Source organism: Rhodanobacter hydrolyticus, assembly GCF_044904645.1.
The window spans coordinates 4,462,370-4,628,579 of record NZ_JADIKK010000008.1; the positions used below are offsets into that span (position 1 = coordinate 4,462,370).

The 166,210-nt window shown below is 64.5% G+C and carries 137 protein-coding genes and 1 riboswitch (1 of these 138 only partly in view); of the genes, 59 read left to right on the forward strand and 78 right to left on the reverse strand.

The window, feature by feature from the left end:
- The 12 genes from ISP25_RS22515 to ISP25_RS22570 all read right to left on the reverse strand — a co-directional run.
- Nucleotides 1-208: the beginning of an SRPBCC family protein gene (locus ISP25_RS22515; protein WP_225578338.1), read on the reverse strand. Its footprint begins 260 nt before the window's first position; only the first 208 of its 468 coding nucleotides appear in the window; the start codon lies at nucleotides 206-208; its stop codon lies off the left edge, out of view.
- A 10-nt stretch (nucleotides 209-218) separates the two neighbouring features.
- Nucleotides 219-617, reverse strand: a complete 399-nt coding sequence (locus ISP25_RS22520) for an ArsR/SmtB family transcription factor (RefSeq protein WP_225578337.1) — start codon at nucleotides 615-617, stop codon at nucleotides 219-221.
- Between the two features lie 265 nt (nucleotides 618-882).
- Entirely contained in the window at nucleotides 883-5,937 is a 5,055-nt protein-coding gene (locus ISP25_RS22525; RefSeq protein ID WP_404611875.1) for an ESPR-type extended signal peptide-containing protein, read from the reverse strand.
- A gap of 108 nt (nucleotides 5,938-6,045) precedes the next feature.
- Complete coding sequence (locus tag ISP25_RS22530; RefSeq protein ID WP_404611877.1) at nucleotides 6,046-6,594, reverse strand: hypothetical protein; 549 nt, start codon at nucleotides 6,592-6,594, stop codon at nucleotides 6,046-6,048.
- Complete coding sequence (locus ISP25_RS22535) at nucleotides 6,582-6,743, reverse strand: hypothetical protein (protein WP_404611879.1); 162 nt, start codon at nucleotides 6,741-6,743, stop codon at nucleotides 6,582-6,584. Before ISP25_RS22535 ends, ISP25_RS22530 begins: the two co-directional genes overlap by 13 nt.
- Nucleotides 6,744-7,133: 390 nt before the next feature.
- Nucleotides 7,134-7,697, reverse strand: a complete 564-nt coding sequence (locus ISP25_RS22540; protein WP_404611881.1) for a hypothetical protein — start codon at nucleotides 7,695-7,697, stop codon at nucleotides 7,134-7,136.
- A 96-nt stretch (nucleotides 7,698-7,793) separates the two neighbouring features.
- Nucleotides 7,794-8,666 (reverse strand): S1 family peptidase, encoded by an 873-nt coding sequence (locus tag ISP25_RS22545; RefSeq protein ID WP_404611883.1) that lies wholly within the window; start codon nucleotides 8,664-8,666, stop codon nucleotides 7,794-7,796.
- A 147-nt stretch (nucleotides 8,667-8,813) separates the two neighbouring features.
- On the reverse strand, nucleotides 8,814-10,190 hold the full coding sequence (locus ISP25_RS22550) for an aminotransferase class V-fold PLP-dependent enzyme (protein ID WP_404611885.1): 1,377 nt from the start codon (nucleotides 10,188-10,190) through the stop codon (nucleotides 8,814-8,816).
- Nucleotides 10,184-10,795, reverse strand: a complete 612-nt coding sequence (locus ISP25_RS22555; RefSeq protein ID WP_404611886.1) for a rhodanese-like domain-containing protein — start codon at nucleotides 10,793-10,795, stop codon at nucleotides 10,184-10,186. Before ISP25_RS22555 ends, ISP25_RS22550 begins: the two co-directional genes overlap by 7 nt.
- Entirely contained in the window at nucleotides 10,765-11,304 is a 540-nt protein-coding gene (locus tag ISP25_RS22560) for a YeeE/YedE thiosulfate transporter family protein (RefSeq protein WP_404611888.1), read from the reverse strand. Before ISP25_RS22560 ends, ISP25_RS22555 begins: the two co-directional genes overlap by 31 nt.
- Complete coding sequence (locus ISP25_RS22565) at nucleotides 11,301-11,810, reverse strand: YeeE/YedE thiosulfate transporter family protein (RefSeq protein ID WP_404611890.1); 510 nt, start codon at nucleotides 11,808-11,810, stop codon at nucleotides 11,301-11,303. Before ISP25_RS22565 ends, ISP25_RS22560 begins: the two co-directional genes overlap by 4 nt.
- Nucleotides 11,811-11,812: 2 nt before the next feature.
- Nucleotides 11,813-12,733: a sulfurtransferase gene (locus tag ISP25_RS22570; RefSeq protein WP_404611891.1), complete on the reverse strand. Its 921-nt coding sequence runs from the start codon at nucleotides 12,731-12,733 to the stop codon at nucleotides 11,813-11,815.
- Nucleotides 12,734-12,886: 153 nt separating this feature from the next.
- Between ISP25_RS22570 and ISP25_RS22575 the strand changes: the two genes are divergently transcribed.
- Both ISP25_RS22575 and ISP25_RS22580 read left to right on the forward strand, forming a co-directional pair.
- The gene (locus ISP25_RS22575; RefSeq protein WP_404611893.1) at nucleotides 12,887-14,086 is read left to right on the forward strand and encodes a sensor histidine kinase; all 1,200 of its coding nucleotides are present in this window, start codon (nucleotides 12,887-12,889) and stop codon (nucleotides 14,084-14,086) included.
- Complete coding sequence (locus ISP25_RS22580; protein ID WP_404611894.1) at nucleotides 14,083-14,835, forward strand: LytR/AlgR family response regulator transcription factor; 753 nt, start codon at nucleotides 14,083-14,085, stop codon at nucleotides 14,833-14,835. Before ISP25_RS22575 ends, ISP25_RS22580 begins: the two co-directional genes overlap by 4 nt.
- Before the next feature lie 805 nt (nucleotides 14,836-15,640).
- Here ISP25_RS22580 and ISP25_RS22585 read toward each other — a convergent pair.
- Nucleotides 15,641-21,919, reverse strand: coding sequence for an autotransporter-associated beta strand repeat-containing protein (locus ISP25_RS22585; protein ID WP_404611896.1), 6,279 nt, complete (start codon nucleotides 21,917-21,919; stop codon nucleotides 15,641-15,643).
- 380 nt (nucleotides 21,920-22,299) lie between these two features.
- Here ISP25_RS22585 and ISP25_RS22590 point away from each other — a divergent pair, with 380 nt between their 5' ends.
- Nucleotides 22,300-23,685 carry a PQQ-dependent sugar dehydrogenase gene (locus tag ISP25_RS22590; protein WP_404611898.1) on the forward strand — a complete coding sequence of 462 codons (1,386 nt, stop codon included), beginning with the start codon at nucleotides 22,300-22,302 and terminating at the stop codon, nucleotides 23,683-23,685.
- Between the two features lie 230 nt (nucleotides 23,686-23,915).
- On the opposite strand, the gene ISP25_RS22595 is transcribed toward ISP25_RS22590, so the two are convergent.
- Nucleotides 23,916-24,710, reverse strand: coding sequence for an SDR family NAD(P)-dependent oxidoreductase (locus ISP25_RS22595; protein ID WP_404611899.1), 795 nt, complete (start codon nucleotides 24,708-24,710; stop codon nucleotides 23,916-23,918).
- A gap of 559 nt (nucleotides 24,711-25,269) precedes the next feature.
- Between ISP25_RS22595 and ISP25_RS22600 the strand changes: the two genes are divergently transcribed.
- Both ISP25_RS22600 and ISP25_RS22605 read left to right on the forward strand, forming a co-directional pair.
- Complete coding sequence (locus tag ISP25_RS22600; RefSeq protein ID WP_404611901.1) at nucleotides 25,270-26,712, forward strand: cryptochrome/photolyase family protein; 1,443 nt, start codon at nucleotides 25,270-25,272, stop codon at nucleotides 26,710-26,712.
- A 65-nt stretch (nucleotides 26,713-26,777) separates the two neighbouring features.
- Nucleotides 26,778-27,383: a lipocalin family protein gene (locus ISP25_RS22605; protein WP_404611903.1), complete on the forward strand. Its 606-nt coding sequence runs from the start codon at nucleotides 26,778-26,780 to the stop codon at nucleotides 27,381-27,383.
- 204 nt (nucleotides 27,384-27,587) lie between these two features.
- Here the strand turns inward: ISP25_RS22605 and ISP25_RS22610 are convergent, their stop codons facing one another.
- Both ISP25_RS22610 and ISP25_RS22615 read right to left on the reverse strand, forming a co-directional pair.
- On the reverse strand, nucleotides 27,588-28,268 hold the full coding sequence (locus tag ISP25_RS22610; protein ID WP_404611905.1) for a ChrR family anti-sigma-E factor: 681 nt from the start codon (nucleotides 28,266-28,268) through the stop codon (nucleotides 27,588-27,590).
- Nucleotides 28,265-28,837: a sigma-70 family RNA polymerase sigma factor gene (locus ISP25_RS22615; RefSeq protein WP_404611907.1), complete on the reverse strand. Its 573-nt coding sequence runs from the start codon at nucleotides 28,835-28,837 to the stop codon at nucleotides 28,265-28,267. Before ISP25_RS22615 ends, ISP25_RS22610 begins: the two co-directional genes overlap by 4 nt.
- A gap of 197 nt (nucleotides 28,838-29,034) precedes the next feature.
- Between ISP25_RS22615 and ISP25_RS22620 the strand changes: the two genes are divergently transcribed.
- From ISP25_RS22620 to ISP25_RS22655, 8 genes are read left to right on the forward strand one after another with little or no spacing between them, the layout of a single operon-like run.
- Nucleotides 29,035-30,000: an acyl-CoA desaturase gene (locus tag ISP25_RS22620; protein ID WP_192157347.1), complete on the forward strand. Its 966-nt coding sequence runs from the start codon at nucleotides 29,035-29,037 to the stop codon at nucleotides 29,998-30,000.
- Nucleotide 30,001: 1 nt separating this feature from the next.
- Nucleotides 30,002-31,291, forward strand: a complete 1,290-nt coding sequence (locus ISP25_RS22625; RefSeq protein ID WP_404611909.1) for an NAD(P)/FAD-dependent oxidoreductase — start codon at nucleotides 30,002-30,004, stop codon at nucleotides 31,289-31,291.
- Nucleotides 31,288-32,064 (forward strand): DUF1365 domain-containing protein, encoded by a 777-nt coding sequence (locus ISP25_RS22630; RefSeq protein ID WP_192157343.1) that lies wholly within the window; start codon nucleotides 31,288-31,290, stop codon nucleotides 32,062-32,064. The genes ISP25_RS22625 and ISP25_RS22630 overlap by 4 nt, the downstream gene beginning before the upstream one ends.
- Nucleotides 32,061-33,335, forward strand: coding sequence for a class I SAM-dependent methyltransferase (locus ISP25_RS22635; RefSeq protein ID WP_404611912.1), 1,275 nt, complete (start codon nucleotides 32,061-32,063; stop codon nucleotides 33,333-33,335). Before ISP25_RS22630 ends, ISP25_RS22635 begins: the two co-directional genes overlap by 4 nt.
- Nucleotides 33,332-33,865, forward strand: coding sequence for a DUF2878 domain-containing protein (locus tag ISP25_RS22640; RefSeq protein ID WP_404611913.1), 534 nt, complete (start codon nucleotides 33,332-33,334; stop codon nucleotides 33,863-33,865). Before ISP25_RS22635 ends, ISP25_RS22640 begins: the two co-directional genes overlap by 4 nt.
- 11 nt (nucleotides 33,866-33,876) lie before the next feature.
- Nucleotides 33,877-34,656, forward strand: a complete 780-nt coding sequence (locus tag ISP25_RS22645; protein WP_404612082.1) for a DUF1295 domain-containing protein — start codon at nucleotides 33,877-33,879, stop codon at nucleotides 34,654-34,656.
- Nucleotides 34,656-35,735: an SAM-dependent methyltransferase gene (locus ISP25_RS22650; RefSeq protein WP_404611915.1), complete on the forward strand. Its 1,080-nt coding sequence runs from the start codon at nucleotides 34,656-34,658 to the stop codon at nucleotides 35,733-35,735. The genes ISP25_RS22645 and ISP25_RS22650 overlap by 1 nt, the downstream gene beginning before the upstream one ends.
- A gap of 44 nt (nucleotides 35,736-35,779) precedes the next feature.
- Nucleotides 35,780-36,340 (forward strand): lipocalin family protein, encoded by a 561-nt coding sequence (locus ISP25_RS22655; protein WP_404611917.1) that lies wholly within the window; start codon nucleotides 35,780-35,782, stop codon nucleotides 36,338-36,340.
- Between the two features lie 381 nt (nucleotides 36,341-36,721).
- Here ISP25_RS22655 and ISP25_RS22660 read toward each other — a convergent pair whose 3' ends face one another.
- The 3 genes from ISP25_RS22660 to ISP25_RS22670 all read right to left on the reverse strand — a co-directional run bounded on the left by ISP25_RS22660 (nucleotide 36,722) and on the right by ISP25_RS22670 (nucleotide 38,600).
- A complete protein-coding gene (locus tag ISP25_RS22660; RefSeq protein WP_404611919.1) occupies nucleotides 36,722-37,093 on the reverse strand; it encodes a YciI family protein in 372 nt (123 codons plus the stop codon).
- Between the two features lie 226 nt (nucleotides 37,094-37,319).
- The gene (locus ISP25_RS22665; protein ID WP_404611921.1) at nucleotides 37,320-38,135 is read right to left on the reverse strand and encodes an alpha/beta fold hydrolase; all 816 of its coding nucleotides are present in this window, start codon (nucleotides 38,133-38,135) and stop codon (nucleotides 37,320-37,322) included.
- A 234-nt stretch (nucleotides 38,136-38,369) separates the two neighbouring features.
- Entirely contained in the window at nucleotides 38,370-38,600 is a 231-nt protein-coding gene (locus tag ISP25_RS22670; protein ID WP_192157326.1) for a hypothetical protein, read from the reverse strand.
- Between the two features lie 32 nt (nucleotides 38,601-38,632).
- Between ISP25_RS22670 and ISP25_RS22675 the strand changes: the two genes are divergently transcribed.
- On the forward strand, nucleotides 38,633-39,142 hold the full coding sequence (locus ISP25_RS22675; RefSeq protein ID WP_192157324.1) for a GNAT family N-acetyltransferase: 510 nt from the start codon (nucleotides 38,633-38,635) through the stop codon (nucleotides 39,140-39,142).
- Nucleotides 39,143-39,156: 14 nt separating this feature from the next.
- Nucleotides 39,157-39,930 carry a helix-turn-helix domain-containing protein gene (locus ISP25_RS22680; RefSeq protein ID WP_404611923.1) on the forward strand — a complete coding sequence of 258 codons (774 nt, stop codon included), beginning with the start codon at nucleotides 39,157-39,159 and terminating at the stop codon, nucleotides 39,928-39,930.
- Here ISP25_RS22680 and ISP25_RS22685 read toward each other — a convergent pair.
- The 3 genes from ISP25_RS22685 to fosX all read right to left on the reverse strand — a co-directional run bounded on the left by ISP25_RS22685 (nucleotide 39,923) and on the right by fosX (nucleotide 43,966).
- Nucleotides 39,923-40,651: a nuclear transport factor 2 family protein gene (locus tag ISP25_RS22685; RefSeq protein ID WP_404611925.1), complete on the reverse strand. Its 729-nt coding sequence runs from the start codon at nucleotides 40,649-40,651 to the stop codon at nucleotides 39,923-39,925. The two genes, ISP25_RS22680 and ISP25_RS22685, sit on opposite strands and share 8 nt — an antisense overlap.
- Nucleotides 40,652-40,739: 88 nt before the next feature.
- Nucleotides 40,740-43,226 carry a M1 family aminopeptidase gene (locus ISP25_RS22690; RefSeq protein ID WP_404611927.1) on the reverse strand — a complete coding sequence of 829 codons (2,487 nt, stop codon included), beginning with the start codon at nucleotides 43,224-43,226 and terminating at the stop codon, nucleotides 40,740-40,742.
- A 320-nt stretch (nucleotides 43,227-43,546) separates the two neighbouring features.
- The gene (fosX, locus tag ISP25_RS22695; protein WP_404611929.1) at nucleotides 43,547-43,966 is read right to left on the reverse strand and encodes a FosX/FosE/FosI family fosfomycin resistance hydrolase; all 420 of its coding nucleotides are present in this window, start codon (nucleotides 43,964-43,966) and stop codon (nucleotides 43,547-43,549) included.
- A gap of 615 nt (nucleotides 43,967-44,581) precedes the next feature.
- Here fosX and ISP25_RS22700 point away from each other — a divergent pair.
- Together ISP25_RS22700 and ISP25_RS22705 are read left to right on the forward strand one after the other, a co-directional pair.
- Entirely contained in the window at nucleotides 44,582-45,025 is a 444-nt protein-coding gene (locus ISP25_RS22700; protein WP_404611931.1) for a hypothetical protein, read from the forward strand.
- 297 nt (nucleotides 45,026-45,322) lie between these two features.
- The gene (locus ISP25_RS22705; RefSeq protein WP_404611933.1) at nucleotides 45,323-45,721 is read left to right on the forward strand and encodes a DUF302 domain-containing protein; all 399 of its coding nucleotides are present in this window, start codon (nucleotides 45,323-45,325) and stop codon (nucleotides 45,719-45,721) included.
- A gap of 164 nt (nucleotides 45,722-45,885) precedes the next feature.
- Here ISP25_RS22705 and ISP25_RS22710 read toward each other — a convergent pair whose 3' ends face one another.
- Genes ISP25_RS22710 through lexA form a run of 6 tightly spaced genes read right to left on the reverse strand, consistent with a single transcriptional unit; the run spans nucleotide 45,886 to nucleotide 52,986 of the window.
- Nucleotides 45,886-46,428, reverse strand: a complete 543-nt coding sequence (locus ISP25_RS22710; RefSeq protein ID WP_404611935.1) for a GIY-YIG nuclease family protein — start codon at nucleotides 46,426-46,428, stop codon at nucleotides 45,886-45,888.
- 13 nt (nucleotides 46,429-46,441) lie between these two features.
- Nucleotides 46,442-47,074, reverse strand: a complete 633-nt coding sequence (locus ISP25_RS22715; RefSeq protein WP_404611937.1) for an alpha-ketoglutarate-dependent dioxygenase AlkB — start codon at nucleotides 47,072-47,074, stop codon at nucleotides 46,442-46,444.
- Between the two features lie 2 nt (nucleotides 47,075-47,076).
- Nucleotides 47,077-50,331, reverse strand: a complete 3,255-nt coding sequence (locus ISP25_RS22720; RefSeq protein WP_404611939.1) for an error-prone DNA polymerase — start codon at nucleotides 50,329-50,331, stop codon at nucleotides 47,077-47,079.
- Nucleotides 50,328-51,746: a Y-family DNA polymerase gene (locus ISP25_RS22725; RefSeq protein ID WP_404611941.1), complete on the reverse strand. Its 1,419-nt coding sequence runs from the start codon at nucleotides 51,744-51,746 to the stop codon at nucleotides 50,328-50,330. Before ISP25_RS22725 ends, ISP25_RS22720 begins: the two co-directional genes overlap by 4 nt.
- Nucleotides 51,747-51,755: 9 nt before the next feature.
- The gene (imuA, locus tag ISP25_RS22730; protein WP_404611943.1) at nucleotides 51,756-52,382 is read right to left on the reverse strand and encodes a translesion DNA synthesis-associated protein ImuA; all 627 of its coding nucleotides are present in this window, start codon (nucleotides 52,380-52,382) and stop codon (nucleotides 51,756-51,758) included.
- Between the two features lies 1 nt (nucleotide 52,383).
- Nucleotides 52,384-52,986 carry a transcriptional repressor LexA gene (gene lexA, locus ISP25_RS22735; RefSeq protein WP_404611945.1) on the reverse strand — a complete coding sequence of 201 codons (603 nt, stop codon included), beginning with the start codon at nucleotides 52,984-52,986 and terminating at the stop codon, nucleotides 52,384-52,386.
- A gap of 496 nt (nucleotides 52,987-53,482) precedes the next feature.
- On the opposite strand from lexA, the gene ISP25_RS22740 reads away from it, so the two are divergent.
- Together ISP25_RS22740 and ISP25_RS22745 are read left to right on the forward strand one after the other, a co-directional pair.
- The gene (locus ISP25_RS22740) at nucleotides 53,483-56,533 is read left to right on the forward strand and encodes a TonB-dependent receptor (RefSeq protein ID WP_404612084.1); all 3,051 of its coding nucleotides are present in this window, start codon (nucleotides 53,483-53,485) and stop codon (nucleotides 56,531-56,533) included.
- The gene (locus ISP25_RS22745; RefSeq protein ID WP_404611947.1) at nucleotides 56,523-57,884 is read left to right on the forward strand and encodes a thioredoxin family protein; all 1,362 of its coding nucleotides are present in this window, start codon (nucleotides 56,523-56,525) and stop codon (nucleotides 57,882-57,884) included. The genes ISP25_RS22740 and ISP25_RS22745 overlap by 11 nt, the downstream gene beginning before the upstream one ends.
- A gap of 192 nt (nucleotides 57,885-58,076) precedes the next feature.
- On the opposite strand, the gene ISP25_RS22750 is transcribed toward ISP25_RS22745, so the two are convergent.
- From ISP25_RS22750 to ISP25_RS22760, 3 genes are all read right to left on the reverse strand, one after another.
- The gene (locus ISP25_RS22750; protein WP_404611949.1) at nucleotides 58,077-58,265 is read right to left on the reverse strand and encodes a hypothetical protein; all 189 of its coding nucleotides are present in this window, start codon (nucleotides 58,263-58,265) and stop codon (nucleotides 58,077-58,079) included.
- Nucleotides 58,262-58,618 (reverse strand): YciI family protein, encoded by a 357-nt coding sequence (locus tag ISP25_RS22755; RefSeq protein ID WP_192157296.1) that lies wholly within the window; start codon nucleotides 58,616-58,618, stop codon nucleotides 58,262-58,264. The genes ISP25_RS22750 and ISP25_RS22755 overlap by 4 nt, the downstream gene beginning before the upstream one ends.
- A 277-nt stretch (nucleotides 58,619-58,895) precedes the next feature.
- Nucleotides 58,896-60,797, reverse strand: a complete 1,902-nt coding sequence (locus tag ISP25_RS22760; protein WP_404611951.1) for an AI-2E family transporter — start codon at nucleotides 60,795-60,797, stop codon at nucleotides 58,896-58,898.
- A 688-nt stretch (nucleotides 60,798-61,485) separates the two neighbouring features.
- Here ISP25_RS22760 and ISP25_RS22765 point away from each other — a divergent pair.
- From ISP25_RS22765 to motB, 5 genes are all read left to right on the forward strand, one after another.
- Nucleotides 61,486-62,985 carry an efflux transporter outer membrane subunit gene (locus ISP25_RS22765; protein WP_404611953.1) on the forward strand — a complete coding sequence of 500 codons (1,500 nt, stop codon included), beginning with the start codon at nucleotides 61,486-61,488 and terminating at the stop codon, nucleotides 62,983-62,985.
- A gap of 2 nt (nucleotides 62,986-62,987) precedes the next feature.
- The gene (locus ISP25_RS22770) at nucleotides 62,988-64,154 is read left to right on the forward strand and encodes an efflux RND transporter periplasmic adaptor subunit (protein WP_404611955.1); all 1,167 of its coding nucleotides are present in this window, start codon (nucleotides 62,988-62,990) and stop codon (nucleotides 64,152-64,154) included.
- Nucleotides 64,151-67,273, forward strand: coding sequence for an efflux RND transporter permease subunit (locus ISP25_RS22775; RefSeq protein WP_404611957.1), 3,123 nt, complete (start codon nucleotides 64,151-64,153; stop codon nucleotides 67,271-67,273). Before ISP25_RS22770 ends, ISP25_RS22775 begins: the two co-directional genes overlap by 4 nt.
- Before the next feature lie 212 nt (nucleotides 67,274-67,485).
- Nucleotides 67,486-68,355, forward strand: a complete 870-nt coding sequence (gene motA / locus ISP25_RS22780) for a flagellar motor stator protein MotA (protein WP_192157288.1) — start codon at nucleotides 67,486-67,488, stop codon at nucleotides 68,353-68,355.
- A complete protein-coding gene (gene motB, locus ISP25_RS22785; RefSeq protein ID WP_192157286.1) occupies nucleotides 68,352-69,416 on the forward strand; it encodes a flagellar motor protein MotB in 1,065 nt (354 codons plus the stop codon). Before motA ends, motB begins: the two co-directional genes overlap by 4 nt.
- A 175-nt stretch (nucleotides 69,417-69,591) precedes the next feature.
- Here the strand turns inward: motB and tadA are convergent, their stop codons facing one another.
- The 4 genes from tadA to folD all read right to left on the reverse strand — a co-directional run bounded on the left by tadA (nucleotide 69,592) and on the right by folD (nucleotide 74,293).
- Nucleotides 69,592-70,071, reverse strand: coding sequence for a tRNA adenosine(34) deaminase TadA (gene tadA / locus ISP25_RS22790; RefSeq protein WP_404611960.1), 480 nt, complete (start codon nucleotides 70,069-70,071; stop codon nucleotides 69,592-69,594).
- A gap of 78 nt (nucleotides 70,072-70,149) precedes the next feature.
- Nucleotides 70,150-71,730: a glutamine-hydrolyzing GMP synthase gene (gene guaA, locus ISP25_RS22795; RefSeq protein WP_404611962.1), complete on the reverse strand. Its 1,581-nt coding sequence runs from the start codon at nucleotides 71,728-71,730 to the stop codon at nucleotides 70,150-70,152.
- 184 nt (nucleotides 71,731-71,914) lie between these two features.
- Nucleotides 71,915-73,375: an IMP dehydrogenase gene (gene guaB, locus ISP25_RS22800; protein ID WP_192157280.1), complete on the reverse strand. Its 1,461-nt coding sequence runs from the start codon at nucleotides 73,373-73,375 to the stop codon at nucleotides 71,915-71,917.
- Nucleotides 73,376-73,444: 69 nt separating this feature from the next.
- Nucleotides 73,445-74,293 (reverse strand): bifunctional methylenetetrahydrofolate dehydrogenase/methenyltetrahydrofolate cyclohydrolase FolD, encoded by an 849-nt coding sequence (gene folD / locus ISP25_RS22805; RefSeq protein WP_192157278.1) that lies wholly within the window; start codon nucleotides 74,291-74,293, stop codon nucleotides 73,445-73,447.
- A gap of 69 nt (nucleotides 74,294-74,362) precedes the next feature.
- On the opposite strand from folD, the gene ISP25_RS22810 reads away from it, so the two are divergent.
- On the forward strand, nucleotides 74,363-74,962 hold the full coding sequence (locus ISP25_RS22810) for a GNAT family N-acetyltransferase (RefSeq protein WP_404611965.1): 600 nt from the start codon (nucleotides 74,363-74,365) through the stop codon (nucleotides 74,960-74,962).
- Here ISP25_RS22810 and moeB read toward each other — a convergent pair.
- The 8 genes from moeB to ndk form a co-directional block, all read right to left on the reverse strand.
- Nucleotides 74,923-76,092 (reverse strand): molybdopterin-synthase adenylyltransferase MoeB, encoded by a 1,170-nt coding sequence (gene moeB, locus ISP25_RS22815; RefSeq protein WP_404611966.1) that lies wholly within the window; start codon nucleotides 76,090-76,092, stop codon nucleotides 74,923-74,925. The genes ISP25_RS22810 and moeB overlap by 40 nt on opposite strands.
- A 246-nt stretch (nucleotides 76,093-76,338) precedes the next feature.
- Nucleotides 76,339-77,742, reverse strand: coding sequence for a ribosome biogenesis GTPase Der (gene der, locus ISP25_RS22820; protein WP_192157273.1), 1,404 nt, complete (start codon nucleotides 77,740-77,742; stop codon nucleotides 76,339-76,341).
- A gap of 22 nt (nucleotides 77,743-77,764) precedes the next feature.
- The gene (bamB, locus tag ISP25_RS22825) at nucleotides 77,765-78,988 is read right to left on the reverse strand and encodes an outer membrane protein assembly factor BamB (protein ID WP_192157271.1); all 1,224 of its coding nucleotides are present in this window, start codon (nucleotides 78,986-78,988) and stop codon (nucleotides 77,765-77,767) included.
- Complete coding sequence (locus ISP25_RS22830) at nucleotides 78,985-79,635, reverse strand: YfgM family protein (protein WP_192157269.1); 651 nt, start codon at nucleotides 79,633-79,635, stop codon at nucleotides 78,985-78,987. The genes bamB and ISP25_RS22830 overlap by 4 nt, the downstream gene beginning before the upstream one ends.
- A 143-nt stretch (nucleotides 79,636-79,778) precedes the next feature.
- Nucleotides 79,779-80,798 carry a helix-turn-helix domain-containing protein gene (locus ISP25_RS22835; RefSeq protein ID WP_404611969.1) on the reverse strand — a complete coding sequence of 340 codons (1,020 nt, stop codon included), beginning with the start codon at nucleotides 80,796-80,798 and terminating at the stop codon, nucleotides 79,779-79,781.
- Complete coding sequence (gene pilW, locus ISP25_RS22840) at nucleotides 80,795-81,559, reverse strand: type IV pilus biogenesis/stability protein PilW (protein WP_225578327.1); 765 nt, start codon at nucleotides 81,557-81,559, stop codon at nucleotides 80,795-80,797. Before pilW ends, ISP25_RS22835 begins: the two co-directional genes overlap by 4 nt.
- A 22-nt stretch (nucleotides 81,560-81,581) precedes the next feature.
- On the reverse strand, nucleotides 81,582-82,733 hold the full coding sequence (gene rlmN, locus ISP25_RS22845) for a 23S rRNA (adenine(2503)-C(2))-methyltransferase RlmN (protein ID WP_192157263.1): 1,152 nt from the start codon (nucleotides 82,731-82,733) through the stop codon (nucleotides 81,582-81,584).
- Between the two features lie 129 nt (nucleotides 82,734-82,862).
- Nucleotides 82,863-83,288, reverse strand: coding sequence for a nucleoside-diphosphate kinase (gene ndk, locus ISP25_RS22850; protein WP_192157261.1), 426 nt, complete (start codon nucleotides 83,286-83,288; stop codon nucleotides 82,863-82,865).
- 173 nt (nucleotides 83,289-83,461) lie between these two features.
- On the opposite strand from ndk, the gene ISP25_RS22855 reads away from it, so the two are divergent.
- The 3 genes from ISP25_RS22855 to ISP25_RS22865 all read left to right on the forward strand — a co-directional run bounded on the left by ISP25_RS22855 (nucleotide 83,462) and on the right by ISP25_RS22865 (nucleotide 87,955).
- The gene (locus tag ISP25_RS22855; protein WP_192157259.1) at nucleotides 83,462-84,130 is read left to right on the forward strand and encodes a TetR/AcrR family transcriptional regulator; all 669 of its coding nucleotides are present in this window, start codon (nucleotides 83,462-83,464) and stop codon (nucleotides 84,128-84,130) included.
- A 76-nt stretch (nucleotides 84,131-84,206) separates the two neighbouring features.
- On the forward strand, nucleotides 84,207-86,594 hold the full coding sequence (locus ISP25_RS22860) for a 3-hydroxyacyl-CoA dehydrogenase/enoyl-CoA hydratase family protein (protein WP_404611972.1): 2,388 nt from the start codon (nucleotides 84,207-84,209) through the stop codon (nucleotides 86,592-86,594).
- A gap of 155 nt (nucleotides 86,595-86,749) precedes the next feature.
- Nucleotides 86,750-87,955 carry an acetyl-CoA C-acyltransferase gene (locus ISP25_RS22865; RefSeq protein ID WP_404611974.1) on the forward strand — a complete coding sequence of 402 codons (1,206 nt, stop codon included), beginning with the start codon at nucleotides 86,750-86,752 and terminating at the stop codon, nucleotides 87,953-87,955.
- Nucleotides 87,956-88,078: 123 nt separating this feature from the next.
- Here ISP25_RS22865 and ISP25_RS22870 read toward each other — a convergent pair whose 3' ends face one another.
- The 3 genes from ISP25_RS22870 to ISP25_RS22880 form a co-directional block, all read right to left on the reverse strand.
- The gene (locus tag ISP25_RS22870; protein WP_404611976.1) at nucleotides 88,079-89,182 is read right to left on the reverse strand and encodes a hypothetical protein; all 1,104 of its coding nucleotides are present in this window, start codon (nucleotides 89,180-89,182) and stop codon (nucleotides 88,079-88,081) included.
- 145 nt (nucleotides 89,183-89,327) lie between these two features.
- Nucleotides 89,328-89,591 carry a DksA/TraR family C4-type zinc finger protein gene (locus ISP25_RS22875; RefSeq protein WP_404611978.1) on the reverse strand — a complete coding sequence of 88 codons (264 nt, stop codon included), beginning with the start codon at nucleotides 89,589-89,591 and terminating at the stop codon, nucleotides 89,328-89,330.
- 169 nt (nucleotides 89,592-89,760) lie between these two features.
- Nucleotides 89,761-90,660: a sulfotransferase family protein gene (locus ISP25_RS22880; protein ID WP_404611980.1), complete on the reverse strand. Its 900-nt coding sequence runs from the start codon at nucleotides 90,658-90,660 to the stop codon at nucleotides 89,761-89,763.
- 184 nt (nucleotides 90,661-90,844) lie between these two features.
- Between ISP25_RS22880 and ISP25_RS22885 the strand changes: the two genes are divergently transcribed.
- Nucleotides 90,845-91,765, forward strand: a complete 921-nt coding sequence (locus tag ISP25_RS22885; RefSeq protein ID WP_192157247.1) for an MBL fold metallo-hydrolase — start codon at nucleotides 90,845-90,847, stop codon at nucleotides 91,763-91,765.
- Nucleotides 91,766-91,799: 34 nt separating this feature from the next.
- Here ISP25_RS22885 and ISP25_RS22890 read toward each other — a convergent pair whose 3' ends face one another.
- From ISP25_RS22890 to cmk, 13 genes are all read right to left on the reverse strand, one after another.
- Nucleotides 91,800-92,228 carry a GNAT family N-acetyltransferase gene (locus ISP25_RS22890; protein WP_404611982.1) on the reverse strand — a complete coding sequence of 143 codons (429 nt, stop codon included), beginning with the start codon at nucleotides 92,226-92,228 and terminating at the stop codon, nucleotides 91,800-91,802.
- Nucleotide 92,229: 1 nt separating this feature from the next.
- A complete protein-coding gene (locus tag ISP25_RS22895; RefSeq protein WP_404611984.1) occupies nucleotides 92,230-92,571 on the reverse strand; it encodes a tRNA-binding protein in 342 nt (113 codons plus the stop codon).
- Nucleotides 92,568-93,866 (reverse strand): NAD(P)/FAD-dependent oxidoreductase, encoded by a 1,299-nt coding sequence (locus tag ISP25_RS22900; RefSeq protein ID WP_404611986.1) that lies wholly within the window; start codon nucleotides 93,864-93,866, stop codon nucleotides 92,568-92,570. Before ISP25_RS22900 ends, ISP25_RS22895 begins: the two co-directional genes overlap by 4 nt.
- A 60-nt stretch (nucleotides 93,867-93,926) precedes the next feature.
- Nucleotides 93,927-96,344, reverse strand: coding sequence for a penicillin-binding protein 1C (gene pbpC, locus ISP25_RS22905; protein ID WP_404611988.1), 2,418 nt, complete (start codon nucleotides 96,342-96,344; stop codon nucleotides 93,927-93,929).
- A 49-nt stretch (nucleotides 96,345-96,393) separates the two neighbouring features.
- On the reverse strand, nucleotides 96,394-102,465 hold the full coding sequence (locus ISP25_RS22910; RefSeq protein ID WP_404611990.1) for an alpha-2-macroglobulin: 6,072 nt from the start codon (nucleotides 102,463-102,465) through the stop codon (nucleotides 96,394-96,396).
- A gap of 196 nt (nucleotides 102,466-102,661) precedes the next feature.
- A complete protein-coding gene (gene galU, locus ISP25_RS22915; protein ID WP_192157235.1) occupies nucleotides 102,662-103,537 on the reverse strand; it encodes a UTP--glucose-1-phosphate uridylyltransferase GalU in 876 nt (291 codons plus the stop codon).
- The gene (locus ISP25_RS22920) at nucleotides 103,538-105,433 is read right to left on the reverse strand and encodes a polysaccharide biosynthesis protein (protein ID WP_192157233.1); all 1,896 of its coding nucleotides are present in this window, start codon (nucleotides 105,431-105,433) and stop codon (nucleotides 103,538-103,540) included.
- Entirely contained in the window at nucleotides 105,420-106,394 is a 975-nt protein-coding gene (locus ISP25_RS22925; RefSeq protein WP_404612086.1) for an MraY family glycosyltransferase, read from the reverse strand. The genes ISP25_RS22920 and ISP25_RS22925 overlap by 14 nt, the downstream gene beginning before the upstream one ends.
- Before the next feature lie 53 nt (nucleotides 106,395-106,447).
- The gene (gene lapB / locus ISP25_RS22930) at nucleotides 106,448-107,617 is read right to left on the reverse strand and encodes a lipopolysaccharide assembly protein LapB (RefSeq protein WP_404612088.1); all 1,170 of its coding nucleotides are present in this window, start codon (nucleotides 107,615-107,617) and stop codon (nucleotides 106,448-106,450) included.
- Complete coding sequence (locus tag ISP25_RS22935; protein WP_192157227.1) at nucleotides 107,617-107,859, reverse strand: lipopolysaccharide assembly protein LapA domain-containing protein; 243 nt, start codon at nucleotides 107,857-107,859, stop codon at nucleotides 107,617-107,619. The genes lapB and ISP25_RS22935 overlap by 1 nt, the downstream gene beginning before the upstream one ends.
- 200 nt (nucleotides 107,860-108,059) lie before the next feature.
- Nucleotides 108,060-108,362 (reverse strand): integration host factor subunit beta, encoded by a 303-nt coding sequence (locus ISP25_RS22940; RefSeq protein ID WP_404611993.1) that lies wholly within the window; start codon nucleotides 108,360-108,362, stop codon nucleotides 108,060-108,062.
- Nucleotides 108,363-108,441: 79 nt separating this feature from the next.
- Nucleotides 108,442-110,115 carry a 30S ribosomal protein S1 gene (rpsA, locus tag ISP25_RS22945; RefSeq protein ID WP_192157223.1) on the reverse strand — a complete coding sequence of 558 codons (1,674 nt, stop codon included), beginning with the start codon at nucleotides 110,113-110,115 and terminating at the stop codon, nucleotides 108,442-108,444.
- Between the two features lie 169 nt (nucleotides 110,116-110,284).
- Nucleotides 110,285-110,965, reverse strand: a complete 681-nt coding sequence (cmk, locus tag ISP25_RS22950) for a (d)CMP kinase (protein WP_192157221.1) — start codon at nucleotides 110,963-110,965, stop codon at nucleotides 110,285-110,287.
- A gap of 99 nt (nucleotides 110,966-111,064) precedes the next feature.
- Between cmk and ISP25_RS22955 the strand changes: the two genes are divergently transcribed.
- The 4 genes from ISP25_RS22955 to ykgO all read left to right on the forward strand — a co-directional run bounded on the left by ISP25_RS22955 (nucleotide 111,065) and on the right by ykgO (nucleotide 114,811).
- The gene (locus ISP25_RS22955; protein ID WP_192157219.1) at nucleotides 111,065-111,322 is read left to right on the forward strand and encodes an acyl-CoA-binding protein; all 258 of its coding nucleotides are present in this window, start codon (nucleotides 111,065-111,067) and stop codon (nucleotides 111,320-111,322) included.
- Nucleotides 111,323-111,395: 73 nt separating this feature from the next.
- Entirely contained in the window at nucleotides 111,396-113,414 is a 2,019-nt protein-coding gene (locus tag ISP25_RS22960) for an oxidoreductase (RefSeq protein ID WP_404611996.1), read from the forward strand.
- Nucleotides 113,415-113,708: 294 nt separating this feature from the next.
- Nucleotides 113,709-114,623: a LysR substrate-binding domain-containing protein gene (locus tag ISP25_RS22965; RefSeq protein ID WP_192157215.1), complete on the forward strand. Its 915-nt coding sequence runs from the start codon at nucleotides 113,709-113,711 to the stop codon at nucleotides 114,621-114,623.
- Between the two features lie 62 nt (nucleotides 114,624-114,685).
- Complete coding sequence (gene ykgO / locus ISP25_RS22970; RefSeq protein ID WP_007080705.1) at nucleotides 114,686-114,811, forward strand: type B 50S ribosomal protein L36; 126 nt, start codon at nucleotides 114,686-114,688, stop codon at nucleotides 114,809-114,811.
- Nucleotides 114,812-114,981: 170 nt separating this feature from the next.
- On the opposite strand, the gene ISP25_RS22975 is transcribed toward ykgO, so the two are convergent.
- From ISP25_RS22975 to carA, 5 genes are all read right to left on the reverse strand, one after another.
- Nucleotides 114,982-115,458, reverse strand: a complete 477-nt coding sequence (locus tag ISP25_RS22975) for a hypothetical protein (protein WP_404611998.1) — start codon at nucleotides 115,456-115,458, stop codon at nucleotides 114,982-114,984.
- A 53-nt stretch (nucleotides 115,459-115,511) separates the two neighbouring features.
- Nucleotides 115,512-116,717 carry an MGDG synthase family glycosyltransferase gene (locus ISP25_RS22980; RefSeq protein ID WP_404612000.1) on the reverse strand — a complete coding sequence of 402 codons (1,206 nt, stop codon included), beginning with the start codon at nucleotides 116,715-116,717 and terminating at the stop codon, nucleotides 115,512-115,514.
- Between the two features lie 70 nt (nucleotides 116,718-116,787).
- Nucleotides 116,788-117,267: a transcription elongation factor GreA gene (greA, locus tag ISP25_RS22985; RefSeq protein ID WP_192157209.1), complete on the reverse strand. Its 480-nt coding sequence runs from the start codon at nucleotides 117,265-117,267 to the stop codon at nucleotides 116,788-116,790.
- A complete protein-coding gene (carB, locus tag ISP25_RS22990) occupies nucleotides 117,264-120,491 on the reverse strand; it encodes a carbamoyl-phosphate synthase large subunit (protein ID WP_192157207.1) in 3,228 nt (1,075 codons plus the stop codon). Before carB ends, greA begins: the two co-directional genes overlap by 4 nt.
- Nucleotide 120,492: 1 nt before the next feature.
- Entirely contained in the window at nucleotides 120,493-121,635 is a 1,143-nt protein-coding gene (gene carA, locus ISP25_RS22995; protein WP_192157205.1) for a glutamine-hydrolyzing carbamoyl-phosphate synthase small subunit, read from the reverse strand.
- A 215-nt stretch (nucleotides 121,636-121,850) separates the two neighbouring features.
- Here carA and ISP25_RS23000 point away from each other — a divergent pair, with 215 nt between their 5' ends.
- Nucleotides 121,851-122,546 (forward strand): 2OG-Fe(II) oxygenase family protein, encoded by a 696-nt coding sequence (locus ISP25_RS23000; protein WP_404612003.1) that lies wholly within the window; start codon nucleotides 121,851-121,853, stop codon nucleotides 122,544-122,546.
- Nucleotides 122,547-122,553: 7 nt separating this feature from the next.
- Here the strand turns inward: ISP25_RS23000 and ISP25_RS23005 are convergent, their stop codons facing one another.
- The 7 genes from ISP25_RS23005 to hrcA form a co-directional block, all read right to left on the reverse strand.
- Nucleotides 122,554-123,558 carry a sodium:calcium antiporter gene (locus ISP25_RS23005; protein WP_404612005.1) on the reverse strand — a complete coding sequence of 335 codons (1,005 nt, stop codon included), beginning with the start codon at nucleotides 123,556-123,558 and terminating at the stop codon, nucleotides 122,554-122,556.
- 18 nt (nucleotides 123,559-123,576) lie between these two features.
- A riboswitch (yybP-ykoY riboswitch) is annotated at nucleotides 123,577-123,766 on the reverse strand.
- A 44-nt stretch (nucleotides 123,767-123,810) separates the two neighbouring features.
- Complete coding sequence (gene dapB / locus ISP25_RS23010; protein ID WP_404612007.1) at nucleotides 123,811-124,608, reverse strand: 4-hydroxy-tetrahydrodipicolinate reductase; 798 nt, start codon at nucleotides 124,606-124,608, stop codon at nucleotides 123,811-123,813.
- A gap of 45 nt (nucleotides 124,609-124,653) precedes the next feature.
- Nucleotides 124,654-125,775 (reverse strand): molecular chaperone DnaJ, encoded by a 1,122-nt coding sequence (gene dnaJ / locus ISP25_RS23015; RefSeq protein ID WP_192157197.1) that lies wholly within the window; start codon nucleotides 125,773-125,775, stop codon nucleotides 124,654-124,656.
- A complete protein-coding gene (locus ISP25_RS23020; protein WP_404612009.1) occupies nucleotides 125,772-126,350 on the reverse strand; it encodes a TMEM175 family protein in 579 nt (192 codons plus the stop codon). Before ISP25_RS23020 ends, dnaJ begins: the two co-directional genes overlap by 4 nt.
- Before the next feature lie 124 nt (nucleotides 126,351-126,474).
- Nucleotides 126,475-128,391 carry a molecular chaperone DnaK gene (gene dnaK / locus ISP25_RS23025; protein WP_404612011.1) on the reverse strand — a complete coding sequence of 639 codons (1,917 nt, stop codon included), beginning with the start codon at nucleotides 128,389-128,391 and terminating at the stop codon, nucleotides 126,475-126,477.
- A gap of 122 nt (nucleotides 128,392-128,513) precedes the next feature.
- A complete protein-coding gene (gene grpE / locus ISP25_RS23030; protein ID WP_192157191.1) occupies nucleotides 128,514-129,038 on the reverse strand; it encodes a nucleotide exchange factor GrpE in 525 nt (174 codons plus the stop codon).
- Between the two features lie 82 nt (nucleotides 129,039-129,120).
- Nucleotides 129,121-130,182 (reverse strand): heat-inducible transcriptional repressor HrcA, encoded by a 1,062-nt coding sequence (gene hrcA / locus ISP25_RS23035; protein WP_192157189.1) that lies wholly within the window; start codon nucleotides 130,180-130,182, stop codon nucleotides 129,121-129,123.
- Between the two features lie 268 nt (nucleotides 130,183-130,450).
- Here hrcA and recN point away from each other — a divergent pair, with 268 nt between their 5' ends.
- Entirely contained in the window at nucleotides 130,451-132,121 is a 1,671-nt protein-coding gene (recN, locus tag ISP25_RS23040) for a DNA repair protein RecN (protein WP_404612014.1), read from the forward strand.
- 47 nt (nucleotides 132,122-132,168) lie between these two features.
- Here recN and ISP25_RS23045 read toward each other — a convergent pair whose 3' ends face one another.
- The gene (locus tag ISP25_RS23045; protein ID WP_192157185.1) at nucleotides 132,169-132,804 is read right to left on the reverse strand and encodes a response regulator transcription factor; all 636 of its coding nucleotides are present in this window, start codon (nucleotides 132,802-132,804) and stop codon (nucleotides 132,169-132,171) included.
- 68 nt (nucleotides 132,805-132,872) lie between these two features.
- Here ISP25_RS23045 and ISP25_RS23050 point away from each other — a divergent pair, with 68 nt between their 5' ends.
- Nucleotides 132,873-134,474 carry an MASE1 domain-containing sensor histidine kinase gene (locus ISP25_RS23050; protein ID WP_404612016.1) on the forward strand — a complete coding sequence of 534 codons (1,602 nt, stop codon included), beginning with the start codon at nucleotides 132,873-132,875 and terminating at the stop codon, nucleotides 134,472-134,474.
- 277 nt (nucleotides 134,475-134,751) lie between these two features.
- On the opposite strand, the gene fur is transcribed toward ISP25_RS23050, so the two are convergent.
- Nucleotides 134,752-135,177, reverse strand: coding sequence for a ferric iron uptake transcriptional regulator (gene fur, locus ISP25_RS23055; RefSeq protein ID WP_404612018.1), 426 nt, complete (start codon nucleotides 135,175-135,177; stop codon nucleotides 134,752-134,754).
- A gap of 80 nt (nucleotides 135,178-135,257) precedes the next feature.
- Here fur and ISP25_RS23060 point away from each other — a divergent pair, with 80 nt between their 5' ends.
- Nucleotides 135,258-135,740, forward strand: a complete 483-nt coding sequence (locus ISP25_RS23060; protein ID WP_192157178.1) for an outer membrane protein assembly factor BamE — start codon at nucleotides 135,258-135,260, stop codon at nucleotides 135,738-135,740.
- A gap of 19 nt (nucleotides 135,741-135,759) precedes the next feature.
- Here ISP25_RS23060 and ISP25_RS23065 read toward each other — a convergent pair whose 3' ends face one another.
- Together ISP25_RS23065 and ISP25_RS23070 are read right to left on the reverse strand one after the other, a co-directional pair.
- Nucleotides 135,760-136,044 carry an RnfH family protein gene (locus ISP25_RS23065; RefSeq protein ID WP_404612020.1) on the reverse strand — a complete coding sequence of 95 codons (285 nt, stop codon included), beginning with the start codon at nucleotides 136,042-136,044 and terminating at the stop codon, nucleotides 135,760-135,762.
- The gene (locus tag ISP25_RS23070) at nucleotides 136,037-136,465 is read right to left on the reverse strand and encodes an SRPBCC family protein (protein ID WP_192157174.1); all 429 of its coding nucleotides are present in this window, start codon (nucleotides 136,463-136,465) and stop codon (nucleotides 136,037-136,039) included. Before ISP25_RS23070 ends, ISP25_RS23065 begins: the two co-directional genes overlap by 8 nt.
- Nucleotides 136,466-136,669: 204 nt before the next feature.
- Between ISP25_RS23070 and smpB the strand changes: the two genes are divergently transcribed.
- The 4 genes from smpB (at nucleotide 136,670) to ISP25_RS23090 (ending at nucleotide 139,468) form a co-directional block, all read left to right on the forward strand.
- On the forward strand, nucleotides 136,670-137,164 hold the full coding sequence (smpB, locus tag ISP25_RS23075; RefSeq protein ID WP_192106547.1) for an SsrA-binding protein SmpB: 495 nt from the start codon (nucleotides 136,670-136,672) through the stop codon (nucleotides 137,162-137,164).
- 123 nt (nucleotides 137,165-137,287) lie between these two features.
- Nucleotides 137,288-137,707 carry a YciI family protein gene (locus ISP25_RS23080; protein ID WP_404612023.1) on the forward strand — a complete coding sequence of 140 codons (420 nt, stop codon included), beginning with the start codon at nucleotides 137,288-137,290 and terminating at the stop codon, nucleotides 137,705-137,707.
- A 25-nt stretch (nucleotides 137,708-137,732) separates the two neighbouring features.
- Nucleotides 137,733-138,149, forward strand: a complete 417-nt coding sequence (locus ISP25_RS23085; protein ID WP_404612025.1) for a VOC family protein — start codon at nucleotides 137,733-137,735, stop codon at nucleotides 138,147-138,149.
- Nucleotides 138,150-138,190: 41 nt separating this feature from the next.
- Nucleotides 138,191-139,468 (forward strand): RNA polymerase sigma factor, encoded by a 1,278-nt coding sequence (locus ISP25_RS23090; RefSeq protein WP_404612027.1) that lies wholly within the window; start codon nucleotides 138,191-138,193, stop codon nucleotides 139,466-139,468.
- Nucleotides 139,469-139,521: 53 nt separating this feature from the next.
- Here ISP25_RS23090 and ISP25_RS23095 read toward each other — a convergent pair whose 3' ends face one another.
- On the reverse strand, nucleotides 139,522-139,725 hold the full coding sequence (locus ISP25_RS23095; RefSeq protein ID WP_192157165.1) for a hypothetical protein: 204 nt from the start codon (nucleotides 139,723-139,725) through the stop codon (nucleotides 139,522-139,524).
- A gap of 283 nt (nucleotides 139,726-140,008) precedes the next feature.
- On the opposite strand from ISP25_RS23095, the gene ISP25_RS23100 reads away from it, so the two are divergent.
- From ISP25_RS23100 to ISP25_RS23175, 16 genes are all read left to right on the forward strand, one after another.
- Nucleotides 140,009-142,093: a putative bifunctional diguanylate cyclase/phosphodiesterase gene (locus ISP25_RS23100; RefSeq protein ID WP_404612090.1), complete on the forward strand. Its 2,085-nt coding sequence runs from the start codon at nucleotides 140,009-140,011 to the stop codon at nucleotides 142,091-142,093.
- Between the two features lie 1,111 nt (nucleotides 142,094-143,204).
- Nucleotides 143,205-143,639, forward strand: a complete 435-nt coding sequence (locus ISP25_RS23105; protein ID WP_192157162.1) for an arsenate reductase/protein-tyrosine-phosphatase family protein — start codon at nucleotides 143,205-143,207, stop codon at nucleotides 143,637-143,639.
- A 33-nt stretch (nucleotides 143,640-143,672) separates the two neighbouring features.
- The gene (locus tag ISP25_RS23110) at nucleotides 143,673-145,871 is read left to right on the forward strand and encodes a polysaccharide biosynthesis tyrosine autokinase (RefSeq protein WP_192157161.1); all 2,199 of its coding nucleotides are present in this window, start codon (nucleotides 143,673-143,675) and stop codon (nucleotides 145,869-145,871) included.
- Nucleotides 145,872-146,055: 184 nt separating this feature from the next.
- Nucleotides 146,056-147,018, forward strand: a complete 963-nt coding sequence (locus tag ISP25_RS23115; protein ID WP_404612030.1) for a Gfo/Idh/MocA family protein — start codon at nucleotides 146,056-146,058, stop codon at nucleotides 147,016-147,018.
- Between the two features lie 12 nt (nucleotides 147,019-147,030).
- Nucleotides 147,031-147,618 (forward strand): UDP-2-acetamido-3-amino-2,3-dideoxy-D-glucuronate N-acetyltransferase, encoded by a 588-nt coding sequence (gene wbpD / locus ISP25_RS23120; RefSeq protein WP_404612032.1) that lies wholly within the window; start codon nucleotides 147,031-147,033, stop codon nucleotides 147,616-147,618.
- Nucleotides 147,615-148,742, forward strand: coding sequence for a DegT/DnrJ/EryC1/StrS family aminotransferase (locus tag ISP25_RS23125; RefSeq protein ID WP_404612034.1), 1,128 nt, complete (start codon nucleotides 147,615-147,617; stop codon nucleotides 148,740-148,742). The genes wbpD and ISP25_RS23125 overlap by 4 nt, the downstream gene beginning before the upstream one ends.
- Nucleotides 148,718-149,209 carry an acyltransferase gene (locus ISP25_RS23130; RefSeq protein WP_192157156.1) on the forward strand — a complete coding sequence of 164 codons (492 nt, stop codon included), beginning with the start codon at nucleotides 148,718-148,720 and terminating at the stop codon, nucleotides 149,207-149,209. The genes ISP25_RS23125 and ISP25_RS23130 overlap by 25 nt, the downstream gene beginning before the upstream one ends.
- Before the next feature lies 1 nt (nucleotide 149,210).
- Nucleotides 149,211-150,428 (forward strand): hypothetical protein, encoded by a 1,218-nt coding sequence (locus ISP25_RS23135; protein WP_404612036.1) that lies wholly within the window; start codon nucleotides 149,211-149,213, stop codon nucleotides 150,426-150,428.
- On the forward strand, nucleotides 150,425-151,729 hold the full coding sequence (locus ISP25_RS23140) for a glycosyltransferase (RefSeq protein ID WP_404612038.1): 1,305 nt from the start codon (nucleotides 150,425-150,427) through the stop codon (nucleotides 151,727-151,729). The genes ISP25_RS23135 and ISP25_RS23140 overlap by 4 nt, the downstream gene beginning before the upstream one ends.
- 33 nt (nucleotides 151,730-151,762) lie before the next feature.
- Nucleotides 151,763-153,220, forward strand: coding sequence for a lipopolysaccharide biosynthesis protein (locus ISP25_RS23145; protein WP_404612040.1), 1,458 nt, complete (start codon nucleotides 151,763-151,765; stop codon nucleotides 153,218-153,220).
- 124 nt (nucleotides 153,221-153,344) lie between these two features.
- The gene (locus ISP25_RS23150) at nucleotides 153,345-154,631 is read left to right on the forward strand and encodes a glycosyltransferase family protein (RefSeq protein WP_404612042.1); all 1,287 of its coding nucleotides are present in this window, start codon (nucleotides 153,345-153,347) and stop codon (nucleotides 154,629-154,631) included.
- The gene (locus ISP25_RS23155) at nucleotides 154,628-155,947 is read left to right on the forward strand and encodes a hypothetical protein (protein ID WP_192157148.1); all 1,320 of its coding nucleotides are present in this window, start codon (nucleotides 154,628-154,630) and stop codon (nucleotides 155,945-155,947) included. The genes ISP25_RS23150 and ISP25_RS23155 overlap by 4 nt, the downstream gene beginning before the upstream one ends.
- On the forward strand, nucleotides 155,944-157,029 hold the full coding sequence (locus ISP25_RS23160) for a glycosyltransferase family 4 protein (protein WP_404612044.1): 1,086 nt from the start codon (nucleotides 155,944-155,946) through the stop codon (nucleotides 157,027-157,029). Before ISP25_RS23155 ends, ISP25_RS23160 begins: the two co-directional genes overlap by 4 nt.
- Nucleotides 157,029-158,996, forward strand: coding sequence for an asparagine synthase (glutamine-hydrolyzing) (asnB, locus tag ISP25_RS23165; protein ID WP_404612046.1), 1,968 nt, complete (start codon nucleotides 157,029-157,031; stop codon nucleotides 158,994-158,996). The genes ISP25_RS23160 and asnB overlap by 1 nt, the downstream gene beginning before the upstream one ends.
- Before the next feature lie 82 nt (nucleotides 158,997-159,078).
- Entirely contained in the window at nucleotides 159,079-160,239 is a 1,161-nt protein-coding gene (locus tag ISP25_RS23170) for a glycosyltransferase family 4 protein (RefSeq protein ID WP_404612048.1), read from the forward strand.
- Nucleotides 160,240-160,385: 146 nt separating this feature from the next.
- Entirely contained in the window at nucleotides 160,386-161,825 is a 1,440-nt protein-coding gene (locus ISP25_RS23175) for a glycosyl hydrolase family 28-related protein (protein ID WP_404612050.1), read from the forward strand.
- Between the two features lie 85 nt (nucleotides 161,826-161,910).
- Here ISP25_RS23175 and ISP25_RS23180 read toward each other — a convergent pair whose 3' ends face one another.
- Nucleotides 161,911-162,894, reverse strand: a complete 984-nt coding sequence (locus tag ISP25_RS23180) for an undecaprenyl/decaprenyl-phosphate alpha-N-acetylglucosaminyl 1-phosphate transferase (RefSeq protein WP_404612052.1) — start codon at nucleotides 162,892-162,894, stop codon at nucleotides 161,911-161,913.
- Between the two features lie 15 nt (nucleotides 162,895-162,909).
- Here ISP25_RS23180 and ISP25_RS23185 point away from each other — a divergent pair, with 15 nt between their 5' ends.
- Nucleotides 162,910-163,293, forward strand: coding sequence for a hypothetical protein (locus tag ISP25_RS23185; RefSeq protein WP_404612054.1), 384 nt, complete (start codon nucleotides 162,910-162,912; stop codon nucleotides 163,291-163,293).
- A gap of 481 nt (nucleotides 163,294-163,774) precedes the next feature.
- On the opposite strand, the gene ISP25_RS23190 is transcribed toward ISP25_RS23185, so the two are convergent.
- The gene (locus ISP25_RS23190) at nucleotides 163,775-164,803 is read right to left on the reverse strand and encodes a polysaccharide biosynthesis/export family protein (protein ID WP_404612092.1); all 1,029 of its coding nucleotides are present in this window, start codon (nucleotides 164,801-164,803) and stop codon (nucleotides 163,775-163,777) included.
- A 639-nt stretch (nucleotides 164,804-165,442) separates the two neighbouring features.
- Here ISP25_RS23190 and ISP25_RS23195 point away from each other — a divergent pair.
- A complete protein-coding gene (locus ISP25_RS23195) occupies nucleotides 165,443-165,793 on the forward strand; it encodes a hypothetical protein (RefSeq protein ID WP_404612056.1) in 351 nt (116 codons plus the stop codon).
- Nucleotides 165,794-166,210 lie beyond the last annotated feature (417 nt).

A 166,210-nucleotide genomic window follows, 5' to 3' on the forward strand; every position in this document is an offset into this window, starting at 1 on the left:
GATGGCTGAACACGAGGCGATACGTACCCCCGGTGCGAATATCCATGTCGCACGAGACCAGCGACATGCCCACCGACTTCGGAACCCACCACTGCTTGAACAATTCGGGTTTGCTCCACGCTTCGAAGACGATGCGCGCGGGGGCATCGAACGTTCGCGTCACGACCAGTTCGCGGTTGGACTTGCGCTCCACAGTGGTGCGGTTCATGGCGGCGGAACTACCTTCTTTTGCTTCTGGCATTTGCCTTCTCCTCGCGTTTCAAGTGGTCGACAAGCTCGTCCAGCGCGTCGAAGCGCGCGCTCCAGAGTTCGCGGTGCCGCTCGATCCAGGCGGTCTCTTCTTCCAGCCGGCGCAGTCCGAGCTTGCAGGTTCGTACGCGCCCGACCTTCTCCGTGGTCACGAGTCCCGCCTGCTCCAGGATGCTGACATGCTTCTTCATGCCCGTGAGGGTCATGCGAAACCGTTGGGCGAGGTCGGTGACTGAGGCATCTGCACGCCCGAGCTGCTCCAGCACGCCGCGCCGGGTGACATCGGAGAGCGCGGCGAACGTTGCGTCGAGGCGGGCTTGATAGTGAACCATTTGGTTCACTGTAAGGTGCGCTTGGGTGATTTGCAAGCGGATGACCTTACGGGCGCAAATCGCATGTAGCTCCCCTGTCGCTCCGAACCCAAGCTGCGTATGCCGAGCTTGGGTAACGTTCCGAGCGTCGGCTTTATGGCAGCCAGATCAAGACATCGGGGTCCCTCAGGGTTGAAAGCAGATGGCGGCCCCGCCCCGATTACCGTTACTAACCAGGGAAGCACTGCTTCACATTGGCTCAAATCAACAAAGACGTTTCAGAGGGCATTGAGGGGCCTCCAATCGATGTCCCGCGTGTTGCCTAGAATTGCTTGGTGAAGCCAACACTCAACGCGTTGTCGCTCAGGTGATTGGAGAACTGCCCCTGGTAATCCAGGTACAGACCCCACGATGCAGCCGCCTTCGCGGTGATGCGTGCGCCCACCGTGGCCATGCCGCGGCCCAGGTTGTCGGCGGGCATTGCGAACACGGTGCCGTCTTGCGAGGTTTCCTGCACCACCGGCGTATTGTCGCTGCGTGAGTTGTAGCGATAGCCGACGTCGAGCTGCGGCACGTAGCTGACACCTTGTGCGACGAATGCATGCGTGAAGGAGACCTGCGCATACGGCTGCATGGTGTTGTACGTGGTGCGTGCGCCGTTGACCGCGAAGACGTAAGCGAGCGGGTTGTTGCTCGGCACGGTTTCACCAAAGGCATTCATGGTCTGGTGCTGATAAAGCGCACCCACGACCGGCGTGACTTGCCACTGCGCGGCCGTCAGCGGCCATGCGGCCTGCAGCGCAGCCGATGTGATGCTGCCATCCGGATCGGCAATCGCGTGACCGATACCTGTTGCGCGATTCACCCCATAGCTGCTGTGCGCTGCGTCGAGCACGCCCGAAAGCACGACGGGGCCCGCATCGCCGAACACGTACAAGCCGCCATGCACATGGTCGATGCTGCCGTTGCCACCGTCGTGATCGTTGCCATTGATGCGGTCGTAGCCCGCTTCCACACCAATATGCACCACGTCAGCCACGGCGTGATCCCAACCACCCTGCAGGCCGAACGTTGTGCTGTTCAGACCGTTGCTGCCCGAGAGCGAATCGGTGCCGCCGCTGTATTGCATCCACAAGCCACTGTTGCACGAGGAGGTGACGGCGTTGGTGTGCGCCCCGTTTGCCGTACCGCATGAGGTGTCGGCCGGACGCAACGTTGCCCCCATCACGGTGACCAACGATTGTTGTCCGACCAGATCGACGCTACGTATCAGGTTCGCGTATACGTCGCCGTCGTGCGGCTGGACAACGGTCGGCGGCGCTATCGGTGTTCCCGGTGCCGCCAGCGTCAGCGCGACCGCCGTTGCGCCGTACGACACCTTTGCGTCAAGACCCGTGGGCACCGAGCCCGTCGCGTTTGTCGTCGCGAAGGTTCCGCTCACTGCGTCGGCCCGCAACAACGTATACGTCGCACCGGTGTAGGTACCTGGCGCGTAAACCAGGCTCAGCGTGCCGGCAAGCATGGCGTTGCCGTTCACTACCAACTCGGAGGCTTGCGTCGGCGTGATATCGATCTGCATCGATGCATCGCCGTTCTGCGTGTAGTTGCCGTTGATGGTCAACACGCCCACCGAACCACCCGGCCATACCGTGCCGTCGCTCGTGACATTGCCATCGATTGCGCCGTGACCGCGCAGGGTACCGCCTGCGTCTACCGTTACGCTGCCTGCAATGGATGCACCGCTGTGCGCGCTGTCGCCTACTTCCAACGTACCTGCTTGTACGGCCGTGCCGCCGGTGTAAGTGTTTGCACCATCAAGAATCAGCGTGCCGCTGCCGATTTTCGCGAGGTTGCCCGAGCCGCTGATCGCACCGTTGTAGATGCCGCTGGTCGACTGGTCGAGCGTGAGGTTGGCGCTGCCGCCACCTACCGGCGAGAACGTCACGTTGCCGACGATGCTGGCGGTGTTACCAACCAGCGTGCCGTCGGTGATCGTCCACGACTGGTTCGCGTTGCCGGTGCCGCTCAACGTCCACGTGCTGCTGCCGCTCTTGCCAAGATTCGCGAAGCCCTGAATCGCTGCGCCGCTGCCTACCACACCCATTGCACCCAGATTGAAGGTTGCGTTGGCGCTGCCGCCAAGCACGAAGACGTCGCCGCCATTCGTGGTGCCGCTCGTGCTCACCACATTGCCGGTGAACACATAGCCCGCTTCCACGATCAGCGTATTTCCGCCGCCGCTCAGATCCACCGCATCCGCCTGAGCGCCGCTTGCGCCCGAGCCACCGGCGATATGGCCGCTGTTGATGACGGTCGAGCCGCCGGTCGAGACGACGCCTACGCCGCCATACGCACCTGCGCCTCCGCCATTGCCACCGTGCACCGAACCGGCATTGGTCAACGTGAAGCCGGTGCCGGACACGCCCACGCCACCGTTGCCGCCATTGCCGGCGATGGCGCCCGTACCGCCAATACCGCCATTGCCGCCAAGGATCGAGGCGTCGGCATCGTTGGTAATCGTGTCGCCCGTTCCGGCGCTAATGCCGGCGCCCCCCACTCCGCCCGCGCCGCCAACCCCTTGCGCTCCGGCCAAGCCATTGGATGCGCTGAAGGAATAGCCACCACCACCGCCCGCACCGCCGTTGCCGCCGGCACCGCCGTTGCCGCCGGTGACGGTAGTGCCGAGACCCGTGTTGGTGAACGAGCTTGCGCCGATGAGGACGACGCCCGTACCGCCGGCGCCGCCCGCGCCGCCGGCACCGCCGGCCCCGCCGTTGCCGCCGGCGTGCCGATACGAATAACCACCCGCGCCACCGGTGCCGCCCAACCCGCCTTGACCACCCAAGCCGCCCTGCAGGGCCCCGCCATTGGTTAGAGTCACTCCCGCGCCCACGATCGCCGCACCGCCGTTGCCACCCGCACCGCCCGCACCGCCCGTGCCACCGGCGCCGCCAGCTCCAGCCACCGCTGTCCCTCCGTTGGCCGACTCAGACCCCATCCCGCCGATGCCGCCGGCGCCGCCGTAACCACCCAAGCCGCCGGTGATGGTGCCCTGGTTGGCAAGCGAAATCGTGCTGCCGATGACGGCTGCGCCGCCATTCCCGCCGCCGCCGCCGGCGCCGCCGTAGCTGCCGCTGACACCCACGGTCCCGGTGCTCGCCATACCACCAAAATTCCCGGCGCCACCCGTGCCACCTGAGCCGCCGCCGCCGCCTTGGAGTATTCCTCCGGCACTGTTGGTCACCGTGGCGGCGTAACCGCTGACCGCCGAACCGCCGCCGCCACCGGCACCGCCTGCGCCACCCGGCCCGGTGGAACCCAGCGTGGACGTGTCGTCGCTGGACGACGATCCGCCGAATCCACCGTTGCCGCCCATGCCACCATTACCGCCGGTACCGCCCTGGATGAACGCGGAGTTGGTAGCGGTGAAGTCACCACCCTGCACGCCCGAGGCGCCATAGCCGCCCATGCCACCCGCGCCACCGGCACTGCCGGCGCCGCCGTGATTGCCGCCGTAGCCGCCATTGCCGCCCACGCCGCCAGCGCCACCGACTCCGCCGTAGCCGCCGTAGATCCTCGCGTTGTCGCTGTTGGTCAACGTGAATTGGCTGCCGGATACCGCGGCGCCGCCGGCGCCGCCCTGACCGCCGAGCGCACCGGCGTAGGTGCCGCCGCCATTTCCGGTCGAGTCGGTACCGCCGTCGCCAGCACTCCCGCCGGCACCGCCCAGGCTGCCGGCACCGCCGGACAAACGGCCCCGGTTGGTGAGCGTAAAGCCGGTGCCCGACACCGCATATCCACCCGCACCGCCGGCACCGCCCTCGCCGCCGGCGCCCCCGTGATAATTCGTATAGCCACCCGAGCCGCCACTGGCCCCATTGCCGCCGGCGCCGCCGATGCCACCTACGCCACCGAGGATCGAGCTGCTGTTGTTGGTCAGCGTGAAGCTATAGCCGCTGACCGCCGCCGCACCGGACACGCCAAACTGGCCGGACGTGCCGCTGAAACCACTGTAGGTGCCATTGCTGCCGTGCGAGCCGTTGGCGCCCGAGGTACCGGCCACGAAGACGCCACCGCTGCCCGCGCCGACCGTCAAAACGGTACCGGAGGACATTTGGAAGCCGCCCGTGAAGGCACTGCCGAAGCCGTCTAGATCCAGTTCGCCGCCTTGAACCGACCACGCCCCGACGGTGGTGACGTTCCCGACACTATCGAGCGTCCAGGTTCCCGAGCCGGTCTTTTCGTAATGGTTGAAACCCTGGTACTGCGCACCGCTACCGTAATCGCCGATCGAACCAGAGAGCGTCGCGTTGGCGCTGCCATCCAAATCGAGCGTGTCGCCGCCATTGGTGGTACCGCTGCTGCTGACCACATTGCCGGTAATGCTCGAACCCGATTCCAGCACCAGCGTGTTGCCGCCGCCGCTCAGATCGATCGCGTCGGCCTGCGCGCCGGAAAAACCAACACCGCCGGCGATGCTGCCATTGTTGATGATGGTGGAACCGCCCGTCGCCACAACGCCGACACCACCCGCACCGCCCAGATAGCTGGTACCGGCTGCGCCACCATTGCCACCGACGATGCTCCCGTTATTGGTCAGTGTTGAACCGACCAACGCTACGCCAACACCACCCCCGCCAGCGATTCCGCCTGTGCTGTTGCCGCCGGCGCCGCCAGTGATCGTTGCACCGGCGCCATTGGTGACCGTACTGCCCGTGCCGGCATACACGCCCGCGCCACCACCACCACCGCCACCGCCATAGCCCGGCGAGCCAGAGAGGCCGCCATTGCCCCCCCTGCCGCCCACGATGCTGCCCGGATTGGTGAAGGATGTACCGCTGACGGACTGGCCCACGCCACCGCCGCCACCACCGCCACCGCCGCCGTAAGTTGGACCAGTAAGGTCGCCACCGCCACCGCCGCCCCCACCATTGCCCAGCGTGCCCAATCCGCCGCCAACACCTGCCCCCCCGGGTCCTGCGCTACCGGCTCCACCGGTGTTGTTGGCACCCTGGCCCGCTGAACCCACGCTACCGCCCGAACCACCTGCGCCGCCACCGTTGGCGTAGGCACCGGATGTGACAGCCCCGGCACCGCCTGCACCCGATTGACCGCTGGCAGTACCAGCACCACCGTCCCCGCCATTCGCACCGCAAACCGCGGTCGTGCTGGGCACGCAAGTCTGCGCCATCGCCGGCGTCGTGATCGCCGCCAAGGCTGCACTCATCGCGATCGCCAACAGGCGCGACTTCAACTCCCGTTTCGAAGACACGCTCGCACCGTTGACCACGCCGCCTTGCGGCGCGTTTGCCAACTCCGACGCAACTTGCATGACGCAGAGTGTGCGGTTGAAAACAAGGTGGTAAATGCGATTCACGATGTGTCCCCTGTTGATTTTTATTCGTTTGATTTATGCATCTTGGTTAGCCGATTGCCTTGTGCATCCCAGTGCAGCGGGCAAGCGGCCATCGATCTGAAAAAGTCGTCAATTGCACGTACGTGCGCGCTTCAAACCACCCGCACCTGGCGCGGATTCAGCGCGAGATCGAGCCAGAAGGCATCGCTTTCGAAACGACGAAACACATCCGGCGGCAACACGCTGGTGCGCTCGCGTACAGCGATTTCTTTGCGCGCGGCATGCAATCCCGGCGCGCAGGTCGAATTCATCGGCGTGATAGCTGATGTCGTCGAAGCCGTGCTTGCAGGCGGGCTCGCCGATGAAGTCATAGATTGAGGCAATCGCGCGTGCCGGATCGCTCGTCGGCGTTTCGTAACGCAGCAACATCAGCTTGGAGGCTTCATCGCCGTAGAAAGCCTCTTTCAAACCGTTGTACGCGCAGCCAACCATGCCTTCGCCGTTGGCCAACCCTTCGACGCGCGAATACACGGTTCCGCCAGGCACATAGTTGAAGATGGACGAAGGCTTGAAGGCGTCCTTGCGGATCAGCCGTTCGATGCTGTCGATGATCCATGACACGTGCCGTACGCAGGCGATGCCCCTGCCGTGCTGGAACAGCTCTTTCAGATGGCGCATCTTGGTGCACCACGCTTGGTGTCGAACACTACCTCGGCGCCGTATTCGGGGCCGTAGTAGTTGTCGAACAGACCCTTGAGCATCCGACGGCGCTGCTCATCGGAGATGAAGACCGAATAGTTGAAAGCACTCCCGATTGGGCCGCCCATCCCCCCATGGAATCGCGGGTTCTGGCTCAAGATCGCTGACAGCAGCGTGGCCCCGGACCTGGGAAGGTCCGAGACAAAGTGAACAGATCGCACATGCATCCCAAAGACATGTAGTCGCGAAGCACAGCAATGACCGTGCCACCGTCAACAAAAGTGAGACCTACGGCACATATGGCGGCTCAGCGAGGCCGCAAGTAATTGCTATCGACCGGGAGCACTCTTCGAGTCATCTTGTGACCCGGCGCGACATGTGACCAATCGAGCGCCTGCACCTCATGTCCTCGAGCAAACCCCTTTTGACACGGTTCTGTTCTTGGGTAACCGGTCTCCGTCATGGGTCGAACGCGGTCCTGCTCTAGCCCCCGATAACAGTCCCTGATCGCCCTGCCCTCATGCCTCACGCAAGGGCTCCGGCCGCGAACCCATATTCTTCGGCCCAGGTGCATGGCTGGCTGGCGCCCAGTCCCTAGGGCTGTGTCGTGGCGTGTTCCAATCTTCGTACCTGAGCGGTACGACGATATCGAGCTGCAGACTCTTCACCGTGACTGGATAGAACCTGTTGGGCCAAGAGCATTCGTGCCAGTTGTCGCAGGAGCGTTGACAGTCGTGTCTCGCGGTTTGCGGGTAGGCGCATACTTTTGGATTAGGCAGGCTGGCTTTGTTGCCCTCGGAGAAAAAGGACAGGCGGTAGCCGACCGACTCGCCAATGATCGTGACCCGATCGCCGCCGGCGTCTTTGACGAATGCGGCAGCCGTGATGGCGGCGGAAAAGGCTTGCGCGTTGGTGAGTACGAAGATGCGACCGCCTGGCGCGAGCAAGTCCGACAGCGCATGTGCGAAATGCCAGGTGTCGATGTATTCGCCACCGCCATCGCCATCGCCACGCAGGTCGAGTATCACGGCGCAGGGCGGGTTTGCGCGAAGCGTTGCCTCCGCCGCGACGAGAAACGGCACAATCCGGTGGCTACCGACGTCCACGCCACGCGGATCTCGACGCTAGCTATGCGGTAGATGTTCCGCTTACGACAACACGGGTGAGTCGCCCTGGATTCAATGTGCGGTCATGGTTTGATCAATCCACCCTGCATAAAAGCCCACCCGCGCCGCCGCAAAGCGCTGCCCGCATACGCCCATGCGGAATGAACCATCCTGCATTTGCCGCACGACGCGCTCCACTTCGCTGGCTGTCCCATCCAGGCCGTGAGTGACGCCGGCCAGGTAGGTGTGACCAGCCACGAGGACGGTGACTGGGCCGCCGCTGTCGCCGCCCGCTGTGGCGCCGCTGAGGGCCGGGGCGCCGGCACTGCAGTCGAATACGTAACGCAGCCAGGGCCCATCAGTCTGGGTCAGGCGATTCTGTGCGCGCCGCAGTTGAGTGCGATGACTTTCACTATCCGGCGCACCAGTTAGCTCGGTGCCGGTGGCGCCCGCGCCGTAAACCGTGCTCAGCATGCCGGGCTTGGCGTTGCCGCGATCGATCGGCATCGGCGCAACGTCGGTCACGGGCTCGGTGAGTTCCAGCAGGGCAATGTCGTGCATGCTGGCCATCGCCGCCATGTACTGGTGCACAAAGATGTCGGGTTTCGCCGTTTTGACCTGCTTGAACATCTGCTGCCAGGCGATTCGCGCAGCGGGGTAATCAGGGTAAACAACGATGCGGCTCACTGCCCGTCGCCTTCCGTTCACGGTCACGAAATGCTCTTCAGGCATGATTTGCATCATGTGCACCGCATGGGCCGCAGTAATCACCCAGCGTGGGGCAATCAGCGTGCCGTGACCTTCGTCGGGCAGATCGACCAGCGCGGGCATGGTTCGCGGGTCGACGCGGTAACGCGCATCGGGCTGCTCGTGGCGTGTCACGATAGCATTGGCGCTTGTACTGAGCAGCAACAGTGGAAGAGCGAGACGCAGGATGATCTTCACGTGGTTCCTTCGGTTGGCGTGATTGATTCGTTTGGCGCAACGGTTGGTCATCCGTGGATGGCTTCAGAGACGCCGTGGATGGCTCCGGTCTTGTGCATGCGCAGCTTGGTGTCCTGATCCGCAACATGCGCGTCCGCCACGCCGGGTCTACTCGCTGCAGGCAGCAATCAATGCCACGGCACGCGCGATGTCTTCGTACGTCGTGGGTGCGCCAACGGATAGGCGCAACGCACCCACGGTGGCAGCACGTCCCGTACAGCGCCGGAACGCGTCAATGCTGAAGTTGCCTTCGAGTTTGTCGAAGCAGTGCTCCACGCCTATGGCATCGAGTCCGAATGCTTTCTCGGCCGTCCCGGGATTGCAGAAGCAGCCGCCCCGAATGGCGACGCCGTGTTCTTGCGCCAGCTGTTCGACGTGCTCGTAGCGCAGCACGCTGCCGTCGTTCTGCAATACGTTGAAGGCGACGATGCCGCCCCGCTGCTCCATATCCGGAGGGCCATACAGACGCACCAGCGGCGCGCCATTGCTGTGCCGTAGCGTCGCTGCCAGTGCCAGGAAATGTCGCACGAGGGACTGAATATGGGCGCGCAGGCACGGGCGCGGCATGCTGGCGAGAAAGGCGAATCCGGACTCGATGGCGGCGAGGTCGAGGAAGTTGGGAGTTCCGTCCTCGAATCCCCCGTATCCCGGCTTGAGAGCGTGCCGCCCGTGCGCAATGGACACGAACTCCACCGTTCCACCCGAGAACCACGGCCTCCGAAGGCGACCCAGAGCCGACCTTTTCGCTATCAACGCGCCGACACCGGTCGGCAGGCCGAATAGCTTGTAGAACGAACACACGACGAAGTCCGCGGAGTGCTCCCTCAGGCTGAGTGCGCCGGACGGCCCGGCCGCCGCCGCGTCGACCAGAACATCGCATCCGAGTGCCTGGGCCTCTTCGACGAGCGACAGGTCGTGGAGCACGCCGGAAAAGTTGGACTGCTGCGGGAATGCGAACAAGCTCCTGCCTTGTCGTTCGATGCTCGCTCGCAGGTTCGCGGATCCGTGGTCGAGTCGGAGTTGCGCATCCAGCGGCAACACGCTGACGGTTGCCTGTGTGCGCCTGGCAAACTCCCGCATGCCGGTGACGGAATTGTGGTTGTCGGCCGAGAGAATGAGCCCGCGGCGCAGCGAAAACGGATAGCTCTCGGCGACGAGCTTGATGGCTGCCGTCGCATTGGCGGTAAAGCAGACGTCGTAGATGTCCGGATCGGCATCGAAGAAGGCCAGTGTCGCGGCACGGGCGGCCGCTTGCGCGGCGGCGCTGTTGCGTGATGCGAGATGCTCCGAATGGGGATTGCCGAAAATCCCCTGCGCCAGCCGCTCGCCATGCGCTCGTGCCTGCGAGGCACCGTACAGCGCGCTCGCCGCGTAATCGAGATAGGCGATGCCGGCAGCATCCAGGCGTGCGAATTCGCTGGCGCGAAGCGCGGCGAAGTCGAAGGCGTCGGCCGCATCGGTGGATTCCATGGCACGCGTCAGCATCCGCGCCTCCGCGAGCCATGCCCGATCCGCGTCGCACTCGCAACGTTGCCGCCCTGCTCCGCCCCGATCCGGGGAGAGCCGCCGAAGTAATGGCTCAATGCCTCGATCCGTGAACGCTCCGCGGGCGAGGCATTGGGCGGCAGCAGTGGATACAGAACCTCGTCGCGCCAGTCGGCAAGGCCGCCCGGCACGAACACCGCCTGGGTCACGCCGAGCGAGCGCAGCATCACCCAGGCCTGGCCCGCATGCGCCCCTTCCTGCGAGTAAAGGACGATGGTCTGGCCGGGCGCAAAGTGCGACTTCGCCAACTGGTCGATCGGCACGTTCTCCGCCGTCGGGATCGGGTCATCGCGAAACTCAGCGGGCGAACGCACATCGATGACGCGGAGCCCGGGCCGGCGATCGCGTATCCACTCCGCAAGCTGGCGCGCACTGACGTGGTCGGAGCCTTCATCGATCGCCCGCGCGATTGAATCCAGATCCAACCCTCGCGGCTGCGTGCGAAAGAGACTGCCTGCGAAAGGCGCTCCCAAACCCAATGCAAGCGCACTGATGCCCAGTTGTCGCACGAGTTTCATGGTCCTGCCTCCCGCTTTGCGATCCATGTCAGCACCGAAACGGCGACCACCGTGACCAGCGCCACCATGACTCCGTAAGGCAGGCCCGTGAGGCGTTGGAGTGTCAACGGGCCATACGGCGTCGAGCGATAGAAAGGTTCGATCGCGGGAAAGGCCATGCCGACCAGCAGCACGCCTGCGAACAACCCAAGCATCGTCGCGGCACCTTCGACGCGGCCGCTGGCCAACGCTACGCAGGAGGTGCCCGGGCACAGGCCGCTCAGCACGAAGCCGAGCCCGAAGACCAGTCCGCCGAGGAGTTGCGGAAGCAGATACGTATCGGGCACGTAGAACGCTGCGGAATCAAACACGCCCAGCCGGCCGCCCCAGAAGGCACCGAGCATCGCGGTCAGCATCGCGCTCAGCATGACCTTGAGTACGGTGAAATCCCGCAGATAGAACTGGCCGGCGAGCTTCGGCGGATCGCCCAAACCGGCGCATTCGAGTGCACAGCCGAATGCCACGCCGATACCTCCCGCGACCAGCAGATCGTTCATGGCCAGAGCCTGCGCACGAGTGGTGCGGCGAGGAAACCTGCCAGGAACAATGCCGCCATGAAGATCCAGGCACCGACACTCAGCACCGCACCGCCGCTCAATGCGAGGCCGCTCGTGCAACCGCGTGCCAGCGCCGCCCCGATGCCCATCAACGTGCCGCCGGCGACTCCGGCGAACAGCTTGCCGGCGGACGGACGGATGGCGTGGACGGACGTCAGTCGCGTTCGCCCTGCCAGCGCCGCCGACGCGGTGGCGCCGATCAGCACACCGATGATTTCAACGACAATCCAGGCAGTCCACGGCGATCCGTCCTGGAGGTAGCTGAGGAAGTAGGCACTATGTGCCGCCGCTTCCGGCGAGACGGTGCCGACGACACCGCTGGCCACGCTCGCGAATGCACCGGACGCGCCCAGTCCCTGCCCCGTCAGTGCGAAGCAGGCAAGCAGCAGCAGGCCGAGGCAAACGCCCGTCAGGTGAGGTTCGGCATAAGGACGGCGTGTGCGCATCGTCAGCGCTCGACCGGCAGATTACGCATCGTCCAATCTTCGAATGAGCCGTCGTACAGCACGGCATCGATCCCCGCGGCACGCGCTGCGAACAACACCGCCGTTCCCTGCTGGCCGATGTGGCAATAGGCAATCACCCGATCGCCCGTCTTCACCCCGGCCTTGCGGAACAAGGCCAGCAGTTCGGCCGGTTTCTTCAGGGTGAGATCGTCGTTGGTGATGTCGGTGTACGGCAGGCTGTGCGCGCTCGGAATGTGGCCGCGGCGGAGGTGACCATCTGCTCCGCTCTCTTCCAGGCCGTCGTAGTACATCGCGGCACGCGCGTCGATCAGCACGTAACCTGGTTTGCGGGCGTGTGTCTGCACAAACGCCGCATCGACGACGGTTGGCTGAAGATTGAAGGGTGCCAACGTTCCTGGCGTAACTGCGACGGCCCGGTCAGTAACGGGCCGGCCTTCGCGGCGCCACTTCGGCATGCCGCCGTCGAGCAGGTCGGCGCGCGCGCCCAGTCCGGCCGATTGCAACGTGAACCATACTCGCGTCGACGCGGAGACCTGGTCGTTGCCGAAGTACACCACGACGCGGGAACCGTCGGAGATGCCCAGGTCCTGCAGTCGCTGGCGCAATGCCGGTGCCGTCGGCAATTCCAGCGAAAGCTTGCTCGACGTGGCGGCGACGTCGTCAAGATGGACGAAGCGCGCGCCGGGGATATGCATCGCCTTGTCTTGCGACGCTTCGCCAACCTGCAGCAACACGAGGTTGGGGTCGTGCAGGTGACTGGCCAGCCACGCGGTGGATACCCATGGCTCGGTTTGCGTGGCGTCCTGCGCAGCGGCTTGCGCGTGCAGGCAGTACGGCATGGCCGTTGGTCCGACGAGGATCGCGAACGCTATGGCAGCCTTCGCCAGAATCTTGATCTGCATGGTTACTCCCGATGTCGTGTGTGCCGCAGATATAGGGCACGCCCGAGCGCAGCGGGATGGACATGCGACGGAACCGGTCGACGATGCGATGAAACGGCCCTGCTGCGGATGGTTCGTGTGCGCACCGGCGCATGCTTTGCTAACGTGTCACGCATGGATTTTCCCAACGACGACCTGCATGCCCGAGTGCCGCAAAGCGTGATGTCGGACCTGGATGGTTGGGCGCTCTATCAACGCTTCCGCACCTTCACCTGGCCCTGGTTGCTGCGCCGGGGAATCGTGCTGTGGCCGCTGGCAGTCGTTGCCGGTTGCACGTATGGCCTCTGGCATGCGTCGGGCACGGGGGCATGGGGCGACTGGCCCGGACTGGCACTGCGGGCTTGCTCCGCATCGCTGATCACGGTCTCGACTGGCCCCTTCCTCGCGACGCTGATTCGATATCGGCGCTTTCCGGTCACCTTGGAACGCGTGCTGGTGGTCCTGGCGATCCTGCTGGGGCTCTGGCTCGGGGCCGTCGCCCTGAACTGGGTGGGCGCCTATCACGCCCATCTCATGCAGGCCTATGCCGGGCACCACATGCGAATCAACTGGCTAGGCATGGCCGTTTCAAATTTTCTCGGCTCCACCGTCAATGCATCTGTGTTTGCCCTGATCCTGGCTGGCGGCGGTTACGCAACGCTCTACTATCTCGGCGAGCGGCGGCGCATCGCCCAGTTCGCAGCCGCCCGCCAGATCGAGAACCTGCGTGCGGAACGGAATGCGGCCGACATGCGGCTGGCCCTGCTGCAGGCGCAGGTCGAACCGCATTTCCTCTTCAACACGTTGGCATCGGTGCGGTCGCTGATCGCCAGCGAACCCGGGCGCGCGGCGACAACCATCGATGCGCTTGCGGCCTATCTGCGCATCGCCTTGCCACGCATCCGCACGACGGGCATCGAAGAAGCCACGCTCGGTCGGCAGATCGATCTTTGCCTGGGCTATCTCGAGATCATGAAGGTCCGCACGGCTGGCCGCATCGAGGTTCGTGTCGATGCGAGCGACGAGATCCGGGCCATGTCCTTCCCCCCATTGATCCTGCTGACGCTGGTGGAGAACGCGATGACCCACGGCATCGAGCCGAAGCTCGGCCCCGGCAGTATCGAGATCATCGCCGGCGCCGCGGACGGCTTCCTGAGCGTGCACGTCCAGGACGATGGCCGAGGCTTGCAACCCGGCACCACACCCGGCCTGGGCCTCGCGAATGTTCGCGCCCAGCTTCACGACCGTTTCGGAGCGCGTGCGCGCTTCGAGATCGCATCACGTACCGGAGGCGGGGTGAGTGCAAGCATCCACATTCCGCTCGCGTCCCCATGACCGCACCCATCACGGCCCTTGTCGCCGAAGACGAAGAACCGCAGCGAACGGAGCTGCGCGGCATGCTGGCACGACTGTGGCCGGAACTGGTCGTCATCGCGGAATGCGACAATGGCGCCACCGCGCTCGATGCATGGACATCGAAGAAACCGGACGTCGTCTTCCTCGACATCCGCATGCCGGGACTCAGCGGCCTCGAGGTGGCGCAGCAGGCCGTAAGCCCCGCCCAGGTCGTCTTCATCACCGCGCACGACGAATTCGCGATAAAGGCGTTCGATGCCGGCGCCATCGACTACCTGCTCAAACCGATCCGCGCCGACCGCCTCACTGAAACGGTGGCACGCTTGCGCAGTCGTCAGTCGGCCACGCAGGTCGATCTGACGGCGTTGATCGACAGCCTCGCGGGCCGGTTGAAGCCCGTGGAGACGATCAGCTGGATTACCGCCAGCATCGGCGACACCCTCCGGATGATCCACATCGGCGATGTCATTCTTTTCCAGTCCGAGGAAAAGTACACCCGCGTCGCCACCGCCACCGATAGCGCATACATCCGTACGCCGCTGAAGGATCTGATACCCAAGCTCGATCCTGAAGTCTTCTGGAGGGTCCATCGCAACGCCATCGTCCGCGTGTCGGCGATCCGGCAGGTCAAGCCGGACGGGGATGGCCGCCTGGTGGTCTGGCTGCACGGCATTGCCGAGCCGCTTCGCGTGAGCGACGCATTCCGCCACCGCTTTCGCGCCATGTGATGTGGTGTACGGAACAGAGATCGGCCATCGAGAGCCCGGACGTCTCAATGGCTTGGCCTGCAAGCACTGCGGCCAAACGAGTAACAGGTCCACGGCCCTGAGCCGCTCCGGACAACACGCTACTCGCGATAACACGGGCTAACCGTTGGGGTGGCCGCTGTTGCTGAATCTCATGATGCTGTTTGCGCCAGTCCGCGTATGACCAACACGCATGGCCTTGCTTCAAACAGCGTAAGAGTGATGCGTCCGCCGCCGCGGCGTGGGCTGCGGCGGCGCAAAGAACTCCGGAGTTGATCAGTCAGGGAAACACTGGTGTCCATGAGGACCCGGATGACTACCTGGCGGACAGATCAGTCCCGTCCTTGCATCTTCGACACAGCCGTTCAACGCAGCAAGCATCAGGACGCAAAGAACGAGCAGCATACTTTGCTTAAAAGTTTTCATAATTAGTCCTCCCTCTTTCGTTGATAGCCAACCGCTCCGTTACGCGAACGGCATGCCTACAAAACGCGACTAATTAGCGCAGGCCGACCGCCGTCATGTTGCTGAGTAGCTGACTGTTCAGCGTAGAGCCCAAAATTCAAACGTTGCAGCCTGCCCAATGGCAGCGGCGCGGGATCAAGCTGCACCAGCAAACAACCGCAGCACCTCCCGCCACATATCGGAAGGGCACTCGGTTCGACGTTCGTCTCACTCCAAGGCGACGTTAGTGAACATCTGATTTCGGGAAGACTGTTGGGAACGTCCTCGCCAAATTTCAACCTACGCGCTCGCCCGACATCTCATCGGACGGTACGACGTAGCCTCAGAACTTCCAGTCGAGGCTGATGCGCGCGGCCTGGTCAGAAGCACGATGCCCGAACTGTCCCTGATAGCTGGCGTCCGCCGATACCGTAGGCGTGATCGTGAAACTGATGCCGCCGCTGATGGCCGCTGCATCCTGCGCCACCGGCAGCCCGGCGACCTCGAAGCTGTCGCCGCCGCCGGCGAAGCGCTCGGTAGTGGTGGGCAGCGTGTCGCCCCACGCTCTCTGCCAACCCAGGCTGGCGTGCGCATGCAAACCGTGGTTGGGCGCACCCAGGTCGAAGGTGGCGCGCAGACCCAGCGTGGCGTAACCCACGCCGCTGTCCTGCGATGCCACGTCGAGCGCGGCCGGCGTGCCGCTTTCGCCAAATGCCGGCGTGTGCAGGTTGTCATAGGCCAGGTTCGCGAACGGCGCCAGCATGGCGTTGCCAAACGCGATCGGCCAGCTCGCATCGACATAACCCTGCGCGGCATGGGCGTGGTAATCGCTTTGCGCCGTTCCCGCGAACGATCCGAAGCCGATGAAGCGGTTCGTGTCGACGTGTTGCAGGCCGTAGATCGCACCGCCCTGCCATTGCAGCGGGCCGGTTTGTGCCATGCCATAGATGCCGATGTGCTGGTCGAGTACATGCGAGGACGAGCCCAGCGTGGCGATGCGCGTCGTGCCCTGGCCGGAGCCGATGATCGCGCCCAACCTCGCATCGTCACCCACCGGCAGATCGGCGCCCACCAGCATGCCGCTGCCATTCGCGCTGAAGCTGGATGCATTGCCGTCACCGTCATGGCTGCCCCAATGGCCCCACACCGAGGTCCACGCGGTGACGCCATGATCGTCGGTGACATTCAGCCCGTTGGCGTTGTTGGTCATCCCGGCGAGGTGTTGGCCGATCGCATCGCGCACGTAGCGATCGTCGTCCTGGATCGCCGTGCGCGTGGAAGCGTGGATTTCGCCGTTCAACTGGTCGAAGGCGCGACGTGCGGCGGGCGCGTCCAGCACCACCAGCGCACTGTAGGCTGCGTTGGCGAAACCCAGCATGTCTGCCGCTGTCGCGACTGCTCGCTGGTTGGGTGTCTGCGCCACGGTGCTGAAGTTGATGTCATTGCGCTGCAGCGACAGCGTCACCGTAGTCGTGCCGTAGGCCAGCATGGGTGTCAGGAACGGCAGGCTGCTGCTTGCCGAGGCGAATTGTCCGTTGATACCGCCCGCAGCGGTGAGCACGGTATAGCTGGTACGCGACATCCAGGTGCCGGCATCAGCGAGCACCAACGCCGTGCCTGCCAGGTTGGCCGTGCCGCCGACGCTCAGCAGACTGGCCTGGCCAGCGGGCGTGGCTTCCACTTCGAACACGCCGTCGGACGCCTGGGTGTAGTTGCCCCGAACCGTCAACGTGCCGATCGAGCCGCCTGCCCACAGGGTGCCGTCGTTGGTGACGTTGCCGCCGATCGTGCCGTGGCCACGCAAGGTACCGCCGCTTGCTACCGTAACGTTGCCGCCAAGCGTTGCCAACGGCGTGCCGGCATCGCCGACTTCCAGCATGCCGGCCTGCACCGTGGTGGTGCCGGCGAAGCCGCTGCTGTTGCCGTCCAGGATGAGCGCACCAGCACCCTGCACCACCGTACCGCTGCCGGAAATCGCACCCGTGAATTCGAACGCGTCGCTACGGAGAAACGCGAGCACGCCATGGACGCCGATGGTCACGTTGCCCGCGATGGTGCCTGTGGTGCCGTTGTTGCCGATCTGCAACGTGCCTTGATTGACCGTGGTGCCACCAGCGTAGGTGCCGGTGCCAGCAAGTACCAGATAACCTGCGCCATCCTTGATCAGTGCACCCGATCCGTCGATGTTGCCCGACACAGTGAGGTTGCCGACGGTGTCGAACGTGCCGCCGCCTGCCAAGGTGATGTTGCGCGCCGTGTTGAACGAGGCCGTGTTCGCCAGCGTGCCGCCGTTGAAGGCGAGACTGCCCGACGAGTCGCCCAGATTGGCATCGCTAGACACCGACAGCGTGCCACCGGAGATCGTGGTGCCGCCAAGATACGTGTTGCTGCCCCCGAGGGTCTCGGCCCCGCCGGCCAGCGTGATGCCACCGTTGCCGGTGATGGTGCCGCTGAAATTGCCGGCTGCATTCGTCAGCGTCAACACCTGGCCGCCGAGGCTCACCGTGCCGTTGCCGTCGAGTGAAACGATCGACGCGCCGTTGCTGGTGCTCGTGATATCGAAGATGGCGCCGCTGGCGACATTGACGTCAGACGAATGGGCCAGTGCGCCGCCGCCCGACAACGCCAGCATGCCGCCATCGATCACAGTGGCGCCGGTATAGAGATTGGAGCCGGACAGCGTTTCGTTGCCGCTGGCGAGCGTGAGCCTGCCGGCGCCAGAGATCGTGCCGGCAAAGTTGCCGCTGGCCTGGGTCAGCGTGAGCGTCTGGTTGCCGAGACTGACGACGCCACTGCCGTCGAGCGACACGATGGACGCACCGCTCTGGGTATTGCCGATATCGAAGGTGGCGCCGGTGGCGATACTCACGTCCGCGGAATGGGAAATGTTCCCGCTGCCCGACAGGGAAAGGGTACCGGCGCTGATGGTGGTGTCTCCGGCGTAGGTATCGGCACCGGTGAGCGACAGCACGCCTGCGCCGCTTTTCGCCAGGCCACCGCTACCCGTCAATGCCTGCGCTACCGTGAACACATTGGCGGCATTGTCGATATCAAAGCCGCCACCTGGATTGCCCCAGACCATGCTGCGCGCCGTCTGGTTGAAGGTGGTGCCGGTGACCTCCAGCGTACCGCCTTCGAAATCCAGCGGGTTGGTGCTCGCGCCGAGGTTGGCATCGGAGGACACCGACAGAGTGCCGCCACTCAGTACGGTCGTGCCCGTGTAGCCATTGACGCCATTGAGCACCAGCGTTCCGCCATCGGTCTTGTTCAGGCCGTTGACGCCGTCCAGTACGTTGTCGATGGTGGCGGTGTCGCCGCTGCTCACGCGAAGGACCGGCGCTGCGCCGCCCTGCCCCACCAGATCGATGGCGCCGCCCGTCAGGTGGTAGCCGTCACTGACGAACTGCATGCCGGTGGCGCCGACCGTGCCGTTGGTGTCGTCCACGGTGACCGTGCCGGATGCGCCACCGAAGATCGCAAAACCCGGCTGTGGCGACATCGGGCCGACATACTGGCCGGTGGTGTCGGACCAGGTGTTGGAAGACAACGACCACGTACCGCTGCCGCCGCCCAGCTGGGTCGGGCTGGCCAATCCGTTCGCATCCCACTCGTTCAGTGTGACGCCAAGCGTGTCGACCAGGTTGATCTGCTTGCTGACGGTGAGTATCTGCAACGTCATGCCGCTCGGCGGCGCAAAGCCGCCGCCGGTGATGCTCAACGAGCCGCCCCATTCAAAGAGGTTGTACAAGCCCGGCCCCATGCTGCCGAGATTGTTGACGTTGAGCGTGGAACTGCCGATCGACAGATTGCCGTTCACCATGACGTGATCGCTCTGGCCGGGCGTGCTGAAGTTGGGGCCGGGCGAGCCGAAGTCGAAGTTCAGCAGCGAGCCGGCGCCAATGGTGAGATCGCCGTTGACGGTCAACGTGCCCGCGGCGAGCGCACTGCCCGGCGTGAGCGAGGCGCCATTGGCAAGCATGACGCTGCCCTGCACGGTGCCATAACCGCCAAGCGTGCCTCCGTTGACGCTGACATCGCCGCCCACGGTAGCCGTGCTGTGCGAGCTGTCGCCGATGAGCAGCGTGGAACCGGATGCCACCGTGGTAAGACCGTTGGCGGTGTTGACGCCATTGAGGGTCAGCGTGCCGGAACCGCTCGTGGTCAGCGTACCGGTACCGGAGATCACGCCATCATAGATGCCGCTGCCGGTCTGGTTGAACACCAGTGCGGCGTCATTGACGATGTTGCCTTGCAGGCTGTTCGCATCGCCTTGCAGCGTGCCGGCGCTGATTGTCGTGCCGCCGCTGTAACTGTTGCCTCCGGCCAGTGTTAGCGTGCCGGTGCCGGTCTTGGTCAACGTGCCGCTGCCAGAGACTGTGCCGACATAAGTGCCATTGGCGGCCTGGTTGAATACCAGTGCGGCGTTGTCGGTGATGTCTCCCTGCAGGCTGTTCGTATCGCCCTGCAAGGTGCCTGCACTGACTGTCGTGCCGCCGATGTAACTGTTGCTTCCGCTGAGTGTCAGCGTGCCCGTACCCGTCTTGATCAACGTACCGTTGCCGCTGATATTGCCCGACACCGTCAGGTCGGCATCCGTCTGCAACGTTCCGGTGCCGACCAGGCTGATGTTGCGGGTGGTCACAAACACACCGTCGTTCTCCAGCGTGCCCCCGTTGAAAGCCAGCACAGCGGTACTCTGTCCCAGGTTGGCATCCGCCGAGACGACGAGCGTACCGCCGTTGAGTGTCGTCGCCCCGAGATAGGCGTTGGCACCGGAGAACGTCTGAATGCCGCCATTGAGCGTGACGCCGCCCGTGCCGGAGATCGCTCCGCTGAAATCGTCGTTCGCGGCGTTGTCGATCACCAGCGTATGCGTGCCCAGCGTCACCGTGCCGTTGCCGGAAATGCCGGCGACGGTAGCCGTCGCGCCACTGGTACCGCTGACATCGAGTGCGCCGCCATCGGCAACCTCAGCACCTTGAAGGTTCCCGTTGCCCGTCAGCAACACCGAACCCTGATTGATGGTGAACGCCCCGCTGAACGTGGACAGGTCACCCGAAAGCGTGAGCGGGCCCGCGCCGTCCTTGATGACCTGACCCGTGCCGCTCACCGAGCCGGCGAAGCTGCCCGCGGCAGCCTGGTTGAAGTCCACCACGGGCGTTCCGATGCCATTGCTCGCGAACGTCAGGTTGCCTTCGAAGGCGCTGGCGCTGCCGGTCAACACGCCCTGCTGGACGGTCCAGTCGGTGCCTGCGTTGCCTGTGCCGGTCAACGTCCAATTGCTGTTGCCGGTCTTGGTGTTGCTGGCAAAGCCATTGATCAGTGCAGCATCGAGGGAACCGTTGACGTCGCCCGCCAGCGTAAAGATGTCGCCGCCGCCGGTGCTGCCGCTGATGCTCTGGATGTTGCCGGTAAACGAGGCACCCGACAGGACCACCAGCTGGTTCCCGCCGCCGGAGAACAGCAGCGAGTCCGCCTGCATGCTGCCGTTGCTGCCGCCGGCAATGCTGCCGTCGGTGACAACCGTGACTCCACCCCAGCCGCGCACGCCGACACCCGGCGTACCGTCCTGTGCGCTCGGTATAGCGGAGGCAGTGTTGGCGTTGCCGCCGATGATCGTGCCCGCGTTCTCCAGCGACGAACCCACGCCCACGAGGTTGACGCCCGCGCCGCCGCTGCCGTAGCCGCCTGGCAGGTTCCCGCCATCCTGGTAAATCCCGGCGTTGCCCCCCAGGCCGCCGATGATCGTACCGGTGCTGTTGTTGGTAATCGCAGCACCGACGCCAAGTACCAGCAGGCCATCGCCGCCACCGCCGCCACTGCCGGCATACCCGCCATTGCCTCCGGCCCCGCCAGCGCCGCCAAGCAACCTGCCGTTGTTGATGAGGGATACGCCACCCGCACCCGCGGCAATGACCGCACCCGCGCCGCCGCCGCCACCGCCGCCGGGGTCGCCATTCGTGGCATTGCCGTTCGAAGCCGAGGCGGTCGCATCACCACCCCTGCCGCCCGCGCCACCGGCGATGGTCGTGGTAGTCCCCACAATGGGGGACGAATTGCCGTCGTTGATGTAAACGCCAGCCCCGCCACCGCCACCGCCGCCGCCTACGATGCTTGATCCGGACTCCGCCTGACCGGCGCCGCCGGTACCACCGGTGACGGACGAAACGACGCCCGGCGAACCGATCGCCCCTGCGCTGCCGCCCGCTCCACCGGTCGCAGTGATATTGACCGAACCTACGTCAAAGACCCCATCCGCGCCATTGCCACCCGTGCCGTTGGTGGCGGTGCTTCCCGCGCTTTCGCTGGTGTTGGGATTCCACACGATCGCGTCGCCGCCGGTGCCGTTGCCGGCGCCGCCATCCGGACTGCGGCCGGGGCGTCCGCCAATGCCACCCGACGCGCCGCAACCCGACGGGTCGCTCGACGTACAGGTCTGACTCCATGCCGGCGCGGTCACGCAAGCCAACGTCATGGTGGCGATTGCCAGCGCAAGCGGACGGCGGCGCAGGACGCGTGTTGCGGATGCGCCCGAAGACGAACCTTTCGTTCGCGTCAGCTCGGACGTCACCTGCACGACGGCCAGCGCCCGATTCCATATGAGTCGATACACACGGTTCATTCGATTTTCCCTGTCATGCGCCGCATCGCACGGCCGGCATGTAATAGCTATTGAGATTCGCGGCCGTTCAACGCCGCCGAAAGAGCCCTTCGCGCGAAAGGCCTTCGCGCACCAACGTTCACTGGAACATGCGCATGCCCCGCCTGTGCGCACTCACGCCGACGCGCTAATCGTGATCCATGCCGGACATAGCATCAACCACGATCCAGAAGGCGTCGTTTTCGAAGCACCGGAAGATATCCGGGGGCAATACCGTCGTGCGTTCTTGCCCTTGCACTCTTCCGCCAATCGTGTGAAAGCGGCGCCACCGCGGTCCAGCGTTTTGAAGTATCGGCAAACGCGTCCGCGATATTGAAGAGGCGCCGGACGGCTCGCTCTGGATGCTGGAAGATGCCGAACCCGGCGGCCTGCCACCTCACACCGGAATAATTCGGCGAATCAGCCGCCGCTTCGGGCACGCAATTGAAAAGAATCATCACACCGGGACGGCATTCGGAGCGCTAGGATGTTCGGGGTCACTCATTCGGGTGCAAGGAAACATGCAGATGATGAAGCTGGCATCCGGGGTCTTTCTTGCAGCTCTGCTGACAAGCGCCGCCCATGCGCAAACCAATGCGGGCGAACAGAAGTCCGACCCCAACCTTCCCTTCACCGTCACGAAGGTGGCGAGCTTCGATCTGCCTTGGCGCATCGCGTTTTTGCCCGATGGCCGCATGCTCGTGACCGAGAAGGTCGGCCGCGTCGATCTGGTGACTCCGCAGGGCGCCAAGACCGAGATCGGTGGCGTCCCGCCGAGCTATGTCGAAGGTCAGGACGGCATGCTGGGTGTCTTCCTCTCGCCGCATTACGCCATCGACCACAATGTGTATCTCACGTATGTCGCACCGGGTGACTACGGCGGCGGCGTAGCTCTGGGCCGTGGTCGGCTCGTGCTGGATGGCAAGCAGCCCCGGCTGGACGGTTTCCAGGTGTTGTGGCGGCAGATGCCCACGGGCAAGGGCGGTCAGCCCGGCGGCCAGATCGCGTTCTCGCCGGACGGCAAGTACCTGTTCCTCACGCTGGGCGACCGCCAGCGCTTCACTCCTGCGCAGGATCCCAACCAACCGGTGGGCAAGATCCTGCGGCTGACGCTGGACGGCAAACCCGCGCCGGGCAATCCGTGGGCAGGAAAGGTCGGTGCCCGCACCATTCCGCTGATCGATCCGGCAGCCGATACCGAGAAAGCCAAGGCCGCGCCGGTAGTCAGCACCTATACGTTCCCCGGGCCCAACCTGACGCCGGCGGAAACCTGGACCACCGGCCACCGCACCCCTTATGGCCTCGCCTTTGCTCCCGATGGCCAGCTGTGGGAACTCGAGCATGGCCCGCGCGGCGGCGACAGGCTGAACCTGATCGAGCGTGGCAAGAATTACGGTTGGCCGCTGGTCTCCTATGGCATCAACTATGACGGCGTGCCGATTCCCAGCCCGGATACGCGACCCGATCTCGCCAAGGCGGTGATCTATTGGACGCCGGTGATCGCGCCGGGCAATCTCATGTTCTACAAAGGCAACCTGTTCCCGCACTGGAACGGTAGCGCCTTGCTCAGCGGCCTCGTCAGCGAGGCCATCGTTCGCGTCACGTTTGACGGCAAGGGCGGCGCCACCGCGGTCCAGCGCTGGAGTATCGGCAAACGCGTCCGCGATATCGAAGAGGCGCCGGACGGCTCGCTCTGGATGCTGCAAGACGCAGATCCTGGCGGCCTGTTCCATCTCACACCGAAATGACTCGGCGAATCAGCCGGTGCTCGGGCACACGGACTGACACGAAGTCCAGGGACGCCGATACAGCGACAGGACGGATGAGGCGACAAACGTGACCGGAATACGATCGGGCGACATTCTCGCGGCCAGTCGCCCTGCTCCTGATAACTCGGTCCAGTCATCTGGCTCACCATCATGCCTTATCCCAGAACTGTCCCGAACCAGGTCTGGAAGCTGACGCGTCCCGGACCGACTCAGACAACCGATCGCACCACGCCGCCGTCCACGCGCATGGCGGCACCCGTGGTCGCCGAGGCCTGCTCCGAGGCGAGATACACTGAAAGGTTTGCCACTTCGTCCACGCTGGCCAGCCGCTGGATCAGTGAACTGGGACGGTGAGTGGTGATGAATTCCTTCTCTATCTGCGCCTGCGGCACGCCGCGCTCGGCAGCGATCTTGCCGAAAAATTCGCCCACGCCTTCGGACAGGGTCGGGCCGGGCAGGATGGCATTGACGGTGACGCCGGTGCCGGCGAGGGTCTCGGCCAGGCCGCGCGACACCGCGAGCTGGGCGGTCTTGGTCACGCCGTAGTGCACCATCTCGGTCGGAATCTGCACGCCCGACTCGCTGGACACGAACTGGATGCGTCCCCAGCCGCGCTGAGCCATGCCTTGTGCGTAGTGCCGCGACAGCCGCACGCCGCCCATTACGTTGACCTCGAAGAAGTGCTGCCAGTCGGCATCCGGAATATCGAAGAAAGCCTTGGGCTCGAAGATGCCCAGGTTGTTGACCAGAATGTCCACATCCGGCACCGAGCGGATCAGCACCTCCGCACCTGCAGCCGTGCCGAGGTCGGCGGCGACACCGTCAAGCCTCGCCTGCGGCAGTTCCTTCCTGACTGCGGCGAGAGCCGCATCGACACGCGCCTGCGTGCGGCCGGTAATGACGACGCGCGCGCCGGCGCCGGCCAACCCCTTGACGATGGCCAGGCCTATGCCGGCAGTGGAGCCGCTGACGATGGCGGTACGGGTGGAGAGATCGATATGCATGAGGGAATCCTTGGGTGCGTACAGATGATTCACTGAGAGATGTTCATGGAACGTGGCGGCTCACGTATGGCTGCAACCCGCATGCGGCATATCTGCCCGACGACGCCGTCCTCTTCACGTTGATATTGAAGGTGGTGTCTACATGCGTCTCGCTCAACCCGCCCGGCGCATCGACTTCGTAGAAGCCGGCGTTGGCGCAGAGCACGCCAGGACGAGCGTGGTCGCGGTCGATGCACTCGCAGACGAGACGGGTGTCGTCAAACCGGTCGCCTGAGGCCCCAACGGAGCTAGGTGGGCGAGGCCGAAGACATCGCCGAACTGGTTTCATATCCGGCCAGAGCGTCGCCCCGATATATGACGGGCTCAAGCCTCACCATCGATGGCGGGATGACGCTTTGATCCCGTGATGAAACAGGCAGCGGAAAAAAAAGCAGCCAGGGTCCGCGTATTCAGTCGAAAGCCCATCCTCGTCGTGCCCTCGATCCCTTCACCTGATCGCGCACCGGGCTTCAAGGTAGAGTTCACGTCCGGCGACAGGCGGCGACAGGCGGCGACAGCGTTGACCAGACCATCCTCCATCGGCCATGACACCGCGCTCGTATTGTTCCGGCGCGACCTGCGCCTGGCCGATCACCCGGCGCTCGACGCAGCCTGCGCCGGGCACGAACGCATACTTCCGCTATACCTGCACGCGCGGGACGAGGAAGCACCGTGGCAACCCGGGGGTGCCAGCAGCTGGTGGCTGCATCATGCGCTCGAGGCGCTGCAGCAACGCCTTTCGGCGCAAGGCGCGACCTTGCATATCGCCGGCGGCGACAGCCTTGCCAGGTTGCGTGCGCTGATCAAGGCCAGCGGCGCGCGCGCCGTGTACTGGACCCGCCGATACGAACCGGCCGCCATCGCGCGCGACACCGCACTCAAGGCGGCTCTACGCGCCGATGGCATCGCCGTCCATAGCTTGCCCGGCAATCTGTGGTGTGAGCCCTGGCAGCTGGCCACGGCGGAAGGCCTGCCCTATCGCGTATTCACTCCGTTCTGGCGCAAGTTGCGCGCGCAGTTGCCGGCCGAACAACCGTTGCCGGAAGCCCATGCCCGCCAGTGGCTGCAACTGTCTGGCAGTCTGCCGCTGGATGCGCTGGAGCTCCTGCCGCGAATTCCCTGGGCCGGCGGATTGGCCGCGAGCTGGAAGCCTGGCGAAGCGGGCGCGCAGGAATTGCTGGAAGTGTTCGTCGACGATGCCCTGGCCGACTACGCGAACGGTCGCGACCTGCCGGCGCGCCACGGCACCTCGCGCCTTTCGCCGCACCTGCATTTCGGCGAAATCACCCCGCGCCAGATCCTGCACGCCTTGCAGGCGCGCACCCAGCGCATGGATGCGCGACGCCGTCCCGATCTCGAACCCTACCTGCGCGAGTTGGGCTGGCGCGAGTTCGCCCATCACCTGCTCTACCACTTCCCGCAGACACCGACCGAAAACTTCAATCCGCGCTTCGACTCGTTCCGCTGGGCGGATGACAATCCTGCGATCTTGCGCCGCTGGCAACTGGGATGCACCGGCATCCCGCTCGTGGATGCCGGCATGCGCGAGCTTTGGCATACCGGCTGGATGCACAACCGCGTACGCATGATCGCTGCCAGCTTCCTTACCAAGAATCTGCGCCTGCACTGGCAGCACGGCGCGCGCTGGTTCTGGGACACGCTGGTGGATGCGGATCTCGCCAACAACACGCTTGGCTGGCAATGGGTCGCCGGTTGTGGCGCCGATGCCGCGCCTTATTTCCGGGTGTTCAACCCCCACACGCAAGCGGCGAAATTTGATCCGGAGGCGGCTTATCTGAAGCGCTGGCTGCCGGAGTTAGCCAAACTGCCCACGAAGCTGTTGCATGAGCCGTGGCGCGATCCGGATGCACTCACCAACTGCGGCTATCCCGCACCGATCGTGGATTTAAGCGCCACACGGGAAGCAGCGTTGCGTCAATGGCAGGCGCTTCCACCGCGCTGAGCAAACCTCCATCGCGCCGCATCCAATACTGCGTATATCCCGTATGCATCCAAAGGCGGCTGATCATGCCGCGCAACTACCGGGTGCCTCACATGAAACGCATGCGAGTCATGATCACCCTGAGCTTGCTGGGCATGCTGTCGCTGGCGGCCTGCGCAGGGGCGACCGATCCGATCCAGCCGGTGCAGGGTGTGGATCTTTCTCGCTACATGGGCCGCTGGTACGTGATCGCTTCCATTCCGACACGCTTCGAGCGAGGCGGTCACAATTCGGTCGAGACCTATAGCCGCAACGCGGACGGCACGATCTGCACCTGGTTTCGGCAGCGGCCCGGCAGCTTCGAAACGCCGGTCAAGCTGTTGCATTCGACGGCTAGCGTAGTAAAGGGCAGCGGCGATGGTGAATGGCGCGTGCGCTTTTTCGCCTTCCTGAGTACCCAGTACCTGATCGGCTGGTTGAAGCCGGATTACGGCCAGGTGATGGTGGTGCGCGATGCGCGTGACTACCTCTGGTATATGGCGCGCACGCCGCGGGTATCCGATGCCGACTACCAAACCATGCTGGAGCGGGCCAAGGGCATGGGCTACGACATCGCAAAAATCCAGAAGGCACCTCAGCAGTGGCCTGAGCAAGCTACGGACAGTCAGACCTTTGTCGGAGCCTGTCCATGAAATATCTCGTCGCATTTTTGGCCTGTGCCGTGCCAGCCCTTCGCCTGGTTGTCCAATAGTGGCGTGTGGTGCCGACCAATGACGCGATTTCCGCGCGGCACCCGAATTTGATCGAGGCCGCAGGCTATCCCTTTGCAAACCGGGGCCTATCTTCGTGCTTGGACTGACGGTAGCGGATTTCGCGATGGTCTAGTGTGGATTGCATTACAGGCCGACCAGCGGCTGCAGCTTGCGCGCCAGCCAGCCAGGGAAACGCAGCGGCGCATCCAGCGCAGCAACGCACACACAAGGTACGCCTGGCGCGGTGATCGGCTGGTGTTCAATCTCATTGTCGAGATCGGCCACGTCACCGGGAGCAAAATGACCAAGCGCGTCGTTGTAGGCGCCTTGCAGAATCTGGGTAAGTTCGGTGCCTTGGTGGCTGTGCATCGGCATGCTCTTGCCCGGAGCGATCTTGAGCAGGATCAGGGTATCGCCACTGCCACGTGCGGCCCGGATCATGTGCACGCCCGGCGCCATCCAACGCCAGCGCAGCGCTCGCCATGAGCGGCCGAAATACGGCTGCAGCGGCGATGGCAGGCAATCCGCGGCAGGGGCATCGTTCGACGACGCGGGCGCAGCGGCCTGGGATGCTTCGATCTTCGGTTCCTCGTCGAGCAGGCCTAGCATCGCTTCGCGCAGACGGGCACCGCGCGCGGTGTCTCCCACTGCGGGTTGCTGCTGCCCCAGCAAGGCACCTCCGATGCGTTCGGCGCCGGACAGTCGTTCGCGGCAGAGTCCGCATACTTCCATGTGCGTGGCCGCCACGGCGACCATCTCCGGCGACAGCGCGCCGGCGGCGAAACTGAGCACGGTGGCCTCGTCGAGATGATGGCGCGGGTTCATGCCTGCCCCCTCACACCGAGCTGCAGGCGCAGGAACGCGCGACGCAGGCTGGATTTCACGGTGCCCAGCGGCATGCCGAGTTCCTCGGCGATTTCCTGGTGCGATTTGGCTTCGAAATAGGACATGCGGATCAAGCGGGCCTGGATGGCCGGAAGGTGTTCAATGCGTTGCTGGAGTTCGACCTGCTCGGCGTGGCTTTCGGCCGAGGAAAAACCGCTGGCGTCGTCCTTGTCCACCCACCCAGGTTCGTCGTCCATCGGTACCCAGTACGGCTCGCGGCGCACCCGGTCGATGTGCAGGTTGCGCGCGATGCGGAACAGCCAGGTGGAAAGGCTGCTGCGCGTGGCATCGTAGCGTCCCGCGGCCTGCCATAGGCGCAACAAGGCTTCCTGCGCCAATTCCTCGGCCACCGCCTCGGGGCAGCCCAACCCCTTCAGGTAAAGCCGCGTACGCGGCGCGAAGTGGTCATAGATGCGCATGAAGCTGTCGCGGTCGCGCCGCAGCGACACTGCTGCCATCTGCGCGGACCAATAGCCTGCATCGCGCACTTGTGGGTCGCTGCTCGACATGGCCCTCGCCACCTCGAATGGCGACAAGCTTGCTAGATGGGATTCGGGTTTCATCTTAGGGCATGGCAACGATGGATGCTCTCGGGGACTCATACGCATCCGGGCGCCTTTTGGATGCAGCACCTATCCGGTGATGGCGTGCATCCATTTGGCGATCACGCTCGTATGGATAGACAACCTGCCATTGGATCGCCGCCATGCCCGCCCGTCCCGTCCTAGCTGCAAGCATGGCCGCTGCGTCTGTCCACCGTCGGCACAGGCTGCGCCAATGGTTCGATACGGCGGAAACATCGGAGGCGATGGATGATGCACGCGCCGACCGTATCGACTGGCTGCGTGCAGCGCCGTTCGTAGCTCTCCACCTGGCTTGCTTCGGCGTGATCTGGGTAGGCGTGTCGCCGACGGCGCTGGCTGCGGCTGCGGTGCTGTATGTGTTGCGCATGTTCGCGCTCACCGGCTTCTATCACCGCTACTTCTCGCACAAGACCTTTCGCACCTCGCGCGCAGTGCAGTTCGTGTTCGCCGTGATCGGCGCCACCTGCGTGCAGCGCGGCCCGCTGTGGTGGGCCGCGCACCACCGCAATCACCATCGCCACGCCGACACCGCGCTCGATCCGCACTCGCCCAGTGTGCACGGCTTCCTATGGAGCCACATGGGCTGGTTTCTCACGCCGCGAGCATTTCGCACCGAACTGGAGCGCGTGCCGGACCTGGCGGCGTATCCGGAGTTGCACTGGCTCGACCGCTACGACATCGCCATGCCGGTGCTGCTGGCAGTGGCGCTGTACGTGCTGGGCGCCTTGCTGCAGCACGTGGCGCCGCAACTGCATACCAGCGGCGCACAATTGCTGGTATGGGGGTTCGTGGTATCCACGATAGTGCTGTTCCACGCCACAGTGACGATCAATTCGCTGGCGCATCGCTTCGGCTCGCGCCGCTTCGCCACGCGCGACGACAGTCGCAACAATCCGTGGCTCGCCCTGCTCACCTTCGGCGAGGGCTGGCACAACAACCACCATTACTTTCCCGGCAGCGCGCGACAGGGCTTCCGTTGGTGGGAAATAGACCTGACCTGGTACGGCCTCAAGCTGATGGCGCTGCTCGGCCTGGTACACGACTTGAAACCGGTGCCCGCATGGGTGCTTGGCAAGGCGGAGCACTGAGATGCGCATCGCCGTGATCGGATCGGGCATCGCGGGTCTGGCCTCGGCATGGCTGCTGTCGCGCCGCCACTCAGTGACGCTGTACGAGGCGAACGACTACCTCGGTGGCCACACGCACACGCACGATATCGAGCTCGCCGGCCGCCATTACTTCGTGGACACCGGCTTCATCGTGCACAACCCGGTGCATTACCCGTTGCTGACGCGGTTGTTCGAGGAACTCGGCGTGGCCTCACAACCCACCACGATGAGCTTCGCGGTGCACAGCGAAGCTAACGGGCTGGAATACAACGCCACCTCACTGGATACGCTGTTCTGCCAGCGGCGCAACCTGTTGTCGCCGCGCTTCATCGGCATGGTGCGCGACCTGTTCCGGTTCTACCGCGAGGCGCCTGCCCTGCTCGATGGCTCGCACCAGGGGCCTACGTTGGGCGACTGGCTCACCGAACACCGCTACGGCGCAGCGTTCCGCGACGAGCATCTGGTGCCGATGGCCTCGGCGCTGTGGTCGTCACCGCCTGCGCAGATCCTGTCATTTCCGGCACGCTACCTCGTGCAGTTCATGGCGAATCACCAGATGCTGCAAGTGGCCGAACGACCGGAATGGCGCGTGGTGCGCGGCGGCTCGGCCACCTACGTGCAAGCTCTACGCAGGCGCTGGAAAGTGGACGAACGTCTGAACAGCACCGTGCGCGGGATCCTGCGCGGTACGTACGGCGCAACCGTGACAAGCGGCACAGGTAGCGAATGTTTCGACCACGTAGTGCTCGCCTGCCACAGCGACCAGGCACTGGCTTTGCTGACCGACGCCACCGACCGTGAGCGCAGCATTCTTGGGGCGATTCCCTACCAAGCCAACGACGTGGTGCTGCATACGGACGCCACACTGCTACCCAGGCGGCGAAAGGCCTGGGCCGCCTGGAATGCCTTTATTCCACGCAAGCCGGAAGCCCCATGCACGGTGAGTTACTGCATGAACCTGCTGCAGGGGCTCGATTCGCCCGAACCGCTCGTAGTCACGCTCAATCGCAGTGACGCGATCGATCCGGCCAAGATCCTACGCCGCCTGTGCTATCACCATCCGGTCTACACGCACGCCTCGGTAGCCGCGCAGGAACGCAAGTCGGAAATCCAGGGCGTCAACAACACCTGGTTCGCCGGCGCGTACTGGGGATGGGGCTTTCACGAAGATGGTATTCGCAGCGCGGTGGAACTGGCTGCCGCGTTTGACGTGCGCTGGAACGACGCCGGGCTCGCCGAGCCGCCGCGCCCGGCCAGGGAAGCCGCATGAGCGAAACACTGCACAGCGCGGTGTACGAAGGCACGGTATGGCATCGCCGGATGACGCCGCACCCGCACGCCTTTGCCTATCGCATGGCGCAGCTGTACCTGGATCTCGACGAGGTGGATCGCGTGTTCGCCAACCGTTGGCTGTGGTCGAACGGGCGCCGCAACCTCGCTGAATTCCGTCGCAGCGACTACCTCGGCGCGGCCTGGATGCCGCTGGCCGATGCGGTTCGCCAATGCGTGCAGCAGGCGGTGGGCCGTCGCCCGGCCGGGCCGATCCGCCTGCTCACGCATCTGCGCTACGGCGGTATCGTCTTCAACCCGGTGAGTTTCTACTACTGCTACGGCGAGGACGGTTGCACGCTGGAGTGCATCGTCGCCGAAATCACCAACACGCCATGGCGCGAACGCCATGCCTATGTGCTGCCGCGCGACACCGCACGAGACCACGGGAGCCTGCTGCGCTGGGATTTCCCCAAAACCTTCCACGTCTCGCCGTTCATGCCCATGGACCGCGAATACGACTGGCGCTTCAGCGTGCCCGGCGACGACCTGCAGGTGCATATGAACGTGCTGCGCGACGGCGAACCCCAGTTCTGCGCGCACCTGCGCATGCAGCGTCTGCCGCTCACCGGCGCTTCGCTGGCGCGCGTGCTGTGGCGCTACCCGCTGATGACGGCGCAGGTGGTGGGCGCGATCTACTGGAACGCGCTGCGCCTGTGGCTGAAACGAAACCCCTTCCACGACCATCCGCAACTTCCGCGAGGCGCGCCATGAATGCCGTCGTCCATCACGATTCCCGTGCCTCCATCGGCGGTCTCGACCGTTTCCTGCGCGAGCGCCTGCTCAGGCAATTGGCAGGTTTTGGCCATGGCCGGCTGACCTTGCGCGATGCGCTGGGCACCGTGCTCATCGGCACGCCGGCTGGCGAGCCCGCGGATCTGTCGGTGCCGATCGACGTGCTCGATCCGGGCTTCTATCGCACCGTTGCGACCAACGGCAGCGTGGGCGCCGGCGAGGCCTGGATGGACGGCCACTGGCACTGCAGCGACCTGGTCGGCCTGATCCGCCTGTTGCTGCGCAACCGCGACCTGCTCGACGGCATGGAAACCGGGTTGGCGCGCTTCGGCGGCATGGCGATGCGCGCGGTGCACGCCTTGCGGCGCAACACGCGCGACGGCAGCCGCCGCAATATTTCCGCGCATTACGACCTGGGCAACGACTTCTTCGGACTGTTCCTGTCGGGCGACCTGATGTACTCCTCCGCCTACTGGGCAGGCTCCGACGACACGCTGGAAGCCGCATCCGCTCGCAAGCTGGATCTGATCTGCCGCAAGCTCGACCTCAAGCCCGGCGATCGCGTGGTGGAGATCGGCACCGGCTGGGGCGGCTTCGCGTTGCATGCGGCGAAGCACTACGGTTGCCACGTCACCACCACCACGATCTCGCGGGAGCAACATGCGCTGGCGCGCGAACGGATTGCGGCGGCAGGCCTGAGCGACCAAGTCCACGTGCTGCTGCAGGATTACCGTGACCTCGACGGCCAGTTCGACAAATTGGTGTCCATCGAGATGATCGAGGCCATCGGGGCCGAATACCTGGACGCGTACTTCCATCAGCTCGGACGCCTTCTCAAGCCCGACGGCGTGGCCCTGCTGCAGGCAATCACCATCGAAGACCACCGCTACGCGCAGGCATTGAAGTCGGTGGACTTCATCAAACGCCACGTGTTTCCCGGCAGCTTTATCCCCTCGCTGAGTGCGATGCTCGCAGCCAAGGCACGCAGCAGCGACCTCGGCCTGATCGCGCAGGAGGATTTCGGCGACTCCTACGCGCGCACACTGCACGCCTGGCGCGAACGCTTCATGGCGAAATTGCCCGAGGTGCGCGCACAAGGCTTCGATGAACGCTTCATCCGGATGTGGGAGTTCTACCTCGCCTACTGCGAGGGCGGCTTCCGCGAACGGTCGATCGGCGTGTCGCACCTGCTCATGGCGCGTCCGCGCTGGCGGTGGGATGGCTCTTGCACGGAGCGCGGCGCGGCATGAGTTTCTGGCTCATCCTGATCGCCTACGAAGCGGTATGGTTCGTCGCCGTGATCGGCGCTGGGCACGGGCAATGGTGGCCGGGCGTGCTGGGTGCGCTCGCCTTCGCGGTTTGGCGGCTGCGGGCATCGGTGCACCGGCGCACGGAATGCCGGTTGGTTGCGACGGCACTCCTGCTCGGCCTGATCCTGGAAAACCTGTGGGTGCGTGCCGGGCTGGTGGGCTACGCCACGCCATGGCCGTGGGCCGAGTCACCGGCGTGGCTGATGTCGCTGTGGCTGGCCTTTGCACTGACCATTGTGCCGTTGTTCGGTTATCTGCATACGCGGCCCCTGCTGGCCGCCGTGTTCGGCGCAATCGGCGGACCGCTGGCCTACCTGGGTGCCGCACGCGGTTGGCATGCGGTGTTGCTGCCCGCGCCGATCTGGCCGAGCTTGCTGGCTCTTGCCTCGGGTTGGGCCGTCGCGTTGCCGTTGCTCACCACGCTCGCGCGACGCTGGCTGCAGGCTGACGTCGTACGGGACGCGGCATGAACGCGTGGCTGATCCTGCTGCTGGTGTGGGTGCTGGCCGCACCGATGATGGCGCTGGGCTGGCACTGGCAGCGGCGGCATACCAACACGGGCGTCGTCGACGTGTTGTGGGCCACCGGCCTATGCGGCGCCGCGGCGCTGCTGGCCTGGTTCGGTCCCGGTGCGACGGCGCCGCGTCTGCTGCTCGGCCTGCTGAGCGGCTTGTGGGGCTTGCGATTGGCGCTGCACCTGTGGCGGCGCGTGGGCCACGAACCGGAGGATGGCCGCTATCGCACCATGCGCGAGCATTGGCGCGGCGACCAGCGCATACTGTTCGCGTTCTTCCAGTTCCAGGCGATGCTGATTCCGCTGTTCGCCCTGCCCTTCGTGGCGGTGGCGACGAACGCAGCCGTCCGTCGCCCATGGCTGATCGCTGGCGTAGTGATCTGGATCGCCGGCGTGCTCGGCGAAGCCGTCGCCGATGCCCAGCTCGCGCGCTTTCGCGGCCAGCCGCAACATCGCGGCCGGACCTGTCGCTGCGGGCTATGGCGCTATTCGCGCCATCCGAACTACTTCTTCGAATGGCTGCACTGGTTCGCCTACGTCGCGCTCGCGGTCGGCTCGCCGCTGGCCTGGCTTGCGTGGAGCGGACCGGTGCTGATGTTTCTCTTCCTGCGCTTCATCAGCGGCATCCCGTTCACCGAGGCGCAGGCGTTGCGTACCCGCGGTGAGGACTACCGCGCCTACCAGCGCAGCACGCCGATGCTTTTCCCGTGGTTCCCAAAACGCTCCACCGGCCTGAGGACCGAATGATGCATACCGTTGCCCAGGACACCCTGGAACTGTCGGCCGAGCACGCGGCAGCCGGCGTGCTCGGCTTGGCCGAACGCGGTCTGTTGCCCGACGCGCTGCTGCGCCTCGGCATCCGTCGCATGTGCGCCGGGCGCCTGCGCGAGGAACGCGCCGGCGGCCTTTCCGCGCAGGCAGAGCGGCAGTCGCGGCTGATCGACATGCTCAAGCGCAGCCCGCTGGCCATCGAAACGGCGGCGGCCAATGCGCAGCACTACGAATTGCCGTCGGCGTTCTTCGAACGTTGCCTCGGCCCGCGCCTGAAGTACTCGTGCTGCTACTACCCGCGCGGCAACGAGACGCTGGCCGAGGCAGAGGATGCGATGCTGGCACTGTACGGCGAACGCGCCGAGCTGGCCGACGGGCAGCGCATCCTTGAGCTCGGCTGCGGCTGGGGCTCGTTCACCTTGTGGATGGCCGCACGCTATCCCAACGCGCACATCACCGCTGTCTCCAACTCGCACCGCCAGCGTCGCCACATCGAGATGCAATGCCGGCTGCGCGGCCTGAGCAACGTCCACGTATTGACCCAGGACGTGAACACGCTCGCCATGGCGGAGGAGCAGTTCGACCGCTGCGTCTCCATCGAGATGTTCGAGCACATGCGCAACTACCAGGTGCTGATGCAGCGCATCGCCAGCTGGCTGGTGCCCGGCGGCAAACTGTTCGTGCACATCTTCGCGCACCGTGAGCTGGCGTATCCGTTCGAGACGGCGGGTGCGGACAACTGGATGGGTCGGCACTTCTTCACCGGCGGCCTGATGCCCGCCGGCGACACCTTGCTGCATTTCCAGCAGGCGCTCGCCATCGAACAGCGCTGGTCGGTGGATGGCACGCACTACGAGAAGACCGCCAACCACTGGCTGCAGCGTCAGGATAGCCAGCGCGAGGCGGTGATGGCCGTGCTGCGCGAGGCCTACGGCGAACACGCTTCGTTGTGGTTCCAGCGCTGGCGCATGTTCTGGATGGCCTGCGCCGAATTGTTCGGCTATGCCAACGGCCAGGAATGGCTGGTAGCGCATTACCGCTTCATTCGGCCATGAGGCCTGGCTGCGTCGTGCGAACCTTCCGCGCGCTTGTACTAGGAATGGCTTTGTTTTCCAGCGTCGCCTCCGCGGGCACGCTGCCGCCGATCCAGCCCGTGCCGCACGTGGACCTTCCGCGTTTCATGGGCACCTGGTACATGATCGCCGCCATACCCACTGTATTCGAACGCAATGCGTGGAACGCGGTGGAAACCTACACGTTGCAGCCCGACGGCAATGTCATTACCACGCTCTGCTTCAACAAAGGCGCCGCCGACGGGCCGCTGAAACAGATCCATTCCACCGCCTACGTGCGGCCCAATACCGGCAGCAGCGTGTGGGGAGTTCAGGTGTTCTGGCCGATCAAGGCACAGTATGTCGTGGCGTGGCTCAAGCCCGATTACAGCGAAATGATCGTCGCACGCGATGCGCGCGACTACACATGGGTGTTCGCGCGCACGCCCACCGTGACGGCGGCGGACTGGGCATCGCTGCGGACGCAGGTCGCGGCGATGGGCTACGACACATCAGCGCTCCGAAGGATCCCCCAATCATGGGTGGCTACGCCTGACAGCGCGCTGCACTCTGGACAGAGCAGGCAAATCACCCTGCCCCAGCGATAACCCGGTTCAAACGGAAAGTGATTAACCGTCCTTGCACCGACTGATAGTAGCCACTGCAACTTTAGCCATGAGCAGACCGTTGCCGCGTTCCACATGCTCGTGCGCAAGGTAGACGTCGGGAATCATCGACCTGATCGAAAGCCTCTAGCTCGACCAGAGCCATGGCGCACAAATCACGGATCCTTGATCCATCGATCCACCCCTATGGGTTCCCTTCGAAGACCAGAAGTCCAAGCTGCCCTATTCAGATAACACGGACTAATCGCCCTGTCCGAGGCCCCTCTTTCGGCCAGAAGCAGACATCGCTGCGGCGATTCGCAACCATGAAGGCGTTTAGGGAGGAAGGGCACCAAAGCCCCTGCGAGGCGGGCATTCAAGCCTTCATTGGGCCAGGTAGAAATCCATCGGGATAAGCTCGACGGCCCAACCGCCTGCTTCGCCCAGCATGGCAGCCGGATGCATGGATGCGATACGCAGCGCCTCGTCGTGGCTGTCCGCCTCGATGATGAACAGGCCGCCAACCACTTCCTTCGATTCGGTGTAAGGCCCGTCACTGACGTGCGTCTTGCCGTTGCGCGGGCGAAGCGTCCTCCAGTTGTCCAGATCGCCCAGCGACGCGGAAACCAACACCTTGCCGGTAGCGCGCATCTTCTCGTCCAGTGCAGGGCATTGGCTTACCAGTTCCTTGACGTCGTCTGACGCCATTGCGGCGAATTTTTCGGGAGTGAAGTAGGCCAGGCCGAGGTATTTCATGGGAGATCCTTTGAGTGGAGGTGCCCTGGCGACGAAGCTGCTGATCGGAATTCGACAACGCTCGGAAAACTTGTAGCGGGTCTCTGCCTGCCCGTCTTGGGTCATGCAGGCTTCGGCCCATCCCCGGCAATCCCATCCGTTCGCATTGCCCGGATCACGGCGAATAAAGCGACGTGCACTTTCCGCAAAGACCGCTCCGCCTCCTGTGTGATGGTCATTCTGGCTCTCAAACGCCCACAAACGCACACAGGTCGGCGTGCAACTGCTCTGCATGCGTATACATGAGACCGTGCGGCGCGCCTTCGTAGACCTTGAACGTGCAGTGTGGGATCAAGGCCGCCGTGGGAGGCCCTGCCAGGTCAATCGGGATGGATACATCCTTAGTCCCGTGAATGAGCAAGGTCGGAACCTCGATCCTGGAAAGTTCTGCGCGAAAGTCCGTGCCCGTGACGGCGCGGTTGCACTCGATCGCCACGGGCAACGGCGTTTCCAGCAAGAGTTTCGCGCCCCATTCCATCATCTGCTCCGAGGTCTCGGGCGAGAAAAAAGCTGGCGTATTGTCGACGACCCATCGGGGAAAATCCGTCCGCCAAAGGGCCCGGACCATCTCGAATTTTTCTTCCGGAACGCCTGCAGGGTTGTCGGCGCTCTTCGTCAGGTACGGCAATACCGGCGCAAGGAGCACGATACGCTTTACCCGACTGCTGCCGTGGCGTGTGAGGTAGCGAATGATTTCCGAACCGCCCATCGAGTGACCGACCAGCGTCAGTTCCCGGAGATCCAACGCACTGATGACATCCGCCATATCGTCTGCAAGCGTGTCGTAATCGTATCCGCCGGGAGGGCAATCGGAGCGACCGTGCCCTCTGCGGTCGAAAGCGATGCACCTCATCCTGTCGCCGAGCGACGCGAACTGGTAATCCCACATCCGGCTCTGCAGCGCCCAGGAGTGCACGAAGAGCACGGGCGCTCCCTGCCCCCATTCCCGCCAATACAGGGAAACACCATCGCGCGTCTCGATCTGCGAACTCGGCTTGCTCATATCTTCTCCTTACCGTGGCATCAGGTGGTTGGCTGGATGGGAGTGAGGCTAGCAAGCGGTACTGACAGGTTCTGTCAGCAGAGTCGAGGCACATTTGGATGCACGGGTTCCGGCACGGCGTCGTCCTGTCGATGACTTGCCTGGGCATTGAATCCGCTGCGCTCCCTCACTAGTCACTAGCGAGATTCGCACACCTTGGCATCCGCCCCCGATCGCCCTGCACTACTGCCCGTTTCATCGTCCCTCGCAGCCACCCGATTTCCCGACCATGGCCAGCGATGCAGCTGAAACAAGCAACAGTTTCCATACCGTCTTCTTGCCGTGAATGCCCCCTGCAGCATGCGTGACTTTGAGCATTGGTGGCTTACTCTCAGCGGGGAATAAATTGGAGCAGGCGACCTGAAAATCGGATTCGACATCTCGATCGGCAAAGCGAATGTGACGATCCCGGCCGGAGCTGGCCACGCTTCGATCGCGAAACTCTACGGAACTATCCCGTGCCCCCCATTGAAACCGAGCGGCTCCGCATCGAACGATTCACCCTCGACGACGCTGGCTTCGTTCTCGAGCTGCTCAACGAGCCCGATTTCATCGAGAACATCGCCGACAAGGGAGTACGTGACATCGCCGGTGCCGAGGCGTATCTGCGCGACGGGCCTATGGCGATGTATGCCAGTCACGGGCATGGCCTCTGCATGGTGCGCTTGAAGCAAGACGGAGAACCGGTGGGGATGTGCGGCTTGATCCGCCGTGACACGCTCGACTATCCGGATATCGGCTACGCCTTCCTGAAACGCCACCATGGCCGTGGTTATGCCAGCGAATCCTGCGCCGCCGTGCTCGAACATGCGAGAAGGCAGTTGGATATGGCGCGCATCGTGGCGATTACCGCGCCACGGAATGCCGCATCGATCCGCGTGCTCGAAAAGCTCGGATTCCGCTTCGAAGCGGAGATGAGCATTCCCGGGTACAGCGAACCGAGCCGGTATTTCATCAGCGACCCATGAAAGCCGAGCCTGCCATGCAACTCGTCTCGAGGAAGCCGATGCCTGCCGGACAGACCGATGGCAAGCGACCGTCGGCGCAGCATGCTCCGCTGCGGCAGGTCGAGCACGGGGTCGAGGTACTCGACAATCTGCGACGAGCGCGTCATCGCCATCTGGACGCGTATGCGACCGTGGTCGTCAGCGGAACCTTCGAGGAATCCAGCTATGCCGGCCGCATCCGCGCGACCGCCGGCGACGTGCTCGTGCATCCGCAGCTCGACGCCCACGAAAACCACCACGTCTCATCCACCGTCAAGCTGATCCGGTTGCCGTGGATCGATCGCTGCGGAACCGGCGGGTTGTACAGGCTGAAGGACTTGGACGAATTGGCGCGCGTCGCCGAAACCGACGTGCCCGAAGCAAGCGAGCGCCTCGCCCATGCCGTTCTCCATGGACTCTCGATCCCCTGCGGACTGCGCAACGACTGGCCGGACCAGCTTGCTGCAGACCTGGCGAACGACGTGTCAATGTCGCTTGGCCATTGGGCGAGCAGGAACGGTTTGGCACCCGAAACGGTGTCGCGCGGCTTTTCAAAGGCCTACGGCACCACGCCCGAAGTGTTCCGGGCCGAATTGAAGGCAAAGGCGGCCTGGTTTCGCATCACGCATGCAGACGATCGTCTCGGCGAGATCGCCGCCGAAGCGGGGTTCGCCGACCAGGCACACATGACACGATGGATCCATCGGCTTACCGGCCTTTCGCCCACGACATGGCGCGGGCTCGCAACCGGGCGTCGCTACCTCAGTTGAGTCTTTTCCAGACAAGGTCTTCGTTGTTGCGACGCTCGACATAGGCAACCACCTTGCCCTGGCCGTCGTATTTGAAGAGCTCGCGGCCTTCCACACCTTTGCTGAAGAAAATGTCCGCCGCTTCGGGGATCAGTTGCCGTTTCTGCTTGCCGATTTCCTGCGCATAAAGACTGGACCCCTCCCGGGAGATCGTGAGAGTCACACCCGGACCAAGCTGGTATTGACCGACATAGCGCGGGTACCTGCCCATGTCCGGCACTCCCGGGTTCGGATCGGCGTAATAGCGAAACGTCTGCTCGGCGATGATCTGCCATTTCCCGTTGCGCCTTATCCACGTATCCGTCCCGTGATAGCGCGCCGTGTTGAGCTGGCCGAAGATGGTTTCCGTCTCGTTGAGGTCGTAGCCGAGCACGATGGTGTCCCCGACCGTGCGGCTGACCGGGTTCACCAGATCGAGTGTTCCGACATCCCCTTTCGACAGCGGCGTGATCTCCTTCAACAAGCGCGCCTTGTCCATGCTGCGCCCGCGCTCATCGAAGACCAGCGCATCGTCGGCGAACTGCTCGTCGAACGGCTTGGGGTTTCCGGCATCGACGGCATGCATGCGCTCCTGTGTCAGGCGCACCAACTCTTCCTGGGTCATCGTGCCCGAATCCTGTGCGTAACAGGCCAGGCATGCTGCCATCAGCAGCGGCATGGACATCAGCGAAAGCTTGGTCACGGGCGACGCTCCCTTGGCTTGGCAATGGAAAACACTTGAGATGACGATCGAGGCCGGACGACGCCGGTATGCCTTGCACTGGCGGTGGTCACTTCTTGTCCAGGCCCTCAAGCACGTGCTGCGCGTCCACGCGGTCGTCCATGATCACGGCCCTCCTGGCATCGCGCTCAACTTCCGGCCTGAACTGCCTGAGCCCGAAGGTGCCGACCAGCTGTACGCCGATTTCGTGTATCTCCAGGAAGGAGTCCTCGATGGCATCACCGACGAGCTGAGTCACCGCTTGCCTGTCGTCGGGAGGCAATGAGTCCTTCAACGTCTGCAGGTGCGTCAGAGCGACTAGGCGGACGCGTTTCGGAGGTCCAGGCTTCGCATAGGTGAAGACGACGTGCGTGGCCTGCGGCGTCTTCATCGCAGCCAGCCCGTTCAATGCACCGATCGTCACGTTGATATCCCGGGTGGAAGCCAACACTGCCCGCAGTGCATCAAACGCCCTGGGACTGCCGGAGCGGCCGATCTGCTCGGCCGCCGCGGCCTGCACCGCATAGCTTGGGTCGTCCCGCATCGCCTTCAGCAACGCCTGCCGCACGCCCGGGTCGCCGAGGAAATGGCCCATCGCGCCGACCACCGCGGTGCGCACCTGGCTATTGTCTTGTCCCAGTGCGGATAACAACGCCCGCTTTGCCTGTTCGGCATGGCTCTGCCCCAGGCTGGATGCTGCTTCGATGCGGACCCCGTAGAACGTGTCGTTGTTCAACACGCTGTCGATGGCCTGCACGCAACAGTCCTTGTCTGCCGCGGCATGCTCGCCCAACTGCTTGACCGCCCACAGGCGACTCATCATGTGCGGATCGTGCAACGCCTGTACGCCGAGCTCTTCGTCCGGCTTGGGAAATGCGACCGTCTTGAAGAGTACGTCGTCAGGATCGAAATCGACCCACTTGGGCTTGAAGACCAACGGAATGTCGAACTCCTGGTTCGCGGCATCATCTCGCACCTGCCTGTCGACCTGCCGGTTGTTGTCGCCGAAGAAGGCGAGATGGATCGGCATATCGAAGATCGGCGTGTTCGCATTCACCTCCCGTGTCTGCGCCACTTTCACGATTTCCATCCGACGTGCCGGGTCGTAGCTCGCCGAGACGCGATAGGCAGGGTGGCCACCCTTGAACACCCACTCGTAGAAGAACCAAGAGAGGTCCTGCCCGCTGCTGGACCGGATGCTGCTGATGAGATCAGCCGTATCGGCAGTCTGGGCATGATGCGCGGCAAGGTAATCGTTGAGCGCGTGGAACATGATTTCGTTCTGCGACGCCGGGATCGTCATGGCGCTCTCGCCGTCCAGCACGTAGCGCATCATGTCCAGCACGGAAGCGCCTTTCTCGTGGGTGATCTGCTCGAGCATGTCCATCGGATCGACATATTTGCGATAGACGATCGGACGGTTGTTCTCCGTCGCATCGGCATGAAGGGCGGCTTTCTGGTCGCCGTAGATTTCGTAGCGGTATGCGTCGTTGCTCTCGTGGTACTGCGTATACAGCGCGGTCAGGTACGTGGCGAAACCCTCGTTGAGCCAGATATTGGCCCAGTCCCGGCCTTGCACGTAATCACCGAACCAGTGCTGACCGAGCTCGTGCGCGACAAGGATGGTGCTGGGATAGTCTGCTTCGGCTCTCGCATCGTGCAGCGCCTCGTCGACCAGGGTCGTGGCGCTGACATTTTCCTGACCGCCGAAAATGAAGTCGTGCACGGTCACCTGATCGTATTTCTCGTAGGGATATCCAATGCCCGTGGCGCGCGAGAAGAATCCGATCATGTCGGGCGTGAGATGGAAGGTGCGTAACGCCGTCGCGTCGTCGACGCGCCGATCGACGAAGTAATCCACCGGCTTGCCGTCGTAGCTGTCATGCAATTGCTTCCATGGACCGATCGCCAGGGACAGCAGATATGCGCTATGCGGAACATGCTCCACCCAGTCGTACGTCACCTGGCCGCCTGCATGCTTCACGCTCTCCAGGGTGCCATTGGAAACGACGACTTGCCCTTCGGGTACGGTGGTGATCGTTTCGCTGGTGGCCATGTCGTTGGGATAGTCCCAGCACGGAAACCAGTGGTGGTTGAACTCGGGCTCCCCCTGCGTGTAGATCTGCGGCGGCACACCCGGGTCGTCCTTGCCAGGATTGACGAAGTAAAGTCCGGCGCTGGGAACGCCGTGATAGACGATGCGGATACCCAGTGAGTCCGACGGACCGTAAGCGCGCTGCAAGCTGATCCAGAGACAGCTGTTGTCCGTGTCGTGCGGCAGTGCCTCGACAGCACCGTCGGTGCGAACGAGCGCCACGGACTCGATCGTCATGTCTTCGCTGTTGATGCAAAACCGGTCGAACCCGGCAGCAAAGGGCCGGATGGTGACAATCTCGTCACCGAATACTTCCCGTCTGGCCTGGTCGAAGTGGAGCCGCAGCTTGTAGTTCTCGACGTGGTAGCTCCGGCTCGGTGCCCAACGCATGGCCGCAGGACTGTCCGCGTCCGGCGCGGCGTGGAGCACTCCGGTAAAAAGCAGCGCCAGGAGCAGACCCATGCGCCGGAATCCGGTGCGCCACCATGAACTGCGCACCACAGGTGTTCCCCGTACTCGGAAGTCGCAGCGCAACCGGGAGGGGCTCGGAGCAAGCGGCATGGCATCGTTGGCAAGGAAGGATATGTTCATTGCGCCGTAAGTTGCCTGCCGGAACCGTCGGTGTCTTGAACGCATTTGACGCTCACCGGCGAATGGCGCTTTCGCGGGCCGATGACCCATGCACGGCGGTACGAAAGCGAGGCGGTAAGCTTCGGCATCCCGCCCTGGCCGACCTCCGATGCGCAGACCGCGATGGCGTCCCGGATATCGCCCGGTCTTCCTCAACATTCTTCGGCCGGCGACAGCTTCCCATAGCAGGCGAGGCGCTCTTCCAGCGTCCCCGTATGCAGTTCAAAAAGATGGTTGTCGAAGTCGTAGAAATAAAGCGACTCCCCTTCCCCATCCTTCCTGGGTCGCGGAGGAAGGATGTCCAGGCCCATTGCCTCGATCTTCGGAATACAGGCTGCAAGATCCTCGCGGTTAACGCGGAAGGCAACATGCTCATAAGACCTGCGCTCGCGCGAATCGCCTTCCATCACGGCAATCCACAAGCCATTCAACAGGAAGAACTTCTCGCGCGAAAGAGAAAAATTGCGTTCGATGCTGTCGTAGATTTCGCGTGCCCCGAGCACCTCGCACAAGACCGCCTTCATGCGATCCAGGTCGCGCGCCATGAAGGTGATGTGGCTGATGGCATGCATGCATCTTACCCATGTCGAAGCTGGCAACCCCGCGGCATCCCCCCGACAAGGTCCAACGATCAGGCGCGAACAGTGTCGATGGCCAAGGCTACACGAGTTTCAACAACCAGAGTGGAAGCTAGATTTTTCAAGTGATAACAGCACAAGAATTTTTGAATATCTCAGTTGCCACAGGTTGGGTTCCAGAATTGAGCGGAAGGCTACTTTCTTGAGGGCGAGAGTTGGCGCTACGAGTGGCGAGGACAGCCGTTATGCGGCCGGAGGCTGGAAAGGTCTTTTTGTTGGCTTTGGTTCTGGCTTGGCTACTGGGACAATTAACGCATGACGAAACTGCAGACCGAGTGACGGATGCGATATTAAGCGCCACGGCCGTGTCAAATAATCTCCTTGGGATTGCGTTAGATCTAAATTCGGCTAACGCTACATTTAGCCATCAAGGCGCATCATTAACGAATGGACAATCTTCAAGAGTTGGTATAACCTACCAGCAATATATTACGTAAAAATAGTTGATTGCTTTCTATTCACTACAAGGATCGAAGATATGGTGTTTAAATTTTTGAATTTTCCATCCCTATCTCTCGGGGCTATTGTGATTTTTTTATATACACATGCGTGACGGTAGCGGTGACGGTGAGTGCTGGTTTTGGTCAGGGCGCCCTTGCCGTCTTAGGTCTATTTCCCCTTTTGGCCATTGTCTGGTATTCAGCGTTTATTATGGAATCAGATCTTGTTATCGATGATACTGGCATTTCCAAGGTATTTAAGGGTAAGACGCTCCAGTCGCTTGACTGGGAAAACATTAAATCATTTAAGAATTTAACCATTGTGGCGCCCGGTGGAAAGGTGAGCAGATTTTTTCATGTACACCCAATAAAAAAATCAAAGATTCACATCTTAAGCGGCGGGAGAGTGGTCTTCTCTAGTCGTATGTACAATTTTGAAGAATTTGTGAAATTAATAAACGGATATATTAAATTTTATAGAATAAGAGTTGACGTGGTTAATAATGGAGAATGCATTTCACGTAATGAAATATTTGTCTATAATTTGATATGACGCGGGTATATTGAATTACATTCAGAGGCAACATGACTTGCATGGGACACCGCGCCTTCCGACAGGGTGGGTACGATCCGCGCTCAGGCGGGGGCCTGCGCTGCGACCTGTTTGAAGTAGGCTGGCGGGCCCACTCTCTCCATGCGTCGGAAGGTGCTTAGCTTTTCCGATCCATGCTTGATGGGACCGGTAATGAATGGCATCCGACGACTCGGCGTCTGGATGCCACCCCTCCGATCTCATAGGGGCCGGGCATTCGCTTTCTGCCGCCTTATCCAACCATCAGGACATGCAGCCATGGGCAACACACAAACAGCACAAGGCATTGCGCAGATCCGTTCGGCACACGATGTGCCTACCACGCTCCGACGTCTGGAAGACATCTTCAAGGCCCATGGCCTCACCGTATTCGCGCGGATCGACTTCAGCGGCGATGCCACGCGTGCGGGACTGTCGATGCGGCAGGAAGAGATGCTCATCTTCGGCAACCCCAAGGCCGGCACTCCCCTATTGCAGGCATCGCCCTCGGTCGGCCTGGATCTCCCGCTCAAAGCCCTGGTCTGGCAGGACGAGCAGGATGCGGTGTGGATCGCCTATAACGACGCTGCTTATGTGCTCCAGCGGCATGGCCTATCCTCTTCCCTCGCAGCCAACATCGCAGGCGCAGCAGCGCTGTTGGCGCAGGCAGCCCAGTAAAAGTCACCCGCCTGAGCTTGGAGCGGCGCGCTGCCCATGTAGTGGGGCTGGTGCTGCGCCGGATACGGCGCGCCCGTATTCGCTGACCGTTTTCGTCTTGAGCTTCACGTTCAACGGAGCCAGTTTGACCGACCGCTTCCTCTCACTGTCGATGACTTGCCTGGTCACCTTCCGTATTCATGGCACTCTCGAGGCAGTACGCCCTCCAGTGGAACGCCCAGTTGTGCATAGGCATCCAGCACATCGGCCAGTCGCTGGCGCCGCTCATGCAGCGACAATGGAGATGCTTCGTCGCGCATCAGTTGGATGGTCCATTCGTAAAGCTTCTCGCGTTCAGCGCACAGCCGCGCCTGCCACCACGACCGTGCCGGCCGGTGCACGGTACGCCCTTCTCTCTCGTCGGTCTCAACTTGCGCGAGCACCATCTCGTAAGCGCCGCGATACCACTCCCTCTTGCCGGCAGCAGCCCGTGGCACCGTGATCGGCTGCATCGCGTTCCATTCGCGCAGCAGGCGATGCAGCGCCGTCTCGCGTGCCTGTGCCTGCTTGCGGGAATCGAACTCGACCAGCACGCTGCGCGAAAGGTCGAAGAACTCGTAGTAGCGGTGTGAGAACGCGAGCGCCCGCGCGAACGGATCGTGCGAGATCCCGACCTTGAGGATGTCCTCATAGGCCAGGGGCAGCACGTAGAGGTAGCAGATGCTCACCGCCGGTCCGGCTTCATGCGTCCCGCGAGATGGGCCAGGAGGCGTGCGCCACCGGTGCGGTCCTTACGCGGAAGGCCGCGCTGATCCGCGCCGGCTGTTCGCGCCGGGTCTTCGGGATGCCGTGCTCGTGGGTGAGCTGGGAGGCATGGCTCATGCACAGCAGGCTGCCTGGCGCGAGGTCGACCGCGAGCGTCTCGCGACGGCCGCCGATGGCACGGATCAGCATGCGGCGGGTCGACCCCAGCGACACCAGCGTGATCGGTTGGCCGACCGCCAATGAGTGCAACTTGTCGTGATGCATCGCCACGCTGTCGCGGCCATCGCGGTAGAAGTTCATGCCGACATGGCTGTACGGCGCGGGCACGAACGCTTGCACGCGCGCCAGCATGTCGGCCAAAGGCAGCGTGTCGGGCAGCGCGTCGAGTGGGTAAGCGGCGAGCAGTCGCGGCACGTCGACGACGCGGTCGTACATGGGGCGCTGCAGCGAAGACCACTCGGCATTCGCCCGTAGGCGTTCGAACCACAACGTGGCCGTGCCCATGTCGACAAAACGTGGCCAATAGCGGATGCCGCCTTCGGCATCCGATACCAGTGGCTGCATGGATGGCGCGAACAGGTCGTCCGTCAGGGCGGAGAGCGCGCGCATGGTCAGTGGAAATCACGCGAAGTGGTGCGCAGCTCGCCGAGCAGCTGACTCAGGTCGTGCAGGTCCCAGGCGATGAGATGCCGTACTCCGTCCACCTGCTCCCAGCGCCCGCGCACGAGCATCAGGCGCGCGCCCACCAGGGTCTTGCGCCGGCGCAGTGCCACGTCCGGCCAGACCACGATATTGACCATGCCGTGCTCGTCTTCCAGCGTGACGAAGACCGTGCCTTTGGCGGTGCCCGGGCGCTGCCGCTGGGTAACGATACCTGCCACCTGGACGATGCGGCCGTGTGGCAAGCCACGTAGCTGATTGGAATCGAGCACGCGCTGCTGGCGAAGCCGATGGCGCAACAGCGAAAGCGGATGCGCCTGCAGAGTCAGACCGGTGATGCGGTAGTCCGACAGCACATCCTCGCCCGTTGTCGGTGCGGACAAGATCACTTCGTCCTCGTCAGGGCTGCCTGGCAACAGCGGGCGACGCTGCTCGATGCCGGCCACCGCCCAGCGTGCTGCATGACGGTGCCCGGCCAGCGTCTGCAGCGCACCCGCCTCCGCCAGTACCCGGCGTGCCTTCTCGTCCAGTCCGGCGCGCTGGCACAGATCGCGCACATCGCGGAATGCTCCTTGCGCACGCGCCGCGACAATCGCCTGCGCCATCGTCTCCGACAGTCCTGCCACCTGCCGCATGCCCAGCCGCAACGCGGGCTGCCCATCGTCGTCCATGCCTTGTCGCGCGTGGCCGCCTTCCAGCGTGTTGTCCCAGGCGCTGCGGGTCACGTCGACCGGACGGATCTCCACGGGAGGTCGCGCCCCTGCGCTGCGGCGCGCGTCCTGCACGATCTGGCTGGGCGAGTAGAAACCCATCGGTTGCGCGTTGAGCAGTGCACACGCGAACGCGGCCGGCTCGTGCCGCTTCAGCCAGCAGCTGATGTAGACCAGCTTGGCAAACGAGGCCGCGTGCGACTGCGGGAAACCATAGGAACCGAAGCCCTTGATCTGCTCGAAGATCTGATCGATGAAGGCGGACGAATAGCCCTTGCCCTCCATCAGTTGACGGATACGCACGCGATGGGGCTCCATGTCGCCACCGTGCCCCCAGGCCGCCATCGAACGGCGCAGGCCATCGGCCTCTTCCGCCGAGTAGCCGGCGTGGATCACCAGCTCCATCACCTGTTCCTGGAACAGCGGCACGCCCAGGGTGGGCTTGAGGATGTCCTCGATCTCCGTGGAGGGGTATACCACCGGCTCCTTGCCTTGCCGGCGTCGCAAGTAGGGATGCACCATGCCGCCCTGGATCGGGCCGGGCCGCACGATGGCGACCTCGACCACCAGGTCGTAGAAGGTCTTTGGCTTCAGGCGCGGCAGCATGCTCATCTGCGCGCGCGATTCGATCTGGAACACGCCGATGGTGTCGGCGGCCTGGATCAGCGCGTAAGTCGCCGGATCGCCAGGCGGCAGCCGTGCCAGGTCGATGCGGTAGCCGCGATGCCGCTCGACCAGCTCGACTGCCTTGCGGATGCAGGTCAGCATGCCGAGCGCCAGGCAGTCGACCTTGAGCAGGCGCATCGTCTCCAGGTCGTCCTTGTCCCACTGGATGATGGTGCGCTCGGCCATTGCCGCGTTCTCCACCGGCACCACGGTCGACAGCGACGCATCGCTGATGATGAAGCCGCCCACGTGCTGCGACAGGTGCCGCGGATGACCGCGCAGTTGGGCCGTCACCGCCAGCACGCGCGCAATCAGCGGATTGTCCGGATCGAAGCCGGCATCGCGCAGGCGCTGCTCCATCGGTGTCTCACCGTTGCCCCAGCCATAGCATTCGGCGAGCAGTCCCAACTGGTCCGGCGGCAACCCGAAGGCCCTGGCAACGTCACGCACCGCGCTCTTGCCGCGGTAGCGAATCACGGTTGCAGCCAGCGCCGCACGCGCACGGCCGTACTTCGCATAGACGTACTGCAACACTTCCTCGCGCCGTTCGTGCTCGAAATCCACGTCGATGTCGGGCGGCTCGTTGCGCGCGCGCGACAGGAAGCGCGCCATCAGCAATCGGCTCTCGGCGGGGTTGACCACCGTGATGCCCAACGCATAGCACACCGCCGAATTGGCGGAGGAGCCGCGGCCCTGGCACAGGATGGCGCGCGAGCGGGCGAAGCGAACGATGTCCTCGACGGTGAGGAAGAACGCCTCGTACTTGAGTTCCGCGATCAGCGCCAGTTCGTCCTCGATCTGTGCCGCGACCGCGGGCGGCGCGCCTTCCGGCCAGCGCGCGCGCAGGCCCGCTTCGGTCAGGGCGCGCAGCCAGCTCGTCGGCGTGTGGCCGTCAGGCACCAGCTCGGCTGGATAGGCATAGCGCACCTCGTCCATGCGGAAGGTGCAACGTCGCGCCAGCTTCACGGCCGCATCGAGCAAGGCGTGTGGATAGATGTTGCACAGCGCACGCCGCGTGCGCAGATGGCGCTCGCCGTTGCGGAACAGATGCTCGCCGCAGTCCGCCAGCGACGTGTTGTGGCGAATCGCGGTCATCGTGTCCTGCAGTACGCGTCGGCGTCGCACGTCCATGTGCACGTCGCCGGCAGCCACCGGCGTCATGGCCAGCCGCGATGCCAGGCCGAGCAACTGGCGCAGGCGCGCGGCATCGTCCTGTTCGCGGTGCAGCTCCACGGCAAGGTGAGCGCGCTCGCCCAGCTGTTCCTGCAGCCAGCGTCCCTGCGCCTCGTCAGGTTCCGCCGCCGGCAGCCATAGCGCGAATAACCCGCAGCCGGCCCCGTCCTTCGGATTTGCCGCCAGGACACTCGCCACGTTCTCGCGCGTCAGCTGGTACTCGCCCTTGCGCGCCGCACGCCGCGCGAGGGTGATCAGCTCGCACAGTCGGGTGTAGCCGGCCAGCGTCTCGACCAGCAGCACGAAGCGGAGCCCGCAAGCCAGCGTGAACTCGCTGCCGACAATCAGCGTGAGTCCGGTGGCGCGTGCGGCCTCCAGCCCACGCACGATGCCGGCCAGCGAACACTCGTCGGTGATCGCCAGCGCCTCGTAGCCGCATTGCGTTGCGCGCGAAAACAGTTCTTCCGCGTTGGCCGCGCCACGCAGGAACGAGAAATCCGACAGGCAGTGCAATTCCGCGTAGGCCGGGAAGCTGTCCGCCTGCACATCGTCGTTGGCCGCCGTCCGATGCAGCCGCTGCGCCACCGTCCACGCGCGCGGTGGGCGGCCACCCGGCGTATCGGGTGCCACACCGTTCACCAGCTCGTCCCCGCTCACGCAAACCACCCGTGCAGCATCCAGCCGCCCTGCTCGCCCGGCGGTGCGAACGCCCAGGCCCGCTGCCCCTGCGAAGTCTCCAGGATGTAGTAGTCGCGGCGCGCCTCGTCGCCGTCCCACCAGCCGCTTTCCAGGCGTTCCGGGCCCGCAACGATGCGCAGGCGCGCATCGCGCAGCGGAATGGGCTTGGGTAGCAGCCATAGCGGCCGCGACGGGCGGACCGGCGCCTGGCCGATGCATGCCGCCGCTCCTTCCACGCGTCGCCAGGCGCGCTCCGGGCGCGGGTCGCTGGTCGGTGCCACACGGTGCACGGCCGTGTCGCCAAGGCGGGCACGCAGGCGCTCGCGCAGTTGCGGCCACGGCAGTGCCTGGTGCGTGCGCACCTCGAAGAGATCCCGTGTCGCCGGCACGAACGGCGGCAGTTCCCGCGCGAGCAGCCGCATCGCCACCACGGGGCGGCCGAGCTGCACCCGCTCCAGCCGACCGCGGGTCAGCTCGAACAGCATCGCCGGCTCGCGTTCGGCGGCCAGCAGGCCGACCTCCACGTCGGTGTGCGTTCCCTCGTGCTCCAACCGCAGTACGAAGCGCTGCACGCCACCGTCCCGGATCGACAGGCAGGTGCACAGGTCGCCGATCATCCGGCGCAGCGGGAACAGCAGCGCGGTGTGGCTCTCCACCTCACACTCCAGCTCGATCCGGCTGTCGAAGCGGTCGGGTGGCGCGTAGTAAGCCAGCGGATCATCCGCATTGCCGTACAACCGATCGAGGTGCTGGAGCAGGAGCAGGCCGAATCGGCGGCGCACACTATCGGCGGGCAGCGCCCGCACGGCGCGCAGCTCGCGCAGGCCCATCCGATGAAGCCGCTCGCCCGCGTCATCGGGCAAGAGCGCACGACGCACCGGCACGCGATCCAGCAAGTCATGCAGGGCGGCGGGATCGACAACCGCCAATCCATCGCGGAGGCCGGCCAGCACGCGCGCAGCACGTGGCGTCGGTGCCATGGCGATGCGATGCGTGAAACCCAGCGCGCCGAGTTCCTCGCGCAATCGCGCCTCGATCCGCGGCCAGGGTCCGAGCAGGCCGAAGCTCGCGCGCACCTCCAGCACGATGCAGCCCGGCCACTGCGCACTGACCTGCGAACTGTGGCGATAGGCCCAGGCGGCGAGGAATCGTTGCCAGCATGCCTCGGCCTGCGGATCGTAGTCGACCATCGCGACATCAGGCAGCAAGGCGTGGGCCGCAGTCAGACGCATGCCCGCGCGCAGGCCGGCCGCGGCCGCGGCCGGATTGACCGCGTGCAGCGTACGCAGCTGTGCCGGCCCACCGATCAGCGCCAGCGGCGCGGAAGGATCAGGCAGACGGCGAAGGACAGCGTCCAGCGCCAGCTGCGGCAACAGTATGCAGGCCCACAACATGCGCGCGCCTCACCACGCCCCCGCGGCGAAGGCCTGCGCCGGCACCGGGCCGCCGCGGCACTTGCGCACATGCCAGGCACCGGTGCGCTGACCGTCGCGGCTGTATTCCAGGCGCAGTGCCGCAGGCGACGGGTTGTCCGCATGCGAGCGATCGCGCAGTGCGAAGCCCACGCAGCCACCGCTGTCGGCCGCCACCTGCAGGCGGCGCAGCGCCGCGGCGTCGGCCTGCAGCGGCCAGCCGACGACCGCTGCACAAGCGCCACTGCGCAGGCATTGCTCGAACGCCCATAGCGCATCGCGCGGTGTCGCATCGATCACTTCCAGTTGCAGCAGGTCCACACCGGCGGCCTGCCAAGCCGGGGCATAGGGCAGATACGGCGGCGCGACCAGGACGACTGTGGCGCCGGCCCGGGTGAAGCGCGCCAGCGTGGGCAGCAGCAGCGACAGCTCGCCGACGCCGTCGGCCGGCAGCAGCAACTCGGTGAGCGCGCGCCGCGGCCACCCGCGTTGCGGCAACAGCACGTCGAGATTCGCATGGCCGGTAGACTCGCCACCCGCGGTGCCGGCCGTGGCGCGACCGGCATGCCACAGGGTCTGCGTGGCCAACAGGGATTCGAGCGCGGCAATACCCGCCATGTCAGCCCCGACGCACCAGGCCGCAGTAGATGCCTTCGATCGCGAAGTCCTGGCTGGGCGAGACCACGATGGGTGCATAGGCCGGGTTGCGCGGCAACAGCCGGATACCGTCGCGCTTGCGCTGCAGGCGCTTGATCGTCATTTCGCCATCGACGCGGGCGACGACGACCTGCCCGTCCCGGGCTTCCGGCGTGCGGTGCACGCCGACGAGGTCGCCATCGAAGATGCCATCGTCGATCATCGAATCACCCTGCACCCGAAGCAGGTAATCCGGGCGACGGGCGAACAGGCGTCCATCCAGCCAGAGTTCCTGGTCTTGGCCGAGGTCCGGTCCGATCGGGGCACCCGCGGCGACGCGGCCCAGGATCGGCAGTGCCACCACGTCCGGCCGCCCCGCCCCAGGCAGGCGGATACCGCGCTTCTGATTCGGCACCAGCTCGATCAATCCGGCTTCGGCCAGCGCCAGCACGTGTTTCTGCGCGGCGTTGCGCGAGGCGAATCCGAACGTTTCGGCGATCTCCGCGAGGCTGGGCGGCTGCCCGGCAGCGATCCGGCGCTGGATAAAGGCGAGGATCTGATGGCGTCTGGAGGGTTCGGGGGACATGGTGTACATTTGTACACCTCGCCGTGACGAATTGCGAGTCCCCTTCCGCCCACGTCCACCTCATTCCACGTCGACACCGGATGGTTACGGTATCCCGTTGACCTCCTTGATCCCGAGGTGGCGCTGTCGGACAAGAACGGATGACAGCTCGCCAGGCTGTTCCGCAAAAGGTATCCGTCCGTCCCGATTCTCTTCGTGACCGGACATGCGAATGCTCGTCCAGGATGGGTGACTTGGATGGGTGACTTGGCGTTTGGACGTCCATCCCATCGCCTGGCAAACGGCAGGCGCCCTATAACCAATGGCTATATGAACGACCCGAATCTTCATGCCATCCGGTCTTTAAACCGATTCAAAGATGCGATTACATCGACATCCAGCCCGGCACCTCGCGACGTGACGCGAGGCAAGCCGGCAGGCCGCCAGGAACGGCTCCCTCCCCTCTTCCTGGCATGGGGTCATGCATTGCCAATCCCAGCCTGCACCCTGCGCATGGATGCGCCGGGCGGCCCCCACGTCCCGTCCCCTCGAGAGAAATCAGCCCTTGAATCGCTCCAGCCTTCCCCGACTTCGTCTTGGCGCCCTTGCCGTGGCCACCCTGCTCGCGCTCAATGCCGCGCCCGTACTGGGCCAGTCCACCACCGGCAGCATCTTCGGCCAGGTGCCCGATGCCCGCGGCGACAGCGTCCTGATCAAGAGCAGCACCGGCATCAGCCGCACCGTGACGGTGGACAGCCATGGCCATTACAACGCGACGGAACTCCCCCTGGGCACCTATGCGGTGTCGCTGCTGCGTGGCGGCAACGTCGTGGACACGCGCAATGACATTTCACTGCGCGTGGGTGCAGGCACCGATGTTTCGTTCGAGGCGGCCAAGAACCTCGGCGCGGTCAACGTCACGGCCAATGCCACGCCCGCCATCGACGTGACCACCGTGGACTCGCGCACCGTCATCACATCGCAGGAACTGGCCAGCCTGCCGCTGGCCCGTTCGGCCGAGGCCATCGCCCTGCTGGCGCCCGGCGTGGTCAACAACAGCGGCGGCTACACCGGCCCCACCGGCCAGTCGCTGGCGACCTTCGGCGGCTCGTCGGCCAGCGAGAACGCGTATTACATCAACGGCTTCAACACCACCGAACCGCAACGCGGGCTGGGCGGCCTCACCCTGCCCTACGGCGCCATCGAACAACAGGAGATCTATACCGGCGGCTATAGCGCGCAGTACGGGCGGTCGGACGGCGGCGTGATCAACGTGGTCGGCAAGCGCGGCACCGACGAGTGGCATTTCGGCGCGCAGGTGCTGTGGCAGCCGGAGTTCGCCCAGGCCAATGGCACCAACACCTACTACACCAACGGCCTGCCCGCCTCGCCCATCGCCGGCAGCCTGTACGACCCGAACAGCAAGAACCGCGAATGGACCACCACCTACGACGCCTACCTCGGCGGCCCGTTGATCAAGGACAAGCTGTTCCTGTTCCTGGCCGCCGAAGCATCGAGGCAGGAAGGCGACACGGTGAACAACGTGAGCAGCGCCTCGCCCTACGTGAGCTACCACTACGATCTGCCGAAGTGGTACGCCAAGCTGGACTGGAACCTCACCGACAGCAACATCCTGGAAGTGACCGCCGCGTCCAACAAGGACGAGACCTCCGGCAGCATCTACAACTACGACTACAGCACGCTGGCGCGCGGCAGCTTCATCAACGACGCGGACAACACCAAGACCGGCGGCAACCTGTACACCGCCAAGTTCACCAGCTACGTCACCGACGACCTCACCTTTTCGGCGCTGTACGGCAAGATGAACCTGGCCAACTACGACGTGCCGGGCAACTACGACAGCGACCTCACCTACGTCACCGGCACGCAGAACCAGAACCCGGCCTACCTCGGCGGTGGATCGCCCATCGGCAACAGCCAGGTCACTTCCTCGCTGTACAACCCGAACCGCCACGACACCACCAATAACCTGCGCATCGACCTGAGCTACCAGTTGGGCCCGCATACGCTGTCGGTCGGCATCGACAACCAAAACTCGCGCGCCATCGACCAGGGCAGCCAGACCTCCGGGCCCGGCTATTACTGGGACTACGCCTACACCACGACACCCACCGTCGCGCTGATCCCCAATCTCGGCGTGGGCGCGCCGGCCAATTACCCGGGCGGTGCGTCGGGCTATTACGCCATCAAGTATGTCGACAGCTCCATCGCCAGCGTGCGCTCGGCACAGCGCGCGCAGTACATCGAGGACAAGTGGCAGCTCAACGACCGCTGGCTGCTCTCGCTGGGCCTGCGCAACGACCAGTTCACCGACTACAACGCCGATGGCCAGCCCTACATCCGCCAGCGCAGCGCGCAATGGGCGCCGCGCCTGGGCTTCAGCTGGGACGTGAACGGCGATGCCAGCTTCAAGGTCTACGGCAACGCCGGCCGCTACTACCTGGGGCTACCGCTCAATCCCGCGTTGAACGCCGCGGGCGCCTATGTGGCGACCCAGCAATACTTCACCTACAGCGGCATCGCCGCCGACGGAACGCCCACCGGCGTCACCGCGTTCTCCAATCCGGTGTCGCCCAACAACACCTACGGCGTGCTGCCCGACCCGAAGACGGTGACGGCGCAGAACATCAAGTCGGAGTACCAGGACGAATTCATCCTCGGCTTCAACAAGACCCTCGGCGAGGCGTGGACCTACGGTGCCAAGCTCACCCGGCGCGTGCTGCGCAACGGCATCGACGACTACTGCGACGTGGCCACCATCGAGGCCAAGGCCGCGGCGCTGGGCTACGACGTCAGCGCCACCAACAGCTGCTATCTGATCAACCCGGGGCGCGCCAATACCTTCACCGTGGTGGATACCAGCGGCGCCTATCGCAGCGTCACGCTGTCCAATGCCGAGTTCGGCTTCCCGCAGCTCAAGCGCCAGTACGACGCACTGGAAACCTTCCTGGAGCATCCGTTCGACGGCCACTGGTACGGCAAGATCGACTACGTGCTCTCGCACAGCTACGGCGACACCGAGGGCCAACTGCGCTCGGACATCCAGCAGACCGCGGCGTCCACCAGCATCGACTGGGATTTCCCGGAACTGATGTCCTACAGCAACGGCGCGCAGAGCAACGACCACAGGCACCAGATCAAGCTGTTCGGCTACTACCAGTTCACGCCGGAATGGCTGGTGTCGGGCAACCTGTCGCTGGTGTCGGGCAACCCGCGCAACTGCCTGGGCTTCTACGGCCCGAACCAGACCGACCCGGACGGCTACGGCAGCTATTACCACTGGTGCGGCGGCCAGCCCTCGCCGCCGGGTACGCACCGCCTGCCGTGGAACAAGCAGGTGGACGTGGGGGTCACGTATCGCCCGGCCTTCGCCGACCACAAGCTCAGCCTGTCGCTGAGCGTGTTCAACCTGTTCAATTCGCAGGCCATACTCAACGCCTATCCGTACTACCAGATTTCGCCGAACACCCCTGACCCGCTGTATGGTTCGGCCGTGGTACGCCAGCAGCCCCGCTTCGCACGCCTGAGCGCCACCTATGATTTCTGACGCCACCACCCGCAAGGCCATTCCCATGCGCTTCCCAAGCTTGCTCCGCCAGGCGACGCTGGCGTTCTCCTTCGTACTGCTGGCTCCGGTGCTGGCCCACGCGGCCGACGAACAAGCGCCCGCCACCGTCGCCGAGGCACTCAAGGAAGCCGCGCAGCAGCATCGTCCGGTCCTGGTCGATTTCTCCGCGGTGTGGTGCTACTCCTGCTACTACATGGCCAGTCACGTGCTGACCGGGCCGGAATGGAATGCGGTGAAGCACAAAGCCATCGTGGTGGAATCCGATGCCGATTCGCCTGATGCGCAACTCTGGATGAAGAAGCTCAACATCAGCTTCCTGCCCAGCTACGTGGTGCTCGATGCCAACGGCAACGAGCTTGGCCGCATCGCGGCAGAACAGCCGCGCGACAAGTTCTACGCACGCATCGACGCCATCCTTGCGCACGGCGATACGCTGCAGGACTTCGAGAAGCAGGCCAGGCAGGGTTCCGTCGATGACGTCGCCAACGCACTGGAGGCTTACCAGGCCCGCAACGACGGCGTGGCAGGCCTGGGCTGGTTCGCCAGCCTGCCGGCCGCCACGCAAAAAGCCGCGCGCAAGCAGCCCCGCGTCACGCTGGCGCTCGACCAGCTCACCCTGCTCAAGGCAAGCGACGCCAACAACGACCCGGCCGTGATACGCAGCGCGCAGAAAGTGCTGGCGCAGAATATCGGCTGCCAGCGTCCCTATGTGCTGGACAACCTGCTCGAAGCCAGCGCCAAGCTCCCCGAGGCCAGGCGCAAGGCGCTGTTGGCACCGCAGCGCGCGGCACTGGACGATTACGTCAACACCCAGGTGCTGGTCCCTTCACCCGCCTGCGCCGACCAGCGCAGCGCCGTGCTCACCAGCGCCGACGTCGACAAGCTGCTGGGCGACAGCGCCGCCGAAAAGGCCGTGCTCGACCGCGCCATCGCACTCACCCGCCAGCACCTCGGCACCAACCTCGCCAGCGATCGCAACCAGGCCGACAACCTGCGTGCCTATCTCGTTCGCGCCGGACGCAAGGACGAACTGGATGCCGTGCAGCGGCAGCTGATCGCCGCCTATCCCGACGATTACGTCTACGCCTACCGCTATGGCCGCAGCCTGCTGGATGGCGGCAACCCGGCGGAAGCGCTGCCCTATTTGAACAAGGCGGCGGACAAGTCCTACGGTGCCAACCGCCTGGCCGTAACCTTGCAGCAGGTACGCGCGCTCAAGGCACTGCACAAGGATGCCGAGGCCAGGAAGCTCGCCAGCGACGTGCTGGCTGCCAACGGCCCGTGGTACCCGAGGCAGGCAGCCGCACTGAAGGCGGAGCTCCAGTCGTAACGTGATGCCAACGGACAGCCACGTCGCATAGGCGTTTTCTCGTCTCCGCATGGGAGAGAAAGCGCCTTGGTCGTGGAAGCACCGGCCTCAGTTCTTGGGTGCGCGTAAGGCTGGCGCCAGGACCTTGAGTTCAGTCCATGACTGAGGCGTTCTCTCCGTCCATGCCGCCCCGCCCTTGTTCCAGGAGTCCGTTCAAAATCTTCTTTCCAACGTGCGGAAGAGGGCGTCGGGCCTTGCTAGCAGTGCGAAGTCCGTGACAGCCGTTGCGCCGATCTTGTTCTTGCACAGTACCCGCTTCCGAAGATCGACCATTCCGCGCAGAAACGCGCCGACGCCCGATTTTTCACGCAAAGTGCGCCTGCTGCCGACGTTGTCGCTCAACTTTCCGCGGGAGCCGGATTGAAGAAGATTTCCCGCACCTCGGCCACGCCAGGAATCACCTTGGCGCCTTTGCGCACCCACGCCAGCACGTCGTCCAGACTCTCGGTTTCCAGTATCGAAAGACCTCCCACGAACTCTTTCGCCTCCGCATACGGTCCATCGGTGACGACCACTTCACCGTCGGGCTGCGATCGGATTGTTACGGCCTTCGGGCTCAGGCCGCACGCGAACTTCCTGACGCCAGCCGCAATCATTTCCCGATTGAGCGCGTGGATGGCATCGATGGTCTCTTTGGTGACAAGCGACGGATCGAAGTCATCGGGAATGTAGGTAGAGATCAGATATTGCGGCATTTTCGTCTCCTGACAGGGCATCGACCGGACGGGTAACCAACCTTTGCCATAGCGACGAACGGCGCGGCCGGAATTCGACAAGCTGCCCGGAAAAATCTCGGCTATTTCGCATCAAAACGTGGATCGGCTGCCCAGCCATCTTTCCGATTGGCCATTGGGCTTCTCTGTCGCCTCTGGCGCCTTCAGGATTTCCCGTCGGCTCCTTGCAAGATTTCCGAACCGGGCGGTTGGATCTCACGCCCGGGACCTGCTCCGGAGAAGGCGCCTCGTCGCCGCTTCAAGCCACGTTTTGGACGCCGGTCTTCGTTGCGACCGGAAGAGCGTACTGCGCCGCCTCTTCCAGCAAACCGGTCACGGCATCGACATGCGGGCATTCGGACAAGTCGAGCGGGTTCGGGGCCAGCAACCCGGGGAGGCACAGGACAATGATGCGAGCCCCGGGCATGCGCTGGTGCAGTCTCGCGGCAAGCGCATCCACGCGCTCGCGCATCGCCTCGGTTCCGGTATCGACCAGATAGATCAACGCGACCGCACCGGGGGTGAGATCCGGGTGCGGCTCGTCGTCGAAGTTCTGCAGATCGTCGATTGCCAGATGGCGCGCATCGACACGCAATCCGCGCAACACGCGCGTCAGCAACTCCGTGGTCAGGTCGTCGTAAGCTGTTCCCATCCCCATGCAAATCGCGATCGAACCGGCGGGCACCGCCAGCGAGCCCTGCCAGCGCCCATGCGTCTCCTCGCGGCGTTGCCGGAGCTGGCGCCCGATATTCGCCTCGTTGAGGACACCCGGGCGACGCCGGCGCCATGACCGCGTCCGCCCTTCCCCGCTCAGCGTCTCGATCACCGCCACGATGGTTTCGCGCAGGATCCTCAGCTGCTCGGCGCGAATCACCCCGCGTTCGAGGTCCATGCGACCGAACTGCAGGGCCGGCAGCACGATGGCGTCGCAGTAGGCACCGAAGGTTCTGCTCCTGAGATAGCGGCGTGCCTCGTCCAGGATTTCCTGGGCGTCGCCGGAAAGCGCCCTCTGGTAGAGCCGCTGCGGCATCGTCAACGCAGGCGCGTCGCCCAGCAGGATGGTCAACAGATCCAGGGCTTTCACGTGCCGGCCTGCCGCCACCAGGCACAAGGTCAATGGCGTGGACATCACCAGACCGATCGGCCCCCACAACCAGCTCCAGAAAATCGCGGCGACCACCACCGCCAGCGGCGACAGTCCCGTGGTGTGTCCGTAGAGCAGCGGCTCGATCACTTGCGACACGATCAGTTCCACGACGGCGAACAGGATCGCCGTCATCGCCACCAGCGACCAGCCCGGCACCACGGCGGCGGCAAACAGCACCGTCAATCCGGCCACCAGCCACACGCCCACATAAGGCACAAACCGGAATATCGCCGCCAGCGCCCCCCAAAGCAGCGCATTGGGCAAGCCGATCCACCACAGGCCGGCCCCGATCGCCACGCCGACGGCCGTATTCACCGAGAACGTCGATATGAAGAAGCGGGAAAGGCGCTCCGCCGCATCGTTGATCGCCATGGTGGTGGCGCGCAGGTCGGCGCCCCCGGCCAGGCGGATGAAGCGGTCGCGCAAGGATTCGTGTTCCAGCAGGACGAACGCCAGAACCACCAGCACGATGCCGCCCGTCTGCAACGGCACCCATGCCACCGTCAGCAGGTGCGAAAGCATGGTCAGCGACGTACCCGGAATGGCGGCCGATGCATCGGAAGGGACGACCGCTGGACTGGGGACTGTCGCGACGGCAGCAGTCTGCTCCGGTCCGGCAGGCAAGGTCGCCGGCTCGATGACGCGGCCCAATTCGCCTTGCATGCTTTCGAAACGGTCTACCGTCAGGCCACGCAGGGTTTGCAACTTGGCGTGGATGGTGGACTGATACTGCGGCAGGCTTCGCGCCAGGTGCGTCGCCTGCGAACCGAGCACGAGAGCCATCCCGAGCGTGATGCCCAAGGTGACGAGCACCACCAGAAGGACGGAGAGGCCATGCCCGAGCCCAAGCCTCAAGCCAAGCCGCACCCAGGGGTTCAGCAGCGCGCCGAGAAACAAGGCAAGCATCACGGGAACCAGCACTTCGCGCCCGAAGTACAGCAGAGCAAGCATCGCGGCGGTGGCCAGTATCCCCATCGCCTGCAACCTGGGTGCGGCAACCTCGTTCGTTGACATCTTTACCCCTTTGGCCGGACACCGAGAGCAGCTTAGCCTCCGCCAGCGCCGTTTGCTTCAATCGCGCCTTTACGTCCCCCCGGTTCCCAGACACGGCGCAGCGCATCGTCTGTCGCACGGGCGAAAGCACTCCCCAAATCCGCGACACAACGCACCGGCAGTCCCGGCGGCTTGAGCCAGGCCGCTTCTCCGGCTTGCTTCTCTTTGGTCAGGGCATCCTGCTCTCGACCCATCGGCCAGCCTCGCCGTTCGCCATCGCGCCCGCGACGGCATGGGCCAGCAAAGAGAAGAAAACCTGACGCCGGTAGGCATCCGAAACCACCTTGTTCCTTGCAATGACACAAACGTCCGCGCCGCAAGCTCGAAAGAATGGACAGGAAAGGACGGTTGGATACGCACCCCATCGCGATGGCCCCACCGCAAGAAAATTCATCGTTGCCGCGCCTGCCATGAGGGAATATCTTCAGCGACTTGTGCTCGCTCGAGGTGCCTGCGACAAGCAGCGCCGGGAGCTTGCACCTCTTGATCCGGTCCTGAGCTTTCTGCCGCACGCAATGCATCCAAGCGATGTCCGCGCGGCGGCGGCGTCCAGAGTCGAAGCATGAGGGGACGCGGAGTTCGTCTTTCGCCAGGTTCAAGCGGCCATGCCGCTTGGCAGAACAATGCATGAGGAGAGTACGGGTTCGCCATGGTTGCCTTGCCGTTTGTCCGCATCCCCGTGGCGCAAGCCCTGCGATTCACCGTGCCGGCCGCCGCCATGCTGCTTGCGGCTTGCGCGGTGGGCCCGAATTTCAAGGCGCCTGCGCCACCTGCCGTCAGCAGCTACACCCCGCATCCCGTTGCGGCGACGGCTGCCACGCCAGGCGTGGCAGCCGGCTCGGCCCAGCATTTCGATTCGGGCGCGGACATTCCCGGCGACTGGTGGACGCTGTTCCATTGCGCGCCACTCGACGCGCTGATCAAGCAGGCGCTGGCGCACAACCCGGACCTGAAGGCCGCGCAGGCAGCCCTGCGCGTGGCGCACGAGAACATGCTGGCGCAACGCGGCGCATTCTTCCCCAGCGTGTCGGCGAACCTGTCGGCCAGCCGCCAGCGCCAGGCCGGTTCGCTGGCTCCCGTGCCGGATTCCAATGCCTTCCTGTACAACCTGTACACGCCGCAGCTCTCGATTTCCTACACGCCCGACGTGTTCGGCGCGAACCGGCGCTCGGTCGAGTCGCTCAAGGCGCAGGAGCAGTCCGCACGCTTCCAGATGATCGCGGCCTGGAACACGCTGGCCTCGAACGTAGCGGTGGCGGCGATCCAGTTGGCCGCACTGCAGGCGCAGATCGACGCCACGCGGCAATTGGTCGACGAGAACACGAAGATGCTCGACATCCTGCGCTACCAGTTCGCCAAGGGTTACGCGAGCCGGGTCGATCTGGCCGCGCAGGAATCCCAACTGGCGCAGACCGAGGCAACACTGCCGCCACTGGAGAAGCAACTGGCGCAACAACGCGACCTGCTTGCGGTGCTGGCGGGCCGCTTCCCGTCGCAGGCAGCCGGCGACCAGATCACGCTGGACAGCCTGCACCTGCCCGAGGCTCTGCCGCTCTCCCTGCCTTCGGCCCTGGTGGCGCAACGGCCGGACGTGCGCCAGGCGCAGGCCAACCTGCATGCCGCCAGCGCCGAGGTCGGCGTGGCCACGGCTGCGCGGTTGCCTAACCTCACGCTCACCGCCGACACCGGCAGCACCTCGCTGGAGTTTTCCAAACTGTTCACCGGGGGCACCGGCTTCTGGGACATGGCGGCAGGCATCACCGCACCGATCTTCGAGGGCGGCACCCTGTTGCACCAGCAGCGCGCGGCGAAGGCCGCCTTTGTCGAGGCCGACGAGCAATACCGCAGCACCGTGCTTGCGGCGTTCCAGAACGTCGCCGACACGCTGGTCGCACTCGATCAGGACGCGAAGGCGCTGCAATCCGCGGCAAAGGCCGAGCAGGCCGCGAAGCTGACGCTGGACCTCACCGAGCACCAACTCAAGGCCGGTTATGCCAGCAACCTGCAATGGCTGACCGCCGAACAAACCTGGCAGCAGGCACGAATCACCCTCGTGCAAGCCCAGGCCAATCGCTTCGCCGACACGGCCGCGCTGTACCAGGCGCTGGGTGGCGGCTGGTGGCACCACTCCGATCTGAGCACGCAGTGACGATGAATAAACCTGCCTCGCCCTTCCCTGCCTCCATGCGCCATGGCGCTGCGCTCGCGGTCCTGCTCGCGGCTGTCGCACTTGGCGCCTGCTCGTCCAATACGGGCGAACCGGAGTCCGCTGCGACGACGCCGCAGAACGTCACCCTGACCCAGGCGCAGCAGCAGAGCATCCATCTGTACACGGTCGAACCCTCGTCCTACCAGACCGTGATCAACACCACCGGCATGGTGGATTTCGACCACAACCGCTCGACCGACGTGCTCGCGCCGATCTCGGGGCCGGTCGCGAAACTGCTGGTGACGCTGGGCCAGACGGTGAAGCAGGGAGAGGCGCTGGCCCTCGTGGATTCGCCCGACTTCGCCGCCGCGATAGACACGTACCGCAAGAACCTGGCCGCGGCCAAGGCGGCCGACCAGATCGCCTCGACCGACCGCGACCTCTACGCACACCAGGCGGTGTCGCAGCGCGAATACGCGCAGGCGCAATCCGACGCGGCTGGTGCCGATTCCGACCGCGATGCGGCGTTGCAGGTGCTGGTCGGCTTGCACGTCGACCCGAAAACCATCGCCGACATCCAGGCCGGCCGGCCGGTCACAGGCGGCTCCGGCGTGATCCGCGCCCCGATCGCTGGCACCGTCGTCGTCAAGTCGATCACGCCTGGGCAATTGCTGTCGGCGGGAACCACCGACTGCTTCACCATCGCCGATACCTCGAAGATGTGGGTGATGGGCCAACTGTTCGACCGCGAATTCGGTGCGGTGAAGGTAGGTGATCCCGCCGAGGTCGAAATCGGCGACGGCGACAAACCCGTCGCCGGCAAGGTCACCAACGTCGGCTCGGTGATCGACCCGAATACGCGTTCGGCGACCGCCCGCGTCGCGGTCGACAATGCGGACGGTGTATTGAAGCAGCAGATGTACGTCTCGGTGCGGATCCGGTCGCGCGACGCACGGACGGGCATCCTGGTCCCCGTATCGGCGGTATTGCGCGACGACGAGAACCTGCCCTTCGTCTACGTGGTCGCGCAGGACGGCGGCTATGCACGCATGCCCGTTACGCTGGGCGAGCGGATCGACGACCGTTACGTGATCCCGCAAGGCCTCCATACCGGCGACAAGGTGGTCATGGACGGCGCGATCTTCCTCAATTTCATCCAGACCCAATGATCGCCGCCCCGCCCCCCGACGCATCGAAGCGCGACGCTTCGATCATCAACCGCATCGTCGCCTTCGCGTTGCAGCAGCGCTTGCTCATCGTGCTGCTGTCGTGCGCGCTCACGGTCGCCGGCATCTGGGCCTACAACTCCCTGCCGATGGATGCGTATCCGGATCTGTCGCCACCCATGGCGGAAATCATTACCCAGTGGCCCGGCCATTCGGCGGAGGAAGTCGAACGCCTGATTTCGGTGCCGGTGGAACTGGGAATGAACGCGATCCCGGGCCTGGTGACCAAGCGCTCGATCTCGCTCTACGGGCTGTCGGACGTCACGCTCACCTATGCCAACGGCGTCGACGACTATTTCGCGCAACAGCAGGTGTACAACCGCCTGCCTGGCATCACCCTGCCCAGCGGCGTCACGCCATCGCTCTCGCCGATGTCGCCGCCGTCCGGCCTGGTCTACCGCTACGTGCTGCAGAGCTCCGACCGCTCGCCGATGGAGCTGAAGACCCTGGAAGACTGGGTGATCGCGCCGCAGTACCGGTCGGTGCCTGGCGTCGCCGACGATTCCGCGTTCGGCGGCGGCAACATGCAATACCAGGTGCTGCTCGACCCGGTGAAGGTCGCTGCGCTGGGCCTCAGCGTGACGCAGATCGAAGCCTCGCTCACCGCGAACAACAGCAACGCCGGCGGCGGCTTCTACCAGCAAGGCGGCCAGTTCTTCTACGTGCGCGGACTCGGGCGGATGGTGACGCTGGAGGACATCGGCAACGTGGTGCTGGCCGTGCACAACGGCACACCCGTGCTGGTGAAGGACGTGGGCAAGGTCGAGATCGGCATTGCACCGCGCCTGGGCGAGTTCGGCTACATGGGCCAGGACGACGCGGTCGAGGGTGTGATCCTGACGCTGACCGGGGCCAAGACCCAGAACGTGCTGCAGCGTGTCGAGGCCAAGACCAAGGAACTCAACGACGAGATCCTGCCGAAAGACGTCAAGATCCATCCGTTCTACGACCTCACCGACCTGATCCAGCAGACCAAGGAAGTGGTGCGGCACAACCTGCTGGTCGGGATGCTGCTGGTGATCGCGGTGCTAGTGTTCTTCCTGTACGACTTGCGCGCCGGCCTGATCGTCGCGGTCACGATCCCGCTGGCCCTGATGTTCGCGTTCTGCGGGCTGCACCTGCAGAACGCCTCGGCGAACCTGCTCTCGATCGGTGCGGTGGACTTCGGCATCCTGGTGGATGCCGCGGTGGTGATGGTGGAAAACATCTACCGCCAACTCGCTCTGCGCCAGGGCACTTCGCTGGACATCGGCGGCGTCATCCGCGACGCGGCGGCCGAGGTCGATCGCCCGCTGTTCTACGCGGTGGGCGTCATCGTGGCCGGCTTCCTGCCGATCTACGTGTTGAGCGGGCCGTCCGGCACGCTGTTCAAGCCGATGGCCGACACCATGATCTTCGCGATCGTCGGCTCCCTGATCGTCACGCTGACCCTGCTGCCGGTGCTCTGCGCGTGGTTCATGCGCAAGGGCGTGCGCGAACGCCGCAACACGATCTTCGAGTCCATCAAGACGCGCTATGCGAAATGGCTGGATACGTGCCTGGCGCATCCGTGGCGCATCACGATCGCCACGCTCGCGCTGCTCGGTCTGTCTCTGCTGCTGGTGCCTTTCATGGGCGCGGAATTCATGCCGCAGCTCGATGAAGGCGCCTTGTGGGTGCGCGCGACGATGCCCTACACGATCTCGTTCGACGAGGCCGCGAAAATCTCGCCGCAGATCCGCGAAGTTCTGCGCTCCTTCCCGGTCGTCACCACGGTGGCATCGGAACTGGCGCGTCCCGATGACGGCACCGATTCCACCGGCTTCTTCAACGACGAATTCTTCGTCGGCCTGAAGCCGTATTCGGAATGGCATGGTGCCTACCGCGACAAGCAGGCGCTGATCGCCGCGATCGACGCCAAGCTGCAGAAATTCCCTGGCATCCAGTTCAACTACACCCAGCCCGCCGAAGATGCGGTGGACGAGGCCGAGACCGGGCTGAAGAGCGCGCTGGCGGTGAAGGTGTACGGGTCGGACCTGCGCACGCTGCAGGCCAAGGGCAAGCAGATCAAGGCGGTGATGGAGAAAGTGCGCGGCATCACCGACGTGACGCTGGTGCACGAGCTGGGCCAGCCCAATCTCGCGATCAAGATCGACCGCGCCAAGACCGCGCGCTACGGCATCAACGTCGACGACATCAACAATCTGATCAATACCGCGGTCGGCGGCGACGTCGCCACCGAGGTGGTACAGGGCGAGAAGCAGTTCGACCTGGTGGTGCGCCTGCTCCCGCAGTACCGCAACAACCCGCAGCAGATCGGCGACATCCCGGTCGCGACACCGGGCGGCCAGCAGATCCCGTTGAAGGAATTCGCCGACATCACGGTCGAGAACGGCGCCTCCTTCATCTACCGCGAGAACGATTCGCGCTATATCGGCGTGCAGTTCTCGGTGCAGGGCCGCGACCTCGCCGGCGCGGTGGAGGATGCGATGGCGCAGGTCACGAAGCAGGTGAAACTGCCCCAGGGCTATCGTCTCGACTGGGGCGGCGAATACAAGGAATACACGGCCTCGCACCGGCAACTCAACATCGTGTTGCCGCTCACGCTGGCCGTCATCTTCCTGCTGCTGTTCGCGCTGTACGGCAACTTCAAGTTCCCGCTGATCACCGTGCTCGGCGTGCTGCTGTCGGCGCCGGTCGGTGGCATCGTCGCTCTATGGCTCACGCACACGCCGTTTTCCGTGTCATCCGGCATCGGCTTCCTGGCGCTGTTCGGCGTGTCGGTGCAGACCGCAGTGGTCTATATCTCCTACGTCAACGAGTTGCGCCTGGGCGGCACGCCGATCGACGAGGCCATACGCGAGGGAGCGATCCTGCGCCTGCGCCCGATCATGATGACCGCGCTCGTGGCCGCGCTGGGCCTGTTGCCGGCCGCCATCGCGGTCGGCGTCGGCACCGACACGCAAAAGCCGTTCGCGCTGGTGATCGTCAGCGGCCTGTTCACGCGGCTGGCAATCAGCATCTTCCTGATGCCCGCCCTGTACAGCCTCGTCGCGCGCAAGGACGACCGCCTGCAGGTGTGATCCTTCGTCCGAGGCGGGCTGCGCCGGCATCGGCGAGCCGGCCTGCAGGCTTAGGTTCGGCAGTCGGCGCGACGTGGCATCCGCTTTGGAGAAGCCTATCGACACGGAACGGTACGCACGCGTACCGTCCGCGGTCGAGCGTTCCGCGCTCAAGCTTCCCTCGCAACGACCGATACGCATGGCAGCAACGCGCGCGCTATTCGGAGTCATACATGCTGGTTCTCGTCGGATCGTTGGTCGTCATCGGTTGCGTGCTGGGCGGCTACGTGCTGTCGCATGGCCATCTGTTGGCACTGTGGCAACCTTACGAACTGCTGATCATCTTCGGTGGCTCGATCGGCGCCTTTCTCACCGCCAACTCCAGCAAGGTGGTGAAGGCCGCGCTGCACGACATGGCGGCCCTGTTCAAGGGGCCGGCCTACCGCCGGCAGGATTTCGTGGACCTGCTTTCGCTGCTGTACGACATCTTCAGCGCCATGCGCAAGGAAGGCCTGCTCGGCATGGAGGCGCACATCGAGGACCCGCAATCGAGCCCGCTGTTTGCGGCCTACCCGCGGCTGCTCGGCGAACGGCACATGGTTGAATTCATCACCGACTGCCTGCGCCTGATCGTTGGCGGAAACATGGAGGCGATCGAGCTGGAGTCGCTGCTCGACGCCGAGGTGGAGACCCACCACATGGAGGCCGAGGTACCCGCGATGGCCGTTTCGAAGATGGCCGACGCGCTGCCGGGCTTCGGCATCGTGGCGGCCGTGCTCGGCATCGTCACCACCATGTCCAATCTCTCTGGCGATACCTCCAAGATCGGCGAGCACATCGCCGGCGCGCTGGTCGGCACCTTTCTGGGCATCCTGCTGTGCTACGGCTTCATCGGCCCGTTGGCAGCAGCCATGGAGGCTCGCGTGCGCGAGGACGGCAAGGCCTTCGAATGCGTGAAGGTGGGCCTGATGGCCAACCTGCGCGGCTACAACCCCAAGGTCTCCGTCGAGTTCGCCCGCAAGGTGCTCTCCGCGCACGCTCGCCCGAACTTCCAGGACCTGGAGGAGCATCTCGGCAAGGTGCATTCCGGAGCCGGCGCGTGAGCGACGCCGCCCCGCCAATCATCATCAAGCGGGTGAAGAAGCGCGGCCACGGTCACCATGGCGGTGCCTGGAAGGTCGCCTACGCCGACTTCGTCACCGCGATGATGGCGTTCTTTCTGGTGATGTGGATCATCGGCGTCGGCACGCGCGAGCAGAAAGCCGCGATCTCCGAATATTTCCGCAACCCCAGCGCCACGCCAGGCACTGCCACGGTGGCGCCACCCGGCAAGGCCGGGCCCGGCGGCGCCAGCGACTCCCTGATCCAACTGGGCGGAGCGATGGATCTCTCGCACGGCCCAGGCAAGGATAGACACAACGGTCCGGTTGGCGCTCCCTCGAAGGACGAGATCGAAAAGCGCGCCCGCGAACTCGATCGTGCCCACCTGGAAGAACTGAAAGACGAACTGAACGCAGCGATCCAGAAGAGCCAGGCACTGGCGCCGTTCAAGGACCAGTTGCTGCTGGACATCACATCCGAGGGACTGCGCATCCAGATCGTGGACAAGCTCAACCGGCCGATGTTCGACCTGGGTAGCGCGCGGCTGCGGGACTACACGCAAACGCTGCTGGCGGAACTGGCCAAGTTCATCAACCGCGTGCCCAACCACATCAGCATCACCGGCCACACCGACGACGCCTCCTACGACAACAACAATGGCTACAGCAACTGGGAACTGTCCACCGACCGCGCCAACGCCGCGCGTCGGGCCCTGATCGCCGGCGGCATGCTGGACGACAAGGTGACCCGGGTGGTGGGCCTGGCCGCCTCGGTACCGCTGGACAAGGCCAACCCCAGTGATCCGATCAACCGGCGCATCAGCATCATCGTGATGACCAAGGAAGCCGAGGCCGAGGCGCTTTCACGCGGCATGGTGGACAACGCTCCGCAGTCCAACCGCGATACTCCGGCTTCGCCGACACCGGCGCCTTCTGTTCCGCCCGTGTCAGCAAATGATGCACATGTGCCGCTGGCGTCGCCCGGACCACCGTCCGCGGCCATCGCCACGTTGCCTGAACCGCCAACCTTGCACGCCGCGGGAAGCAAGCAAGGCGCCGGTTGAACGGGACCCGTCGCGGGCCGCCGCTTCCGCGGGCTGACATGCGCATCCTGGTCAGCTGGTTTGCCGCTGGAAGAACGACTGCCGGAGCTTCTTCAGTGCAGGGTGATCGTGGGCCAATTCACCGTCGTGCAGAAGTCCAACGACGGCTCGGCCCTGACCATCGAGGCGCAACGGCTCAGCGCCGGGCTTTGAAGAATTCCCGCAACATGGCCGACGACTCTTCGGCCAGCAGGCCACCCTGCACGGAGAGGCGGTGGTTGTGGCGCGGATCGATCAGGGTGTCGAACACGCTGCCGGCGGCACCGGTCTTGGGGTCGGTAGCCGCGTAGACCACACGGCCGATGCGGGCGTGTATCAAGGCCATCGCGCACATCGCGCATGGCTCCAGCGTGACATAGAGCGTGGCGCCGACAACGCGGTGGTTGGCGAGTCTTTCGCCGGCCGCGCGCAAAGCCATCACCTCTGCATGGGCAGTGGGATCGTGCAAGGTGATGTTGCGGTTCCAGCCCAGCCCGACAATTTCGCCGCCCAGCACCAGCACCGCACCTACCGGCACCTCGCCCTCGGCGTCACGGGCATGCGCGGCGAGCTGCAGCGCGCGGCGCATGTGGGCCTCGTCTTCGGCGGTGAAAGGCTGGCGGGTTTCTTCGGTCATGTGGGCAAACGGTAAACGATCACGAGAAAGCCGGCACTGCGCCGGCTTTCGGGGGCAAGCCAGAACCTATAAATAGACTCACTCCCACTCGATGGTCGCCGGCGGCTTGCCGCTGATGTCGTAGACCACGCGGGAAACGCCGCGCAGTTCGTTGATGATGCGGTTGGAGACCTTGCCGAGGAAGTCGTACGGCAGGTGCGCCCAGTGCGCGGTCATGAAGTCGATGGTTTCCACGGCGCGCAGTGCGATCACCCATTCGTAGGCGCGCGCGTCGCCCACCACGCCCACCGATTTCACCGGCAGGAACACGGCAAAGGCCTGGCTGGTCTTGTCGTAGAGATCCCAGGCGCGCAGCTCTTCGATGAAGATGGCGTCGGCGCGCGCCAGCAGTTCGGCGTACTCCGGCTTCACTTCGCCGAGGATGCGCACGCCCAGGCCCGGGCCGGGGAACGGATGGCGATAGACCATCGCGCGCGGCAGGCCGAGTTCCACGCCGATGCGGCGCACCTCGTCCTTGAACAGTTCGCGCAGCGGCTCGATCAGCTTGAGCTTCATGTGCTCGGGCAGGCCGCCCACGTTGTGGTGGCTCTTGATGACGTGGGCCTTGCCGGTCTTGCTGCCGGCCGACTCGATCACGTCGGGATAGATGGTGCCTTGTGCCAGCCACTTCACCTGGCCGTGGCCGGCGGCGGTGACTTTGGCGGATTCCTCGTCGAAGATCTCCACGAACAGGCGGCCGATGATCTTGCGCTTGGCTTCCGGGTCGGCCACGCCTTCCAGCGCCTTGAAATAGCGCTCGACGGCATTGACGCGGATGACCTTGACGCCCATGTGCTCGGCCATCGTGGCCATCACCTGGTCGCCCTCCTGCCAACGCAACAGGCCGGTGTCCACGAACACGCAGGTCAACTGCTCGCCGATCGCGCGGTGCAGCAGCGCGGCGACCACCGAGGAATCCACGCCACCGGAAAGGCCGAGCAACACGTGGTCGCTGCCCACCTGCGCGCGCACGCGGGCGATCTGGTCTTCGATGATGTTGGCCGCGGTCCACAGCGTGGCGCAGCCGCAAATGTCGGTGACGAAGCGCTTGAGCAGCGCGCTGCCCTGCTTCGTGTGTGTCACTTCGGGATGGAACTGCACGCCGTACCAGCGACGGGCCTCGTCCTCCATCACCGCGACGGGAATGCGGTCGGTGCTGCCGGTGATGGCAAAACCCGGCGGCGCCTTGCTGACGTGGTCGCCATGGCTCATCCAGACGTCGAGGCGGTGCGCATCGCCGTGATCGGAGAGACCGTCGAACAGCCGGCTTTTCGCCACGATGTCCACTTCCGCGTGGCCGAACTCGCGCTGGTCGGCGGCTTCCGTGGCGCCGCCCAACTGCGCGGCCAAAGTCTGCATGCCGTAGCAGATGCCGAGGATGGGCAGACCGGAGTCGAACACTTCCTGCGGCGCGCTTGGTGCATCTGGCAGCGTGGTGGATTCCGGGCCGCCGGAAAGGATGATGCCCTTGGCGCCGAACGCGGCGATCTCGGCCGGGTCGTGATCCCACGCCCAGATTTCGCAGTACACGCCAAGCTCGCGCACGCGACGCGCGATCAGCTGCGTGTACTGCGCACCGAAGTCGAGGATGAGGATTTTGTCGCTATGGATGTTGGTCATGGCGGCGTTGATCGGAAATCGAGAGAGAAAGGCCGGAACGCCGCAACGCTCTGACCTGCGAAAGTCTTCATGACCGTCATCCCGGCGAGGGCCGGGATCCAGTGACTTTTTTCGTGGCACCTGAGGCACTGGACTCCGGCCTGCGCCGGAACGACAAGAGGGAGCGCAAGCGCCCCCGCATTCGTCAGGAATTCAGCCGGTAGTTCGGCGCTTCCTTGGTGATCTGGATGTCGTGCGGATGCGCTTCGGTCACGCCGGCCGAAGTCACCTTCACGAACTGCGCCTTGTTGCGCACGTCGTCGATGGTGGCAGCGCCGAGGTAGCCCATCGAGGCACGCAAGCCGCCGATCAGCTGGTGGATAATGTTGCGCAGCGAACCGCGGTACGGCACGCGGCCTTCGATGCCTTCGGGCACCAGCTTGTCGGCGTCGGCTTCGTTGTCCTGGAAGTAGCGGTCCTTGGAGCCCAGCTGCATCGCGCCGATGGAGCCCATGCCGCGGTAGCTCTTGTACGAACGCCCCTGGAACAGCTCCACCTCGCCCGGCGATTCCTCGGTGCCGGCGAACATCGAGCCGAGCATGACCGAGCTTGCGCCCGCAGCCAGCGCCTTGGGGACGTCGCCGGAATAGCGGATGCCGCCGTCGGCGATCAACGGAATGGAATCCTTCAGCGCCGTGGCCACCATGTCGATGGCCGTGATCTGCGGCACGCCCACGCCTGCCACCACGCGGGTGGTGCAGATCGAACCGGGGCCCACGCCCACCTTCACCGCATCGGCGCCGGCGTCGCGCAACATCAGCGCGGCGTCGCCGGTGACGATGTTGCCGGCCACCACCTGCACCTGCGGGAACTGCTTCTTCACCCAGGCCACGCGATCGATCACGCCCTGCGAATGGCCGTGGGCGGTATCCACCACCAGCACGTCCACGCCGGCCTCGACCAGCGCCTCCACCCGGCGCTCGGTGTCGCCGCCCACGCCCACCGCGGCGCCGACCAGCAGCGCCTCGTTGCGGTCCTTGACCGAATTCGGGTTGTCACGCGCCTTCTGGATGTCCTTCACGGTGATCAGGCCGCGCAGTTGGAAGTCGTCGTTGACCACCAGCACCTTCTCGATGCGGTGCTTGTGCAGCAGCTGCAGCACCTCGTCCTGGCTGGCGCCTTCCTTCACCGTCACCAGGCGCTCCTGGCGGGTCATGATGTTGCGCACCGGGTCGTTGGGCTTGCGCTCGAAACGCATGTCGCGGCTGGTGACGATGCCGACCAGCTTCTCGCCTTCCACCACCGGCACGCCGGAGATGTTGTGCGCACGGGTGAGCTTGAGCACCTCGCTGATCGAGGTGTCCGGGCTCACGCTGAAGGGGTTGCGGATCACGCCCGCCTCGAACTTCTTCACCAGGCGCACTTCGGCGGCCTGCTGCTCGAGCGTCATGTTCTTGTGGATGATGCCTATGCCGCCCTGCTGCGCCATGGTGATGGCGAGGCGCGCTTCGGTCACGGTGTCCATCGCCGCGGAGACGATCGGGATGTTCAGGCGCAGATTGCGGGTGAACCGGGTGGAGGTGTCCACGTCGCGCGGCAGCACGGTGGAATGGCCCGGAACGAGGAAGACGTCGTCGTAGGTGAGAGCCTCGGCGAGAATGCGCATGGTATGCCCCGCTGCAAAGAGAGGATTATACGCGGCACTGCAGCATGCCGCCAGCGCGGCAGCTGAATCTCAACGCGCTTCGGCGGCTTCCAGCGTGTTTTCCATCAGCGTGGCCACGGTCATCGGGCCGACGCCGCCGGGTACCGGCGTGATCCAGCTGGCACGTTCGGCGGCCGGTGCGAATTCCACGTCGCCCACCAGCCGACCGTCGTCGAGGCGGTTGATGCCGACGTCGACCACCACGGCGCCAGGCTTGATCCATTCGCCCTTCACCAGCCCCGGACGGCCCACGGCGACGATCACGATGTCGGCCTGGCGCACATGGCCTTCCAGGTCGCGGGTGAACTTGTGGCAGCAGGTGGTGGTGCAGCCGGCAATCAGCAGCTCCAGCGCCAGCGGACGGCCCACGTGGTTGGAGACGCCAACAACCACGGCATGCTGTCCGCGCACCGGTCGGTCGGTGTGGCCAAGCAGGGTCATCACACCCTTGGGCGTGCACGGACGCAGGCCGAAGCGACGCAGCGCGAGGCGCCCCACGTTCACCGCCTGGAAGCCGTCCACGTCCTTGGCCGGATCGATGCGGTCGACCAGCGCATCCTCGTCGATGTGCTCCGGCAACGGCGACTGCACCAGGATGCCGTGCACCTCCGGATCGGCGTTGAGCCGATCGATCAGCGCGAACAGTTCTTCCTGGGTCGTGCTGGCCGGAAGGTCGTAGTCGAACGAGCGGAAACCCACCTGATGGCAGGCCTTGCGCTTGTTGCGCACATACACCGAGGACGCCGCGTCGTCGCCCACGAGCACCACGGCCAGCCCGGGTGCAGGACGGCCCTGGGCCTTGCGCTCGGCGACGCGCCTGCCGATCCGATCCAGCAGTTCCTGCGCGATGCGTTTGCCGTCGAGGATGCGTGCGCTCATGGGGCTTTTCTGTTTGCAAAGCGCAACATTATCCTGACTGTCCGCCACCCGCACAAACCTACTTTGCCCATGCCCTTACAAAATCCCCCCGGACCCGCGGAGCTCGCTATCCCGCCACTCGCCTTGCGTCCCTGGCGGGACGATGACGCGCAAGCCTTGCACGAGGCCATCCGGGAGTCGCTGGACAGCGTGGGGCGATGGCTGCAGTGGTGCCACGTGAACTATGACCTGGACGCCGCGCGCCAGCGCATCGCCGCCTGCAAGCAGGGCTGGGATGCAGGCGGCCAGTACGCCTTCGCGGTATTCGACGCGACCGGGCGGCTGGCGGGTGGTGTTGGCCTCAACCAGTTGGACGAACGCAATATGCGCGGCAATCTCGGCTACTGGATGCGCACTTCCGTCAACGGTCGTGGGTATGCCGCGCACGCTGCACGCGCTGTTGCGGTATTCGGCTTTGAAACGCTGGGATTGCAGCGGATCGAGATTGTCGCGGCCACAGGCAACCTCGCCAGCCAGCGCTGTGCCGAGCGCATCGGCGCCAGGCGCGAAGGTATTGCAAGAAGCCGCGTGTTGATGCACGGGCAATCCGAAGATGCCGTGGTCTACGGGTTGGTGCCGACCGACCTCGATCAGCCGGCCGCGGCGCAGAATGCGGCGATGTCTTCGTAACCCGTGAAACATGCGCCCACTCCGCAGCCCGGGCAAGCCGGATCACGCGGCAGGCGCGTCTCGCGGAAACGCATGCCCAGCGCGTCGAAGGACAGCAGGCGGCCGACCAGGGAGTCGCCCAACCCGAGGATCAGCTTGAGCGCCTCGGTGGCCTGCAGCAGGCCCACGATGCCGGGCAGCACGCCGAGCACGCCGGCTTCGCTGCAGTTCGGCGCATCGGCCGCCGCCGGCGGCTCGGGAAACAGGCAGCGGTAGCACGGCGAATCCGCCCGGCGCGGATCGAACACGCTGACCTGGCCGGTGAAGCGCTCCACCGCGCCGTAGACCATCGGCAGCTTCAGTCGCTGCGAAGCCGCGGCGAGCAGGTAACGTGCGGGGAAATTGTCGGCGCCATCGATCAGCACATCGTGGCCTTCGAGCAGACGTTCCACGTTGCCGACATGCAGGCGTTCGTTGCATGTCCGGATGCGCACGCGCGGGTTCAATGCACTCAGCGCGATACGTGCCGATTCGGTCTTGGCCATGCCCACGCGCGCGTCGGCGTGGATCACCTGCCGGTGCAGGTTGGAACGCTCCACGCGGTCGTCGTCGATCAGCGTGAGTTGCCCCACGCCAGCCGCGGCGAGATACAGCGACGCCGGCGCACCCAGGCCGCCGGCGCCGAGCAGCACGACCTTCGCTTCCGCGAGCCTTGCCTGCCCCGCTTCGCCCACTTGCGGCAGGCGCAACTGGCGCGCATACCGCTCGGCCGCATCGGCATCCAGTGCCCCGGTAACGATGGGCAAGCCCTCACTTTTCCAGCGCTCAAAGCCGCCGGCCACAGAACGCACGTCGCGATAGCCCATGCGTTGCAGGGTTTCCGCTGCCAGCAACGAACGCACGCCGCTGCCGCACAAAGTGAGGATGGGACGTGCGCGATCCGGCTCGGCCTGCTCGATGCGCAGTTCCAGGAAGCCACGCGACAAGCCCAGCGCATCCGCCGGCGTGCCGGCGGCGCGTTCGCCGTCCTCGCGCACGTCGACCAGCAAGGCGCCTTGCGTCTGGCACGCGAGCGCATCGGCAGGAGACAGCTCGGGAATGCGACCGCGGAGCTCGGCCAGCAAGGTGTCGCGATGGGTATGGGGAGGCATGTGCGAAGTGTAGCGCGCCGTCCCCCTCTCCCCAGCGGGGAGAGGGTCGGGGTGAGGAGACGGGCTGGCGATGAAGGAGCTACGAAGCGTGCTTCGATGGTGTGCTTTTGCGAGCACCCACCCCTCACCTCAATCCTCACCCCGGCGGGGAGAGGAAGCAAACGGGCCAAGCGGGTTCGTGCTTTCCGCGAAGTGGCGACCTGCAACCGGCGCGGGTGCCATGGATGCCGGTTCGATTGAAGTGGCCTATTTCTTGCGCTTCTTCATCTCACGGATCATGCGCTGGCGCTTGCGCATCTGGCCTTCAGTGAGCACGTTCTTCTTGCCGGCATAGGGATTCTCGCCCTCGCGGAACACGATGCGGATCGAGGTGCCTTCGAGCTTGTAGCGCTTGCGGAAGAAGTTTTCGAGGTAGCGCTGGTAGGCCGGCGCGATGTGCTTGGTGCGGCTGCCATGGATCACGATAGTCGGCGGATTGCTGCCGCCGGGATGGGCGAAGCGCAGCTTGGGTGCATGCCCGCGCACCAACGGCGGCTGGTAGTTCTGGTAGGCCTTTTCCAGCGAACGGGTGAGGTCGGACGAATTCAGTTCCTTGGTCGCGGAAGCATGCGCGCGCACGACGGCCCGCATCAGCTCGCGCAGACCGGAGCCGTGCAAGGCGGAGATGTAGACGTGCTTCGCCCACTCCACGAACTGCAGGCGGCGCGCCAGCGCTTCCTGGCAGCGTTCGCGCTGGTAGGCATCGAGGCCATCCCACTTGTTCACCGCGATCACCAGTGCCCTGCCCTCGTCCAGCGCGTGGCCGATCAGGGTGAGGTCCTGGTCCGCGAGGTTTTCGCGCGCGTCGATCAACATCACCACGACCTGCGCGGCGGCCATCGACTGCAGGGTCTTGATGACGCTGAACTTCTCCACCGCTTCCTCGACGCGCGCGCGGCGACGGACGCCGGCGGTGTCGATCAGGGTGTACTTGCGGCCGTCGCGCTCCAGCGGCACGCGGATCGGGTCGCGCGTGGTGCCGGCGACGTCGGAGACGATCAGCCGGTCTTCGCCGAGCAGGCGATTGATCAGGGTGGACTTGCCCGCGTTCGGTCGGCCGACGATGGCGACGCGGATGCTGTCGCTCTCGTCCGGCGCAAGTTCCCCGTCCGTGTCCTCCGGCAACAGCGGCTGCAGCGTGGCGAGCAGGCGATCGGTGCCGCGGTTGTGCGCGGCGGACAACGGCAGCGTGGCGGCGATGCCGAAGGCGGCGAACTCGGCCAGCGCGGCCTGCTCGTCGAGGCCGTCGGTCTTGTTGACCGCGGCGATGATGGGCTTGCCGCTACGGCGCAGCTCGTCGAGGATGGTGCGATCCTGCGGCAGCAGGCCGTCGCGCGCGTCCAGCACGAACACCAGCGCCTGCGCTTCGTCGATGGCGAGGCGCACCTGCTGCGCAGTGAGCGCATCGAGGCCTTCTTCCACGCCGGAAAGACCGCCGGTATCGACCACCACAAATGGTCGCTCTTCTACGAGATGGCAGATACCGTAATGGCGATCGCGCGTGACGCCCGGCAGGTCGGCCACCAGGGCGTCGCGGCTGCGCGTCAGCGCGTTGAAAAGGGTCGATTTACCGACATTGGGGCGACCGACCAGGGCGACGACGGGCAGCATGACAGCGCATGGTTCCCGGCGATCAGTGCGCAGCGAGGCGGTAAGCGCCGATATGGCCCTTCACATCCTCGACGTACACAGTGTCGCCCACTACCAGCGGCTGGGCCTGGATCGGCTTCTTGGACAGGCGGATGCGCGCGGCCAGTGCGCCGTCGCTGGTCTGCAACCAATGCACGAAACCGTAGGCGTCAGCGACCACCACATAGTTGCCCTGCACCGCGGGGCCAGTGAGCCAGCGGTACTTGAGCTTGGCGTCCTTCCACATGTCGGAGCCGCTGCTGCGGTCGAATGCCCACACTTCGCCCTGGTCGTCCACGCCATAGAGGGCACTGCCTCCCAGGCTCAGCGAGGTGTAGGTGGAGAACGGGTGCGACCACAGCGGGCGGCCGCTGGGGCCGTCGATCGCGGTGAGGTCGCCATGATAGGCGGAACCATACAGCGTGCTGCCATCGAGCAGGATCGTGCCGTCCGCGTCGTCGAGACGCTCGATATCGGTACGACCGTCGCCATTGGCCAGCCGCTGTTCCCACAGCTTCTCGCCGTTGTCCTGGCGCAGCGCGACCAGCTTGCCGTCGTCGCTACCGATGAATACCACGCCGTTCGCCGCCAGCGGCGTACCGTAGCCGCGGAGGCTGAGCGAGGGCACGGTACCCTGGTCGTAAACCCAGCGGCGCTTGCCGGTGGCGGCGTCGAGGCCGTACACGCGGCCGTCCTGGGTGCGCGCGATCACCAGATCCCCGCTGATCGCCGGTGCGGCGGTCACTTCGGAATCCAGCTCGGACGACCACAACGGGCTGCCGTCCTTCGGGTTCATGCCGTAGACATACCCGTCCAGTGTTCCCACCGCGAGCAGGTTGCCGGCCACGGCAGGGCTGCCGGCATAGGAGCCGTCGGGAATCGCCTTCCCTTTCTTGCCGCCGAAGCCGAACCAGCCCTTCTTGACCTTGGTGGTCTTTTCCCACAGCTGCTTGCCGCTGGCGGCGTCGAACGCGGCAATCTTGCCGTCGGTGCTCACCGCATACAGCACGCCGTCAACCACGGTCGGACGCAGGCGCACACCGCTGATGCCGGCGCCATCGCCAATGCGCGCCGTCCAGACCTTGCTGACCTGTACGGTGGGCGTGAAGTGCTTGTCCAGCGGGGTCGGCGGCTCGATGTTCTTCTTCTTGAACGAATTACAGCCAGCCAGCAGCGCCAGCGAACCCAAAGCAAGCAGCCATGCGCTCTTCTTCACCACGTCTTTCATGCACCCTGCTTCCCGGCCACGGCCAGATCGTCGATTTTCATCTGCAGGACGGCGTGTTGCGGCGCGTCCTCACCCAATGCCGCCATCGCCGCCTGGTATGCCCTGCGTGCGTCGTCGGCGCGTCCCAACTTGACCAGTGCGTCGCCGCGGAGTTCCTGATTCAGGCCGGTGTAATCGCCGGCCGGCATGGCTTCCAGCGTGGCCAAAGCGGCCTGACCGTCGCCCTTGGCCAATTGCACGCGAGCCATGCGCAACTGCACCAACGACTTCAGCGCCGGACTGGCGGCATGCGCCGCAGCCCACTGCAGCGAAACGATGGCTTTGTCGAACTGCTTGTCCTGCACTTGCTGCTTCGCACGGTCGCTGACCGCAAACAGTGCATAGGGCGACTTGGCGTAGTCCTTCATCAACTCGTCGACGAAGGCCGTTGCAGCATCCGGCTTGCCGCTGGCGATCGCCACATCGGCCTGCTGGTACAGCGTGGCCGCAGCGGCCTCGCTATTGGCCTGGTGCTTGCGCCACTGCTGCAGACCGAAAATGCCGACCAGGCCGATCGCGATGCCAACGGCGATGGAGAGACCGTTTTCGCGCAGCCATTTCTGGACACGTTCGCTTTGTTCGTAATCGTCGTATGCGTCGAATGCCATGCTTCACCGTTCGTGGGTGCCGCGCGCTATGCGCACGCCGGCCGGAGGCGAGAAAACGGCTCGCCTTCACCCTTCGCCCGAAGTCGGACGAAGAATGGGCAAGCATAACCGAAATGAATGGTTCGCAGGCGCGGCAGCGCGCGTCAGAGAACGGCTGCAGTAGCCTTGCCGGCAGCAATCTGCATGCGGAAATGCGCCACGTTGGCATGGCGCAACGCATCGAGTGCCACGGGTTGGCCGTCGATGCTCATCTGCGCACCATCGGCATTGCCGATGCGCACATCCAGCGGTTGGTCGCTGCGCCATGTCTTGCTGGTTCCGGCGGGCAGCAGACCGTATTCCAGCCGCGAGCCATCCTGCCCGACCACCTCGACCCAACTGGCAGCAGTCAGGCTCAGCGTGATGCTGTGGCCACCCGTACCGACGGTAGCCGCCGTGGCGCCTGCACTCTCCGCTGGCGCCGGTACGCTGGCCTTCGGCGATGCCAAGCTGCCATTGTCCATGCTCGGGAACGGCGCCATCGAAGCCATCAGCGGCTGGTCGTCCGAAGGTTGCGCATCAGGGGCTTTTGCCACCAGGGTCGGCGCAGTCGACTTGGCTGGCGCCGCAACCTGTTGCGTGTCCTGCTGGGCCACCGGCGAGGCGTCCAGCGGAGTCAGGTGGCTGAGGTCGCGATCCAGCGTGCTGCGCACACCAAACCAGACCGTGGGTACCGCGATGACCAGGGTCAGCACCACATAGGTGGCAGCGGTGGCATAACGGTCGAACAGGAAACGCGAGTGCGAAATGCCGCCGGTGGCGACAAGTGCCGGCTCGACATGGTGGGCACGCGCCAGTTCGGCCTGGATCGCCGTATCGTCGATGCCCAGGTACTGGCTGTACTTGCCGATATAGCTGGCCAGGTAGACCCGCGAATCGATGCCGTCGTGCTCGCCATGCTCCAGCTTGCGGAGGATGCGCAGCGGCAACCTCAAGGCATGCGCGCAAGCCCCCAGCTCAAGCCCGCGAGCTTCGCGCGCCGCGCGCAGGCGATTGCCGAAGGCGACATCGGGGTCGGCTTGCACAACCATTGCAAAGCTGGCTTCCGTGTTTCCATCCTGCTGGGCGAACAGATCGGGCGCGGCCGGATCTTGGCCGGACTGGGAAGGCTGCATGTTGTTCATGGACGACTGGCGGTGGCTTTCAGGGCGCGGGCCTGTTCCGAGTCCGGGAACTGGCCCTGCAAACGCCCGAGATAAGACTGGGCTGCATCCGTATTGCCCAAGCGCGATTCGATATCGTAACCAAGCTTGAGGGAGGCCGCAGTCGGCTTGCCCAACGCATCGAAGCGCTGGATGAAAGCCCTGGCACGAAATGCATCCCCTTGCGTATAGAGTACTTCGGCAAGGTGGAAAAGTGCATCGCCATTGCCCGGATTTCGCGCGATTGCGTCACGAAAACTCGCTTCTGCGCCGGCCTGATCACCCATCTTCAACTGGCAGATACCGGCGTTGGTAAGTGCCATATCCGGCGTGGCGTAGAACGGGTCGGCCACGGCCTTCCTGAAATAGCCGAGGGACTCCTGCTCCTTGCCGGTGCTGCACAAGAACTGGCCCAGATTGTTGTTCACATCGCCCTTGTCCGGGGCGAGCGCAACCGCTTGGCGGTAATTGGTCTCCGCCTCGGGGAGCTTGTTGATCTTCTCGTAGACGAACGCGATCACGGTGTGAGCAGGGATGTAGTTCGGGTCGAACTGCAACGCCAGCTTCAGTTTGTCCAGCGCCCCTTCCAGATTGCCCGCGGCCAGGTAGTGCTGGGCCAGGTCGGTATGGATACGGGCTGCATCCTCGCGCTGATCGGCTTTGCTGGCCTTGGGGATATGGTCGGTCGGCCCGGGGCCGTTGCCGTCGTTGTGCACTGTCACGCAGCCGGCCAGCGCCAGCATGAGGCTGAGTCCAACCAGCGATTTACAGCGCATGCGCCTCCCCTTGTTCCACGCGTTGGCGAATCCCCGCACTGCGGCGGGTGCGATCGTTCACTTGCCCGGCCAGCTGGCCGCAGGCGGCGTCGATGTCGTCGCCGCGGGTGCGACGCAGCATGGTGAGAATGCCGGCATTGAGCAACTGGGTCTGGAACGCTCGGATGGTTTCGGCATCGGAGCGCTCGAAGCGCGTGCCCGGGAAGGGATTGAACGGGATCAGGTTGACCTTGCAGGTCGGCAGCTTGCGCATGAAGCGGATCAGCTGCTTCGCATGCTCCGGCTGATCGTTCACGCCCTTCATCAAGGTATATTCGAAGGTGATCGAGGTGCGTGGCTTGCGCGCGATCCAGCGCTGGCAGGCCGCAGTGAGCTCGGCCAGCGGATAGCGCTTGTTGAGCGGCACCAGCTCGGTGCGCAGCTCGTCATTGGCCGCGTGCAGCGACACCGCCAGCGACACGTCGATGACTTCCGACAGCTTGTCGATCATCGGCACCATGCCGGCGGTGGACAGCGTGACACGCTTGGATGCAAGGCCGAAGCCCAGGTCATCGCGCATCAGGCTCATCGCCCGCACCACGTTGTCGAAGTTCGCCAGCGGCTCACCCATGCCCATCATCACCACATTGGTGATGCGACGGTTCTGGTGGGTGACGTTGCCCAGCTGCTTCGCCGCCACCCACATCTGGCCGATGATCTCGGCGGTGGCGAGGTTGCGGTTGAAACCCTGCGCGCCGGTGGAGCAGAACTGGCAGTTCAGCGCGCAACCGATCTGCGAGGAGACGCACAGCGTGCCGCGGGTGGGTTCGGGGATGTACACCGCCTCCACCGCGTTGCGGCCGTCCATGCCCAGCAACCACTTGTGCGTGCCGTCGGCAGCAGCCTTGTCCACCAGGGTCTGCGGAGGGCCGACGTGGCAGCTCGCCTCGAGCTTGGCGCGCAGCGCCTTGCCCACGTCGGTCATGTTGCCGAAATCGGACTCGAGGTGGTGGTAGATCCACTTCATCACCTGCTCGGCGCGATACGGCTTCTCGCCAAGCTGCGCGAAGAAATCGCGCAGACCCTGACGATCGAAGTCGAGCAGGTTGACCTTGCCGGCGGCGCCGGGCTGATCGGATGGAATGGCGGCTACCTGGTTCATGTCCTTGTTTCAGAGTGCGGCCATGGATGGCCGCTTTTTGATTTTCGCGTTCACGGATGAACGCTTTGGTTTAACTCGTGCGGCCGTGGACGGCCGCTTCTTGATCTTTGCGTTCTAAAGGTGAACGCATTACCTCGCGTGCACTTCGGTAGAAGCGAAGAAGTAGGCGATCTCGACTGCAGCCGTCTCGGCAGCGTCGGAACCGTGCACGGCGTTCGCGTCGATGGAGTCGGCGAAGTCGGCGCGGATCGTGCCGGGCGCGGCTTCCTTCGGATTGGTGGCGCCCATCAGCTCGCGGTTCTTGAGGACGGCGTTCTCGCCCTGCAGCACCTGGATCATCACCGGGCCGGAGATCATGAAATCCACCAGCGCCTTGAAGAACGGACGCTCCTTGTGCACGGCATAGAAACCTTCGGCTTCGGCGCGCGACAGCTGCTTCTGCTTGGCGGCGACAACCTTGAGACCGGCCTTTTCGAAACGGGCGTAGATCTCGCCGATCACGTTCTTGGCGACGGCGTCAGGCTTGATGATGGAAAGGGTGCGCTCCAGCGCCATGGGTGTGCTCCGGTAAAGGGGATCGAAATGTGAAGCCGGCATCGCGCCAGGAATGGCCAAAACCGACTTGGAATGCGGGTTTAGAACGCGAAGTTTGACAGATTCTATTCCATTCGCAAGCCGAAGTAGGGCCGGCGCCCCTCATGGTTTGACGCCGACCAATCCGCACGCGTATGCTCAAACGATCGTTTGAATCCTTCCCTTGGCCACGTGGATTGACCCGACCCGTGAACCGCACCGGCTCCACCAAGGAACGCATACTCGGCGCCGCCGAGACCCTGTTCGCTCAACGTGGCTTCGATGGGGCCTCGCTGCGCCAGTTGACCAGTGCCGCCGGGGTCAACCTCGCGGCGGTCAACTACCACTTCGGCTCCAAGGAAAAACTGGTCGAGCAGGTGTTCCGGCGCCGGCTGGACGCGCTGAACGCCCAGCGCCTCGCCGCACTGGCCAAGGTCGCAGGCAAACCCGACACACGGTTGGAAGATGTGCTCGATGCCTTCATCCGCCCCGCCCTGGAGCTGTCGCACGAGGACGAAGGCTCGCTGTTCATGCGCGTGCTGGCGCGAGCCTTCGCGGAGCACGACGACGGCCTGCGCAAATTCCTGTCCGAGAACTATGGGCATGTGATGCGCCAGTTCACCGCCGAGTTCGCCCGCCTGCTGCCGCGACTGAGCAAGGAGGAACTGTACTGGCGCATCGACCTGGCGACCGGCGCGTTGACTCATGCCATGTCCGGCTTCGGCATCATCCAGCGCAAGAGCGACGTCAGCGAACGCGCCCATCGCGAGCAGACCGTGCAGCACCTGATCCGCTTCGCTGCCGCCGGACTCAACGCCACCTGACTTATCGCGCCGCCACGACCGCGCCACCGCTTCGATCAACTTCGTTTCGCATGCTGTCCTTCATCCGGAGACTTCCATGACCGCTTCATCCACCACCACCCCGACGCTGCGCATCCGCAAGGCGGCCGTGCTCGGCGCCGGCGTCATGGGTGCGCAGATCGCCGCGCATCTGACCAACGCTGGCGTCGAAACCGTGCTTTTCGACCTTGCCGCGAAGGAAGGCCCCAAGAGCGGCATCGCGCTGAAGGCCATCGAACACCTGAAGAAGCTCTCCCCCGCCCCACTGGCCGACGCCAACCTCGCCACCGCCATCATCCCTGCCAACTACGACCAGCATCTCGCCCTCCTGGAAGGCTGCGACCTGATCGTGGAAGCCATCGCCGAGCGGATGGACTGGAAGCTGGATCTCTACAAAAAGATCGCCCCACACGTCTCGCCCACCGCGGTGCTGGCGTCAAACACCTCGGGCCTGTCAATCAACGGTCTCGCCGAGGCACTGCCGGAGGAGATACGCCACTGTTTCTGCGGCGTGCATTTCTTCAACCCGCCGCGCTACATGCACCTGGTCGAAGTGATCCCGACCCGCCTCACCGACCCGAAGGTGGTCGAAGGCCTCGAGGCCTTCCTGGTCACTACCGTGGGCAAGGGCGTGGTGATCGCCCGCGACACGCCCAACTTCATCGGCAACCGCATCGGCGTGTTCTCGATGCTGGCCACCATGCACCATACCGAACAGTTCGGCCTGGGCTTCGACGTGGTGGACGCGCTCACCGGCCCCGCCGTGGGCCGCCCGAAGAGCGCCACCTACCGAACCGCCGACGTGGTGGGCCTGGACACCATGGCGCATGTCATCAAGACCATGGCCGACACCCTGCCCGACGACCCGTGGCATGCCTACTTCAAGGCGCCCGCATGGCTCTCCGCGCTGATCGAAAAGGGTGCGCTGGGCCAGAAGAACGGCGCCGGCTTCTACCGCAAGGCCGGCAAGGACATCGTGGTGCTCGACGTCGCCAAACAGGATTACCGCGCCTCCGAGCAGAAGGCTTCGGACGAAGTCACCGCCATCCTGGCGATCAAGAACCCCGCCGAGAAATTCGCCAAGCTGCGCGCCTCGCAGGACAAGCAGGCGCAGTTCCTGTGGGCCACCTTCCGCGACCTGTTCCACTACACCGCCTACCATCTCGCCAACATTGCCGACACCGCGCGCGACGTGGACTTCGCCATTCGCTGGGGCTACGGCTGGAAGCTTGGCCCGTTCGAGACCTGGCAGGCCGCCGGCTGGCAGCAGGTGGCGCAGTGGGTGCAGGAAGACATTGCCGCCGGCAAGGCCATGAGCAGCGCGCCTCTGCCCGCATGGGTGCTGGACGGCCGCGACGGCGTGCACGGCAAGGACGGCTCCTGGTCGGCTGCCAACGGCAAGTACAAGCCGCGTTCCGCGCACCCGATCTACCAGCGCCAGCTGTTCCCCGATCCCATCCTCGGCGAGAAGCTCGACCAGGGCAGCACGGTGTGGGAGAACGACGGCGTGCGCCTGTGGACGCTGGGCGACGACGGCGTCGGCATCATCTCGTTCAAGACCAAGATGCACACGGTCAACGACCAGGTGCTCGACGGCATCCAGCACGCCATCGGCGTCGCCGAGGAAAAGCTCAGGGCCGTGGTGATCTGGCAGAACGGCGAGCCGTTCTCCGCCGGCGCGGACCTGAAGGGTGCACTGTGCCTGCTGCAGGCGGGCAAGTTCGACGACTTCGAGCAGATGGTCGCCAACTTTCAGCGCACCAGCATGCGCATCAAGCATGCGCTGGTGCCGGTGGTCTCCGCCGTGCGCGGGCTCGCACTGGGCGGCGGCTGCGAGTTCCAGATGCACTCCGCGCGCACTGTGGCCGCGCTGGAAAGCTACATCGGCCTGGTCGAGGCCGGCGTGGGCCTGCTGCCTGCCGGCGGCGGCCTGCATGAGCTGGCCGTACGCGCGGCCAAGGCCAATCCGGCCGATCCGTTCGAGTCGCTGAAGAAGGTGTTCGAAACCGTGGCGATGGCCAAGGTCTCGCCCAGTGCCATCGAGGCGAAGAACATGGGCCTGCTGCGCGACAGCGACGTCATCGTGTTCAACGCCTACGAACTGCTCTACGTGGCGAAGAGGATCGCACTGTCCCTGGCCGAATCCGGTTACCGACCGCCGCTGTATCAGCGTTCCGTACCGGTCGCCGGCGACGTGGGCACCGCCACCTTCAAGGCCTCGCTGGCCAACCTGCAGGCCGGCTACTTCGCCTCCGAGCACGACATCGCCATCGCTACCCGCATCGCCGACTGCCTGTGCGGCGGCAACGTGGAGCGCGGTTCGCTGGTGGACGAGGAGTGGCTGCTGGAACTGGAGCGCAAGCACTTCGTGGAGTTGGCCAAGACCGAGAAGACCCAGGCCCGCATCGCGCACACCATGACCACCGGCAAGCCGCTCAGGAACTGACCGGACTTCACAAGCACGTCATCCCGGCGCAGGCCGGGATCCAGTGGCGGAAACCGATCGCTGTCGAAACTGGATTCCGGCCTACGCCGGAATGACGAACAAAACAAACCAAGGCGCGTCGCCGCACCTCTGCGCGACGCCACGGAGCAAGAACCATGAGCAAGCAAGTGCAAGACGCCTACATCGTCGCCGCTACCCGTACCCCGGTCGGCAAGGCGCCGCGCGGCGTATTCCGCAATACCCGCCCCGACGACATGCTGGCCCACGTCATCAAGGCTGTGATGGCACAGGCGCCAGGCATCGATCCACACCGCATCGGCGACGCCATCATCGGCTGCGCCATGCCGGAAGCCGAGCAAGGCATGAACGTGGCACGCATCGGCGTGCTGCTGGCCGGCCTGCCCGACACCGTGCCCGGCGTCACCATCAACCGCTTCTGCTCATCAGGCCTGCAGGCCGTGGCGATGGCCGCCGACCGCATCCGCCTCGGCGAAGACGACCTGATGCTCGCCGGCGGCACCGAGAGCATGAGCATGGTGCCGATGATGGGCCACAAGATCGCGATGAACCCCGCGATCTTCAGCAACGAGCACATCGGCATCGCCTACGGCATGGGCATCACCGCCGAGAACGTGGCCAAGCAGTGGAAGGTCAGTCGCGAGGCGCAGGACGCCTTCGCCGTGGAAAGCCACCGCCGCGCGCTGGCCGCGCAGGCAGCCGGCGAGTTCAACGACGAGATCAGTCCCTTCCAACTCGACGACCGCTACCCCGACCTCGCCACCCGCGGCATCGCCACCGACAGCCGTACCATCGCCGCCGACGAAGGCCCGCGTGCCGGGACCACGGCCGAGGTGCTGGGCAAGCTCAAGACCGTGTTCCGCAACGGCCAGTTCGGAGGCACCGTCACCGCGGGCAATTCCTCGCAGATGTCCGATGGCGCCGGCGCCGTGCTGCTGGCCAGTGAGAGGGCGATCAAGGAATACAACCTGCAGCCGCTGGCCCGCTTCGTGGGCTTCTCCGTGGCCGGCGTCAAGCCCGAGATCATGGGCATCGGCCCCAAGGAAGCGATCCCGAAGGCGCTCAAGCAGACCGGCATCACGCAGGACCAGCTCGACTGGATCGAACTCAACGAAGCCTTCGCCGCGCAGGCCCTGGCCGTGATGGGCGACCTCAAGCTCGACCCCGCCAAGGTCAATCCGCTGGGCGGCGCCATCGCTCTGGGCCACCCGCTCGGCGCCACCGGCGCGGTACGCATCGCCACCCTTCTGCACGGCCTGCGCCGCCGCAAGCAGAAGTACGGCATGGTGACCATGTGCATCGGCACCGGCATGGGCGCGGCAGGCATCTTCGAAGCGGTTTGACGGGTGCCATTGAGCTTGGCGATCTTCGTCAGGCTGCAAAAGTCAAAGAAGGCCACGCTTGGCTGCACTCTTCGAAAGCGAAAACGGCGCCCATCATCGGGCGCCGTTTTCGTGTCGGGAAGATCAGTTCCGCAGCTTATCCACCATCCGTTTCCAGAACGAAGGTTTGGTCTGCAGCGACTGACTATCGGAGGGCTTCGGGGGTATATATCCAGGCTGCATGGCCTGGCAATCCGACAAGAAGGGTTGTGTGAGTTTTTGGACTTGTGCCGGGGCAACCCAGAAACCCACGCGAATCGGACTACCGGTGATCTCGAACCATATGCCCAGTGACATCGCCTGTAACACCGGCGTGAGCTGGGTGAACGGCATCTGGCGCGAGAACACCAATGCGTCGCCATCCGCATGGGGGCGGTCACCCTGATGCTGTTGCCACGCCTGGTCGCCCACCTGGAAGTAGGCATACATGGCGCGCGCAGCCAGCAGCTCCGTGCGCTCGGAACCCACGACGTAGCGGGCAGTCAGCGTGACCTGCCCGGGCGAGCATTGCAGCGTCACCTGATTCTGCCTGCCGTGCACCATCTGTGACAGCAGCAACGAGGGCGGCGCGCCCGGTGCATTTTGATAGGACGCCTCCAACGGCAAGCGACCGTTGTTGGCCACCTGTGTGGCAACCAGCTTTTCCGTGTTCCACCATGCAACGCCATTCACCACCAGACCGGCCACCTGTGCGAAATCGGCCGGACGCACGCCCATCGACTCTACATAGCTGTCCGTGTCCGCCGCTTGCGAAGAAGGATCGGTGGCGCGGTTCGCCTGCAGGTTGTCGTGCAGACCAATGCGGTCGGAGCCACTGGGCGACCAACGGTACACGCCGCCCAGGTAGGCATAGGCGCAGGCGTCAAGACAGGTTGCCGGAAGCGCTGGCGAATTGCCGGTATGCCAGGTTCCCAAATGCGTGTTGAAGCGCGAAGTGCGGAACAGCTTGCCTAGCTCCATGCCAGCCGCGATGTCGCCTGCAGACGAATCCAGATACACGTCCGAGCCAGGCATCAGCTTCCCCGCGTCCAGCAGTTGCCGCACCTGCGCCACGGCCGCGTCGTTGATGGTACCGGCGAGATAGGCTTGCGGCGCCTTGGCCACGCGCAGCGTCATGCTGTCGTTGCGCACATGTACGTTGAGCGGACCTGCCGCCGTCGGCGGAGATTTCGCGAAAAGCGGAAGCATCAACAGGCTTCCGGCCGCGATCAACAGAAATCTCGTGCCATGTTTAGCAATGGAATCGGGCAAGTGGCTCGCCTCGTCTGGAACAAAGAGGCGAAGTGTCGCCCAATCGCGCTTGGCCTTGCATGAATGCAGACCACGCAGGTGTTCAGCGCAACTGACTGTCCTTGCTGCCGCGGCGGTTGTAGAGATTGGCAGCATGCTCTGCGTCGTGGGCCTGCTGGCAGCTCACACACAAGCGCACGCCGGCTATTGCAGTACGTCGTGCCGCTGGAATCGACGCGCCGCATTCCTCGCAATGGCTGAGACTGGGACCGCGCTTCAATTGATTGCGGGCACGCTGCACCGCATCGGCGACTGTGGCGTCGATCTGATCCTGTACGGCGCCATCGCCGGCCCATCCGGTCGCCATGGGAACCTCCGCGAGTTATGGCTGATTACACGATATGCGGGTGCCGCGCTCGGATTTCCAGCCGTTTCGGGGTCGCCGCCAAACGACGGATGATGCACCCGCTCGCCTCTTTGTCGTGTGAATCACTCACGCTGGAACTTGCGGAATAGCCGCGAACCGCGTGATTACGTCAACTGAACAGATAGCTGACGCCGCACTCCGCTTGCTGCTCGCTTCCGGCACAGCTGTGCCGGAGCTCCTCGTAGGGTACCAATTGCTGTTGCAGCCATTCGCGCATCTGCGGCCCGAACAGGCCCTCGGCCTTGCGCTTGGCCTTGCCAGGCAGGCCACTCACCGCGTCGTGCTTCCACGGTTCGTTGCGCAGGTCGGCAATGGGCTGGTTGCAGCTGGCGCCAAGCTTGGCTCTGGCGTCGATGTGCAGGAAGGCGCACAGGCGCCGCCACTCGTGGTGCATGTCGCGGGTAAGGTCGTCCAGGAAAACGAAATGGTGGTGCGGCTGCTGCGCGTGCCTGGCATGGATCTGCGCGGCACGGTTCCAGCGACGCGACCAGGGCACGAGGCCAATGCCCATGGTGTTGAAACCTGCGTAACGCAGGCTCGCATCCGTAATCGAAGCCAGTACGTCCTCGCCAGGGCGGATCACGTGCACGAAACGCGCGTCCGGCACGTGTCGCTCGATCTCCGGAATGTAAAGCAAGTGGCTCGGCGTTTTTTCAACCCAGGCCGTACGTCCCTCGGCCTGCGCCCGTGCATCGAGCGATCTTATAAAACCGCGCACGCAACTGCCGGTGCGCAACGGCCACTCCGGGAGAGCGAACATGTCTGGATCGATGTCGCGCAAGGGTTGCAACGCCCCGCGCGCCTGCTTGCGTGCGAAGCCGAGGTGCTGTCGCAGGCGGCGTCGCTGCGGCTTGGCATCAAGATCGCCCCAACGCCACGCCAGATCACCATACAGGTGCTCGAAAAACGCTGTTTCCGGCATGGTCAGAATCGTCGGATGCCGCGCCAACATCGCCTGCACGAGTGTAGTGCCGGAGCGAGGGCAGCCGACGATGAAAATGCGCTGCATGGTGATGCATACCTCTTTTAACGGCCGTACACAAACCTGACTGTACGCCAACGAGCAAGATCGTACGCGGTTGAATGCGTCATGTCACTTTACAAAACGCAACAGGTAATGCTCCTGGCAAAGTGCCGAGGGGCTCGATCCGCGTGTTTGCTAGGCTGCAGCCTTCACAGCGACGGAGCCTGCCATGACGCAAGGCATCCACACCATCGATACCGGCTTTGTGCGACCGCGCTTCGACGCGGCTTATCTCATCGTGGAAAACGGGCGTGGCGCATTCGTCGATTGCGGCACCAATCATGCAGTGCCGCGCATGCTGGCTGCTCTGGAGGACGCCGGTCTCCGACCAGAGGATGTGGACTGGCTGATCCTTACCCACGTACATCTGGATCATGCGGGCGGCGCTGGCGAACTGATGGCATGCCTGCCGAACGCAAAACTGGTGGTGCATCCGCGCGGTGCGCGGCACATGGTCGATCCATCCCAACTATGGGCCGGAGCCAGTGCGGTATACGGCGAACAGGTGATGGAATCGACCTACGGCCGGCTGCGCCCCGTGCCCGTCGAACGGGTGGTCGAAGCACCGGACGGTCACAGCGTCGATCTCGCCGGCCGGAGCCTGCACTGCCTCGACACACCAGGCCACGCCAAGCACCACCTTGCAGTGCATGACGCACGCACCAACGCCTGCTTTACCGGCGACGTGTTCGGCCTTTCCTACCGTGAGTTCGACACGGCGAACGGTCCCTTCGTGCTTCCCACCACCTCGCCGGTGCAATTCGATCCCGAAGCACTGCACGCTTCCTTGCGCCGCCTGGTTGCTTTGAACCCATCGGCGGTATACCTCACCCATTACGGCCGCGTCGAAGAAGTTGGCCGTCTGGCCGGCGACCTGCATGCACAGATCGATGCCATGGTGGCAATTGCGCGTGCCGCACATGGCAAACCAAACCGGCACGCGAGTTTGGTCGAGGCGCTCACTGCACTGTATGCGGCGCGCGCCATCGCGCATGGCTGGACCGAAGGGCGCGATGCGCTCGCTTCATTGCTGGCCATGGATATCGAATTGAACGCGCAGGGTCTGGAAGTTTGGCTGGATCGCGCTTGACGACACACCACGCCTGAAAGCCGCGAGCCTTACTTCAGTACCTTGCGATATACGTGCTGCGTCTTGACCCGCGCATACCCGAGATTTTCGTAAAACGGGTGCGAACGCTCGCGCGCCACGTTGGAACGCACGCCGATCGACTCGAAGCCCTGCGCGTGTGCCCATGCTCGCCATCGGCAACCAGTGCGCGCCCGATGCCCGTGCCGCGCGCCGCCGCATCCACCACCAACCCGACGATCTCGATACGTTCGCCCGATTCCAGCGTGAGACGGCGCTCGATCGCGATCCAGCCGAGCAGCCCACCATTCCCGTCTTGCGCCACGGTCACGTGGTGTTGCGGCAACGGCAGGATCGCGCGCAATCGATCTTCCATAGCGGCCACGCCCAGCGGATAACCCAATTCGCCGGCCAACCGCGCGATTTCCATAGCGTCATCGACGCGCGCGGTGCGCAGCGCGGCCATCTCAGGCCAGCCGCGTGCCGTTCGGTACCGGGCGTTCGATGGCGGTGAGCACCACGCCATCCGAGGTTGGGAATCCGGTCAGCAGGAACTGCGAACGGAACGGGCCGATCTGTTTCTCAGGGAAGTTGATGATGCCAACGATCTGCCGACCGATCAGGTCCTCGGACTTGTACAACGCCACGATCTGCGCACTGGTCTTCCTTTCGCCGTAGGGCCCGAAATCGGCCCACACTTTCCATGCGGGTTTGCGTGCCTCCGGGAACACCTCGACCTTAGTGACCGTGCCCGCCACGATCAGCACTTTCTCGAAATCCGCCCAGGTTATTTCCGTGGTCTCGCTCATCCTTCCAATCTCGTCTTTAATCCGTCGCGTGCCTGCTGCCACCAATAGTTGAGTTGTGCAGCAAGCAAGCCGAAGGGCTTGTGGGTACTGGCCAAACCGTAGTCGGCAAACTGACGCCAGCCATCGTCGCCCTCGGCGATGGCGGCGGCCAGCAATTCACCGAGCGCGCAAGTGGGCGCCAGGCCGTGGCCGCCGAAAGCTTGCGCCCACCATAACCCCGCATCGTCGCCTTCGCCACGGCCGAGTTGCGGCATCTGGTGGCGCGCATAGCTCATCAGACCCGACCACGCGTATTCGATCTTCGCGCCTTTGAGTTGCGGGAACACCTGCGCCAGGTCGTGCCGGAGAAGGCGCTGCACCGCTTGCGGCGACCGGTTGCGGATGGAGATGCGGCCGCCCCACAGCAAGCGCTTGTCGGGCAGCGGCCGGTAGTAGTCGAAGGCAAAACGGCTGTCGTACACCGCCGCGCGCGTGGCGAGGCATTCGTCGAGCCGTTCACCCAGCGGCTCGGTAGCCATCACATAAGTGGCGATGGGCAGCACGGCGCGGTCGATGGGCTTGTACAAGTCGGCGAGGTAGCCGCCGCAGGCGAGCACCACCTGCTCGGCAAGCAGCTCGCCCTGCGCCGTGCCAAGCAGCCAACGCGAACCTTCGCGCTTGAGTCGCCGCACTTCGCTCTGCTCGTGCACGCGCACACCCTGCCCAGCAGCGGCCGCGGCAAGACCGATGGCGTAGTTGAGCGGGTGCAGGTGCAATGCATTGTGCTCGTACAGGCCGTCGCTGTAGCGGGGACTGCGGACGCGTTCGCGCAGTTGCTCCTGCGGCAGCCAGTCCCAACCTACGCCATAGTGCTCGGACAGCAACTGTTGCCGACGGCGCAGCACCTCGGGATCGCGGAACCAGTTGGCCCAGATCACGCCTTCGTCGACCGCATCGCAGGCAATGGCGTACCGCGCAATGCGTGCGCGAATCCGTTCGACGGCCGCCGTCGTGAGGCCGAACAGCGCACGTGCACGCGTTTCGCCAAGCTGATCAAGCAACGCCTGTTCGCCCAGCGAATACCCGGCGAACACGAAGCCGCCGTTGCGTCCCGATGCTCCGAAGCCGACGCGTTCGCGCTCCAGCAACACCACGTCGCGCACGCCGCGTTCGGCCAGGCCCAGCGCGGTGTTGAGTCCGGCGTAGCCGCCGCCGACAACGGCGACACGTGCTTCCTGTCGCCCTTGCAGCGGCGCATACGCTTCGTATGGCGATGCCGTGGCTGCGTAGTACGACGAAACCGATGGTTGCTTCATGCGCGAGCGCCCCTGTGCGACGGCAAGGCGAGCGAGCATAGCCTATTCATTGCGCCAGCCTCATTGAACCAGGCTCACCTGCAGCGGCCGTTCATCGCTGCGCCCGTGGTCGTCCACCACGCGCACGCGGTAATCGCCTGCGTTGTGCGCTTGCCAGAACAGGCTGCTGCCGGGCCTGCCCTGCCCTACGTAGGCATCGTCCACGAACCAGTACAGTGCGTGCACGTCGGCATCAGCGTTAGCCGTGAACGCAATCGCCGTCCTGTCCCGCTGCCCGAGACGCATCGCATAGGTGCTGGCGCGCAGCGGCGAGGTGATCTGCGGCGGCGAGCCGATCGGGCGTCCTGCATCGACGCAAGCCGGATTCTGCGGCGGCTTTCGCCGCGGGATGCCGGCCTGCGCGAACACCTGCGCAAGATCGGACGGCCAGAACTCGAACACTTCCACGTGGGTGTGCTTGTCTGCGTACGGCGGGCAAGCGGGCAAGCCGGTCGCATCGTCGATCACCAGCGGACGGTGGATGGTGTCCACGCGGATCGGCGACTTGCCGGGAATGAACCACGTCCAGCCGCGCTGCGGACACCATTGGCTGGGCAGGTCACCGCTGGCGAGGCAGATTTCCACGCGCTTGAGATTGGCCGGCATGTGCCGCGACGGTTCCTGCATATGCGGGCGTTCCGCCCGCAGCGCATCGACCACCTGGAAGAACAGCGGCGCAGCGGCGTCCACGCCGACGAAGGCGGGGTTCGCCGAGCCATCGAAATTGCCCACCCACACCACCAGCACGTAGGGACCGAAGCTGCCCGCCGTCCACGCATCGTGGAAGGCCCACGAGGTACCGGTTTTCCAGTACACCGGCAGGCGCGTGTTCTCTGCACCGAAGGCCGCATCGGGACGCGGGTTCTGCCGCAGCATGTCCATCACCATGAGGCTGGATGCATCGCTCAGCAAGCGCGTGCCGCCCACCTGCGGGTCGCTCTCGCGCAGGCGCAACGGCTGCAGCACGCCGCGGTTGGCAAGCATCGCGTAGAGGTCGCCCAGTTCCTGCATGGTCACCTCGCCGCCGCCCAGCACAAGGGCAAGACCGTAGTGCTGTTCGCTGGCGAGGCGGCTGATGCCGGCTTCCCGCAGGAAATCGTAGAGGCTTGGCTGGTGCAGCTGCGAGGCCACCCACACGGCGGGGATGTTGCGGCTGCGGATCAACGCCTGAGTGGCGGTGATCGGTCCGAGGAAATGCCCGTCGAAATTTTCCGGCGTATAGGGACCGAACGAACTGGGTACGTCGCGCAGCACCGTCTGTGGATGCAGCACACCCTGATCGAAACCCAATGCGTAGATGAAGGGCTTGAGTGCGGAGCCTGGCGAGCGCTTCGCGTTCGTGCCGTTGTTCTGCCCTTCGATGCCGGCGTCGAAATAATTGGCCGAGCCCACCATCGCCTTGATGCCCATATCGCGGGTATCGATCAGCAGCGCAGCCGCATTGCGGATGCCGCGCGGGGCATTGCGCTGCACATAGTTGGACAGTTGCTGTTCTAGGCTGTGCTGCAGATCGAGATCGATGGTTGTGACTACGCGCGGCGGCAGGCGCTCGCCGCTCACGCGTTGCGCGGCGATCAACTGGTCCACGGCATGCGGCGCCTCGAATGGCAACCTGGCCAGGGGGTGCAGTGTGAGCGGCAGGTCGAACAGCGGCTTGAACGAGGCATCGCGCGGATGCTCTTGCAGCCAACGCGCATAGAGATCGTTGCGTGCCCGCGCCAAGGCGGGATTGATGAGCACGCCGCCCTTCTGCAGCGGACGCGAAGGCTCCTGCGGAATCACCGCCAGCGTCAGCGCTTCCGGCAGGGTGAGGTCGCTGGGTGGCTTGCCGAAATACACGAGGCTGGCCGCGCCCACGCCTTGCACGTTGCTGCCGTAGGGCGCGTCGTTGAGATAAGCCTCGAGGATCTCGCGCTTGGAATGGAACAACTCGAGCTGCAACGCATGCGCGATCTGGCGCAATTTTCCCGACGGCGTACGCGTATCCAGACCCCAAAGCAGGCGCGCAAGCTGCATGGTGATGGTAGAGCCGCCTTGCGGATGGCGATGCCGCACATAGGTGACCCACCCGCCACGCAGCAGGCCCCATGCGTTGAAGCCCGGATGCCACCAGTACCAGCGATCCTCGTGCAGCAGTACACCTTCTACGAGTTGTGGCGAGACCTGCTTCAACGGCACCCATTGGCGGTATTGCTCGTCGCTGGCAAGCGTTAATCGCAGCAGGTGGCCGCTGTCATCGTAGAACGCAGTGGAACTGGGCAGGCGCTCGCGCAATGGCTGGTGCGGCCATAGGCGGCAAGCCACGAGCACAGCCGCCAGCAGCGCAAAGCCGACCAACCCGTTCTGCCAGCGGATGAGCAGGCGCTTTAGCAAGCGTATGGCGAACACCCGCTCCTCGCCCCACTCGTCGCCTCGCTCCCCGGTGCCGCGGCCATCCATGGCAGCTCTCCGCGTGCCCCGGCAAGGAAGGGGTGTTCACGGTTGTGAATCACGGCTGTACCACGTCGAGCACGGCGCCTCCGGGAGCCTGTGCCTGGATGGCACGGTCGTACATCTGCTCGGCATAAGCCGGAGCGACCTGGAACTTGCCGGCGTTGGTGGCCTTGATGCGATAGACGAACTCACGTACGTCCGGCGTGGCCGTGCCGTAGATCACCACGCGATCCTCGCGAATGTCCGCGTACTCGGGCTGCCAGGTCGATGAGTCAAGACCGATGGGCGAACGCCACGCGGCAGGCTTGGGCGTGTCGCTGCCATCGCTGTTGCTGTTGTCGTCGCCACTGCCGTTGTCGCCGGCCGTATTGCTGTCCGCCTGTACCGCAGGTGGCGGCTGGATCACCGGATCGAACCCGCCCGGCAGCAGATCGACGATGGCCACGTTGCCCACGCCCTCGTCGCCGGTGGCGCGGATCTTGATGTGCACGTCGATTTCCTCGCCCACCGTGATCTTGTCCAGTGCCTTGCCGTCGGTGCCGGTGTACTCGCGCACGATCTCGATGCCGTTCTTGATCGCCTCCTTCGAGCTGCTGCGGTCATAGCCGCCCTGCGTGGCGATGCGCCATGCCGGCAGGCTGCCCTGGTTGGTGAAGCGCAGCGCCTTCGCCACACCGTCCCAACTACCGCCCAGCAACATGCCGCCTTGCACCTGGCCGATGGGCTTGGCGCTGCCGTCGGCCAGCACTTCGGCGATGCCCAGCTTGTCCAGGCCGGCGGCGGTGTCGTGCGCGTAGCTGTCCAGCGCCAGTACGGTCATCGCGGACGACAAGGTGTTGTAGTCGTTGTGCGCGAGCGGCCACGAGACGTTCTCGAACACGCGCGAGGGCAGCGACTTCGCCTCCTGCGGGAAGTGTTTGGCGATCAGGTAAAGCACGCTGGCATCGCGGGTCAGCGGGTCGTAGTAGTAGCCATAGTCGAAGTCCTCGGCGGCCTTGGCGCGGGTGAGCAGCTTGAGCGGCCCTGCCATCAGGCGATTCGCCTCGGCATCCTGCTTGAGCAGCTTGTACGAAGCAGCCAGCCATGCGGCGGCCAGGTCGTTCGTCCAATCCTTCGGATACTGGTCCTGCAGACGCTTCTGCACCGCGGCCAACTCATTGGTGGTGACGTTGCCCTGGCGGGTCAGCAGGTACACGGCGTAGGCACGCTCGCGCAGCTGGTCCAGCGTGTCCATGCTGTCGTTGGCGGCCAGTTGCCTGAGGTACTGGTTGCCGGCGTCGAGCATATCCTGCGGCACCGCCATGCCGCGTTCGCGCGCCTCGATCAGGAAGTTCATCGCGTAATCGGAGACGAACGGTTCGGCATCCGGCGTGGCCGACCAGAGGCCGAAACCGCCAGCACCGTTCTGCCGCGAGTGCAGCACGTCGAGGAAGTTCGCCAGTGCCTGGTCGTTGCTGATGGTCTTGTCGCCGAAGGCCGGCTGCAACGCGTGCGCGAACACTGGCACCACTGGCCACTTCGACACCACCAGCCGCGGCATCGCCGAACTCACGATCTGCTCGCTGCAGTAGTTCTGGTAGTTCACCAGATAGCTGGTGATGCCTTGCGCCAGCACGACTGGCAAGGAGGAGATCGCCGCATCACGCGAGGCGTAGGCGTCGTACAGCGGACGCAGCAGCTTCAGGTCGGCCTGGCTGCCCGATTCCACGCGGCCCACGTCGACCTGGGTGCGATAGGCCGATGCCGGCCGCACCGACACGTCAATGCCCTGCTGTGCCGACTTGCCTCCATAGCTGGCGGCGAAGCCCAGATGGCCGGAACCCAACTTGTCGGTTGCCCTGACGCGGAAGCGCAGCACGCCTTCGCGCATCGAGGCGAGGCTCACGTCCTGCGTGGCCGGCCCCAGCACCTGCAGCTGTGGACCGGTCTGCAGCGTTACTGCCACCGGTACCGCCTTCGTACCGATGTCCGTGAGGTTGTTGGCCACGCCCACGCTCACCTCGGCCTCGTCCCCTGGGGCCATCGTGGTCGGCACGTTGGGCGAAAGCACAAAGTCGCCGCGCACCGTGGTGGCGCCCTCCCACGTACCAATGCGGTCAGGCGACACCGCCACGGCCATCACACGCACGCGGCCATTGAAATAGTCGGGAACCGTGTAGCTGAAGTCCTTCTCGCCATCGACGTCGACGATGCCCGACCAGTAGGCCACCGGCTTGTCGCGCTTGCGCTTGAACGGGTTGAGCTGGCGGCTGATCGCCGCGTCGGCATCGCCACCGGCAGCGGCGGACAGCGCCATCAGCTTCTCGAACTCGGGCAGGATCAGGTCGAGGATCTGCGAGGTCTTCACCTCGAGCATCTTCTTTCGGAAAAAGTACTGCAGCGGATCGCCAAGTTTGTAACGTGCGACCTGCAGGATGCCCTCGTCCACCGCGAACAGCACCACCCTGGCCGGTTGCGCCGCATGCAGCTTGAAGGTCACGGTGTCGCCCGGTTTCACCAGCGCGGGCGTGTCCACCGTCAGTGCATCGCGCCGCGCGTCGAGGTTCACCGAGAACGGCTCCACGCCGTAGGACAGCGGACTCATGAAGACCTCGTCGGAGGACGGGTCGCGCACGAACTGCACGTTGACGTAGCCGTTGCCTTCGAAGTCCTTGGGCAAGGTGATGCTCTGCACCGAACTGGTGGTGTCGGCATGGAACCACGCGTGTGCGTAGACCTTGTCGCGCTCGATGGTGATCAGGCCACTGCCCGCGTACGGCGCGTGCACGGCGATATGGATGGTGTCGCCAGGCTTGTAGTCCTGCTTGTCCAGGCTTAGTTGCAGTTCGGCATTGCGATCCAACGAACGCGACAAATTGGCATTGCCAGCCACCGAATAGCTGACGCGGTTGACCTCCTTGCGGTCGTTGCCACGCAGGATCAGCAGCGCGTAGTCGCCGGGCTTGTCCGTGGCGAGCGCGTAATCCATGCCGCCCGCGGGAATCGCCAGCGGCTTCTCGTCCACCGGGATTTCCTTGAGCTTGGACTCGTACTTGTAGACGCCGGAGTCCTGCTTGGTGAGTATCGAGACGTAGCGTCGCTCGACCAATTGCGCCTTGAGACCGTCCAGCGCGATGGATTTCGCATCGGGGCCGATCGCCACCAGTCGCACCTTGCGCTCTGCATTGCGGCTCACGTAGTCCAGCGCGTCGTCGCTCTTGTAGCCCACCAGCCAGTCGTTGGAGGACACCAGGGTCTGCGTGGCGGCGGCCACGCTGCGGCCGCCGTCCGCTTCGTGCGCTTTGGCGAGGAAGTAGAGCTGGTAGGTGGCGTCGGCGTATTTCTTGAGGTCGAGGTCGAATTCGGCATGGCCCTTGTCGTCGGTCTTGCCGTCGGCAAGGTTCTCCTCATAACCCTCCTTGGCACGGCGGATGTCGTAGAAATGGTAGTCCGTCCAGCTGTGGAACGCCGGCCACGCCGGACGCAGCGTGAGCGAGGCTTCCACGCGGCGATCCGCGGCGGGCGTGCCGAACAGGTTCTGCGCATCGACCAGGCCCTTGAGCTGATCAGGCTTCACCCAACCCTCGGCGACCTGCTGAGAGAGCTTGGCGCTCACCTTCATGCGGTCGGGCAGGAATTCCTTCACCTGCACCGTGGTGCTGCCGATCTGCGTATCGGCCTTACCCCCGCGCACGATGTAGAGGTTCACCGCCCACGTGCCGGTGGGCGCGGTTTCCGCCGGCGTGTAGCTCAATTCGCCGAAGCCGCTGGAGTCCATCGCCAAGGGCTGCTGCTTCACCGTGACGCCGCGCGGGTCGACGATCTCGGCCTGCAGCGGAATACCCGCCACGTTGCGCGCCCATTCCGCAGCGCGCACGATCAGGCCGATGTGAAAGGTATCGCCGGGACGATAGATGCCGCGGTCGGAAAACAGATAACCGCTGAGCTGGCCGGCGTTTGCTGCATTTGCCTCGCCACCGATGTCGAAGCGCGAGAAGTCGAGCTGGCGGTCGGAGCTGCCTACCGGCAGGAAGGAAAGATCCTCGCCCTTGCTCACCACGTAGAGCGCGGGCTTCTTCTCGCGGTCCAACCCCTTGAGGCTGGGGAAATGCACCACGCCTTCGGCGCCGGTGGTCTGCGTGAAGAGCGTCTGCCCGTTTACCGCAAGCACCGACACGCTGGCGCCTGCCACCGGTTGGCCGTTGCCGATGGACTGCACGAACACATCCTGGCTCCCGTCCAGCGCCTGCTTCACCAACATGCCGAGGTCGGTGACCACGATGAGGCGGTTGTCGCTGGGCGAGGCATCATTGTTGCCATCGCCGTTGTCGCCGTCGTTGTTGTCACCTGCGTTGTCTGCAGCGTCGTCGGCTGCCGCTACCGTGGTTGCAGCAGCCGGCGCCGCCGCGGATCGACCGGGTGCAGGCGCCAGGCCCTGCTGCGCGAGCGCGCGTGCCTTCACCGCCTCGGCCGCGCGCTTGGCAGCGGCGGCCGGGTCGTAACTGGAAAGGTGCAGCCAGAACACGCCGCGACGTCCCGGCTTGAGGTATTGACCGAGGTCAACACCCTCGTAATGCGCCTGGCTCGGGCCGCCTTGCGGAAACGAACGCTTGATCTCGTAACGTTCGACGATGTGACCCTCGTCGAAGTCATAAGGCAACTGCGGATGGCTGTAGTCGCCCGAATTGAGGCTGACCAGATGCTGCAACTGGTCGGGCAGCACACGGCCGATCTCCACGCGCATGCCAGGCATGTTGCGCGAGACCACCGAGACGCGCTTGCTGCCACCCAGTGACAGCAGCGAACCGTCCGCCATGAAGCGCAGCAGCTTGGGATAATCCGGCACGGTGAACACGCGCGCCACCGGCCGGCCCAGCACGTAGCCGCCGAAGGACTTCACGTCCTTGCCGATGCGAACGTAGATGCGCTGGCCCGGCGTGGCCTGGTATTTGAAGCTCTGCAATTCCTGATAGTCGTTCTCGGTGGGCACCACGTCGAGCTTGAGCACCTGCGACTTGCGCAGCACGTCCTCGCCGACCTCGGATACATCCCACTCGTAAGGCTTGCCATCGTCGGAAGCCTGCTCACCTGGCTTGTTCGCCGGCAACACCCAGGCCTGGGTCACGTCAGCCACGTCGCTGCTGCGTACCGCGCCGCTGAAGTTGGCCACCATCACCTGTTCGGGTTCGTACTTGTCGTTGTTCACCAGCGTGGGTGAAATATCGTCCACCGTGAGGCTGTAGAGGCCGGGGATGCGCACACTGGCCTTGAGCGGATCCTTGGTGCCCATGCCGCCACGCGTGCTGCGCACGCCGCTGTCGATCGTGACCGCCACCGCGCCGTCGTCGTGCGGCAAGGCCAACGGCTGCGAGTGGATCCATGCATGCAGGCGGGTCTGGTCGTAGGTCACGGTGTACTTCAGCGTGTCGCCGCGCTTGCCATCCTTGTCGGCCAGAGCCAGCGCGATGCGCCGTTCGAATTGCGCGGCATCGATGGGATAGCTGAAGTCCACCGGCACGATCACCTGCTTGGCGGTGGCGTCCTGCGGGTCCTGGTAGAACTCGCCCCGTCCCAGCGTGGCGGTGAAGGGTGCAGTGTCGAACTCGAAGCCGTCATCCGCCATCAAGGCCTGCGGCGCGAAGGTCTTGCGCACGTCGAAGCGCACCTTGTAGTGCTGGCCGACCGGCCAGTCCGCCGCGGGCGTAAAGCGCAAGGTATGGTCGTCCACCCAAGTCCATTGGCCCTTGGTGTCCGGGCTCATGGCAATGCCCTCGGTCACCGGCTTGCCGACGCGCTCGATCGGCGCCGCCGATCCCGAGAACGCGAGCTCCAGCGGATGCACCACGACCGGTTGCTTGCCGTAGTCGGTGAGCGCCGGTGCCTGCACCGTCCAGGTGATCTGCTGCGGCTGCGGCGGACGCGGTCGGCTCTGGTACCAGCGCCAGCCGTACCAGCCACCGCCAGCCAACACGACTGCCGCCAGCAAGGTACCGGCCGAACGCAACGGGTTGCGGCGTACGACATGCATCCAGCCGGGTGCCGACCATTGCACGTTGCCGAGCAGCGGCCGCAAGATCCAGCCAAGGACATGCCCCGCCATGCGCAGCAGGCGCACTGGCAACAGGAGCAGGAAACGCAGCAGATCCATGATGCTTCCCTCGATTCATCCGTCGAATGACGCCGGCCCTTGCGGCCGGTGTCGGGGCTCCTGCCACAGGATCAGGCCCCGCACAGCATGCGAGGCCTGATTGGATGGATTTCCCCATGCGCATCCTGCACCACGAATATGGCAGGACGCAGCCGCGATTCTGGCACGGCCATGCCGCGCCAACCAGCGACGGCGGTCAGAGCGTAGCGGCGATCTCGCGCACCACCGGCGCCAGGCTCGGATCCTGCAGCGCCATGTGCATGGTGGCGCGTACCAGCCCTGCCTTGTTGCCGCAGTCGAAACGCGTGCCCTCGAAGCGGTACGCCAGCACCTTGCCCTGTTCCTTCAGCAAGGTATCGATCGCGTCGGTGAGCTGGATCTCGCCACCCGCGCCCGGCGTGGTCTGCTCCAGCAACTGGAAAATCCGACCCGGCAGCACGTAACGCCCCACCACGGCCAGGTTCGACGGCGCATCGGCCGGCTTGGGCTTTTCAACCATGTGGCGGATCTGCGCGCTGCGCTCGTCGATTCGCGTGGCGTCCACGATGCCGTATTTGTCGGTTTCGTTCTGCGGCACCTCTTCCACCGCGATCACGCCGGCACCTTCGCGTTGGCCCAATTCTGCCATCTGGCGCAGCGCGCCCTTGCCGGCACCGTTCCAGATGAGGTCGTCGGGCAACACCACGCCGAACGGCTCGTCGCCCACCACGGGCTTGGCGCACAGCACGGCATGCCCCAAGCCCAGTGCCTCGGGCTGGGTGACGAAGATCGCGCGCACGTGCTTCGGAAGCGTGCCCTGCACCAGCGCCAGAAGCGCGTCCTTGCCCTTCTCCTGCAACTTGGCCTCCAGTTCGTAGGCTTTGTCGAAGTAGTCGGCGATGGCGTGCTTGTAGCGGTTGGTGACGAAGATCAGCGTATCGGCACCGGCATCGACCGCTTCGTCCACCGCATACTGGATCAATGGCTTGTCCAGCACCGGCAGCATTTCCTTGGCCACCACCTTGGTGGCGGGCAGGAAGCGCGTGCCCAGGCCGGCCACGGGGAAGACCACTTTGCGCAAGGGCTTGCTCACTCACTTCTCTCCTGTTTCGTGGCGGCGGATCGACACCACGTTGTCGGGTTGCGGCGCTTCGCTCCAGCGGAACGACGGCAACAGGCCGGACACGCATCGCCGCAACTCTTCGTCGTTATCTGTTGCGACCATGTCGGCCGCCTTGTGCATCGTGGCTTGCAACAGCTCCCACGGTACTTGGCGATGCTGGGCCAGGAAGATCTTGGCATGCGTGGTGGCGCTGTACTGCTCGAGCGGATGGAACAGTTCCTCGAACAGCTTCTCGCCTGCCCGCAGGCCGGTGAAAACGATGGGCACCTCGCTGCCCGGCTTCTTGCCGGCCAGCCGGATCATCTGCTCGGCAAGATCGCGGATCTTCATCGGCTCGCCCATATCGAGCGCGAAGATCTCGCCGCCCTTGCCGAGGCTGGCCGCCTGCAAGATCAACTGGCAGGCCTCCGGGATGGTCATGAAGTAGCGCGAAACTTCTGGATGGGTCACGGTGACCGGGCCGCCATCGCGGATCTGTTTGCGGAACAACGGCACGACCGAACCAGCCGAATCGAGCACGTTGCCAAAACGCACGGTCATGAAACGCGTGCTGGCATGCGCGTCGAGGTTCTGGCACCAGATTTCGGCAATGCGCTTGCATGCACCCATCACGCTGGTGGGATTGACCGCCTTGTCCGTGGAAATCAGCACGAAGCATTCCACGCCCGCCTCGCACGACAGATCGGCCATGGCACGCGTGCCCAGCACGTTATTGAGGAAGGCTGCGCGCAACTGGTGCTGCAGCATGGGCACATGCTTGTAGGCCGCGGCATGGAACACCACCTGCGGCCGCGCCTCGGCCAGTACCCTGCGCATCTGCACGCAGTCCACGCAACTGGCGAGTACACCCTCGAGCAGCAGTTCCGGATAGTTGGCGCGCAACTCCCGCGTGATCTGGTAGAGGTTGTATTCGCTGTGATCGACGACGACCAGCGACAGCGCTCCCAGGCGCGCCACCTGACGGCACAGTTCCGAGCCGATCGAGCCACCGCCACCGGTGACCAACACACGGCGGCCGCCTATCGTCTCGCGGATCGCCGTCCAATCCAGCTCCACGGCATCACGCCCGAGCAGGTCCTCGATCGCCACTTCCTTGATCTCGCCAGGCTGCGCACGTCCTGCGACCACGTCGTCCAGCCTTGGAACCGTCCGGTACGGTAGATCGGTGGCATCGCACAGACTCACCACACGGCGCATCTCGCCCACCGTGGCGCTGGGCAAGGCGATCAATATCATCTCGACCGCCGCTTCGCGCGCGATGGCAGGCAATTGCTCGAACTGGCCCAGCACCGGATGTCCGTTGATGCTGGCGCCGCGCAATGCGGGACGATCATCGAGAAAGCCGACCACCGCGTAACCGCCGCTGCGGAGCAAGTCGCGCGAAAGCACCTCGCCGGCGTGGTCTGCGCCCAGAATGAGCACACGGCGCGTGGAGTTCAACCCGGATATTCCGCGGCGACTGTCCTTCCAATAGCGGTAGGCAAGCCGAGGCAGCCCCAGCGCCAGCGCCAGCACCACCGGATACAACAGCAACATCGTGCGCGGCACGCCCTGCAAGCGGTTGAACATCGACATCAGCAGCCAGATTGCCGCCGAACCCAGCGCCACGGCGCGCAGGATGTTCCACAAATCGGGCAGGCTGGCGAAGCGCCATACGCCCTTGTACAGGCCGGTCAAGCGGAAGACCAAGCCTTGCGCGAGCAGCACGATCGGCAGCTCGAACCAGCGAAAATGCACGACATCTTCCGGCCGCACCGCGTAACGCAACAACTTGGCGACCCACCAGGCGATCGCGGCCATGGCCAAGTCGTGCAACATGACCGCCACGCGAGGATGGATGAAGCCGACAAGCCTACGCAGCGACATGGCGGTCCTTGGTCGGGTGGCGCCGCAGGCAACGTCGCTTGAGCATCAACCAGAGCGCCGCCGCAGCCAGGTAGGCGACGATGCTAATCGGCAAAGCCAGCCGTGGATGACTCCAAGCCAACCAAGCCATCGGCGCAGCGAACAACAGATTCCATGTCATATAGATCGTCCCTCCCCAGGCATGCGTCAAACCGCGCCTGACCAGCCACTGGTACAGGTGTTCGCGGTGCGCACTGTACCAGCGTCGCCCCCGGAAATAACGCGTCAGCAAGGTCAGGCTGGCATCGGCGACGAAGGCCGAGGACAGGATCAATGCCGGCCACAACAGGCTCGCATCGACCCGCCACAGCATCGCTGTGAACGCGAAAATCAGCAGCCCTACGCTGCCGCTGCCCACATCTCCCATGAAAATACGCGCCGGCGAACGATTGAGGCACCAGAAACCCAGGCTGGCCGTGGCAAGGCAGCTGGCAGCCAGCGCCAACGGCCATTGCCCGGCATTCCACGCCAGCCACGCCAACCCGGCTCCCACGAACATGGCCTGCTGGGCCAGCAGGCCATCGATGCCGTCCATGAAGTTGTGCAGGTTGATGCTCCACACACCGGCCAGCAGCAGTGGCAGCAACCACCACCAGGACATGCCGCTTGCGCCCAACGCAACAGCAAACAGCAGTACGGCCAGCAACTGTGCGCCGAAACGCGGCAGGATCGGCAGGGAGCGATGATCGTCCCACCAGCCTGCCAGCGCCACCAGCAGCAGGGCCGCCAGCAAGGCAGCCACCACTGGCCAAGACCATGGCGCCCAGGTGCCAAGCAAGGTGCCGGGAAGACAGACCAAGTTGGCCAGGACGATACCGATGCCGCCGCCGCGCGGCGTGGGGATGGTGTGGGAACGTCGCTGACCCGGGCGATCCAGCATGCCGCGGCGATGCGCGTAACCAATCGCCACGCGTGCCGACATCCAGGCGATGGCGAAGGAGAGCAGCAACCATCCGATAATCCAAGCCACCGGCGTCACTCGTTGGCAACGCCATGGATGGGTCGGATCGTGCTCCAGCTCTTGCAACTGGGGCATTGCCAGTGGTGCGCCTTGGCGCCGAAGCCACAACGGCTGCAGCGATACATCGCCTGCCCCTCCAGCAATTTCTTGGTGAGATCGCGCAGGATCAAGAAGTTCTCGCGCGCCTCGCCTTCGATCCGATCCATCGTGGCGTCGATCAGCGCCATCAGGCCGCGCACCGAAGGACGCAGGCGCAGTTGCCCGGTCAGGAAGCCTACCGCCTCGCGCTGGCCGTCACGCTGCTGGTACAGCCTGGTCAATGCCAGCACCGGCGAGATGCCGTGGTAGCGCTCCAGCAGCTCGCGCAAGAAGCGTTCGGCGCGATCCATCTGCTGCGAACAGGCGTAGCTGTTCAACAATGGCGGCAGGATTTCCGGCACGAAGGCGATATCCGCGCCGACCGCCGCTTCATAGGCCTGCACTGCTTCGGCATGCTGCCCATCCTCGGCGTGCAAACGCCCGGTCAGCATCCAGGCACGCACGCAATCGGGCTGGCACCGGAAGGCATGCTCCAGGTAATCGCGCGCCTCGATACGCGCGCCGTGCTGACGCGAACGCTCGGCCAATTCGCAATAAAACTGGGCGATCATCGGCGACTCGTCCTCGCCGGTCATCGCCTCCAGACGGCGCGCATGCTCGATCGCCTTGTTCCAGTCGCGCTCGTGCTGGTAGATCGCGATCAGGTGGCGCAACGCCGACGGCGCGTGCGCATCCATCGCCACCAGGTCGTCGAACAGTGCTTCCGCTCGGTCGAGCAAGCCCGCGCGCATGTAATCCTCGCCCAGTTCCAGCAGGGCTACGGTCTTGGTCGGCTCGGACAGGTTCGGCCGCGAAACCAGGTGCTGGTGCAACCGGATCGCGCGATCCACCTCGCCGCGGCGGCGGAACAGGTTGCCCAGCGCGAGATGCGTCTCCACCGTGTCGCGGTTGTATTCGGCTAGGCGCAGAAACACTTCGATGGCCTTGTCCTGCTCCTCATTGAGCAGGTAGTTCAAGCCGCGAAAATAGTCGGACGAGAGCTCATTGACCGCCGCACCGGAACGCCTAGCGCTGGCGAATCGCGACGCCCACCAGCCCAGCCCAAAGGCGAGCACCGCCAACGGCAGCAACACGTACCAGGACATCATGCACGCGCCTGCTTCTTGCCGGCTTTCAGTCGGCGGCGATGCCGCAGGCTCACGCCGAGCCATGCGGTGAGGCCACCCAACAGCCAGCCCAGCACCAACGCGGCCAACAGCGCAGCTCCCTTGGGCATGGACACGCGCGCGAAGGCGAAGTCGTAGTCGACCAGGCCGGCATTGAGTGCGCCCACTACCACGCCGGCGGCAACGAAGAAGATGAGGACGAAGATCACGATCAAGCGCATCCGAGGACTTTACCCCATCGTCCGCACCCGGCACAGCAAGCAGACTGAGGCATGTTGCTGCAATTCAGCCGTAAAGACAGATGGAAAACGCAGTTTCGAAGAACCGTCGTTGGTCTCTTCGATCAAGGGGCATCCCAAAAACAAAAAGGCAGGATCGGCTCGCGCCTACCTGCCTTCATGAACTCACTTGGCGTTCCGCCTCAGCCGGTCGTGGCTTCTTCCAGCCGCAGGTTGACGCGTTCGCGCAGCTCCTTGCCGGGCTTGAAGTGCGGCACATGCTTGCCGGGCAACGCCACGGAATCGCCGGTCTTCGGATTGCGTCCCATGCGAGGCGGCCGGTAATGCAGCGCAAAGCTGCCGAAACCACGCACCTCGATGCGTTCGCCCTGCGACAGCGCCTGGCTCATCTGCTCGACCACGCTTTTGACCGCCAACTCGACATCGGCGAACGCAAGATGGGTCTGGCGCCTGGCCAGCGCCTCGATCAATTCGGATTTGGTCATGTTCCCCCAGTCCGCGAATGTGTTGCTGCGCTGCTGACCCGAGGCGGCTCATGCCGCCCCGGGCCATTCTTGCAACGCCTTAGTCGGCCTTGTTCATCTGCTCCTTGAGCAGAGCGCCGAGCTTGGTGGTGCCACCGGCCGCCGAGGAGTACTCGGCCAGCGCTTCCTGCACGTCTTCCTCGTCCTTTGCACGGATCGACAGCGACAGCTGGCGGCCCTTGCGGTCCATGCCGGTGAACTTGGCCTCGACCTTGTCGCCCACCTTCAGGTGCTGGGTGGCGTCGTCGATGCGCTCCTTGGCGATGTCGTTGGCACGGAGGTAACCCTCCACGCCCTCGCCCAGGTCAATCACCGCACCCTTGGCGTCCACTTCCTTCACCGTGCCGGTGACGATGGTGCCGCGCGGGTTGTTGCCCATGAACTGGCCGAACGGATCCTGCTCCATCTGCTTGATGCCGAGCGAAATGCGCTCGCGCTCCGGATCGACAGCCAGCACCACGGCCTCGATCTCGTCGCCCTTCTTGAAGTTGCGCACGAGGTCTTCGCCGGACATCTGCCAGGAGATATCGGACAGGTGCACCAGGCCGTCGATGCCACCGTCCAGGCCGATGAACACGCCGAAGTCGGTGATCGACTTGATCTGGCCGGAAACCTTGTCGCCCTTCTTGTGCATGGCGGCAAACGCTTCCCACGGGTTCGAGCGGGTCTGCTTGATGCCCAGCGAGATGCGGCGACGCTCTTCATCCACGTCCAGCACCATCACTTCGGTCTCGTCGCCGACCTGCACCACCTTGGCCGGATTGACGTTCTTGTTGGTCCAGTCCATCTCGGACACGTGGACCAGACCTTCGACGCCCGGCTCGATCTCGACGAAGCAGCCGTAGTCGGTGACGTTGGAGACCTTGCCGAACAGGCGCGAACCCACCGGGTAACGACGCGAGATGTTCACCCACGGATCATCGCCCAGCTGCTTCAGGCCCAGCGAGACGCGGTTGCGCTCCTTGTCGAACTTCAGCACGCGCACTTCCAGCTCGTCGCCGACGTTGACGACTTCGCTCGGATGGCGCACGCGCTTCCACGCCATGTCGGTGATGTGCAGCAGGCCGTCGATGCCGCCCAGATCCACGAACGCGCCGTAGTCGGTGAGGTTCTTGACCACGCCCTTGATGATGGCGCCTTCGACCAGACGCTCCAGCAGCTGCTCGCGCTCGGCGGAGAACTCGGTCTCGACGACGGCGCGGCGGCTGACCACCACGTTGTTGCGCTTGCGGTCGAGCTTGATGATCTTGAACTCGAGTTCCTTGCCCTCGAGGTAGGTCGGTTCGCGCACAGGGCGCACGTCGACCAGCGAGCCAGGCAGGAAGGCGCGGACGTCCTTGATGTCGACGGTGAAGCCGCCCTTGACCTTGCCGGAGATCATGCCCTTGATGGTCTCTTCCTTGTCGAACGCCTCTTCGAGGTCGTCCCACACCATCGAACGCTTGGCCTTCTCACGCGACAGCTTGGTTTCGCCGAAGCCGTCCTCGAGCGCTTCGAGGGCCACCTTCACGTGGTCGCCGACATTCACTTCGAGGGTGCCGTCTTCGCTCTTGAACTGCTCGATCGGGACGATGCCTTCGCTCTTCAGGCCCGCGTTGATCACGACGACGTCGTTGCGGATTTCCACCACGATGCCAGTGACGATGGCGCCGGGCTTCAGCTTGGCGATGGCCTGCTGGCTCTGTTCAAACAGTTCGGCAAAACTTTCGGTCATGTTGATTCCAGAATGGGAAAGGACGGTTGCGGCGCTCCGGACTGGAAACGCAACGGCAACGGCCCACCGGTTGGGGTGCCTTCGGAGCGCCCTTGCGGGGCACGCCTCGTCACCATGGCTGAGCCCCGGACGTCATTGACCGGGGAACGAAAACCGCCGCACAACCCGTTCAGGGCTGCACGACAGCAAGAACTTTTGCGACGACCTCGTCGATACCCATGCCGGTGGTGTCCACCAGTACGGCCTCCGGCGCGGGTTTGAGCGGCGCGACCGAACGCGACGCATCGCGATGGTCACGCGCCTCGATCTCGCGCTGCAGACTCGACAGTGTAACGCTGAGCCCCTTTTCCTTCAACTGCTTATAGCGCCTTTTGGCCCTCTCGGCGGCGCTGGCGGTAAGGAACACCTTGAACGGGGCATCGGGGAAGATCACCGTGCCCATGTCACGCCCGTCGGCGACCAGGCCCGGCTGCTTGCGGAAGCCCAACTGCAGCTCCACCAAGGCCTGCCGCACCGGGGCAATCGAGGCGATCGCGGAGGCTGCCGCGCCGGCGGTTTCGGTACGCAGTTCGGCGGTGGCGTCATGGCCGTTGACCAGGATGTGGGTATCGCTGCCATCGGCACTGGCCTGGAAACGGATCTTGGTGGTCTGCGCGCAGCGGGTCACCGCCTCGACATCGGACAGATCCAGACCCGCTGCCCCAGCGGCATAGCCCACCGCCCGGTACAACGCGCCGGAGTCCAACAGCCGCCAGCCCAGATGCTCGGCCACGCGCCGGCTGATCGTGCCCTTGCCAGAGCCCGAGGGACCGTCGATGGTCAACACGGGGACGGCGGCTGTTCGGCTCATGGCAGCTCCTGATCAAACGGGACGGGCATGGTATCGCGCCAGCCCCAGCGGCATCGCGTACCATGGCGAAATTCCGGGCCATTCCCCCGCCGATCCGCCATGAACGATCTCCGCCACGCATTCGAGCAGGCCGCCGAGGCCGTGAAACGGCTGGATTACCGCCCCGACAACGACACCCTGCTCAAGCTGTACGCGCTGTACAAACAGGGTTCGGAGGGCGACGCGCACGGCGACCAGCCCGGGTTCTTCGATTTCGTGGGCACCGCCAAGCACGAGGCATGGGCGCAATTGCGTGGCCTGCCGCAAGACGAGGCAATGCGCCGCTATATCGCACTGGTGGATCAGCTGCAGGCCTGAACCATGCAGGTGCCGCTTGCGTCCGAGTGTGGCAACAGGCACATTCATACGATCGTTTGAACACGGTCGTGCCATGAACTATCCCCATTTGTTCGCCCCGCTCGATCTGGGCCACGTCGTCCTGCCCAACCGCATCCTGATGGGTTCGATGCACACCGGCCTGGAAGACAAGGCGGCCGACTACGACAAGCTGGCCGCCTATTTCGCCGAACGCGCCCGCGGCGGCGTGGGCCTGATGGTCACCGGTGGCATCGCGCCCAGTATCCGCGGCTGGTTGAAGCCGTTCGGCGGCCGCCTCTCGATGCCTTGGCACGTGGCGCGCCATCGCAGACTCACCGACGCCGTGCATGCCGAAGGCGGCCGCATCTGCATGCAGATCCTGCATGCGGGGCGCTATGGCTATCACCCGTTGTCGGTGGCGCCATCGAAGATCAAGTCGCCGATCACCCCCTTCACGCCAAAGGCGCTCTCGGCGCGAGGCGTAGAACGCACCATCCGCGACTTCGTACGGAGCGCCGAGCTTGCCCGCGAGGCGGGATACGACGGCGTCGAGGTGATGGGTTCGGAGGGTTACCTCATCAACCAGTTCATCGCTGCCCGCACCAATAAGCGCAACGACGCATGGGGCGGGGACGCCGAACGGCGCATGCGCCTGCCCGCGGAAATCGTGCGCCGTACGCGCGAGGCGATAGGCCGCGACTTCATCATCATCTACCGGCTGTCGATGCTGGACCTGGTCGAAGGCGGCCAAAGCTGGGATGAGATCGTCACTCTGGCCAAGGCCGTGGAAACCGCCGGCGCCAGCATCATCAATACAGGCATCGGCTGGCATGAAGCGCGCGTGCCAACCATCGTCACCAGCGTGCCGCGAGCCGGCTTTGCGTGGGTGACGAAAAAGCTCAGGGGCGAAGTTTCCATTCCGCTGATCGCCACCAACCGCATCAACATGCCCGAAGTGGCCGAGCGTGTGCTGGCCGAAGGCGACGCGGACATGGTTTCGATGGCACGTCCGCTGCTGGCCGACCCCGAATGGGCGAACAAGGCCAGGGCTGGTCGCAGCGAGCACATCAACACCTGCATCGCCTGCAATCAGGCCTGCCTCGACCACGTGTTCCAGAACAAGCGCGCCAGTTGCCTGGTCAATCCGCGCGCCTGCCACGAAACCGAGCTGGTGGTCGCGCCAACAGAGCAACCAAAGCGCATCGCCGTGGTCGGCGCAGGCCCCGCCGGCATGGCTTGCGCCGCCACACTGGCCGAACGCGGCCATGCGGTTACCCTGTTCGACAAGTCCGCGGAAATCGGTGGCCAGTTCAACTACGCCAAGCGGATTCCCGGCAAGGAAGAGTTCCACGAAACCCTGCGTTACTTTCGCCATCGTCTTGCCGATGCAGGCGTCGAGCTGAAGCTAGGCCAGTTGGCCGATGCCGCCTCGCTCAAGGCAGCCGGCTATAGCGAAGTAGTGATCGCCACTGGCGTGATGCCGCGCAAGGTGCGGTTTCCAGGCAGTGATGACCCGCGCGTCCTCGGCTACCTCGACGTGCTGGCACACAACCGGCCGATCGGGCAAAGCGTGGCGATCATCGGTGCCGGCGGCATCGGCTTCGACATGGCGGAATTCCTGGTCGAACATCAACCCTCCCCCGCCACCGACGTGGAGCGCTGGTCGCGCGAATGGGGCGTGGACATCCGGCAGTCGCACCGTGGCGGCTTGCTGAAACCGCAACCGGAAGCGCCGCTGCGCCAAGTCTGGCTGCTCCAGCGCAGTGAAGGCCGCCCCGGCGCACGACTCAACAAGACCACCGGCTGGGTGCACCGCGCCACATTGAAGGCAAAGCATGTGACCATGCTGGGCCAGGTTGGCTACGAACGTTTCGACGACCAAGGCTTGCACATCACCGTCGATGGCCAGCCGCAACTCCTGCCCGTCGACAACGTGGTGATCTGCGCCGGCCAGGAGCCGGATCGCCGCCTGGCCGACGAACTGGCCAGGATGGGCATGACGGCGCACCTCATTGGCGGTGCCGACGTGGCTGCCGAACTCGATGCGAAGCGGGCCATCGACCAGGGAACACGACTGGCCGGCCAGCTCTGAGCGTAAGCAAAGGCGGTCGCGAGGAAAATTTGAAAGTGCGGCCATGAGTAGCCGCCCGTTAGCTCTTCGCGGTCATGGATCGATCGCGCAAGAACGCCACCCAAAAAAACGCCTCGCAGTGCGACGCATCGAAGAGGCCAGGGAGGGGGATGGCCGTTCGAATCCAGCGTCGCCGCGAGGCGTGGGTCGCCACCATCGGGGGAGGGGGGAGGATGGTGGGACGGGGGCATTTTATGAGCGACACATTCAAGTATCCAATATATATTTGGATCGATATTTATATGCGATCCCTATATGTTTGACTTCCGCCAGCTGCGCTACTTCGTCACGGTCGCCGAGGAATTGAGCTTCACGCGCGCGGCGCTCCGCCTGCACATCTCCCAGCCCCCGCTCTCGCAGCAGATCCAAGCCCTGGAGCGGGACCTCGGCGTCCTGCTGCTGGAACGAAGCAAGCGCAAGGTGGCGCTGACCGAGCCCGGCAAGGTTTTCCTTGAGCAAGCACGCCAGATCCTCGCCCAGGCCGAGCTGGCTCGCACTCGAACCGCTGATGCCGCAGCCGGCCACAGCGGCCAGCTGCGGCTGGCTTACACGTTGTCGGTATCGTTCCACCCCGCCCTGCCCCGTACCTTGCTGCGCCATCGCCAGATGGCGCCAGGCGTGGACGTCCAGTTGCGTGAAATGAACAACGCGCCGCAATTCGCCGCCCTTCTGGCCAACGAGATCGACGTCGGCTTCGTGCGCACCGAACCCCGCCACCTGCAAGACGCCCGCAAACTGCGGCTGCGCATGATCGACCGTGAGCGACTGATGCTCGCCCTGCCATCAAGCCATCCGCTGGCCGCCCGCGACAGGCTGCACATGAGCGAAGTGGCCGGGGCGGCCTTCGTCACGCAGCCACGCGAGATGGCCGCCACCCTGCACGACAAGCTCACCACGCTGGCCAACGCCGCCGGTTTCCAGCCCCGCACGGTGCAGCAGGCCCAACAGGTCAGCGGCCTGCTGGCATTGGTGGCCGCCGGCCTGGGTGTGGCGCTGGTGCCGGCGACGATGCGCGCGGTGCATCTAGCAGGGGTCAGCTACGTGCCGCTGGCCGACCACGGCGCCGAACTCCTGCTGGCCGTCGCCAGCAGAGCCGACGAGGCATCGCCGGTGCTGACGCAATTCCTGTCCACGGTGGACGAATTCGCCCGCGATTCCGGCAACTTGTGACTGACGATTCAGCAGGTTATACTTGCCCGCTGATTTTTTCCGTTTGGTATCAGGAGCTCGCCGTGAAGGTGCTTAACTCGTTGAAGTCCGCCAAGGCGCGGCACCGCGACTGCAAGATCGTGCGTCGTCGCGGCAAGGTGTTCGTGATCTGCAAGAGCAATCCGCGTTTCAAGGCTCGTCAGCGCTGAGCACAGCATGACGTGTCGATAAGAAAGGCCGCGTCGATGCGGCCTTTTTTGTGGCCGCATCCCTGGCAGCCACCTTTCGGCCAGCGCTAGCGCGATGTCAAAAATCGCTCTCGGCGATATTTTTGTTCCCGACTACGAGGCGGGAGCTAGGAAGGCAGACCGCCCGTTCTTCAGGCCTTCAACTTCGGTCGCCGGCACGACAACCAGAACAACACCGCGGATATGGACAACGACACCCAGTAATCACTGGGTGCCGGTCCCCACCAGTGGATATGCCATGGAATATAGCGCGGCGCGAAATGCGCTACGCCATAGGCCGGGTTCAGCACGAACCACAGGAAGTCCTCGGTGATCCAGAACAGCATGATGCAGGCGAACACGCGCGCCTCGGCACGCCAGTTCCAGCGGCCGGCGAAGATCAGCGGAAAATGGAAAAACAGCCCCATGCAGGGAAACAGCCATGCGTGATATCCGGTCATGGGCCGGCCGCCCCAGAAGATATCCAGCAGCCAGTGATGCTCGATGCGCCAGGTCGGCAGGTTCGCCGCCCAGCCGGCGGCGCCTTCGATCTGGATCTCCACGTTTGCGAAGAAGAAAGCCAGCAGCACGGTCCAACCCAAGGTCAGCACCAGCACCAGCGGACGCATGGAAACAGAGTCTTCTCCTGCATGCAGGAATCGTTGATCCATCTGGCGCACGCTCAATGCTCCACTGACCCGGTTACTGGCCGCCGGCCTTCGAGTTCGGCCTGCACGATCTGCAGTACACACTGCGCCGCCTGCGGCTGGCCGAGGCGACGTGCATGCTCGCGCATCCGCGCCAGGCGCTGGGGCTCGGCCAGCAGCTGGCGCACGCGGTATTCGAGCGAAACCAGATCTATCGCTTTCAACGCCGCCCCCTGCTCCAGCACATAGTCCGCGTTGCGCTCTTCCTGGCCCGGGACCGGCGCATACACCACCATCGGCACGCCCATCGCCAGGCACTCTGACGTGGTCAGCCCGCCCGGCTTGGTGATCACCAGGTCCGAGCAGGCCATCAGCTGCGGCACTTCATTGGTGAAGCCGAATGGGAACAGGCGTCCCGGATGTTCCGCGGCAAGCAACTTCAACTTGGCCAGCGCCGCCTCGTTGCGCCCGGCCAGCACGACGAGCTGGAAGTCCCCTTCGAGCCGCATCAGGGTGGCAGCCACCTCATCGAGCTTGCCGACCCCGGCACCGCCGCCCATCAGCATGATCGTCTGCCGCGCCGGGTCCAGGCCGAAGCGCCCGGCGCAGGTCCGGCGGTCCTGCGGCTGGGTGAACGCCGGCATCACCGGAATGCCGGTGGTGTGGATGTGCTCCGTCTCGATATGGTTGGCCTGCATGCGGAAAGCGATCTCATCGCTGGCGGCAAAAAAGCCCGTCATGCGCGGAATCACCCACATGCCATGCAAATCGAAATCGGTGACCTGGACCCACACTGGCACCGTGAAGCGCTCGCGCCGGATCTCGTGCATCAGCATTTCGGCGGGAAGGAAGTGCGTGCAGACGATGGCGTCCGGCGCAAACGCATTGATCGCCTTGCGCAGATCGCCCGTGCCCAGCCGCTCGATGGCCCGCCGCAGCTTCTGCATCGGCCCATTCGGATCGGCCTCCGAACTGCGCTGGTAGAGCAGCCCCCACAGGGTTGGGTAACTGCTTATCAGCGTGATGTAGAAATCGGTATAGAGCTTGCGGAATGCGGACGGCACGTAGTCCATCGCATCCAGGTGCCGGGTCTCGACATGCGGCAGCACCGCTTCGGCGGTCAGGCGCAGGGCCTCGGCGGCCCGCATGTGGCCTGCTCCGGCGGAAACGCTGAGAAACAGGATTTTCTGCTGCGGCATGGGGCGGACCGTTGTCAGGTGACCGTCGGCGGGAGCGGCCACGCCCCCGGTTGGCTTGCCAGGCTGGCCACCTCGGTGGCCAGCCGTTTCGCACAAACCCGCAGCCTAGCATTCAGGAATAGCGCACGCCTGTGATTTCGTAATGCTTGACGCCGTTCGGTGCGGTGAACTCGAAACTGTCACCTTCACTCTTGCCGATCAGGGCGCGCGCGATCGGCGAAGACACTGCGATCAGGCCCTGCTTGATGTCGGCTTCGAGGTCGCCCACGATCTGGTAGGTCACCTCGGCGCCGCTGTCTTCGTCCGCCAGGTCCACGATGGCGCCGAACACCACCTTGCTGCCCGGGTTGAGGCGCGACACGTCGATCACCTCCGCGGTGGAAAGCAGCGCCTCGAGCTGGCCGATGCGGCCTTCGATGAAGCTCTGCAGCTCGCGCGCGGCGTGGTATTCCGCGTTCTCCTTCAGATCGCCGTGCGCACGCGCCTCGGCGATGGCCGCGATGATGCGCGGGCGATCTTCCGACTTCAGCCTGTCCAGCTCGGCGCGCAGGCGTTCCGACCCTGCCTTGGTGATGGGGGCGCGATTGCTCATGCGCTCAATTCCTTGTGAAGTTCCTGCAGGCTGTGCACATCCGCGCTGTTGTGGAAGTCCAGCGAATGGACCAGCGCACGCGCGCCTGCAACGGTGGTGGAGTACGTGACGCGCTGCTGCAGGGCCTCGCGCCGGATCGAGAACGAGTCGGCGATGGCCTGCTTGCCCTCGGTGGTGTTGACGATATAAACGATCTCGCCGTTCTTGATCAGGTCGACGATGTGCGGGCGGCCCTCGGCCACCTTGTTGATGCGCTCGCAGGCCACGCCCTGCTCGGCCAGGTATTTCGCCGTGCCTTCGGTGGCGACCAGGCTGAAGCCCTTCGCCAGCGCCTCGCGCGCCACCGGCAGCAGGCGATCCTTGTCCGCGTCGCGCACCGACACGAACACCTTGCCCTTCGGCGGGGTCTTGATGCCGGCGGCGTCATGGCCGCGGGCAAAGGCTGCGCCAAAGCTGCGGCCCACACCCATCACCTCGCCGGTGGAGCGCATTTCGGGGCCGAGGATGGGATCCACGTTCTGGAACTTCAGGAACGGGAAGATCGCTTCCTTCACGGAGTAGTAGCTCGGAATCACTTCCTTGGTCGCGCCCTGCGCCTTGAGCGAACGTCCAGCCATGGCACGCGCGGCGATCTTGGCGAGCGGCACACCCGTGGCCTTCGATACGAACGGCACCGTGCGCGAGGCGCGCGGGTTCACTTCGAGGATGAACACGGTGTCGCCCTGGATGGCGAACTGGGTATTCATCAGGCCGATGACCTTCAGTTCCTTCGCCATCGCGGTGACCTGGCGACGCATCTCGTCCTGCACCTCCGGTGTCAACGAGTAAGGCGGCAGCGAGCAGGAAGAGTCGCCCGAATGCACGCCCGCTTCCTCGATGTGCTCCATGATGCCGCCGACCAGCACATTGCCTTCGGCGTCGGCGATGATGTCCACGTCCACCTCGACCGCATGATCGAGGAAGCGGTCCAGCAGCACCGGCGAATCGTTGGACACCTGCACCGCGTCGCGGATGTAGCGCGAAAGATCGGCGTCGCTATAGACGATTTCCATCGCGCGGCCGCCGAGCACGTAGCTCGGGCGCACCACCAGCGGATAGCCGATCTCGCGCGCCGAGGCCAGCGCTTCTTCCGGCGTGCGTGCCGTGCGATTCGGCGGCTGCTTCAGGCCGATCTTTTCGATCATCTGCTGGAAGCGCTCGCGGTCTTCCGCCAGATCGATGCTGTCCGGCGACGTGCCGATCACTGGCGCGCCGGCAGCTTCAAGCGCACGTGCAAGCTTCAGCGGCGTCTGGCCACCGTACTGCACGATCACGCCCTTGGGTTTTTCCAGATCCACGATTTCCAGCACGTCCTCGAGCGTGAGCGGCTCGAAATACAGGCGGTCGGAGGTGTCGTAGTCGGTGGAAACGGTTTCCGGATTGCAGTTGACCATGATGGTTTCGAAACCGTCCTCGCGCAGCGCGAGTGCCGCGTGCACGCAGCAGTAGTCGAACTCGATGCCCTGACCGATGCGGTTGGGACCGCCGCCCAGCACGATGATCTTGTCGCGGTTGGTCGGGTTGGCTTCGCACTCTTCCTCGTAGGTCGAGTACATGTAGGCCGTGGTGGTGGCGAATTCAGCCGCGCAGGAATCCACGCGCTTGTAGACCGGACGCACGCCAAGCGTGCGACGCAGATGGCGCATGGCGGCTTCGTTGGTGTCGAGCAATTCGGCCAGGCGAGCGTCGGAGAAGCCCATGCGCTTGAGCTCGCGCATGCGCGGCGCGTCGAGCGCGGTGACGCCCTGCTGCTGCACTTCCTTCTCGGTCAGCACGATGTCTTCGAAGGCGGCGAGGAACCAGGGATCGACCCGGCTGAGGCCATATACGTCTTCCAGGGACAGGCCGGCGCGGAACGCGTCAGCCAGATGGAAGACGCGATCCGGACGCGGCTCGCGCAGCTCGCGCTTGAGCGCGTTGATGCCTTCGTCGGAGGTCAAATCCAGACCGGTCGGGTTGAGGCCCGTCTTGCCGATTTCCAGTCCTCGCAGCGCCTTCTGCAGCGACTCATGGAAAGTGCGACCCATCGCCATCACCTCGCCCACCGACTTCATCTGGGTGGTGAGGCGCGCGTCAGCCGACGGGAACTTCTCGAACGCGAAACGCGGGATCTTGGTGACCACGTAGTCGATGGTCGGCTCGAACGACGCCGGGGTCAGGCCGCCGGTGATGTCGTTCTTGAGTTCGTCCAGCGTGTAGCCCACGGCCAGCTTCGCCGCGATCTTGGCGATCGGGAAGCCGGTGGCCTTGGAGGCGAGCGCGGACGAACGCGACACGCGCGGGTTCATCTCGATGACCACCACGCGGCCGTTCTCGGCATTGATGCCGAACTGCACGTTGGAGCCGCCGGTGTCCACGCCGATCTTGCGCAGCACCGCGATCGAGGCATCGCGCAGGCGCTGGTATTCCTTGTCGGTGAGCGTCTGCGCCGGCGCGACGGTGATCGAGTCGCCGGTGTGCACGCCCATCGGGTCGAGGTTTTCGATCGAGCACACGATGATGCAGTTGTCCGCCTTGTCGCGGACCACTTCCATCTCGAATTCCTTCCAGCCGAGCACGGATTCCTCGACCAGCACTTCGCCCACCGGCGAAAGATCGAGTCCGCGCTTGACGATCTCTTCGAATTCTTCGCGGTTGTACGCGATGCCGCCGCCGGAGCCACCGAGCGTGAAGCTCGGACGGATGATGGTGGGATACCCCACCTTCGCCTGCGTCACCAGCGCCTGCTCGAACGTGCGGACCACCTCGGCCTTCGGGCATTCCAGCCCGATTTCCTTCATGGCGACGCGGAACAGCTCGCGGTCTTCGGCCATGCGGATGGCTTCGCGCGACGCACCGATCAGCTCGACGTTGTACTTCTCCAGCACGCCGTTGTCGGCGAGGTCGAGCGCGCAGTTGAGGCCGGTCTGTCCGCCCATGGTGGGCAGCACCGCATCCGGGCGCTCCTTGGCGATGATGCGCTCCACCGTCTGCCAGTTGATCGGCTCGATGTAGACGGCGTCGGCCGTCTCCGGGTCGGTCATGATCGTGGCGGGGTTGGAGTTCACCAGGATGACGCGGTAACCCTCTTCCTTCAGCGCCTTGCAGGCCTGCGCGCCGGAGTAGTCGAACTCGCAGGCCTGGCCGATGACGATCGGGCCGGCACCGATGATGAGGATGCTCTTGATATCGGTACGCTTGGCCATCTCAGCGGGCCTCCTGCATCAGCTTGTCGGACATCATCTTTGCAAACCTGTCGAAGAGATAACCGATGTCGTGCGGTCCAGGGCTCGCTTCCGGGTGCCCCTGGAAGCAGAAGGCCGGACGGTCGGTGAGCGCGAAGCCCTGCAGCGAACCGTCGAACAACGAGGTGTGGGTGACGCGCACGTTGCCCGGCAGCGTGGCCGGGTCGACGGCAAAGCCGTGGTTCTGCGAGGTGATCAGCACGCGGCCGTCGTCCATGTCCTTCACCGGATGGTTGGCACCGTGGTGGCCGAACTTCATCTTCAGCGTCTTCGCGCCCAGCGCCAGACCCATGATCTGGTGGCCGAGGCAGATGCCGAACAGCGGGATCTTCGCGTCAAGGAAAACCTTGGTGGCGGCGATCGCGTAATCGCAAGCGGCCGGGTCGCCGGGACCGTTGGAGAGGAACACGCCATCGGGCTTCACGGCCAGCACCTCGGCGGCAGGCGTCTGTGCAGGCACCACGGTGATGTCGCAGCCCTGCTCGGCCAGCAGACGCAGGATGTTGTGCTTGGCGCCGAAGTCGTAGGCCACGACCTTGAAGCGCCTGGCTGGCTGGTTGAAGCGGGTGTGGTCGAGGTCGTAGACCCCTTCGTTCCACGGATACGACTGGGTGACACTGACCACCTTGGCCAGGTCCATGCCGTTGAGGCCGGGGAAGGCGCGCGCCTTCGCCAGCGCGGCCTCGGCGTCGATCGTCTCGCCGGCCAGGATGCAACCGCTGAGCGCGCCCTTGTCGCGCAGGATGCGGGTGAGCCGGCGTGTGTCGATGCCGGCGATGGCGACGATGCCGTGGCGCTTCAGGTAATCCGGCAGAGTTTCGCTGCTGCGCCAGTTGCTGGCGCGGCGCGGCACGTCGCGCACGATCAGGCCGGCGGCATGCACGGCAGTGGACTCGGCGTCCTCAGCATTGATGCCGGTATTGCCGATGTGCGGATAGGTAAGAGTGACAAGCTGGCGTGAGTACGAGGGATCGGTGAGGATCTCCTGGTACCCCGTCATGGCGGTGTTGAAAACCACCTCACCGACGGTTTCGCCGGTGGCGCCCACGGCGTGGCCGTGGAACACGCTGCCGTCTTCGAGGGCAAGCAGAGCAGGAATGGGCATGGGGAACCGCCTTTCAGGTGCAGCAAAGTCCGCAAGCCGCGAAAAGCAGGCTTGAGAACCTTGGAGGGGAGGACGTTCGGGCGGGTAACAATGATAGGCGTCAAGGCGCTTGCTGTCCACTTTGGCAGAGGCAGATCTCGCACTCTCGTCAACGTCACAACTCCTCACGACGTTACACTGCCAGGACGTTTTCCCAAGGAAGCTAAGGCCCAACCATGAGTCCGGACGCCCTGCTCGATGCCGCACGTTTCGATCGCCCGGACACGCTGGTGCAGCGAGAGCCGTTCCCCTTCATGGTGGCCCATGGCCAGTTGCCCGATGACGCGCGCGGTGACCTGGGTCGCGATTTCCCACGCTACCCCAGCGCCGGCTTCTTCCCGTGGGATCCGGCCGATTGCGGCCCTACGATCAATGCACTAGTCGAACAACTCACCACGCCAGACTTCGCCACCCTGGTTGGCAAAAAACTGGGCATCGACAATCTCGGCCAATATCCGACCCTGGTGACGCTGTGCCGCCTGCTCAACAAGCGCCACGGCACCATCCACACCGACAGCAAGTCCAAGGTGGCCACTGCCCTGCTCTACCTCAACCCGCAGTGGCCCGACACCAGCGATGGCTGCCTGCGCTTCCTGGGCAAGATCGACGATATCGACTCCACCGTGGCACCCGAGCTGCCGCCGCTGTACGGCGAGTTCGCCGTGTTCAAGCGCTGCGACAACTCCTTCCATGGCCACCTGCCCTACGAGGGCGAGCGCCGGGTGATCCAGGTGGCCTGGCTTACCAGCGAGGAGGAAAAGCTGCGCAAGACCAAGCGCGGCAAGTTCTCTCGCCTGTTCAAGAAGCTGTTCGGCAAGCTGGACACGCAGTACGGCGCCGGCCGCGACCGCAACGCCGCGCACCGGGACTGATCACCCCTCAGCGGGTGAAATGCCAGATCACATAGGCGGCGAACACGCCATACAGCAAACCTACGGGCAACAGCCGGCGCGCGTCCGCGCGACCGCGCCGGAAGAGCCACCATAGGTAAGCAATGGCGGTGGCAGTGAGCGCGCCGGACACGATCAGCGGTGTATCGAACAGCCAGGGCGTGGCAAAGATCGCCAGCGCGCTGGGGATGGTGGCCTGGATCATCATGGCGCCGGAGATGTTGGCCAGCGCCAAACGCTCCTTGCCCTGGCGCACCCAGATCAGCGCATTGAGCGTCTCCGGCAACTCGGTCGCCACCGGGCTCAACACCAGCGCCACCAGATGCGGCGGCCAGGCGAGCAATACGCCGATGGCTTCCAGTTGGCCCACAAACACACGCGAGGCCGCCGCGATCACCACGAGCGCGGCCACCGTTTGCAGCAGCGCCCACGCCAACGAGGGCTCCGCCTGACCCGGGCGCAACTTAAGCGGCTCCAGCTCCTCTTCAACGGGTGCCGTGTCCCCGCTGCGCACTTCGCGCCACACGTAGAGTGCATAGGCCAGCAGGAACACCCCGCCGAACGCAGGCTTGAAGGCAAAAGCCACCAGGCCAAGGCCGACCTTGAGCGCGAAGATCGCCAGGAACCATCCCTGGTCGCGGGCCAGCCGTCGATGATCGACCCGCACCAGCCCGTCAGTGCGTTGCAAGCGCCTGCGATGCAGCCACAACGCGACACCGACCACGGCATAGGCGATGGTGGCCAATACCAGCGGCCCACCCATCGCCGCACCCACGCCGATGTCACGCACTGCAGGCGTCTTGCCGAAGACGACCGCGACGAAGGTGACGGCGCTCTCCGGCAGGGCGGTGCCGAACGCAGCCAGCACGGTACCGGTAGCCGTGGCGCCTAGCTTGAGCCTGCGACCCAGCCATTCGACGCCATTGACGAAGTATTCGCAGGCGAGATAGATCGCGCCCGCCGAGGCAAAGAACAGGATGAGGATAAGCAGCATGGGATGCACAGGCCGGGCGAACAGGTGAACCCATGGCGCAACGACACGCGTTCGCCCGGCCGGGTGAACGCATCGCTGGCCAAAGGTCTCGCCGGGCAAGGCGTCGAAGGCGACGCCTACCGTTCGCACCATGGCGCCGCGAGGGCAACCAAGTCTGTTGATGCGAACGCCTCGGGGAAGAGGCTGGCTACTCCCCAATGACAGGCTGGCGATGCTAGCGACCACCGCTGGACATGGCAAGTTTTTGCGTGGTCAAACCGGCGGAGCGAGCACGTCTTCCAGCCGCCAGTGTCCGGAGGCGCGACCGATCAGCCACCGTGCCGCCTGCAGCGCCCCACGGGCGAAGATCGTGCGGTCGGTCGCACGATGCCCCAGCTCCAGCCGCTCGCCCGGCCCCACCAGCAGCGCCTGATGCTCGCCTACGATGTCGCCTCCGCGCACCACGGCAAAACCGATGCTTCCGGGAACGCGTTCGCCCGTGCGACCTTCGCGGCTGTATACCGCCGCGGCTTCCAGTGTGGTGCTGCGCGCAGCAGCAGCAGCCTGCCCCAGCGCCAGCGCTGTGCCCGAAGGCGCATCCTGCTTGCGCCCATGATGGGCTTCGACGATTTCCAGATCCCATTCCGGCACCGCAGCAGCGGCCTCGCGCAGCAGACGCGTCAGCAGTGCCACGCCCAGGCTGAAGTTCGCCGCGCGCAGCAGCGCGATGCGTGCCCCGGCGGCGTCCAGTCGTGCCAGCAGGGCAGCGTCGAGTCCGGTGGTGCCGCTCACCAGGGGAATGCCGTGCGCGAGACAATGGTCCAGCGCTGCCGCCAGACCGACGGGACCGCTGAAGTCGACCACCACGTCGAGGACAGGCGCGCGCGACCAATCGTGCGCATAGCGCAGGCCCTGCCCCAGCCAGACGGGCTCGCCGTCATGCACCGAGCCCGGCGACACCACCGCATGCGCCAGCTCGTACCGGCCATCGGCATGCAACAGCGACAGCAAGGCCTGGCCCATGCGGCCGGAGGCGCCGCTGATGGCGAGGCGGATCGGCGAACTGGTCATGATGGACATCCCGGCAGAAACGGCAAACGGACGTCCAAAGTTAGCTTACGAAGTCACCTTCGACCAGAACTGTTTCACGCCGTCGAACCAGTTGTGCGCGCGCGGCATGTGTTCTTCGGCCTTGCCGTCGTTGAAGCTGGCTTCGAGCTGCTCGAGCAATTCGCGCTGCTGCTTGGTGAGGCGGACCGGGGTCTCCACCACCACGCGGCAGATCAGGTCCCCGGCGCGGCCGTTGCGCACCGACTTCACGCCACGCCCGCGCAAGCGGAAGCTCTGGCCGGTCTGCGTCTCCGGCGGAATGGTGATCGGCACCTCGCCTTCCAGCGTGGGCACCGGCAGTTCCGCGCCCAGCGCCGCCTGCGAGAAGCGGATCGGCACTTCGCAGTAAAGATCGTTGCCCTCGCGCTGGAAGATCGAATGCTCGCGCACGCGCACTTCCACATAGAGGTCGCCCGCCGGCGTGCCTGCCGGGCCGGCTTCGCCCTGCCCGGTAAGGCGGATGCGGTCGCCGTTGTCCACGCCGGCGGGGATCTTCACCGACAGCGTGCGGGTTTCTTCCAACCGGCCTTCACCGTGGCACTTCTTGCAGGGCTTCTCGATGACCTGGCCGCTGCCGCCGCAATGCGGACAGGCCTGCTGGATCGAAAAGATGCCGTTCTGCATGCGCACGCGGCCGTGACCGTGGCAGGTCTTGCATTGCGTGGTCTTGCCATCGTCCGAGCCGCTGCCGTTGCAGTGGTGGCAGTTGACCTGTGACGGAATCTCGATCTTGCGCTCGATGCCGAACACGGCTTCTTCGAGGTCGAGTTCCATGATGTAGCGCAGGTCTGCGCCGCGTCGCGGCTGACGACTGCGCCCACCGCCGAAGATGTCGCCGAAGATGTCGCCGAAGATGTCGCCCATGTCCCCGAAACCGCCGCCACCGCGGCCGCCCATGCCGCCCTCGAAGGCCGCATGTCCGTACTGGTCGTACATGGCGCGCTTCTGCGCGTCGGAAAGCACCTCGTAGGCCTCCTTGGCCTCCTTGAACTTCTCCTGCGCCGCGGGATCGTCGGGATTGCGGTCGGGGTGGTACTTCATCGCCAGGCGGCGGAAGGATTTCTTCAGCTCGACCTCGGTGACGGTACGTTCGACACTCAGGACTTCGTAGTAATCACGCTTGCTCATTGCTTGATCCGCGATTCGATGCGCCGATCAGGAATGAACCAGATCGCTGCCACCGTGGCATAAAACAGACACGACACCCACGGCGCCACGAAGGCCAGCAGGATGCCACCCAGATACATGGCGACGGCGACCTTGCCTTTCCAGTCGCCACCCACCGCTTGCGCCAACAGCGAGGTCTTGCCGCCGTTGGCGCAGATCAGGCCGTATTGCAGCGGCAGCCAGGCGATGGCGCACATCAGCAACACGAAACCGTAGACCGCCACCGGCAACCGGGCGAACTGGTTTTCGCCCATCCACCCCGTGGTCACCGGCATCAGGGACAACCAAAACAGCAGATGCAGGTTGGCCCACAGCACGCTGCCGTCCACCCGCTTCGCCGCATGCAGGAAATGGTGGTGGTTGTTCCAGTAGATGCCCACGTAGACGAAGCTCAGCACGTAACTGAGGAACACCGGCCATTGCGCGGCCAGCACGTCCCAGCCTGCGCCGTGCGGCACCTTCAGCTCAAGCACCATGATGGTGATGATGATGGCCAGCACACCGTCGCTGAAGGCTTCCAGGCGCCCCTTGTCCATCACCTTCCCCTCGAGAAAGCTTGTGCGCTCATCCATGAACGCGAAAGTCAAACGGGCGCCACCTTGGCCGCACTTTCAAAAACGAGCGCCGCTCGCGCGGCGCCCGTTCCGGTTCTAGGTACGGTTACTTCTTGTCGTCCTTCACTTCGGTGAACTCGGCATCGACCACGTCGTCGGGCTGGGCCGACCCGTGCGGGCCGGGCTGCGCACCCGCATCGGCCGGGCCCTGACCCTGGGCGGCCTCCTGCAGCGCCTGGGCAGCCTGCTCGAGCTTGGAGATCTTCGACTCGATCAGCGCCTTGTCATCGCCGTCCTTGACCTTTTCCAGCTCCGACAGCGCCTCTTCGATGCTGCCGATCTGCGCGCCGACCTTGCCGCCGTGTTCCTTCAGCGCGCTGCGGGTGGCGTGCACGAGCTGATCGGCCTTGTTGCGGGTGCTCACCAGCTCGTGGAACTTCTTGTCTTCTTCCTTGTTCGCTTCGGCGTCGGCCACCATGCGGGCGATCTCCTCCTCGGAGAGGCCCGAACCCGCCTTGATCTCGATCTTCTGCTCCTTGCCGGTCTTCTTGTCCTTGGCCGACACGTGCAGGATGCCGTTGGCGTCGATGTCGAAGGTCACCTCGATCTGCGGCATGCCGCGCGGCGCCGGCTCGATGCCTTGCAGGTCGAACTTGCCCAGCGACTTGTTGGCGTTGGCGCGCTCGCGCTCGCCTTGCAGCACGTGCACGGTCACTGCGGTCTGGTTGTCGTCGGCGGTGGAGAACGTCTGCGCCGCCTTGGTCGGCACGGTGGTGTTCTTCTCGATCAGCTTGGTCATCACGCCGCCCATGGTCTCGATGCCCAGCGACAGCGGGGTGACGTCGAGCAGCAGCACGTCCTTGACCGAACCGCCCAGCACGCCACCCTGGATCGCGGCGCCCACAGCGACGGCCTCATCCGGGTTGACGTCCTTGCGCGGCTCCTTGCCGAAGAAGTCCTTCACCGACTCCTGCACCTTGGGCATGCGGGTCTGACCGCCGACCAGGATCACCTCGTCGATGTCGGACACGCGCAGGCCGGCGTCGTTGAGCGCGGTGCGGCAGGGTTCGATGGTGCGCTTGACCAGGTCTTCCACCAGCGCTTCCAGCTTGGCGCGGGTGAGCTTGATGTTGAGGTGCTTGGGGCCGGAGGCGTCGGCCGTCACGTACGGCAGGTTCACCTCGGTCTGGTGCGACGAGGACAGCTCGATCTTCGCGCGCTCGGCGGCGTCCTTCAGGCGCTGCAGGGCCAGCGGATCCTTGCGCAGGTCGATGCCCTGGTCCTTCTGGAACTCCTCGACCAGGTAGTCGATGACGCGCATGTCGAAGTCTTCGCCACCGAGAAAGGTATCGCCGTTGGTGGCCAGCACTTCGAACTGCTTCTCGCCGTCGACCTCGGCGATCTCAATGATCGACACGTCGAAGGTACCGCCGCCCAGGTCGTACACCGCAATCTTGCGATCGCCGCCCTTCTTGTCCAGGCCGTAAGCCAGCGCGGCCGCGGTCGGCTCGTTGATGATGCGCTTCACTTCCAGACCGGCGATGCGGCCGGCGTCCTTGGTGGCCTGGCGCTGGCTGTCGTTGAAGTAGGCGGGCACCGTGATGACAGCCTCGGTGACCGGCTCGCCGAGATAGTCCTCGGCGGTCTTCTTCATCTTCATCAGCACCTTCGCGGAGACTTCCGGCGGCGCCATCTTCTTGCCGTCGGCGGTCGCCACCCAGGCATCACCGTTGTCGTTGGCGACAATGGCGTAGGGCACGATGTGGATGTCCTTCTGCACTTCGGCGTCGGTGAACTTGCGGCCGATCAGGCGCTTCACCGCATAGAAGGTGTTCTTGGGGTTGGTCACGCCCTGGCGCTTGGCCGGCGCGCCGACCAGCACCTCGCCGTCCTTGCTGAAGGCGACGATGGACGGCGTGGTGCGATCGCCTTCCGAATTCTCGATGACCTTGGTGGTGCTGCCGTCCATCACGGACACGCAGGAATTGGTGGTACCCAGGTCGATGCCGATGATCTTGCCCATGTGTTAGCTCCCGAATCTCGTATGCGGCCCCATGGCCGCGCAATGGTTTTCCAGATGGGGCCCGCGTACGGCGAATCAATACCGACGGAGCTCCGGATGTGTCGCGTCCGGTGACGCGTTGTTCAGTCCTTCGCCACGGCCACCAGGGCGGGGCGCAGCAGGCGATCGTTCAACACATAGCCCTTCTGCAGCACGCTGACCACGGTGCCGGCCTCCGCGCCAGGCGACTCGACCATGCTCACTGCATGGTGGCGTTCGGGGTCGAGCGGCTGACCCAGCGGATCGACCTGTGCCAGGCCATGGTTCTCGCCCACCTTGAGCAGGGACTTCAGGGTGAGGCCGAGACCCTGGCGCATCGCCGCCACATCGGCGGTTTCCACCGCCAGGCCGCCTTCCAGGCCATCGAATACCGGCAGCAGCTCGTTCAGCAGCTTCTCGTTGGCGAAGCGGCGGGCCTGTTCCAGATCGCGGTGCAGACGGCGGCGCTGGTTTTCCAGTTCGGCCTTCTCCCGCAGCACGGACTCGCGCTGCTCGATCTTTTCCGCCTCCAGTTCGGCCACGCGAGCCTTTAGCGCTTCCACGTCGGCACTGTTCGCCGCGCTGACGGCATCGGCGTCCGGTGCCGGGTGCTGGTCGTTGTTCTGCATGAGTGACTCCAAACCTCGTCCGTGGCCGGCCATCTGCGCCGACCCATCCAAAAAATGCGGGCAAACCCGCTCCCGTGGCGACTTATGAGGCCGTCGCGGCTCGATTCAAGGCATCGCTGAGCAGCCCGGCGGTGGCCTGCACCACCGGGATCACCCGCTCATAGGCCATGCGCGTGGGGCCGATCACGCCCACCGCGCCCAGCACCCGCCCCGGCGTGCCATAGCTGGCGGTAACCACGCTGCAACCGTCGAGCGCGGCGAAACCGGATTCCTCGCCGATGAACAGCCGCACGCCGGGCGCCCGCGCGCACGACTCCATCAACTGCAGCAGCCCGTTCTTCTGCTGGAACGCTTCGAACAGCTCGCGCAGTCGTTGCAGGTCGGCCAGCTCGGCGCAAGCCATCAGGTTGGTCTGCCCGCTGACCAGCACGTCGTCGCCGTCGGCGTGTGGCGCGAACGAGGCCGTGGCCAGCTCGGTGGCATTCGCCACCAGCCGGTTCAGCTCGCTGCCTGCGGCACGCAGTTCGGCCAGCAGGTGGGCGCGGATATCGTCCACGCGCAGGCCGACGAAATGGGTATTGATGTAGTTCGCCGCCTGCTCCAGCTCGCGACCCTCCAACGGTTTGGCCAATTGCACCACGCGGTTCTGCACCTGGTTGTCGGAAAACACCAGGATCACCAGCACCCGTGCGTCCGGCAGCGGCACGAAATCGAGGTGGCGCAGCGGGAAATCCACCTGTCGCGGTACGGTCACCACGCCGGCGAAACGGGTCATCGCCGACAACAGGGCCGAGGCATTGCCCAACAGGTCGCGTGTGGTGGTCTGCCCCGGCGGCAATTCACGCTGCAGGCGAGCCATTTCCTCGTGCGGCAACGGCTGCAATTCGATCAGGCTGTCCACGAACAGGCGCAGGCCGCGCGGCGTGGGAATACGCCCCGCCGAAGTATGCGGCGAGGCGACCAGGCCAGCCTCCTCGAGGTCGGCCATGATGTTGCGGATGGTCGCCGGGCTCACGTCCAGACCCGACGATCGCGACAGCGTGCGCGACCCCACCGGCTCGCCATCGACCAGATACTGCGCGATCAGGCTGCGCAGCAGGCGCCGGGTGCGTGCATCGAGTTCATGGGAGTGGAGACGGGACATGCGCAGTAGCAATCGGTGAGACGACCAAGAGATAGGGTCTGCGCGCCTGTCATGCAAGCGCCGCGGCATTGTAGCGGGAGGCATGGAGCCTGCGGGGCCGAAGCCGTCTGTGGCGAAAGGGCTGCTGCGCGAGCCTCGCTTTTCGACAGTTCACCAGGAACGTGGCGGAAAGATGGATCGCGCGGCGGTCTTTGCGGCCCTTGCGGCATCTGCCGCGCAGGCTCCTATTACAATCGCCCGATCCCATACGGACTGCCGTCAGCCCGCCATGCTCATCTCGCTCCATGTCCGCCAATTCGCCGTCGTTGAACAGGCCGAAGTCGATTTCGGCGCCGGCCTCACCGTGGTCAGCGGCGAAACCGGCGCCGGCAAGTCGCTGCTGGTGGATGCGCTGCTGCTGCTCGCCGGCGCCCGCGCCGACAGCGGGATGGTGCGCGCCGGCAGCGACCGCGCGGAACTGTCCGCCGAATTCGATCTTGCCGCCCTGCCCGAGGCCCGCGCATGGCTGGCGCAGGAAGAGCTGGACGATGGCGAAGCCTGCCAGTTGCGGCGGGTGATCCGCGCCGAAGGCAGCTCGCGCGCATGGATCAACGGCCGTCCCGCCAGCGCCGGCCAGCTTTCCGAACTCGCCACCCTGCTGGTGGAAATCCATGGCCAGCACGAGCATCAGGCCCTGCTTTCGCGCGCGCACCAGCTCGCCCTGCTCGACGCCTGCGCCGGCCACGGCTCGCTGGCCGGCCAGGTGCGCGAGCTGGCCACGCAATGGCGCGACCTGGGTGCGCGTATCCGTCGCCTCAGCGGTGGCGCGGATCGCGAACAGCGGCTGGAACTGTTGCGCCACGAGCTGGCCGAACTGGAGCAATGGACGCTACCGTCCGCCGAGCTGGCCGAACTCGAAGCCAGCCACAAGCGCCTAGCCAACGCCGGTCGGCTTGCCGAAGGCGCCGCCGGCGTGGTCGAGCTGCTGGACGGCGACAGCGAATTCGCGCTGCGCCGCGCCCTGGGTCGCGCCCATGCCGAGCTGGGCAGGCTGGCCACGCTGGACGAAGCGCTGAATCCCGCGCTGGAGCTGCTGGACAACGCCATGATCCAGTTGGGCGAAGCCGCCGACACGCTGGGCCGCTACGCGCAGGACGTCGATCTCGACCCCGAGCGCTTCGCCGAAGTCGACGCTCACCTCGCCCGTCTGCATGAACTCGGCCGCCGTCACCGCCTCCCCATCGCGGAATTGCACGACAAGGCCACGGCGTTGCGCACCGAACTGGCCGAGCTGGAAGGCGCCGGCGAAGCACTGGAACAACTCGCCGTCCAGCGGGAGCGCGCCCGCACTGACTACGTGCAGGCAGCAGACAAGCTAAGCAAGTCACGTCGCAAAGCGGCAGACAAGCTGGGCAAGGAAGTCGGCGCATTGATGGCTGAGCTGGGCATGGCCGGCGGCGTGCTCGTGGTTGAACTGGAACCTGTCGAAGGCGAGGAGCCCGACCCGCAAGGCCGCGAACGCTGCGAACTGCTGGTCAGCACCAATCCCGGACAGCCGCCGCGGGCGCTGCGCAAGGTGGCTTCCGGCGGTGAACTGGCACGCATCAGCCTCGCCATCGAAGTCGCCACGCTGGGCAACGACAGCGTGGGCACCATGGTGTTCGACGAAGTGGACAGCGGCATTGGCGGCGCAGTGGCCGAGGTGGTGGGCCAGAAGCTGCGTGCACTGGGTGGCCAGCGCCAGGTGTTGTGTGTCACTCACCTGCCCCAGGTCGCCGCGCAGGGCCACGCGCACCTGTTCGTGAGCAAACACAGCGACGACGGCCACACCCGTACGCAGATCCAGCGGCTGGGCGCCGATGGCCGACGCGACGAACTGGCCCGCATGCTGGGCGGGGTGGAGATCACCCGCGAAACGCGGGCTCACGCGAAGCAGATGCTGGAACGCGCGCAGGCCTGAGAGCACGAAACTCGTGACGCTAGCCGCCGGGAAACGCTTAGCAGGCTCTAACCGCTGGCGGGCAGCAGCCCACGCTCGCTGGCCATGCGATACAACTCCAGTTCCGAACCGGCATTGAGCTTGCCCATCACGCTGGCGCGGTGGATGTAGACAGTCTTCTGGCCAATGCCCAGCTCGGCCGCCACCTGCTTGGGCGTGCGCCCGCAGGCCAGCAGCAGGAACACCTCGTGTTCGCGGGTGGTCAGGCGATGCAGCGGATCGAGCGCGGATTCCGGCTGCTCCGCACGGCGCTGGCGCAGGTCGGAACTCAGGAACTGCTCGCCCTGCATCACCGCGCGCAGGCCCGCCACCAGTTCCTCCGGCGCCACGCCCTTGGTTACGTAGCCGCTGGCACCGCGGCGCAAGGCTTCGGACACGTAGGGTTCGCCATCGTGCATGCTCAACACCACGATGCGCGTGCCGGGCGACACGCTGCCCAGGTGTTCGATCAAGGGAAGGCCGCTGCCGTCGGGCAACGACAGGTCCAGCGCCACCAGGTCGGGCCGGTGCTGCGCCACTGCCTCCACCGCGTCGTCTGCGCAGCGGCACTCACCCACCACCTGGAGATCGGGCTCCAGCCCGATCAGCCGCTTGAAACCTTCACGCACGATGGCGTGGTCGTCGACCAGGACAATGCTGTACATGGCCCTACTGTATATGGACCGGCGCCGGTCTGCGCCGGCACTGCCAAACGCCCGTGTACCATCCGCGGATGCGCCTGAAACCCTTCCGCCCACTGCACTCCGGCCCGCTGCTGGGGGCGATCTACGTCCTGCTGTGGCTGCTGCTGTGGCCGACGGAGCAACCCTATTGGGCACTGCCCTACGGTTTGCGCTTCGGCGCGTTGTTGCTGCTGCCCGTGCGTCGCTGGGGCTGGCTGCTGGGCGCCGAACTGATCGCCTCGGCCGGCATGAGCATGCACGATGGACTGCCGATGGGCTGGAGCGGCTTTTTCCTCGGCGACCTGCCCGAACCGCTGGTAACCGCGGCCAGCCTGTGGCTGCTGCGCAGGCTGAATCCGCATGCCGGCACCAGCCTGCACAACCCACAGGAAACGGCCCGCCTGCTGCTGGCCGCGATGCTCGTGGTGCTCGCCACCACGGCGGTGGACATCGGCCTGCTCACGGTGATCCACACGGCCGCGGCCGAAGACGCGCTGATCCACATGTTGGGCAACGAATTGCTGGGCGGCTATCTGGGCGTGCTGCTGATGGTGCCGGTGATGGTGCTGCTGCTGCGCGCCCCTCCCAGCCGCCATGCGTTGGCGGAATTGGCCCTGGACGGCCTGCAGGTGATGCTGCCGGCCATGGCCATCCTGCTGCTGCTTTCCGAACAGGCCACGTCGCAACCGCAGTTCGCCCGTGCGCTATCGCTGGCCCCCGTGCTGTTCTTTGCATTCCGCCATGGCTGGCGCGGCGCCAGTCTGGCCATCACCATCTCCAGTTTCGGGATGACGGTGCTGGATCAGCGCCTCGGCCACGCCCCTTCGGCGGCCGGCTATCTGTTCCTGGCCGTGGCCGGCACCGGAACGCTGATGCTGGGCTCAGCCACGGATGCTCTGCGTCGCAGCAAGCTGCAGGTAGCCGAGCAGAATACCCACCTGGCGGCAGTCAACCGACGGCTGGACCAACTGGCGCGGCAACTGCGAGCCGCTGCGCGCGGCAATCTGCAGGCGGAGGAAAACCAGCGCCGCCACATGGCCGCCGAGCTGCACGACGAGCTGGGCCAGAACATCACCGCGATCCAGACCCACGTGAAACTGGTGCAGGCGCGCCTGCAACAGGCCGGACTGGAAGATATCGGCACCTCGATCAACAGCATCCTCGCGCACATGCGTCGCGCCCTGCATCGCTTGCTGGACGACCTGCGTCCTGCAGTGCTGGACGAGTTCGGCCTGCTGCGCGCGCTGGACGAAGGTCCGATCCGCGACCTGCTGAAGGCTGCGGGCATCCACTATGTCACCGACCTGCATGGCGACCCGCGCCTGCTCGACGACGACACCCGCACCGCGATCTATCGACTGGCGCAGGAAAGCGCCACCAATGCAGTGAAGCACGCCAGGGCCAGCGAATTCCGCCTGCGCCTGCGCATCGGCGAACGCCACGGCGCGATACTCGCCCTACTCGACTTGCGCGACGACGGCATCGGATTGCCCGAGCGGCCGCCACGAGGTGGCCGCGGCCTGCAAGGCATGCGCGACCGTGTCACCTCGCTGGGAGGCCTGTTCCAGTTGCGCCCGGCACCGCGCGGCGTGCATCTGCGCGTATTGCTGCGCAGCAATAACGACTTGCCCGTCACATTTCGGCCTGTCTAGGAATTTTTCCGATACACAGGACGTGAAGGCTTCGTTAGCATCGATCCATCGATGTGGGGGAGCCGCCATCGTGAGATGGCGTACCGGAGTCCTCGTGGGGACGGTGACTCCGGAGAGACGGCAGGAGGCCGTCTGGTCGTTACCTTGGACACAGGCCTGGACGAGCAACTCGCCATGCCGAAACCCAGAAGGTACGAGGCAATCGCGAGGTGGACAGGAGTCCTCCCTCGCGATTTTTTTGTGCCCAAGAAATGCCCGGATGCCCGGATGGCGGTGATCAGCCCTTGCGCGTACCGCGGCTCTTGGGACGAACGTACAGCACTAGGCTGTGATCCTCGATCACATAACCATGGCGCGCCGCGACCTCGCGTTGCAGACGCTCGATCTCTTCGCTGACGAACTCGATCACCTTTCCGCTGTCCACATCGATCATGTGGTCATGGTGCTTGCCGCGATCGAGTTCGTAGACGGCCTGCCCGCCTTCGAAGTTGTGCTTGACGACAATGCCGGCTGCCTCGAACTGGGTCAGCACGCGGTACACCGTCGCCAGGCCGATGTCTTCCTGATGGGCGAGCAGCTTCTTGTAGACGTCCTCGGCAGTGAGGTGGTTGCCCTCCTCCTCGTCGAAGATCTGCAGAATGCGCATGCGCGGATGGGTCACTTTGAGACCGACCCGACGCAGTTCCTGAGTTTCCTGTTCCATCGTTTGCCACCTCACGCCGGCGCGGCGATGCCGAACCGGTAGTGTATCATCCGCTCTTCCACGATCTGGACGTTTCACGCATGCAAAAGCTGATCACCCTGCCGGTTGTCGCGTTGTTGGCGCTTGCCGTTTCCGGCTGCCACCTGGTCTACACGCAGGACGTGCGCCAGGGCAACCTGCTCGACAAGACCATCGACCAGAAGGCGGTGGATCAGCTCAAGCCCGGCCTGACCAAGCGCCAGGTGATGCTGTTGGTCGGCACGCCTTCGGTCGCCTCCCCGTTCAACCAGAGCCGCTGGGACTACGTGTCCACCTATTCGCACCGCGGCGGCCCGATGCAGGTCAGTACCATGACCCTGTACTTCAATGACGACATCCTGGCGCGCATCGAGGGCAGCCCTTACCTCGAAAACAACAAAAACCTGCTCAAGGAAAGCAAGAAGTACAACGTCGATTACCCGGTCAACGACACCAAGGGCGACAAGGACACCAGCGGCAAGGACAGCAAGGATTCCGGCGGCGGTTCGGACTCCGGCAACGACTCCGGCAGCAGCAACAACTAAACTGCGGGTAGCGCCTGCGTCAGCCTTGGCCGGCACGGCGCCGGCGCGAGGCCATGGGGTCAAGGGTCAGCGGCCGGTAAATTTCCACCCGGTCGCCGTCGCGTAGCACATGATCGGCGTCTATCCTGCACGAGAAGATGCCCAATCGCAGCGGCTCCGCCACCTCGGCAGGAAGCGACGGCAAAAAACCTGCCGCCACGACTGCCTGCATAGCAGTGCTTCCATCCGGCAACGAAACGCGGCTGCGCCGTATGTGCTGCGCGCAGGCATGCACTACTTCCACCGTTATGGTCGGCTCAGCCATGCAGGTGGTCCGCGGCAACGCAGAAATCGTCCACCATGCGGTTGGCGAGTCCCTGGAAACCCAGCTTGAGCACGCTGCCGCCGATGCCGGCGTATTCGAAATCTAGCGCCAGCGCCACCTTGCAGCCGTCGTCTCCCAGCGCGGTGAAACTCCAGTGACCGTCCAGCGAACGGAACGGGCCGTCGACCAGATGGATGTCGATGCGATGCGGCCGCTCGGCAGTGTTGCGGGTGGTGAAGCTGTGCCGCAAGCCCATGAAATGCAGGTCGAGGCGCGCCACCAGTACATTGTCGCTGCGCTCGACCACCGCGGATGCCGAGCACCACGGGAAACGCTTTGGGTATGCTTCCACACCATCGACCAGATCGAACATCTGTTCCGGGGAATGGCGTACCAGCGCGCTGCGGCGTATCTCGATCACGGTAGCCTCTATCCTGGTGCATTCATGCTTGAATGCGAGAATCAAACGAGCGCCCATCTATGGGCGCATTCGGTGGTTACTGCATTCTTCCGTGAATGCGAAGATCAAACGGGCATCCATCCATGGATGCACTTCTAAAAGAAGCGCTGCCCCTGAAAGGCACGCAGGCAATGCGGCCGCCCAGAGGCCCGAAGTTTAGCGGACATGGCCAAGAGCAAGGACAAGGACACCACCAAGGGCACGGGCACCATCGCGCTCAACAAGCGCGCGCGGTTCGAGTACCACATCGACCAGCGCTATGAGGCCGGCATCGCCCTGCAAGGCTGGGAGCTGAAAGCGCTGCGCGCGGGTCGGATCAACTTCGGCGACGGCTATGCCATCGTCATTAAGGGCGAAATCTTCCTGGTCGGCGCCTCGATCCCCCCCCTGATCAGCGCTTCCACCCACGTCATCGCCGAAGACCGCCGCACGCGCAAGCTGCTCCTGCACCGCAAGGAGATCGACCAGTTGATCGGCGCAGTGGAGCGCAAGGGCTACACGCTGGTGCCCACCGCGATGTACTGGAAGAACGGCAAGGTGAAGGTGGAAGTCGGCCTGGCCCGCGGCAAGCAGGAACACGACAAGCGCGACACCGAGAAGCAGCGCGACTGGCAGATCGAAAAACAGCGCACGATGCGCTCGCACAATCGGGCGTCCTGACCGCGTTCTGCCTGTTCGGCTTGCGGGCATCGCAAAAAAACTTCGTGCAAGGTGTCGATCCGGCACCCCGCCGTTCGTCGCACCTTTGAAGGCGGATTCATCCCGGCCACAGGAGGCGAACCGATGCGCTGCATAGTGATCGTGAAGGCGACCAAAGACACCGAGGCCGGCCTGATGCCGAGCACCGATCGGCTCGCCGCGATGGGCCAATTCAACGAAGAATTGGTGAAGGCAGGCGTGATGCTGGCCGGAGAAGGCCTGCATCCCAGTTCGCGCGGCGCCCGCGTGCGTTTCGACGGCGCACAACGCACCGTGATCGATGGCCCGTTCACCGAATCCAAGGAACTGATCGCCGGCTTCTGGCTATGGCAGGTGAAGTCGATGGCCGAAGCCATCGAATGGCTGAAACGCGCGCCGTTCGACACCGGCGCCGAAGTCGAGATCCGCCCGGTATTCGAGGCCGAAGACTTCGGCGACAAGTTCACGGATGCCTTGCGCGAGCAGGAAGCAAACCTGCGCGCGCAGATCGGCAACCGCCCATAAACCCCGCCCTGCAAGGAGTACCGCCATGCAATTCGTCGCCTACCTCAACTACGACGGCAATGCCGAGGCCGCCTTCGATTTCTATGCCAGCTGCTTCGGCGGCAAGGTCACCATGCGGGCACGCTATGGCGACGCGCCGCCTGAAATGCCCATGCCTGCGGAGATGCGCGACAAGATGATGCACGTGCGGCTGGAAGTCGGCGACCAGGTGCTGATGGCCTCGGACGCGATGGCGCCGCAATGTCCCTATACGCCGATCAAGGGCTGCTCGGTGTCGATCCAGCTCGACTCGCCGGAACAGGCCGAGCGGATTTTCCACGCGCTGGCCGAAGGTGGCACGGTGCAGATGCCGATCCAGCAGACCTTCTGGGCCGCGCGCTTCGGCTCGCTGGTGGACCGCTACGGCGTGCCGTGGATGATCAACTGCCCGCCCGCTGCATGATGCCTTGCTCCCACGGAGCGATGATGGTCTGATCGGTCGCCATGACGGCGACCGACATCCCCCGCAGCATCGAAGCCATCTGGCGCATCGAATCGGCGCGCATCATCGCCGGCCTCACCCGCATGCTGCGCGACGTGGGCCTGGCGGAGGAACTGGCGCAGGACGCGTTGGTGACTGCGCTGGAACAATGGCCGCAGACCGGCGTGCCGGACAATCCCGGCGCGTGGTTGATGACCACGGCGAAACACCGCGCGATCGACCGCCTGCGCCGTCATCAGCTGATGGAGCGCAAGCACGAGGAAATCGCCCGCGAACTGGAGGCCGAACAGGCCGATGCTATGCCCCGCTTCGACGCCATGCTGGACGACGATATCGGCGACGACCTGCTGCGGCTGATCTTCACCGCCTGCCATCCCGCGCTGCCTGCCGATTCGCGCGTGGCGCTCACCCTGCGCCTGCTGGGCGGCCTCAGCACGCCCGAGATCGCCCGCGCCTTCCTGCAGCCGGAGCCCACCATCGCCCAGCGCATCGTGCGCGCGAAGCGCACGCTGGCCGAGAAACAGGTGCCGTTCGAGGTTCCGCGTGGCGAAGAGCTCGCCGAACGCCTGGACGCGGTGCTGGGCGTGATCTACCTGATCTTCAATGAGGGCTACACCGCCACCGCCGGCGACGACTGGATGCGGCCCGCGCTGTGCGAGGAAGCCCTGCGGCTGGGCCGCATCCTCGCCGGACTGATGCCGCAGCAGGCCTCCGTGTTCGGCCTGCTCGCACTGATGGAACTGCAGGCCTCGCGTACGCATGCGCGCAGCGCACCGGACGGAACGCCGATCCTGTTGCTGGAACAGAACCGCGCGCGCTGGGATCGGCTGCTGATCCAGCGTGGCCTAGCCGCGCTGGATCGCGCGCAACGGCTGGGCGACCACGAAGAGCCGTACACCCTGCAGGCAGCAATCGCCGCTTGCCACGCCCGCGCCAATACCGCGGAGCAAACCGACTGGCACCGCATCGCGGCGCTGTACGCCACACTGGCCGGCGTCACGCCATCGCCCGTGGTGGAACTCAACCGCGCAGTGGCCGTGGCGATGGCCAGCGGGCCAGCAGCAGGCCTTGCGCTGGTCGATACGCTACGCGACGAACCGGCACTGGCGAACTATCACCTGTTGCCGGCAGTGCGCGGCGATCTGCTGCAGAAGCTCGATCGCCACGGTGAGGCCCGCACGGAGTTCGAACATGCCGCGGCGCTCACCCGCAACGCCCGCGAACGCGAACTGTTGCAAGCACGCGCCAAAACCTGTGCGCAGCACACCACCACCGGTTGACGGCGCGAAAAGCGGGGCCACCCGATAGGCGGCCCCGTCAGCGTGAACGGAACTCAGGACTGGCTGTCGTCAGCCGGCGCGGCATCCGCCTCGTCTTCCTTCTTGCCTACCATTTCTTCCAGCGCACCGGCGCCCTTGAATCCGGCGATGGCCGCAATGCCCTTCGTCAGCAGGCCCGCATTCGGATCGAGCTTCTCGGCGCCTTCGACTGCCGCCACGGCACCGGCAACTTCACCCAAGGTATCGAGGATTCCCATGACGTTCTCCGCTTTGGAATGGAGCGGCCAGCATGCGACTAGTCGATTACCGGTGAATGAATCCTGGCGCAAGTTTCTTCGTCGCGAATTTGCGGGATCCGCCGCCCACAGGCGGTCACGAGCCGCAAACGCGCGGCTCCAGGTAGCGTCAAAGCCTTGTGCGGTCAAGATCCGGGCCTGCAGGCCGATAGAAACCCGACGCCCAAACCTTGCAAAGCCACGCTACGATCAGGCCACCTTCGTGCGACATGCAAGGCCTAAGGACTCAAGGGTTCGTTGAATGCTGGCCAGTTCGTACAACCCGTTGCTCGTCGTGTGTTCCCTGCTCGTGGCGATCTTCGCCTCCTACACGGCACTGGGCATGGCCGGCCGCATCACCACGGCACGTGACTCCGGCGCGCGCTGGTGGCTGTTTGCTGGCGCCTGCGCGATGGGATTGGGCATCTGGTCGATGCATTTCGTCGGCATGCTGGCTTTCAGCCTGCCGATTCCGCTGGGCTATGACCCGCTGATCACCCTGCTGTCGTTGCTGATCGCCATTGCCTCTTCCGCATTCGCCTTGTGGCTGGTTTGCCGGCAAACGCTGCCTTGGACGCACCTGGTCGGCGGCGCCCTGCTGATGGGGCCGGCCATTGCCGGCATGCATTACACGGGCATGGCAGCGATGCGCATGAGCCCGGGCATCCAGTACGACGCGTGGCTGTTCGCCCTGTCGGTGGCGATCGCCATCATGGCAGCGGGTGCAGCGCTGTGGATCGCCTTCCAATTGCGCAAGGACTCATCGCACGTATGGCGGAAACGGCTCGGCGCGGCCGTCGTCATGGGCCTCGCCATCGTCGGCATGCATTACACCGGCATGAGCGCCGCGCAATTCCCGCTGGGCAGCATCTGCGGGGCAGCACATCATGGCGTGAACACGAACTGGCTGGCCGTCGTCGTCATCGTCGTCACCCTGGCAGTACTGGCGGCGACGCTCACCGTCTCCGCGTTCGACGTGCGCATGGAGTCGCGCACGGCCGTGCTGGTCAGCTCGCTCGCCGAGGCGAACGAGGAACTCACCTATCTCGCCCTGCACGACAGCCAGACCAAGTTGCCGAACCGCGTGTTGCTGCACGATCGCCTCGAACATGAAATCCTGATCGCCGATCGCGACAAGAGCCGTTTCGCGCTCATGTTCCTGGACCTCGACGGCTTCAAGGCCGTCAACGACGTGTTTGGACATCGCTCCGGCGACATGCTGCTGGTCGAAGTTGCCCAGCGCATACGCGCCAACGTGGGCAACGAGGATACCGTCGCCCGCATCGGCGGCGACGAATTCGTATTGCTGGCCCGTATCGAAGAACCGACGGATGCTGCCCGTATCGCCGAGACCCTAATGAAGGCGATCGGCGAGCCCATCTTCATCGCCAAGCACGAGCTGCATGTGACTTCCAGCATCGGCATCGTCCTCTACCCTGGCGACGGCGCCACCCAGCAGGAGCTGATGACCAATGCCGACGCGGCGATGTACCACGCGAAGGCGTCGGGACAAAAAGGCTATGCTTTTTTCGAAACCTCGATGAACTCCGATGCGCACGAACAGATGCAGATCGCGCGGGAACTGCGCGTAGCCTCGGCACGCGGTGAACTGACGCTGCACTATCAGCCGAAATTCGACGCGCCGAACGGTCCCGTCATCGGCGCAGAGGCCTTGCTGCGATGGTCGCATCCCACGCTCGGGATGATCCTGCCCGGCCACTTCATTCCCATCGCGGAGAAAACCGGCCTGATCGTGCCGATTGGTGAATGGGTGCTCGACGAAGCATGTCGGCAAATGCGCGCGTGGCATGACGCCGGGCATCCGCAATGGACGATTGCGGTGAACCTGTCGGCAGTGCAGTTCGGCCACGATGGACTTATCGAGCTGGTGCGCGGCACGCTGGCGCGCCATGCGCTCGCCCCGCGCTTTCTGACGCTGGAAATCACCGAGTCCACCGCCATGTCCGATGTCGAGGCAAGCCTGGCGACGCTGCAGCAGCTGAAGGACATGGGGGTGAACATCTCCATCGACGACTTCGGCACCGGCTACTCCAGCCTGCTCTACCTGAAACGTCTGCCGGCCACCGAACTGAAGATAGACAAGGGCTTCGTGCGCGACCTTGCCATCGGCACCGAGGACGCCGCCATCGTGTCGGCCATCGTCGCGCTGGGGCAGACGCTCAACCTCAAGATTGTCGCCGAAGGCGTTGAAACCGCCGCGCAGAAAGCGTTCCTCACCCGCATCGGTTGCGACAGCCTGCAAGGCTTCATGCTTGGCGAACCGATGCCGGCCAAGGAATTCATTGAAGCGGTAGCGCAGGATCCGGCTTCCACCGAGGCTCCGAAGTAAAGCGCCCGACTCGATTCTCCCGCAACGCGCTGTGCTGCGAGCCCGCCAGCCGCGATCCGGTCACGGAGCAGCTCCCGCACGTCGAGACCCAGTGGAGGCGCTGAAGGCATGCCGCCGCACACCCTTTCCCACGCGACCAACGATTAAGGAGTATGGTCGCCGTATCCCTCTCGCCACGAGTCGCCCCAATGAGCAAATCGCCTCCGGTTCTGACGGTCGCAGCCATCCACTCCGTGTATTCCAGCAAGAAGATCGGTTCCGTCGTAGAGCACGCAACGAAGTTCCAATCGACAAAACGCTTCGCGCGCGATCCCGAACACACTGGCCAAGCACCGGTGAACCCCAAAGATCCAAAGGGCACCCGCCACCGTTGACAAGGGCGGTTGGCCGCTGCGTCCCAGCACTCACACGCTGACCGTGTAGCACCCCGGCAAACTGACGCAGCATGGGACGGTTGCCGTTGCCGCTGCGAGCCATAGCCTTTCGAAGTTGTGAAGGCCTCAGCCGCGGCACGACTCCAAAGCCTGACGGCCATCGAGAGATGGCCCACGCATTGCATGTGTTGCCAAGCTCGCGCCTCGCGAAGGTGGATCCCTGTCGCCGTCCCGCGGACGGCCCGATGCGCACGCATCGATCGACCGGATTCCCGACCATAGATTCAGACAAGGTTCGATCCACGGTCTCTACGATCCAGAACGCATGACGTGAAGTTCCGCATTCATGCCGCTGTACACGCGATGCAGGCGCCAATTCAGTGCCCGCAACTGATTCAACGCAACCGGCCGGATCATTTGGCTGCTGTTCACTGACAAGCAATCCGGACGTGCAATGATCGATGCTCTTATTTCGTTCAATGACGACAAACGAACTCCGGAATCCGTTCGACACGTCGACATATTCGTGTGACGACGGATGCGAATAATAAGCAGGCATACACCCTGCGTGTCGCCGCTTTTCGGTCTCTTTTTGAGACTCGCGATTTACATTCAAAACAGGGCCACGAAACTCACACAATATTGTGGGTTTTCCTGAAATTTGACAGGAGGCCGTACCGCCATTTCTAGCATCCTTGGATCGACGCTGACTTAGGATTCGGGAGTATGACGGCGCTGTGTTTGAGCGGATATTGATTGTCTGCATGGGTAATGTTTGCCGCAGTCCCACGGCAGAATACCTGTTTCGACAGCGCACGAGATCACGCCACGTTGCATTCAGCAGCGCGGGGCTCTATGCGCCTGCCGGAAGACCCATGGATGCGACTTCCCTGCAATTGCTCGCCGAAAGCGGCATTGACGGCACGTTGCATCGTGCCCGCCAGTTGACACCCGCCATGCTGCACGAGGCTGATTTGGTGCTTGGCATGGAAAAGAGTCATGTCGCAGCGATGATCCAACTTGCCCCCGAAATTCGCGGCAAGGTTTATCTGCTAGATAAATGGTTGAATGAAAACGATATACCCGACCCTTATCGCCAAGAGCGCATTGCATTCGAATACGTACACGAAATGATCACAAAAGGAGTGGATAGCTGGCAGCTTTATCTGTGATCCCTGTTCTCATGTCACGAGATGGTAATCCATATGACCGGCACCCTGGCCCCTCTGCAACGCGATAACGAAATCGATCTGAGCGAATTGCTTGGCACGCTTCGCGACAACAAGTGGCTTATCTGCCGCATTACCGTGATTTTTGTCGTACTCGGCATCATCTATGCTGTAGTTGCAACACCGATCTATCAAGCCACGTCGACAGCGCAGGTGGAACAGAAGGTTCCGGATCTGCCCGGCTTGAGCGCACTCAGCCAGACGCTGGGGGCGGAAGATCCCGAAGCAAGCACCCAATCGGCCTTGATCACTTCGCGCATGGTGGTCGGCGCAGTGGTCGACAAGCTCAAGCTCGCGGTCGAAAGCAGCCCGGAACGCTTTCCCCTGTTCGGCAATTTCATCGCCCACCTCTACGCCTCGCACAATGCCGGCAAGGTGGCGACGCCCTGGTTCGGAATGACCGGCTACGACTGGGGCGGCTCGAAGCTGGACATTTTCCAACTGGACGTACCCGACAATCTCCTGGACAAGCCGCTGACCCTGATCGCAGGCGAGAACGGCGGCTACATCCTGGTCGACGAGAAGGGAAACCTTCTGGTCACTGGCCATACGGGGGAATCCTCCACTGGCCAGGGCATAACCATCCAGGTCAAGACCCTGGTTGCCAATGAAGGCACCCACTTCCGCGTGTTCCGCCATCGCCGGCTGACGGTGACCAACCGGCTTCGCAAGGCCATCAAGGTCAACGAAGAGAGCAAGGATTCGGGCATCCTCGACATGACCTACGCCAACACCGATCCGGTGTTGGCGGCGAATGTGCTGCGGGAGGTGGGCGAGCTCTACGTGCGCCAGGACGTGGATCGCAATTCCGCGGAGGCGGCGAACAGCCTGGAGTTCGTGCGTGAGCAGCTCCCCAAGGTCCGCAGTCAGCTTGAAACGGCCACAGCGGCGCTTAACGCATACCAGCTCCGCGCTCGCTCGGTCGACATCAGCATGCAAACCCAAAGCCTGCTGGACCAGGAGGTCTCCATCCAGACCAACATCCAGCAGTTGCGCCTGCAGCAGGCGGACATGCAGCGCCAGTACACACCCGAGCATCCGGCCTACAAGGCCCTGATGAAACAGATAGGCCAGCTGGAGGCGCAGAAAGGCGGGATAGACAAGCAGGTCGGCAACCTGCCGAATACCCAGCAGGAGCTGTTGAAACTGACCCGCGATGTGCAGGTGAGCAACGACACCTACACCGGCCTGCTCAACCAGGCCCAGCAACTCGACATCGCCCGCGCGGGCACGGTCGGCAATGTACGGATCATCGACAGCGCGGCGGTGGACGTCACACAGCCGATATGGCCGAAGAAGACCATCGTGGTGCTCGGCAGCGCGTTCCTCGGTGGCTTCGTGGCGCTCTTGTGCGTCTTCATACGGCAGGCGCTCAACCGTGGCATCGAAGATCCGGCCGTCATCGAAAACATCGGCCTGCCCGTGTATGCCTCCATCCCGGTCAGCCTGCGGGAGCAGGCATTGCACGACAAGCGCGTCCGCGGATACGGCAAGCAACGCCTGCTGGTCATGGACGCGCCGGCTGACATGGCCACCGAGGCCTTGCGGAGCTTGCGCACCAGCCTGCATTTCGCCCGCCTTGAGGCGAAAAACAACGTGCTGATGATCACCGGTTCCAGTCCGGATGTCGGCAAGACGTTCGTCTCCGCCAACCTCGCCACCCTGGTCGCCCAGGGCAACCAGCGCGTGTTGCTGATCGACGGCGACATGCGCATGGGGTCGCTGCACAGAATCGTGGGCTGCCAGGCCGGGGTCGGCCTTTCCGAATTGATCTCGGGCCAGACCGACCTGGAAGCGGCAATACAACCGGTCGCTCCGTCCTCGCACCTGCACTTCATCGGCCGCGGCAAGATTCCGCCGAACCCTTCCGAGCTGTTGATGAACTCCCGTTTCTCCACGCTGCTCGACCACGTGAAGAAGGTGTACGACCTAGTCATCATCGACACTCCGCCGATCCTGGCGGTGACCGATGCGGCCATCATCGGCCACCATGCAGGCACCGCCCTGATGGTGGTGCGCTTCGGGCTCAACCAGGTGCGCGAAGTCGCCTTGGCACGGCAACGCTTCGAGCAGAACAACATCCACCTCCGGGGCGCCATCTTCAACGCCGTGGAGAAGCGCAGCAGCGGCTACTACTCCTACGCCTACTACGGCGTCGGCAAGGCGACCGCATGAGAAAAGCCCGCCTCGAAGCGACGACAACCGATGTCAGGTACGGCCAGCCGCGCAGGCGCACAGCGACACAGGGTCGGGCGCGCTGCAACTGCGCATGGCGACCGCCGCAAACCCGCCGCCCGTGGACAGAAGCATCCATCGCACATGGGCCGGCAGAGACCGCGCAGCCCCAGGACCCGTTTTCATGACCACTCCGTCGAAGAACTTCGCCCTTATCGGTGCAGCCGGCTACATCGCTCCCCGCCACATGCAGGCCATCAAGGCCACCGGCAACCGGCTACTGGCCGCCTTCGATCCGAACGATTCGGTCGGCGTCATCGACAGCCACTTCCCCGATGCCGATTTCTTCACCGAGTTCGAACGCTTCGACAGGCACGTCGATCTGCGCCGGCGCGCCGGCGATGGCGGCCAGATCGATTACGTCTCCATCTGTTCGCCGAATTACCTGCATGACTCGCACATGCGCTTCGCCTTGCGTTCCGGCGCACATGCGATCTGCGAGAAGCCGCTGGTACTCAATCCGTGGAACATCGATGGTCTGCGGGAAATTGAGCGAGAGACCGGCAAGCGCGTCAATACGATCCTGCAATTGCGCCTGCACCCGGCGATCATCGCCCTGCGCAACCGGGTCCGGCATGGACGACGCGACACCAAGCACGAAGTGGACCTTGCCTACGTCACCTCGCGCGGCCACTGGTATCTGCAAAGCTGGAAAGGCGATCAGAAGAAGTCCGGCGGCATAGCCACCAACATCGGCGTGCACTTCTTCGACATGCTGCACTACATCTTCGGCGCGTTGCAGGCCAACGTCGTGCACCTGCGCAGCGACACGAAGGCGGCGGGCTACCTGGAATACGAAAACGCCCGCGTGCGCTGGTTCCTGTCGGTGGACGTCGAAGACGTGCCCATTCCGGTGCGCGAAAGCGGGCAACGCACCTATCGATCGATCACGGTGGACGGCGAGGAGATCGAGTTCTCTGGCGGCTTTGCGGACCTGCATAACCGCAGCTACGAAGAAATCCTTGCAGGCCGTGGTTTCGGCCTCGATGAAAACCGCGTCGCCATCGAAACCGTGTCGACGATCCGCACCAGCGGCATCGTTTCCGCGGCGAACGACGGCCACCCTTCTCTGCAACGGCGAGCCTGAAGAGCGAACAGCATGGACCACTACCAGCACCCTTCTGCCATCGTCGACGAAGGCGCCCGGATCGGCGCGGGCTGCCGCGTATGGCATTTCGTGCACGTCTGCGGCGGCGCCCGCATCGGCAGGGACGTCTCGCTCGGCCAGAACGTATTCGTCGGCAACAAGGTAGTTATCGGAGACCACTGCAAGATCCAGAACAACGTGTCGGTATACGACAACGTGACGCTCGAGGAAGGCGTCTTCTGCGGTCCGAGCATGGTCTTCACCAATGTCTACAACCCACGCTCGCTCATCGGGCGCAAGGACGAATACCGCGACACCCTGGTCAAACGGGGCGCCACGCTGGGTGCGAACTGCACCATCGTCTGCGGCATCACCATCGGCGAGTTCGCCTTTGTAGGCGCCGGAGCGGTCGTCAACCGGAACGTGCCCGCGTATGCCCTGATGGTAGGCGTGCCGGCACGGCAAGTCGGGTGGATGAGCGAGTTCGGCGAGCAGCTCCCCCTGCCGCCGGACGGACGTGGCGAAGCCATCTGCGCGCACACCGGCGCACGTTATGTGCTGAGAGGGCGGGTGCTGCACAAGGAGGAGCCCGCCGCGTGATCGACTTCATCGACCTCAAGGCCCAGCAGGACCGCATCAAGGATCGCCTCGATGCCGGCATCGCCCGCGTGCTGGCACATGGCCAGTACATCCTCGGGCCGGAAGTGACCGAACTGGAAGTGAAACTTGCCGCCTTCGTGGGCGCCAGGCACTGCATCAGCTGCGCAAACGGAACGGACGCGTTGCAGATCGCGCAGATGGCGTTGGGCGTCGGCGCCGGCGATGAGGTCATCATGCCCGGCTTCACCTACATCGCCACCGCGGAGACGGTTGCGCTGCTGGGCGCGCGGCCGGTCTACGTGGACATCGACCCGCGTACCTACAACCTCGATCCAACCGGGCTCGAAGCGGCGATCACCCCGCGGACGCGCGCGATCATTCCCGTTTCGCTTTACGGGCAGTGCGCGGATTTCGACGCCATCAACACGATCGCGAACAAGCATGGCATCCCGGTGATCGAAGACGCCGCGCAGAGTTTCGGCGCGCTCTACAAAGGTCGTCATTCGTGCAACCTGAGCACCGTCGCCTGCACCAGCTTCTTCCCCAGCAAGCCGTTGGGTTGCTACGGCGACGGCGGCGCACTTTTCACCAACGACGACCGACTTGCCCTAGTGATGCGGCAGATCGCGCGTCACGGCCAGGATCGCCGCTACCACCACATCCGCGTCGGCGTGAACAGCCGGCTGGATACGCTGCAAGCGGCCATCCTGCTGGCCAAGCTGGAAGTATTCGAAGACGAAATCGGCATGCGGCAACAGGTCGCAGCCCATTACGATGCGCTGATCGCGCGAGCCGGCATCGCCGCTCCGCCCCATGTCGAGCCGCACAACTCCAGCGTCTACGCCCAATACACCATCTGCGTGGACGAACGCGAATCACTGCAGGCGCAACTGAAGGACGCGGGCGTTCCCACCGCGGTGCATTACCCGATTCCGATCAACAGACAACCGGCGGTCGCGGACGCCGGCGCGCGCCTGCCGGTGGGCGACGACGTGGCCGCACGGGTGCTCAGCTTGCCCATGCACCCGTATCTGACGGAACCGCAGGCAAACCTGGTCGTGGGAAAGCTCGTCGCGGCATCGATGAAACAGGTCCGGACATGCTCGATCTCCTTGCCAGGTTGATAAGCGGCTCGGTCGATTGGGCCCAGCGCAGGAGCCACGCCCGACGGATGCGCGGGTACGGCGGCATATCGCCGCGCGCCACGATCGGCCTGGGCTCGAAACTGATCGGCCCCAAGCAAAATTTCCTGGTCGGCGAGATGAGTTATCTCAACCAGGCGCATCTCTCGTGCGGACCGCATTCCAGGGTCGTCATCGGCCGCAGCTGCGCCATCGGCTACAACGTGTCGATCAAGGCGATCACCCATTCGCTGGGCAAGCCGACCAACAACGCAGCGGGCCCGATCATCCATCTGGAGCGCGACATCGTCATCGGCGACGACTGCTGGATCGGCGACAACGTCTATATCCGTGAAGGCGTCACGCTGGGCAACAACGTGATCGTCGGCGCCAATTCCGTGGTCACGCGATCGGTACCGGACAACCGGGTGATTGCCGGCGTCCCTGCGCGAGTCATCAAGGAGCTGTGACATGCATGCAGCGTTCACCCCACCCGCGCCCCCGCTCGAGCCTGGCGATATCAGTGGCAGCTTTCCGGACGAGCAAACGCAAACCGTGGTCGCGGAAAAGGCGGAATCGGCACGCATGAAGAAAATCATCTTCGGCAAATGCTATGCGTTTTCCGGCGATGCGGACCTGGAAATTCTGCTCGCGGAAACCCTAAATCTGTACGCGGACGCCGGCAGCCGGAGGCCCGACGTAAACATCCGCATCGGCAAGACCATGCCCGCGCACAAGCCCTTCGCGATCAACCCGAAGGCCCACGAGACATTCGCGCACGGGATGCTGACCTCGTTCCCCGCGGTCGACGTCTACTGGAAACGCGACGACGGCGAGTCCCTGGAGGTGGACGTCGTCATCAAGGCGCGGCACGGCATCCGGCGCATGCTGCACAACCTGCTGTCGATGGAGTACTCGCGCAAGGTCGAGGACTTCGAGCAGATGTTGCATGAGTTCGTGCTCGCGCCCTCATCCTATTTCTTCAAGGATGTGGCGCTGATCCACGCCGCGTCCGTGACGATAGGCGGAAAAGCCTGCCTGCTCGCCGGCACCAGCGGGGTCGGCAAGTCTTCGCTCGTGCTTGCGCTGAGGAATCGCGAGGATGTCGGTTTCGTCAGCGACGACATCGTCGTCGTGTCCGACGCCGCCCAGGTCACCGGCAACATGGCTTGGCCGAAGATCTACGGCTACAACTGCAGCAGCCCTGCGATGAAGAAGGAAGTTCTCGCGGGCCGCGGATGGATCGACCGCATCCATTTCAATATCAAGAACCGCATGAATTCCGCCAAGGTGCGACGCAAGATGTCGCCCGACCGGTTGTATCGCCATGTGGATCCCGCTTCGGCGCCGCTGTCCTGCCTGTACTACGTGATACGCGAAGACGTGCCCGCGATATGCATGTCGGAGCTGAGCCTGGCCGACAGCGTCGACATGACGATCGCCGTCATCAGCGCCGAATACAGCGTCTTCCACGACCATCTCTACTGGGAGCAATACAACGCGCTGGTCACGGCGCACCCGCCGATGCTGACGATGGAAGAAGTCACCGCGAACTGGCGGCGGGTGCTGACGGCAAGCCTTGCCACGGCCGGTCGCTTCAAGATCAGCATTCCCTTCAAGGTGGACCACACGGTCTACCAGAGCAGCGTGACCGACATCGTCGTGGCGGACATGGTTGCGCGGCCATGAAGATCGTCATCCTGACCAACGCCTACCCCTATCTTCCCGGTGAGCAGTTCATCGAGGACGAGATCGGCTATTGGGCCACGTGCGCCGGCGTCAGCGTGACGTTGCTGCCCGCGCTCGCGGCGGGGACGCCGCGCCCGATACCTGCCGGCATCTCGATCGATCTTGGCATGGCGCGCTCCACGAAACTCGGGCGGCTGTGGTTCATGCTGCTGGCGCTGTGCTCCGCGATCTTGCGACGCGAGCTGGGTTACCTGCACCGGTCGCGGAAGACGAGCCCGCACACCGTCGCACGAGCTCTGCTGCATACGTCCAAGGTGCTGGAGCAGGCGGCGCAGCTGCGGCGATACGCCCGGGCGCACGGTCCGGCAGACGTGGCCTATTGCTACTGGAACGAAACGCAGGCCTACGCAGCCGTGCTTGCCAGGGATGCAGGCGCGGTGCGCAGGGTCGTCTCCCGCGTGCACGGTTTCGATCTGTACGAAGCGCGCCGCAGGGACGGCTACATGCCGCTGAAGCGCCAGTTCATTGCCGCCTACGACGCGATCTTCGCACTGTCGAGCGAGGCACGCGCCTACCTGCAGCAGACCTACGGCGCAGCGCCGGGGAACGTCCGCATCGCACCACTGGGCGTGCCGCTGGCCGATGGGCTTGCGCGCCCGAGCGCGACGGGGCACCTGCATGTGGTGTCGGTTTCCTTCTGCCTGCGGGTGAAACGGCTGGACAAGATCGTGGGAGCCGTTGCCCTGCTTGGCCGCCGTCACCCGGAGATCAGCCTGACCTGGACGCATATCGGCGGCGGCCCGTTGCTGGAAGAGATCACGGCGCTGGCGAAGGCGCAGTTGAACGGCCTGAAAAACATTGTCTGCGCTTTCCTCGGCGAACTGCCCAACCATGCCGTCAAGGTGTATTACCTTGATACCCCGGTGGACATGCTGATCAACGCCAGCGAATCCGAAGGTGTTCCGGTTTCCATCATGGAAGCCATGAGCGCGGGGGTGCCGGCCGTCGCCCCCGACGTGGGCGGCATTTCCAGCCTGGTATCCGATCGCTGCGGCGCGCTGCTGGGGCCCTGCCCCGACGTGCAGGAAATCGCCGAAGCGATGGAGCGGGTGGCGTTCGCGGACGGACGCGATGCCCGGCGCGCGCATGCGCGCCAGACGATCGAGGCCGGTTTCGATGCCGCCCGGAACTACCGGGATTTCGTCGCGGACGTGATCGCCATCGGCGCATCCGGCGACAGGCAACCGGCGCCGCCGCTTCGCCCGGCTGCATACCGGATCCGACAGGCGACAAGACGGTGATCGTGACAACAGCTCAACTACACAGGTCGACGGGTGAACATACGAACCGTACTGGCATTTGCCATCGGCCCCATCGCCACCGCCGGGCTTGGCCTGGTGACGGTGCCGGCGATTGCCTGGGTCTTTCCTCCCGCCGACGTGGGGCGATTGAACATCGTGCAGATCGCGGTGTCGTTCGGCGTCCTGCTGTTCAACCTCGGGCTCGATCGCGCCTATGTGCGGGAATACCACGAATGGAGCGATCGCGGGGCTTTGCTGAAAGCCTGCTTCGCTCCGGGATTCGTGCTGTTGCTGCTGGCGATGCTGGTCACGCTGCCGTTCGACGCGCGCCTAACCGACTGGCTGTTCGGCCTTGGGCATGCCGCGTATTACTGGACGCTCGTGGCCTGCGTGATCGTGAGTTTCATATCCCGGTTTCTGTCGCTCATCCTGCGCATGCAGGATCGCGGGATGGCGTTCTCCCTGAGCCAGGTATTGCCCAAGGTGGTCCTGCTGCTGGCGGTGGGCATGCTGGCGCTGCCGGCCTTCTCGAAGTCGTTCGGCGCCCTGGAGGCGGCCTATCTGGCTTCCTTGCTGTCCGTCCTGCTCGCCTACAGCGCGAATACCTGGCGCGAGTGGAGTCCGGCCTTGCTGGCCCCGGTTTCCCGCACACAGGTCCGCGGCCTGGTCGGCTACGGCGTGCCGCTGATCTTTGCCGGTGTGGCCTACTGGGGGCTGGATGCCACCAGCACGCTGGCCCTGCGTTCGCTCTCGACCCTGCCGGAACTGGCGATCTATTCGGTATCCATGAGCTTTGCCGGTGTGGGCGTGGTCTTCCAGACGATCTTCACCGTGCTGTGGGCGCCGATGGTCTACAAATGGGTGGCCCGTGGCGTGGACATGCGACGGGTCGATCACATCGCCCAGCAGGCACTGGCGGTGGTCTGCACCATCTGGGTCCTGAGCGGCGCCTTGTCGTGGCTGACCGACTTCGTGCTGCCAGCGCATTACTCCCAGGTGAAGTACCTGATGCTGTGCTGCATCGGCGAGCCGCTGCTCTACACCCTCTCCGAGGTGACCTGCGTGGGCATCGGGATCACCCGCCGGTCCATGCTGTCGCTGTGGTCCACCGCCGCCGGACTGGTCGTCAATGTCGCCCTCAGCGTGTGGCTGGTGCCGGGCCATGGCGCTGCCGGCGCCGTCGTGGCCAACGCCATCGCGTTCCTGGTTTTCTTCGTGGCGCGGACCGAAGCTTCGGCCTACGTCTGGCGGCCCTTCCCGCGAGCGCGGCTGTATGCGTTCGTCACCGTCGGCGTGGGCCTTTCCATCGCCACGCTGGTGTACGGCCCTCGCGTCGCCGTCCATTTCAGCCTGGTCTGGGTGGCGCTGCTTCCGGTCGTCGTCTGGTGCTTCCGCAACGAATGGAACTACATGTACCGCTCGTTGCTCGATGCGCTCAAGGCGAAGCGCAGCTACCCGCAGCCGAGCGAAGAACCCGAGGCTCTGTCATGACCAGGCCCGCGCACCGTTGCGTGCCGCGCTGCCACGACGGGTCACGCCGGCTTCCTGCAGCAATGTTGCCGTGCGGCCTTGCCACTGCGCCTAGCGTGGCCACCACGGCCAAGTCGAGGCCACGATGATGGCGAAGATCAATGTGTTCGTCTTTGCGGCGCATCACCTGGCCGGCAACATCGCCGCGCAACGGTTCAAGGGTCTGTTGAAGTATCTGGACCCGGCGAAATACCGGATCTTCGTATTCGCCCGCGAACCCGCAGCGGGAGTGAGCGCGAGCGCGTCCACGGCAACGTCGACCGCCGACATCACCGTCTTCCCGTTGCCGGGACACTGTGTGGGCAGCGAGTCTTCTACCGCGGCCTCGCTGCTCACCATGGCGTCGGCCTTCCTGCGCCCGCTGCCGTTCCTGCTTTCCGGGAGCGCCGAACGCGGGCAGCCGTGGCTGGTCAACGCACTGGCGGCGGCCGATCGGCTCTGCGTCGAAAAACGCGATGCGGGCGAGCGCTGCGTGGCCATTGGCACGTATTCGCCGATCGACTCCCTGGTCGCCGCCGCGAGCCTGGCCAGCAGACATCGCATCGGCTGCCTGCAGGACTTCCGCGACGGGCTCGTATTCGAACCACTGGGCAAGCCCGGCTCGCTGCGGACCTGGGTGCGCAGCCTGGTCGAAGGGCGCGTGGTGGCCGCTGCCGACCTGATCACCTCGGTAAGCCCTCCCCTCGTCGCGGATTTCCAGCGGCGCTATCCAGGCAAGGCCGCGGCGATCCTGCCCAACGGCTACGACCCGGCCGACTTCGTCGCCGCGGACAAGCCCATCGATGACGATACGCGGGTCGCCGCCATGCTTGCCCGGCACGTCCCGGCCGGCGCACGACTGATAGGGCATTTCGGGCGCATCGGCGCCAGCGACGGATCGGCCTCGAAGAGCCTCGATTTCTTCGTCGACGCACTCAACGAGTCCCCGGCGGTGGTGGCCGGCAATCACGTGATGTTCGTCGGCGAACTGACGGCGGCCGAGCGCGCGACGCTGGAACGGGCCAGATTTTCGGTCAGTGCGCCCGGGGCAGTCGAACGTACGCTGGCGCTCCAGCTCATGCAGCGCTGCGACAAACTGCTGCTGCTGACCGGCTCCCGTGCCAGCTGCGCCACCGGCAAGCTGTTCGAGTACCTCGCCGCCGGAGCGGACATCGTCTGCGTTTCCGGCGTGCGCAACGCGGCTACCGCCATCCTCGCCGAGACGGGAGCAGGCTGCAGCGTGCTGACCAGTGCGGGAGCATCGGCCGGCGAGGCCTTGCGCTCCGCGTTGTCGCCCCGCCCTGCCGACACGCACCGCGACATCAGTCCCTACAGCAAGCAGTCGCAGGCCGGCATGCTCGATCGCTGGATCTCGGACATGGTGCACTCATGAGCTATGCACACGATCCATCGTCGACATCGTCGGCAGATCTGTTCCTGCCACCGGCGGCGCTATCCGGCGCTGGCAGATACCGGATCACCGTGGGCCACATGTTCCTGGGCACGGCTTTCCTGCTGTTGTTCCTTGCCGTGGTCATACCGAACTCCTTGCCGGTTCCCACCGCGGTGGTGATGGGTCTTGCGTTCCTGCTGGCGCTGCCGGGACTGCGCATCGGCAACGGCTTCAGGAACCTGCTGGCGATGTATGCCTGCACCGTGATCGTGACGATCGCCTACCTCGTCGTGGGCGGCATGCACGATGCGCCACTGCTCGCCATTGCCCAGGTGACGGCGATCTACATCCTTTCGCCCCTGGCGTGGACGGTCATTGCCGAAGCCTTGCTGAGGCGGCTCGGAGCCGAAAAGCTGATCGGCTGGTTCGTCCTGCTGAGCCTGCTTTGCGCCGTGAGCGTGGCCTTGTTCTTCTACCTCTACTTCAGCCGTGGCGCTGCGGCCGTGGCTTTCTTCTTCCAGGGCGCCAACATCAATCAAAACGAGGGATTTTCCGGCGCCACCATGCATGTGTATGGCTCGCTGATCTTCCTGTGCGGTGGCTTCTTCAGTTCGCCCGAACTCATCAGGAGGCGATTGCTGCGGTTGACCCTGCTGGCGGCGCTGCTGATCTGCGCACTCACTTCCGGCCGCTCCGCGCTGATCCTCTCGGTGCCGATGGGCTGGTTGCTGGGCATGATGCTGGCATCGCGCACGACCGAAAGCCCGCATCGCTCGCCGCTCATCAGGATCATCCGCTATGGCCTGCCCATGGTGGTCGCAACGGTGGCCGCGCTTGCCCTGCTGCAGGCCTACACGAAAATCGACCTGAGCACAGTGTTGAACGTCGTCACGGACAAGCTCGCCTCGGGCGGCGGCATGGCCCGGGTGCAGATGGGGCATTCGCTGTTCGCGGGCGTTCTCGACAACGGCGGTCTGGGCTCCGGCCAGGGCGTCGGCGTCCCGTACGTCAGCGACCCCATCCATCCCTGGCGCTACGAACTGGTGTGGCTGGCCACGCTCTACCGGGTCGGAATACTCGGCACGGTGATCTACGCGTTGCCGTTTGTGCTCTATATCCTCATGGCGCTCCGGCTGGCGCTCATCCGTCGCCTTCCGACACGGCACAAGTTCATGTTCTGCGGCCTGGTCTGTGCGCTGCTCGCGACCAACACGAACCCCTATATCGAGGCCTTCGCCTTCCAGTGGATGTACGTCGTCCCGCTGGTGGCACTGTTCATCGAGTATCCGGAATGCCTCAGGAAGGCACCCGAATGAGGCGCCTCAAGGTGCTGCTGTTTTCCAGGTATTCGAGGCGGGGGCCAAGTACCCGGCTACGCAGCCTGCAGTATCTGCCCCTGCTGCGCGATCGTGGCATCGACGTGGAGGTGCATGCGCTGTTCCCCGATGCCTATCTCGAGCGGCTGTATGGCGACCGCCCCTCCTCCGCGCGGCGCATCGCATGGCAATACTACGCCCGGCGGATCAGACAGACCCTGCGTCGCGACACGCACGATCTCGCCTGGGTCGAGGGCGAGCTCTTCCCCTATCTGCCGCACTGGCTCGAGTCGCTGCTCGCGCGCTCCGCCAGGCCGTACGTCGTGGACTACGACGACGCGCTGTTCCACAAGTACGACATGTCGTCCAGTCCGCTGGTCCGGCGCGTGCTGGGCCGCAAGATCGACCAGGTCATGCGCGGATCCGCCTGCGTGATCGCCGGCAACCACTACCTCGCCGCACGCGCCGCGCAGGCAGGTGCCACGCGGATCGAGGTCATTCCCACCGTCGTTGACGAGCATCGCTACACCGTGGTGAACCACGTCGACGAAGGGCGGCCGGTCATCGGCTGGGTCGGCTCGCCGGCCACCGAGGAATACCTGCTGGACAACCGCGACGTGCTGGAGCAGGTCTGCGCCAAACACAACGCCCGCCTGCTCCTGGTCGGACCGCGAACGGAGGTCGCGGGCCAGTTCGGCAGCCTGGTGCCAGAGGTGGTGGCGTGGTCCGAGGACAGCGAGGCCGACATGATCGCCCGGATGGATATCGGCATCATGCCGTTGCGCGACGGCCCGTGGGAGCGTGGCAAGTGCGGCTACAAGATCATCCAGTACATGGCGTGCGGCCTGCCGGTGGTCGCTTCAACGGTCGGCGCGAACGTCGACATCGTGCGGCACGGCGAGAACGGCTTTCTGGCGACGGGGACGGATGCATGGCGTCATGACCTCGAGCAGCTGATCCTCAGCCGGCGGCTGCGCACGCGCATGGGCCTGGCAGGGCGCGCGCGCGTCGAGAACGAATACAACGTGACCGTGCAGGCATCACGGCTCGCGAACGTGCTGCACAGCGCGGGAGGCCACTGATGTGCGGCGTGGCCGGCTTCTGGCAGCCGGGTGGCGGCACGCGGGACTCCCTGCTGGAACAGGTGCGGTCGATGTCGACGCGCTTGATCCATCGCGGGCCCGACGACGGCGGCAACTGGTGCGACGAATCGGCGGGAATCGCATTGGCCCAGCGACGCCTGTCCATCCAGGATCTCTCGCCTGCCGGCCATCAACCCATGCTCTCGGCCTGCGGACGCTACGTCGTCGTGTTCAACGGCGAAATCTACAACCATCTCGACCTGCGCCAGCGGCTGCTTGCGGAAGGCGCGGCACCGGCGTGGCGGGGGCATTCGGATACCGAGACCCTGCTCGCATGCTTCGCCGCCTGGGGCGTCGAGCGAACCCTGCACGTCTGCGTGGGGATGTTTGCGTTCGCGCTGTGGGATCGCCAGCAGCGGGCCCTCACGCTCGCACGCGACCGCATGGGCGAGAAGCCGCTGTACTACGCATGGCAAGGCCATACCTTGCTGTTCGGTTCGGAGCTCAAGGCCCTGAAGGCGCATGCGGCCTTCCGGGCGGATGTCGACCGCGACGCACTGGCCTTGCTGCTGCGCCACGATTGCATCCCTGCGCCGTATTCCATCCACCGGGGCGTCTTCAAGCTTCGTCCCGGGCATCTGCTGCGCATCGCCGCCGATACGCCCCGAGATGCGGCACCCGAGGCGTATTGGCGCTACAACGATGCCGTTCGCGCAGGCCTCGGCAATCCGCTCCCGGGCTCGGACGCCGAAGCGATCGATGCGCTAGAGGAACAACTCGGCGCCAGCATCAGCGCGCAGATGCTGGCCGACGTGCCGCTGGGCGCGTTTCTCAGCGGCGGCATCGACAGCAGCACCGTCGTGGCCCTGATGCAGGCGCGCAGCAGCCGCCCCATCAGGACCTTCACCATGGGGTTCGGCGAGGCCGGCTACGACGAGGCCGCACACGCCAAGGCGGTGGCCAAGCACCTGGGTACCGAGCACACCGAGCTCTACGTGCGCCCCGACGATGCCCTGGCTGTCATCCCGAAGCTCCCCTCGATCTTCTGCGAACCCTTCAGCGACAGCTCGCAGATTCCCACCTTCCTGGTCAGCCAGCTGACCCGCCGCGAAGTGACGGTGGCCCTGAGCGGCGACGGCGGCGACGAGCTCTTCGGCGGCTACAACCGTTATCTCGGAGCCCGCACGACCTGGGAACGGATGCGGCGCCTGCCGCCGTTCGCGCGGACCGCCGGCGCCGGGATCCTGCGCTCCGTATCGCCGGATGCATGGAACCGGTGGTTCGAGCGCATCAAGCCGTTGCTGCCGAAGCGTTGGCACGTGGCCACACCGGGCGACAAGGCGCAGAAGCTGGCCGGCGTGCTTCCGCTGTCGAGCGGCCACGCTTTTTTCCTCCACCTCGCCAGCCAGTGGAAGAACCCGGGCGGCATCGTGATCGGCGCGCACGAACCGACAACCCTGCTGACCGATCCCGATGCATGGCCGGACACCAAAATCCTGGCGCAATGGATGATGGCGATGGATGCGCAGAGCTACCTCCCCGACGACATCCTGGTGAAGGTCGATCGGGCTGCGATGGCCAATAGCCTGGAGACTCGTGTGCCCATGCTCGACCACCGCGTGGTCGAACTGGCATGGCGCGTCCCCTTGCACCAGAAGATACGCGACGGCGAAGGCAAATGGCTGCTGCGCCAGGTGCTGTACCGACACGTGCCCAGGGAGCTGGTCGAACGGCCCAAGATGGGTTTCGGCATCCCGCTCGACAGCTGGCTGCGCGGCCCGCTGCGCGACTGGGCGGAAGCACTGCTCGACGAGAATCGACTGCGCCAGGAAGGTTATTTCCATCCGGCACCGATCCGGCAGAAATGGAACGAACACCTGAGCGGCCGCCACAACTGGCAGCACCATCTATGGCCGGTGCTCATGTTCCAGGCATGGCTGGATGAAAACCGGGGGACATCGCCATGACGTCGCCGCGCACAAACCGCGCGCCCCGCCCTCCCGTTCGCGGACTGCCCGGTGCGCCCGCCGTCCAGCAGGAGACACACCCGTGAAAGCTGTCCTGTTCGCCAATACGGACTGGTACCTCTACAACTTCCGCCGCTCGCTGGCGATGTCGCTGCGACGGCAGGGATACGACGTCCTGCTGATTTCCCCGCCGGGGCCTTATGGAGCGAAGCTCCGCGCCCTGGGCCTGCGGTGGGAGCCCTTGCCGATGGCGCGGCGCAGCCTCAATCCGCTGCGCGAAGCGGCGCTGCTATGGCATCTTGTCCGTCTGTTGCGGCGCGAGCAGCCGGTGCTGGTGCACGGATTCACCATCAAGTGCGCCGTATATGGCTCATTGGCGGCGCGGCTTGCCGGTGTCCCGGCCCGGGTGAATGCGGTGGCAGGCATGGGCTATGTGTTCACCAGCTCGCAGATGAAGGCGCGATTGCTGCGCCCGGTGGTGCGTGGCTTGCTGCGCCTCGCGCTTGGTGGTCGCGGCGCGCGGCTCATACTGCAAAACGCGGACGACGTCGCGTTGTTCCAGCAGGCCGGCCTGGTCGATCCACAACACATCCGCCTGATTCGCGGCTCGGGGGTGAATTGCGCGCAGTTCGCCCTGGCAACACGTACGCGAAGCGCGGACGACGAACGCCCGCGTGTACTGCTGGCATGCAGGCTGCTCTGGGACAAGGGTCTCGACGAATTCGTCAACGCCATCCGGCAGCTACGCCTCCAAGGCTGTTCCCTCCATGCCCTGCTCGCCGGCACGCCGGATCCCGGCAACCCTGCCACGGTTCCGGAAGCAACGATACGAGGCTGGGTGGCAGAGGGGCTCGTCACCTGGCTCGGTCACGTCGATGACATGGCCGGCCTGCTCGCTTCGGTCGATGTCGTGGTGCTGCCGAGCTATCGGGAGGGATTGCCCAGGACGCTGGTCGAAGCCGCCGCCTGTGGACTCCCCTTGATCACCACGGACGTACCGGGCTGCCGCGAAGTGGTGACCGACGATGTCGACGGTTTGCTGGTCCCCAAGGGCAACAGCGAAGCGCTGGCGCATGCCATCCGGCGAGTGCTGGAAATCCCCGGGCTCGCGCAGCGGCTGGGCGAGGCGGCCCGCCTCAAGGCGCGGACGCAGTTCGATGAACACATCGTCATCGAGCACACCTTGGAAGTCTATGCCGAATTGTGCGATCCGCTGGCGGCGCCGGCCGAGTCGTCCCCATAGAAATCCACCTTCGTGCCGTACGCATCCCGCCGCGACACAGCACATGCGCCGTTCGGAGAACCGCATCCCCGCCAAGGAATCGACTGCCGAGTTTGGCCGGGACCACACCTGCCTTCCCCCGGCCATACACGATCGGAGACTCTGCCATGCCATCCTCGCCGCAAGTGACGAATGTCCTGGACTTCCTGCCCGCGACGGAACACGCCGCCCTCCGCGCGGGCAGCAGCTCGTACGATTGCACCAGCGGCATCCAGGCGGCCATCGACAAGGGCGGCAGCAAGGTCTTCGTACCCGCCGGGGTCTATCCCGTAAAGCAACTCAACCTCAAGTCGGACATCGAGCTGTACGGCGATGGACAGACCAGCGAGCTGCGGGCGTACGACAGTTCGCTGGCCTGCGAATTCATGCTCGCCACCTATGTCCGCGATGGCGGCAGCGCCAATGTCGCGGACAACATGCGAAACATCCGTCTGCACGATCTCAAACTCAACGGACGCGTGGCGGAGTTCGGCTACCAGCAGTACTTCTATCTGCTCGCCGTCAACGCCACCTCGGACCTGACCGTCGAGCGGGTGAGCTTCTATGGCTTTCGCGGCGACGGCATGTATGTCGGCTCGGGCACGCTCCGCAGCACCGAACGCCACAACCAGCGCATCACCGTGCGCGACTGCGTGTTCGACGGCGCGGTGAAGGACAACCGCAACGGCCTCTCCATCATCGATTGCGATCAGCTGACGGTGGAGAACTGCCTGTTCCAGAACATCGGCAACGCGAAACTCTCTCACTCGGTGGGCGGCATCGATTTCGAGCCGGATCACCCGTGGAGCGTGTATCGGCACGTGACCATCGCGCAATGCAGGTTCATCGATATCGACACCGTGAACACGGCAGGCATCACGTTTTTCAACGGCCGTCAGGCCGGAGACAACATCCACGACTGGGTCGTGTCCGATTGCCAGTTCAAGAATTGCTATTGGGGCATCGATACCGCGACGAAAGCCAAGACTATCGCGGATGTCGCCGACAACCTCTCCGTGCTCAACTGCCACTTCCTCAATTCGATCCGCGTCGACATCGCGGTCAACGGCCTGAGCGGCACCCAGGTCAGCGGATGCACCTTTCAGCGCTCGCCAGCGGGATCCGGACCGGGCGGCGATGCGGTCAGGCTGGGATCCTTCGCTTATCGGACCAGCGAAAACGCCATCAACACGGTGATCACGGGCAACACGTTCATCGGCATACGCCCGCAGATGGGAGCGATCGGCGTGCTTGGCGCCAACCGGGTGGTATGCGCAGGAAACGTATTCATCGACATCTACGGCTCTTGCATCAACTTCGCCGAAGACAATACCCCGGACAACAGCCGGGACATCGAAGCGGTGATCATCTCCGGAAACAAGGTCAGGCGCAGCAGGGGCTCAGCACCCGGTGCCGCCGTGATGTCATTCCTCAGCACGAGCAGGCAGATGCGCATCACCCGCGGCAATCTGGTGGTGAAGCATTCCATCGAGTACGCCAACGACATCGAAAGCGGCGTAACCACGATCGCGGACGGGGCATCGATCCAATTGGTCGGACTCAAGTGAGCGCGGCCGTCCGATAGCCGCCGCATAGTGCGTCGCCTCATCCACCCAGCGCAGCAGATTTCGAGGCCCGATTGACCGCGCAAGATCAACGCCGGTCGGCGCGCTCTACCGCGCGGCGGAATGCCTCTGTTTCGCTACCTCCGTTCTCCACCCGGTGGTCCCTGCCTCGCGCAGCTAGGCCGGAGGCCGCGGAGTGCCGCTCCGCCTCCAGCGAATGGATCTTCGCCCCCGGTCCCGGACGCGGGGCAAATGCGCCTTGCCGACGCGCCTCCTGGCGCAGCCACATGCGCATGACTGTCGCCATGTAGACGCCGAGAATCAGGCAAAACGCCATGAGATTCGCGCCCGCCGAATGATCCACGCTGCTGACGATCGCACCGATCGACGCCAGGCCCGCCGCAAGCATGACGAGCGTGGCCAAGGTGGCGCGCGGCCCCAGGCCCGCCCCCAGCAGGATATGGTGGATATGGCCACGATCCGGCTTGAACGGCGAGCGGCCCTCGCGCATGCGCCGGCACATCACCGCAAGCGTGTCGAACACCGGCAGCGCCACGCACCACAACACGTCGATCGGCGACAAATGCGTCTGTGGCAGCTGGCTCAAGCGGATGAGCGCCCAGGCCAGCAGGTAGCCGACCAGTGTGCTGCCCGCGTCGCCCAGGAAAACCTTTCCGCCCAGGAGACCGAGGTTGACGGCCAGATAGGGCAGCGTTGCCGCAGCCAGCAGGGCCAGCAACATGATGATCCCACGCAAGGAAGTAGGAGAAGCAAACAGGACGACGGCGGCAATGCTGACCAGGGTCAGACTGCCGGCAAGACCGTCGATGCCGTCCATCATATTGAACGCATTCACCAGGCCGATGACGGCGACTACGGTCATCGGTACGCCAAGCCAGCCAAGCACCACGTCGTGGCCGAAAAGATGCCCCAGCGTGTGGATGTACACGCCAGTGCTGGAGATCACCGTCAGTATCACGATGGTCTGCGTCAGCAGACGATCGCGAACGCTGAGGCCAAAGCGATCATCCAGCGCGCCAAGCAGGGCAAGCACTGCGGCGGTTCCGAGCAAGACTCCCTCGAACCCGTGGAAGGCACCGTAGCAGGCGGCTCCTGCGACCATCCCGATGAAAATCGCCAGACCGCCCACCAGCGGTATTTCGCCAAGATGCTGCTTGCGGTGATCCGGGTGATCGACCAAGCCAAGCACTATGGCAAACGGACGCATAACAGCAATGGCTACCGCAGATGTGGATGCGGCTACCAAACCATCGAGAACCAATCGCAGTTCCAGCATGAGACCTTCGCCTCCTACCCATCTCGAGCGGTCCCCCAAGGTCCGAGCGAGTTCATGTTGTGGATGGTCCAGCCGGCGAGCGGCAAAGGCCTTGACGGCCTGCTATCTACGAACCGCGAATACGACTGGCCGATATTTCATGCATGCCTGGATCAATCCAGTAAAAATAAATGACACGACAGCAACTGCTATGAAAAAGGAAATGGCACTCACGCCAGGCCTTCGAACCTAGCATCTTTAAGATGACAAATCTTGTACAGCGTGAATGTCTTATTCAGACAAGACCGGTTTATATAAGCGCCGCATGAACCGCTTGTTCAAATGGTGTTTCGGGAGATCCAGCTCTTCCGTGATTTAGCGACCCAGATGCACGAATTGCCATGAATTCCTTAATCTCCAGACGGCTCCGCAAAAGCTAAAAAAAATTCGCCAGAGCCAAGATGCGATCAGGCCACGCCGTATAAGTGACCCATCCATGCCTCTTCAGGAAAGGTGGTGCGACACGCATTTCGATGCGATTGGAGCATCGGATTCCGTATGCGCCTCGCCCGTGGCCTCGACTGCGCCCTCGAACCTTGGCCATCAACACGCGAACGGCGGTGATGACCAAGGTTCGAGTCCAACCCGACGATGACCCGGCAGATTCAGGATCGCCTTAATGGGTCGCGCTGTAATTCGCAGCGGCAGCGCTGGTAACCAGAGTCGCCGAAGGCAGCAGCTGGCTCAGGAAGCGGTTCCAGCGGGTAATGCCGGCCGCGCCGACGAATATGACGTCGCCCGGCTTCAACTTGAAGCCGTCTCCGAGGGCGAATGCCGCCGGCGAGCGTGCATCAAGCTGGAAGACCTTGGCCGGAGCGTTCTTCAGATCGTCCGCACCGCGAACGACATAGACTGCCCGGCCATTGGCCGTGACCGGATTGAGCCCCCCTACACGGCCCAGTGCCTGGGTCAGCGTGATATAGGGAAGCGACCTGAAGGTGACCGCCTGAGGGCGCATCACTTCGCCCATCACGTACACCTCCTCGGAATCGTTGTAGGCAAGCAACAGACGATCTCCGGCCTTCAGGTAAATGTCTTTCGCCAGACCCCGGCTGTCGTACAAGGCGGCAAGATCCAGGTGGTAGTTCTGCCCATCGCGGTTGAGTATCAGACCCGACATGTTGGCCTGATCGGAATTGATGGTTGCCGTTCCGAGCGCCTGCCCCAAGGTCAACGGAACCGCTGTGATCGACTGTGGGTCGGTCTTCATGAAGGCGCCCTGGAACGTCACATGCTGGCTGTTGTAGCCGACGATACTGACGTCCACCTGCGGCTTCTCCACATACTTCCCTATCTTCGATTCGATGGCCTGGCGCACCTCTTCGATGGTCATGCCAGCGACCTTGATGGAGCCCACATAGGGATAAAACAGGGTGCCGTCCGAGCGCACCAGGCGACCATTGGCCGCGGTCTGCTGTTGCGTGCCCGCCGGTGAAGTCAGTTCCGGGTGATCCCAGACGGTGATGTAAAGCGCGTCTCCCGGCCCGATGCGATAAGGACCCGGTTGATAAGACAGCAGCGCCTCCGGCACCGATGCAGTCAACATCGGCGATTGATTCTCCGCCAATAGCTGCGGAGTAATGGTTACCAGCTGTATTTGGCTGTTATCGGTCGGCGTGCCGCGAACCAGGCCCTGCCCGGACATATTTTGCCCTGGCGACCATACACAACCGCTGGCCAGCAACGCGAAGCCAAGAACGGTAAAGGCACAAGTCTTTTTCATGATCAACATGTCCTCGAATATTCGATTTGCCGGGAATAACTGAACAGTCAGCTGGCGGCGCTCATAATCCCGCACTTGTATTTTTCGCCCGCACAGAAGCTCCTCGGAAGGCGGAAATCCGCCTTTCGATGGCAACCAGCCGAATCCGATCACTTAAATCAATTGCCGCGTAGAAAACCAGCCGCTGCGGGTGAAAGATCACAGCGCCACATTCCGTGATGCCATACAGGACGTGAAAGAAGCATCACAATCGCCAATCACATTTAGAAGCCGTACACCTAATTACGCCGTCAACCAAAAATCCCTTTATATCGGTCCCAACCTATTCCCTATTACAAAATATCGTGCACCCGGCGTCACCGTCATGGCCACCTCGTCTGTCGGCTCCAGGACGTCGAGAACAGAATTTTCGAATTGCCCCGAACTTGCATGCAGCTGACCGCAAGCCGAGCGGGACGAGCCCTCTATTCCGGGCATCCATGTTGCTGACAAATTTTTGTCCCTAGATGACTCGCAGTGCCACCGCGCGCTCGATGCCCACGATGTGCCGAGAAGCCTGCCGTGCCATTCGAGGATCGGCGCGCCGAACCAGGACGGGTGCCACTCGCCGCAATTCACCGGTATTCGAACCCGATCGCGATGCCCGACGGCAAATTCCTGCTCCGTATCACATGGCGTGAAGTCCAGGCGCGCATATGCTGCGGTTTGGCACGATACTGGCATCATGCAAGCACCCTAAGCAGCCTGTCCAGCCAAATCATTGCGGATGCAAAACATTATGGAAAACAACGAGAAGAAGCCGTTCTGGGGGAAAAATTCCCGCGGATTCTGGCTCATTGTTTGCCTGACGATCAGTGCGGTGGCGGGCTGGGCAATGTTTCAAATGGGCATTCTCCATTGATCCTGGATTAGGGCTCGGGCCGCAAAGCCGTTGCAAGCCGGTTCGTCGCAGCGCCAGGCGCTCGCGGGCGCACATCGAAGCGATGGTCTGTGACGCATCGGCTCGATGGTCGAAGCGCGCTACGCATCCCGGCAGTCGCAAGTGCGGTGGATATGCAGCAATGACGCGCGCAACGAATTGAAGTAATTGCCGCCCAATCGAACGACATTGCACATTAACTCGAGATGACTTCATCTCGGCCGCAGGATCCTACACGTCCTCCGCACGATATACCTTCGCATAGTCGGCACCGCGCTCGCCTCAGCGCAAGCGTGCGTCCCCGTCGATCGGCCGACACGCGCTGCATGCGCATCAGACGCTACCCAAAACACCTCGGGATGACTGTATGCGGAAGCTGGAAAACACCCGACTCGCCATCGTGGGCCTCG

Bases quoted from the DNA above. Each gene is read 5' to 3' on its own strand.
- carB (WP_192157207.1), bottom strand. From the start codon at position 120,491: ATGGCCAAGCGTACCGATATCAAGAGCATCCTCATCATCGGTGCCGGC.
- ISP25_RS22590 (WP_404611898.1), top strand. From the start codon at position 22,300: ATGCTGGAAGATGCCGAACCCGGCGGCCTGCCACCTCACACCGGAATA.
- ISP25_RS22650 (WP_404611915.1), top strand. From the start codon at position 34,656: ATGCATACCGTTGCCCAGGACACCCTGGAACTGTCGGCCGAGCACGCG.
- dnaJ (WP_192157197.1), bottom strand. From the start codon at position 125,775: ATGAGCAAGCGTGATTACTACGAAGTCCTGAGTGTCGAACGTACCGTC.
- ISP25_RS22580 (WP_404611894.1), top strand. From the start codon at position 14,083: ATGACCGCACCCATCACGGCCCTTGTCGCCGAAGACGAAGAACCGCAG.
- ISP25_RS23175 (WP_404612050.1), top strand. From the start codon at position 160,386: ATGCCATCCTCGCCGCAAGTGACGAATGTCCTGGACTTCCTGCCCGCG.
- ISP25_RS22860 (WP_404611972.1), top strand. From the start codon at position 84,207: ATGACCGCTTCATCCACCACCACCCCGACGCTGCGCATCCGCAAGGCG.
- recN (WP_404612014.1), top strand. From the start codon at position 130,451: ATGCTCATCTCGCTCCATGTCCGCCAATTCGCCGTCGTTGAACAGGCC.
- der (WP_192157273.1), bottom strand. From the start codon at position 77,742: ATGCTGCCCGTCGTCGCCCTGGTCGGTCGCCCCAATGTCGGTAAATCG.
- ISP25_RS22885 (WP_192157247.1), top strand. From the start codon at position 90,845: ATGACGCAAGGCATCCACACCATCGATACCGGCTTTGTGCGACCGCGC.
- folD (WP_192157278.1), bottom strand. From the start codon at position 74,293: ATGAGCGCACGCATCCTCGACGGCAAACGCATCGCGCAGGAACTGCTG.
- hrcA (WP_192157189.1), bottom strand. From the start codon at position 130,182: ATGTCCCGTCTCCACTCCCATGAACTCGATGCACGCACCCGGCGCCTG.
- ISP25_RS22655 (WP_404611917.1), top strand. From the start codon at position 35,780: ATGGCTTTGTTTTCCAGCGTCGCCTCCGCGGGCACGCTGCCGCCGATC.
- ISP25_RS22745 (WP_404611947.1), top strand. From the start codon at position 56,523: ATGATTTCTGACGCCACCACCCGCAAGGCCATTCCCATGCGCTTCCCA.
- rlmN (WP_192157263.1), bottom strand. From the start codon at position 82,733: ATGAACCAGGTAGCCGCCATTCCATCCGATCAGCCCGGCGCCGCCGGC.
- ISP25_RS22875 (WP_404611978.1), bottom strand. From the start codon at position 89,591: ATGGCGACCGGATGGGCCGGCGATGGCGCCGTACAGGATCAGATCGAC.
- ISP25_RS22965 (WP_192157215.1), top strand. From the start codon at position 113,709: ATGTTTGACTTCCGCCAGCTGCGCTACTTCGTCACGGTCGCCGAGGAA.
- ISP25_RS22770 (WP_404611955.1), top strand. From the start codon at position 62,988: ATGAATAAACCTGCCTCGCCCTTCCCTGCCTCCATGCGCCATGGCGCT.
- ISP25_RS23140 (WP_404612038.1), top strand. From the start codon at position 150,425: ATGAAGATCGTCATCCTGACCAACGCCTACCCCTATCTTCCCGGTGAG.
- ISP25_RS22975 (WP_404611998.1), bottom strand. From the start codon at position 115,458: ATGCGTCCGCTGGTGCTGGTGCTGACCTTGGGTTGGACCGTGCTGCTG.
- fosX (WP_404611929.1), bottom strand. From the start codon at position 43,966: ATGCATGCCATCAGCCACATCACCTTCATGGCGCGCGACCTGGATCGC.
- ISP25_RS22760 (WP_404611951.1), bottom strand. From the start codon at position 60,797: ATGTCAACGAACGAGGTTGCCGCACCCAGGTTGCAGGCGATGGGGATA.
- ISP25_RS22560 (WP_404611888.1), bottom strand. From the start codon at position 11,304: ATGAACGATCTGCTGGTCGCGGGAGGTATCGGCGTGGCATTCGGCTGT.
- ISP25_RS22565 (WP_404611890.1), bottom strand. From the start codon at position 11,810: ATGCGCACACGCCGTCCTTATGCCGAACCTCACCTGACGGGCGTTTGC.
- smpB (WP_192106547.1), top strand. From the start codon at position 136,670: ATGGCCAAGAGCAAGGACAAGGACACCACCAAGGGCACGGGCACCATC.
- ISP25_RS22665 (WP_404611921.1), bottom strand. From the start codon at position 38,135: ATGAGCAAGCCGAGTTCGCAGATCGAGACGCGCGATGGTGTTTCCCTG.
- guaA (WP_404611962.1), bottom strand. From the start codon at position 71,730: ATGACCAACATCCATAGCGACAAAATCCTCATCCTCGACTTCGGTGCG.
- ISP25_RS22660 (WP_404611919.1), bottom strand. From the start codon at position 37,093: ATGAAATACCTCGGCCTGGCCTACTTCACTCCCGAAAAATTCGCCGCA.
- ISP25_RS22620 (WP_192157347.1), top strand. From the start codon at position 29,035: ATGCCCGCCCGTCCCGTCCTAGCTGCAAGCATGGCCGCTGCGTCTGTC.
- ISP25_RS22880 (WP_404611980.1), bottom strand. From the start codon at position 90,660: ATGCAGCGCATTTTCATCGTCGGCTGCCCTCGCTCCGGCACTACACTC.
- ndk (WP_192157261.1), bottom strand. From the start codon at position 83,288: ATGGCGCTGGAGCGCACCCTTTCCATCATCAAGCCTGACGCCGTCGCC.
- ISP25_RS23090 (WP_404612027.1), top strand. From the start codon at position 138,191: ATGACGGCGACCGACATCCCCCGCAGCATCGAAGCCATCTGGCGCATC.
- ISP25_RS23060 (WP_192157178.1), top strand. From the start codon at position 135,258: ATGCAAAAGCTGATCACCCTGCCGGTTGTCGCGTTGTTGGCGCTTGCC.
- moeB (WP_404611966.1), bottom strand. From the start codon at position 76,092: ATGCCTCCCCATACCCATCGCGACACCTTGCTGGCCGAGCTCCGCGGT.
- ISP25_RS22935 (WP_192157227.1), bottom strand. From the start codon at position 107,859: ATGCGCTTGATCGTGATCTTCGTCCTCATCTTCTTCGTTGCCGCCGGC.
- ISP25_RS22890 (WP_404611982.1), bottom strand. From the start codon at position 92,228: ATGGCCGCGCTGCGCACCGCGCGCGTCGATGACGCTATGGAAATCGCG.
- ISP25_RS23190 (WP_404612092.1), bottom strand. From the start codon at position 164,803: ATGTCCGGGCAGGGCCTGGTTCGCGGCACGCCGACCGATAACAGCCAA.
- pbpC (WP_404611988.1), bottom strand. From the start codon at position 96,344: ATGGATGGCCGCGGCACCGGGGAGCGAGGCGACGAGTGGGGCGAGGAG.
- dapB (WP_404612007.1), bottom strand. From the start codon at position 124,608: ATGACCAGTTCGCCGATCCGCCTCGCCATCAGCGGCGCCTCCGGCCGC.
- ISP25_RS22900 (WP_404611986.1), bottom strand. From the start codon at position 93,866: ATGAAGCAACCATCGGTTTCGTCGTACTACGCAGCCACGGCATCGCCA.
- ISP25_RS23095 (WP_192157165.1), bottom strand. From the start codon at position 139,725: ATGGGAATCCTCGATACCTTGGGTGAAGTTGCCGGTGCCGTGGCGGCA.
- ISP25_RS22610 (WP_404611905.1), bottom strand. From the start codon at position 28,268: ATGAACCCGCGCCATCATCTCGACGAGGCCACCGTGCTCAGTTTCGCC.
- ISP25_RS22555 (WP_404611886.1), bottom strand. From the start codon at position 10,795: ATGGATCGCAAAGCGGGAGGCAGGACCATGAAACTCGTGCGACAACTG.
- guaB (WP_192157280.1), bottom strand. From the start codon at position 73,375: ATGCGCATTCTCGCCGAGGCTCTCACCTACGACGACGTCTTCCTCGTT.
- ISP25_RS22910 (WP_404611990.1), bottom strand. From the start codon at position 102,465: ATGGATCTGCTGCGTTTCCTGCTCCTGTTGCCAGTGCGCCTGCTGCGC.
- grpE (WP_192157191.1), bottom strand. From the start codon at position 129,038: ATGCAGAACAACGACCAGCACCCGGCACCGGACGCCGATGCCGTCAGC.
- ISP25_RS22690 (WP_404611927.1), bottom strand. From the start codon at position 43,226: ATGGGTCTGCTCCTGGCGCTGCTTTTTACCGGAGTGCTCCACGCCGCG.
- rpsA (WP_192157223.1), bottom strand. From the start codon at position 110,115: ATGACCGAAAGTTTTGCCGAACTGTTTGAACAGAGCCAGCAGGCCATC.
- ISP25_RS22715 (WP_404611937.1), bottom strand. From the start codon at position 47,074: ATGCGCGCGCTCTCCGCCCTGACGGACGACCTGTTCGCGCCATCCATG.
- ISP25_RS23085 (WP_404612025.1), top strand. From the start codon at position 137,733: ATGCAATTCGTCGCCTACCTCAACTACGACGGCAATGCCGAGGCCGCC.
- ISP25_RS23150 (WP_404612042.1), top strand. From the start codon at position 153,345: ATGATGGCGAAGATCAATGTGTTCGTCTTTGCGGCGCATCACCTGGCC.
- ISP25_RS22630 (WP_192157343.1), top strand. From the start codon at position 31,288: ATGAGCGAAACACTGCACAGCGCGGTGTACGAAGGCACGGTATGGCAT.
- ISP25_RS23005 (WP_404612005.1), bottom strand. From the start codon at position 123,558: ATGCTGCTTATCCTCATCCTGTTCTTTGCCTCGGCGGGCGCGATCTAT.
- ISP25_RS22635 (WP_404611912.1), top strand. From the start codon at position 32,061: ATGAATGCCGTCGTCCATCACGATTCCCGTGCCTCCATCGGCGGTCTC.
- motA (WP_192157288.1), top strand. From the start codon at position 67,486: ATGCTGGTTCTCGTCGGATCGTTGGTCGTCATCGGTTGCGTGCTGGGC.
- ISP25_RS22870 (WP_404611976.1), bottom strand. From the start codon at position 89,182: ATGCTTCCGCTTTTCGCGAAATCTCCGCCGACGGCGGCAGGTCCGCTC.
- ISP25_RS23020 (WP_404612009.1), bottom strand. From the start codon at position 126,350: ATGGACAAGGGGCGCCTGGAAGCCTTCAGCGACGGTGTGCTGGCCATC.
- carA (WP_192157205.1), bottom strand. From the start codon at position 121,635: ATGCCCATTCCTGCTCTGCTTGCCCTCGAAGACGGCAGCGTGTTCCAC.
- lexA (WP_404611945.1), bottom strand. From the start codon at position 52,986: ATGTCCCCCGAACCCTCCAGACGCCATCAGATCCTCGCCTTTATCCAG.
- ISP25_RS22940 (WP_404611993.1), bottom strand. From the start codon at position 108,362: ATGACCAAATCCGAATTGATCGAGGCGCTGGCCAGGCGCCAGACCCAT.
- ISP25_RS22960 (WP_404611996.1), top strand. From the start codon at position 111,396: ATGAACTATCCCCATTTGTTCGCCCCGCTCGATCTGGGCCACGTCGTC.
- ISP25_RS22830 (WP_192157269.1), bottom strand. From the start codon at position 79,635: ATGGCATTCGACGCATACGACGATTACGAACAAAGCGAACGTGTCCAG.
- ISP25_RS22680 (WP_404611923.1), top strand. From the start codon at position 39,157: ATGCAACTCGTCTCGAGGAAGCCGATGCCTGCCGGACAGACCGATGGC.
- ISP25_RS22920 (WP_192157233.1), bottom strand. From the start codon at position 105,433: ATGTCGCTGCGTAGGCTTGTCGGCTTCATCCATCCTCGCGTGGCGGTC.
- ISP25_RS22925 (WP_404612086.1), bottom strand. From the start codon at position 106,394: ATGTCGGCACGCGTGGCGATTGGTTACGCGCATCGCCGCGGCATGCTG.
- ISP25_RS22740 (WP_404612084.1), top strand. From the start codon at position 53,483: ATGCGCCGGGCGGCCCCCACGTCCCGTCCCCTCGAGAGAAATCAGCCC.
- ISP25_RS22725 (WP_404611941.1), bottom strand. From the start codon at position 51,746: ATGTTGTGGGCCTGCATACTGTTGCCGCAGCTGGCGCTGGACGCTGTC.
- ISP25_RS22640 (WP_404611913.1), top strand. From the start codon at position 33,332: ATGAGTTTCTGGCTCATCCTGATCGCCTACGAAGCGGTATGGTTCGTC.
- ISP25_RS22595 (WP_404611899.1), bottom strand. From the start codon at position 24,710: ATGCATATCGATCTCTCCACCCGTACCGCCATCGTCAGCGGCTCCACT.
- ISP25_RS22755 (WP_192157296.1), bottom strand. From the start codon at position 58,618: ATGCCGCAATATCTGATCTCTACCTACATTCCCGATGACTTCGATCCG.
- ISP25_RS22570 (WP_404611891.1), bottom strand. From the start codon at position 12,733: ATGCAGATCAAGATTCTGGCGAAGGCTGCCATAGCGTTCGCGATCCTC.
- wbpD (WP_404612032.1), top strand. From the start codon at position 147,031: ATGGACCACTACCAGCACCCTTCTGCCATCGTCGACGAAGGCGCCCGG.
- ISP25_RS23160 (WP_404612044.1), top strand. From the start codon at position 155,944: ATGAGGCGCCTCAAGGTGCTGCTGTTTTCCAGGTATTCGAGGCGGGGG.
- ISP25_RS23135 (WP_404612036.1), top strand. From the start codon at position 149,211: ATGCATGCAGCGTTCACCCCACCCGCGCCCCCGCTCGAGCCTGGCGAT.
- ISP25_RS22605 (WP_404611903.1), top strand. From the start codon at position 26,778: ATGCCGCGCAACTACCGGGTGCCTCACATGAAACGCATGCGAGTCATG.
- ISP25_RS22530 (WP_404611877.1), bottom strand. From the start codon at position 6,594: ATGCGCCATCTGAAAGAGCTGTTCCAGCACGGCAGGGGCATCGCCTGC.
- ISP25_RS22615 (WP_404611907.1), bottom strand. From the start codon at position 28,837: ATGTCGAGCAGCGACCCACAAGTGCGCGATGCAGGCTATTGGTCCGCG.
- ISP25_RS22955 (WP_192157219.1), top strand. From the start codon at position 111,065: ATGAACGATCTCCGCCACGCATTCGAGCAGGCCGCCGAGGCCGTGAAA.
- ISP25_RS23130 (WP_192157156.1), top strand. From the start codon at position 148,718: ATGCTCGATCTCCTTGCCAGGTTGATAAGCGGCTCGGTCGATTGGGCC.
- pilW (WP_225578327.1), bottom strand. From the start codon at position 81,559: ATGCTGGCGCTGGCCGGCTGCGTGACAGTGCACAACGACGGCAACGGC.
- ISP25_RS23050 (WP_404612016.1), top strand. From the start codon at position 132,873: ATGCGCCTGAAACCCTTCCGCCCACTGCACTCCGGCCCGCTGCTGGGG.
- greA (WP_192157209.1), bottom strand. From the start codon at position 117,267: ATGAGCAATCGCGCCCCCATCACCAAGGCAGGGTCGGAACGCCTGCGC.
- lapB (WP_404612088.1), bottom strand. From the start codon at position 107,617: ATGTCCTGGTACGTGTTGCTGCCGTTGGCGGTGCTCGCCTTTGGGCTG.
- ISP25_RS23000 (WP_404612003.1), top strand. From the start codon at position 121,851: ATGAGTCCGGACGCCCTGCTCGATGCCGCACGTTTCGATCGCCCGGAC.
- cmk (WP_192157221.1), bottom strand. From the start codon at position 110,965: ATGAGCCGAACAGCCGCCGTCCCCGTGTTGACCATCGACGGTCCCTCG.
- ISP25_RS22765 (WP_404611953.1), top strand. From the start codon at position 61,486: ATGGTTGCCTTGCCGTTTGTCCGCATCCCCGTGGCGCAAGCCCTGCGA.
- asnB (WP_404612046.1), top strand. From the start codon at position 157,029: ATGTGCGGCGTGGCCGGCTTCTGGCAGCCGGGTGGCGGCACGCGGGAC.
- ISP25_RS23080 (WP_404612023.1), top strand. From the start codon at position 137,288: ATGCGCTGCATAGTGATCGTGAAGGCGACCAAAGACACCGAGGCCGGC.
- ISP25_RS23110 (WP_192157161.1), top strand. From the start codon at position 143,673: ATGACCGGCACCCTGGCCCCTCTGCAACGCGATAACGAAATCGATCTG.
- ISP25_RS23155 (WP_192157148.1), top strand. From the start codon at position 154,628: ATGAGCTATGCACACGATCCATCGTCGACATCGTCGGCAGATCTGTTC.
- ISP25_RS22835 (WP_404611969.1), bottom strand. From the start codon at position 80,798: ATGAACAACATGCAGCCTTCCCAGTCCGGCCAAGATCCGGCCGCGCCC.
- ISP25_RS22810 (WP_404611965.1), top strand. From the start codon at position 74,363: ATGCCCTTACAAAATCCCCCCGGACCCGCGGAGCTCGCTATCCCGCCA.
- fur (WP_404612018.1), bottom strand. From the start codon at position 135,177: ATGGAACAGGAAACTCAGGAACTGCGTCGGGTCGGTCTCAAAGTGACC.
- tadA (WP_404611960.1), bottom strand. From the start codon at position 70,071: ATGACCGAAGAAACCCGCCAGCCTTTCACCGCCGAAGACGAGGCCCAC.
- ISP25_RS22775 (WP_404611957.1), top strand. From the start codon at position 64,151: ATGATCGCCGCCCCGCCCCCCGACGCATCGAAGCGCGACGCTTCGATC.
- ISP25_RS22625 (WP_404611909.1), top strand. From the start codon at position 30,002: ATGCGCATCGCCGTGATCGGATCGGGCATCGCGGGTCTGGCCTCGGCA.
- ISP25_RS23115 (WP_404612030.1), top strand. From the start codon at position 146,056: ATGACCACTCCGTCGAAGAACTTCGCCCTTATCGGTGCAGCCGGCTAC.
- dnaK (WP_404612011.1), bottom strand. From the start codon at position 128,391: ATGGGCAAGATCATCGGCATCGACCTGGGTACCACCAATTCCTGCGTG.
- ISP25_RS22585 (WP_404611896.1), bottom strand. From the start codon at position 21,919: ATGAACCGTGTGTATCGACTCATATGGAATCGGGCGCTGGCCGTCGTG.
- ISP25_RS22705 (WP_404611933.1), top strand. From the start codon at position 45,323: ATGGGCAACACACAAACAGCACAAGGCATTGCGCAGATCCGTTCGGCA.
- ISP25_RS23065 (WP_404612020.1), bottom strand. From the start codon at position 136,044: ATGGCTGAGCCGACCATAACGGTGGAAGTAGTGCATGCCTGCGCGCAG.
- ISP25_RS22865 (WP_404611974.1), top strand. From the start codon at position 86,750: ATGAGCAAGCAAGTGCAAGACGCCTACATCGTCGCCGCTACCCGTACC.
- bamB (WP_192157271.1), bottom strand. From the start codon at position 78,988: ATGAAAGACGTGGTGAAGAAGAGCGCATGGCTGCTTGCTTTGGGTTCG.
- imuA (WP_404611943.1), bottom strand. From the start codon at position 52,382: ATGGCGGGTATTGCCGCGCTCGAATCCCTGTTGGCCACGCAGACCCTG.
- ISP25_RS22550 (WP_404611885.1), bottom strand. From the start codon at position 10,190: ATGCTGACGCGTGCCATGGAATCCACCGATGCGGCCGACGCCTTCGAC.
- ISP25_RS23045 (WP_192157185.1), bottom strand. From the start codon at position 132,804: ATGTACAGCATTGTCCTGGTCGACGACCACGCCATCGTGCGTGAAGGT.
- ISP25_RS22855 (WP_192157259.1), top strand. From the start codon at position 83,462: ATGCTCAAACGATCGTTTGAATCCTTCCCTTGGCCACGTGGATTGACC.
- ISP25_RS22535 (WP_404611879.1), bottom strand. From the start codon at position 6,743: ATGGGCGGCCCAATCGGGAGTGCTTTCAACTATTCGGTCTTCATCTCC.
- ISP25_RS22575 (WP_404611893.1), top strand. From the start codon at position 12,887: ATGGATTTTCCCAACGACGACCTGCATGCCCGAGTGCCGCAAAGCGTG.
- ISP25_RS22895 (WP_404611984.1), bottom strand. From the start codon at position 92,571: ATGAGCGAGACCACGGAAATAACCTGGGCGGATTTCGAGAAAGTGCTG.